Source organism: Bradyrhizobium sp. CW1 (assembly GCF_023100665.1).
Taxonomy (GTDB): Bacteria; Pseudomonadota; Alphaproteobacteria; order Rhizobiales; family Xanthobacteraceae; genus Bradyrhizobium; species Bradyrhizobium canariense_D.
Map to the genome: position 1 here is coordinate 395711 of NZ_CP064684.1, position 224452 is coordinate 620162.

Below are 224452 nucleotides of genomic sequence, written 5' to 3' on the forward strand. Positions count from 1 at the left end.
GGCGTGCCGTGGACCCCGTAGCTTGATGGTGAACGGCTTGAGGGAGTGAACGCCGCTGAATGGTAAGCCGGATTGTAGCGGTAGGTCGGGGTGCGATCGATCTCCGTCACCGTTCAAGGTGCCGGAGGGGAATGGCTTCTCCTCGCTGCCGATCGTCGCGGGGTGGAATCCTATCAGCGCGTTCGACTTGTCGAACAGCTTGGCCGTCTGCCGGCTCTTGTTGACTTCGACCTTGGCCGCCTTCTCTGAAGTCTGCTCGGCTCTGGAGTCGATCACGAGGATGGCCTCGCCGGCCCGGCCGAAGTGCCTTCCCGGATTCAGAGCGGACAGCAGATCCTCTCTCATGTGAAACTTCTCCGCCAAGCCTTCGCACGGGCTGTCGTAGGACAGCTTCGGAATGTCCTTCACGTCCTCCATCTTCGCAGGCTTCTTCTTGAGAAACGGCTCCCGCGGTGGCGTAGTTCATCGTCACCCGGCGGCCGTCCGCAGCAAGCTTTCCCCAAACACCGGCCTTGAGGTCTCGGAGACCGGCAATTGCTGCGCCTCTTCGAAGGACCGCAGTGCTTCTTCGCGTTCTCCCCGAACCTTCTGTCGATCTCGCCTGGCCGAGAAGTGCGCCCGCTCGAGCAGGACCCGCAACCGGACCCCCGCCGGGGTCGGCTTCTCGTTGGACAGGGTCTTCGTCGAGGGCTCGGCCGCGTCGATCGCGGCCGGCTTCATTTCGGCGGCAAGCGTCGAAATCGTGACGCCCGCCAGCACAAGGCCGATGACAATGCATCCGGAGGACGCATGCAGCCTGGCTTGCGGTGGCGCCTGTGGATCCCGGTTTGAGCCGCTGCCGAGTTCCAAGAAAGGCTACAGATGTTCGGCTGCGTTGGTGACTGGCTTCCGCTACGCTGCGATGATTTCGCGCAGAGCGGTCCCAAGCTCAGCCGGGGTGTAGGGTTTGGGCATGAACCGCCCGCCACTTGGCAGTTCCTCTACGGCAAACCGTGCCTTCCCCGAGGTGGTGAGGATTTTGACCGGTGGCCAGCGGCGGCGAACGTAATGCGCCAACTTCAAACCATCCATCGAGCCGGGCATGTGAACGTCGGAAAACACAACGTGGACGTCCGAGCGCTTTTCCATAATGGCGATCGCTTCGTCAGCGTGCTGCGCTTCGATGACCTCGAAGCCCAACTCGGCGATGATTTCAACGGCCACCATCATCAACAATGGCTCATCTTCAACGACAAGCACCACGAGCCGTGACTGCATGACCCCCTCCATGGCGTGAGCCTCTAGAGGGCTCTAATCACCGGGATGCCTGCAATTATGCGATGATCTAACTCAACCGCTTGGTGATGCAAGGGTTCCGTCGCCCCCGAACATATACCGAACTTGGATTTATTGAACGTTGTCGGATACTGTGGTCCAAGTACCGTTCGCGGAGTGACATGAATGAATGGTTTGAGCGGGGCCGATCAGCGCATGCGAGAAGTTGAGAACGAAAACGACGTGCTGCGCGAGCTCCTTTTGAAAGCAGGCGTTGAAGCGAACGCCCAGGTGGCTGCTGCAAAACTACAAACCGTTCTTATCGGGGAACTGCACCATCGCGTCAAGAACATGCTCGCGATTGCAGCCGCAATTGCGGCTCAAAGCCTACGCGATGCTTCATCTATTGACGCGGCGGCTAAGACCATCGCCGAGCGAATGAGCGCGCTCGGCGTATCTCATGATCTCTTGATTCAAGAAAGCTGGACCGGGGCGGGTTGCCGAACGCTGATCGAGAACGCGATCAAAGCATTTCAGACTAAAGGCTTCGAGCAATTCACTATTGACGGGAACAACGTCGCCGTGTCTTCCGGACCTGCGGTCGCGTTGTCTATGATAATTCACGAGCTAAGCACCAATGCGTTGAAATATGGCGCGCTCTCAGTTGCTGAAGGACGGGTCGCCATCACTTGGTCGATTGACGCGGAAAATCAGCGCTTTCATCTCGAATGGCGCGAACGCGGTGGACCGCCGGTTGTCGAGCCAACCAAAAAGAATTTTGGCAGCCGCTTCATTCAGACGGCTTTGCCCGGTCAGCTTAAAGGGGAGGCTCGATTGCTGTTCGAGTCGACCGGAGTCGTTTGCGACATCAACATTCCCCTAAGCTCGCTTCAAGAAACCATTATTGCGGTAGTCGACTAGAGCGTGGTTGGACCGCTCGACTCGTCCCCAAACGCTCGCAGCGAAACAGCGCCGGTGAAGTCGCCCAGCATCCGGTTGCCCGTGGCGCTGAAAGCAGCCGCTCCGATCATGCCTTCCCCACGGCGCGCATCCACAGGTCAAGCGAACACGGAGCTGGCACCCAAAGCCTGCATCGTCTTGCCGCGCGGTGCCCATTGTCGCACGCGGCGGCCATCCTGCTGGACCATCAAGCAACACGAGTTCAGTTCGGTACGGCGGACGTAACAGCCCCGCGATCGGCCAGAACGGCGGCGCGTCTTCATGCGGGCAGGACGACACCGGTTATGGTGGGCTCGCTGCCCGGCCTGACATCGGCGCCGAGGAGATCAAGTCCGGTGTCCCCTGGAAGCAACCGGCGGATAGGCCGCGTGTGTGTCGGCCTCCAGCTGCTCTACAGCCCGGTGCCAGTATTCTTCGGCTCGCCCCTCCTGGCGCCCCTCAAGTGCCCAAAGATGGTAGGCCCGCTCTCGGATGCGCCGTTCTTGATCGGAATGACTGCTGGAATCGGACATGTCTTCAACCTCGGATGTTGCGGCGGCCGTTGCCGGTGGAGATCTTACCGTTCAGGCTGTGTTGGCAGTCCTTTACTCCTCGATCACCATCTCGACCAGCTTCGCTATTTTGGCTCGCGTCAGATCACCGGAGTTAGAAATGTAGGGCTCGACATCAGGGGTAAAAACGAAAGGGATACCCTTCTTGGTTCCGCTGTCACCGATGCGAGCTACGACGATGTTGCCGAATGCAGTTGAGATGCTGGTCGGAGGACCATTGCCGATTGTGAAAGAAACCCCGACTGGGCGGTGGTCGTTGCGCTCAATCTGCGGAGCGAAGGAGAACTGCTCCTCCCCGAAATGATGCTTCAGCTCCTCCAGAAAAGGTATGACTTCGCGCTCCATCGCCTGCTTGCAGTGCTCGATATCGGCGGTTCGCTTGTCCTTGTTTTCTGCGGCGATGATCGCCTGCCTCTCTTTTTCAGCGACCGCTGCGGATAGTTTCTGTCGGAATTTCTCAGCCAGCTGCTCGGCGTTCATTCTTGTTCCAATCGAGCTCGGCCCCACCTCATCATGTCTTTCATAATACTACGGCTTATCGGCGGCGTCAGCGGACCCGGACGCATCGGAGCTGGTATCGATGCCGTTCCGGCCGTTACGTGATTAGCTAGTCGTGCGAACGGGTGCCCCGGTCTATTTGTCTTGAGGAGACGAACGCGCTGCCCCTTGGTTTGGCTTCGTCGGGGTTTGCGGCTTCCGATCCACGCGGCTGATTGCATGGGGGAACCAAGAGGGGGCAGGAGCGTTGTTGAGTGTCATCGGTCAGGCAGTTGGTGCGGTGCGCTCTGGCCATCGTGTATGGCCATCGTCTCTGCGAAGATGCTACCCGAACAGGCTATCCTCAAGGATTTTGGTGCCGCTACACTACAGAGCCGGTCGAACTCAGTGCCCGCGGTCTGGGATGCTCATACGCCAAGGTTCTCGAATATCTCCCTGCTGAAAGGCGTTTGATCGTGCGTGCCGGGATGGGCTGGCCGGCTGGGACTGTAGATCATGTGACTCTCGGTGCCGATATTGGATCGCCCGTCGCCTTTGCCTATCAGACAGGTCAATCGGGGATGTCCAACCATTTGGAGCAAGTGATTCGTCTTCCGAACGCGGAAACTTCTCGCCGAACATGGGATCAAGCGCGCGATAAACGTGCTAATCCGGCGGGGTGGCGAGGGCGACATTTATCCCGAGGCCGTACCAGCCCGAGCAGATTGTCGACCCGATCCGTGAGCTTACCAGCGCGGCGTGAAGAACAACCCCGAGCGCCAAGAGGTAGATTGCTATGAATACCGTCAGAATTACGTTCATAGCCGCAATGATAGCAGTGGCTGGCGCCAACCAGGCGCGCGCTGAGTGCCAGATTGCCGACGCAGGGCTTGAAGAGGCTATTCAGCTAAATCCACGCCTCCGAGGCCCAGCCAACACTCAGGCCGTGCGCGACCTCCGGAGTTTGAGGGATGCCGCCTTTACGCTGCGGTCCTATGGGCGTCACGAAGACTGTGAGCGTCTCCTCGCCAACATTCGCGAACTTATCGCCGGACCACCCATGGGGTCCCTTGGAGACAATGATGAAGAGGCGGCCGATAAGCAAATGGCTGATAGCGAACCCAAAGCCAGGCGCGGGGCATCGTCAGGGAGCAGGGACAAAAAAGGCGCCAAGCCGTTGATGAAGATCGACCAACTTACGCCCGGCTTGAGGACCGACGAGATGATTGGGGCGGAAGTTCGCAGCTCCGATGACAAGATCGTTGGCGAGGTGCGGAACATCGTGTTCGGCACCAAAGATGGAACGGACTATGCGATTGTCGCGTCGGGAGGTTTTTTCACTACCGGCAAGGACAGCATTGTGGTGCCGATCCGATCTCTTAAGGTGACGCAGGATCGATCCAGCTTCTTTCTTCCTATTGCAAAAGAGGTCATGAAAACGGTGCCTGTGATGCCTGATCAAGACTACAAGTGGCTCTCTGATCAAGCCTGGCGTATCCACAACGATGCATTTTTTGGAAAGCCCTAGGTCGTGGTCAATTTGTAGATGGACCGCTGATGCCGCACAGCCCCAACTCACCCGGCCATTGGTCGGGCTGAGGAGCGTGGAAGGGCTACAGTGGTAGTCGGTGCAACGGATTGGGACGCGGCGCAGGCATGTCGGCCAGATTTGCTCCTGAGTGCAACGCTGCTCCATCTGGCCGGCGCGCGAGGCGCGATCTTCGTTACCGAAAAATCTAGAACGCTGGCGAGTTTCATGCTCTACTGAAGCATCACCGGCCGAGGCTTTGTCCGTAGGCGTCGGTGGCTGAGAGAGGTCGCGCTCCCGCCTGCATGTGCAAGGGAGTGATCATGCCGCACCGCAAGTTAATAGCGCGCCTACAGGCAGTCGGCGGTCTATTCGAACGCGATAAGGTTAGACTCGCGCGCATACCATACAAAGTGAAGTCCCTGGCTGATGGCGAATACGCCGTGCGCGAGGGAGACAAGCCCAGCAGCTGCATCGTTGTGATCGACGGCTTTCTAGCTCGGCAAAGAGTGGTGAATGATCGAAATCAGATCTCGTCATTCTACCTGGCTGGGGACATGCCCGACTTGCCTACCCTGCATCTGCCGATTGCAGATTGTGATCTGTGCAGCGTAGGCAATTCGACGATAGCCGCTGTGTCTCATTCATCTCTCAGAGAGATGATGACCGAATCTCTCGGACTTACACACGCGTTTTGGCGCGAAACGCTGATACAGGCGGCCATCTATCGCGAATGGGTTGAGAATCTCGGAGCCCGCCAAGCCTTAGGTCGACTCGCGCATCTTCTTTGCGAGCTTACCACTCGCATGGAATTCGTTGGGCTGGCGGACAACGGCAGCTTCCGGATCCCGCTCACCCAGCAAGATGTTGCCGATGCATGTGGGCTTTCGATAGTTCACGTGAACAGGACGATCCAGGAACTCAGGGGTTTGGGCCTCATCGAATGGGAAAACCACACCGTTACTCTGCTCCGCGCCGACGAACTGCAAGCTGTAGCCGAGTTCAGCCCTGAATATTTACATGAGCTAAACCCAATCCTAGGATCAAAGATCACCACAGCTGGCTTTGGGTCGTAGGAAAAATACTGACTCACGGCCGGAGTGCCGGTAAGTGACAAGAACACCTCTGCAGCTCGGGAGGGTCATGAAGCGCGCAGGTTAGCGGCGCGTAAGCTGCCGGTCCGAACAACACGCGGTTGCTGCCCTTTTGTCGCAAGCCGACTGGCAGACCACTGCCGCGTGTGGGCCCGTGCGAGAAGTGCCCGTTTGAACTGGACGCTGCCCTCGAGGCCTACGATAGGGTTATAGCCGCTGACACCAACTCTTCGCGCATCCGTCGGTCCAACTGATTGCCTGCGCTGGTGCTGGATAGCCGAGTCCATGAGGGAACCGTGACGATGGCAGCGACGCGCTCGCTAACGCCATCTGTTGGCCCCACTCCGACGTCCGGTGAAGTGCCGTACTGCCCCCGATCAGAGCAGAGCGGACCTCATCCGCAACGTGAGTTCGCGCGGCTATAAGTATGCGGCCTACTTCGGGCTTGGCTCCTCTGCTTTTGGGCGGATCCCGAAGCCCCTCACCTGGAAGCAGTCAATTCCACACGATCGGCGCCCCGCGAAGTGCACTCCTGCCGATCTGCTTAAGGCCGTCGACCGAGGTCTCGCCCTTGCTCGCGGCTTCGAGGATCATGGAGGCCACGTGCGTGCGGGCAGCGGTCTCGTAGCAAGACACGCTCTCGCACACATCTTCGAGGACCGCGCGACATTGGAGGTCTCTCCCAGCGAAGCCAGCATCCTGCCTGAACCCGCCCAGCCTGGGATTCACGCAAGTTAGGGAGAAGGAAAAATTCTGCGGAAGGACGGAGAGGATTGAGCGTGGCCCCGCCTTTTGGGGGCTGGGGGGCTTGAGGGCGGAGCCACGCAGGCCTTGCATTCGCGCGGGCCCGCCGCATCAACGGCATCCGGCCAAACCCGTGCTCGGAACGCAAAGAACTATGGCTCCGGAGGGCGCAGCCGGCTGTGCGCCCATTTGAGGACGTTGGGGTCGCGCAGAGGGTCGTCGTTGCAAGTGGTGCAGACGTACCGCGGGCGCTTTTCCGAAGCCTCGTCGGGTACAGCTTTCATCGGCTTGCCGCACGCGGGGCACGCCTTCCGGACCGGATGGAGCATGGCCATCTATTTCCCCCCGTGACGGCACTCTAGTTCAGCCGACAGCGGAGGCTCAAGCAGGCCGATGAAATCCTGGTCGCGTTCACGCACTATTGCGGCCTTCTTGACTCCGCGGCCGCAGAGCACTCAACTCTGGGCAGTGATGTTGAGGGGCGTGTCATGGAGCAGGAGTTCTACCGAGGTCTGGCCCAACGGGTCCGCGGTATGGCCGAGAAGGCTGATCCGTTCACCCGGCGTCGTCTCCTCGATCTCGCCAAGCGGTACGACTCCAAGGGCGGCGCCGCAGGACGGGGAGCGACCGAACGGCCGCTGCCGGTGCCGCGCACGACGCCGCCTGCATCGATCTTCTCCGGACCCGGGGAGGCCTGACGCGCGCGCCACTTGGCATTCTCGATGGCGGCGCAGCGCGCCCCCGATCGAGCCGCAGCGCGCCAAGAGAGCCGCCGACGGGCGTCTCCCGAGGACCATGCTCGCCCAGCCGGTGGTTCTGGCCTCACCAGCGAAGATTTGAGGTCGTAAGCGGGTGCCGCATCGCATTCCGCCCTGAACTCGATCCTAGCGGCTTGGAACGGGGTTGGGGAGGCGCCCGTGGAACACGGCGCCTCCATCAGGAGCGCTCGCCCCCGGCAGCCGCTGCGCGAGCCCGCAACAGGGTCCAACTGCACCGACACTCCCGAAAAGTGCGCGGTTTTCTGATGGCCAGAAATTCCGACGATCTGCTCCGCGACATTCTGCAAGGTGCGAGCGACGTCGCCGAATACGTGAGCGTGATTGAGTACGTTACTTTTGTGGCTCTGCCGCGCGGAATGCTTGAGCGCCAACGCTGCGGTCATGCGGGCCGAGGCACCGTCCCGCAAGCCGGGCCATGCCGGCGCGATCGCTTTCTCGCGGACAGGCGACCCGTCCAGCGGCGACTTCAGCGAAGCCAGGCTGATCCGGAAGTGACGTGCCGGACGATCTCAGCACCCTATGAAACTCGATCGGATCCGGAACGAGATCGCCCGCATGCGCGGACAACTCCGCGCCCAGGAGCGCCAGATCCAGATGCTGCAGCGGGCCGGCGTCGCGACCGCCTCGGCCGAAATCTTGAGGATGCGGGCGAAGGTCGACGATCTCTGCCGCGAGCGGGACGCGTCCCGCAAGGCCGAGAGCGAGGTCGAGCGCCGCACTGGAACATGCGATCTACTCAGGGTCGGGAAGAGGAAGGTCAACGATTCGGTTCATCAAATCGCGGAGATCAGAGGCCTCACGTTCGCCCACGGCCTTTTCAAAGGCGGTCTGCGCGCGCCGCCATGCGGCCAGGGCTCTGGGATGCGTTCTGTGACCCAGCTTTGTGACGGTAACGATCCGTTCCCGCCGGTCAGTTTCGCCGACTGAAATCTCAACGAAACCGTCACGCACCAGCGGTCTGAGATTATGGCCTGTGGTGGCGCGGTCCATGGACATCAGCTTGGCGAGACGCGCCATCGTCATTGGCCCCGACGTCACCAGATAACTCAACAGACCATATTGCGTCGCTTTGAGCCCAGTCGGGGCGAGGGCGAGGTCATAGTAGCGCGAGAGACGACGGGCTGCGCGGCGGACCTGATTGCAGTTACAGCGCGCCGGGTCATCAACCAAATTCGATGCTCCTACAGCTGCTCTCGTCATCGATCCCCCCGATGCGCAAGATATCACCCGCGCGTGTTTGCTGTCGATAGTTCCAGAGCGGCGGGATCCGAGAGACCAGTCGAACGAGGGCTCCTCCTGCTGTATATCCAATATAGTTTGATATGCCCCTATTTGTGCGCGACGCCCGCCTCGGCTCGCTGGGGCTCCGGAGGAGGAGATATGGATTTTCCTGTCTTGATCTCGGATGCCGCAGGGACTGTCGATCATGCCGTATGCGAGCTGCTGATCCGACAGGTCTCCAAGCTCAGAGCTCTCGTGCGCCACGTGGATTTGTACATGGCTGGAAACCCGGGCTGCGCGCTATGAACCGCATGGGCTTGTCGCTGGGCCTGATCATGCTGGCCACCTCCGCGCCGGCGCGTGACGATGGGCGCTACACCGGTTCACCACTGAAGCCTTGGTTCGAAAGCCTGTCCAGCGACTTTGGGCAGTGCTGCTCGGATGCGGATGGATACTTCGTCGCGGATGTCGACTGGGAATCCGACCACGGCCACTATCGTGTGCGCATCAACAATGAGTGGGTGATGGTGCCGGACGGGGCCGTGATCACACAGCCTAACAAGGTCGGGCGAACTATGGTTTGGAACCACTACATTGATGGCCACCCGCGGGTGCGCTGCTTTTTGCCGGGCACCATGATGTGACATGTGGGGCTCGAGCCGCAGTCACGCCGATCATGCGCCCTCCAGTGCTTTGCGGATACGCGGATTGTGTTCGAGAGCCCATCGGACGGTCTTTGGAGCGCGCCCAAGCAATCGCTCGAGCTCGTCGGTGACAACGTCATAACGTCCGCCTGCGACCAGGCGGGTGATGGCTTTCAGGTGGTCCGCAATGTGCGGATTGCGAGATGCCAGAGCCCTGTTGATGTATGTGCCGATCCAGGCGTCCAGGTCCTGGGGTACGTACGAAACCTGGCGCCCCAGCGCGGCGCCGTAGTCCTCAGCAAACCCGTGCATGTCCTTCAACACCGGTCCCGTGAGCGCATACGACATTGATATGTGCGACGGCGGGTCGGTCAGGATTTTCGCGCAAACTTCCGCAACGTCATAGGCAGCGATTGGCGCGATCTTCTGCGTGGCAAACGGCAGATGAAGTTCGCCCGCACTCAGCAATTGCTTGAGCGGAAACCAGGAAAGGATCGGGTTCTCGGCGAACATCGTTGCTCGGATGTTGACGACCGGGAGACCAGACCATTGCAACGCCTGCTCCGACGCCCAATGTGCCCGCTGTTGCGGCGACCACTCGGCGACAGATCCGCCCAGCCAGGCTATTCGCGCCTCCCGCTCGGCGGTCATTCGATCGAACGCCATGAAGGTCTGCTCGAACTCCGAGATGTTCACGAAAACCTCGATGCCTCCTTGCGCACGCGCAGCGGCGGCCATCAGGATGGTCGCGTCGCTATAGTAGGGGTTCAAGCTCATGCTGAAGTAGATCCGGCGACAACCTTTCAGGGCAGCCGCGACATCGGAGGCATTGAGAAGGTCGCCGACGAATACCTCGGCTCCGGCCTGTCGAAGCGCCTCAGCCCGCTCGTCGTCCGTCCTAACGAAGGCGCGCACCGGACATTGCTGCAGCAGCATCTTGATCATCGTCCTGCTGACAGAGCCAACCTCGCCACCGGCACCGGTGATCAATATTGGGGGCCGCTTCGACATCGATTTGTCCTGTTGGCTGAGTGACCGAGTGCTTCGCGGACAGGTCCGATCCTCGCGCGCGGGATCGGTTAGGTCCTTATGAAGCGGAGGATGTGGTCGAAGACGGCGTCGGGTTGTTCGAGATGGAGAAAGTGCCCGACTTGAGGCATCACGACACGCTCAAGACCATTCGTGAACGCCGCCTCCATGCCTTCGCTAAGCTGGGCGGAGATGCAGCCGTCGTCTGCCCCGTGAAGATAGAGCGACGGGACCGTAATTGGGCCAGTCGCGAGAGCCTCGAGAGCTTGCGCTGCCGCGTCGGATGGCGGGGCGAACAACTGCCGATAATAGGCCAGAGTCTGCGTGAGGACGCCGGGCTGGGCAAAGGCCTCGTTGAGTGAAGATCGAGCCGGAGCTGGCAGCACATAGCCCGGTGACCATTCCCGCCACAGGCGGTCGAGGAATGCAAAGTCGTTCAGCTGAACGGCGATCTCGGCCAGACGTGTCTGGAAGAAGAACATGTACCAGCTTCGTCGCTGCTGATCACCGTCGGCAACAAACGCCGACGCCAGTCCCTTTCCATAGGGCACGGCCAGCCCGACAAGCTTGCGGACGCGTCCCGCATGGAGGCTTGCCGCAGCGTAGGCTGCACGTGCGCCCAAATCATGGCCGACGAGAACGGCTTGCTCAGCGCCAAGCGATTCGATGAGCGCTAGTACGTCCTGACCTGTTGCCAAGGCGCGGTACGACCCGTCCGGTGCAGCGCCGCCGACCCAATATCCACGGAGCGCCGGCGCCACCGCCCAATATCCTTCTCGCTCGAGGCGATCGAGAAAGGGGATCCAACTCTGCGCATGATCGGGAAAGCCGTGCAGGCAGAGCACGAGGGGACCATGTCCAGCCTCCAGAATCGGGAAATCGAGCCCGTTGGCGTGAACCGTGCGGTTGCGGATATGGCCGCTCGCCAGAGAGTTCTCCCGCGAGCGCCCTGGACTATCGGCGTGCCGTTGTTGGGCCATTGAAGCGGAGGCGTTCATGCTCGGGTTTTCCTTCGTAGAGCCTGTCTGAACTAACGAGCGCGCTTGCCGACTAGAGGTCCCACGAGCGAGGCGCCGGTGCTACGCGGCCATTCGCAGCAGATCGACGATATCGGCTTCGTCTTACGGAGTGCCTGATCTTCTCGATCTCGTCGGTGTTGGAGTTCAGGGTCCGACTGGCAATGAGGAAGACGCTCTTTGCGTCAAGTCGCTCCGCCTCGGCGCGGATAGATTGGGAGGCGGCTTTGCCATAGATGACGCGGTCAATTGCCGGAAATTTTTATACACCGGCGTTGCGCATTTCTTCCTCCCATTAGATGCCCGATATGGACGTTATCTTATGATCATCATTCTAGTTCGAGTCGGCATCTCAGCCCGCTGGAGCCCCGGCGGGCGATTAGATCGCGACTGTTCATGGATGCGCTGCCGCCAATGTCAGGCGAGCCAGCTCGGACGGGTGCTCGACAGAGGCCTTCGCTTTTCCACAGCGCCGCGACCGCTCCAGGCGTCAAGCGTCCATGATTCTTTTCATCGTGGCCCTTTGCATCGATCGCGGCGTCAGGCGATTTGAAAAGGCGGCCATGTTGTTCGCCAGGCCCGGGATCACCATGGCCTTTCCTTGCGAGAGCGCCCGAACGCCGCTCGCGGCAACCGGACGCGGCTTCATGGTGAGGAGCCGCAGCATGGCCGATGTGGTTGCGCCGGCCGCCGCATCGAAACCGGTTGCGGTGTGCCCCGGGCAGAGACTGGTAACGACCACGCCGTGCGGGCGGAGTTCGTCATGCAGGGCCTCGCCGAAGGCGAGTACATAAGCCTTGGTCGCCGCATAGGCCGCATAGCTGGGAACGGCCTGGAAGGCCAGGAGGCTGGCGATGAGAAGGATATGTCCGGATCGCCGCTGAGCCATGTCGCGGCCGAAAAGATAGGTCAGCTCTGTGAGCGTCGTGATGTTGAGCTGGATCATGTTCGCGGTCTGCTCGATCGGCGTGTCCAAAAAATCGCCGTGCAAGCCGAATCCGGCATTGTTCACTAAGATGTCGATCGTCACCGACCTCGCGTCGAGACTGCTTTTCAGGCGGCTGGCCGCGCTCGGCGCGGCAAGATTGATCGCCTCGACGAGCACATCCACCCCGTATTTGCTGCGGAGATCGGAGGCAAGCTTTTCCATCCACTCCCGCCGTCGAGCCGCCAAGACGAGATTGACTTTCTGCGCCGCCAGGAGACCTGCGAATTCAAGACCAAGGCCACTTGACGCTCCCGTGACCAGCGCCCATTTTCCGGCGAAGCTGTTCATTGCTTCATTCGACATCGTTCTCGTCCTCATCTATTTGTTGGTCGGCGAATGAAGCTCGGCCAGATTCTCAATCAGAACACTGGCCCGTCCTTTCAAGCTGCGGCGGCGCCGCGAACCTGTTCGGCCGCGGCATCCAAAAGCGCCTGAGCCAGATCGGGGTCGTTGACGACGCGCGAGAGCGTCACCGCGCCAACCATCGTCGCGAGAATGGCCATGGCCTTGCTGTGGGAGGCCTCGTCGCCGGCCCCGGCGAGAAAGCGGTCGAGCACGTCGAGATGCGCTTTGATTCCTGCTTCGAATTCCGCCTTCACCTCGGGGCCCTGCCGGGCGGCGTCTGAGCCGAGTGCCACGATGGGGCAGCCGTCCATCTTTTCTTCGCGATGGTCGCCGCTGAGGTAAATCCCGATCACCGCGCCGAGCGGATCATCGGGATTCCGAGCGGCCGCATCCGACCATCGGCCCGACGCGCTCTCCAATGCTCGCCTGGACGCCTCGACCGCCAAATCCTCTTTTGACGCGAATTGCTTGTAGAAGGCGCCTTGGGTTAGCCCGGCCCCCTCCATCAGATCCTTGAGCCCGATCCCATCGAAGCCGCGCTCCCTGAACAGGCGACTTGCCACATTGATCACGGTCTTGCGGTTCTCCGCGGCCTGAACGCGACTGACTCGCATCGGCACCTCCAACTTAGATTGCATTTGAACTCTATTACCACAATATAGAAGCCGAACGCAATCTATCAAGGCCCCAAGGCCGAATCTCTTGGTAGGAGCGGGCCTGAATCACATTTTTGTCGCCTCCTTTCCTTTTTAGATTGCGTTCGAAAGCTAAACGGAATACAGAGTTCGGACGAAATCTAAAATTGGGAGATTGACATGAGGATGCGGGGCTTTGCGGTTTTGGCTGGTATTTTGATCTCGGCCGGGGTGGCGACCTTCGTTGCCCTCGGGATCCCGCCCCGGGAAGCCTCTGCGGTCGGTGACCCCAGGCAAGAGCCCCCAATGGTCCGTCTCGTGATGGCCGCGCCGGTCAGCGGATCCGACCGCGGTTTCACCGGCACCATCGGCGCGAGGGTGGAAAGCAATCTCGGTTTTCGCGTCGCCGGTAAGATCGTCGAGCGGCTCGTCAGTGTCGGTGAGCAGGTCAAATCCGGGCAGCCGCTGATGCGGATCGACGAAACCGACCTCCGCCTGGCGCTCGCAGCGAAGCGCAACGCCGTCGCGGCTGCGCGTGCAGCTGTCGTTCAGACCGACGCCGATGAGCGGCGATACGCCAACCTGGTGAGCGATGGGTGGACTTCCAAACAGCGCTACGAGCAGGCGAAGGCCGCCTCGGATACAGCCAAAGCGCAGCTCGCAGCGGCGGAAGCCGACGCCGGGGTTGCCGAGAACCAGGCGACCTATTCCGTCCTGGTGGCCGATGCGGATGGAACGGTCACCCAAACGCTGGGCGAGCCGGGACAAGTTGTCTCCGCCGGCCAACCGGTCGTTCGGGTCGCGCAGTCCGGTCCTCGCGAGGCTGTGGTGGCGCTCCCCGAAACGATCCGGCCGGCGATCGGCTCGCTCGCTGAGGCGAGCCTGTATGGGAGCGATGGGCGCTTTACTGCGCATCTGCGGCAGTTGTCGGATTCCGCCGATCCTCAGACCCGCACCTATGAGGCCCGCTACGTGCTCGGCGGTGACGCCGCGGCGGCACCGCTTGGCGCGACGATCACCATTCGGCTTGCAAGCCAGGGGAGCCAGCCGGAAGTTCAGGTGCCGCTGGGAGCCGTGCTCGACGACGGCAGAAAGACCGGCGTTTGGGTGTTCGACGGCGGCACCTCGACGGTCCGCTTTCACACCATCAAGCTTGTGCGTGTGACCAGCGAAAATGCCGTTATCTCCGGCCTGAGCTCCGGTGATCGGGTTGTCTCTCTGGGCGCACACCTCCTGCAGGAGGACGCTCACGTCAGGACAGCCTCTCAAGACAGGAGCAACTGATGAGCTTCAATCTTTCGGCGATCGCAGTCCGTGAACGGGCCGCAACGCTGTTCTTCTTGCTTTTGCTGGCAGCCGCAGGCGCCTACGCCTTCTTCATGCTCGGACGGGCCGAGGATCCCTCCTTCACCATCAAGACCCTGACGGTCACGACCGTGTGGCCGGGTGCGACCGCACGCGAGATGCAGGACCAGGTCGCCGAACCGCTGGAGAAGCGGATCCAGGAGCTGACCTGGTACGACCGGGTGGAGACGACCACACGGCCGGGTTATGCCTACATGACCGTGACCCTGAAGGACAACACACCGCCATCGAGCGTGCAGGAGGAATTCTACCAGGCCCGCAAGAAGCTGGGCGATGAAGCGCGCAAGCTGCCCCCCGGTGTGCTCGGCCCCTTCATCAATGACGAATATTCGGACGTCAGCTTCGCCCTTTATGCGCTCAAGGCCAAGGGCATGCCGATGCGGGAGCTCGCCAGGCAGGCAGAGACCATTCGCCAGGATCTTCTGCACGTGCCCGGCGTCAAGAAGATCAACATCCTCGGTGAACGCCCCGAGCAGATATTCGTCGAGTTCTCCTATCCCAAGCTGGCGACTCTCGGCGTATCGGCAACGGATATCGTTGCCGCCTTGCAGCGGCAGAACACGGTCACACCGGCGGGCTCCATCGACACCAAGGGGCCGCAGGTGTTCATCCGGGTCGAGGGCGCCTATGACAGCGTCCAGGCGATCGCCGACACTCCGATCGTCGCAGCCGGGCGAACGCTGAAGCTTTCCGACATCGCCGAAGTCCGTCGCGGTTACGAGGATCCTCCCACCTACCTCATCCGGCACCAGGGCGAGCCCACCATCATGCTCGCGGCGGTCATGCAGGAGGGCTGGAATGGTCTCGCGCTCGGCAAGGCGCTGGAGGAGAGGTCCGCAGCGATCTCCCGGACACTGCCGCTCGGGATGACGCTGGCCAAGGTCAGCGACCAGGCCGTCAACATCTCCTCATCGGTGAACGAATTCATGATGAAGTTCGCGATGGCGCTCGGCGTGGTGCTGCTGGTGAGCCTGCTCAGCCTCGGCTGGCGCGTCGGCATCGTTGTCGCGGCTGCCGTCCCACTGACGCTTGCCGTCGTGTTCCTCATCATGCTGGAAACCGGCCGGTTCTTCGACCGCATTACGCTGGGCGCCCTCATCCTGGCGCTGGGCCTTCTCGTGGACGACGCCATCATCGCCATCGAGGTGATGGTGGTGAAGATGGAAGAGGGCATGGACCGCATCTCGGCGGCGGCGTATGCATGGAGCCACACCGCGGCACCGATGCTGTCCGGAACACTCGTCACGATCGCAGGCTTCCTGCCGGTGGGCTTCGCCCGCTCGACGGCCGGCGAATACGCCGGCAACATCTTCTGGGTCGTGGGATTCGCCCTCATCGTCTCCTGGATCGTCGCGGTGGTCTTCACGCCCTATCTCGGCGTCAAGATGCTGCCCGCGATCAAACCGATCGAAGGCGGCCACCACGCGATTTACGGTACGCCCAACTATCGGCGCTTGCGCGCTCTCATTACCTTCGTCGTGCGCCACAAGTTCGTGACCTGCGGCGTCGTCGCCGTCGCTTTCGCGCTTTCCGTCGCCGGCATGGGTGGCCTCAAACAGCAGTTCTTCCCGACGTCCGACCGCCCCGAAGTGCTGGTGGAAGTTCGTCTGCCGGAAGGCACCAGCATCGGGACGACGACCGCCACCGTCGCAAAGCTTGAACGCTGGCTGGAAGGCCAGTCGGAGGCCAAGATCGTCACGAGCTATGTCGGTCAGGGTGCGCCGCGCTTCTTCTTCGCGATGGCCCCGGAGCTGCCCGATCCGGCCTTCGCCAAGATCGTCGTGCTGACACCGGACGCGGAAGCGCGCGAGGTCTTGAAGCATCGGCTCCGACAGGCGGTCTCGGATGGGCTTGCGCCTGAGGCCAATGTGCGCGTGACGCAGCTTGTGTTCGGACCCTACACGCCATTCCCCGTCGAGTTTCGGATCATGGGGCCTGACCCCGCCCAACTATACGCGATCTCTGAAAAGGCGCTCGGTATCATGCGTGGCGTTCCTGATGTGCGCCAGGCGAATCGCGATTGGGGTGATCGCACGCCCGTGCTCCGCTTCATCCCGGATCAGGATCGGCTGAACCTCATCGGCCTGTCTCCCGCGGAGGTGGGCCGGCAACTCCAGTTCCTTCTCACTGGCATCGCCGTGACGCAGGTCCGCGAGGACATTCGCAATGTCCCCATCGTGGCGCGCAGCGCCGGCGGGGAGCGGCTGGATCCGACGCGACTGGCGGATTTCTCATTGATGAGCCGAGACGGCCGCGCCGTTCCTCTCGACCAGGTCGGCCATTCGGAAGTCCAGCTTGAAGAACCGATCATGAAGCGTCGCGACCGCACCCCCGTCGTCATGATCAGGTCGGACATCAATGAGGCGACTCAGCCTCCGGAGGTCTCCAAGGATATCAAGACGGCCCTTCAGCCGCTGATCGCATCCCTTCCGGCCGGTTATCGCATCGAGTTGGGCGGATCGATCGAGGAGGCAACCAAAGCCAACGACGCGTTGGCGACAATCTTTCCGGTCATGATTGCCGCCATGCTGATCGTCATCATGCTGCAGGTGCGATCCTTCTCGATGATGGCAATGGTCGTGCTGACCGGACCGCTTGGCCTCGCCGGCGTCGTGCCGATGTTGCTGATTTTTCACCAGCCCTTCGGATTCAACGCCATTCTGGGCCTGATAGGCCTCGCGGGCATCCTGATGCGCAACACACTTATCTTGACCGACCAAATCAAGGAGAACCTTGCCGCCGGCCTTGACGACTATCACGCCGTCATCGAGGCCACGGTGCAGCGCACCAGACCCGTGATCCTGACCGCATTGGCTGCGGTGCTGGCCTTCATTCCCCTCACGCATTCTGTCTTCTGGGGATCGATGGCTTACACGCTGATCGGCGGCACCGCGGTCGGAACGGTTCTGATCCTGCTGTTCCTTCCTGCGCTCTATGCCGCCTGGTTTCGGATCAAGCCGAGCGCAGACGACATGCATGAGGTTTCACCCAAGAGGCCGGAACTGCAGCCGGCATTGGCTGCCGAATAAGGCGCCGTTGCTCCAATGGATCGTTCGGTCCGAACGGGAAGAGAGTCCGACGAGGCCCGCGCCCGGATCCTGGGAGCGGCGGAAGAGCGCTTTCGGCGTGTCGGTCACCACAGGACGTCGGTGGCCGACATCGCCGCCGAGCTCGGCATGAGCCCGGCGAACATCTACCGGTTCTTTCCCTCCCGGAATGCAATCGACGAGTCCATCTGCGGGCGTCTATTGAACGAGCTTGCCGACTTCGCCTTTGCGATCGCACGGAGGGACGCGCCGGCCGCCGAGAAACTCGAGGAACTGGTGAGCACTGTTCACCACCACAGCAAGATGACGTTGGTCACGGCGAAGCCCATGCACGATCTGATCGTCGCCGCCACGCAGGAGAACTGGCCGATCATCAAGGCGCATATCGAGCGGATGGAGACGATCTTCGAGGCGATCATACGCGGGGGTGCCCAAGCTGGCCAGTTCGATGTCGAAGATGCCGCGGAAGCGGCACGAGCAGTCAGATCCGCGTTTATGCCATTCTTCCATCCCATTCTCATCGAGCACTGCGTTGTACACGGCGAAGCCACGGAAGCAGGCCTGCGCGACCAGATTCGTTTCATACTGAAAGCACTCGGCAAATCAGGCTGAGCGGTCTGCTGCGTTCAACCCCTCCATCCACAACACGGAGCCCATCACCATGGATGACGTCATCATCATCGGCGGCAGCTTTGCCGGTCTCGCCGGCGCCCTGCAGCTCGGCCGTGCCCGCCGCACGGTCACCGTTCTCGATACCGGCCTGCCGCGCAACCGCTTTGCCGGCCACTCGCATGGCCTGCTCGGCCACGATCACAAGCCACCGCTGGACATCCTGGCCGAGGCGCGGCAGCAGCTGGCGCGTTATCCCACGATCAAGCTGGTCAGTGCCCGGGCCGACAGCGTCTCCGGCGCCATCGACGATTTCTCCGTCCTCACTTCCGACGGCGAAAGCCTTGGGGCGCGTCGTCTGATCCTGAGCTATGGCGTCGCCGACCAGATGCCAGATGTTCCGGGCTTTGCCGAAGGCTGGGGCACGTCCATCGTGCCCTGCCCCTATTGCGACGGCTTTGAAGTCGCCGGCCAGCATTGGGGCCTCGTCTGGTCCGGCCCGCAGTCGCACAATCAGGTCAGGCTGTTCCACGATTGGACCGACAGGTTGACGCTCTTCGCCGACGGTCACGACATTCCGCCCGATATCCGGGCCGACCTGGCGCGCCGCAACACACCTGTCGTCGAGGGCCGGATCACCGGGATCGGCCATCACGGGGGCCATAGCGCCACGGTCAAACTCGATACCGGCCCCAATGTCGCGGTCGACATCCTGTTCGCGCATCCGCGCAACAAGCCGTCCGCGAGCCTGCATGAATCACTAGGCCTCGCCACGATCGATACGCCCCTCGGCATCATCCTCAAGGTCGACGAGCGCCGCGAAACCAGCGTGCCCGGCATCTACGCCGCCGGCGACCTCGCCAACCCCCTTACGCCGCCATCGGTCACCCTGGCATCATCGCACGGCGCGATGGCGGGTATCTTCGCCCAGCAGTCGATGCTGGTTTGAGAGCACAGATTGGAGATGAGCATGGCCGTCGAACCGGACAGCGCGGGTGTGCGCTTCCCTCCGCCCTTGGTCTATCTGGGAGCGCTGCTGTTGGGGCTGGCGGCGGAGCGGTTCGTCACCTTGCGCTCTTTCGGCATCGACTGGCGGTTGCTGGTCGCGACGGGCGCGCTGCTGTTCGTTGCCGGTGCGGCGATGATGCTTGCGGCGGCGGGGCTGTTCCGGCGGCTGGGCACCAACGTTCCGCCGTCGCAGCCAACGACCCTCATCGCAACGACCGGCCCCTATCGGTGGACCCGCAATCCCATGTATCTCGGCATGGCGCTGATCTATGCCGGCGTTGCGATCGGATTCGACGGGCCGATCGCCTTCGCCTTGCTCCCGCTGGTGCTGATCGCGATCCAGACGCAGGTGATCGCCCGCGAGGAGCGCTATCTCGAAGCGAAGTTCGGCGACGACTACCGCCGCTACAAGGCCGAGGTTCGCCGCTGGCTCTGACCGTTGCGCCGCTGCCGTCTGCGTGGCCGCCCGTCAGCCAGCTTTCCCAACAGATCGCCGCCGTTACCTGGAGCAGCTTACAGTATCTGGAAAGTATCCATCCCGTCTTGCAGAGCCGTCGGCTATCCGACAACAGGGGACATCAATGGTCTACAGTCTAATGGTCAAAAAAGAGATCCGCAGAAGCTTCGATCATGTCAACAACCAGCGTTGGGATGATGCTGCAAAAGGCCTAACACCGAACGCGTATCACTGGGTTGCCGGAGATCATGCGTTGGGGGGTGAGCGACATGGAAAGCAATCGGTGAAGCAGTGGTTCGAGCGCATGGGCCGTGTTTTCTCGAACCTGCACATAGATGTTGAGCAGGTCGAGGTGACGGGTTGGCCATGGAATACCACAGTGTTCGTCAAGTGGCGGGCCAACGCGAGGCTACTTGACGGCCAAAGCTCGTATGTGAACAGGGGCGTCCACGTCTTCAAGTTGCGATGGGGCAAGGTTTATTCGATTGAGGAATACTTCGACTCGCAGGCTGCAGAACGAAGCCTCGCTATCCAAGCTCGTGCCGGTTTGGATGAGGCTGCGGCTGGACCAATCGTGAGCTAACGCGGATCATTCGTGTGATGCCGCCATCAGCTTATCAGGTCGCCGACTGGAATGGCCAAAGCGGGGAGCGCTGGGTCGCTAACCAGGCCCGGCTCGACGCCAGGCTGGCGGTGTTCGGCCGGGCCGCGATCGAAGCCGCCGCGCCCGCGGCGGGCGAGCGCGTGCTGGACGTCGGCTGCGGCGCGGGCGCGTCGAGTCTGGCTCTGGCCGCCCGCGTCGGCGCGGGGGGCCAAGTGCTGGGCGTGGACATATCCGAACCGCTGATCCGGCCGAGCGCGCGCGCTTGCGCCACAGAGGATACGCCGGCCCTGTTCCGGGTGGCCGACGCCAGCAGCGCCGATCGGGCGTTCGACATCCTGTTCTCGCGTTTCGGGGTGATGTTCTTCGACATCCGACAAAGGCGTTCGCCCATATGCGCCGCGCGCGCTCAAGCCGGGCGGGTGGGTCGCTTTCGTCTGCTGGCATGATGGTCCGCTTCCTCATCGACGAATGCCTGAACGGCGAACTCGTCGCCACCGCCAAGGCCCGCGAACCCTGGCCGTCGCAAGAGCAGGACTAGCCGGGTCGTCGTACTAGCACGTGACGCTTCGCCGTATGCTCGCCGGTTAGCTTGCCCTGCCCCTCACCTCGGGCGCGCGCCCGATCTTCGCTCTCGGCGATAGTCACAGCGGATCGTTTGTGGAGGTGGGGAGGTCAACCTTTCAGATCGAACTGGTTACGCAGCCTATTGGCAATGGCTTCAATCATGTCGCAACGCTCCGCGTCCTGCTGCGGCCCGTCCGTCATGATCTCGACTTTCCAGGAATCTTCGTGCGGCACGACCGAGATGGCCAGGTCCGTCGGCCAGTCGCTGACGTCTTCCATCTCCAGCCTGATGGCGGCCTCAAGTTCTTCGCGGGTTTTCGCCGGCTTCTTCAAGCTGATTCTTTCAAGGCGCCGAACGGGACCACCGCCTTTGGCTTCCGCGCGAGCGGATGTTTTTGAACAGCGGGCGTGAGCCTTTGGCTATCCGCTACAGGACGCCGTACTCAAACGGCGGACGATGGTCCGCCGAGTCAAATACGTCGCCGCAATATTGTTCCGACCTCCGGTGGTTCTGGCCTCACCAGCGAGGATTTGAGGCCCGTAAGCGGGTGCGGGAGCGCATTCCGCCCTGAACGCGACCCTAGCGGCTTGAAAGGGAGTCGGAGGAGGCGCTGCGCGTTGCACCGGTGACGAGCTGCCGCGTCGGCCACCATTCCGGCACGTTGTGCTCGGCAGCCCGGCGGAGGCGAGTCAGTTCCGACCACGCCAGCGCGGCGGTGATCCATTTCTGCCGCTCTGGCCCATCGGCTTCCGCGGCAAGCTTCATCGCCGCGACGGCCTCGCGCTCGGGGTCGTACTGGAGATCCATGGATGCAATATAGTTGCAGATCGTAAACGATCACGCACCGGTGTGACCGTAGCAATCCGGGGATCGGCACCATACGCGGCTGCTGTCTAGCCCGTCCGCACATGCCCCCATCCGCCCCACTCCTTCGGCGCGCAGCCGGCTAAGGAGAGCGAGCCGCTTCTCGCTTTTCGGTCGTCGATGTGAGGTGACCGCGGAGACCGGCTGAAGCGTAGATGCGGATTGCGCAGGACACCTCCGTTTTCCACTCGAAGTGTCGGATGACCGTCTCGCGGTTGAAGGATCCCGTCTTGCTGATCAGTTGAAGGGAGCCAACCATTTGCTCGACCCGGCGGGCCCTTCCCAAAGGCAGGAGCAAGCGCTCACAATCGATCGTATGGCCGCCGCTGTTGTAGGTCGAAAACACGCTGTAGATGGCGCAGCCGCTGGTCACGCACTGCTCGGCGGCGGCTAGACCGAACTCCTTCAGGGCTGGTGGAAGAACCTCTTCCATCGATTTCCCGGCCCAGCTCGAATTGAAGACCTCTCCAACGCTCGCACCTTGGTAAAGCGCGCGAAATATGTGCCCGTCTCCCCGGTGCTCAACGCTCCAGATGATGAGTTGTTTTGGGTCATGCAGCCGCGCTTCCGGCCTGAACTGATCAAGCGAAGGAAACGGCAGATCGCCAGCCGTGCGAGGCACATGGCCTGCTGACTGATGGACTTCACATCGGCGAATGAACCGTCCGTGTATTGCATGGCTCCAAAACCTACACGCCACAGCGTTAACGAGCCGTAGTTCGGCTTGCCTTCACCCCGCGACGATATGCCCGCGTAGCTCGGCGAAGCTGGTTAAGCAGGGGCGCCTTGGCAGGAGGCCCGGTGGAACGTCGGCCCCGCATCAGGAGAGCTCGCGCTCAGTAGCCGCTGCGCGAGCGACCTTGCAACGGGATCGAATTGCCACCGGCACTTCCGAAAAGCCCGTGAATTGCTCGATTTTCAGATACCTCCTGGCCCGCGCTCCCGGTATTCTGCGACCTCGCCCAGCAATCGGGCGGGAGAAGCGATGTTTCAAAACGCATCGGACCTAGCCGCGATGGCCGAAGCCTTGAGTCGGTCGACGGACTACCGGGTGCTGCGCCGGCTGGTGCCACGGCCGACGTCGGTGCCGGCCTCAGGACAGGAAACGAAGGTCGGCATCCTGCTCGACACCGAAACGACAGGTCTTGACCACTCCAAGCACGAGATCATCGAGCTCGGTATGGTCAAGTTCGATTACACGCCGGACGGCAGGATCGTCGGGGTGAGGGACACTTTCTCAGCCTTCAACGAGCCCTCCGCGCCGATCCCGCCGGAGGTGACGGCGCTCACCGGCATCACCGACGAGATGGTGGCCGGTCACAGAATCGACGCGGCTGCCGTGACGGCCTTCGTCGACGGTGCTGTGATCGTCATTGCCCACAACAGCAGTTTCGACAGAAAATTCGCCGAACGCTACTGGCCCGTGTTCGAGCACAAGGCGTGGGGCTGCAGCATGAGCGAAGTCGACTGGCGCAAACACGGCCTCGCGGGCTCGCAGCTCGGATATCTGTTGAACGGTGCTGGCTACTTCCACCAGGCTCACCGAGCGGTCGACGACTGCCACGCGTTGCTGGAGGTCCTCGCCTTCGAACTGCCGACTACGGGCTCGCCGGCGCTCGCGCTGCTGCTCGAGAACGCCCGCAAGCCGACGCTGCGGATATGGGCGGAGCAATCGCCTTTCGAGCTGAAGGATTCGTTGAAGAGGCGAGGTTATCGCTGGAGCGACGGCACGGACGGCCGTCCGAAAAGCTGGTACATCGACGTCTGCGAGACCGCGCTGGAGGCCGAGCTCGCGTTCCTCAAGGCGGAGATCTACCTGCGCGACGTCGAGCTGCGCCAGCAGACGCTGACCGCCTTCACGCGCTTCTCGAGCCGGGCTTGAGCGGCCGGCCTCCGAGCAGGCCGGCTCCGGATTGGAGCACGAGAGAGCGGGGCTCAGCGGCCGAGACGCTTCTCGACCCGCTTGCGCGAATTGCCGACTTTCTTGACCGCCTTCTTGACCGCCGACGCGGACCGGCCGGTCTTCTTCGCCTCATAGCCGACCTCGTGCTTCTGCCCCCCGGCGACGCGCGCCCGGTCCTGCTTGCGTCCTCGCGCGGTCTTCTTCTTCGCGGCTGCCATCTGCTCCTCCTTCTGCGAATCTGATGGCGGTGCAACGCCGTAAGGATTCCCGGGGTTCCCGAAGCTCCTCGCCATTGCCGCCGGACTCGAGACAAGCGGCCATCCGTCTGTGAGCGCCTGGGCTTCACCGTCGACCGGAGAAACGCGGTGGAATCAGTGGAGCGGTGACTTTTAAGATCGCGCTGCCCACGCGTCAGGTTCCTCATGACCAGCCGAAGAGGCTTCCGATCCTGCGGTGCCGACCGAACCATAGGCGATTGCCTGCGTTTACCGAGATCATGTCCGACGCTTTTGATTACTTCCGCGCTTACGCTCTCCGGGCTCTTTGCAAAGCCCGAGCGATGCCGCGGGGCAGGATCAAGCATCTGCAGCTGGTGGTCGGCCGAATTTACAATCTCCTCAAGAAAGAGGCCGCCTATGCCCCGAACACGCAGCACCTTCAGGACTTCCGGGCAGCGCAGAAGCTTGAGGAATCTCTCGAGGGTCGGCCCGATGACGGCCCGATCTCTCAAGCTCGCTTTGCTGCGGCGAGGCGGGGCGCGGAACGGGAGGCTCGTTGAGTGGCTTCCGTCGACGCTCGCACTGTAGCAAGTCTCCTGCGAGAGTACGCTCAGCGCACCGCGTTGCGTGGCGGCAACCCCTACAGGGCAAAAGCGTATTCTCGGGCCGCCGACAGCCTGGCGGCCCTCGCAGTCCCTCTGCACGTGCTCATCGCCGAAGACCGGCTTACCGAAATCCCCGGCGTCGGCGAGGCGATTGCCGACATCATCACCAAGCTTCACAAGAGCGGCACTCATCCGAGCCTTGAAAAGCTCCGGAAGGAGATTCCGGAGGGCGTGCTCGAGATGCTCGCCGTGCCCGGTCTTCCCCCGGAGAAGGTTCTGCGACTCTACGAGGATCTCGGCATCACCTCGCTCGCGGAGTTGGAGGCCGCCGCCAAGGACGACCGCATCCAGAAAGCCAAAGGATTGGGCGCCGCCCTGCAGACAAAGATTCTGCAGAACCTGGCCATCGCGAAAAGCGGAGAAGGTCGCCTCCACCTGCACCGTGCCGCCGCCCTGCTCGCGCACGCCGAGGATTCGCTTCGCAAGGCCCGGCCGGAGCTCAAGCGCGTGACGATCGCAGGCGACTTCCGCCGCGGCTGCGAACTCGTCGGCGACCTCACGATCGTCGCGGAGGCTGCCAAGATCGAGAAGAGGTCGAAGGCATCCGCGGCGGACGGACTGCAGATACGCCTGTCCGACCGCAACCACTTCGGCGCCGCCCTTCTTTTCGGCACCGGCTCAGCCGCTCACATCGAGAGGCTCCAGGCTTTGGCCGCGGAGAAAGGAATGCGGCTGGAGAGCGACGGGTTGCACAAGGGTCGCACCCTGATCGGCGGCGACGAGGCCCAGATCTACAGCGCTCTCGGCCTGCCGTTCATCGATCCTGAACTCCGTGAGGGTCGCGGCGAGGTCGAGCTGGCGCTGAAGGGCAAGTTGCCGAAGCTCGTCAGCGACAAGGACCTGCGCGGAATCCTTCATTGCCACACCGATGCCTCCGACGGCACGGAGACCCTGGAGACGATGGCCAAGGCCACGCGCCAGCGCGGTTTTGAATATTTCGGCGTCGCCGACCACTCCAAGTCCGCGCACTACGCGGGCGGGCTCTCGGTCGAGGAGATCGCGCAGCAGCACCGGGAAGCCGACCGCCTGAACAAGCGCTTCGGCAAGGATTTCCGGATCCTGAAAGGCATCGAGTCCGACATTCTGGCCGACGGCTCGCTGGACTATGCGGACGAAGTGCTGCAGCGCTTCGACTTCGTGGTCGCGAGCATCCACGGCCGCTTCAAACTCGACCGCAAGGCGCAGACGCAGCGCCTGCTTCGTGCCATCTCCGATCCTCACACCACCATCATAGGCCACATGACGGGGCGACAGCTGCAGCGGCGGCCGGGCTACGAAATCGACGTCGAGAAGGTGCTTCGGGCATGCGCCAGGCATGACGTCGTCGTCGAGATCAACGCCCATCCATGGCGCCTCGACCTGGATTGGCGCTGGCACCAGGCGGCCCTCGACTTCGGCTGCATGCTGAGCATCAATCCGGACGCGCACTCGATCCCCGAGCTCGACCACATTCACTGGGGCGTCCAGATGGCTCGCAAGGGCGGTGTCCCCGCCGACCGCGTCCTCAACGCGATGCCTCTTGCGGAAATCACGCGCTACCTCCGCCAGAAGCGGCGCTCATTCGCCCGGGCCGCCTGATGCCGAAGCCGCACCCGCTCTCCTTGGAGGGCACAGTGGTCGCAGTTGCCGCCGATCGCGGTCACCACTTCAGCAAGCCCCCTCAGGATCGGATCGTGCTGGTGGAAGGCCACGGCGTCCAAGGCGACGCCCACGCCGGCCCATTCGTCCGGCACCGTTACCTTGCCCGCCGCCGGCCACGCCTGCCCAATCTCCGGCAGGTTCACCTGATCCCGTCCGAACTCTTCGCGACGCTTCTTAAAGCCGGCTTCGAGGTCGGCGCCGGCGACCTCGGCGAGAACATCAGCACCGCCGGCTTGGCCCTCGAGCGGATGCCGCTCGGCACCCTCATCGAATTAGGTCCCATGGCCATCGTCGAGCTGACCGGCCTCCGGACGCCTTGCGTTCTGATCGACCGCTTCCAGCCCGGCCTTAAGCAACAGGTGCTCTCGTCGGCGGAAACGGGCCCTCCATTCAAATCCGGGGTGTTGGGCGTGGTACGGGCCGGCGGGATGGTCGCGGCTGGTGATACTGCGCGGATTCGCCTTCCATCCTCCTCGTTTCGGCCTCTGCCGGCCGTGTAGAAAGTCCCAACCATGGCTCGCAAATCGACCCTGCCATATCGCCTGCAGCCCATGCTGGCCACGTTGACGGATGCGCCGTTCGACGATCCCGATTGGGTCTTCGAGGACAAATTCGATGGTTTCCGCATGGTCGCGGAAATCCGGCATGGGCGGGTCGCGCTCTACAGCCGCAACGGGAAGATCATCAGCCACTCCTACGTGGAGGTCGCGAACGCACTTGAATGCGTGAAGGCGGACGCGGTGATCGATGGCGAGCTCGTCGCGATCGGCAAGGACGGCGCATCCCATTTCCAGTTGCTCCAGAACGCCCTGCGCCATGAGGCGAAGCTTCTGTACTGCGCGTTCGACCTCATGTTCGCGGACGGCGAGGACCTGCGCGCGCTGCCGCTCGTCGATCGCAAGAAGCGACTAAAGGCCATCCTGCCGCGCCACAAGTTCATCGCGTTCAGCGACCACCGCAAAGGCAACGGAACGAAATTCTTCGCACAAGCCGAGCTGAGACACCTCGAAGGCATCATGGCCAAGCGTGCCGGCAGCCCGTATGCATCCGGACGCCGGACCGCCGATTGGCTGAAGGTGAAGACGGCGCAGCGGCAGGAGGTCGTGATCGCCGGCTTCACGGCACCGAGGCGAACCCGGCCTTTTTTCGGCGCCCTCGTGCTGGCAGTACGCGAAGGGGATGCATGGCGGTACATCGGCCACGTCGGTACCGGCTTCAGCCACCAGGTTCTTGAAGAGCTTCACAGCAAGCTCATGAGGCTCAAGACAGGTAAGTCGCCGTTCCCCGCCAAGGTGAAGGATGAGCGGGTCACGACCTGGGTGCGTCCTTCGTTGGTCACGGAAGTGAAGTTCGCGGAGTGGACCAGCAAGGGCGAACTGCGCCAGCCGGTCTATCTCGGCCTGCGGTCCGATAAAAAAGCCACGGACGTCGTCCGCGAAAATAAGGTGCCGCGCAAATAGCGCCGCCGAGCCGCAGCGTGCGCCTGGGAGTTCAGCTGGCGGCGCGCTCGGACGCCGAAGGCCACGGCGGCAGGGGCGGCAACCCGAGAGCCCTGCGTACAGGTCCGAACGATCTCCGGTGAGCTGCGCATGCACCAAGCCTCGCGAGAGCTTCGTAATGAGCCGGCACCGGGTAGCCCTTGTGATCCGCGAAACCGTAGCCGGGGTGGCGCACCTCGAGCGTCCGCATGACCGCGTCGCGCTGGACTTTCGCGAGGATGGAGGCGGCCGCAATGCTGGCGGACTTGGCGTCGCCTTTGATGATGGCTTGCTGAGGGATATCGATTTCCTTCAACCGCTTCGCATCGATCAGCAGGTGTTGCGGCGCCAACCCCAGCCCCCGGACCGCGCGCTGCATGGCCTGGATGCCTGCCCAATAAATGTTGATTTCGTCGATCTCCTCGACCTCGACGAACGCCACACACCAACTCTCTGCCTTTGCCTTGATCTCCTTCGCGAGTTCTTCGCGAGCCGCGGCATCGAGTTTTTTCGAGTCGTCGATTCCGACTATTCGCGTGCCGGGTTTCAGTATTACGGCGCCAGCGGAGACGGGCCCGGCGAGAGGGCTCATTCCAGCTTCGTCCACGCCTGCCACGGCCTGAAGGCCGCTCTCCCAGAGAGAGGTTTCGAAACTGAGGATCTTCCGGAGGCGCTGTCCTTCGGACCTGTTTTCGAAACGCCGCTTATCGATTGAAGCCAGGATGGCACGGGCTCCCGCGCGGGTGTCGGCCCGCAAGATCTGCTCGATGCTGGCCTCGAGCGGCCTTTTCTCGACGACGTAGCGCTGGCGCAATACATCGAGTGAATACTGGGGCATAGCGGCCTTCGTGAAGACTGACTGTGGGCAGCGTGTCGGTGAACTTTGTGGCGATTCTCTGAAGTTATCCGCCCGCGTGGTCGTTGCCACCGTGCGCGGCGAGGAACATTGCGACCGCCGACCGGCAATAGGATTCAATTTCGTCGTCGTCCTTTGCTCTCGCCTGATCGAAGCGTGCGATCATCAGGAGATCGGATCCTTTGAAAAGCGCGGCAAACAAGCGGGCGGAGCGGAGAGGATCGGGCACGTTCAGAAGCGCCTTCGCGTGCAACTGACGCAACAGGGCCTCGATTTGGGCGATGACATGCGCGGGGCCGGCTTCGTAATGGAGCTTGCTTAACGAGTTTTGATTCGTCGTGTCGGCCATGATCATGGCTTCGACATTGCGGACGTCTGATCTCAACAGCGTGCGAAGCAGTGATGATCCCACCGCCATGAGCTGATCTTCGGCCGAACCATCGACGCCTTCAAAAAGGGCCTGTGTAAACTGATGGCAGCCGGCCGCGATGGCCGCGCTGAACAGCGCCTCCTTGTTCTCGAAGTGCCTGTAGATGCTGAGCTTGGATATCTTCGCCCGCTGGGCGACCTTGTCCAAGGTCGTCGCTTGAAAACCCAATTCCACAAAGAGTTCGCGCGCGGCGTCAAGGATCGTTTGGCCAAGCGCCTCGTTGGCGGGCCGGCCGCGCCGGCCCTGGCTGTTTTCGGTCACGACAATTCCAGTACTTGACAGTATTCTAATTCTTGAATTACGATACCATGAAGTATCTGAAATGTGCAAGCCAATGGGTAGGTTTCAACCTGTCCTCCAACGGAGCCCATCACCATGGATGACGTCATCATCATCGGCGGCAGCTTTGCCGGTCTCGCCGGCGCCCTGCAGCTCGGCCGTGCCCGCCGCAAGGTCACCGTTCTCGATACCGGCCTGCCGCGCAACCGCTTCGCCGGCCACTCGCATGGCCTGCTCGGCCACGATCACAAGCCGCCGCTGGACATCCTGGCCGAGGCGCGGCAGCAGCTGGCGCGTTATCCCACGATCAAGCTGGTCAGGGCCCGGGCCGACAGCGTCTCCGGCGCCATCGACGATTTCTCCGTCCTCACTTCCGACGGCGAAAGCCTTGGGGCGCGTCGTCTGATCCTGAGCTATGGCGTCGCCGACCAGATGCCAGATGTTCCGGGCTTTGCCGAAGGCTGGGGCACGTCCATCGTGCCCTGCCCCTATTGCGACGGCTTTGAAGTCGCCGGCCAGCATTGGGGCCTCGTCTGGTCCGGCCCGCAGTCGCACAATCAGGCCAGGCTGTTCCTGGACTGGACCGACAAGTTGACTGTCTTTGCCGATGGTCGCGACATTCCGCCTGATATTAAGGCCGATCTGGCGCGCCGCAAAATACCGGTAGTCGATGGCCGGATCGCCGAGATCGCCCATCACAAGGGGCATATCGCCAAAGTCAATCTCGATACCGGCCGCAATGTCGCAGTCGACATCCTGTTCGCCCATCCGCGCACCAAGCCGTCCGCAAGCCTGCATGAATCACTGGGCCTCGCCACGGTGGATACGCCGGGCGGCATCGTTCTCAAGGTCGACGAGCGCCGCCAAACCAGCATGCCCGGCATCTACGCCGCCGGCGACCTCACCACGCCCTTCTTGCCCTCGGTCACCCAGGCATCATCGCAGGGCGCGATGGCGGGTATCTTCGCCCAGCAGTCGATGCTGGTTTGAGATCAAAAATTCCCTTTTTCCCGAAACCAGGATTTCCGATGATCGACGACCTTCCCATTGTGCTCCTCCATGGCTCCGCCACCGGCTCCCACTCCTGGGCCGCGGTCCGCACAGGTCTTGAGGCGCGCGGCGCCAGGGCGTTGGCACCCGACATGCTCGGCTACGGACGGTCGCCGACACCGAGCGAGGCGTGGCAGCCAAAGGACGAGGTTTCCCACCTGCGCGGCTGGCTCGACATGCAGGGCGTCGGCGCGTTCCACCTCGTCACCCACTCGCTCGGGGCATTTTTCGGACTTCACCTGCGGCTGGCCGTCGGGTCTCGCGTGGCGCGGCTCACGTTGGTCGATCCTGTGGTCATCAGCGTGCTGCGCGTGCCCGGGGAAGAAGACGCCCTGCGCGAGGGGCAGACCCTCTGCGATCGGTTCATGCGCGCGTGGCCGGATCACGGTGCGGCCGCCTGCCTGCTGGTGGAGCACTGGAGCGGCGCCGGCGCGTGGAACGCGCTGGGCGAGAAGGGGCGTGCGCTGGTTACACGGCTCGCACCGCGGCTAAGGCTCGAGATGACCGCCAGCGCAGCCGATCGGACCACGCTCGCCGAGTTCACCTCGACCGCGGTGCCGACCTCGGTGCTCGTCGGCGAGCGGACGTCGGCCGCTCCGCGGTCGGTGAGCCGTCTGCTCGCGGGAGCGTTCGACGCCCGCACGGTCGTTGTCCCCGGGGCTGCACACATGATCCCGCTGACCCACCCCGCCGCGGTCGTCGAGGGGATTCACGCCGGCATGGTGGCGTCGTGAGACGCGCCGAGCCTCGCTACCAGGTGATCGGCCTCGAACAGCCCCTTCAGCCAATTCAACATCAATTCCAGGAGCCGCCAGTGAAGTTGTCCGGTCACACCATTCCCGTCACCGGCGGGAGCTCCGGTATCGCTCTGAAGGAAACTTTGACATGAAACACTCCCATCCCATCCTCGTCACCGGTGCCGCTGGCCAAGTTGGAGCGATCGGACCGAGCGTGACGAAGTCTCTGCTGGAGCGCGGGCTGAAGGTGCGCGCCATGGTCCGCCAGGATGACGGCCGGGCGGATTCGCTGAGGGCACTTGGTGCCGAGGTGATCGTCGGAGATCTGCTCGACCTGGACGCGGTGCACCGCGCCGTCGATGGCTGCAAGCGCCTGTATTTCAGCATGTCGGTCAACGAGAAGTATCTCGAGGCTACGACGAACGTGGCGGTGGTTGCCCGGCACCATGCCGTCGAAGCATTCGTCAACATGTCGCAGATGACGGTCTCGGAGATGAGTATCCGCGAGACTGCGCGCAGCCCGCAGCACAAGCAGCACTGGCTGGCCGAGCAGGTCTTGCGGTGGAGCGGCTTGCCGGTGGTCACGATGCGTCCCACCGCCTTCATGGACGCGTTCTTCTGGCGATTTGCCGTTCCGACGGTCACCGCTCGGGACGCGCTGATGTTGCCCTTCGGAGAGGGAAAGACGTCGCCAATCGCCGCCCACGATGTTGCGCGGTGCGTGACAGAGGTGTTGGCGAATCCCGAGTCTCACCTTGGAAAGGTTTACGAGCTGACCGGTCCCCGTGCGGAGACTCTTCGCGAGGTCGCCGAAGATTTCACAAGAGTCTTGGGGCGTCCAATCACCTACATGAACATTCCATTGGAACCGTGGCTGGAGAGCCTGCGATCCATTGGCGCATCCGCACACGTGGTCGCGCACTTGGAGTCGATGGCACTGCTGCACCGGGACGGCCGATACGACCGATCCTCGGACGATGTGAACCTGCTGACCGGTGTGTCGCCGATGTCGATCGAGGACTTCGTGCGCGCGCATCAGGACGACTTTCAGAAGGCAGACGCGCGCAAGCCGTAATCTTTCGCTTATCGCCGGATGAACTGCATCGTCTCGGAAGTCCCCAGCGGTCGCCAGTGCGCCCAGTGACCGGGCCAGAACAAGGATATGTCATGGCACAGCACAATGCCGATCAGGTCGCCGACTGGAATGGCCAAAGCGGGGAGCGCTGGGTCGCCCACCAGGCCCGGCTCGATGCCAGGCTGGCGGTGTTCGGCCAGGCCGCGATCGAAGCCGCCGCGCCCGCGACGGGCGACCGCGTGCTGGACGCCGGCTGCGGCGCGGGCGCGTCGAGTCTGGCTCTGGCCGCCCGCGTCGGCGCGGGGGGCCAAGTGCTTGGCGTGGACATATCCGAACCGCTGATCCGCCGAGCGCGCGCGCTTGCGGCCCAGGATACGCCGGCCCTGTTCCGGGTGGCCGACGCCAGCAGCGCCGAGCTGCCCGAGGGCGCGTTCGACATCCTGTTCTCTCGTTTCGGAGTGATGTTCTTCGACGATCCGACAGGGGCGTTCGCGCATATGCGCCGCGCCCTCCGGCCGGGCGGCCGGGTCGCTTTCGTCTGCTGGCGTGGCGCGACCGAGAACGATTGGATGCGCCTGCCGATGGGCGCGATCAAAGGTATCGTCCCGCCGACGGCGCCGCCCGATCCCGAAGCGCCCGGTCCATTCTCGTTCGGCGACCGGGGGCGGGTGGGTCGGATCCTGACGGCGGCCGGGTTCACCAATATCGCTATCGCGCCCTTCGATGCTTCCGTCCCGTTTGGCGAGGGCGCGACGCGGGACGCGGCGATCGATGACGCGGTGAAGATGACGTTGGAGGTCGGCCCGCTGTCGCGCGCGCTCGCCGATCAGCCCGATGACATCCGCGCCCGCGCCTCGGCCGCGGTTCGTGCCGCTTTCGCGAGCCGCCCCGGCGAGCTGTCGGTGATGATCGACAGCGCGACGTGGATCGTCACGGCGCGCAATCCGGCAAGCTGACGGCCGGTCCTGGTCGCACGCGCATTAGGATGCCGAGACACCGGAGCGTAGCTTCGTCGGCGCCATCAGGCCTCGAGAGCGATCTTCGCTTTCGCGTGCCGACGCAAAACACCTCGTTGAGGTCGGCCAGACCGTCGAGATCGGTCAGGCACTCGCGACCTCGAAATCGCCTGAGATTGACGGCCGAATCCGACGAGCCGGTGGTACACAGCGGTGCTCACAAAAACTCGACCGGCTTTTTTGGAATCCTTGTTTTCGGCGGTTTTCCTGCAATCGCGGCTTGGGGGGAGGGAGTCCCACTCTCTCCAGCACCCCCTCCCTGGTCTCGGTCACCTATCCAGCATCGGATGCCCGCGTCGCACGTGCTGCCTTGCGCTCTTCCTTTGCGGCCTTCGCGATGGCGACTTCGAAATTGGTGCGACGGCGCCGCTTGTGTGGCGCGGTCGGAGCCTTCAGGGCGGGAATGTCGAACCTCGGATACTTCTCGACCTCGGCGGACATTGTCGCGACCCAGCGGTCGCCGTAGTCGTTGCTCGCGTTCGAATCCTTGGGCCGGTGTCCTATGATGAAGCCCTCGACCTCGCGGTCCATCTTCACGTGACGAGCGACGCTCTTGAACAAATGCCTCCATGCATGATTCGGCTGAACGTTGTGGATCCCGAGCGAGTGTACCCAATCTGCGATCCGTTCCGCGGTCTTCTTGAACTGCGGGTTCGCGATCTTGCCGCCACGTCCGCGCGCGGGGTCGTAAAAAAGCGGCTTGGCTAGTCTCCTGCGATCCTCGACGTACTTCAGAAAGCCTTGCTCGATGAGGTGACTATGAATCGGGACCGTACGCCATTGCGAAGTCTTCTCAAGCGATGGCTTGATGACCATGCACCAGAGTCCAGATACCTTGTCCGCCTGAACGTCAGCGGGATGAAGGGATGTGATCTCGTTGACGCGGGCTCCGGAATAGCAACACAGCCATGGGAGCCAGCGCCTGGCCGCACGCTTCTCCGGAGAGATCATGGCCGAGAAGCTCGAGAGCGTCGCTGTGAGGATCTTTTTCGCCTCAGCCTGGGAGAATCCCTTCTGACGCGGAGGCGGCAACGGTTCGCCGGGCTTATTCTCAACCGCATCTCGAATGACGATGCCGCGGAACGGGTTGTGTGCACCTCGCCGGCGGCGCTCGATTAGCCAACCGGCGGTAGCACTGAGCGAAGCGATCCAAACCAGTCGAACCGAATTGCGATTGTACCCCCGATCGATCAGATGGTCGGCCCAGGCGTAGGCGTCGTCCGAGGTCATGCGCGTCAAGTCGCGATGGCCGATCCACTTGCAGAAGTCGCGGATCTTCGGCCGCCACCGTTTCGCGGTCGGGCCGTCCTTGCCACCCTTGAGTCCGCCCTTCTCGACGTACTCCTCAAACGCCTTCACCAAGTCGAGCTTCGGCACAGTACGGGGCGGTAGCTTCGCCAGGATGGGGTTCGGCGAGAAGTCGCCGGTGAGCTTGGCGCGCTTGAGATCTTCGACCGCGTCACGGCGCGCCTGCTCGTACAGCGGTCGGAAGCGAGCCAGATCGGTGCCGGTGGTCTGCACGCCTTGCTCGGCGAGAAATTCGCGCATGGATTCGTCGACGTCCCCAGAAAGCAGGATGGCGCTGCCGAAGCCCGCCGATGGCGGGTTGGAGATGTGGCTGTCGCGGATCCGGACATGGGCGGCGCCGCGCAGCGCGTGCAGGTCCTGATGGGAAAGTAGAGCGGGTTCAACTCCCGCACCCGGATTCGAACTCTCCTGCGTCGCCGGCAACCTGGGCGGTTTGATCGGCAAGTTGGCCAGAGCGGCGGCGTTCGCCATGTGCGCCCACTCGGCCTCGAACTGCGTGCTCTCGGCCGCGCATTTTTTAGCGGCTTCGCGCGGATCAGAGGTCTTAAGGCTTTTCCAGACCTCCTTCCTGCCGACGAGGGGCCGGTACCGAAGGGGGACCTTCTTCCGGATCCAGTAGTATTCGCTGGTCGGTCGTTTGACTGGTGTTGGCATCTTGCTCGTGGCCATGGTGGAGCACCTCGGTGTAGCACCGGCCGTTCAAGAATCCCTGAATTTGAAGGTTAAACTTGTAAACAAGGGGTCTCCGAGCCCCTTAGGGGGAGAGTCCCACTCTCTCCGCCATCAGCCCCGTGTCCGCTCCAATTGCCGCTGTCCAAATGGCGGCGTCAAAACCCGGTCGCGATGCGGCAACCTGGCCGCAGTTTATTCCATCATTCAACCAGTACATGCGTCGTGGGAAAAGCCCCAAAGGTGCATGAGCGTCTCTCGCGCGCCTTCGGCCGCCACAACGCGTCGTGAAGTCGCGCCATGCAGAAACGCGCCTGTACACGGTGGCGTGACCTCCATAACTTCCGCGGCGCAATGTGAGGAGATGCGACGTGGCGAAGAAGACGGCGACCAGGAAGAAATCTGCTGCGAAGAAAGCAGCGAAGACCTCCAGCAAGACAAGCGCCGTTCGCAAGGGCAAGGTCGCGAAGGCTGCAACCAAGCCGGTCAAGCAGGCAGCTCCGCGCAAATCATCGGCACCACGCCGCCCAAAAGGCCCGGCCTGGCAATGGTCGGCGGTCGAGACCGCAGCCGCCATCCGCTCCAGCGCCATCTCGGCGGTCGAGACCGTCGAGGCGCATCTCGAGCGGATGCGGGCCGTCAATCCGCGACTGAACGCGGTTGTCGTCGATCTCTCTGAGGAGGCGCTGGCCGCGGCGCATGCGGCCGACAAGCGGCGCGCGAAGGGCGGCGAGCTCGGCCTTCTGCACGGCGTACCGATCACGATCAAGGAGAACGTCGACTACGAGGGCCGTCCGAACTTCAATGGCGTCCCCGCCAACAAGGACCTCATCGCGCCGTCGGATTCGCCGGTGGTGCGCAACCTGAAGAAGGCTGGCGCGATCATCATCGGCCTCACCAACACGCCGGAATTCTCCTTCCGCGGCTTCACCGACAATCCCCTGCACGGGCTGACGCTCAATCCCTGGGATCCCAATATCACCTGCGGCGGCTCCTCGGGCGGTGCGGGTTCGGCGGTCGCCGCCGGCATAGGCACCATCGCGCACGGCAACGACATCGGCGGCTCGCTGCGCTGGCCGGCGCATTGCAACGGCGTTGCGACCATCAAGCCGACGCAGGGACGTATTCCGGCCTTCAACGCAAGCGCAACCGCCGAGCGGCCGATGCTGGCGCATCTGATGTCGGCGCAGGGGCCGCTCGCCCGCCACGTCGCCGACGTCAGGCTCGCGCTGGAGGTGATGAGCCAGCGCGATCCGCGCGATCCCTGGTGGGTACCGGCGCCGCTGGTCGGGCCGAAGCCGAAGGGGCCGATCAAGGTCGCGCTCGCCAGGATTCCTGAAGACATGGACGTCGATCCGCACGTCGCGGCGGCGTTGCGTCAGGCCGCCGATCACCTGGAGCGTTCCGGCTATCGCGTCAGCGAGGTCGATGTGCCCGACATCGACGGCGTCTGGCAGACCTGGTGCGACATCATCACCAACGAGACGATGGTGATGCAGGAGGCCGGCATGCTGAAGGTGACGTCGGAAGACTTCCACAAGGCGTGGGGCGGCATGAAAGCCAAGGCCAACGTGCTCGACCTCAAGGCCTGGATGCAGGCGACCGCCGCGCGCAACGGCCACATTCGCGCCTGGCAATTGTTCTTCGAGGAGTATCCGGTGGTGCTGGCACCGACCACGGTGAAGCCGACGCCTAGCCCGCGCGAGGACACTGTCAGCCCCCAGCGCGTGCGCGAGATTTTCTGGGGCGAGATCCGCTTCATCTCCGCGATCAACGTGCTGGGCCTGCCGGGCGCCGTGGTGCCGGTGACGCTGCACGATGGCCAGCCGATCGGCGTGCAGCTCATTGCCGGGCGCTATCGCGAGGATCTCGCGCTCGATGCAGCGGCCGCGATCGAGAAGCGCGCCGGCGTGCTCGCCCATCGGCTGTGGGAACAGATGGACTGATAGGGCAGCGAAGTTGTTTCCCTCTCCCCTTGTGGGAGAGGGTGGCTCGCCGCGCAGCGGCGAGACGGGTGAGGGGTCTCTCTCCGCTAACGCAAGCTTGGCCGTATGGATAGAGACCCCTCATCCGGCGCTTCGCGCCACCTTCTCCCACAAGGGGAGAAGGGAGTGCAGCGTGTTCGCTGCCGCCAACCGCAAAACTTCATTAATCCAATTTGACTTGAATTTTAGCCAATTCCCCAACAACCGTTAGGGTTACTTCCTCGATCTCTAGACGAATTATTGTCCGCTTTACCACCCGCCTCTAACAGAGGGACGGCGGACAACGCACATGCCTCATACAGGCCAATAAGTGCGGCCCGCTCCACGCGGAGGTGGCACGATGCGCAACGAGACGATCGCTATTCACGCCGGCTACGAGCCCGAAGCCACCACGCACGCGGTTGCCGTGCCGATCTACCAGACCGCGGCCTACGCCTTCGACAGCGCCGATCACGGCGCGGCGCTCTTCAATCTCGAGACCGAAGGCTATCGCTACAGCCGCATCGCCAATCCGACCAGCGCGGTGCTGGAAAAGCGTATCGCGGAGCTCGAGGGCGGCGTCGGCGCGCTTGCGGTCGCGACCGGGCAGGCCGCGCTGCATTTCGCCTTCGTCAACGTCGCCGATCACGGCGGCAACATCGTTTCCGTGCCGCAGCTCTATGGCACCACGCATACGCTGCTCTCGCACATCCTGCCGCGGCAGGGCATCACCGGCCGCTTCGCCGAGAGCGACAAGCCCGAGGCAATCGAAAGGCTGATCGACGAGAACACCCGCGCCGTGTTCGCCGAAACCATCGGCAATCCCGCCGGCAATGTCTGCGACATCGAAGCACTGGCGAAGGTCGCCCACGCCCACGGCGTGCCGCTGATCGTCGACAATACCGTTGCAACGCCCATCCTGCTCAAGCCGTTCGATTACGGCGCCGACATCGCCGTGCATTCGCTGACCAAGTTTCTGGGCGGTCACGGCACCACGCTCGGCGGCGCCATCGTCGACTCCGGAAATTTCCCCTGGGCCAAGCACGCCGACCGCTTCCCCGGTTACAACAAGCCGGATGCCTCCTATCACGGCCTCGTCTATGCCGAGCGCTTCGGCCGCACAGCCTATATCGAGCGCGCGCGCAGCATCTATCAGCGCACCATGGGTTCGGTGCTGTCGCCGTTCAACGCCTTCCTGCTGCTCCAGGGCATCGAAACCGTCGCGCTGCGCATGGAGCGCCACTGCGAAAACGCCCGCAAGGTCGCCGAATTCCTGCGCAAGGATCCGCGCGTGGCCTGGGTCAACTACACCGGCTTCCCGGACAGTCCCTATTATCCGCTGGTGCAGAAATATCTCGACGGCAACGCCTCGTCGCTGTTCACCTTCGGCATCAAGGGCGGCATGGAAGCCGGCAAGTCCTTCTACGATGCGCTGAAGCTGATCACGCGCCTCGTCAATATCGGCGATGCCAAGTCGCTGGCCTGCCATCCGGCCTCGACCACGCACCGGCAGATGTCGGCGGAGCAGCAGCGGGTCGCCGGCGTTTTGCCGGAAACGATCCGCTTGTCGATCGGCATCGAGCATTGCCAGGACATCATCGAGGACCTCGATCAGGCACTGGAAAAGGCCTGCCCGTCCGCGCGCCTCCAGGCCGCGGAGTAGGCGGCTGCGCCGATGACGATCCTGATCGACAGGGATCAAGCTATATCGAGCCCGGCGCTGGTGCCGGGAGCGGGCGATCTGGCGCGCGAGCCCGGCGGCACCGAGCTCACGATCGGGTTGATCAACAACATGCCGGATCCGGCGCTGAAGGCGACCGAGCGGCAATTCATGAAGCTGCTGCAAGCCGCAGCAGGTCCGCGCCGCATCCGCTTTCACTGCTTCTCGCTGCCTTCGGTGAAGCGCTCGCCGGAAGCGAGATGGCATGTCGAGAGCGAATACTCGGAACTCACCGAGCTCAGACGCCACAGGTTCGACGGCCTGATCGTGACCGGCGCCGAGCCGATCGCGCCTGAGCTCGACCAGGAACCGTATTGGCGCGATCTCACCGAGCTGATCGACTGGGCCAAGGTCAACACGCGCTCGACGATCTGGTCGTGCCTCGCTGCGCATGCCGCGGTGCTGCATCTCGACCGCATCGAACGGCGGCCGCTGCCGGCCAAATGTCACGGCATTTTCGACTGCGAAGCCGTGACCAGGGATCCGCTGACGCGGGCCGCGCCCGCTCCCCTCAAGGTCTCGCATTCGCGTCTCAACGAGATCGCCGAGAGCGACCTCGTTGAGGCCGGCTACCAGGTGCTGACGCGTTCGGCAAAGGCCGGCGTCGATACCTTCGTCCGCCAATATGCCAGCCGATTCGTGTTCTTCCAGGGCCATCCGGAATATGACGCGCTGTCGCTTCAGCGTGAATATCTGCGCGACATCGGCCGTTATCTCGCGCGTGAGCGCGACAATTATCCGCATCTGCCCGTGAGCTATTTTGACGCTTCGACCGAAGAGAAGCTGGTCCGCTTCGAGAAACAGGCAAGGCACCAGCGCCACCCCGCGCTCAGCAACGAGCTGCCCGCGCTGAATTTGCGTGCCGATATTGCCGCGGGCAGCGCCGCGGCGGCATTGTTCCGGAACTGGCTGCAATATCTCGGCGCGGGGACCGACGCGTCGGTGCTTGCACGTTAGGTCGGGACGACGGCATCGACGTTAGGACTAACGAAGTGTGTAGCTTGCCTCGAGCGGCGCACGAATGCTTCAGTGACGGCGGGGCAGACAGGAAATGCGAGTCGTGTGGTCGGCACTCCAGGGACGCGTGAGCAATCGGCTGGCCCGGCACTTTCGTGCCGCGCCGCACCGTCTGCCCGCGCATGCGCCCATGGTGAGCTTCACCTTCGACGATGCCCCCGATAGCGCCGCAGGCGAGGGCGCCGAGCTTCTGGAGCAGCATGGCGGCCGCGGTACCTTCTATCTCGCGGGCAGCCTGGTCGATCGTCCCTCGGACCATTGGCACGGCCTGTCGAACGACGCGATCGTGCGGCTTCACCGGGCGGGGCACGAGATTGCGTGCCACACCTTCTCGCACCAGAGTGCGGTCAATCTCGACGAGACCGCCATGGCCCGCGAGATCGAGCGAAACCGCAGCCATTTTCGCGGCATCGATTCCTCGATCACGCTCGAAAATTTTGCTTACCCCTATGGCATCGCGTCGGTGTGGCGCAAGCCGCAGCTCGCCAAGACCTTCCGCTCGGCGCGCGGCATCCTTCCCGGCGTCAATCGCGACGTCATCGATCTCCAGTTCCTGCGGGCCTCGCCCCTGGTCGATCGCGAGATCAATACGACGGGTGTCGATGGCTATTTCGACGAGGCGGTCGAGAGCGGCGGATGGCTGATCTTCTACGGTCATGACGTCGCCAACGCGCCGAGCCCGTATGGCTGCACGCCGGACCTGATGCGCCATGCGCTGCAGGCCGCCGCGAGGCGCGACATGCCGATCGTGACGGTCGCGGAAGCGCTGCGGAGGATCGGGGCGTAAGAAAGTTTTCTTCCCACGAAGGGTGGAAGGCGGCGTCCTGCGGAGCAAACAGCCTTGCCACGCCTGCGCGGTCATGCGACTGGCCTTGTGACGAATCTCACGGCCTCACCCCGACATGCCCATGTCCTCTCCTTCCACCGCTCCGCTGCCTGCGCCGGCCCAGGGCCGCGATGCGCTGTCGGTGCTGCGTTCGGTGTTCGGCCTGCCCGGGTTCCGCGGCGCGCAGGGCGAGATCATCCGGCACGTCACCGGCGGCGGCAATTGCCTGGTGTTGATGCCGACCGGCGGCGGCAAGTCGCTGTGCTATCAATTGCCGGCGCTGCTGCGCGAAGGCTGCGGTGTCGTGGTGTCGCCCTTGATTGCGCTGATGCGCGACCAGGTCGCCGCCATGCTCGAAGCCGGGGTCAACGCGGCCGCGCTGAACTCGTCGCTGACCCCGCAGGAAGCCTCCGACATCGAGCGGCGCCTGATCGTGGGTGATCTCGACCTGCTCTATGTCGCGCCGGAACGGCTGCTGACGCCGCGCTGCCTGGCGCTGCTGGCGCGGGCGAAGGTGGCGCTGTTCGCGATCGACGAGGCGCATTGCGTCTCGCAATGGGGCCATGATTTCCGCCCCGAATATGTCGGCCTGTCGATCATCGCCGAGCGCTTTCCCGACGTGCCGCGCATCGCGCTGACCGCGACTGCCGACGAATTGACCCGCAAGGAGATCGTCGAGCGGCTTCAGCTTGCAGACAGTCCGCACTTCGTCTCCAGCTTCGATCGTCCCAACATCCGTTATGAGATCGTCGACAAGCGCAACGCGGTGTCGCAGCTCAAGGATTTCATCCGGGGGCGTCACGCAGGTGATGCGGGCGGCGTTTATTGTCTCTCCCGCAAACGGGTCGAGGAGGTCGCCGCGGCGCTCGACGACGCCGGCATTGCCGCATTGCCCTATCACGCCGGGCTCGACAGCAGCGTGCGCTCGCGCAACCAGGACCGCTTCCTCAACGAGGACGGCATCGTCATCGTCGCGACCATTGCCTTCGGCATGGGCATCGACAAGCCGGACGTGCGCTTCGTCGCGCATCTCGATCTACCCAAGAGCATCGAGGCCTATTACCAGGAGACAGGACGCGCCGGCCGCGACGGCAAGCCGTCGGCGGCCTGGATGGCCTACGGTCTCTCGGACATCGTGCAGCAGCGCCGCATGATCGACGAGTCGAGCGGCTCCGACGAATTCAAGCGGGTCTCGATTGGCAAGCTCGATGCGCTCGTTGGCCTCGCCGAAACGCCGCACTGCCGGCGCCGGCGGCTGCTCGCCTATTTCGGCGAGATCGTGATGGGCGAGGGCTGCGGCAATTGCGACAATTGCCTGACGCCGCCGAAAATGCGCGACGGCAGGGTGCTGGCGCAAAAACTGCTATCCTGTGCCTATCGCACCGGGCAGCGTTTCGGCGCGATGCACCTCATCGACGTGCTGATCGGACGCCTGACCGAGAAGGTGACGCAGTTCGGTCACGACAAGCTCACCGTTTTCGGCATCGGACGCGAGCTCAACGAGAAGCAGTGGCGTACGGTGCTGCGGCAGCTCGTGGCGATGGGACATTTGCTGAGTGACAGCGAATCGTTCGGCGCGCTGAAGCTGACGGATTCGTCGCGCGGCGTGCTGCGGGGCGAAACGGAAGTGTGGCTGCGCGAAGAGGCGCCCGGCGTCCGGATCCGTTCGAGCCGCGCCAAGTCCCGCCGCGGTGATCTGGCCCCGGCAGCCGACGCGCCGCAGGGCGATGTCGATCCTGAATTGCGCGCGCGGCTACGAGCGTGGCGCTCGGACATTGCCCGCGCACGTGGCGTGCCGGCCTACGTCGTGCTGCATGACGCCACCATCGACGGCATCGTTCGCGCATGGCCGACCACGCTGGACGAACTGCGCAATGTGCCCGGCATCGGAGACAAGAAGCTCGAGCATTACGGCGACGAGCTGCTGCAGATCGTCAGGACGCGGTAGGGCGCGGGCACACCTCCGCCGTCATCCCGGACAAGCGCAGCGAAGCGGAGCGCCGATCCGGGATCCATAGCCACGGGCCGTAGGAAAAGGCACGCTGACTGCCTCAGCGTGTTTCAACAATTGGCAGTCGGGGTAATCGGTCCTGGCTTTCGCCAGGACGACACTCGTCGGGAGGTGCGCGCCGCCTCACATCACCGACGCGCTAGCCGTTCCGGAACGCATATCCATAGCCGTTCAGCGCCGGCGCGCCGCCGAGATGGGCGTAGAGGATCTTTGCGCCCTTCTCGAAATAGCCCTTCTGCGTGAGATCGATCAGGCCCTGCATCGACTTGCCCTCGTAGACGGGGTCGGTGATCATGGCTTCGAGACGCGCGGTGAGGCGGATTGCCTCCTTGGTTTCTTCCGACGGCACGCCGTAGGCGGGATAAGCATAATCCTCGATCAGCACGACGTCGTCGGCGACGAGATCCTTGCCGAGCTCGACGAGCTTGGCCGTGTTCTGTGCGATCGAGAGCACCTGCGCCTTGGTCTGCGCCGGGGTGAAGGAGGCGTCGATGCCGATCACCTTTCGCGCGCGGCCATCGGCGGCGAAGCCGACCAGCATGCCGGCATGGGTCGAGCCGGTGACGGTGCAGACCACGATGTAGTCGAACTTGAAGCCGAGTTCGGCTTCCTGCTTGCGCACTTCCTCGGCGAAGCCGACATAGCCGAGGCCGCCGAATTTGTGCACGGAGGCGCCGGCGGGAATCGCATAGGGCTTGCCGCCCGCCGCCTTCACCTCCTCGATCGCGTCCTCCCAGCTCTTGCGGATGCCGATGTCGAAGCCGTCGTCGACCAGGCGCACGTCGGCGCCCATGATGCGCGACAGCATGATGTTGCCGACGCGGTCATAGACGGCGTCCTCGTGCGGCACCCAGGCCTCCTGCACCAGGCGGCACTTCATGCCGATCTTGGCCGCGACGGCCGCGATCATGCGGGTGTGGTTGGACTGCACGCCACCGATCGAGACCAGCGTGTCGGCGTTCGAGGCGATCGCGTCGGGGATGATGTATTCGAGCTTGCGCAGCTTGTTGCCGCCATAAGCGAGGCCGGAATTGCAGTCCTCGCGCTTGGCATAGACCTCGACATTGCCGCCGAGATGCTTTGACAGCCGCTCCAGCTTCTCGATGGGCGTCGGACCAAAGGTCAGCGGATAGCGCGCGAATTTTTCGAGCATCGTCAGGTCATCCCGATTGGCGTTAATGTCTCCAAAAATGCTAGCATCGCTCTGCAAAAAGGTGCTTTCAAATATTGCGCCTCTATTGCGGATGATCTTGCGATAATGGACGAGATGTGTGGTATTCCTTTCGGACTAGGTACTAAGAACGGAAGCTTCTTCCATGTCCGCTCGTCTTGATCGTGTCGACCTTAAGATGTTGCGATTGCTGCAAAATAACGGCCGGCTCAGCAACGCCGAGCTGGCCGAAACCGTCGCCATCAGTCCCGCCACCTGCCATCGCCGCACCCAGCGCCTGTTCGAGCACGGCTTCATCGCCGCCGTCCGCGCCATCGTCGCGCCGAAGAAGGTGGCAAAGGGTACGCTGGTGATGGTCGGGGTCGTGCTCGACCGTTCGACGCCGGAGAGCTTTGCGATCTTCGAGCAGGCGATCACCAGGCTGAAATTCGTGCTCGACTGTCACCTCGTCGCCGGCGACTTCGACTATTTCCTCAAGATCCGCGTCGGCGACATGGAGGACTTCAACCGTATCCACGGCGAGCAACTGATCGCGCTGCCCGGCGTGCGCCAGACCCGCACCTTCTTCGTGATGAAGGAAGTCGTCGACAACGCGCCGCTGGAGTTTTGAGCGGCCTCACAACGCTTGTTCGACGATGCCGTCCGCGACCTGCTCCCGGCCGGCGTCCTCCGGCCGCATCGCGATCACCGCGATCAGCCCGAGGCCGACGCCGATCATCACATAGAAGATCGGCGCCAACGGGGAGCCGGTGAGCGCGATCAGCCATGTCACGAAGAACTGGGCAAAGCCGCCGAATACCAGCACCGCGACATTGTTGACGATGGCAAGCGCGGTCGAGCGGACCCGGATCGGGAACAGCTCGACCAGCGTGGTGCAGTAGACGCCGAGGAAGAAGGCGCTGAAGCAGCCGATGACGACCTGGGCGACCAGGAGCTTTGCGATCGACGGCTCGGAGATCACCCAGCTATAGAGCGGATAGAGCGAGACGAAATAGCCGATGAGCGAGACCAGCAGCAGCGGCTTGCGCGGGTAGCGGTCGGAGATGGCGCCGGCAATGGGGACGACGATCACCATCACGATCGCCGCGATCATCTGAACCAGGAAGCTCTGCATCAGCGGCAGCTTCAGCACCTCCTTGGCGTACGTCACGGTGTAGCCGAAGGTGACGTAGAACGACACGGCGCTCGCCACCACCATGCCCATGCCGATCAGGAAATTGCGGCCGGGATTCTTCAGCGCGGCGATGAAATCCTCCTTGTGCACCGTCGCCATGCTGCGCCGGGACGCTTCGGGCTCGATGACGCTGGCGCGCATATAGAGCAGGATCGGAACGATCACGAGGCCGACGAAGAAGGGAATACGCCAGGCGCCGGCGGCAAGCTGCTCCTGCGTGAAGGTCAGCGTCAGGGCGGCGCCCAGCACTGCGCCGAGCACGTTGGCCATGAGCTGGCCGGCGATCTGCCACGAGCCATAGAAGCCGGTGCGGCCGGGAGGCGCCGCTTCGATCAGATAGGCGGTCGAGGTACCGAACTCGCCGCCGACCGAAAAGCCCTGTAACAGCCGCGCCAGCAGCACGATCAGGGGTGCCCCAATGCCGGCCGTGGCGTAGGTCGGCGTCAATGCCAACAGCGCGACCGACAGCGCCATGATGCCCATGCCGAGCGTCATCGCCGCTTTCCGCCCCTTGCGATCGCCGAAATAGCCGAGCACGAGGCCGCCGATCGGTCGCATGAAGAAGCCGGTGCCGAACAGCGCGGTCGTCAGCAGTAGCGCGTTGATCTCACTGCCCGGAATTTTCGGGTCGACCGGAAAGAACAGGTTCTTGATGACCGGTGTCATCAGCGCGAACACGGTGAAGTCGTACCACTCCATTGCGTTGCCGGCGACCGCGGCCACGATGGCTTTCCTGTTCGTCTGCATCTCTCGCTTGCCTGTCCGGTTGCGCCTATTCGGCGAGTTGATGGGTGGCGTCGGCATCCTGCCATTCGTCGCCAACGAGTTCCGGCGTTGCGAAGGCCTTGAGGTTGGCGAAATGAATCTCGCGATCCTCGACGAAGAGGCGGCGGACGATGCCGCGCGCGAGCCGGTCGGCGCCCTCGCTGATCGCGGGAATATCGCCGGAAAGCTTTCCGTGGCTCAGCGTCGCCGGATAGTTGAAACAGTGCAGCCGTGCCAGCATCGGGCAGGCGCCTGACTGCTTCTCCAGGAACTGAAAGCTGTCGCCGAGGTCGGGCGAGTTTTCCAGCTCCGCATTGTCCATGCCGTCAGGCGTCGGGAAGCGGTCGCTCCAGAAGCGGATATGCGGCGCAAACGCGGCAAGCTCGTCGCGCAACGCGAGGTCGACCTTGAAGCCGGTTCCGAAGATGATGAAGTCGGTCGCATAGCGGCCCTTCGGCGTCGTCACCATGAGATGATCCTCTTTGACGACGAGATCATCGATCGGACTTGCGAGATGGAAATGCGCCTGCGGATAGGCGGAGACGCGCAGCACGCTCTGCCGCGGCGGCGGCGTCTGCGCTTTCAGCGTGTGATCGAGGAAGCGCCATTTCCAGTCGTCCGTCAGGCCGGCAAAGCCGTGCACGACCCCTTGGCTGCCGATACCGGTGAACTTGTTGACGCGCGGGATGTCCGCGCGCCGGATGAAGAGGTCGAGGCGCGCGGCGCCCGACTCCAGCGCCATCGCCGCGTTGTCCATCGCGGATGCGCCCGCGCCGACGACGGCGACGCGCTTGCCGCGGAGCTTTTCGAAGTCGATAGGATCGGCGGAATGCGCCCAGAAGCGCCGGTCGATGCCGTCGGCGAGCGGCGGCACGTAAGCGCCGCCGAGGCCGTCGCGCCCCGTCGCCAGCACGACATGCCGGGCGAGAATGTGTCGCGACGTGCCGCTCTCGCTGATGTCGAGAGCGAACAATTCATCGGGGCGCGCGTGGATACGCGCAACCGAGACCCCGTTGCGGACCGGCAGGCCCAGCACTTTGCGGTACCATATCAAGTAATCCATCCATACCGTGCGCGGCGCGCGGTCGAGCGCCTGCCACGCCTGCTCGCCATATTGCGCTTCGTAGAAGGCGCGGAAGGTCAGCGCCGGCATGCCCATCGCGGGGCCGGTCAATTCCTTGGGCGAGCGCAGCGTCCGCATCCGCGCGAACGTGACCCAGGGACCTTCCTCGCCTGCGCACGCGCGGTCGAGCACGAGCTGGTTGTCGACGCCGAGACGCTTGAGCATGGCGGAGGCGACAAGGCCGGCCATGCCGGCACCGACGATGACGACGTCGAAGACACCCTCGCCATCGACGACGCGGCGGGGCACCCATGACTTGGCGGGCAGTTCGAGCCAGGCCAGATCCTGCTTCAGGCGCGCTTCAAGTGCCCCGAGGCCCGCCGCACCAGGTGTCATCGTCATGAGGAAGCTTTCTCGAATTGACTGGTTTCGTCGCCGGCCTCGGCTAGCGCGGTGGCGCCGCTATGCAGCCTTGCGCCCGGCATCAGCGCGACCGCGGCGCGCAGTGCGCCGTTGAGTGCGGCAACCGTTGGCGTCGGCTCGCGCCCGGTCGGCGCAATCGCGGCGAACAGGAACGAAATGGACACGTCCAACGGCCGGGTGACGACGCCTTCAACCGGCAGGCTGGACGTCAGCACCGGCTCGACCACGGCGATGCCGAGCGACTGCTTGGCCATGGCAATCGCCGTCAGGGAAGCGTTGGTATCGATGACCCCAGCGGGCACGACACCTTCACGCTCCAGCGCCTCCTCCACGCGGCGGCGAAGCCGGTAGGGGTTGGCCATCGTCAGCAGCCGGACGCCACCAAGGTCCTTCAGGCGAATGACCTTCTTCTTCGCCAGCGGGTGATCCAACGCGAGGCACGCAACGCACGGCACCTCGCAGACCCACTGCACGTCGAGCCCGGGATGCTGGATCGGCAGGCTCGCAAGACCGAAATCGACCGACTGCGACAGCACCGATTGCACCACATTCTCGGCCGAGAGCGCCTGCACGTGGATCTGGCTTGGTAGCAACTCGCGTTCGAGCGCTGCGAGCGCAGCCGGGACGAAGCCGGCCGCCAGCGCCGGGATCGCCGCCAGGCTGAGCACGGGAAGCGCACCCGCGCCGATCGCGTTGGCGCGCTGGCGGATGTGCTTCAGGCCCATCAGAAGCCGCTCGACCTCGGCATGAAACAAGACGCCTTTCGGCGTCGGGCTGATGCGCGGGCCATTCCGGGTGAACAGGAGATAGCCGACGTCAGCCTCGAGATCCTGGATCTGACGCGTCGTGACCGGCTGCGAACGGCCGAGCAACCGTGCCGCACCCGTGATGCTGCCGGCCGACATCACGGCGGCAAAGGCCTCGAGAAGGCGAATGTCGATAACGTCCTGGTTCATGGTCTGGTGCCCGCATTATGCGAATATAGAATGAACAATATTTCTTGATGTGCAATAGGCATTATGAGAAGTTGAGGGTCATGTCGATGGAGCCGAACCCCTTTCGCCACCACAATCCGGCCGGACCGGCCTATCGGCGCGGCTGGGTCGATGAGGCCGTGGCGGCGATCGAGGCCGACCAGTGCCGCACCGCCGACACGCATCTGATCCGGCTGATCGTGCCGGCGCTATCAGGCATCGACATCTATCTGAAGGACGAGTCCACGCATCCGACCGGCAGCCTGAAGCACCGGCTCGCGCGCTCGCTCTTCCTCTACGCGCTCTGCAACGGCCACATCCGCGAAGGCACGCCCGTGGTGGAAGCCTCGTCGGGATCGACCGCGGTGTCGGAAGCCTATTTCGCACAGATGATCGGCGTGCCCTTCTATGCCGTGATGCCGCGCACGACATCGGCGGAGAAGATCGCCGCGATCGAGCATTATGGCGGCAACTGCCATCTGATCGATGACGGTCGTGCACTCTATGCGGAAGCGGCGGCGCTCGCCGCCCGCCTGAACGGCCACTATATGGACCAGTTCACTTTCGCCGAGCGCGCCACCGACTGGCGCGGCAACAACAACATCGCCGAATCGATCTTCACGCAATTGAAGGGCGAGACGCGTCCGTTGCCGGACTGGATCGTGATGGGGGCGGGCACCGGTGGCACCTCGGCCACGCTCGGACGCTATTTGCGCTATCGCCAGTACCCGACGCGGCTCTGCGTTGCCGATGTCGAGCATTCCGCCTTCTTCGACTGCTTCCGCTCGCAGGACCGCTCCCATGTTTGCGAGCGGCCTTCGCTGATCGAAGGCGTCGGTCGGCCCCGCTGCGAACCCTCCTTCGTGCCGGGCGTCGTCGATCGCATGATGAAGATCCCGGATGTCGCAACGATCGCAGCGATGAACGTGCTGTCGCGCCGGCTCCGCCGGCCAGTCGGCGGCTCGACCGGCACCAATTTCCTGGCGCTGTGCCGCATTGCCTCGGAGATGAGCAGCGCCGGTCAAACCGGATCGCTGGTCACGCTGATCTGCGATTCCGGCGAGCGCTACCGGCAGACCTATTATGATCCCACGTGGCTGAAAGCTCGCGGCCTTGATCCGATGCCGATCGAGGCTGCCCTGTCGGCGTTTCTCGATACGGCGCAGCCGCCGGCGCTCGCCGTCGAGGACGTCGCCAATCCACAGAGCTCGCGGAGCAATGCTTGACCACGCTGATCGAAACCATTGTCGGCGTGCCCGCGGCGTCGCGGCTCGGCCACGCTCTGAACGCCCGCACCGAGATTTTGCGCCTCAGCGAAGCGGCCCATGACGCGGTGCTGCTGCCGCGCGAGCCCGGCGGTCTGAGCCACGGCTTGCGGGCGGCACTCGCGGCGCGGATGTGCCGTCATGTCGGCGACGGGGCGCTGATCGCGCATTACGAATCCTACCTGGCGCATTCGAGCGATCTTGATTTGGCCGTGCTCACCCGGCCCGGCGGTGTGTGCGGCGATCCTCTTCACGATGCCATGGCCCGCCACGTCGATCTGCTGACGCTTTCGCCGCGCGAGGCGACGCGACAGGACATTGCGGCGCTGAAGGTGGCCGGCGTCAGCGAGGCCGATATCGTGCGGCTGTCCGAGCTTGGCGCCTTCGTGAACTACCAGCTGCGGGTCCTGGCCGGCCTCAGGCTCCTGAAAGAGGTCGAAGCCTGATGAGCGAGGTCGTCCATAGCTTCACCACCACGGTCCCGACCTGGTCGCCTTATGTCACGCCAGTCGAGCTCGCCTCGGCAACGCCCGAGCAGCTCGCGGCGATGAAGGTCACCCCCTCCAACAAGGGCGTCTCGCCTTACGTGCTGACGCTGGCGCATGACCCGGAGTCGCTCGCGGTGCGCTCGCCGCTGTTCAACCTCATTATGTATGGCAAGGACGGCCTGTCCCCGGCGGAGCGCGAGCTCGGCGCGCTGAGTGCCTCGGTCGTCAACCGCTGCATCTATTGCGCCGCCGTGCACGCCTCACGCTTCATCAATTACTCCGGGCGCAAAGAGGTCGTCGAGGAGATCTTTGCCGACGAGCGCGATGCCACGCTGGAGACGCGCCAGCAGGCATTGTTCAATTTCGCTACAAAACTCTCGACGACTCCGATCGAAGCGAGCGCAGACGATGCGCACGCACTTGGCGAGGCCGGGCTGAGCGAGCTTGAGCAGCTCGACCTGGTGCTGTCGGCCGCGATCTTCGGCTGGGCCAACCGGCTGATGCATACGCTGGGCGAGCCGCTGGTGCGGCCGGAAGCATCGTAACCGACGCCATCGGCTCGCCCCAAACCGAATGTCACGGCAACTTCACTTGCCTTGCGAGCGCCTGCGGGCGAGTTTCGCGGCTTCTTAACGAGGAGACCTGCCGTGCGCCTTCCCATTCTCGATCCGAAAGACCTGAGTGCCGAACAGAAGCCGCTCTATGACGACATGCGAGCGGGCATCAAGGACCACTTCAAGGGCTTTGTGAACATGCGCGACGACGGCGCGCTGCTCGGGCCCTGGAATCCATGGATCCGCGAGCCGCGCTTCGGCAAGCCTGTGTGGGAGCTGGTCAAGGCGATCGCGGCGAACCCGCTGCTGCCGGCTCCGGTGCGTGAGGTCGCGATCCTCGTCACCGGTTCGCATTTCCGCTCCGGCTACGAGCTCTATGCGCATGTGCTGGTTGCCGAGCAGCGCGGCCTCTCCGACGAGAAGCTCGCGACCATCGTCGCCGGACAGCGGCCGGTCGATCTCACCAAGCAGGAAGCCGTCACCTACGACGTGGCGTCCGCATTGGTCAGCGGCGGCGTGCTGCCGGAACTGACTTATCGGGCCGCGGTCAAGGAATTCGGCGAGCACGGTGCGGCCGAACTGTCCTATCTCGTCGGCGTTTACTGCATGGTGTCGGTCACGCTGAACACGTTCGACGTGCCGGTGCCGGACTGACCACACTGCCCCAGCTGCTGGACTGGACGGAAGCGTCACGGTACCCTGCCGCCGCCATGGCGATGCATTCGCCGGTCACGATCGAAGTGCAATGAAGAGGGAACGACAGCCATGGACACGTCACGCCGCATCCTGCTCGCCGGACTGGCGGGACTCGCCGTTGCGCCGACCGCCGCTGGAGCCGCGCCCTCGACCGCGGCCGATGATGTGACGGTCGCCGAAGAGCGCTTTGCGCGCATGATCGCAGCTGCGCATGCGCCCGAAATCACCTGCGCGCGACAGGCCGAGCGTTATGCGGATGCGCATTGGCCAAACTACGTCGCGGCGGCGCGTTCCGTCATCGGGGCAAGAGCGTGAGGCATTCTCTTTCCTCTCCCGTTGCGGGAGGCGGCAACACCAGGTGCTTCACGTCCCCACCGCCCGCCTGACCTGCTCACCGATCTGCGACAGCACGAGCTGCGCCTGCGGCAGAATTGCGCCCATGGCGTGGAAATTGTGGACCATGCCCTCGTGGCAGACGTGCTCGACCGTGACGCCCGCAGCGAGCAGCTTGCGGGCATAGGCATTGCCCTCGTCGCGCATCGGGTCGAACTCCGCGGTGTGAATGATGGCGGTCGGCAAGCCCGCAAGCCGTGTCGCGCGCAAGGGCGAGATGCGGGGATCGGCAGCGTCCAAGGCTTCGGGCAGATAGTCGGCGAGATCGGCTTCGATCGTGACGCGGTCGATCAGGTGGCCCTCGGCGAACGCCTCGCGCGAAGGCGAGGCCTCCTCGAAATCCAGCACCGGGCAGATCAGGCATTGCGCGACGATGGAAAGACCAGCTGTCTGCGCCGCCTCCTGACACACGATCGCAGCGAGCGTTGCACCGGCGGAATCGCCGCCGAGCACCAGACGCCCGGCGTCGATGCCGAGCGATGCGGCCTCGCGCGCCACCCATTCGGTGGCAGCAATCGCATCGTCCACGGCGGCGGGGAATTTGTGCTCTGGCGCCAGCCGGTAATCGACCGAGACGAGGCGGCAACCGGTCGCATGTGCCAACGCCGCCGCGATGCGGTCATGCGTGGCGATGCTGCCGGCAACGAGCCCGCCGCCGTGAAAGAACACGAAGCCGGGCGCGCGATCATCGGCGCCTGCGGGTGAATAGAGACGATAGGGCAGCGCGCCGCCGGGACCAGGCAGCACGCCGTCGGACGTCGGCACGTCAGGCGCATCGGCGCGCGCAAACTGCATCAGCTTTGCCAATGATTGCCGCCGTGCTTCCACGCTCGGCCGGCTCCGTGCCTGCGGCGCAGCCGCAGCCATCATGGTCAACAAGCGCTTTGCGAGCGGATCGAGCGGCATGGTGCTTCCTTTCCCCTCGCGGGAGGGTAACTCACCATTTTCCCGCAGGGAATCATTTAGAAATTGCGCCCAATAGTGGCGCTATAATGCGGCACCACGCCAAGGGAGAGGCCGGTCATGGCCGAGATCAAAAAGCCCATCGAATATTCGCCGAGCTGGACCTTCTTCGAGGGCAAATGGCACGACGGCAATGTGCCGATCATGGGCCCGCGCACGCATGCGGCCTGGCTCGGCTCGGTCGTGTTTGACGGCGCGCGGGCGTTCGAAGGCGTCGCGCCTGATCTCGACCGCCACGTCGCCCGCGCCAATCAATCCGCGATCAACTTTGGCCTGAAGCCGGTGGTCGATTCCGGAACCTGGATGACACTCGCAAACGAGGGCATCGCACGCTTCGCGCCGAATGCCGAGCTCTACGTTCGTCCGATGTACTGGGCGCGGAACGGCGCGGGCGGCGGCGTGCTGTTCGACCCCGAGACCACCGATTGGTGCCTGTGCATCTACGAGGCGCCGATGCCAAAGCCGGTCGGCAACGCGATCACGCTGTCGCCGTTCCGCAGGCCCACCGCCGAATGCGCCCCGGTTGAGGCCAAGGCCGCCTGTCTCTATCCGAACAATTCGCGCGCGCTTGCCGAGGCCGCCTCGCGCGGCTTCCAGAACGCGCTGATGCTCGACATGCTCGGCAACGTCGCGGAGTTCGGCAATTCCAACGTGTTCATGGCCAAGGACGGCGTGGTCTACACGCCGGTGCCGAACGGCACCTTCCTCAACGGCATCACCCGCCAGCGCGTCGTCAGCCTGCTTCGCGCCGACGGCGTCACCGTGGTCGAGAAGACGCTGCGTTACGCCGACTTCCTCGCCGCCGACGAGATCTTTTCGACCGGCAATTTCGCAAAAGTCGCGCCGGTGATCCGCATCGACGATCGCGAGCTGCAGCCGGGCCCGCTCTACACGCGCGCGCGCAAGCTCTATTGGGACTTTGCCCACGCAGTGAAGCTGGCGGCGTAGCTTCCCCACCTTCGCCGGTACGACGGCGGAGTTGTGGCAGCAAGGCGCGTTAGCGCGTGGCAGGAACCCCTACTCGTCCTTCTTCGACATCCGCTCGAGGCGTTCCTGCATGTCCTTCATCTGCTGGCGCAGATCGTCGATATTGCTGTCCTTTGGGGCTTCGGCGGCCGGCTCGGGCGCCGGCTCCGCGGAGCCCGCGGGGCGGGCTGCGCCGGGCGCGAAAGGCTTGAACATCGAGAAGGTCTGCTGGAACAGCTCCATGTTGCGGCGGACCTGTTCCTCCAGCGGCGCAAACGGGGTTCCCGACAGCGAGGTGGCGATCTGCTTGCGGAACTTCTCCTGCTCCTGAGTGAGCGAGGCGATGGCCTGCTCCAGATATTTCGGCACCACCATCTGCATGCTGTCGCCGTAGAAGCGGATCAGCTGGCGCAGGAAGGTGGTCGGGAGCAGGTTCTGGCCGGCCTTGTTCTCCTGCTCGAAGATGATCTGGGCAAGCACGGAGCGGGTGATGTCGTCGCCAGTCTTGGCGTCGTAAACCAGGAAATCTTCGCCATCCTTGACCATGGCGGCGAGGTCTTCCAGCGTCACGTAAGTGCTCGTCCCGGTGTTATAGAGCCGGCGGTTCGCGTATTTCTTGATCGTGGTGGGTTGGTCTGATTTCGCCATGGGCTCTCACTTGCAAGCGCGGAGAACGGGAACCTGACGGGCTATGCCGCAGGGCGGGAAGAGTACGCAACGCAACAAAATAAGCATTTTCAAAGGGGTCACGCTACCGTTTTGTGCGCCACGGTTAATCGGGCAGCAAAAACGTGCTTGCGAAAGCGCCAAGAACGCTATTTTGAATGCGCTGCGGGATGAATTCGGCCACCGGCCGATTGACATGCCTCAACGACGTTAACAGGATGCCGTCCGAGACTGGCGAGCCGTTTCCCCAGCCCCGTCTGCCCCCATTCAACCCAGGAGATGCCCATGTCAGACGATGTCGTCATCGTCAGCGCCGCCCGCACCCCGGTCGGAAGCTTCAACGGAGCGTTCGCAACCCTTCCCGCCCATGATCTCGGCGCCATTGCCATCAAGGCCGCGCTGGAGCGCGGCGGCATCGAGCCCGGCCGGGTCTCCGAAGTCATCATGGGCCAGATCCTGACCGCCGCCCAGGGCCAGAACCCGGCCCGTCAGGCTTCGATCAATGCCGGCATTCCGGTCGAGAGCCCGGCCTGGGGTGTCAACCAGCTCTGCGGCTCGGGCCTGCGCACCGTTGCGCTCGGCTATCAGGCGCTGCTCAACGGCGATTCCGAGATCGTGGTCGCCGGCGGCCAGGAATCCATGAGCATGGCTCCGCACGCCCAGTACCTGCGTGGCGGCGTCAAGATGGGTGCAGTCGAATTCATCGACACCATGATCAAGGACGGTCTGTGGGACGCCTTCAACGGCTATCACATGGGCAACACCGCCGAGAACGTCGCGCGGCAGTGGCAGATCACCCGCGCCCAGCAGGACGAGTTCGCGGTCGCCTCGCAGCAGAAGGCCGAGGCCGCGCAGAAGGCCGGTAAATTCAACGACGAAATCGTTCCCGTCACCATCAAGGGACGCAAGGGCGATGTCGTCGTCAGCGCCGACGAATATCCGCGCCATGGCGCAACGGTCGACGCGATGGCGAAGCTTCGTCCCGCCTTCGAGAAGGACGGCACGGTCACCGCGGGCTCGGCGTCCGGCATCAACGACGGCGCTGCTGCCGTGGTGCTGATGACCGCCAAGCAGGCCGCCAAGGAAGGCAAGAAGCCGCTCGCGCGCATCGTGTCCTGGGCGCAGGCGGGCGTCGATCCGAAGATCATGGGCTCGGGCCCGATCCCGGCCTCGCGTGCCGCGCTGAAGAAGGCCGGCTGGAACGTCGGCGATCTCGACCTGATCGAGGCCAACGAAGCCTTCGCTGCGCAAGCCTGTGCCGTCAACAAGGACCTCGGCTGGGATACCTCCAAGGTCAACGTCAACGGCGGCGCGATCGCGATCGGCCATCCGGTCGGTGCCTCCGGCGCCCGCGTGCTGGTGACGCTGCTCCACGAGATGCAGAAGCGCGATTCGAAGAAGGGCCTCGCCACGCTGTGCATCGGTGGCGGCATGGGTATCGCGATGTGTGTGGCGCGCGACTGAGATAGTTGACGCGTCATTTGCGCGTGCGCTGCACACGTGACTGAGTGCGTTGCACGCGATTAAAAAGGCAGCGGTTGCAAATCAAATATTCTTCGCAACCGTACAAGCCTCGACTAAAGAGAAACGCCCGGCTCGACGCCGGGCGTTTTGTTCTTGATGTCCGTCAAACGTCCCCCATAATCCGCACTTAAAAACGATCACTCAGAAACGTCCGAAGAGTCCAAGGGAAGGAAATACGATATGGCACGTGTTGCATTGGTGACGGGTGGTACGCGGGGCATCGGAGCTGCGATCAGCAAAGCGCTGAAGGCGGCCGGCTACAAGGTTGCGGCGAGTTATGCCGGCAACGACGCGGCGGCGGAGAAGTTCAAGGCCGAGACCGGCATCGCCGTCTACAAATGGGACGTCAGCAGTTTCGATGCATGCGCCGAGGGCGTGAAGAAGGTCGAGGCGGACGTCGGGCCGATCGACGTGCTCGTCAACAATGCCGGCATCACCCGCGACACCGCCTTCCACAAGATGACGCTCGAGCAGTGGAACGCCGTCATCAATACCAATCTCGGTTCGCTGTTCAACATGACGCGTCCCATCATTGAAGGCATGCGTGCGCGCAAGTTCGGCCGCATCATTTCGATCTCGTCGATCAACGGCCAAAAGGGACAGTTTGGCCAGGTCAACTATTCCGCGGCGAAGGCCGGTGACATCGGCTTCACCAAGGCACTTGCGCTCGAGAACGCCAAGGGCGGCATCACCGTCAACGCGATCTGCCCCGGCTACATCAACACCGAAATGGTGCAGGCAGTGCCAAAGGACGTCCTGGAAAAGAACGTGATCCCGCAGATCCCGGTTAACCGGCTCGGCGAACCGGAAGAGATCGCACGTGCGGTCGTGTTCCTGGCGGCGGACGAGGCCGGCTTCATGACCGGCTCGACGCTGACCATCAATGGCGGCCAATATCAGGCCTGATGGCGCCCATTCTCTTGGCGCAACGTCGCTGAGGCAAAATATGTAGCTTCAGTCGCGACAAGGCGATAGTGAGGACGAAAATGCCCGGCCTTGTGCCGGGCATAAACGTCCTCAGAGCCTTTGATCGATGACTCCCCGCACCGCAACGCTGATCGGATTGACCGCGATCCTGATGTGGTCGCTGCTGTCAGTGATGACGGTGGCGACCGGAAAGATCCCGGCATTCCAGCTGGCCGCGATGACGTTCGCGATCGGCGGGCTCGTCGGCCTGCTCACCTGGATCGGCCGCGGCGCAGCGGCCAAAAGCCTGCGTCAGCCGCTGGTCGTGTGGATCGTCGGTGTCGGCGGACTGTTCGGCTATCACGCGCTGTATTTCCTCGCGCTGCGCTTTGCGCCACCGGCTGAAGCCGGCCTGCTGAATTATCTGTGGCCGCTCCTGATCGTGCTGTTCTCGTCGTTTCTGCCGGGCGAGCGGCTTGCCGTGCATCACGTCGTTGGCGCCCTGCTCGGCCTCGTCGGCACCGTGCTGCTGTTCGCCGGTAACACCTCGGGCTTCACGCAGGGACAATTGCCGGGTTTGGCCGCGGCCTTCATCGCAGCGTTCGTGTGGGCGATCTATTCGGTGTTGTCGCGGCGACTGAAGGCGGTGCCGACCGATGCGGTCGCGGGATTCTGCCTCGCCACCGCGGTGCTCGCCGCGCTGATGCATGGACTGCTTGAAACCACGGTGTGGCCGGACACGACGCTGCAATGGCTCTCCGTCATCGCGCTCGGCATCGGTCCCGTCGGTGCTGCGTTCTACGCCTGGGACATCGGCATGAAGCGTGGCGACATCGGCGTGCTCGGCGCCGCCTCCTATGCGACGCCGCTGCTCTCGACCGGCTTCCTCATCGCCGCTGGCTTTGCCAATGCCAGCGCCAACATCACCATCGCCGCGATCCTGATCGCCGGCGGCGGCCTGATTGCGGCGAAGGACATGTTGCTGCGGAAGCGGTAGCATCATTGCCGGCGCAAGCCGAAGCGACAGGGCCTTAGGGCTCCCAGCCCTTCGGCGCGAGCTCGAACTTCGCGAACTCGAAGGCGGGCGCCACGGTGCAGCCGACCAGGGTCCACTCGCCGGTGGTCTCTGCCGTCTGCCACGCATCGGCCGGCACGATCGCCTGTGGCCGCTCGCCGTTCAACAGGTCCGTACCGAGCCGTACCTCGTGCTGGGAGCAGCCTTCGTGCGCTATCCGCAGGGTCAGCGGGCTGCCGGCGTAATAGTGCCAGCTCTCGACAGCATCGATGCGATGCCAGTGCGAACGCTCGCCGCGCGCCAGCAGAAAATAGATCAGGGTCGAGCGCGCGCGGCCGTTGGCGTCGGTGGTCTGGTCGCGAAACGTCTCTCGGTAATGCCCGCCTTCGGGATGCGGGCGGAGTTCGAGGCGCGCGATGATCTCGGCTGCGGTCGGCATCGATTCCCGTCAGGATCTGTTCTTCAAGACTTGTTCTTGCGCTCGCGCAGCTCGCCGAACACCGCGGTGGCATCCGCGCCCTTCATGTGCAGCCTGGCTGCGATCGAGGGTTCGTCGGCGCGCAGGAACACGTTTGTCCGCTTCTCGTCACCAAGCAGCGCGGGAATGGTCGGCTTGTTCTCGGCCCGCAGCCTCGCCACCTCCGCCGCGCGCGACTGCAGCGCCGCATTGTCGGGGTCGACGGTCAGCGCGAACTTGACGTTGGAGGCCGTGTATTCATGGCCGCAATAGAGCTTGAAGTCGTCGGGCAGGGCACGCAGCTTCAGAAGCGAATCCCACATCATCGGATAGGTGCCCTCGAACACGCGGCCGCAGCCGATCGAGAACAGCGTGTCGGCGGCGAACAGCGCTTTGTCGGTGTCGAACACATAGGAGATGTGGTCGAGCGTGTGGCCGGGCGTCTCCAGTACGCGCCCCAGCAAGCTGCCGACCCTGACGATTTCGGCATTGGCGACGCGCAGGTCGACGTCTGCGATCTCCGTCGTCTTGTCATGCGGCGCGACGACGCGGCAATTGTATTTCTGCTTGAGTTCGGCGACCCCGCCGACATGATCGCCATGATGATGGGTGATCAGAATGTCGGTGAGCTGCCACCCCTCGCGCTCGAGCGCCCTCACGATGGGGCCGGCCTCCGGCGCGTCGATCGACGCCGTCGCCTTGGTTTCCACATCGTGGATGAGGTAACCGAAATTGTCGTTTAAACAGGTGAAAGTACGAATTTCGGCGGCCATGTCATCTCCGATCGCGCTCAGCTCCGTCAGACAAATATGGCGTTAACGTTGCGCAGGCAATGCAATATTCCGCGCGCGGGGGCCGCCTCGTGCATGTTACATTGCGATCATGACCATTGATGTCGTCGACCTCCGCGAGTTCTACTCCCGTCGCCTCGGGATTGTGGCGCGGCAAATGATCAATCGCGGCATTCGGGAGCGCTGGCCGCGCGTCGATGGCCAGCGGGTGCTCGGCTTCGGCTATCCCACGCCCTATCTCGGGTTGTTCCGCGAGGACGCGGAGCGCTGCATCGCCTTCATGCCCTCGGCCCAGGGCGTCCTGAAATGGCCCACCGGACGGCCGGCGCTTGCCTCGCTGGTGGACGAGTTCTCGCTGCCGCTTCCCGACGCCGCGGTCGATCGCATCCTGCTGGTCCACGCACTGGAAATGTCGGACGATCCGGCCGCGCTGCTGCGCGAGGCATGGCGCGTGCTGTCGCCGTCCGGTCGCGTGATTGCGGTCATCCCGAACCGGCGCGGGGTGTGGACCCGCACCGACAGCACGCCGTTCGGTCACGGCCGGCCCTATTCGCGTTCGCAGATCACGGACCTGTTGCGCCAGACCTGGTTCACCCCGACCGCCTGGGGCGAGGCGCTGTTCATGCCGCCCTATGCCGGGGGCTGGGTGCTGAAATCCGCACAGATGTGGGAGCGGGCCGGCGCGGCGCTGTCGCTGCCCTTCGCCGGCGTGCACATCGTCGAGGCGACCAAGCAGGTCTACCGCGCGATCCCCGCCAAGCGCGAGCGGGCGCGGCTCATTCCATCACTGGCGAAGCCGGTGCTGGTACCATCCTCGACGACGGCGACGCGCGGCTAAAAACAAATCGTCCCGGACATGCCGGGACGATTCGGGTCAGGACATCTGGCGCAAGATGTCCGGCGAAAGGCTTACTCGCCGGGAGCCACTTCGTCGCTTGAGGCGGCCGGAGCGGCTTCGCGCTCGGGGCGCGGGCCATTCGGGCGGCGGCGCCGCCGCGGAAAGCGCTCGCCACCACCACCTTCGAAGCCGGCCTGGCCGGGCGCGCCACCGCTCACCTGCGGCTGCGGGCCGGTGATGAAGGAAGGCAAACGATCGACGCTGACGGCGTCGGCGACGACGGGCTGAGGCTGGTTCAGCGGTAGCGGTTGCGGCTGGGGCTGATATTGCGGCTGCGGACGATGGTCGCGTTCGCGATGCTCGCGCGGCTGCTGGTTGTCGCGCTGATAAGCATGGTTGTCGCGGGGCTGATGATCACGCGGCTGATGATCGCGCGGGCCGTCGCGGTCGCGGGTGAAGGGCGGCGGTGGCGGCTGTGGGACAAAACCCGGTTCCTGGCCGAAATTCGAGAAATTTTCGCCGTCGTCCTCGCCGTCGTCACCGCTGTTGTTGCTGATGGGCTCGTCGCCGCGCGGTTGCTGGTTCTGCCGGAACTGTTCCTGAGCCGTCGCGATCAGACGAAAATAATGCTCGGCATGCTGGTAGTAGTTCTCGGCCGCAACGGGGTCTCCGGAGGAGCGCGCGTCGCGCGCGAGCTGGAGATACTTTTCAGCAATATGCGAAGCCGTGCCGCGGATCTTGATGTCAGGTCCGTTGGACTCGTAGACCCGGGTCATCGGGTTCTGGCCGCGCCGGTTATTATTGTTGTTATTGTTATTATTATTGTTGCGGTTGCGCATCCGCTGCTTGTTCTGACCGTTTCTCATGTCCTGCCTTTAATTCCAGCCCTAAAGGTTGCACGCATTACTGATTGCCGAGAGTGACCTGATGACAGCGGTTCACATCGCTTGCGCGCAACCGCACGCAAGAGCGGATTGATCCCTGCCGATGTTCGTCGACCGTCGCGTTCAACAAAAGACGCGTTCCCCACCGCCAGCATCCATCGCCAGCGAACCCATTCATATCGCCTGCCGAAACAAGCCCTGCTTTGTTGCGTAAGTCTTCAAGCGCAATATCAGGCTTTCGTTCACGTTGCGGTCGGTAAGCAGCGCAGCTCAAATGGCCATCGCGCTCAACAGGACCTGCGGCTTGGAACCATTATCAGTAAGCTCTCGCCCGAGAGCCCGGCTTTCGCCCGTAGGTCTACGGGGCCGGCACCGATGTGTTGATAGGAAGGTAGTCGTTCCCAAGGGATATTCCAAGAGGTTTTTTGCAGCCCAATCCGGCTTTTATGGGGGCATTTTCCGGGCCGAAACCGCCCGTGGGATGCCCGCCAGATCGGCCTTGGGCGGCCTGTCCACGACCAACGCGGCAGCCGTCATCAAGGTTTCAATATTGCGGGCCTGGCCCTGTCCGGCCTCGACGATCAGTGCTCCGCCGGGAGCGAGACGTTCAGTCGCCTGCGGGATCAGGGCGCGATAGGCGTCGTAACCGTCATTGCCGCCGTCGAGCGCCAGGTGCGGATCGTGCTCGCGCACCTCGATGCTCAATTTCGGAATTTCGGCCGACGGGATATAGGGCGGATTCGACACGACGAGGTCGAACGGGCCGCGGAGCGCCGCTGCGTAGGAGCAGCCGACGAAGCTGGCGCGGTCGGCGAGGCCAAGAGCCGCGGCGTTGTCTCTGGCGGTCTTGAGCGCGGTCAGACTGAGATCGGTGCCGACGCCGACGGCGCCGGGAATTTCGTGCAGCAGCGCGAGCAGGATGGCGCCGGATCCGGTGCCGATATCGGCGATGCACGGGCGCCGTCCCGAATTCGTAAGCCCATGAAAGATCTCGAGCGCCAGTTCGACCACGGCCTCGGTATCCGGCCGCGGGACCAGCGTCGCCTCGGATAGCTGGAACGGCAGGCCCCAGAATTCCCGAGCGCCGAGAATGCGGGCGACGGGCTCATGCGCGAGCCGGCGCTGCGCATACGCTTCCAGCCGCGCAGCCTCTTCAGGCGCGAGTTGTCGGCCCGCCTGCGTCACCATCCCGGTCAGATCAAGCCTCAGCGCAGCTCCGACGAGCAGGCGCGCATCGAGGGCGGGCTGCTCGATGCCGGCCGATTGCAGCCGTGCCGCAAGCACGCGCCGCGCACTCTCGATGCTGTGTCCTGGATCGAAATCTGTCGCCAATGGAACCATCCTGCCTAGCATCGTGGATAGATCGGCTGGCTTGCTTGCGTCAATGAAAAGGAGCGCGTCAGATCGCGCCTCGCAACCAAGGAGGGTCCATGACGCCCTACGACGATCAGAACGTCTTCGCAAAGATCCTGCGTGGCGAGATCCCCTGTTTCGAGGTTTTCAGGGACGACCGTAGCCTCGCCTTCCTCGACATCATGCCGCGTTCGCCCGGGCACACGCTGGTCGTTCCCCGGGCGCCGGCACGCGGCATCCTCGACATCGCGGATGACGACCTCGCCGCGGTCGCCCGAACCGCCAAGCGGATCGCGATTGCCGCGATGAAGGCGTTCGACGCCGAGGGCATCATCCTTCAGCAGTTCAGCGAGCCGGCCAGCGGCCAGGTGGTCTTTCACCTGCACATGCACGTCATGCCGGTCAGGGCCGGAATCGAGCTGCTGCCGGCGCAGACGCGCAAGGAGGACACGGCGGTGCTCGCCGCTCACGCCAGGCGAATGATCGCCGCTCTCTAGACGCCGAGATAGCGCTGGAGCAGCTCCGGCTGGGCCTTGAGCTCCCGCGCCGGCCCTTCGTGCACGATATGTCCGTTGTTGATGATGTAGATCCGTGTCGCCAGCGCCAGCGTCGCCGCCAGGTTCTGCTCGACCAGCACGATGGTCTGGCCGGCGGCGGCGAGCTCGCGGCAGGCCTTGACCAGATCGTGGACGATGACGGGCGCGAGTCCCTCGAACGGCTCGTCCAGCAGCACGATCTTGGGATCACGCACGAGCGCCCGTGCGATCGCGAGCATCTGCTGTTCGCCCCCGGATAGCTCGGTGCCGCGGTTGTTGCGCCGCTGCTTCAGCCGCGGAAACATCTCGTAGATGCGATCGAGCGGCCAGCGTTTCGGCGCGGTGATGCCGGCGAGGACGATGTTTTCCTCCACCGACAGGCTGCCGAAAATGCGGCGTTCCTCGTGCACGAGCTGCATGCCGGCCTGCGCGATTCTGTGGCTCTTGCGCCCGGCGATATCGATGCCGTCGAATTTCACGCTGCCGCTACGCGGCGTCACGACGCCCATAAGGCTCTTCAGCGTGGTGCTCTTGCCGGCGCCGTTGCGTCCGAGCAGCGCCACCACCTCGTGACGCTCGACATGCATGGCGACGTCGAACAGGATGTGGGAGTCCCCGTAATAGCTGTTCAGGCCGTTGACCTCGATCAGGCTCATGCCGCGATCTCTCCGTGCACGCCACCGAGATAGGCTTCCTGGACGGCGGCGTTGGCCTTGATTTCCTCCGGCGTGCCGGAGACCAGCACCCGGCCTTCCTGGAGCACGGTGACGCGCTCGACCAACTCGAACAGCGAATCCATGTCGTGGTCGATGATGATCATGGTACGGCCGCGCGCGATCGACTTGAGCAGCTTGACGGTCTCGAGACGCTCTCGCGGGCTCATGCCGGCGAGCGGCTCGTCAAGCAGCAACAGGCGCGGCGACGTGGCGAGCGCAAGCCCGATTTCCAGCCTGCGCTTCTCGCCATAGGCGAGCTCGGACACGGGCGTGTCGGCACGACGGGTCAGGTTCACCAAAGCGAGCGTGTGCGCCACCTGCTCCGTCAGGCCCTTGACGCCGCCGAGCGTGCGGAACAGGTCGAGCCGGAATTTTCCGCGCAGTTCGGCAAGGGCTGCGATCGTCAGGTTCTCCCGCACCGTCAACCCGGTGAAGAGCTGGTTGACCTGGTAGCTTTTGGTCAGTCCGAGCTGGCAAACCTCGGTGACCTTCAATCCCGTGATGTCGCGGCCCTCGAACACGATCTGGCCGGAGCTCGGCGCGATCTCGCAGGTCAGCATCTTGAAAAAGGTTGATTTGCCGGCGCCGTTGGGGCCGATGATCCCGCGCAGCTCGCCCCGATTGACGCTGAAATCGATGTCGCTGTTGGCAACGAGGCCGCCATAGCGCTTGGTCAGGCCGGTGGCTTTCAGGATCGGCCCGGAATAGGCGGGGTGCTCGACCTCCTTGGCCTGCATCGGCGCCGGTGGAGGTTGCAGCCTGGCCTCGGTGTCAGCGGCGTCCTGCTCCATCTCCGCATCCGTCTGCTTTCGCTTTCCCGAGACGAGGCGGTAGAGATCGGCAAGGCCGCCGATGATGCCGCCGCGCAGGAAGCAGACCAGCAGCACGAACACGACACCCAGCACCAACTTCCAGGCTGCGCCGAGGCCCAGTGCGGACTGCAGGAAGTCCTGAAGGAACAGCCAAACGGTTGCGCCGACCAGCGGTCCGAACAGCGTGCCCCTGCCGCCGATGGCCGTCTGCATCACGAGCTGGCCCGAGGTGTCGAAGGTGAAGGCGTCGGGCGGCATGAAGGCCTGGAGCACGCCGAGCAGTCCGCCGGCGAAGCCCGCGTAAGCGGCTGCGATCACGAAGGCGGTCAGCTTGTAGCCATGGATGTTGTGGCCGACGGCCGTGGCGCGCAGCGGATTGTCGCGGATCGCACTCAGAACCGCGCCGACCGGCGAGCGCACGATCCTGAGGGCGATGACAACGCCGACGAAATAGCACAGCGCGATGAACTGATAGAGCGACCAGCCATTGGTGAAGTGGATGGAGATGAAGCCGAGATTGAAGCTCGGCGTCGGCACGCCGGGCAGGCCGTTTTCGCCGCCGGTGAAATCGGAAAGTGGATTGAATTCGACGAAGAAGAACACTTCCGCGATTGCCACGGTGATCATCGCGAAATAGATGCCGGTGCGGCGCAATGCGATCAGGCCGATCAGGTAGCCGGTCGCTGCGGCCGCGATCATGCCGATGATCAGCGCGCCCAGCACGTTGCCGAAGCCCGCGCGGGTCAGCAGGTAGGCGGCGACGAAGCCGCCGGTGCCGTAGAAGGCGGACTGGCCGAACGAGAGCAGGCCGGTGAAGCCGAACAGGATGTCGAAGCCGAGCCCGAACAGGCCCCAGACCAGGATCCTGTTCACGGTGTTCGGCGCGAACCCGAGATGAGGCAGCACGAAGGGGGCTGCGATCAAGCCGATCGCAGTCAGGGCTTCGATCAGGAAGGGGCGTTGCTTGAGCATCAGGTGATCGCTTACTCGCGGCCCTGGACGCCGAGCAGGCCATGCGGTCGTACCACGAGTACGAGCGTCATCGCCGCAAACAGCATCACATAGGCATAGCCGGGGTTGAACATGGAGGTGACGCTGATGATCTCGCCGGCGATCAGGCCGCCGAGAATTGCGCCGGGGAACGAACCGACGCCGCCGATCACCACCACCACGAAAGTCTGGACCAGGATGTCGTCACCGATGCCCGGTGTCAGCGACACCACCGGCGCGTTGACGATGCCGGCAAAGCCGGCGGCCATTGCGCCGATGCCGAAGACCACCATGAAGACGCGATAGACATTGATGCCAAGCGAATCCACCATCACCGAATCCTCGATGCCGGCGCGCACAATCATGCCCAGCCGGGTCCGGTAGAGCACGATGAACAATGCGCCGAGGGCGATCGCGACGATGCCGACGACGGCGAGGCGGTAGGTCGGATAGAACATGAAGCCGAGATTGGTGATGCCCTGGAATAGCGCCGGCGGCGGCACCAGCTGCGACTGGCTCGAGAAGATCAGGCGCACGAGCTCGACGAAACAGATGCCGAGCCCGAAGGTCACGAGCAGCTGATCCTCGTGCGGACGATGATAGAAATGACGGATGATGCCGCGTTCCATGAGAACGCCGAGCAGCATCACGAACAGGGAGCCCGCGATCACGGCAAGGGTGAACGACTCCGTGTACTGATAGGCGACGAAGCCGGCATAGCCGCCGATCATGAACATCGCGCCGTGTGCGAGGTTGAGCACGCCGAGCGTGCCGTAGATGATGGTCAGGCCGGAGCTGATCAGCGCGAGCAGGGCGCCGAGCGCGAGCCCGTTGAAAAGCTGTGAAACGAGGTTGGGCCAACTTATCATGCGACAATCGCTGTTGTGGCGCGCGATGTTGCGCGTCAGAAAAAGGCGACGCCGCGGGACCGGAGTGCAGTCCGCGGCGTCACAGGGGTTGGCGAGGTCTCAGCTGTAGTCGCCGAGATGGCAGCCGAAGGCGTCGGGCTTCTGCATCAGGCCTTCACCCGGGACGATCTCGACGACGTCGTACCAGTCTTCCTTGTTCTTCATGTCCTTCTGCTGCTTGCCCTTGACGATGATCACCGGGCGGACGCATTGGTGATCCTCCGGGCGGTAATGGACGTCGCCGACCAGGGAGGGGATCGTCTCGCCCTTCTCGTAGGTCTTGATCACGTCAGGCGGACTGAAGCTGCCGGCCTGCTCGCACATGTGCGCCCAATGCGCGAAGCTGACATAGGCGTTCTCGGCGCCCCATTCGGGCTTGTAGCCGTACTTCTTCTCGAACGCTTCGTTGAACATTTTCGCCAGCGGGAACTTGTCCTCGATGGTCCACCAATAGTCGGTGGCGGCGTAGACGCCCTGCATCAGGCCCCCGGTCTCGCGCGCGATGAAAGGCACCTGGTACGGCACGACCAGCTTCATCTTGTCGAGCACGCCAAACTGCTTGGCCTGTTGTGTCGACAGTACCGCGTCGTGGCCCCAATTGACGTTGATCAGCACGTCGGCGCCGGAGTTGGCGACGTTCAGCAGGTATGAGGAATAGTCGGGGGCGCCGAGCGGGGCGACCTGGTTGGTCACGGTGGTCCAGCCGGCGGTCGCCAGGAAGTCCTGCATCGATTTGGTAACGGTGTGGCCGTAGGTGTAGTCGGGCGTCAGATACGCCGCCTTCTTGCCCTTGCCGAACTCACGTACCATCACCGGGCCGATCGCTGCGGCCGCAGTCTGGCCGTAGAAGTTCTGGCGAAAGCCGTAGCGGACGCAATCCTTGCCGGTGGTGTCGTTCGAGCCGGAAATGCCGCATACGAAAATCACATGTTCGCGCTGGGCGAGCTTGTTCAGCGCCACCGCAACGGCGCTCGACGTGCCGCCGGTGATCATGATCGCCTTGTTCTCGCTGATGAAGCGCTGCTGCGCCTGCACTGCCTCGTTCGGCTTGGCCGCGGAATCGGCGACGCCGAACTTCAGCTCCTTGCCGAGCACGCCCTTGCTGGTCTTGGGCGAGATCTTCTTGATCAGCTCGTGGCCTTCATTGATGTGCTCGATCGCGAGCTGGTAGCCCTTGAGCTCGTCTTCACCCTGCACGGCATAGGTGCCGGTGCGCGGCACCGAGATGCCGATGAAGGCGGTGGAGCCCGAGACCCCTGCGGGGTAGGAGCCGATCGCCGGCTTGTCCTCGGCAAACGCCGGCATCCCCGGCAGAACCGCGCCACCGATGAGGCCCGCGGTGGTCTGAAGCAGGCCACGGCGCGAAAGGCCGCGGCGGATGAGATTGTCAGTCATGATCGTTTCCTCCTAACGTCGTTCTTGTTTGCAGGCAAAGCACGACCTGTCCGACGGCAGCCGGCCTCGAAGGCCTGTCCGCGCCGGGCACGTCACATCCGCGTGTAGCTCTTGGGCGCAAGCATTGCTTGTGAACGCCTTCTGTCAATTTCGTCTTTGGTCGAACGCCGAAAATTATCTCGTGAAAACATATCGCATCACGATATATATTAGCCTTTGTGAGTACGAGGCTGGCGGGTTCGACGAGAGAAATGGCGCGGCAGACGACAGTGGCGGGTACCCGAAAGCGACGGTCGTGGCCGCAAGGTGCGGAGCGGCAGGAGGCGGCGTGGCCGGAAGAGGTGAGCGGGCAGCGGGCGACACCGCAGTCCGGCGATGCCTCGCGCATGCCCGATCCGCGCAACTGGCCGGCCGGCCGGCGCGGGCCCGCCGTCGGCCCCGTTCAGGCGAAGCGCGCGCCCGGTCCGATGCAGAAGCTGAGCGTGCGCGCCCGGAACGTCCTCAAGGAACTCGCGGTCGAGCTCACTGCCGAGCAACCGCCGAAGGGGAATTGGTCGCCCTCGCGCGAATTGCTGCTTGCGCTGACGGCCGAACGCCTCGCGACCGCGCGCAATTGCGGTCCTCACACGATGAGGGAAATCATCGACTGGGCGCAGGGCTGTGGCGTGACGATCAAGCCGGTGATCCCGCCCGGCGGCTCGCTGTCGCAGATGTGGGCCGAGTTGATTAGCAATGCATCCGCGGGTGCCTTGACCAGCGCCGAGATTGCCGGCGCGCTGCAGCGCTCGATCCGGCGAAAGAGCGTCCGTATCCCGATCGCGTTCCAGGTCATCCTGGTGAAGATCCTGCTGTCCAGCTTCGAATAGGTGGCGATATTTGTGTGTCCGGGGCGCCGGTCGGTTGGTTCGGCTTGGCCTTCCTTGCTAGTCTCGGTGAGGCCGCCCGTTGCACCGGCTGGCTCGACGTCGCAGGCAGGGAATGGCCCCATCGAAGCGGAAGACGACACGCCCGGCGCGTGCTGTGCCCACAAAGGGTGGCGCGATGCGCGAGGCCGACTACGGGGCGCTTGCGCAGTTTCGCTATCAGCTCCGAACCTTCCTGGCCTTCAGCGAAGCCGCGGCCCAGAGCGCCGGCTTGACGCCGCAGCAGCACCAGGCGCTGCTGGCGATCAAAGGATTGGCCGCCCCTGACGGCGCCAGCGTCGGCGACATCGCGCGCTTCCTGCTGATCCGGCACCACACCGCGGTGGAGCTGGTGGATCGCATGGCGAAACTGAAGCTGATTGGCCGGGAAGCCGACCCGGATGATGCGCGGCGCGTCCTGGTCAAGCTGACAGCGAAGGGCGAGCGGAAGCTGCGATCCCTCTCGCGCATCCATCTGGACGAGCTCAGCGCCGCCGCGCCCGGTTTGGGCAAGATCCTGCGAGCGTTTCGAGCCAAGAGACGCTGAGGACACGCTGAAGAAAGCGCGAAGCCGCGAGCTCTACGCCGCCGCGCCCTGAGCGGCGAGCTGCGCGGCCTGGTGCTCGGTGGTCAGTGCGTCGGTCAGTTCGCCCAGCGCTTCGCCCGCCATCACCTGCGGCAGCTTATAGAGCGTCAAATTGATGCGGTGATCGGTGACGCGTCCTTGCGGGAAATTATAAGTGCGGATGCGCTCGCTGCGGTCGCCGGAGCCGACCTTCTCCTTGCGCTCGGCCGAGCGCGCCGCGTCGAGGCGTTGCTGCTCGGCGTCGTAGATGCGCGAGCGCAGGATGTTCATGGCGGAAGCGCGATTCTTGTGCTGCGAGCGGCTATCCTGCATCATCACCACGATGCCGGTCGGGATGTGGGTGATGCGGATCGCTGATTCGGTCTTGTTGACGTGCTGGCCGCCGGCGCCTCCGGCGCGCATCGTCTCGATACGCAAATCATCGTTCCGGATCTCGACGTCGACCTCCTCCACCTCGGGCATCACGGCGACGGTGGCGGCAGATGTGTGGATGCGCCCCTGCGTCTCGGTGTCCGGCACGCGCTGCACCCGGTGCACGCCGGACTCGAACTTCAGCTTCGAGAACGCGCCGCGGCCCTGCACCTCGGCGATGATTTCCTTGTAGCCGCCGACGCTGCCTTCGCTGGCCGAGATCACCTCGACCTTCCAGCCCTGCAGGGCCGCGAAGCGCTCGTACATCCGGAACAGGTCGCCGGCAAACAGCGAAGCCTCGTCGCCGCCGGTGCCGGCGCGGATTTCCAGCACCACGTTGCGATCGTCCATGGCGTCCTTCGGCAGCAGCGCGACGCGGATCTTCTGGACCAACTCCTCGATCTTCGGCGTCAGCTCGCCGCGCTCGGCTTCCGCCATGGCGCGCATCTCGGCATCGGTCGCGGGATCGGCGATCAGCGCCTCGGTGTCGGCGAGCTCCTTGAGGGCCGAACGATAGGTCTTGACCGCTTCGATCAATGGCGTGAGCTCGGCGAGCTCACGCGTGATCTGCACATAGCGTTCGGAGGCGAGCTGACCGAGCGATTCGGCCTCGAGTGAGGCGTGATGCGCGAGCAGGACGTCCAGTTTGGCTTCGGGGAGTGACGACATCGGTTCGGTCTCAAATGCGGAAAAGGGCGAGGCGGCAGGAGGGGGCGACAGGCCCGCTACAAGGCCAGGCCTTCGGCCTCGGCAAATTCCGTCAGCTTCTGCCGGATCGAGACGCTGCCGGCGGGCGCGTCCAGCAACGGCCCGAGCATCGCCTCGGCCTTCTTGGCGTCGAGATCGAGCACCATGGCCTTGACCGGGCCGAGCGCGGTGGCCGAGAGCGACAGCGAGCGATAGCCCATCCCGATCAGCGCCAGCGCGCCGATCGGTTTCGACGCCATCTCGCCGCAGAGCGACAGCGATTTGTTCGCGGCTTGCGTCTTGCGTGCGATGTCGCGAAGCGCGCGCAGGATCGGCGCCGACATGGTGTCGAAGCGCTCCGAGACTTTCGCGTTGCCGCGGTCGACCGCGAACAGGAACTGGAACAGATCGTTGGAGCCGACCGAGATGAAGTCGACCTTCTTCAGGAGCTCGTCGAGCTGATAAAGCAGCGCCGGCACCTCGACCATGGTGCCGATGTCGATCCGCTCCGGCAGCGTGTGGCCGTGCTGGCGCAGATAGGTCAGTTCGCGTTCGACCAGCGCCTTCGCAGAATCGAATTCACCCACCTCCGAGATCATCGGGAACATGATGCGCAGCGCTCGGCCGCCGCCGGCGCGCAGCAGTGCGCGGATCTGGCCGCGCAACAGGCCGGGACGATCGAGCCCGAGCCGGATCGCGCGCCATCCGAGCGCGGGGTTCTCCTCGATTACCGCCTCCATATAAGGCAGCGCCTTGTCGCCGCCGATGTCGAGGGTGCGGAAGGTGACGGGCTTGGTGCCGGCGGCATCCAGCACGGTGCGATAGAGCGCGAGCTGGTCGCTGGTGCGCGGCAGGCTCTGGCCGACCATGAATTGCAGCTCGGTGCGGAACAGGCCGATGCCGGCGCTGCCGGTGTCTTCGATGTGCGGCAAGTCGATCGCGAGACCCGCATTGATCATCAGCTCGACCTTCTGGCCGTCCTTGGTGACGCAGGGCCGGTCGCGCAGCGCCAGATACTGCGCCTGGCGGCGGGCCCGGAAGCGCACGCGCTCGGCGAAGGCCGCTTCGACCTCCTGCGATGGGCGCACATAGATCATGCCGGAGGTGCCGTCGACGATGACGGCGTCGCCGGGATCGGCGATACCAGGCGCGTTCGGGACTTCGCCGACCGCGGGAATGCCGAGCGCGCGCGCCACGATCGAGACGTGGGAATTGGCGGTGCCTTCCTCCAATATGATGCCGCGCAGGCGCTTGCGGTCATAGTCGAGCAGCGCCGCCGGGCCCATCGCGCGCGCGATGACGATGGCGTTGTCGGGCAATTGTTCGCGTGACGGCGCGTGATCCTGGCCGACCAGCTGTCGCATCAGGCGATAGCCGAGATCCTCGAGATCATGCAGCCGGTCGCGCAAATAGGGATCTGTCGAGCGCAGCATGCGCGCGCGGGTGTCGGATTGCACACGCTCGACGGCGGCTTCCGCCGTGAGGCCGGTGGCGACCGCCTCGTGCAGCTTGTGCGACCAGCCCTGGTCGTTGGCGAACATGCGGTAGGCTTCCAGCACCTCGCGATGCTCGCCGCCCTCGGCGACGTCGCCGCGCTCCAGCATGCGGTCGAGATCGGCGCGCAGCTTGGCGAGCGCGGTGTCGAGCCGCTTGATCTCCTTTGGCAGGTCCTCGGCGATGTAGTCCTTGATAACCACGCGCGGCTCGTGCAGCACGACATGGCCGAGTGCGATGCCTTCCGACAGGATGGCGCCGACCTTCTGCGCCGAATGGCGCGCCGCGGGCTCATGGCCTGGCTGGGCCAGCGCAGACAGCTCGCCGGAGGCGATCAGCTCCGCCAGCACCATCGCGGTGGTCTGAAGCGCCTCGAGCTCCTCCTCGACATAGTTGCGCTTGGCGCGATTCTGCACCACCAGCACGCCGAGCGTGTTGCCGGCGCGCAGGATCGGCACGCCGAGGAAGGAGTGGTAAATCTCTTCGCCGGTCTCCGGGCGGAACGAGAAGGCCGGATGGCTTTGCGCATCGCTTAGGTTGAGAGGCGTTGCCTCGCTCGCGACCAGGCCGACCAGGCCCTCATGGGCGCTGAGCACGGTGTGGTGCACCGCCTCGCGGTTGAGGCCTTCGGTGGCATAGAGCTCGAGCGTGTTGTCGACGCGCAGCACATAGACCGAGCACACCTCGGCCACCATGTTGGCGGCGATCAGCACCACGATCTTGTCCAGCCGCTCCTGGGCCGAGACCTGCTCCGCCATGGTTTCGCGGAGCCGTCTCAACAAGACGCGGGGACCTCCCGACGCGCTCCGCATGAACCGTCAATCTCCTCCGTCTGCCGGGGCCGAAAGGACCCGCGGCGGCTCGCCCAGAAATCCAGAAAAACAACAAATTTGCTCGTCCGGCGCCAGCCCCGGCGGTTGCCTGGGCCGAATCAGCACCGCCTCAACTGGGGCACAGTTTCTGGCAGCCCACCCAGTTCGCCGTATAGCGAATTGGGGCTTGTTTTGCCAAGCAAAACGCCTGCCAAACGCGAAAGTGTGGACACCTTCGCGTTTGCTGCGACCGCTAAGAGAAAATTAGCCTAAGCCTGATCGAGACCGTAGAGCGTGTGCAGGGTGCGCACCGCAAGCTCGGTATAGGCGGTGTCGATTAGAACCGAGAATTTGATCTCGGAGGTTGTAATGGCCCGGATGTTGATATTCCGTCCTGCGAGGGCCGAGAACGCCTGGGCGGCAACGCCGGCATGGCTGCGCATGCCGCTGCCGATCACCGAGATCTTGGCGACATCGGTAGCCGTGTCGAGCCGGGCATAATTGATCTGGCTCTTGGCCGCGGTAATCGTCTCCTTGGCCCTGGTGTAGTCGGCGGCCGGGACCGTGAAGGTGAGGTCGGTGGTCTTCCCGTCCTCGGAGACGTTCTGCACGATCATGTCGACGTTGATGTTGGCATTGGCGAGCGGGCCGAAGATCGACGCCGCCACGCCGGGCTTGTCCTCGATCTGGCGTACCGAGATCTGGGCCTCGTCCTTCGAAAAGGCGATGCCGGTGACGATGTGGCTTTCCATGATCTCCTCCTCGCTGCAGATCAGCGTGCCGGGCGGCTGGTTGGCATGCGGGTCGATATCCTCGGGCTTGTCGAAGCTCGAGCGGACGAAAATTGGCATGTTGTGGACCATGCCGAGTTCCACCGAGCGGACCTGGAGCACCTTGGCGCCCTGGGAGGCCAGCTCCAGCATGTCTTCAAATGCGATCTTGTCGAGCCGGCGCGCCTTCGGCACGATTCGCGGATCGGTGGTGTAGACACCGTCGACGTCGGTGTAGATGTCGCAGCGGTCCGCCTTCACGGCGGCGGCGATCGCCACGGCCGAGGTATCGGAGCCGCCGCGGCCGAGCGTGGTGATGCGGTTGGTCTCGGGGTTGATGCCCTGGAAGCCGGCGATCACGGCGACTTCCTTGCGCTCCCTGAAGCGCTTGATGATCTCGCTGCCGTCGATGCCCTCGATCCGGGCCGAAGCATGGGCGTCGCTGGTCGTGATCGGGATCTGCCAGCCCTGCCAGGAGCGGGCCTGGATACCCATGCCCTGAAGCACGATGGCAAGCAGGCCGGACGTCACCTGTTCGCCCGAGGCGACCACGGCGTCGTATTCGCGCGCGTCGTGCATCGGCGAGGCCTCGGTGCACCAGGCCACCAGCTCGTTGGTTTTACCGGACATCGCCGAGACGACCACGGCCACTTCATGGCCGGCGTCGACCTCACGCTTCACATGGCGTGCGACGTTGCGGATACGTTCGATGTTGGCGACGGACGTGCCGCCGAATTTCATCACGAGGCGGCTCATGACGACGCGTGCATTCCTTCATAAGGATCAGTATGGTGGCCCGCACTGGACGGGCCTCGCGGACACCGACCGCGCGTATACATAGCGGCGGGGCCGGGGGCAAGCGGGTTCCTGCGGGGCAGGGTGCGGGGTAGTGGGTTAACCGAGATCATGGCGCGCTATATCGACGAGATCCTGCAGCCTGGCGAGAAGGTGCTGTATTCGACCAATGCGCACTGGATCTTCTATTTTCCGGCGATCCTGGCCTGGATCGTGGCGCTGGTCCTGTTCGTCCTGTCCCGGCAAACCACCGTCGAGGGGCTCGTCATGCTCTGTCTGGTTGCGGCCGGCCTGGTCGCTCTGGCGGCGCTGTACTGGACTGTGAAGGGCTGGTTCCATCGCTTTACCACCGAGACCGACGTGACCAATTTGCGGGTCGTGCACAAGACCGGCTTCATCAAGCGCCGCACCTTCGAGATGGCGCTGGACAAGGTCGAGAGCGTCGATGTCGATCAGACCATTCTTGGACGAATTCTCAACTACGGCGACGTGACGATTCGCGGCGTCGGCGAGGGGATCGAGACGATCAAGACCATCGCCTCGCCGCTCGCCTTCCGTAGTTCGATCACCACGCGGTAGGACCGCGCGTAACCATGAGCATGCAGCAAGATACTTCCGTAACCGCAAGCACCTCGCCGGGCTCGACCGTCGATGCCGCCGAGATCGCGAAATTCTCAAAGCTCTCGGTCGAGTGGTGGGATCCCAACGGCAAGATGGCACCGCTGCACCGGATCAACCCGCTGCGGCTCGGGTATATCCGCGATGCCGCCTGCCGCAAGTTCGAGCGCAACGCGCGCAGCCTCAACTGCCTCGGCGGTCTGCGCGTGCTCGACATCGGCTGTGGCGCCGGCCTGCTCTGCGAGCCGTTGTCGCGCCTGGGTGCGCAGGTCATTGGCGTCGATCCGTCGGTCAGCAACATCGCGGCCGCCAAGCTGCATGCCGACAAGGCGCACCTCGCGATCGACTATCGCTGCACCACGGTTGAGGAGATCGACCCGCGCGAGCGCTTCGACATCGTTCTGGCGATGGAGGTGGTCGAGCACGTCGTCGACGTCGGCGTTTTCCTGAAGCGCTGCGCCGCGATGCTGAAGCCGAACGGCCTGATGGTGGTCTCGACGCTGAACAGGAACTGGAAGAGCTTTGCGCTTGCCATCGTCGGCGCTGAATATGTCCTGCGCTGGCTGCCGCGCGGCACCCACGAGTGGAACAAGTTCGTCACCCCCGACGAGCTGACGAAATACCTGCTCGACAACCGCCTGGTCATCACCGAGCAGACCGGCGTCGTCTACAGCCCCTTCGCCGACAAATGGACCCTCTCGTCAGACATGGACGTGAACTACATGGTGGTGGCGGAAGGCATGGTGTGAGGCGTTGCCGCTTCCAAACATTCGGCGTCGTCCTGGCGAAAGCCAGGGTTTAGTTAGGCGAAAACTGATAATTACGAGTCTTCGCCAAACCACTCCCTGGGGTAATGGGTCCTGGATCTGCGCTTCGCTTGTCCAGGACGACACCGAATTCGTCAGGCAAGCATCGCACCCATGACATCCGCGTGATTGACCTGCTTGAGCGCGAGCGGCACGTTGACTCAACGTCCTCTCGCTCCCAGCGCAGTCCCACCCATGTTGACCATCGCCAGCCTCTGGATTCCCTTCACCGTCATTGCCGCGCTCGGCCAGGTCGCGCGCAATGCGATGCAGCGGTCGCTGACGAAGCCGCTGGGGACCTGGGGCGCAACCAATATCCGCTTCCTGTTCGGCTTTCCGTTCTCGCTGCTTTTCCTGGCGGTGGTGCTGGTCGCCACCGGCGATCATCTCGATATGCCGCCCGGTGTGTTCTGGCCGTGGCTCCTGCTCGGCGCGCTCAGCCAGATCGTCGCGACCGGCCTGATGCTGCTCGCCATGAACGACCGCTCCTTCGTGGTGACGACGGCCTATTTGAAAACCGAGGCGATCCAGACCGCCATCTTCGGCTTCGTCTTCCTCGGCGATCATCTGACATGGCTGAAGGTGCTTGCGATCGTGATCGCGACAATCGGCGTCGTCATCACCGCGCTGCGGCCCGGCGGCGAGAAGAGCTTTGCCGAATTGAAGCCGACCATCACCGGCCTCGTCGCGGCCGCGGCCTTCGCGCTCTCTGCGGTCGGCTTCCGCGGCGCCATCATCAACGTGCCTGATGTCTCGTTCGTGACTGCGGCATCGTTCACGCTGGTGCTCGGCCTGTTCGTGCAGACGCTGATCCTGACGGTCTATCTGCTCTGGCGGGCGCCAAAAGTGCTTCAGTCGATCCTGAGGCTTTGGAAGCCATCGCTGCTCGCCGGCTTCATGGGCGCCTTCGCCTCGCAGTTCTGGTTCCTGGCGTTCGCGCTGACGGCCGCCGCCAATGTCCGCACCCTCGCTTTGATCGAGGTGCTGTTCGCGCAAGGCGTGGCGTACTATTCGTTCAAGCAGCCGATCGCGCCGCGCGAGATTATTGGCATCGTGCTGATCGTGGTCGGCGTGGCGGTGTTGGTGGGAGTCTAATTCCGATCTTCCGGCAGCGTCGGCAGCGGCGACACCTCGATGCCTTCGTCGATCAGCGACTTGGCCTCGTCGGGCGAGGCCTCGCCATAGATCGGACGGTGCTCCTTGTCGCCGTAATGCATCGCGCGGGCTTCGGTGGCGAATCGCTCGCCGACATTGTCGGCGTTCTTCACGATGTGATCGCGCAGCTCTTTGAGCTTGGCGCGCAGCTCGCGCTCCTGCGCCATCAGCAGCGAGGTCGGTGCGGATTGCGCAGCTTCGGGCGCGGTCATCGTGGCGGTGGGCTCAGGCGGGGGCGTGGCGCGTCCGCGGCCCTTCTTGCCGACGATGCGCGGCGCCATGATCGCCTTGTCGACCTTGGCCGAGCCGCAAATCGGACAGGTCACGAGCTTGCGCTTCACCTGCTGGTCGTACGCGGCCGAGCTCTGGAACCAACTCTCGAAGTCGTGGCTCCGGTCGCAGCGGAGCGCGTAGCGGATCATGCCGATCCCCGCACCAGGTGCAGATGATCCGGCCCCGCCTTGGGGTCGGCGACGCCGAAGCGGCGGCCGTGCTGGAGTGAGGGTATCGCGCGGCGCGCGGTCTCGACCTTGGCCGGATCGATTTTTGCCATGATGATGCCGGGCTCGACATCGCCTTCGGCGAGGATCTCGCCCCAGGGATCGATGATCAGCGAATGGCCATAAGTCTCGCGCTTGTTCTCGTGCAGGCCTGCCTGTGCCGCGGCGAAGATGAAGCAACCGGTCTCGATCGCGCGCGCACGCAACAGCACGTGCCAATGCGCCTCGCCGGTCTTGCGGGTAAAGGCCGAGGGCACCGTGATGAAGTACGCGCCGCTTTCGGCCAGCGCGCGGTAGAGCGCGGGGAAGCGCACGTCATAACAGATCGTCAGGCCGACGCGGCCCCAGGGCAGGTCGGAGATCACGGCCGTCTCGCCCGGCTGGTAATTGGCGGATTCGCGATAGCTCTCGCCGTCAGGCAGCTCGATATCGAACATGTGGATCTTGTCGTAGCTCGCGAGCACATTGCCCTCGGGCCCGATCAGGAACGAGCGGTTGACCGCTTTCTCGTCCGAAAAGCGCAGCGCCAGCGAGCCGACATGGATGTGGATCTTCAGTTCCGCCGCGAGCGCCCGGTACGCCCTCAGCGAGCTGTCGTCGTCTTGGCTCTGGAGGTGCTCGAACAGGGCCTTGCGGTTGAGCTGCATCATGTTGCTGACTTCGGGCGTCTGCACGTAGTCGGCGCCATTGGCTACAGCCTGGCGGATCAGCCTGGTGGCCTGCGCGAGGCTGGGCTCGGGCATCAGGCCGGTGCGCATCTGCACCATAGCCGCCGTGAAGGTCCTGTTGTCGCTCATGACTCCGCCTTGACGCTTTCGAGCATGCCGTCGAGCTTGCCTTCGCGATCGAGCGCGTAGAGCTCGTCGCAGCCCCCGACATGGGCTCCGCCGATCCAGATCTGAGGGAAGGTCGAGCCCTCGCCGGCGCGATCGTACATCTCCTGGCGCCAGGACGGGTTCTTGGCGATATCGAACTCCGTGAACGTCGCCTTCTTGCGGGTCAGCAGCGACTTGGCGGCGGAACAATAGCCGCAGCCCGGCCTCGTGTAGATCTCGACAGCAGCGGTCATCTTGTCTGGCGCTCTCATGTCATGAATTCATTGAATTATATGGGACTTCACCGGCTCTCGACAACCCGGGCAAACACCAGCACGTCCACTTGCGCCGCTTTGGCCCGGAGCAGGGCCCGCGCACACGCATCCAGCGTCGCGCCCGACGTCAGGACGTCGTCGATGAGGACAATGCGCCGACCCTGGACGTCCGCCTGGCGGTCGGGGATACCTGGAATGCGCCCTGCACATTGGTGGCGCGCTGGGCCCGCGACAGGCCGATCTGCTGCTCGGTCGCGCGTACCCGGCGCAGCACCTCAGCCTTCACTTTCACTCCGCTCTGCCGCTCGATGATCCGCGCCAGCGCCCCGGACTGGTTGTAACGGCGGCGCCAGGCCCTTCGCCAATGCAGGGGAACGGGCACCAGCATGTCAGCCTCGGCGAGCAGTTCGCCGCCCGCGCGCGCCATCCAGCGGCCCATGGCGGGCGCCAAATCCGTGCGATCCTGGTATTTCAGCGCATGCACCAGGGTGCGCGCGACGTCGTCATAACGCACCGCGGCGCGCGCCCGCTGGTAGGCCGGCGGGCTCGCGATCGCCTCCATCGACAGCATGTCGGGCCCGGGATCGTACACAAAAGGAATGCCGAGCCGCGGGCAGTAGGGCCGTTCGATGAACGACAGCCGCGCCCAGCACGCCGCGCACACGCCCTCGCCGTCGACCGGCTCGCGGCAGGACACGCACAGCGTCGGCAGCGCGATGTCGAGTGCAAGCCTTGGCAGATGCGCCATCACACCTCGGCAGGCCTGAAGCGCGCCGCGCAAATGGCTGGAAATGGAGCGTGGTGGTGATGCCTCGGCGTCCATTGGGCAAGGCTAGCGCCGTCCTGCGCCACGCTCAAGTCAATGGGCTGTTCTCGTCCGCGCCCGGCCTACGGCTCTTTCGGCAGCACAGGCCGGAAGAACGATCGCTCATAACGGCGAAAGCAGCGCGTTTGCCTTGCGAACTCGATCGCTTTCTGGACGTCCGGATCTTCGGCGCTGTCCTTCCGATATTGTTCGTACGCCGCGAAGCTCGGGAAGCTGAACATCGCGAGGGCGACGTCGCTGGCGCCTTCCGATGGCAGGAAGTACCCGTGGTGGATGCCGCCGAATCTTGGCACTAGTTCCAGCCACATCCTGCCATAGGCTTCGAATTCGGCGAGCTTGTCCGGGGGGATCTCGTATCGCAGATAACAGGTGATCATCGTTTGACGCTCCGGCGCCGCGGGCCTGGTGCGGATTGCTAGTTTGGAACACGGGGGCCGGTGTCGGCTCCATGAGGCAAGGCTAGCGCCGCGCGCAGTGGATTGCCAGAACCAGCATGATCGGCGTAACCAGCGGCATGGCTCAAGACCCACAAACCCCGCCCGCTTTGTTCGATCGTGCTTTGCTGCGCGCGCGACAGCGCCGCGCGCAGGCGCAAGGTGCCGCGAGCTTCCTGCTGGATCGGGTCGCCGAGGACATCTCCGACCGGCTTGCCGCGGTAATGCGGGAGTTTCACACGGCGGCCGATCTCTGGACGCCCGGCGAGGGTCTCGCGGTGCTGCGCGCGCGACTGCCCTCGATCGAGCGCATTGAGCTCGATGCGTCGGGTGCGGAGAAGCTACCCTTTGCACCGGAGAGCCTCGATCTCGTGGTCTCGGCGCTGGCGCTGCAATTCGCCAACGATCTGCCGGGTGTGCTCGCGCAGATCCGTCGCGCGCTGAGGCCGGACGGGCTGCTGCTGGCGGCGATGATCGGCGGCGACAGCCTGACCGAGCTGCGCCAGGCCTTTGCCGCCGCCGAGGCCGAATGCGAGGGCGGCGTATCGCCGCGAGTCGCACCGTTCGCCGATCTGCGCGACGTTGGCGCGCTGTTGCAGCGGGCGGGGTTTGCGCTGCCGGTCACCGATGTCGACCGCGTCGTGGTGCGCTACGCCAACGCGTTCGCGCTGATGCAGGATATCAGGCGCATGGGCGCCGCCAATGTGCTGATCGAGCGGCGACGCACGCCCAGCCGGCGATCGACGCTGCTGCGGATGGCTGAAATCTACGCGGAACGCTTTGCCGACGCCGACGGCCGCATCCGTGCGACATTCGACATCATCTGGCTTTCCGGCTGGGCGCCGCATGCGAGCCAGCAGCAGCCGCTCAAGCCTGGATCAGCGAAGGCGAGCCTGGCGGAAGCGGTGAAGAAGGCCGGAGGGACGTAAGCTCTTTCCGCCGTCATGGCCGGCATGCCGTCCGAGGGACGGCGTCGCTTCCGCTCGCCTATGTCCCGGCCATCCACGCCTCTCGGTTCAGCACGAAGATCGTGGATGCCCGGGACAAGCCCGGGCATGACGCCGAGAGTGTGGTGCCCGCTTCGAATTCACATCAACAAATCAATCAAATGCGGGATCAGCGGAATGTCCGCGGGCGGCATGGGATAGTCGCGCAGCTTGTTGGCGCGAACCCAGGCCAGGGCCTGGCCTTCGCGCGGCGTGACCTGTCCCTCCCAGCGCCGGCAAATGAAGAGCGGCATCAGGAGGTGGAAGGTCTCGTAGCCGTAGCTCGCGAACGTCAGCGGCGCCAGACAGGGTTCGGCGACGGTGATGCCGAGCTCCTCGTGGAGTTCGCGGATCAGGCTCTGTTCCGGCCGCTCGCTGGGCTCGCACTTGCCGCCGGGAAATTCCCAAAGGCCGGCCAGCGTCTTGCCCTCGGGGCGCTGCGCGATCAGGACGCGCTTGTCGGCGTCGACCAGCGCGCAAGCCACCACGAGCGTCAGTTTGAGATCAGCCATGCCGCTTTCATTAGCCGCAATCGCCGTGCGGTTCTACCGGCTCGGCCGGCGATATTTCAGCTGCATGGATACTGTACGGCGGAGGAAACGCGTGGAAACAGGTAATAGTTCTCGCCGATCGGGATAGTCCCGGTGATCGCATAGCCAAGGTTGGGCGTGTATTGATACGTCACCTCGCCGAGTATCAACGATGTGTTGGAAGGTGAGGGCGTGCCGAGGGCCGCTGGCAAAATCACCTGCTGAGCTACTGGCCGCGCGGTGCCGTTGAGTGCTTTGCTCCAGGTCACCGTCGCTTTGCCGCTGGCGTCCGTGGATACTTCCGACACGACTACCGTCGTATTCGCTGAGGCATAGGGAGCGATCGTCACCGCCGATGCTCCAAGCATGGTGCTTAGCGATGCATCGGTGACGCACGCGTTTCGTGACACCAGGTCCGCGACCGTGTGGGCGGTTTCGCTGACCTTGACGCTGATGGCGAGCCCGTTCCCGAGTTCGACGCCGCCCACATAGAGCAGCAGCATGAACGGCACCACAATCGCGAATTCCACCGCGGCCACCGCGCGCGTGTCGGCCCACAAGTTTCGCACGTAATGAAGCATCCGGCTCATGAGTTGACAAAGGCCTCGTTCATGAAAGCCGTGGATGACATGATCAGGCGTTTGCCATTCGACTGGTTCGCCAGATTGAAGCCGAGCGGACCTAGGAAAACCGGCCATTGATACATCACCCGCACGACAACGATGTCGCCCTGATTGCCGGGGTTGAATTTCCAGACGTTCGTCACGTTGCCGCTGCCGTCAAACGTCAGGGCTGGCGCGCCAGTGTTCGCCGAAGACCATGATCCGGCTACTTGGACGTCGATCATCATCTTGCTGCAGTCGAACAAGATCACAACGTTGGAGCAGACTGCAGTGGCAAACTGGGCTTGGGTCATGCTCGCGGCCTGCGCCTGCCCCGTCAGGATCGCCCGGCTCGATTGGTTCACCACTTGCTCCAGGAGCTGCTGGGCAAAGAAAACAAGGAAGGTCTGGATGATTCCGAGCAACAAAGCGATGAATGCCGGACCGATCAGCGCGAACTCGACCGCGGTTGCGCCGTTCCGGTCGGCAAGGAACGCGCGCCAGCGGCGGCGTTTGGTTGTGGGCACGGCGTGCGCGGCGGTCATGACTGCTTTCTCTACTGGGTCAGGCGCGGATCGGACGCGACCTTCAGGAACAGGCTCTGGAGCGCGGACGTAATGTCGTCGTCGGTCGCCACCTTTTTGTACAAATCGGGCGACGAGGCGCAGGCTTGCAGATTTGTCTCGATCTGGCTGGTCGAGCCGGTGGACGTGCTGTTGAAGGGGTAGATCCATGAATCGTACCAGCCGTTGGATGTATGTAGCGCCGAGTCGTCGTATTCGGTGTAGATCACCGCGATACGGATCTTCCTGTTCTTGATGGTGGTGCAGATCGCGGGGTCGAGCGGTTGCTGGCAGCGCTTACCAGTGAGTTTCTTATTGCAGGAGTTCGTGTACGGGTCGGTCGTGATGTTCACGTCCTCAAGGCCGTCGGTAACGAGGAAGACGACTTCCTGTGGCGTATCGTTGGCGACATTGGTGCCGTTCCCCGGAGTCGGCATGATCTTGTTGAGAGCGCTTAATCCGCCCGCAATGCTGGTGTCGGCGTCGCTATTATTGTTCGACGATGTCAGCCAGTTGTTCTTGTAGACCGGCAGGACCTGAATGTTGTCGGCCTTGCTCTGGATGGTCGCTACCGTGTAGCTGGTCGTTGTGGCAGGCGTCGTGGGAGTTCGCACCACCCCAGGTTTTCCGGAAGGTGCGAAGACCGCCGAACTGCTGCCGCTTGTCGGAGAATTGTTTAGAGCAGTATCGAAGGTATAGATCGCAACCCCATACGTATTTCTGTTGATGCTCGATATCTGATAGGCCGTATTCATCAGCGATTTGACCGCTTGCGTTACCCGATCGATCCGTAACGTGAGGCCAAGATTGCGAGCAAGTTGGTAGTTATCAATCCCGCCTGGATTGCCCAGATTGTCCGCGGCAGGATTAGTCTGGTGGCATGCGAATCCGCATCCTTTCGTCCCGGTCGATGAATCGACCTGCTTTTGCGTGTTCGCGATCAGCGTTTTGATGTCGCTCGAGGTCGCGCCGATCGCCATGGAAGGCGAGGCGTCCAGCAAGAGATAGAAATCGATGTTGGGCGCGCCCTGGTTGCGTGTCGCTGCCTGGCCTGCGAACGGCCAACTCACCTGCTTGAGCACGCTCGGGAAGGCGTTGTTTGCGGCCGCAGTGTAGCAAACCTGGACGTTGCGAACGACTTGGTTGTTTGAGTTGACAGGGTCAGCAAAGACAGAGTCCAGGCCGGGGCAGGGAGCGTAGGTACAGTAGCCCGTTGTGGAGTCGGGTTTGCTGCAATTGACGGTGACCGTGAGAGTTGGCGGTGCGGCCAGGTTGTTGTTGCTGACCAGGCCATTCGCGGTGATGTTGAAAACGTTCTTCGCTGTGGTTTGGGCGACCTGCGGGCTCTTCTGCATCATCGTCGAGGTGACGGCGGCGACGGCGGCAGCATCGACGGCAGAGTCGAGATCAACCTTCATGTGCTGCGTATGCGTATAGTCCAGCGCCATCCCGAGCAGAAAGATTGTCGGAACCATCACAATTGCAAACATCACGGCGACGTTGGCCTTGCGATTTCTGGCAAAACGATACAACCAAGCCCGAAGCATGATCTTCATCCTAATCGCCGTGGGTCCCGGCAGAGGCAATTTCTCTGGCCGATCGGGGATCGAGGACCGGGAGCGCAACCGGGCGGCCTCTGACGACCTCTCGGCAGAGCGGAACTTTGAAGATGGGCTGTTAAGTAAAGCTTACGCCGATGTCGCGAACATGGGTGGCCGAAAATCCGACGCTGCCGGATCGAGCGGCATCATTAACGAAAGCTAAAGGCAGCCAGGAAATTGAAGCGAGCTCCTCGCCCGGCTGCATGCTGGACCTCGTTCTCCGGTGGAGAACCAAGAGAGGGACATCAGATTCACGACCTGTAATCCCCGTTGATCGCGACATACTCCTTGGTGAGGTCGCAGGTCAGTACGCGGTCGCGGCCCTTGCCGAGGCCGAGCGAGACCTTGATCGCGATCTCCGGCGCCTTCATCGCTTCCGACACCTGCGCCTCGTCATAGGACGGATCTCGCGCGCCGCTCCTGGCGACGCGGATGCCGTTGAAGGAGATCGAGAGCTTGTCGCGGTCAGCCGGCTCGCCGGCCTTGCCGACCGCCATCACCACGCGGCCCCAATTGGCGTCCTCGCCGGCGATTGCGGTCTTCACCAGCGGCGAGTTCGCGATCGACATCGCGATCTTGCGCGCCGAGGCCTTGGTCTTGGCGCCCTCGACGGTGATCTCGACCAGCTTGCGCGCGCCTTCGCCGTCGCGGGCCACTTGCTCGGAAAGATTGGCGAGCACCTGGTTGAAGGCCTTGACGAAGGCTTTCAGGCGCGGGTCGGTGGCGCGACTGATCTTCGGCGCGCCGTGTTCCGCAGCAGCACCGGTGGCAAAGGCCAGCAGCGTGTCCGAGGTCGAGGTGTCGCCGTCGATCGTGACCGCGTTGAAGGTGTCCTCGACGCCGCTTTTGAGCAGCGCCTGCAGCGCGGCAGGCGCGATCGGTGCGTCGGTGAAGATGAAGGACAGCATCGTCGCCATATCGGGCGCGATCATGCCGGCACCCTTGGCCATGCCGTTGATGGTGACCTTGGCTTTGCCGAGCTTCACGGTCGCGGTCGCGACCTTCGGGAAGGTGTCGGTGGTCATGATCGCCTTGGCGGCGGCGAGATAATCGCCGGCCTCGGCGGTTTCCGCGAGCCTCCCGAGCACGCCGTCGAACTTGGTCGCATCCAGCGGCTCGCCGATCACGCCGGTCGAGGCCAGGAAGATCTCACCCTCGGTGCATCCGACGGCCTTGGCCGCGATCTTCGCGGTCAGTGCCGTGGAGCTGCGGCCGGTCTTGCCGGTGAAGGCATTGGCGTTGCCGGAATTGACCACCAACGCGCGGGCCTTGCCGCCTTTCAGCTTGGCGCGGCACCATTCCACCGGCGCGGAGGGACATTTCGACTTGGTGAAGACGCCTGCGACCGCGGTGCCCTTGTCCATCACCGCCAGCAGCACGTCGGTGCGGTTCTTGTAGCGAATGCCGGCTTCGGCCGTCGCGAGACGGACCCCCGCGATCACGGGCATGTCGGGAACGTGTTTCGGGGCGAGGGGGGAAACGGAGGAGGACATCGGGGCGCCTTGGTGGGATCTGGACATGCAGATGCCCGGCGCGGGGGCCGGGCATCACAAAGGCTTAGATACTCTTCGCGTCACCGAAGTGACAGCGAATTCTTACTTCTTCGCCGGGGGCGCCATCTTGCTGTCGGACGGCTTGGCGTCAGCCGGCTTGGCCGCATCGGCCGGCTTGGCGTCCTTTGCCGCATCCGCCGGCTGGTCCAGCCGCTCGACCTTGGCTTCCGCGCGCAGCTTGGCGACGTAATCGGCCTGGGCCTTGCGGGTGACATACTGCTCGATCTGCGCCTTGACCTGCTCGAAGTCCGGCGCCTTGCGGCTGCGCTTTTCCTCGACCTTGATGACGTGCCAGCCGAACTGCGACTTCACGGGGTCGGAGATCTTGCCCGGCTCGAGCGCGAAGGCGACCGCCGAGAATTCCGGCACCATCTGCTCCTTGGTGAAGAAGCCGAGGTCGCCGCCGTCGGCCGAGCCCGGATCCTTGGACTTCTTCTTGGCGAGTTCGGCGAAATCGGCGCCCTTGTCGAGTTCGGCCTTCACCGCCTTGGCCTCGTCCTCGGTCTCGACCAGGATGTGGCGGGCGTGCACTTCCTGCTCGCCGGTGATCTGCTTGGAGGCCTCCTCATAGACCTTCTTCATGGCATCCGGGGTGGTGGCGGCCTTGCCCTCGCCGGCGAGCAGGCTGTCCATCAGCAGGCGGTTGCGGGCGAACGCGAGCCGCTTCTTGAACTCCTCGCCCTCGGCGAGCTTCTTGTCCTCGGCGGCCTTGCCGACGATCTTCATGTCGATCAGGAAGGACAGGACGTTCTCGTCCTTGGTCGCCGGGTCCATCTGGGCGAGGCTCGGCCCGAGTTCCTCTTCGGCCATGGCGACGTCGCTCTTCTTGATTTCCGCGCCATTGACCTTCGCCAGCACCGGATCGTCGGCAGCCCGGCCGGGACCCGCGATCAGCGCCAGCGCAAGGCAGCCCACGAGGGCGGTGGCGAGGCCGAAGCGCAGGCCGGTTCTGGTTACCGGGAACGAGGTGGTCATGGAAAATCCTTTTGTTGAAGCAGGGGGCTGCTCGAGCGGGGCGGACACTCGCCCAATTCAGGGGGCCTTGGCAACGCGAAAAGTCTGTCAAAATGATGAATTAGCCGCAATGCACCCGCCGTTGACAAGGCCCTGACCGGGCCATATCTCTGCCCGGTCGCGTCCATGCGATGGCGTTTATTTTGCTGCGTTTTTGGCCGTTGAACCCAGACTTGCCCAACTCCCACCCATATGGCGGATGGACCCCCCGCAGACGGGGCTCTGGCGCCCAGCAGGCGTCACGGTGAGTTGATAGGCAGGCGGGTGACAACCTCTTGGCTGCAACGCGAACGCGGTTGAATCGCGAACACAGGAACTAAGCATGATCGGCGCGCTCGCCCGCAAGTTTTTCGGCTCCGCCAACGACCGGCGGGTGAAGGGATATCAGTCCCGCGTCAACGCGATCAACGCGCTGGAGCCCGAGGTCTCGAAACTCTCCGACGAGGCCCTCAAGGCCCGCACCGTCGAGTTCAGGAAGCAGCTCGCCGAGGGCAAGACCCTTGACGACCTGCTGGTCCCCGCTTTCGCCACGGTCCGTGAAGCCGCCAAGCGGACGCTCGGCCAGCGCCATTTCGATGTCCAGCTGATCGGCGGCATGGTGCTGCACGAGGGCGACATCGCCGAGATGAAGACCGGCGAAGGCAAGACCCTGGTCGCAACGCTCGCGGTCTACCTCAACGCGCTCGCCGGCAAGGGCGTCCACGTCGTCACGGTCAACGACTACCTCGCCCGCCGCGACTCCGCCTGGATGGGCCAGATCTACGGCTTCCTCGGCCTGACCACCGGCGTGATCGTGCACGGCCTCGACGATTCCGAGCGCAAGACGGCCTATGCCTGCGACATCACCTACGGCACCAACAACGAATACGGCTTCGACTATCTGCGCGACAACATGAAGTACCGGCTCGAGGACATGGTCCAGCGGCCGCACTTCTACGCGATCGTCGACGAAGTCGACTCCATCCTGATCGACGAAGCGCGCACGCCGCTGATCATCTCCGGCCCGCTCGACGACCGCTCCGACTTCTACAACACCATCGACGGCTTCCTGCCCAAGCTCGACAAGTCCGACTACGACGTCGACGAGAAGCAGCGCACGGTGACGCTGACCGAAGCCGGCATGGAGAAGATCGAGACGCTGCTGCGCGATGCCGGCCAGCTCAAGGGTGAATCGCTCTACGACGTCGAGAACGTTTCCGTCGTGCACCACATCAATCAGGCGCTGCGCGCCCACACGCTGTTCACGCGCGACAAGGACTACATCGTCCGCGACGACGAGGTCGTCATCATCGACGAGTTCACCGGTCGCATGATGCAGGGCCGCCGCTATTCGGAAGGCCTGCATCAGGCCCTGGAAGCCAAGGAGCACGTGCAGGTCCAGCCGGAAAACCAGACGCTGGCCTCGATCACCTTCCAGAACTATTTCCGGATGTACGAAAAGCTCGCGGGCATGACCGGCACGGCGCTGACCGAAGCCGACGAATTGTTCGACATCTACAAGCTCGAGGTCGTGGAGATCCCGACCAATTTGCCGGTCGCCCGTCTCGACGAAGACGACGAGGTCTATCGCACCCAGAACGAGAAATACGCCGCGATTCTGGCCGAGATCGAGCGCGCCAATGCGCGGCTGCAGCCGGTGCTGGTCGGCACCGCCTCGATCGAAAAATCGGAAGTGATCGCCGAATATCTCAAGAAGCACGGCTATCGGCAGATCGATTTCGGTAACGAAAATTCGATGCAGAAGCTGTACGCGGCGGCCCGCGCCGGCAAACCGGCAAAGCTGTTCGCGGTGCTCAACGCGCGCTTCCACGAGCAGGAAGCCTACATCGTCGCGGAAGCCGGCGTCCCCGGCGCGATCACGATCGCGACCAACATGGCCGGCCGCGGCACCGACATCAAGCTCGGCGGCTCGCTGGAAATGCGCATCCAGCAGGAGGCCGCTTCGATCGAGGACGAAGCCGAGAAGGCCTTGAAGATCGAGCAGATCAAGGCCGACATCGAGCACTTCCGCGACATCGTGCTGAAGGCCGAGGAAGAGGTCGAGATCGAGCCCGCGAAGGGTTCGAAGCCCGCCAAGACCGTGAAGAAGCCCGGCGGCCTCTACATCATGGGCTCCGAGCGCCACGAATCCCGCCGCATCGACAACCAGCTCCGCGGCCGCTCCGGCCGTCAGGGCGATCCCGGCCGCTCGAAATTCTTCCTGTCGCTGGAAGACGATCTGATGCGCATCTTCGGCTCGGATCGCCTCGACAGCATGTTGCAGCGTCTCGGCCTGCAGGAGGGCGAGGCCATCATCCATCCCTGGATCAACAAGGCGCTCGAAAAGGCGCAGCAGAAGGTCGAGGCGCGCAACTTCGATATCCGCAAGAATTTGCTCAAGTTCGACAACGTCCAGAACGACCAGCGCAAGGTGATCTTCGACCAGCGCGTCGACCTGATGAAGGACGACAGCGTCGCCGAGACCGTCGCCGACATGCGCCACGCCTTCATCGACGACCTCGTCGCCAAGCACGTGCCCGAGCATGCCTATGCCGAGCAGTGGGACGTCGCGGGCCTGAAGGAAGAGCTCAAGCGCGTGCTCGATCTCGACCTGCCGGTCGAGGACTGGGCCAAGGAAGAGGGCATCGCCGACGAGGAGCTGCTCACGCGCATCGAGACCCGCGCCGACGAGCACATGGCCGCAAAGGTCGCGCAATGGGGTCCCGACGTGATGCGTTACGTCGAGAAGACCATCCTGCTGCAGACGCTCGACCATCTCTGGCGCGAGCATCTGATCATGCTCGACCATCTGCGCCAGGTCATCGGCCTGCGCGGCTACGGCCAGCGCGATCCGCTGCAGGAGTACAAGACCGAGGCGTTCAACCTCTTCCAGGAGATGAGCGCGCATCTGCGCGAGGCCGTCACGGCGCAGCTGATGCGGGTCGAGATCGTGCCGCCGGAGCAGGAAGCCCCGGTGCTGCCGCCGATGGAAGCGCACAAGTTCGACCCGAACACCGGCGAGGACGAAATGGCGCTCGCGAGCGTCACGCTCGGAGCGCAGGCCACCGACGCGGCGTTGCGCGATCCCAAGAACCCGGCAAGCTGGGGCAAGATCGGCCGCAACGAGGATTGCCCCTGCGGCTCAGGCAAGAAGTACAAGCACTGCCACGGGCGGTACGCTTAGCGATCAGGTGTGAGGTGCGACGTCGGCGCCTCACATTCCACTGTCGTCGCCCGGTTTAGCCGGGCGACCCAGTACGCCACGGCTTCTCGGTTCAATCACGTCAGTCTCTGGAATACTGGATCGCCCGATTAAATCGGGCGATGACATCGAGTATGGGGCGCGCGGCTCCATCTCCTTCGCCGGGACGACCGTGTGGAGAGAGCTTGCTAAACACGCCAGCTCAATTCGAGCTGTCGATCAAGCTCTCCAGCAGCCGCTTCAATTCGCTCGTCGATTTGTCGCCGTAGCTCTCGAGGATGTGCTCTTCCTGGTCGACCGCGAGCGAGTTGAGCTTCTTGCTCAGCACCTTGCCGCGATCGGAGATGAACATCAGGACCTTGCGGCGGTCGTTCGGGTCCTGCACGCGGTAGACCAGCGTGTCCGAGACCATGCGATCGATCATCTTGGTCAGCGTCGGATGGTTGAGCAGCACGGCATCCGCGAGCTCTCCCATCGAATGGCCGTTGCCATCCGACAGGACTTTCAGAATGCGCCACTGCTCGACGGGCACGCCTTCCTTGCTCAACCGCAGTTCGAGCTGCCGGTTGATCTCCCGGTTGGCTTGCGCGAGCAGGTACGCGAGGTGTTCGGTGATCGGGGTGTTCGGTTTTGCCACGGCTAAGACTTTGTCTTGACCCAAATGAGTGAATGTCTTGCAATCGATGCTGCATCTATATGCACTTCAATTCTTGAATATTCAATATTTTCAAAATAGGATATTGCCCAACAATAGGGCGGGTGCCGCGGCCGCCTGCTGAATGAGCTTTCAAGTCTGGTATCAGACAGGAGTTGGCGTGCGCGCGACGGTAAACTTCCCGGCTCACGGCGGTCCGGCGTTACCGCCGTCCTTGCTGTTCAGGAATCTGTCGCCCGCGGCAGCGGATTTCGACCTGTCGCCGGCTGATGCGCATTTCATGAAGCGCCGCGGCGCACACAACAAGCTCCGCATCGGGGGCTTCATTTGCTGCACCGGCTCGCCCGGTGTCTGGGGCCCGTGCGCGACAAGCAGCGCGCAGCTCGCGGTCGCCGAGATCAACAAGCGCGGCGGCATTCTCGGGCGCGAGATCGAGCTTTCGATCTACGATGCCGGCGGGCCGCTCGACGGGATTCTGAGCCGCGCCGAGCAGGCGATCGCTTCCGATGAGATCGACCTCATCGTGGGACTGCATACCAGCGCGGTGCGTGTGGCGCTGCGCAAGGTCACGACCCGCCACCGTATCCCCTACATCTATACGCCCGTCTACGAGGGCGGCGAGCAGACGCCGGGTGTCATGGCGATCGGCGAGACGCCGCGCTGGCAGAGCCGCCCCTCCATCCACTGGCTTGCCGACGTCAAGAAGGCGGCGCGCTGGTACCTGATCGGCAGCGATTATGTCTGGCCCTGGCAGTCGCACCGCGCGGTGAAGCGCTACATCAAGGAGGCCGGCGGCCATGTCGTCGGCGAAGAGTTCGTTCCCCTCGGCGAAGACAACCACGAGCCGCATCTGGAGCGCATCCGTGCCGCGAGGCCTGACGTCGTCCTGATCTCGTTGATCGGCACCGACAGCATCACGTTCAATCGCGCGTTCGGCGAATGCGGCCTCGGCGCCACGACGCTGCGGCTGGCCGGGGCGATGGACGAGACCGTGCTGCTCGGAATCGGCGCCGACAACAGCGAAAATCTGTTCTGTGCCTCCGGCTATTTCCCGGGCATCGGATCGCGGGCCAACGACGACTTCCAGAGCCGCTATCGCGCGATGTTCGGACCGAACGGCCCCCCGATCGGCTCGCTCGGTCAATCCAGCTATGAGGGACTGCGCTTCCTTGAGGCCGTGGCAAACAAGGCGGGCACGTTGGCGATGGGGCCCATGCTCGCGGCCGGCCGCAACATCGTCTATGGCGGCGCGCGCGGCCCCGTCACCGTCAGGAACGGTCATACCCGGATGCAAATGTATCTCGCCGGCGCGGATGGCCTCGATTTCAAGCTGATCAAACCGATCTGACGCCGGCGCCCCATCTGCAAACGCCCGAATCCAAAATAATACTTGAAAAGGAAAATATTTCCGTCTGTAATATCAAGGTAGAGCCGATGGGCGCGCCCGCACACGCGCGCCAATGAGGCTCCAATGCCAGGGATTCCAATTCCAGGGATCAAGAAGCCTTTGAGGAGAGCGCCGTGACAGTTGTCCTTCCCACGCCAGCCCAATTGCGCAGTGTCGCCGACCAGTGCGGCCTTTCGCTGACCGACGACGATGTCGCCTCGTTCCGCGGTCTGATGCAGGGCTCGATCGAGGCCTACAATCTCGTCGGAGCCATGCCGGACGAGGTGCCGGAGGTCAAATATCCGCGCACGCCGGGCTATCGGCCCTCGCCGGAAGAGAACCCGCGCAACGCCTGGTATCGCAAGTCGACCGTGAAGGGGGCGGCGAGTGGCAAGCTCAAGGGCAAGACGGTCGCCCTGAAAGACAACATCATGCTCGCCGGTGTTCCCATGATGAACGGCTCGGCGACGCTCGAAGGCTACGTGCCCGATTTCGACGCCACCATCGTCACCCGCATGCTCGATGCGGGCGCCGAGATCGCCGGAAAAGTCCATTGCGAATCCTTCTGCATGTCCGGCGGCAGCCACACCAATGCGGTCGGCGCCGTCCACAATCCGCACAAGATGGGCTATTCGGCCGGCGGCTCGTCGTCAGGCAGCGGCGTCGTCGTCGCGCTCGGCGAAGTCGACATGGCGATCGGCGGCGACCAGGGCGGTTCGATCCGCATGCCGTCCTCGTTCTGCGGCACCTATGGCATGAAGCCGACCTGGGGCCTCGTGCCCTACACCGGCATCATGCCGATCGAGGTGTTCGTCGACCACACCGGCCCGATGACGGCGACCGTCGCCGACAACGCGCTGCTGCTGGAGGTGCTGGCCGGCGACGACGGCTACGACCCCCGCATCAAGGCGCCCAAGGTCGAGGAGTACACCAAGGCGCTCGGCCAGGGCGTCAAGGGCATGAGGATCGGCATCCTCAAGGAAGGCTTTGAGCAGGCGACGGCCGAAGCCGCCGTGAACGAGAGCGTGCGCGAGGCCGCAAAGCGATTCAAGGATTTGGGCGCCACGGTCGAGACCGTTTCGATCCCGATGCATCTCATGGGTCCCGCGATCTGGACGCCGATCGGCACCGAGGGCATGACCCAGACCATGATGTATGGCGACGGCTATGGTCTGTCCCGCTCCGATCTCTACTCGACCACGCTGATGGACTTCCATCGCGGCTGGCGGCGGCAGGCGGATTCTCTGTCCGAGACCACAAAGCTGTTCCTGCTGCTCGGCACCTACATCAACAACACCTTCGGTCCGCGCTATTACGGCAAGGCTCTCAACATCTCCCGACGCCTGACCGCGGCTTACGACAAGGCCTTCAAAGACTACGATTTGCTGCTGCTGCCGACGACGCCGATGAAGGCGACGAAGCTGCCGGAGCCCACGGCCAGCCGCGAAGACTATGTCGCGCGTGCGCTGGAGATGATCTCCAACACCGCGCCGTTCGACATCACCCATCATCCGGCGATGTCGCTGCCCTGCGGCATGGTCGACGGCCTGCCCGTCGGCCTGATGCTGGTCGGCCGCATGTTCGAGGAATCCACCATCTACCGCGCCGCCCACGCCTTCGAGCAGATCGGCGACTGGAAGAAGATGTGAGCGAGGGACTCATGCAGACGGACGTAACAGGGAAGCGTTTTCGGACGCGTCAAGACATCAAGCCGGAGCCCCGTTCCGATTCCTTCGGAACGGGAAAGGCTCCGGCGCATGGCTAACGCGTTCGTCGCGGCGTTCGAGATCCTGAGCTTTGGTGCGATCATCGTCCTGATCGTGCTGGGGCTCGGGATCATCGCCAGCATGATGGGCATCTTCAACTTCGCGCAGGGCGAGTTCGTCCTGCTCGGGGCCTACATCACCTATCTTGCCTACGCCAATGGCCTGCCGATCTGGGCCGGCATGGTCGCCGCACCATTCATTGTCGGCGCGCTCGGCTTCGTGCTGGAGGCGCTGATCATCCGACGCTTCTACGCAGCCCCCATCGTCGCCATGCTCGGCACCTATGCGCTCGGCCTGATCATCCGCGAATCCGTGCGCGGCTTGATCGGCGGCTTCTATCTCACCGTGCCGGAGCCGATCGGCGGCTCGATCGATATCGGTGCCATGCACATCTCGGCCTGGCGCTTCACCATCATCATCATCACGGCGCTGGTGATGGGCGGCTGCTATCTGCTGCTGGCGCGCACCAGCTTCGGCCTGCGCGTGCGCGCTACCCTGGAAAATCCTTCGCTGGCCCGCGCCTCCGGAATCTCCACGCCGCTGATCTACGGCGCCACCTTTGCGTTCGGCGCGGCGCTTGCTGGCCTTGCCGGCGCACTGATCGTGCCGGTGTTCAGCCTGTTCGCCGATCTCGGCCTGCGCTTCCTGATCCAGGGCTTTGTCGCGGTCATGGTCGGCGGCGTCGGCTCCTTCATCGGGCCGGTCGCGGGCGCCGGCGTCATCGGCACGCTCAGCGCCGCGCTGCCCTGGGTGATGGCGCCCGTCGTGGCCGATGTCCTCGTCTTCGTTCTCGCCATCGTCTTCATCAAATTCCGGCCGCAGGGCCTCATTGCTGGAAAAGGGGTTTAGTCACATGTCCGATCGTTCTCAGCTCTCCCGTCGCCGGTTCCTTTCGAATCTCGCCTTTGCCTCCGGTGCAGTCGCAACCGGCGTCGGCAGTTGGGTGATCCCGGCGCCCTGGGCCAATGCGGCCGAAGCCCCGATCAAGGTCGGCATCGCCACCGACCTCACCGGGCCGATTGCCTACGCCGGCAATGCCGACGCCAACGTCGCCAAGATGGTGATCAAGGAGATCAACGCCGGCGGCGGTCTGCTCGGCCGCCCGCTCGAGCTCTTTGTCGAGGACACCGCCTCGAACGAATCCGTCGCGGTCGGCAACGTCCGCAAGCTGATCCAGCGCGACAAGGTCGACATGGTATTGGGCGGCATCACCTCGTCGATGCGCAACGCCATCAAGGACCCGATCGTCGCGCGCGGCAAGACGCTCTACATCTATCCGCAGCTCTACGAAGGCAAGGAGTGCACGCCTTATCTGTTCTGTACCGGGCCGACGCCGGCGCAGCAGTGTGACGAGTTCATTCCCTGGCTGATCAAGAACGGCGGCAAGAAGTTCGCGCTGCCGAGCGCCAACTATGTCTGGCCGCACACACTCAACGTCTACGCCCGCAAGGTGATCGAGGCCAACGGCGGCGAGGTCGTGTTCGAGGAATACTATCCGCTTGACCAGGTCGACTTCTCCTCGACCGTCAACCGCATCATCTCCAACAAAGTCGACGTCGTCTTCAACACCGTCATCCCGCCCGGCGTCGGTCCGTTCTTCAAGCAGCTCTACGAGGCCGGCTTTCTCAAGAATGGCGGACGGCTGGCCTGCGTCTACTATGACGAGAACACGCTCAACATCAATCAGGCGGCCGAGATCGAGGGTCTCGCCAGCTGTCTCGATTATTTCAAGGTGCTCACCAAGGAGAACCCGTTCGACGCAAAAATCCAGGCGGCCTACGAGAAGGATTTCCCGGGCAACTTCCTGTTCGCTGCCGGCAGCGCCGCCACCGGCACCTATCGCGGCCTGAAACTGTGGGAAGCCGCCGTCAAGGAAGCCGGAAAGGTCGATCGCGACTCGGTCGCCGCTGCGCTCGATCATGCCAAGATCGCCGAAGGTCCCGGCGGACCTGCCGAGATGGTGCCGGGCAAGCGCCACTGCAAGATGAAGATGTACACCGCTGTCGCCAAAGGCGGGAACTACGAGATCGTCGGACGCAGCGACGGACTCGTCGATCCCAAGGAATGCTAGAGTCGAATGCCGAAAGCGATGGGCGCAGCGAAGCAGGCAGTCCCCGCCGAGATCGGCGGGGAGCAGAACGTTGCCATGGTTGAACACGGATCAGCAGGGCAAGCCGGTTCGGTGCGGAAAATCCTGCCGATCGTGGAGGGCGTCGTGCTCGTCGTGGCGCTGCTCGCCCCGCTGGTGCTGCAGGACTACCTCACGGTGTTCGCGACGCGCGTGATCATCCTCGCGCTGTTCGCACTGTCATTCGACCTGGTGTGGGGCTATGCCGGCATCATGAGCTTCGGCCAGGCGCTGTTTTTCGGCTCGGCCGGCTATGGCGTGGCGCTGCTCGCGCGCGATCTCAACATTACCAACATCTTCCTGGTGCTGCCCGCGGGCACCATGATCGGGCTCACCTTTGCGCTACTGCTGGGCGGCTTCCTGCTGCTTGGACGGCATCCCTCCAGCGTGATCTTCGTCTCGCTGGGCACGCTGACCGGATCCTACGCCGCCGATCGGCTTGCGCGCGGCTGGTACTATCTCGGTGGCCAGAACGGCATCCCCTCGATCTCCTCGATGACGCTCGGCAGTTACGAGTTCTCGGAAGGGCCGCCGTTCTATTATCTCGTGCTTGGCCTGCTCGTCGTGGTCTATCTCCTCTGCCGCTTTCTGGTGCGCTCGCAGTTCGGGTTGGCGCTCGCGGGATTGCGCGAGAACGAGCAGCGCATCGCCTTTTTCGGCTACAAGGCGCAGCATCTGAAGGCGATCATTTTTGCGATCGGAGGCGCAGTGGCCGGCCTCGCCGGCAGCCTCTATGCCTTCCACGAAGGTTTCGTCTGGCCCAACATGGTCGGCGTCGTGGTCTCGACGCAAGTGGTGCTCTATGTGCTGTTCGGCGGCTCCGGCACGCTGATCGGCGCCGTCATCGGTGCCGTCATCGTTGAGGGCGTCAGCTTCTGGCTCTCGGACAATTACCGCGAGGTCTGGCCGATCATCCTTGGCGTGCTGCTCCTGCTGGTGATTCTGTTCCGGCCGCTCGGCCTGATCAGCTTCGTGCTCGGCGAGCGCGAGCGGGTCGGCAGCTTTGGTGGCAAATCCAGGAAGACCGGGAAGGAGAAGCGCGATGCCGCTCCTTGAAGCCAGCGGCGTCAAGAAGATCTTCGGGAAGCTCACCGCGCTCGACGGCGCCGCGCTGACCGTCGGCGAGAACGAGTTTCACGGCCTGATCGGCCCGAACGGCTCCGGCAAGAGCACGCTGATGAAGTGCATCGCCGGCGCCGAGGTGCCGACACAGGGCAAGGTCTCCTTCGTCAACGCCGATATCACCGCGTTCACGCCGACCGAGCGTGCCCGCGCCGGTATGAGCTTGAAATTTCAGATCACATCCGTGCTGCCGACGCTGACGCTCTACGACAACATTCTGCTCGCGCTGCAGGCGCAATCCTCGCTGTTCGATCTCGTGTTCTCGCGCACGCGCGGGCTCTTGCACGATCAGGTCATGACCATGCTGACGCAATTTCGCCTCGCCAACCGCGCTTTCGACGCGGCGGCGGCGCTGTCGCACGGCCAGCAGCAATGGCTGGAGATCGCGATGGCGCTGGCCTGCAAGCCGAAGCTTCTGCTGCTGGACGAGCCGACCGGCGGCATGAGCCTGGAGGAGCGCCGCGTCACCGGTGAATTGCTGCAGCCGATCAAAAAGCATTGCTCGCTGGTCATCGTCGAGCACGATCTCGATTTCATCCGCGACATCTGCGATCGTCTCACCGTGCTCGACCAGGGCAAGGTGCTGGCGTCCGGCACGGTGTCGGAGATCCAGGCCAACAAGGCCGTCCAGGAGATTTATTTGCGCCGTGCCTGAATTTTTGGACATCAAGCATCTCGACGCCGGCTATGGTCGCAGCCAGGTCCTGTTCGACGTCAACCTCGGCATTCCCTGGCGCGGCGGTGTCGCCGTGCTGGGCCGCAACGGCGCCGGCAAGACCACGCTGATGAAGACCATCGTCGGCGAACTGCCGGCGTGGAAGGGCGAGGTCGCCTTCGATGGCCGCGACATCAGCCGCCGCGCGACCCAGGAGCGGGTGCGCGCCGGCATCGGCTACGTGCCGCAGGAGCATTCGGTGTTCGCGCGCCTGTCGGTGCGCGACAATCTCGCGGTCGGGTCGCTCGCGAGCAGGAAAGCCGACGCGGTCGAGCACGTGCTGACCATCTTCCCAAAGCTCGGCCAGCGCCTCGACCAGCCCGCCGGCACGCTTTCCGGCGGCGAGCGCAAGATGCTCGCCATCGGCCGCGCCATGCTGGGCGATCCAAAACTTCTTCTGCTCGACGAGCCGACCGAAGGCGTCTGGATCGGCGTAATCGAGGAGATCACCGAGCGCCTGATCGAGCTTGCGAAAACCATCGCCGTCATCATCGTCGAGCAGCACCTCGACCTCGCGCTCCGCGTCGCCGATTACGCCTACGTGCTGGACCGCGGCCGCGTCGCGCTGCAAGGCGAAGCGGGCGAGGTGAGGGGCAATCCGGAGCTGCTGCGGTATCTGGCGCCGTAGGGCGCGCGTGAAGCGCGTCGCTCTCACACCGAACTCGGCTGTCATGCCCCGCGAAGGCGGGGCATCCAGTACGCCGCAGCTTCTCGATCGATAAGGGGTGCCTCTGGAATACTGGATTCCCCGCCTTCGCGGGGAATGACGGCGTCAGGCTGGGATGGATCGAAGAGATTAAGCGGAGCGCCCGCTTTACTTCACCGCCCCAAACCGGCTGTCGAACGAGTTCGATTGCACCACCGGCGCGGCGCCCATGATCTGGGTCGCTTCACCCGCGCCATCCGACACCGACGGCTTCAGCGTCGGGCGGGTTGCGGCGAGGCGGGTGTCGGGCTTCGCAGCTTCGGCGGGTTTGGCAGCGGCAACAGCCGGCTTCGGTGCATCCTTCGCTGCGTCCTTGGACGTGTCGCGGCCCGGTACGAACCGGGTCACCGCGGCCTTCAGCCGGGACGCTGCGGTGGGCGGCGTCGTGGTCGTCGTTGCAGCCGGAGCGACGGATGCCGTGGCCTGCGGCGGCGGCGTGGTCGCCGTGGCGTCGGCATTGCCCACACCCATCTTGCGGCCGAGATTGGAGAAGAAGCCGGATTTCTCGGGCGGAGCTGCGGTGGCGACGCGGGCGCTGGCGGCGGGCGCGCTGACGGCGACGACCGGCTCTTCCTGCGGCGAGGGCGCGGCTGCATCGAGATTCGGCTTCGGCGGATTGACGTGTCCAGGGATGGTGCCCGGCGCCTTCGCCATCGCCAACATCTGGAGCGTGGTGCCTTCGGCGCCCTCCGACAGGCCGGTCGAGCCTTCCGGAATCTTCGCGGCAAAGATCTTGTTCATGCCGCCGTCGATGCCGGTGTTCATGCGCGCAACGGGCGTGCCGCGCGAAACCAGCTTGTTGTACTCCGCCTGGTCGCGCGCATCCTTCTCGCGCACGGCGCTGGCGATCTCCTCGGGGATCACATAGGCCGGGCACTTAGCGGACGCGTCGAACACCGGATCGCGCTTGGCGTCGGGCGGCTTCGCCGCGTCGAACACGTACTTCTTCTCGCAGAAATCGACCTTCGGCTCCTGCCGCGTCACCTCGAAATGATCATAGCCTTCCTTGATCATCTTCCAGAACGGCATGTTCGGATTGTTCCGGTGCTTGGCCATGTTCACCGGCGTCATCTTGAACGGATAGGCCTGCAACTGGAACGCCTTCTGGCCGCCGAAGAAGGACTCGCGCCCGAGCGAATAGATCTCGGCGATCTGCTCGTCCGTCATCGCGTAGCAGCCGCGCGACGAACAATCGCCATGCACCATCAGCTGCGACCCGCTGCGGCCCAAAGCCTTGTCGAACGCGTTCGGATAGCCCGTGTTGAACGACAAATAGTACGCCGATTGCGGATTCATCTGGCCCGGATTGATCGAGTAGAATCCTTCCGGCGCCTGACGATCGCCTTCGCGCACCTTCGGGCCGAGATCGCCCGACCAGCGACAGATCGGATAGGTCTTGAGCAGCGCGAACTGGCCGTTGCGGGTCTGCTTCCAGACCTCGAGCTCGGCCTCCTGCTTGAACAGGCGCACCAGGATCGGTGATTGCAGATCCATGTTCTTCTCGACCATCGCGGCGAGAAGCTTTGGCGGCACCGGCTGGTTGGCCTTGGCATTGGTCGCAAGCGAAACCTGGTCGGTGTCGCAGCCGGCCAGCACGAAGCTGGCGGCAAGCGCCACCGAAACCAGAAACGCGCGAGCAAGCGAACGAGAAATCAAGATGGACCCCACACCGTCCAAGGCATCGCGCGCAAACCCCAATCTTGAAGCATGATCCGACCGGAGACCGGGACCCGTCGCGACGGGCTTTTTCGCAATCACGCTCCAGCGCTTATGCCCTGAAGCCATTGATTAAAATTCTAACCTCTGGGTCATGTGGTCGCAACCCGCACGGGGATCACGAGCCCGTTGGCCCAAAGGCGTGGTCAACGAAGACTTAAACTGGGCTGAAACTTGGGCCTTTCGGCCAAACCAGCACTGAGATCGCTGATTTGGGCAAAAAAAGGGTTAACGCGGGGTTACCGGGGGCCTCCGGGACGGTTTGGCCGGCCTCAAATTCAGCGTCGTCTCGGCGAAAGCCAGGACGACGGCGGAGGGGGACGCGTCCAACGGGCCCCAAAGCCCGCCCGAATCAGCCCAGTTTCCGGCCAATATCGAGGAATTTCTGCCGCCGATGCTTGCGGATGGCGTCCCCGTCCAGACCCCGGAGTTCGTCAAAGGCCTTGGCAATGGCGTCGCCCGTGGTGGCGATCATGGCGGCGGGGTCGCGATGGGCGCCGCCGACCGGCTCCTTCAGGATGCTGTCGATCACGCCGAAGCGGAGCATGTCCTGGGCCGTGATCTTCATGTTGTTGGCGGCTTCCTGCGCCTTGGAGCCGTCGCGCCAGAGGATCGAGGACGCCGCCTCGGGCGAGATCACGCTGTAGATCGCGTGCTCCAGCATCAGGACCTTGTTGGCGGTGGTGATGGCGATGGCGCCGCCCGACATGCCCTCGCCGGTGATGATGGCGACGTTCGGCACGGTCAGCGCCATGCAGGCATCAGTCGAACGCGCGATCGCCTCGGCCTGGCCGCGCTCTTCCGCGCCGATGCCGGGATAGGCGCCGGCGGAATCGGCGAGCGACAGCACCGGCAGGCCGAACCGCTCCGCCATCTCCATCAGCCGCACGCATTTGCGATAGCCCTCGGGCCGCGCCATGCCGAAATTATGCTTGATGCGGCTCTCGGTGGAATCGCCCTTTTCCTGGCCCATCACGCAGATGGCCTCGCCGCGGAAGCGGCCGAAGCCGGCCACCAGCGCCTCGTCCTCGCCGAACTTGCGATCGCCGGCGAGCGGGGTGAACTCGGTGATCAGGCCCTTGATGAAGTCGTTGAAATGCGGCCGCTGCGGATGCCGCGCGACCAGCGTTTTCTGCCACGGCGTCAGGTTCAGATAGAGGTCGGCCATCGCCTGCGCCGCCTTGTCCTCGATCCGCCCGATCTCCTCGGCGATGTCGCTGCCGGAGGCCGCAAGCGTCCGCAATTCATCGAGCTTGGAATCGAGCTCGGCGACGGGCTTTTCGAAATCGAGATAGCTGCGCATCTGGTCTGGCATCAACTCAATATAGGGAGGACGGGGCGAGGCGGCGAAGCGGATTCGATGTCGCGGAAAGAAGTGTAGGTTCGTCAATGAGTTGGCTTGTGTGCTCGCAACGAGCGCAGGCCAAATCATCGTGAGGCCCCGGCTCTTTCTGCGGAGATGTGGCCGAAGTCAAGGCGGTTTCATCGTTCCAGTACCGTAGCCCGGATGAGCGAAGCGATATCCGGGGCAGGTCGCCCGATCGTCAATCCCGGATGTCGCTTCGCTCATCCGGGCTACTGCAGCTACGGCAGCAACTATTTCTCCGCCAGCGGGTGCAGGTCGCGGACCAGGCTCTTCAGCCGCTCCTCGACCACGTGGGTGTAGATCTGGGTCGTCGAGATGTCGGTGTGGCCGAGCAGCGTCTGCACGATGCGCAAATCGGCCCCGTTGTGCAGCAGGTGGCTGGCGAAGGCGTGGCGCAGCACGTGGGGGGAGACCAGCCGGGCCTGCAGGCCCGAAGCGACCGCGAGCTCCTTCAAATCGCGGGCAAAATGCTGCCGCGTCAGATGTCCGCTCTCGCCGAACGAGGGGAACAACCATTTCGAGGCCGCCACGCTGTTCTTCTTGTCGGTCTTGTTGTTGTCCTTGGCCGCCTCCGTCGCCGCGAGATAATCGGCCATCGCCTGGCGCGAGGCCTCGTTGAGCGGCACCAGCCGTTCCTTGTTGCCCTTGCCGCGCACCACGATCATGCGGGCGTCGCGCTTCGCGGCCGTACGTGGCAGCGCCACCAGTTCGGAGACGCGCAGGCCGGTGGCGTAGAGCACCTCGAGCAGGCAATAGAGTCTCAGGGCGCGCAGCCGTTTCGAGAGCGAAGCATCCTCCGCCTCGCTCAATTCCTTGGCGCGGCGGAGCATGCGGTCGACATCCGCAATCGACAGCACTTTCGGCAGGCCGCGGCCGCGCTTGGGGCCGGACAGGATCGCCGCGGGATCGTCGGTTCTGATGCGTTCGTTCAGGAGGAAGCGATAGAGATGCCGCATCGCCGACAGCCGTCGCGCGACGCTGGTGGACTTGAAGCCCCGCGTATCGAGATCGGCGAGATAGTCGCGCAGCGTCTGTGTTTCCGCGTCCGCGAATGCATGGCCGGCGCGGCCGAGAAACTCGGAGAAGTCGGTGAGGTCGCGGCGATAGGCGTCGAGCGTATTGGGGCCGGCGCCCTGTTCCGCCGCGAGCATGTCGAGGAACAGGCCGGTGAGCTTGGCGTCTGAGGACTTGTTATCGGAAGATCTGGCACGCATGCCGGCAGCCTAGCTGCTATTTCTTGAGAAACTTATCCGGCGGGATCGTCACCGTCATTTCCCGCGGCTTGGGATTGACGAAGTTCGCCAGCGCGAAGACCACGCCATAGACGATGCCGGCGATCACGGCGACGACCGTCAGGAAGCGGAACAGGCTGGGCATCGGCAGGATCTCGGAGAGGGTCTCGGTCAGGGGCTTGGCGGGCAAATTAACCAATGAAATCATCCAACACGTTCGCCGTTTCGTGGCAAGAGTCCTCTGGCGAGGGCCCCTGCGGGGTCGTATAGGTGGCCAAAGGATGCCGCCATTGGCGGCAGATCGAGCGAGACCCATTCGAGCGAGACAAATGCCCGACGCCGCGTTGCCGATCCAAGCCTCGCCCGAGGCCGACATCCTGTCGGCGCTGGGGACGCGCTCGATCGTGCTCGTCGGCATGATGGGGGTGGGCAAATCCACCATCGGCCGCCGCATGGCTCTCCGGCTCAAGCTGCCCTTCGTCGATGCCGACACCGAGATCGAGGCGGCGGCCGGCATGACCATACCGGAAATCTTCGAGCGTCATGGCGAGCCGCATTTCCGCGACGGCGAGGCCCGCGTGATCGCGCGTCTGCTTGACGGCGGTCCCATCGTGCTGGCGACCGGCGGCGGCGCCTTCATGCGCGAGGAGACGCGGACCCGCATCGCGGCGAAGGCGATATCGATCTGGCTCAAGGCCGATCATGATGTCATCATGCGCCGCGTGCGCCGGCGCGCCGACCGTCCGCTGCTCCAGACCGCCGATCCCGAAGGAACCGTGACGCGCCTGCTCACCGAGCGCGAGCCGGTCTACGGCCATGCCGACCTCACCATCGCCTCGCGCGACGTGCCGCACGACAAGATCGTCGATGAGACGATAGAGACGCTGCGCGCGCATCTTTGCGGCGAACGGGCGTCCCCGCCACCAGCCGACGTCGCGAGTGCCGCACGATGACCGCGCCTTTGAAACATTCAGATCCCGTCAATGTCGAGGTCGCGCTGGGGAATCGCGCCTATGACATCGTCATCGGCCGCGGCGTGCTGGCCTCGCTCGGCGAACGCGTCGCGCGCCTGCGCCCCGGCGTGCGCACCGCGATCGTGACGGATCGCACCGTCGCGAAATACTGGCTCGAACCCGCCGAGGCCTCGCTCGCAGCCGCGGGCATTCCGACATCGCGCATCGTCGTCGAGGAAGGCGAGATCTCCAAGACCTATGCCGGTCTCGAAAAGGTCAGCGAAGCCCTGATCGCCGCGAAAATCGAACGCAACGATCTCGTCATCGCGCTTGGCGGCGGCGTGGTCGGCGATCTCGCCGGCTTTGCGGCGGCGATCCTGCGCCGCGGCGTCGATTTCGTGCAGGTGCCAACCTCGCTGCTGGCGCAGGTCGATTCCTCCGTCGGCGGCAAGACCGGCATCAACTCGCCGCAGGGCAAGAATCTGCTCGGCGCCTTCCACCAGCCGGTGCTGGTGATCGCCGACACCGCCGTGCTTGACACGTTGTCCGCTCGGCAATTCCGCGCCGGCTACGCCGAGGTCGCCAAATACGGCGTGCTCGGCGACGAGGCCTTCTTCGCCTGGCTCGAGAAGAACCATTCCGACATCTCCAAAGGCGGTTCGGCGCGCGAGCATGCGATCGCGACCTCCTGCCGCGCCAAGGCCCGCGTGGTCTCGCGCGACGAGCGCGAGACCGGCGAGCGTGCGCTGCTCAATCTCGGCCATACGTTCGGCCATGCGTTGGAAGCCGCGACCGGCTTCTCCGACCGCCTGTTTCACGGCGAGGGCGTTTCGATCGGCATGACGCTGGCGGCGCAGTTTTCCGCGAAGCTCGGCATGATCGGCGAGGCCGATGCGATGCGAGTCGAGCGTCACCTCATTGACGCCGGCTTGCCGACGCGCTTGCAGGACATCGCGGGCTTCGCGCAGGAGGGGCTTGCCGATGCCGACGCGCTGATGACGCTGATGGCGCAGGACAAGAAGGTCGAGCGCGGCAGGCTCACCTTCATCCTGCTGGAGGCCGTGGGGCGGGCCGTCGCCGTGAAGAACGTCGAGCCGGCTCCGGTGCGCGACTTCCTGAAGGACAAGCTCGCGCAAAAGGCATGACGCGAGGCTGAACGGCGCTACAGCGTTTTCGCGCGAAGTGGGTACCGGTTCGCGTAAGAAACGCGTCAAAACAAGAAACCAGAGTGGTTCATGGATTGGCTCGGATTCACCATCGTCATTCTCTGCCTGCTGGTCTCCGGCTTCTTCGCCGCGAGCGAGACCGCACTGACGGGCGCCTCGCGCGCCAGCATGCTGCGGCTCTCCAAGCAGGGTAATCGCGACGCCGACGTGGTTTCGCAGCTGCTCGACATGCGCGAGCGCCTGATCGGCGCCCTGCTGCTCGGCAACAACATCGCCAATATCAGTGCATCCGCCCTGGCCACCAGCATCTTCACCGCCTGGTTCGGCGACGTCGGCGTGCTCTATGCCACCGGCTTGATGACCGCACTGGTCGTGATCTTCGCCGAGGTGCTGCCCAAGACCATCGCGATCAACGCGCCCGACCGCATGGCGCTCGCGGTCGCGCGCCCGATGCGGCTGACAATGTACGTGCTGGGGCCGCTGCTGCGGATCGTGGAAGTCATCGTGCGGCTGTTGATGCGCCTGTTTGGCCTTGCCGGCGAGCACCAGGCGATCCTGTCGCCGACCGAGCGCCTCCGCGGCGCGGTCGACCTGCTGCATCATGAAGGCAAGTTCGAGAAGCACGACCGCGACATGCTCGGCGGGCTGCTCGATCTGCGCGAGCTCCAGGTCTCCGACGTCATGATCCATCGCACCGAGATGACGATGATCAACGCCGACCTGCCGCCGGAGGATCTGGTGCGCGAGGTGCTGGCGGCCGAATACACCCGCATCCCGTTGTGGCGGGAGAAGCCGGAAAACATCATCGGCGTGCTCCACGCCAAGGATCTGCTGCGCGCGATCCGCGCGTCCGACGGCGACACCGCGCGCATCGACGTCTCCACCATCGCGCTGCCGCCCTGGTTCGTGCCGGAAATGCGGCCCGTCTCCGAGCAGCTCAAGGCGTTCCGCCGCCGCAAGACTCATTTCGCCCTGGTCGTCGACGAGTACGGCGAAGTTGAAGGTCTCGTGACGCTGGAAGACATTCTGGAAGAGATCGTCGGCGACATCTCCGACGAGCACGACGTCGTGGTCGCGGGCGTGCGCGCCCAGCCGGACGGCTCGGTCGTCGTCGACGGCTCGGTCCCGATCCGCGATCTCAACCGCGCCATGGACTGGCACCTGCCCGACGAAGAGGCAACGACGGTCGCCGGCCTCGTCATTCACGAGGCGCGCTCGATCCCCGACCGCGGCCAGAGTTTCACCTTTCACGGCTTCCGCTTCCGCGTCCTCCGCCGCGAACGCAACCGCATCACCGCGCTCCGTATCTCACCGGTGCCGCGCGAGACGGAAATGGAGGAAGCCAAGCGGCGGCGGGCGGGGACGTCGTTTTGAAGCGGTAGCTGTCATCGTCCGCCTTGTGCGCGCTTGCGCACTGGGGCGGACGATCCAGTAAGCCGCAGCGGCTCGATTCTAGCCGCGCCGCCTCGGAGTACTGGATGCCCGCCTTTGCGGGCATGACAGCCGCATCGGCGAGCTAGCTGCCGCCTTCTCCCGGCGCTTGCGCGTGGATCGCCAGCGCGTGCACGCTGCCGGAGAGTTCCGCGGCCAGCGCCGAATTTATCATGCGGTGGCGATCGACCCGGCTCTTCCCTTTGAAGGCGGAAGACACAATATAAACCCGAAAGTGCGTCTCGCCGCTCGGCCGATGGCCGGCGTGGCCCTCATGCAAATGTGACTCGTCGACGACTTGCAGGCTTTCCGGCGTGAAAGCTTCCTGCAACTTGTTGCTGATAGTGTCTCTGATGGCCATCTGGGTCATTACGGTGCGAGATCGCTCTCCGTATTGCATAGGCCGCCTCTAGCGGCCGTTCAAGGACGCCTCAGCATAGTTTCGGCTATGCTTTTCAGCTAATTGCAATGTCAAGACTTGAAGGTTTTTGCATTGCGTAGTCAAAGTCAGCCATGCCGATCGATTCATCAAAGTTCTTCGACTCCATCCGGATCAAGCCGAAAGGCAAGCAGCCGGAGGTGAAGCCGCGCGACGCCGTGGTCAATTGCGAATGGACCGGGTGTCAGAACAAGGGCGCGCATCGTGCGCCCAAGGGTCGCGACAATCAGCGTGAGTACTGGCACTTCTGCCTGAACCACGTGCGCGAGTACAACCAGAACTACAATTTTTTCTCCGGCATGAATGCCGACGCTGTCGCGCGCTATCAGAAAGATGCGCTGACCGGTCATCGTCCGACCTGGAAGATGGGCGCCAATGGCGGCGTCAAGAAGGGCGCCGAGGCCGAGATCGACGGCGCCTTCGATCCGTTCAGCATGTTCCAGGAGCTGAACGGCCGCACCGGCTGGCGCGCCGGCCCGCAGGCCGCGCCCAAGGCCGAGACGCGCAAGATCATGAACGCCGAGCGCAAGGCGCTTCAGGTGATGGGCCTCGGCCCCGAGTCCACGCTCGCCGACGTCAAGTCCAAGTACAAGGCGCTGGTGAAGCAGCACCACCCCGATGCCAACGGTGGCGACCGCTCCACCGAGGATCGCCTGATCGAAATCATCAAGGCGTATAATTATCTGAAGACCGTGGTGCGCGAGGCGTAGGCTTCGCGCGCGCTTTCTTCCCTTCTCCCCTTGCCGGAGAAGGTGGCGCGAAGCGCCGGATGAGGGGTTTCTCTCGGCGAATTCAACTGCAAGATATGAGGGTGTCGAGACAATCCCTCACCCGTCTCGCCGCTTTGCGGCGAGCCACCCTCTCCCGCAAGGGGAGAGGGGAAGCACGCGCTCCGGGCTACGCATTCCCTACGCCTTCGGCATCGCGCCCACATATGACGAGCTCGGCCGGATCAGCCGCCCGGTCCGCTGCTGCTCCCGCGCATGCGCCGTCCAGCCGGCTGCGCGCGCCACGGCGAAGATCGGCGTGAAGGCCTGCCTCGGAATCGCCAGCGCATCGAGCAGGATCGCGGTGAAGAACTCCACATTGGTCTCCAGCGGCCGGTCCGGATTCTTCTTGCGCAAGGCTGCGCGGATATAGGCCTCGACCTCGCCGGCAAACGGCAGGTCGGCGCCGTCCGAGGCCAGCGCCTCGATCGCGGTCTTGAGCACGTCGGCGCGGGGATCGCGCACGCGATAGACGCGGTGGCCGAAGCCCATCATTCGCTCGCCGCGGGCGAGTGCCGCGTCCACCCAGGGCTGGATGCGCTCGCGCGAGCCGATCGCGTCGAGCATTTCCAGCACCGGCTCCGGCGCGCCGCCATGCAGCGGACCCGTCAGCGCGCAATAGCCGGCGGTGACGGCGGCAAACAGATCTGCGTGCGTTGAGGCCACCACGCGCGCGGTGAAGGTCGAGGCGTTCATGCCGTGGTCGCTGGCGGTGACGAGATAGGCGTCCAGCGCCCTGACCTCGCGTGGTTCGGGCGCGCGCCCGTGCAGCATGCGAAGCGTATCGGCAGCCTGGCTCACGTTCGGATCGGGCGCCACGGGATCGAGACCCCTAGCCCGGCGGACGAGCGCGCCCGCAATCACCGGGAATGCGCCGACGATCGTCGCCTCATGGGCGAGCCCGTGCTCGGCGCGAACTCCCGCGACCGCCGCGCGAAATCCGTCGATGATGCCCATGCCGCGCGTTGCCGGCAGCAGCTCATCCAGCCGCGCGAAGGCGCGCTCGCGTGCGGCGCCCAGGCTCGCGCGCACATCGGCTTCGCTCAGCGTGGTCGTGCTGGCGCCGTTCCAGAGCCGGGCGGTGACGCCCTCAAAGCTCGACTGGCTCGCCAGTCGGCCAACATGCTCGCCGGCGATGATCAACTCGCCGCGCTCGCCGTCGACATGGCTCAGCACGGTTTCGGCCGCGGGAACGCCGTCCAGCCCGATCTGGCTCTTGGTGAGGTGGATGTTCATGGCCCAAATCTCCTTTGCACCAGCCAAAGATCAGGCCTCTCGACAGATTGATCAATCTTGATTACATTAATCAATATGAAAAATTCGGAAGGTCTCTACCTCTCCGCCCGGGAAGCCGCCGCCGAGCTCGCGATCTCGCCGGCCACGCTCTACGCCTATGTCAGCCGCGGCCTGGTCCGCTCCGAGCCCACGCCCGACTCGCGCAAGAACCGCTATCGCGCCGAGGACGTCCGGGCGCTGAAGGAGCGTCGGGTGCCGTCGCCGGAGCCGCGCGGCCTGCGCAGCTTCGATGCCGATCTGCCGGTCATGGACACGGAGATCTCCACCATCACCGAGGAGGGCGCGATCTATCGCGGCGTCAATTGCGTCGATCTCGCGGAGAACGACACGCTGGAGCACACGGCGACGCTTCTGTGGGACGTCTCCGGCGTCGATCCCTTTGCGCCGGACAATTTTCCCGCGGTGTCCGATGAGATGCGCCTGATCGCGCAGGCCGCGCGGCGCGCCGCGCCGATCGATCGCGCCATTGCCGTGCTGGCGCTCGCATCGAGCGCCGATCCCCGCGCCTTCACCCGCGCGCATGATGGACGTGCGATGGTCGGTGCGGCATCGTCCGGCTCCTGGTCGCGACCATGCTCAATACGGAGCCGTCCGCCGAGCCGCTGCACCAGCAGATCGCCAGTGCCTGGGCTCCCGACAACAAGCACGCGGCCGATCTCATACGCCGCGCGCTGGTTCTGCTCGCCGAGCATGAGTTGAACGCGTCCACCTTCACCGCGCGTTGCGCAGCCTCGACCGGTCTTAATCTTTATGATTCCGTCATCGCCGGCCTCGCCGCGCTGAAGGGACCGAAGCACGGCGGTGCCGGCGTGCTCGCCTCGCAGCTCGTCAAGGCGCTGGTCGATCGTGACGTCGAGCCAATGGTCCGCGAGCGTGTCGCGCTCGGCGAACGCTTTGCCGGCTTCGGTCACGGCGTCTACAAGCGGGGCGATCGGCGCGCGCAATCGCTGCTCAACGCGCTCTCTCGCGCAGGCGCACCGCGTAAATTCACCAAGGAGGTGCCCGAGCGGATCGCGGAGGCGACCGGCGAACTCGTCAATATCGACTACGCGCTCGCGGTGCTCGTGCACGCGATGCGCCTGCCTGGCGGCAGCGAGCTCGCCCTGTTCGCGATGGCCCGCAGCGTCGGCTGGATCGCACATGCGAGCGAGCAGTTGCAGTTCGGCAAGCTGATCAGGCCACGGGCGAGGTATGTCGGGCCGGCACCGGGGCGGAGGGGAGGCGCTGCTAGCTAGGATCGCTGCTGCGGTCGTCCTGGCGGAAGCCCGTGCTCGGGTACCTGATCAATCCGCAAGCCCTAACACGAACGCCAAAGCAATCCCGATCCGCGCCATATCCTGGCTGCCGAGGCGCCCGATCTTCTGTCCGATCCGTTCGCGTCTCACGGTGATCGGCTTGTCGGCCATCGCCTGCGATCTCAGTCGTAATCCATTTTCGCGGGTTGGCTCGATAGTCACCCGAAAATCCGGGGCGTGCGCCAGTTCGGAAGTCAACTGGCAGATCACGACGGAGGCATGAGTTTCAGGGAAAGCGTCGCTCTGCACGATGACCGCCGGGCAGGGTCTGCCATAGTCGCCCGTTGCAGCGACCGTCACGACGTCACCGCGTTGCATCTGCATCAAACTCGGAGACCGACTCGATCCACTGCAGCGCGTTGCGCTCGCGATCGGGGTCGAGGCTGGCAACTTGCTTCGCCACCCGTCGTCGAACTGACCGCGAGCGAGCATCAGCTACGACCAGGCGCAGTTCGCGCAAGCCCCGCAGCCGCCTCCGCTGGCGCATCATTTTCATTCTTTCAGCGGGTGCAGTCATTGGAAACGATCCCATGTAACGCGTTACAATGTAACGCGTTACGGCTTGGAGGCAAGGGCCGCCACGTTGCGAAGTCCCCAAACCGCAGTGCGCCGCTCGACGCTATCACCCTCGCGGCTTCGCCACCGCCACGCCGCCGCCGTTCCGGCGGCGATAGATCCAAACCGCCAGGCCTACGACGATTGCCACGCCGACCACGGTCAAAATCCACATATGCTTATACGGATGCCCATGGTGCGGCAGCCCGGCATATTCGTGCAGGGCCGACACCGCCAAAACGCCCGGCAGCACATGCGCCGGCGCCCAGACCAGGATCGCCGGGATGTTGATGGCGTAGAAGCGGGCCGGGGGCATGCCGAGCGCGCCCGCCGTGACCGGGACGAAGGCACGGATCGGCGGCACGAAGCGGGCGAAGAACACCGCCCAGGTGCCGAAGCGGTGGAAGAAATTCTCGCTCTGTTCGACCACACGCGGATAATTGGTCAGCGGCCAGGTGTTGAGGATCTCCCGTTGTTGCCGGTGTCCGATCCAGTAGGCCGAACCATCGCCGAGCACTGCGCCGAGCGCCGCCGCCAGCAACACCCATTGCAGCTTGAGCTCGCCGCCCGGGACCAGGGCGCTCAGCGCCAAGATGATCGTCGAGCCGGGGATGACCGACCCCACCACCGGAACCGCCTCGAGCAGGGCCGCCAGAAACAGGGTCAGATAGGCCAGCCACGCATGGGCCGAGACGAATGAAATGAGGGGATCGAGAAAGGACGTCACATCGTCTCTGCGGTGGGATTGGGCCTTGGGGTTCGGACCCTATATCCAGACCCTACATAAGTAACGAGCGGCGGTAAAAGTGCCACCCGCGTCGGCAGGACGGTGCCTTCGGCACGAAATTCAGGCGTGATTCGCAGGGCAGCCTTCCAAAAATCGCGTTCCTTGCCTATCTAAATGAAAAGACAACGGAACTTTGATCGGGGGGCGGGCTTCTGCCCGCCCGTTGTCTCTGATAGGTTCGCAACAGCACCCAGCCGCAGCCAACGTGCAATAACTGGTCTCGGGATCGCCCGGGACCTCGGAGGATTGATGACGACCGCCGCGATGTCCAAAGTTGAGGAAGTTTCCGGTTTGCCCGACATGAAGGTGTCGGTGCGCCAGGTGTTCGGGATCGACAGCGATCTCGAAGTCCCCGCCTATTCCGAAGTCGATCCTCACGTCCCCGAAGTCGATTCCGATTACCGCTTCGACCGCGCCACCACGCTCGCCATTCTCGCCGGCTTCGCCCACAACCGCCGCGTCATGGTCACGGGCTATCACGGCACCGGCAAATCCACCCATATCGAGCAGGTCGCTGCGCGACTGAACTGGCCCTGCGTGCGCGTCAACCTCGACAGCCACATCAGCCGTATCGACCTCGTCGGCAAGGACTCGATCGTGGTCCGCGACGGCAAGCAGGTCACCGAATTCCGCGACGGCATCCTGCCCTGGGCGCTCCAGCATAACGTCGCGCTGGTGTTCGACGAATACGACGCCGGCCGCCCGGACGTGATGTTCGTGATCCAGCGCGTGCTGGAAGTCTCCGGCCGGCTGACGCTGCTCGACCAGAACAAGGTGATCAAGCCGCATCCGGCATTCCGCATGTTCTCGACCGCCAACACCGTCGGCCTCGGCGACACCTCGGGCCTCTATCACGGCACCCAGCAGATCAACCAGGGTCAGATGGACCGCTGGTCGATCGTCACCACGTTGAACTATCTCAGCCATGACGAGGAAGTGGAGATCGTGCTGGCCAAGGCCAAGCACTATCGCACCACGGAGGGCCGCGACATCGTCAACAAGATGGTTCGCCTCGCCGACCTCACCCGCAACGCCTTCGCCAATGGCGATCTGTCGACGGTGATGAGCCCGCGCACGGTGATCACCTGGGCGGAGAACGCCGACATCTTCAGCGACATCGGCTTTGCGTTCCGGGTCACCTTCCTCAACAAATGCGACGAGCTCGAACGTCCCCTCGTCGCCGAGTTCTACCAGCGCTGCTTCAACGCGGAGCTGCCGGAATCGTCGGTGAACGTGGCGCTCAGCTGATCGCTCTCGGTGTGTCGTCCCGGCCGAGTGCGCAATTGCGCACGGGGGCCGGGACCCATACCGCGAGGTCTCTCGGTGAAGCGACGCTGCTAATTTCTCCTGACGCAATGATTGCCGGCGGTTATGGGTCCCGGCCTTCGCGGGGACGACGGGTAAGGGCGAGATGAGCACCACCTCCAACTCCAAATTCCGCAACACCAAGGAAGCCCCGACCGAGCCGTTCAAGCGCTCGGTGGCCTCCTGCCTGAAGGCGATCGCCAAGGCGCCCGAGCTCGACGTCAGCTTCGCCGCCGAGCGTCCCGGGCTCGCGCCGGGCAAGGCGCGGCTGCCCGAGCCCGCGCGAAAGATGACCAGGCGTGATGCCGCCATCGTGCGCGGCCACGCCGATTCCATCGCGCTCAAGCTCGCCTGTCACGATCCGAAGGTGCATCGCAAGCTGATGCCGGGCAATCCGCAGGCGCGCGGCGTGTTCGAGGCGGTGGAGCAGGCCCGTGTCGAGGCGATCGGCGCGCGGCGCATGGCGGGCGTTGCGAAAAACCTCACCGCGATGCTCGACGACCATTTCCATCGCGGCAAGTTCGACGAGATCACCGATCGCGCCGACGCGCCGCTCGCCGACGCGCTGGCGATGCTGGTGCGCGAGCGCCTGACCGGCATGGCGCCGCCGACGGCCGCCAAGAAGATGGTCGATCTCTGGCGCCCTATTCTCGAAGACAAGATCGGCAGGCGGCTCGACCGGCTCGATACCGTGGTCGAGGACCAGACCAGGTTCGGCGATGCCGTGCATGATCTGCTGACGGCGCTCGAGATCGGCGACGAGCGCAGCGCCGACAGCGAAGACAATGACGAGAACGACGAGAACCAGGACGGCGACAACGATCAGTCCGGCGCCGAGGGCTCGCCCGATTCCGACGCCGCGCAGGAGATGAGCGCCGATCAGGCCCAGGCGTCGAGCGAGGAGATGAGCGAGAGCGCGATGGAAAGCGCGCAGGCCTCGACCTCCGACACCTTCGACGACGGCGAGCTCGGCGACGACGAGACGCCGGGCGAGGCGACGCGGCCGAATTCGCACGGCAAGAACGAGCCGCGCGGGCCGGAATATCACGCCTTCGCGCCGAAGTTCGACGAGGTCATCGCCGCCGAAGACCTCTGCGACCATGACGAGCTGGAGCGGCTGCGCGCCTATCTCGACAAGCAGCTCGCGCATCTGCAGGGCATCGTCGCCCGTCTCGCCAACCGGCTGCAGAGGCGCTTGATGGCGCAGCAGAACCGCGCCTGGGAATTCGATCTCGAAGAGGGCATTCTCGACCCCGCGCGGCTGTCGCGCGTGGTGACCGATCCCTATCACCCGCTGTCCTTCATGCACGAGAAGGAGGCGACGTTCCGCGATACCGTGGTGACGCTGCTGCTCGACAATTCCGGCTCGATGCGCGGGCGGCCGATCACGGTCGCGGCGACCTGCGCCGACATCCTCGCCCGCACGCTGGAGCGTTGCGGCGTCAAGGTCGAGATTCTCGGCTTCACCACGCGCGCCTGGAAGGGCGGGCAATCGCGCGAGGCGTGGCTTGCCGCCGGCAAGCCGGCCAGCCCCGGCCGCCTCAACGATCTCCGCCACATCATCTACAAGTCGGCGGACGCCCCCTGGCGTCGTGCGCGGAAAAACCTCGGCCTGATGATGCGCGAAGGGCTGTTGAAGGAGAACATCGACGGCGAGGCGCTCGACTGGGCGCACAAGCGCCTGCTCGGCCGGCCCGAACAGCGCAAGATCCTGATGATGATCTCGGACGGCGCGCCGGTCGACGATTCCACGCTGTCGGTCAATCCCGGCAACTATCTCGAGCGGCACCTGCGCCACATCATCGAGGAGATCGAGACCCGCTCGCCGGTCGAGCTGATCGCGATCGGCATCGGCCATGACGTGACGCGCTATTATCGCCGCGCGGTGACGATCGTGGACGCCGAAGAGCTCGGCGGCGCCATCACCGAAAAACTCGCCGAACTGTTCAGCGAGACCAACACCGCGCCCACGCAGCCGGCCAACCGCCCGCGACGCAAACTGCATTCGTGAGCAACCATCGGTCCCGCCGCAGCTTTATCGGCCACGCGGCGGCGGGATTTTCCACTCTCGCACTGTCTCGCCTGGCGCAGGCACAGCCGGCGCCGAAGCCGGCGCTCATCGAGCACGCCGTCGCCGCGCCCGTTGGCATCGAGGTCAACGCGCGGCCGATCCCGAATTTCGAGCCGCGCGACCGCGCGCGCACGCGGTTCGGTTCGCTGGACTATCGCGGCGGCCTGGTGCTGACCTCGCCGCATCGCGGCTTCGGCGGCCTGTCCGGCTTCCGCTTTCTCGACAGCAAAGGCGAGCGCTTCCTCGCGATCTCCGACCAGGGCACCTGGTTCACCGGTCGCATCCGTTATTCCGGGCGGATCATGACCGGCCTCGGCGACGTCGAGGCCGCGCCGGTGCTCAATGCGGAGGGGCGGCCGATCACGGAGAAGCGGCTGTGGTACGACACCGAGTCGCTCGCGCGTGACGGCGACCTCGTCTATGTCGGGCTCGAGCGCGTCAACCAGATCATGCGGTTCGATTTTGCGAAGGGCGGCACACGCGCGCGCGGCGAGGTGCTGCCGACCCCGCCGGCGGTGCGCAAACTGCCCTACAACAAGGGGCTCGAGGCGCTGGTGTTCGTTCCAAAGGGGCAGCCGCTCGCGGGCACCTTGATCGCGCTGTCGGAGGGCGGCTTCGATGCCGACGGCAATCTGATCGGATTTTTGCTCGGCGGCCCCACACCCGGCCAGTTCAGCATTCGCCGCACCGACCAGCAGCTCATCAGCGACGCGGTGCTGCTGCCCTCGGGCGATCTCCTGATCCTCGAACGCAAATTCTCCTGGTTCACCGGCGTCGATATCCGCATCCGCGCGATCCCCCTGAAATCGATCGCGCCGGGCGCATTGGTCGACGGCCCCGTGCTGTTCAAGGCCGATCTCGGCCACGAGATCGACAACATGGAAGGCATCGACGCCCACGTCACGGCTGACGGCGAGACCGTGCTGACATTGGTGTCGGACGACAATTTCTCGATGCTCCAGCGCACCCTGCTGCTGCAGTTCGCGCTGGTGGAGTAGGGCGGCGCGGCCGCAATGCATCCCCCGCGAGCCGCCATGCCCCCCGCGCGGCTGGCAATCGGCGCATCGCCCACTACACTCTCTCCATCTCCCTGCCCCCCATCCCGGAACTCCCCCGCATGAGCGCCCTGTTTTCCCCGATCAAGCTGCGCGGCCTGACTTTGAAGAACCGCATCGTGGTGTCGCCGATGTGCCAATATTCGGCCGAGGACGGCGTCCCCACCGACTGGCACTTCACCCACATCAACAATCTCAGCCTGTCCGGCGCCGCGATGTTCTGCATCGAGGCGACCCATGTCGAGGCGATCGGCCGCATCACGCCGGGCTGCCTCGGGCTCTACAGCGATGCCGCCGAGGCCGCGCTGAAGCAGATCCTCACCTCGGTGCGGAAACATTCCTCGACCGCCGTCGCAATGCAGCTCGCGCATGCCGGCCGCAAAGCCAGCAGCGCGCGGCCCTGGGACGGCGGCCAGCTGATTCCGCAGGACGCGGGCGGCTGGCAGACCGTGGCGCCGTCGGCGCTGCCGCACAAGGAGGGCGAGGCCGCGCCGCTGGCGCTCGATGCCGCCGGCCTCAAGCGCATCCGCGAGGCCTTCGTCGATGCCGCCAAGCGCGCCGATCGCATCGGCATTGACGCGGTCGAGCTGCACGGCGCGCACGGCTATCTCCTGCATCAATTCCTGTCGCCGATCTCGAACAGGCGCACCGACGAATATGGCGGCTCGCTCGAGAACCGCATGCGCTTCCCGCTGGAGGTCTACGACGCGGTCCGCGCCGTATTCCCGCACGACAAGCCGGTCGGCATGCGGGTGTCGTCGACCGACTGGGTCGAGGGCGGCTGGGACCTGGCGCAGACCATCGCATTCGCAAACGCGCTGAAGGCGCGCGGCGTCGACTGGATCGATGCCTCCTCCGGCGGCGTCTCGCCGCTGCAGAAGATCGCACTCGGCCCCGGCTATCAGGTGCAGTTTGCAGAGGCCATCAAGCGCGAGACCGGTTTGCCCACCATCGCCGTCGGCCTGATCACCGAGCCGAAGCAGGCCGAAGAGATCGTCGCATCCGGCAAGGCCGACATGGTCGCGCTCGCCCGCGGCTTGCTCTACGACCCGCGCTGGGCCTGGCACGCCGCAGCCGAACTCGGCGGCGAGGTCGAAGCCCCGCCGCAATACTGGCGCTCGCAGCCCTCGACCCAGAAGGCGCTGTTCGGCAAGACCACGTTCGGGGCGCGGTGAGAGAGGCGAGTCTGGCGCGAGGACCGCGCCGCAAACTCGTCATTGCGAGGAGCCCTTGCGACGAAGCAATCCAGGCTGTGTCCGCGGAAAGATCCTGGATTGCTTCGCTGCGCTCGCCATGAGGATGGGGAGGCAGCCATGCGACACACGCCAAGGTCGTTGCTCCGCGTACCTTTTGGTCCCGTGCCGTTCCGCCTCACGCATCCGTAAACCCTCTCAGCTTCCACCCCACCCAAATCTGGCCTAACCTCGCGTGCGTCCAACGCCTCGCGGAGGCCCGCCATGCGATTTCGTGTTCGAAAAGCTGCCCACGTCATCGAGCGCGTGGGCCTTGCGATGGCGGGCGCGGCGTGCGGGCTGTTTGTCGGCGCTTATGTGGGATCGGCGATCCCCGCGCTCACCACCGAGGGGTTCCTGCTGCTGATGATGGTGCTGGGCTTCGTCGGCTTCTATCTCGGCATCGACACGCCGCAATTGCCGTTCGACGAGGCCCACGGCGACATCGACGCCGCGGAACTGTTGAGCGCCGCCGGCACGCTCTGCGCCACGCTCACCGCGCTCGCCTCCGTCGCCATCATCGTGCTCCGCCTCGATCCGCACATCGCCTGGAGCTGGTTCGCCTTGTTCGGCTGGATCGCCGGCGTCGCGATGCAGATCGTCGCGGGCGCAAAGGCGCGGATGCGGAAACCGTGAATTTGTTGTGTTGGGAGAGATCGCGCCGCAAGTACACTGCGTTCCCTCCCCCTTGTGGGGGAGGGCTAGGGAGAGGGGTAGCCACACGGCGTGCTCTGTCGAATGAAGCGACACTCTGTTGCCATCGCTTCGCACGTAACTAACACCTTTTGCTGGGCCACCCCTCTCCCCAACCCTCCCCCACAAGGGGGGAGGGAGCCGAGCGGAGTGTGGAGCGCGGCCTTGTTCAGCAGCTGGAAGGAGTCAAAACACCACTCCCACCTTCGTGCCGCGCTTCCACGCCACGCGGCAGCGTTTTTTCGTGTTCACATGCAGCAGCTCGAAGCGATCGGGAATCTTCACCTGGCCGCCGAGATCGACGCAGGCACCTCCGGGCGAATAGTCGATCAGCGTGCAGGGGATCACCGGCGCGCGCGGGTCGGTGATGATCTTGGCCTGGCGGGACACCAGGCCCGCGGGTTTGACGCGGGCATGTCGTCGCGGATGCATTGGCACTCTCCTCCAATTTCCGCGGATGGCGCGGGTGGTCAGGAGATGATGCCCAGGAGTTGATTCGATCCGGCTAAGGCGGGGCGGAGAATTTTAATGAAAAGTATCGGCGAATGGAGAAAGCGGCGGTAGCGGGGTGGGAAGGCTTCCCCCTCTCCCCTTGTGGGAGAGGGTGGATCGCCACGAAGTGGCGAGACGGGTGAGGGGTCTCGCACGGCATACGAAGCTTTCGCGTTCGCGGCGACAACCCCTCATCCGGCGCCATAGCCGATGCGAAGCATCGGCGTTTTCAAGAACGGCGGCCGAAGACCGCCTATGCCACCTTCTCCCACAGGGGGAGAAGGGAAGGCCCTCACCCCACCACGATCTCCCCCGACTCCGCCACCATGCCCACACCCGGCGGCAGCGGCATCGGCACCGTCACATACTCCTTCGGCAAATTCACCGGCCGATAGTCCGGCTCCACCGCCATCCGCTTCAACACGCTCTCATGCACATGCGCGCCTTCGGGGATCAGGCGCGGTTCGCAATCGGGGATGTAGAACCCGAGAAACACCTTCCGCGCCGGCCATTCCCGGTACTTGGCGCTCTTCGGCAGATATTCCAGCACGCGCCAGGGCGCCGTCATCGAATCATGCAGCTCGCCGGTCTTGCCGGTGTAAGCCGGCGGCACGTATTGGAACGGCGAGTTCTTGCGCTGGATGCCCCAGGCGAGCTGGTTCACCGTGCGCGGGTTGAAGTTCAGCCCCGCCTTGGTCGCCTCCTCGATCATCCAGAGCAGCGGATATTTGGACTCGCCGCTCTCGACTTCCGGATAGCCGCCACCGACGTCGCAATGCACGCCGGCGAACCACACCTGCAAAATGTCCTGCGGCTCCTTCTTGTCGTCGGGCACGAAGCGGTTGCGCCAGTACTCCTGCGGCTCCTCATACTGCTTGAGGCGGAACATGCAGCGCCGCTCGTCGATGGCGATCGCCTGGCGGAAGATGTTGACGCTGGGATTGCGCAGCGTGAAGGCGAGCTCCTCGAAGCTCGGCAAATAGCCCCGGTCGGCGCGCGGCACGATCACGCTCGCCACCGTGTCCCAGACGCCGATGAAGTGGATGGTCGGCCAGCGCGACGAGGTGATGCGTGCGAACTGCGCGGCGAGATCGAACTTGTTTTTCGGCAGCGGCCCGCTGTCGTCAAAACCCTCATCGATGAGGTCGCTGACATCGTTGCCGCGCCCGGTGCCGGAATATTGCTTGTAGGCGACGAGGCCACTGCCTGCGAGGTTGGCCTGCTCCGGCGAGATCAGGCCGATCTTGTGGATCAGCCCCGCCAGCACGCGAACCGTGTAGGCACCGCGCGAAAAACCGAACAGGTAGATCCTGTCGCCCGGCGCGTAATGCTCGACCAGGAAGCAATAGGCCGACAGCGTGTTGTCATCGAGCCCGTAGCCAGTGGCGAGCCCCAGCACCAGATTGACGTTGGCTTTCCAGCGGTGCCACGTCGACGGCTCCGTCACCGTGCCGACCCCGGGATCGTAGAACACCATCTGCCGCGGCCGCGTCTTGTCGGTCTTGCGCAGGCAGCGATAGAGCTTCAGGACGTTGGAGATGTTTTCGGAAATCTCGTTGCCGGTGCCGTCACAGCAGATGACAAGGTTCTTCGGCTCGGATGTGTGCTCGGCGTTGCGCTCGTGATCCACAGGATGCCCCTCCCGCTGATGCTACCCGGGCGAGTATAGCGGAAAAGGGCGGGGAGAGGGAGATGACGCTTCTTCTCCTCTCCCCTTGCGGGAGAGGGTGGATCGCCGCGAAGCGGCGAGACGGGTGAGGGGTCTCTCTCCGCGTGCGAATCTCTCGCGTCAGAACTCCCGGAGACAGACCCCTCATCCGGCGCCATAGCCGATGCGAAGCATCGGCGTTTTCAAGAACGGCGGCCGAAGGCCGCCTATGCCACCTTCTCCCGCAAGGGGAGAAGGGAAGGCGCCCGCCGGCTACTTCTTCTTCTGGCCGATCTCCGGCTGCCAGGCCGCGTCCTTGCGGCTTGGCGCTGCGGCGCTGGTCTTGATCTTGTCCTTTTTCGGCTTCTTGGTCTCGCGGTTGCTGCGTTGCTGTCCCTTGGCCATGACGTCGTCTCCTCCTGGGTTTCGAGTTCGTCCGCGTGCGAGATCGGCGCTGCAATGGTCGCTGGGCGGGGCTGTGAGATGCACCCGCCCGAACCAATGAAGATCGCCGCTGCGCACACGAGGCGCGAAAGATGCAGCGCAACATCGACGCGCGGCAATTGCGTGAGCTGCGCTGACGTGGTCGAGCGTACGCCCGCGTCCTGCCGATTGCGAGGACTAAAACGCCGCGCACGAGCACCGCGCTTGCGCCGTAAGTCCCGGCCCACGCTGACATAATGCTGGCTATTGCCGGGTAACAAGCGCATGGTCGTGACCAGCTGGTGTCGGTTGGGGCCCCTTCTTTGCGAAAGGCAGGCGCGCATGACCATCCGCTCGCGGCGAGAAACCATCACCTTCAAGCATCCATTCCACATCCGCGGCCTCGAGCGCCAGTTGCCGGCCGGCGCCTATGAGGTCGTCACCGACGAGGAGATGATCGAGGGCCTGTCGTTCGCATCCTATCGCCGCGTCGCCACCATGATCACGGTGCCCTCCGAAGGCGTGCGCGGTGCGACGGAGATGCTGTCGATCGGCTCGGTCGACCTGGCGGATGCCCAACGTATCGACGCGAGTGCCTGACATGACTGACATCCCGGTCGATCTCGACAGCCACCGCGGCATGGCCGCCCAGAAGGCAACCGATCTGCGCCGCGCGCTGGCCGATGTCGAGGCCCAGGTCAGGGAGCTGCGCGAGCGCGAGGCCGAGCTTGAAAACCGCATGATGTCGGTGCCTGCCACGTCCTGGCCGGAGGCCGCCGTGAAGGCCCGCCATCTGCTCAACCTCTATGCCGCGAGCCTGCCCACCGAGGACACCCGCCACCGCGCGCTGGTGGCCGCCCTGTTCGACGATTTCGCAAGGCTCAACGGCGACGGCTGAAGGCGAGCCAACTCAGGCGTCGTCCTGGCCGAGTGCGCTATTGCGCACGGGGCCAGGACCCATAACCACCGAAGCGACTTGTTGTGCACCCTCGTGCCACAGCCTGCTTCGACAACGCCGACCGGCGCCCCCCGTGCGCAATTGCGCAAAAGGCCGGCGCGACGCGCGGCCGCAAAAGGAGTACCCCATGACGCTCACCAGCAGCCGCTTCATCGCCCACGACCAGGACCGCGGCATCGTCCAGTTCTCGATGCAGGATGGCGCGAAGGAGATCGCCTGCGCGATCTCGACCTCCGCCATGGACGACCTCGAGCGCGGCCCGCGCGCCAGGCCGAGCGAGCGGGAAGAGCAGTTCACGCGCCTGCGCGAACGCATCGAAGCCTGCACCGGACGCAAATATCAGGCGACGGAGTTCGAAGGCACCCCGCCGGGGATCGTGCTGCGGAGCATTGATTTTCGGGGGTAGGGAGAGGGGCGGCTCGCCCTGCTCTAGCCACCGCTGCGTCCTGCCCGTCTTACGCGGACTGCGCGCCGAGAGCTGGACACCTCTTTGTTGTCGTGGGCAAGCTTGCGTTTCAGAACATGCCTTCTGATGAGTCTTTCGAGGGTCAGTGGCTGCTTTGTTTCGCATTCCCAAATAGTGACGACCTTCCAACCTAAGGATCGTATCTCCGCTTGCACACGCTTATCTCGCGCGACATTCGATCTGAACTTTGCGGCCCAGAAGGGAGAGGCTGGAGCCGACGCTTTGGAACAGCCGGGATGTCTATGCCAATAGCAACCGTGGACAAAAAGGGCCAACTTCAAACGGGGGAAAACGAGGTCCGGCTTGCCAGGCAGATCGTCCCGATGAAGTCTAAAACGCAGGCCGAGCCTATGTGCTAAGCTTCTCACACGAATCTCAGGTCCGGTGTTCTTGCTCCGAACCCTCGACATCAACCACGATCGTCTCGTTTTCGTTAGTCGATCAACCAAGCATCGTCACTCCGCCGCCATTTGTACCTGTTGCGCAGCACCCATGCGCTCCGCGATCAGTGAAAGAATTGCTTGAGCGATGATAGGCGAAACGCTGTTTCCGATCATTCGAAAGCTGTGCCACACGGTAGGATGAAATCTGAATGAGTCTGGGAACCCCTGCAGTCGGGCTGCCTCTCGAACGGTAATAACGCGATCCTCTTCTGGATGAATTGGACGAACCGCTTGATAAGAGCCCTTGTCCTTGCCCGTGCCGGCGCGAAGATTGGGGCATTGGCCTTCCCAAGAGAGGCGCGGATGCCTTCCGACGGAATCAATTTCACCGGGCTTCAACTTGTGAAATCTCTTCTTCACTTCCGGAGTATGGATTGTCACTCGGTGACCCGTGAACGTCTTGTCTTTGCTCCTTAGACCGAGGGAATAGACACTTGCCCGACCTGGCCGGGAAATTTTCCACACATCAAAGCCGTCCTCTTCACCAACGAGTGTAGCGTCGGACAGATCGCCGATGGCTGCACGCACCGTCGAAGAAGCTCGGATCCTAGAGGAGAGGTCTTCCTCGCTTATAGGATCGCAGCGCTCCGGGTCGTATCCAATAATGAACAATCGCGCTCGGAGAGTCGCCGCTCCATAGTCCGCGGCATCCAGTATTAACGGGCCGAGTATCTTGTACCTTGCAGGAACCAATTCGAGGCTCTGCTCCAAGAGCGTCCGAGCGCCGCCATACCCCAAGCCTCGAACGTTCTCCATCACAAAGAAGCCCGGCCTCGTTTCCGAAACAATCCGGAAAAAATGTCGAACTAGGTGCCTGCGTGGATCGGTGGATTTTCGATGGCCGATGTCGCTAAACCCTTGGCATGGAGGGCCGCCTATTATCCCGTCGGGAGAGCCGCCGAGCAGTCGGCGGATATCAGAGCCTCCGACCCTGCGCACCGTTGCTAGCTCAAGCTGGGTAGTCGGGAAGTTCGTTCCGTAGGATGACGTGAGAATAGGATCGTTATCGAATGCTACTTTAGGCGAAAGCCCGGCTCTGTGTGCACCTAAAGAGAACCCCCCGCATCCACAAAAAAGGTCAACAATCTGAGGTTGCCCTTGCACAAATCAATTCCCAATACGATGATCCCCAAAGGGTAGATAGCGGATTTGTCAACCGCCGTCGAACGGGAATGGGGATCATCCACCGAATTGCGATGCCCGTTCATGATGGTCATATGGTTGGCCGAACATCGCCAACCGATGCGGCGTATTTAATCAGTGGGGACTAACGCTAATGGCTGAAGAAGAGGGCCAGACGATTTGGGGCGGCCCAACGAAGCGGTTTTTCGTTTCAATGCTGACTCGAGACATTGAGCTAAAAGATGCAATCCTTGATCTAGTAGACAACTCGATCGACGGCGCCACTCGCCAACTCAAAAGCAAAGCGAAAAAGCCGGACGCGTATAAGGGATTTGAGACGCGGCTCAGTATTTCTGCAAAGTCCTTCGACATATCGGACAACTGCGGGGGAATTCCGAAGGGCGCAATCAAGGACGCTTTTCTGCTGGGTCGGCCGAAAGTCGACAAAGACAAAGGGCTTCCGACGATCGGTGTGTACGGAATGCTGATGTGCGCAATCTTAAGCAAGGGCCTGCAGGTGGCAGCGCCACTAGAGAAGCTTTTCGGGCCAATTACCTGCGTGATCAGCTTGGAGACGTGATGCCTACTAGCATTACCAAAATTGGAGACGACGATTTGCCTTTGGTGCTGTGCCAATGCATCGAAATGGTCACGCTAAAAGCGACGGTGCAAGTGCCAAACCTCGATTTCGTCCCCGTACTGAATACTTCTTACGCCGATGGACAGCGCATGTTGACGGTCACGTGCGCCGTATCCGATCGAAACTCGCGCGACAAATTTCCCAATGCGCTGTTTAAGCGATGGGCATTCGCGAGCGCTGGCTGGAACGATATGCACGACATTGCTGTGCCGATCCTCTCGGCGAAAGAACGATTCAAGCTCGATGGGAATCTCGGGAAAACTGCAAAGAAGCTGCTTACGTCGCTCAGGTTCTTGCCGGCAGATGACGAGCCGTCATCCTTGATTGCGATTAGCAACTACAAGAAATACCAACGGTTCTATCCCGCCTTCCGCCACGTCGACGACTAACAAAAACGGCCGCCCAATCCGAAAATTCTTAGCTCGCCTTCTTCTCCGGCGCCGGGGTCGGGCCGACCTTCTTCTGGATGGCGCGCTTCAGCTCGAGGGCGCGGGGCGACAGCACGGCGGCCTTGGCCTTGAGCAGGAAGGGATCGAGGCCGCCATTGTGGTCGACGCTCTTGATCGCGTTGGTGGAGACGCGCAGGCGCACGTTGCGGCCCAGCGCTTCGCTGATGAAGGTCACGTTGACCAGGTTCGGCAGGAAGCGGCGCTTGGTCTTGATGTTGGAGTGGCTGACCGTGTGGCCGACCTGGGGGCCCTTGGCCGTCAATTCGCAGCGGCGAGACATGGCAAAATCCTCAATCTTTCCCAACGATGTGCGGCCGCCATTCGGGGCGCCACGGGCAAATTCTCTGTCCTTGCAGGGAGCGGGCGGACGTATAGGGGGGAAGCGGCGGGACGTCAAGGTTTTGGGGCGGGTTTCGTGCTCCAAGCTAGCTGTCATCGCCCGGCTCGCCGCCTTCGCTGAAGCTTCGGCGGGCCGAGCACCGGTGTGGGCCTCGGCGTAGCCTTGGCGGAGCCGGGACCGGGCGATCCAGTATTCCAGAGGCGGTACGGCTGACCAGAGGGGCCGCGGCGTACTGGATGCCCCGCCTTCGCGGGGCATGACGCGGTGGAGGTGGCGGGGTGAGGTGCGCTTTTCAGTCCCACCCCGATCATCAAAACGGCAATGATTATCGCGCCTTACCATCACATAAAGGGCGTATTCGCGCCCGAAAAGTCCGGTGGAGTTCCGGACGCCGACAGGCCCGGACGCATTGCTTGGCGCGGTATTTGGCTTAAGTAACAACCGTTCGCGCCCCGATTGGATTGTTTCGTGCTCACAACGCCTCATCTTGCGCCCGGCCTGCGCTCAGCGGAGCGGCGCGCAAGCCATCCGCGCCCTGCCGGCCGCTGGGTCATGGCGGCCCTTGGCGGGCTGGTTTTGGCGTGGGCGGCGGAGCCCGCGGCGGCACAGGGCAAGCTCGAGGCGCAATACGAGGCGACGCTGGCGGGCATTCCGGTCGGCAAGGGCGCCTGGAATATCGACATCCAGGACGACGTGTTCGCGGCCGCGGCCTCCGGCGGCACCTCGGGGCTTTTGAAATCGTTCGCGGGCGGGTCGGGCACCGGCGCCTCGCAGGGCCGCGTGGTCAACGGCGCGCTGGTCGCGACCGGCTATCAGGCCTCCACCACCACCTCGAAGAAGACCGAAGAGATCCGCATCACGCTCGACAAGGGCAATGTGAAGGATTTTGCCATCCTGCCGGAGCCGCCGGTCGATCCCGACCGCATCGTCGTCACCGACGCGCATCGCCGCGGCGTCTGGGACCCGATGACGGCCTCGCTGGTGCGCGTATCCGGCACCGGCGACGTGCTGTCGGCGGACGCCTGCCACGGCAGCGCCGCCGTGTTCGACGGCCGCATGCGCTACGAGCTCAAGCTCGATTTCAAGCGCATGGAGAACGTGAAGGCGGAGAAGGGCTATCACGGCCAGGTCGTGGTCTGCTCGCTCTATTTCGTGCCCATCGCCGGCTACATCCCCGACCGTCCCGTGATCAAATATCTCGCCGCCCAGCGCAACATCGAGGTCGCGTTCGCGCCGATCGCGGGCACGCGCATCCTGGTCCCGTTCTGGCTGAAAGTGCCGACCCCGCTCGGGCCGGCCATGCTGGAAGCCACCTCCTTCATCACCAGCGCCCAGCCGCCCAAGGTCGCGAAGACGCAGTAGGGCTGGGTGCCGTAGCCCCGCTGCCGTAGCCCGGATGGAGCGCAGCGTAATCCGGGGTTCTTTGCTTCGGCCCCCGCATTGCGCTCCGCTCCATGCGGGCTACGGACCTCCCTTTTGGTGAAAATAAACATCAATGATTTCAACAACATCCCTACTGTGCATGGGGTTGTTTTCGCGCATTTTGTTTGGAGGGGGTCGAGAACCGGGAATCCATTTGACTCCTCCCCGATTCTGATTCGACTCCGCGCCGTCCCCAGCTTTAACGAATCCGCCATCTCAACGTCGCTTGTGCGGCAGGCCAAAACTCCATCTAGTGCGACCCAACAAGCCTCCCGCGACATCTTGCGTGAACGGAACAGGACTCAAGGGGGAGTCAGCGATTCGGCCGCGATTCGTTCTCAACTCGTTCCGAAGCTTAAAGCCAACGGGAAAAGCGTCGCAAAGTGAGACAGTTGCGCTGGGTTCAAGGAGAAGCGCCGCATTCTCCGCCGTCATGCCCCGGCTTGACCGGGGCATCCAGTACGCCGCGCCCTCTCGGTTTGATCTGCGCCGCCTCTGGAATACTGGATCGCCCGGTCGAGCCGGGCGAGGACAGCAGTGTGTGAGGCGAGCCCTTCGCGCCACCGCCCCAAAACAGCACTGACATTCGCCCCAATCGCCATTACCTAATCCCCCAGATGCCTTTTTCCTCCTCCCCCTTCGCTTCCGAGCGGCTTCCCGGCGCCGGCGTCACTGCGGTGCTTGGTCCCACCAACACCGGCAAGACCCATCTCGCCATCGAGCGGATGCTCGCGCATCCCTCCGGCATGATCGGGCTGCCGCTGCGCCTGCTGGCGCGCGAGGTCTACAACAAGATCGCCGCGCGGGTCGGCCCCGATACCGTCGCGCTCGTGACCGGCGAGGAGAAGATCAAGCCGAAAGCGCCGCGCTATTGGGTCTCGACCGTCGAGGCGATGCCGCGGGATCTCGACGTCTCGTTCCTCGCCGTCGACGAGGTGCAGATCGCGTCTGATCTCGAACGCGGCCACGTCTTCACCGATCGCATCCTCAATCGCCGCGGCCGCGACGAGACGCTGCTGCTCGGCGCAGCGACCATGCGTCCGATCATCGAGCGGCTGCTGCCGGGCGTCTCCATGATCACGCGGCCGCGCTTGTCGCAGCTGGAATTCGCGGGTGATCGCAAGATCACGCGGCAGCCGCGCCGCACCGCCATCGTCGCCTTCTCGGCCGACGAGGTCTACGCCATCGCCGAGCTGATCCGCCGCCAGCATGGCGGCGCCGCGGTGGTGCTGGGCTCGCTGTCGCCGCGCACCCGCAACGCGCAGGTCGCGATGTTCCAGAACGGCGAGGTCGATTACCTCGTCGCCACCGACGCCGTCGGCATGGGCCTCAATCTCGACGTCGACCACGTCGCCTTTGCCTCCGACCGCAAGTACGACGGCTACCAGTTCCGCCGGCTGACGCCGTCCGAATTCGCCCAGATCGCCGGCCGCGCCGGCCGCGCCACCCGCAACGGCACCTTCGGCACCACCGGTCGCTGCGCGCCGTTCGAGCCCGAGCTCGTCAATGCGCTGCAGAACCACACCTTCGATCCGGTGAAGGTTTTGCAATGGCGCAATTCGAAGCTGGATTTCGCTTCCCTCGGCGCGCTCCAGGTGTCGCTGAACCTGGCCCCCGGCCACGACGCGCTGACGCGTGCGCCGATTGCCGAGGACATGCGCGTGCTCGACCATGCCGCCCGCGACGCCGAGGTGCGCGACGTCGCGCATGGCAAGGACGCGGTGGAACGGCTGTGGGAGGCCTGCCAGGTCCCGGATTATCGAAAGCTGTCGCCGGCCGCCCATGCCGAGCTGGTGACGACGCTGTACGGCTTCCTGATGCGGAAGGGATGCATCCCCGACGCCTGGTTCAGGACCCAGATCGACCAGGCCGACCGCGTCGACGGCGATATCGACACGCTGTCGGCCCGGATCGCGCAGATTCGCACCTGGACCTTCGTCGCCAACCGCCCTGACTGGCTGAAAGACCCCGAACGCTGGCAGGGGATCGCCCGCGAGGTCGAAAATAAATTATCGGATGCGCTCCATGAACGCTTGACTGAGCGTTTCGTTGATCGCCGGACCAGTGTATTGATGCGCCGCCTGCGGGAGAACACGAGCTTGAATACGGAAATCGGCAAGACCGGCGAAGTCATCGTCGAAGGCCATGTCATCGGCCGCCTCGATGGCTTCACCTTTGCACCGGATGCGGCGGAAGCCGGCTCCGATGCGAAAGCGTTGCAGGCTGCAGCGCAGGCCGTGCTCGCCGGCGAGATCAACGCGCGCGCCGAAAAACTGGGCAACGCACCGGACGAGCAGTTCGTGCTGACCTCGGAAGGCATGATCCGCTGGACCGGCGACGCCGTGGCGCGGCTGTCTGCCGCAGAGGAAGCGCTGCATCCGCGCATCCGCATCATCTCCGACGAACGCCTCACGGGCGCCCCCCGCGACAAGGTGCAGGCGCGGCTCGAGCTCTGGCTCAAGACGCATATCGAAAAGCTGCTCGGGCCGCTGTTCGAGCTCAGCAAGGCCGAGGACGTCACCGGCATCGCCCGCGGCATCGCCTATCAGCTCGTCGAGGCGCTCGGCGTGCTGGAGCGCCCGAAGATCGCCAACGAGCTGAAGGATCTCGACCAGCCCTCGCGCGCGACCTTGCGCAAATACGGCGTCCGCTTCGGCGCCTATCACCTCTATTTCCCCGGCCTGCTCAAGCCGGCCGGGCGTGCGCTGGCCGCGCTGCTCTGGGCGCTGAAGCAGGACAATGTCGATCCCTCCGCGCTGTCGGGCGCGCAGCATCTGGCAAGCTCCGGCCGCACCTCGTTCCCGGTCGACAAGCAGCTGCCGCGCGATGCCTATCGCGTGCTCGGCTACAAGCAGGCCGGCGAGCGCGCCGTGCGCGTCGATATCCTCGAGCGCCTGGCCGATCTGATCCGTCCGGCGCTGGCCTGGCGCGAGAACGCGTCTGGCGAAAAGCCCGCCGGGGCATTCGACGGCCGCAGCTTTGTGGTGACGCAGGCGATGACCTCGCTCACCGGCTCCGCCGGCGAAGACTTTGCCTCCGTGCTGCGTGCGCTCGGCTATCGCATGGACAAGCGCCCGCCGCTGCCGGCGAAGCCCGCCGCGGCTGTTGTCGAGACGCCTATTGCTGACGCGCCTGTTGCTGAAGCCTCCAGCGAAGAGACGCCCGCAACCGAAACGCCGGTCGAGGACGCCGCAACCCCTGCGGATGCCGCGATCGAAGCCGCTGCCGAGCCTGTGACCGTCGAAGACGCGCCCGGGATGGAGCAGCACGACGAGCCCGCGCATGACGAGCCGGCGCTCGAAGCTTCCGTCACGCCGGAAGACGCTCCCGGCATCGCGCCACCTGCGGAAGAGCCTGTTGCCCCCGCTGAAGCAGTCGAAACCGCACCTGCCGAAACCGCGCCTGCAGAGACCGCTGCAACTGAAGCCGCTGCGTCGGCCGATGCGGCAGCGCCCGTGGAAGCCGCGGCGACGCCCGCCGAGCCCGAGCTCATCGAGGTCTGGCGTCCCGCGGGCCGTCACGATGATCGCAAGCCGCGCCACGAGCGCCATCGCAACCAGCGTCATCACCAGCCGCGTCCACAGGCGGGCGCTGATGCCGGCGCTGCGCCTGCCGAAGGCGAAGCCCAGCCTGCCGCCGACGGCGAGAAGCGCGGTGAGCGCCATCGCCATGGCGGCGGTCATCGTCGAGATGGTGGCAGGGACTTCCGCAAGCCGCGAGAAGGTAGCGCCGAAGCTGCGCCGCGTCCCGAGGGCCGCGACGACAAGAACCGCCGCTTCGAGGGCAAAAATGGCGGCAACAAGGACCGCGACAACAAGGACCGCAACAAGGGCAAGTTCGGCGGCGATCGCGACAAGGGCCGCGATAACCGTGGCCGCGACCGCGACAAGGGCCGCGACCGCCAGGGCGGACCGTCGCTGCGTCCCTACGCATCGAGCGCCACCCCGCGCGAGCGCGATCGTCCGGTCGATCCGAACTCGCCGTTCGCGAAGCTCGCTGCGCTGAAGGAGCAGCTGTCCGGGCGTAAGGAGTGAGCCCACGACCGAGCGGCAGCGCATCGACAAATGGCTGTGGCACGCGCGGGTGGTGAAGGCGCGCACCTCCGCGGCCGCGCTTGTCGAGTCCGGCCATGTTCGCGTCAACGGTGCACGCGAGAAATCGCCGGGGCATGCGATCAAGATCGGCGACGTGCTCACCATCGCGCTCGATCGCACCGTGCGCGTCTTGAAAGTCATCGCCTTCAACGAGCGCCGCGGCGACGCCGCCTCGGCCCGTGTGCTCTACGAAGAGCTCGGTGAAGGCCCGCCAAGTTCTCAGCGCAATTAATTGCGCTTTGAATTCATTTCTTGGTCGATCAAGCGCATAAAGCCGTCATGATCGGCCGTTCCTGAGCTTGCGGCGCCGGGCCATCCGCGCTACGCAAGCCGCGACTTTTAAAAGAGCTTTTCGGAGCGTTGGATGACTTACGTCGTCACTGAAGCGTGCATCAAGTGCAAGTACACCGACTGCGTCGAGGTCTGCCCGGTCGACTGTTTCTATGAGGGCGAGAACATGCTCGTCATCCATCCTGACGAGTGCATCGACTGCGGCGTGTGCGAGCCGGAATGCCCCGCCGATGCCATCAAGCCGGACACGGAACCGGGCCTGGAAAAGTGGCTCACGGTCAACGCCGACTACGCCAAGAGCTGGCCGAACATCACCCAGAAGAAAGAATCACCCGACGACGCCAAGGATTTCGACGGCATGGAGGGCAAGTTCGACAAGTATTTCTCGCCGAACCCCGGCTCCGGCGACTAATTCGGGCCAAACTTAACCCTATTAGCGGCCTTACCGCCGAAAACCAGCCCTTAACACCCCTAAATCATTGATTTTTGCGGGAAATGTGCTATATTGGGCACATTGAGCCGAACCCTGGTTAGCCCCGTCGGCCCCTTGGGTTCCCGTGAAACCAAATGTCGAACAGGGGCGTGGCAGTTTCCGCGCGCAGGCTGTGTCACAGAAAACGCGTAAAAAGAGTACTTCAGCGAAGGCTTCCCATAAGGACGCCAAGAAAGTCGCCGCGGCCAGCCGTAGCGCATCCAAGGGTCGGACCGCGACGAAGGCGCCGGCTGCAAAGTCCTCGAAGAACAAAAGAAGCGCAATGCCTAACAAGACTGCCAAGCCGGCCGCGAAAGCGACCGTTGCCAAGCCTGTTGCCGCCAAGCCTGCCGCCAAGCCCGCTGTTGCCAAGGCTCCCGCTGCCAAGGCTCCCGCTGCCAAGCCCGCCGCAAAGGCTCCTGTTGCTGCTGCTCCTGCCAAGGCCCCTGTTGCTGCCGCCAAGCCGGCCGTGAAGCCCGCGGCTGTTGCGCCGAAGGTCGAGGAAAAGAAGGTTGTGACCCAGCGTCAGGGCTTCAAGGCCAACGAATTCGTCGTCTATCCCGCTCACGGCGTCGGCCAGATTCTGGCCATCGAGGAGCAGGAGATCGCCGGCGCGAAGCTCGAGCTGTTCGTCATCAACTTCATCAAGGACAAGATGACGCTGCGCGTGCCGACCGCCAAGGTCGCCAATGTCGGCATGCGCAAGCTCTCCGACCCCGCGCTGGTGAAGCGTGCGCTCGAGACCCTCAAGGGCCGTGCCCGCGTCAAGCGCACCATGTGGTCGCGCCGCGCCCAGGAATACGAAGCGAAGATCAATTCGGGCGACATCGTCGCTATCGCGGAAGTCGTGCGCGACCTCTATCGCTCCGAGTCGCAGCCCGAGCAGTCCTACAGCGAACGCCAGCTCTATGAAGCAGCGCTCGACCGTCTCTCCCGCGAGATCGCGGTGGTGCAGCACTCGACCGAGACCGAAGCGGTCAAGGAGATCGAGGCCCAGCTCGCCAAGAGCCCGCGCCGCACTGGCGCCAAGTCCGAAGCCGCCGAAGGCGAGGCCGATGCGGACGCCGAGGGCGATAGCGACGAGACCGAGGGCGGCGCCACGGTCGCCGACGAGGCCGCGTAAACGTCTCGCGCGTCGAACGCAACAGATCAAAGCCCGGCCTTACGGCCGGGCTTTTTGTTTTGGAGACGCTGACCGCCCCGGTTCGGGGACGTCAGCGGGCGGAATTGCTTTGAGCCTATGCGGTCCTGAGCAGGATCAAACCCGCGATGCGCTTCCCGAAGCGCCGCGCCCGGTCTCGCGGTCGTCTCCGCGCGCGTCAGTCGCAACCGTCGACCACCAGGCGCCCAACGCATCGATCAACGGCACCAAGGTGTGGCCGGCGGCGGTCAGATCGTACTCGACCCTCAACGGGTATCCGTCGAATTCCGTGCGGGTCACGATACCGGCGTCCTCCAGCTTGCGAAGCTCGAGGGCGAGCATCCTGTGCGAGATGGTCGGATTGTCCCGACGCAAGTCGCTGAACCGTTTGGTGCCCTGTTTCAAATAGTAGATCAGAAGCGTAGGCCACCGGCCGCTCAGGATCTGCATCACTTCCTCGATGGGACATCTCGAAACGAGGTCTTTCATCGGCGGACTCCAGGTTACAAAAATGTTCGCAATTTACTTGATGGAGCGAGCGACTAGGGTTCGGGACCGCTGCGCAGCGTGATCATCAGAAATCACGGAGAATAGATCGATGGATCCAATCCTACTCTACGGCTTCCCGATGGGAAGCTCCATGGGGCTCGTTGCAGCTCTTGAATGGCTTGGCAGGCCATATCGCCTGTGTCGCGTCGACATGCTGGGCGAGATGCTGAGCCCGTCATACGCCGGGATCAATCCGCGACACGAGACACCTGCACTCATCACGGACCGGGGCGATGTGCTGACGGAAACCATGGCGATCGCGGCTTGGCTCGAAGCCAGGGATACCGAACGGCGCATCAGCTTTGATCCGTTGTCGCCGCAAGCCGATCGCATGCACCAGCTGATGGCGTTCGTGAATACCGGCTTTACCGGCGCCTTCGCGCCGCTTTGGGTCGCAATGGAAGGCGTGGCGATGGACGACGCCATGCGTTCGGCCTTGCGGGAGTTCGGAAGGAGAAAGGTGATCGAACGCCACGACAAGCTCGAAGGCATGATCGAGCCGGCAAGGTTCCTGCTCGCCGACCGGCCGACCGTCGCGGACGCCTTGCTGGCAGGTGTGGCGCGCTGGCTCGACTTCCACGCTGTCGCGGACAGGAGCCGCTGGCCAAAGCTGGCCGCGCTGCGCCAACAACTCGAGGCCGATCCCGGGGTCATCTACGCCACCGCCGTGGAGAGCGGCAGCAATGATCCGGGAACAGGATCCTGCGCAGGCCATACCGCCCTGGCCGACGTCATCGCGCGATATGGCAAGCAAGCCTAACCAGTGGAGAGGAGGAGCGGCTTCGATCCGCTCCTCCTCACTTCACCGGCCGCTTCTCGAGCTTCCGCGCCAGCGTCCGCCGATGCATCCCGAGCCGCCTTGCGGCTTCCGAGATGTTGAAATCGGTTTCGATCAGGGTCTGGTGGATGCGTTCCCACTCCAGCGTCTTAATCGATGTCGGCCGGGCGTCGAGCGCGACCTCGGCATTGCCTGCGGCCTTGTTGAAGGCGGCCTCGATGTCGTCGGTGTTCGACGGCTTTGCCAGATAGTGGCATGCGCCGAGCTTGATGGCCTCGACGGCGGTGGAGATGCTGGCAAAGCCCGTCAGCACCACGATCAGCATCTCCGGATCGTGCGTGTGCAAGAGCTCCACGCAGGCCAGTCCCGAGGCGCCGCCGAGCTTGAGGTCGACGACGGCATAGCCGAACGATCGCTCCTCCAGGACTTTCCGCACGTCCTCGATCGAGGCGGCGAGCACGACCTCGTAGTCGCGGCGCTCGAACGAACGCTTCAGGGTGCGGGCGAAGCCGGCATCGTCCTCGACGACGACGAGCGAACGATCAGGCGTCAAAGCTGCCTCCGATCGCGAGCGTTGCGAGCGGCAGCGTGAGGCGGACCGTAGCGCCGCGCTTCCTGTGGTTCTCGGCGGTCACGCTGCCCCCTAACTTGCGCACCACGTTCACCACCAGGAACAGGCCGAGCCCGCCGCCGGCGCGGCCCTTGCTCGATTGATAGGGCTTTCCGAGCTGTGCCAGCATCTCCGGCGCAAAGCCGGGGCCGCGATCGCTGATCGACAGCACGAGATGATCGCCCTCGCGCCCGGCAACGAGCTCGACCCAGTCGCGCGAGACCTCGTAGGCGTTGTCGAGCACGTTGAAGATCACCTGCTTCAGCGCGACGTCCGAGACGATTGCGACGTCTTCGCCGAAAGTGTTGACGAAATACAACGTGCGCGCCGAGCGCGCGTCGCGCCACTCTTCCACGAGCGCGGTGACGAAAGCCGCCACCGTCGTCGGCGACGATCCCTCGCCGCGGGCTTCGCCCGCCGACACCAGAATGCCTGTCACGATCGACTTGCAGCGTTGCAGCGAGGTCTCCATCTCCTCGAGGTCCTCGGCCAGCTCCTGATCGGCGGCGAGGTCGGGCATGCGGCGCCAGTCGCCGAGGATGACCGAGAGCGAGGCGAGCGGCGTGCCGAGCTCGTGAGCCGCGCCGGAGGCGAGCAGGCCCATGCGCACGATATGATCCTGCTCGGCGGCATGCTGGCGCAGCGCCGCCAGATGCGCGTCGCGCTCGCGCAAATTCCTGTTGATGCGGGTGACGAACACCACCAGCAGCACGGCGTTGAGCACGAAGCCCAGCAGCATGCCGGTAACCGTGAGGGTGTAGGTCTCGCTCAGCGGGTTCGGCGGCAGATCGAGCGGTCGGTAGGCGACGGTCAGCCAGACGAAGCTCGCGCAGGTCAAGGCGACCAGCGACCAGGTCGAGCGGCCATCGAGCAGCACCGCGCCCAGCGTCACCTGGAGCAGGAACAGCGAGGTGAAGGGATTGGTGGCGCCGCCGCTGAGGTAAAGCTGCGCGGTCAGCGCGGCGACGTCCAGCATCAGGGCGACCAGCAACTCATTGTTGGTGATCGCGGCGCGATGGCGCACCCAAACCAGGCTGGAGATGTTGAGAAATATCAGGGCGCCGATTACCGCCCCCATGCGGGTGAGGGGCAGGGGAATGCCGAGCCACACATGCACGCCGCCGATGGTCACGATCTGGCCGACCACTGCGGTCCAGCGCAGCTGGATCAGCAGCGCCATGTTCTTGCGGTTGGTCTCGTCGTCGGTTGGCGCTGTGCCGATCAGCTCGCTGCGCGCGTCCGCCTGCGATTGCAGCGTGACGGCGCCATGCGTTCGTCCGTCGTCAGGTGGGCTCGCCGATCGTTCCAGCATCTGATCCCGTCCTGCGGGCGACAGCATCGGGGCCGCCGGCCGCTTCGTGGACGAAGCCGCTCCAGGGCTCCTTGCGGCGGAACAGCCCGCCGCCGAATGTGACGAAAAGTCTGCCGGCCAGCATGAACGCCAGGGCAAACCACGTCAGCGCGTAGATCAGGTGGTTATTGGGAAAGCTGATCACGGTCAATCCGCCGATTGGGCCGTTGCCGGATTGTGATCGAGCGTCGGCATCGACGAAGAAGGGCGCGACGTGGTCGAGGCCGCGTGCCGCCGCAATCGCGGTGACATCCCGCGAGTACCAGCGATTGTGCTCAGGCACGTTGGTCCTGAGGAATCCGCCTTTTGGCTCCGTCACGCGCAACAGGCCGGTGATCTCGACCTGGCCTTGCGGATTGCCGTCCCGGCGCGTCGAGGCGTCGCGCCGCTCGGGCGGCACCAAGCCGCGGTTGACCAGGACCAGCGTGCCGTCGTCGCGCCTGAGCGGCGTCAGCACCCAATAGCCCGGGCCTTCTTCGGTGACGGCCTGAACCAGCGTCTCGCGGTCATGCAGGAAATGGCCGGAGACGCTGACGTGCCTGTATTCGTCGTTCGCGGCGGAGACGGTCGGCCATGCCGCCGGCGAGGGGATCGGCTGGGCCGGGGCATGAACGCGCTGCTCGACGCGATCGATCAGCGCCAGCTTCCAGGCGCGGCGCTCGATCTGCCAGACGCCGAGCGCGATCAGAAGCGCAAAGGCCGTGAGCGAGAGGATCGTGAGCCACAAGGGCGGGCGCGCTGCGTTGCTGCGCGTCCCGTTTGCCTCGCTCGTCACGGTCCGGGTCTCGTTCATTTCATCCCGGTCATCTGGTGGATCGGCATCATGTTGCTGTTGAGGTGGTTCATCACCCACAGCGAACCCGACAGGGCGATCACCACCATGACGATGGTGAAGATCAGCGCCATCATGCTCCAGCCGTTCTCTGACGTCGTGTTCATGTGCAGGAAGTAGATCATGTGCACGATGATCTGCACGACCGCGAAGGCCATGATCACCAGCGCGGTGATCTGCTTGCTCGGAAGCGCGCCGCTCATCACCAGCCAGAACGGGATCGCGGTGAGCACGACCGAGAGCACGAAGCCGAGCATATAGGTCGAGAACGAGCCGTGGGCATTGGCGTGGCTGTCGCCGTGATGATGATCGTCCGCGTGGGCGGCGTGAGTATCGGTGTTCATCGCAGAACTCCCAGGAGATAGACGAAGGTGAAGACGCCGATCCAGACCACGTCCAGGAAGTGCCAGAACATCGACAGGCACATCAGGCGGCGGCGATTGGCCTCGATCAGGCCGAACTTCCAGACCTGCACCATCAGGGTCACCAGCCAGATCAGGCCACAGCTGACGTGCAGGCCATGGGTGCCGACCAGGGTGAAGAAGGCGGACAGGAAAGCACTACGCTGCGGCGTCGCGCCCTCATGGATCATGTGGGCGAACTCGGACAGCTCGATGCCGATGAATGCGGCTCCGAACAGGCCGGTGATCGCCAGCCAGATCTGGGTCTGCGCGATCTTGTTCTGCTGCATCGTCAGCATGGCAAAACCATACGTGATCGACGACAGCAGTAGCATCGAGGTGTTGACCGCGACCAGCGGCAGCTCGAACAGATCCTTCGGCGCCGGGCCGGCGGCGTAATTGCTGCCGAGCACGCCGAAAGTGGCGAACAGGATCGCGAAGATGAGACAGTCGCTCATCAGATAGATCCAGAAGCCGAGCGAGGTGCTGTAGCCTTCCGGATGCGGGTGTTCGTCGGCGAGGTAGAAGACCGGCTCGCCGGTTTGCGTGGGATTGACAGCGACAGTCATTTACTTGGCTCCGGCGAGCAGCTTGGTGCGCGCGTCTTCGGCCCGGATGACGTCCTCGGCCGGAATATCGAAATCGCGGTGATAGTTGAAGGTGTGACCGATGCCGACGGCGAGCATCGCGATGAAGCTCGCGGCCGCCAGCCACCAGATGTACCAGATCAGGCCGAATCCCATCGCGGTGGCGAAGCCGGCGAGGATGATGCCGGTGCCGGTGCTGCTCGGCATGTGGATCGGCTTGAACCCGGTGAGCGGGCGCTGATAACCGCGCTTCTTCATGTCCCACCACGCGTCGTTGTCGTGAGCGACGGGGGTGAAGGCGAAGTTGTAGGCCGGCGGCGGCGAGGAGGTCGCCCATTCCAGCGTGCGCGCGTCCCAGGGATCGCCGGTGACGTCCTTGAGCTGCTCGCGCCTGAGGAAGCTGACGGCGAACTGCATCAGCATCGAGAGGATGCCAAGGAAGACCAGGAAGGCGCCAATGCCGGCGACGATGAACCAGATCTGCAGGCTCGGGTCGTCGAACACACGGAGCCGGCGGGTCACGCCCATCAGTCCGAGCACATAGAGCGGCATGAAAGCGAGGTAGAAGCCCGTGACCCAGAACCAGAACGACAGCTTGCCCCAGAACGGGTCGAGCTTGAAGCCGAACGCCTTCGGGAACCAGTAGCCGATACCGGCGAACGCGCCGAACACGACGCCGCCGATGATTACGTTGTGGAAGTGCGCGATCAGGAACAGGCTGTTGTGCAGGACGAAGTCGGCCGGCGGCACCGCGAGCAGCACGCCGGTCATGCCGCCGAGCACGAAGGTCAGCATGAACGCGATCGTCCACATCATCGGCAGCTCGAAGCGGATGCGGCCGCGATACATCGTGAATAGCCAGTTGAACATCTTCGCGCCCGTCGGGATCGAGATGATCATCGTGGTGATGCCGAAGAAGGAGTTGACGCTGGCGCCCGACCCCATCGTGAAGAAGTGGTGCAGCCAGACTAGGTACGACAGGATGGTGATGACCACCGTGGCGTAGACCATCGAGGTGTAGCCGAACAGCCGCTTGCCCGAGAAGGTCGAGGTCACTTCCGAGAAGATGCCGAAGGCGGGGAGAACCAGGATGTAGACCTCGGGATGACCCCAGATCCAGATCAGGTTCACGTACATCATCGGGCTGCCGCCGAAATCGTTCGTGAAGAAGTTGGTGCCGACGTAGCGATCGAGCGAGAGCAGCGCGAGCACGACGGTCAGAACCGGGAAGGAAGCGACGATCAGCACGTTGGTGCAGAGCGCGGTCCAGGTGAACACCGGCATCCGCATCATGGTCATGCCGGGGCACCGCAGCTTGACGATGGTGCAGATCAGGTTGATGCCGGACAGTGTCGTTCCGACGCCCGCGACCTGTAGCCCCCATATGTAATAGTCGACGCCGACATCCGGACTGTAGCCGATGTTCGACAGCGGCGGATAAGCGAGCCAGCCGGTGCGGGCGAATTCGCCGATGAACAGCGAGGCCATCACCAGCACCGCGCCGCCGACCGTCATCCAGAAGCTGAAATTGTTCAGGAACGGGAACGACACGTCGCGCGCGCCGATCTGGAGCGGCACGACGAAGTTCATCAGGCCGGTGACCAGCGGCATCGCCACGAAGAAGATCATGATCACGCCGTGGGCGGTGAAGACCTGGTCGTAGTGATGGGCGTTGAGATAGCCCTCCGAGCCGCCGAAGGCGAGCGCCTGCTGCAACCGCATCATCAGCGCGTCGGCGAAGCCGCGCAGCAGCATCACGATGCCGAGGATCATGTACATGATGCCGATGCGCTTGTGGTCGACGCTGGTGAACCACTCGCTCCAGAGATAACCCCAGACGCGGAAATAGGTCAGGCCGGCGAGCATGATGAGGCCGCCGGTCGCCACCACGGCAAACGTGCCGACGACGATCGGCTCGTGCAGCGGCAGCGATTCGAAGGTGAGCCGGCCGAAGATGAGCTTGAGAAGATCAGGAGACATGCGGGATCTCTTTACGAATCTGACTTCGGACGTTGTCCGAGGAAGAAGGACGAGGACTTCAGCGGCGTGAAACTCGGCCGCTTCAGGCCGGCGCCGAGCAGCGGCGCGGTGTCGACAGGTGCCGTGATGGAAGCGGTGGTCCTGCCCTGCGGCGCATCGGGCGTGCAGGTGCCGGCGACGAAAGTCGGCTCCGGCCCAAGCGCGGTGCCGCGGCGGGCGTACTTGTCGTAGGCCAGCGGCAGGGTGTTGTTCAGACCCTCATGGCCGAGGCCCCCCTTGGCGTCGATCGCCATCATCTCGCTCTGGCACATCTTGCCGGTTTCGACGCACATGTTGAGGATCAGGCGGTAGAGATCGGAATCCACGGTACCGTAGCGCCGCACCGGCTCGTTCTGGCTGGGCTTTTCGAGCTGGAGATATTCGGCGCGGCCGAGCGAGCCGCCGCCGGACTTGGCGCTGGCGATCCAGGCGTCAAAGCCCTTGTCGTCGAGACCCTGGAAGTTGAAGTGCATGCCGGAGAAGCCGGCCCCGCTGTAGTTCGCCGAAAAGCCCCGGTAGGTGCCGGCGTGGTTCACGACGGCGTGGAGCTTGGTCTCCATGCCCGGCATTGCGTAGATCTGGCCGGCCAGCGCGGGGATGTAGAACGAGTTCATCACCGAGGACGCGGTGATGCGGAAGTTGATCGGACGATCGACCGGAGCTGCCAGATCGTTGACGGTGGCGATGCCGTAATCCGGATAGATAAAGAGCCACTTCCAGTCGAGCGCGACGACGTCGACCTCGAGCGGGGCCTTGGACTGGTCGACTGCGCGGTCGGCATGGATGCGGCCGAGCGTGCGATAGGGGTCGAGCAGGTGCGTGCCCATCCAGGTCAGCGCGCCAAGGCAAACAATGATCAGAAGCGGCGCCGACCAGATCACCAGCTCGAGGCTGGTCGAGTGGTCCCATTCCGGCTCGTAACGGGCGTCGGTGTTGGACTGGCGGTAGCGCCAGGCGAACAGCACCGTCAGCGCCATCACGGGCACGACAATCAGGAGCATTAGGACGGTGGAGATGATGACGAGGTCGCGCTGTTGCGCTGCGATATCGCCGGCCGGCGCCAGCACGACGTAGTTGCAGCCGCTGAGCGCAACCGCCAGGGGTAGCAGCGCCAGGATCTTGAAACGGGACACGGGCCGAGCCTTATGAGAATGAGTTTCTTTTGCGGACCAAGGGGTAGCTGCGGCGCAGCAATCCGGACATTGGACAATTTGTCCAATGTTGCAGTGCGGGATGTTGCGCCAGACAGGGCTAGATTGCCTGGCACCTCGCCGGGCGGTCGGCTTTGGTTTTCAGGACGTTAAGGGCGCGCGAATGGCGATGGCACAGACCCCCGCAATGGCAGACCACTCGGGCGAGCACGGCCATGATCAGGCCAGTCCCGGCGAGATCGCCATCGGCGTCATCATCGGCCGCACCTCGGAATTCTTCGACTTCTTCGTTTTCGCGATCGCCTCGGTGATCGTGTTCCCGCGCCTGGTCTTCCCGTTCACGAGCGAACTGACCGGCACCCTCTATTCCTTCATGATCTTCGCGCTGGCCTTCATGGCGCGGCCGATCGGCACCGTCATTTTCATGACGGTCGACCGCGAGTACGGCAAGACGGCCAAGCTGATCTCGGCGCTGTTCCTGCTCGGCACCGCCACCGTCGCGATCGCGTTCCTGCCCGGCTATCACGAGATCGGCGCTGCCGCGATCTGGCTGCTGGCGCTGGCGCGCATCGCACAGGGTCTGGCCTGGGGCGGCGCCTGGGACGGCATGGCCTCGCTGCTGGCGCTGAACGCGCCGCCTTCAAAGCGCGGCTGGTACGCGATGGTGCCGCAGCTTGGTGCGCCGCTTGGTCTGATCGTGGCGAGCGGGCTGTTCGCCTATTTCGCCGGGAATCTGTCGGCCGACGATTTCTTCGATTGGGGCTGGCGCTATCCGTTCTTCGTCGCCTTCGCCATCAACGTCGTGGCGCTGTTCGCGCGCCTGCGCATGGTGACGACGGAAGAATATGCCTCGCTGTTCGAGACCCGCGAATTGCAACCCTCGCGCATCTCCGAGACTGTGGCGCGCGAAGGCCAGAACATCATGCTCGGTGCGTTTGCGCCGCTGGCGAGCTTCGCGCTGTTCCACATGGTCACGGTGTTTCCGCTGTCCTGGGTGTTCCTGTTCACCCGCGAAAGCCCGGTGCGCTTCCTGATCATCGAGATCGTCGCCGCCGTGTTCGGCGTCGGCGCGATCGTGCTCTCCGGCGTCATCGCCGATCGCGTCGGCCGCAAGTCGCTGCTGATGGGATCGGCGATCGCGATCGCGATCTACAGCGGCTTTGCCCCGCAGCTGCTCGATGCCGGCGCGTTCGGCGAGACCATCTACATGGTGATCGGCTTCATCCTGCTCGGCCTGTCGTTCGGCCAGTCCTCGGGTGCGATCGCCTCGAACTTCAAGCAGGCGTATCGCTACACGGCCTCGGCACTGACCTCCGACATGGCCTGGCTGTTCGGCGCCGGCTTTGCACCGCTGGTCGCTCTGTTGCTTGCGACCAATCTCGGCGTCATCGCCTCGGGTGCGTACCTGCTGTCAGGCGCGTTCTGGACCTTGCTCGCGCTCTGGCTCAGCGGCCAGCGCGAGGCCGGCGATATGGACGCGGGCCGCTGATCGGGCGGAGCTCGTAGGGTGGGCAAAGGCGCGTAAGCGCCGTGCCCACCATCTTTCAACGATCCTTATCGGGTATGGTGGGCACGCTTCGCTTTGCCCACCCTAGGGCAGTTTGCAGTACGTCAATCCGCCACGACCTTCACACGATCGCGCACCTTCACCTGCGCGTTGCGATCGAGCCCGTTGAGCACGCGAAAACGCTCGGCCGGATGATCGACGCCGGCCATGCGGTGGGAGAGCGATTCCACGGTGTCGCCGGGCTGCACGGTGATGACCTTGATGCGCAGCGGGCGCGCGGCCTGGATCTCTTCGAGCGTCAGGCGGCGGAATGAACCGACGGTCTCGCGCGCATTGCGCTCGCTCTCGGTCGACTTCTGCCGTGCCGCGAAGATGAAGCGGTAGACGTCGCTGCCGAAGCGCAGCGCATAGACCTTGAACTGCCACTGGTCGCCCTTGGCGGTGGCGGACGCAGCCGGGAAACCGTTGATGGTGATGTCCTCGGTGGAGGCTTTCTCGACGCCCTCCATCCAGCCGGAATTCAGGTAATCGCCCAGCGACTGTTCGGCCGGCACCCGCACGACATCGAAACGCATCGCCTGCGAGCCGCCGTCGCGCACGCCGATCACGGCCTGCGCGGTATTGTCGAGCGTAAAATTGTCCGGCGCCTGGAAGGTGAAACCGAGCTTCGGATGCAGGAAGCGCCGGCCGCGGACAAAACCTTCGCTTGGGTCTTCGCCGTAGACGAGATTGTCGATCGCGGCGAGATACGTCTCGCGGTCGCGCTCGCCGCCCTCTGGCGCTGCGTATTGCCGCGCGATGGTCTGCGCGTTCTGCACGCGCTCGGGCGTTGCCGGATGCGACGAGGTGAAATCCTGCGCGCGCGGATCGAGTGAGGTCTTGCCGACCTTCAGCTCGGCATTGCGCTCCATCGCCGAGAGAAAGCGTGCAGCACCATAAGGATCGAAATGGGCCTTGGCGGAGATGCCGACGCCGACGCCGTCGGCCTCGAACTCCTGATTGCGCGAAAAGCTCGCCATGGTCAGCTTGGTCTTGGCGAGCGCCAGCGCGGTGAGATCGGGATCGTTGCTCATGTCGGTGACGACGCGGGTGACGATCGCGGCCTGGCGGGCCTGGTCCTCGCGCATCGCGGCGTGCTTGGACAGCACATGCGCCATCTCGTGGCTGAGCACGGAGGACAATTCCGACGTATCGCTCGCCAGCGCAAGAAGACCGCGCGTGACATAGAGCTGGCCGTTCGGCAGCGCGAAGGCGTTCACCGCGCCGGAATTGAGGATCGTGACCCTGTAACCCTGATCGGGGCGGTCGGACGCTGCGACCAGGCGGTCGACGGTCTTGGTGACGAGCGATTCGAGCCTGGGGTCGTCATATGTGCCGCCGTAGCTCGCCAGGATGCGCTCGTGCTCCTTTTCGGTGGCGGGGGTCTGCGCGACGGCCGGCTTCGGCTTGGGCATTGCGACGGTCGGGGGCGCCGCCGTGGTCTGGAACCGGCCCATATCGCCGCAACCGGCGAGGGCTGAACCCAGCACGAGGCATAGCGCAGCCGGCGCTGCCCGCAGGCGGCGGCGTTCACCTCGTCCGTGCCGTCCTAGCACCCCATTCACGTCGCTTAACCCGTGCCTGGCCCTTTTTAGGGCCTTACCCCTGTCGGCTCGTTTGCGCCCAGCAACTCGATTTGTCCCACGAGGCGTACATCGATACGCGGCCCCGTATTCCCCTCAGCCCAGCCCCGGACACGAATACGCTTATTTTCCAGAGACTTAAGGGCGATCCCGGCGCTTTCGAACGCGGGTATCATGCGCTTTGAAATAGTCACGGCGAAGCCGCGTGTCCAGTTTCGTCCGAAGTTGAGGTAGGTCATTGCCCCAGCTTGCCGGACCGACAGGACTTTGCCCTCGACCACCACAAAACGCCCGATCCCCGCCAAAATATCGTCCGGACTTTCCGCGTTTTTTATGGCCGAGAGGTCAGCCCAGCTGCCCTTTTTTTGGCGCCTCGCCTCGGCCTCCGCCGCCATCAGGGCGGCCGCGCAGTCCTTATCGGCGATCTCGGCGGAGACGATGGCGTCGCCCTGGGCGAGGAGCGTCGCCTGCACGGAGATGCCGCTCTCGCCGACAAAGACCAGCGCGCCCTGGCGGCCATAGCGGTCGGGCGTGTCGTCGGCGCTGCGCAAAATAACGTCGCGACCGACGAGCAGCGTCGTCAGCGCCTGCTTCGTGGTCGCGGTCGGCTCGATGCCGGTCAAGCGGATTTCCCGGCCGTCATCGAGACGCAGACTGCGCGCATCGATCGCGGTGACGCGGCCTTCGCCCTGGGACTCGAACTGGCACGGCGTGGCGGACGCACCGCGAGCCGCGACCAGAAGACATGCGACGATGAGATGAAGCAGTCGCGTCACGTTGCCCGGAAAGGTTGCGTTGCGCTCCAACCATAACTCAAGCGCGGTGGGGCGCGAAGACTGTTTGTTCATACTCCGTCATTGCGAGCGCAGGGAAGCAATCCAGAGTCCCTCCGAGGAAAGATCCTGGATTGCTTCGCTGCGCTCGCAATGACGGCGGAGGCACTCTTCCGCATCTCGTCATTCCGCTTTGCGGAAAGCGCGTGTTGATCGTTCATCTGCATCGTCCCGTGCGCTTGCTGCGCTGTCGCGCATGCGGCATGATTGCGGTAACAGCAATAACCAAGCCGCCATCAGAGTACGGCGCGATAAGGGAGGTCTTTTCGATGAAGCATGTTTTGTCGGGCATTTTTGCCGCTGCGTTGGCGCTGAGCGCGAGCGCCGTGCAGGCCCAGGACAAGCCGCCACTGAAGATCGGCGGCATCCTCGACATGTCGAGCCTGTATGCCGACATCACCGGCCCCGGCAGCGAGACCGCGGCCAAGATGGCCGTGGAGGACTTTGGCGGTGAGGTGCTCGGCCGCAAGATCCAGGTGCTGGCTGCCGACCATCAGAACAAGGCCGATCTCTCCGCCAATATCGCCCGCGACATGCTCGACAATCAGGGCGTCGAAATGATCTATGACGTCGCGGCCTCCGCGACCGCGCTCGCCGCCGGCGAGATCGCGAAAGCGCGCAACAAGATCATCATGTTCAACGGCCCGGGCTCGATCCGCCTCACCAACGAGGCCTGCGGTCCCTATACCATTCACTACGTGTTCGACACCTACGGTCAGGCCAATGTGACCGGCCTTGCGGCCGTGAAGTCGGGCCTCGACACTTGGTACTTCCTCACCGCCGACTACGCCTTCGGCCAGGATCTGGAAAAGGACACCAGCGCCGTCGTGACCAAAACCGGAGGCAAGGTGCTCGGCAGCGTGCGCCATCCCCTCAACACGTCGGATTTCTCGTCGTTCCTGCTGCAGGCCCAGGCCTCGAAAGCCAAGGTGATCGGGCTTGCGAACGCCGGCGGCGACACCGTCAACGCCATCAAGCAGGCGGCCGAGTTCGGCATCACCAAGGGCGGCCAGAAGGTCTCGCCGCTGCTCGCCTTCGTGACCGATATCGACTCCATCGGACTCGAGACCGCGCAGGGCCTGTTGCTGGCGGAAGCCTTCTACTGGGATCTCAACGATGACACCCGCGCGTTCTCGAAGCGCTTCCAGGAGCGTATGAAGCCGCCGACCTCGGCGCAAGCTGGTGTCTATTCGTCCGTGACTCACTATCTGAAAGCGGTGAAGGCAGCCGGCACGACCGACGCTGCGACGGTGATGAAAGTGATGAAGGAGACGCCGATCAACGACTTCTTCGCCAAGAACGGCAAGATCCGCGAGGACGGCCGCATGCTGCACGACATGTACCTGTTCGAGGTCAAGAAGCCGTCGGAATCCAAGGGCCGCTGGGACGACTACAAGCTGCTCGCCACCGTGCCCGGCAGCGAGGCGTTCCAGTCGCTGGAGCAGTCGCGCTGCCCGTTGGTGAAGAAATAAACACCGTCATTGCGAGGAACGAAGCGACGAAGCAATCCAGACTGTCTCCGCGGAAACATCTCTGGATTGCTTCGCTTCGCTCGCAATGACGAGCGTCGATAGACCGAAGCAAACAACAACAAGGGAGACGTCCCATGAGCAACGACATGGTCCTGCAGAAGCTCGAAGGCGGGCTGCTCACCATCACCATGAACCGGCCCGAGCGGAAGAACGCGCTCAACCCGGACATGGTCGCCGGGCTGGTCGTGGCGGCACGGCGCGCGGCGGATGATCCGGAGGTGCGCGCGGTCTTGTTCAAGGGCGCGGGCGGCTCCTTCTGCGTCGGCGGCGACGTCAAGTCGATGGCGGAGGGCCGCGCGCCGCTCCCGTTTGAAGTAAAGATGGCGAACCTGCGCCGCGGCATGGAGGTGTCGCGCATCCTGCACCAGATGCCAAAACCCGTGGTGGCGCAGCTCGATGGCGCGGCGGCCGGCGCGGGTCTGTCGATGGCGCTGTCGTGCGACCTCCGCGTCGCCTCCGAATCCTGCAAGATCACCACCGCCTTCGCAAAAGTCGGCTTCTCCGGCGATTACGGCGGCACCTATTTCCTCACCCAGCTGCTCGGCAGCGCGCGGGCGCGCGAGCTCTATCTGACCTCGCCGGTGCTGACCGCGAAGGAGGCTCATGCGATCGGCATGGTGACCAAGGTCGTGCCTGACGCCGAGATCGACGCGGCCGCGCACGAGCTCGCGCTGTCGCTGGCGCAGGGGCCGTCGATCGCGCTCGGCTTCATCAAGCGCAACATCAACAATGCCGAGCATCTCGCGCTGGAAGATTGCTTCGACGGTGAGGCGATCCACCACACCCGCTGCAGCGATACCGAGGATCACAAGGAGGCCGCAAAGGCGTTTGTCGAGAAGCGCAAGCCGACCTTCAAGGGCGCATGACGATGGCGCCCTATATGCGGTTGCGGCAGATCTGCCTGGTTGCGCCGCAGCTCGCGCCCGTGATCTCTGACATCGCTGATATCATGGGCCTCGCTGTCTGCTATCGCGACGGCAACGTCGCGAAATACGGCCTGGAGAATGCGCTGCTGCCGGTCGACACGATCCTGCTGGAGGTGGTCGCGCCGTTCAAGGACGGCACCACCGCCGGCCGCTTCATCGAGAAGAGCGGCGGGCGCGGCGGCTACATGGCGATCTTCTGCTGCAACGATCCCGACGAGCGCGGTCGTAACGCCAACGCGCTGGGCGTGCGCACCGCCAACGTCATCGACCACGCGCCCTATCATGGCGTGCAGCTGCATCCCCGCGACTGCCGCGCCGCCTTCATCGAGTTCAACCACACCGAAGGCAGCGACGACATTTTGGGGCCTTATCCGCCAGCGGGGCCAGACTGGCATAAATTCATCCGCAAGGACGTGACGCAGGCGTTGACGAGCGTGGAAATACAGAGCCCGGACCCGCAAGGGCTGGCCGAGCATTGGGGCAAGCTCATCGGCGTGGCGCCGAGTGGCGATGTCGAACTGAAGCTGACCAACGCGACCTTCCGGTTCGTGAAGGGCGCCAGCGAAATCATGAGCGCGCTGGAGTTTCAGGTGACAGATGTGGCCCAGGTGCTGCATGCCGCCAAGGCCAAGGGGCTCGCGGTGGCGGGCAATGAGTTTCTGCTGAGCGGCGTGACATTTCGGCTCGCTGCTTGACCACTTGCGCTAGTTCTCGTTGTGTCGTCATGGCCAGGCCTGTCCCGCCTGCGCGGCCGAAGCGGCTTCGGCCGCGCAGGCGAGACAGGCCCGGCCATGACGGGGGTAGCGCCAGACCGACAATTGGAATCTGCACATGCCGCATCCGCTCGACAGCTTCTTTGCACCCGCCAGCATCGCGCTGATCGGTGCTTCGCGCGATCACGAGAAGATTCCGGGGCGCCTGCTGTCGATGTTGCGCAAGAACGAGTATCCCGGAAAAATCTATCCGGTGAACCCGAACTACGCCGAGATCGACGGCCTCATTTGCTACAAATCGATCACCGACATCGGCGCGCCGGTCGATCTCGCAATCATCCTCATCCCCGCCCGCGCGGTGCTCGCCGCGCTCGAACAATGCGCCGCCGCCGGCGTGAAGAACGCTGTTATCATCTCCTCCGGCTTCGCCGAGGAGGGCGGGGAGAGCGCGGCGATGCAGGACGCGATCGCGGGGCTGGCGAGGCGCACCGGCATGCGGATTTCCGGTCCGAATGCCGAAGGCTTTTTCAGCCAGAAGCAGCGCGTGGCGGCGACGTTCAGTCCCGCCGTGGACGTCAAGCCGAGCGTGGTGCCGCTGGTCGCCACGACGAAGCGGATCGGCATCGTGGCGCAGAGCGGCGGCATCGGCTTTGCGTATTATCACCGCGCCAGTGCGCTCGGCATTGCCGTGAGCTATGTCGTCAGTGCCGGCAACGAATCCGATCTCGGGGCCGGCGAGTTTCTGGATTACATGGTGCAGGACGCTTCAACGGACGTGATCCTGCTGTTCATCGAAGGCATTCGCGACGTCGACAAGTTTCTCGCGGCAGCGCGGCGCGCCGCCGAACTGAAAAAGCCTGTCATCGTCACGAAGGTCGGCCGCTCCGGCGCCGGGATGCGCGCGGCCGCCTCGCACACCGCGAGCATGGCCGGATGGTCGGCGGCCTACGACGCGGTGTTCGCCAAATATGGCTTCATCGTCTCCAACGATCTCGACGAGGCGCTGACGATCGCAGCTGTGCTTGCGAGCAATCCGTTGCCGAAAGGCGATCGCGTCGCCGTGGTCACCGTCTCCGGCGGCGCCGGCATCTGGGGCGCCGATGCCGTGGCGCTGCAAGGCTTGCAGGTGCCGGAGCTCTCCGAAAAAGTCCAGGCGGAGATCAGCGCGCTGATGCCGTCCTACGGCACCGCGCGCAACCCGATCGACGTCACGGCGCAGGGCGTGACCTCGGGCGGCTTGCAAAAGAGCGTCGATGTGCTCACCGCGTCGGACGAGATCGACGCAATCCTGATCGTGCTGTCGCTGTCGAGCGACGTCCGGAAGCCCTTCAAGGAAGCCGAGCTGACGCCGGTGCTGGCCGCGCAGCACAAGCCGGTGGTGTTCTATTCCTACACGGTACCGTCCGATTTCGCGCGGCGCGAGCTTGCCAAATCCGGCGTCGTGGTGCTCTCCGGCCTCACTTATGTCGGCGTCGCGATGCGGCAGCTCGTCGATTATGCCACCTTCGAGCTGCAGAGGCCCGCGGACGGGGCGCAAGTCCCCGCGCGGGACATCTCAGCACAGCTGAAATCGCCTGCGCTCTCGGAAGCCGACAGCAAGACATTGCTCCGCGCCGCCGGCATCGCGCTGCCGGATGAAGTGCTGGTGAAGGACAAGGGCGAGCTCGATGATGCCGTCGCCCGCGTCGGCTTTCCGGTGGTGCTGAAGATCCAGTCGCCGGACATCGCGCACAAGAGCGAGGTCGGCGGCGTGCGCGTCAATATCACCACAAAGGGCGAAGCGTTTCTGGCGTTCGAGGCGCTGCTCAACAATGTGCGCCAGCACAGGCCTGAGGCGGCCATTCAGGGCGTGCTGGTCTGCCCGATGGCGAAGCAGGGTGTCGAGATCATCGTCGGCACCATGACAGACGCGACGTTCGGGCCGATGGTGATGGTGGGCCTTGGCGGCATCACGACCGAATTGTTCCGCGACGTCGTCTACCGCCCGGCGCCGGTCAGCGCAGAAGAAGCCGGCACGATGCTGGCGCGCTTGAAAGCCGCGCCGCTGCTGACGGGATTTCGCGGGGCGGCGATGGCGGATGTTGCGGCGGTGTCGCAGTTGATCGCGGACATTTCCGTGCTTGCCGCGCAACATGCAGAGGAGATCGCGGAGATCGAGCTCAACCCGGTGCTGGTGCACGCGGAAGGGCAGGGCGTGACGATCGTGGACGCGCTGGTGGTGGGGCGGAGATCATCCCTCTCCCCTTGTGGGAGAGGGTGGCTCGCCGCGAAGCGGCGAGACGGGTGAGGGGTCTCTCTCCACAAGCGCAAGAGAATGGCTTGCGGAGACAACCCCTCATCCGGCGCTTCGCGCCACCTTCTCCCATAAGGGGAGAAGGAAGAAAGGACCTACCGCCCCCTGAAATTCGCGACCCGCCGCTCTTCCGTGGCCTTCACGCCTTCCTTGAAGTCTTCCGTGGCGCGCAGTCGGGTCTGCTCCTCGAGCTCGTGATTGGTCGCGGCCATCACGCGATCGGCGAGGCCAGCGCGCATCGTGGCGCGGGTGGAGACGAGGCCGAGCGGGGAGCATTCGGCGATTTCACCGGCGAGCTTCAGTGCGGCCGCCTTGACCTGGTCCTGCGGCACCAGCTCGTTGGCGAGGCCCCATTTGAAGGCCTCCTCACCGGTGACGCGGCGGCTGGTGTAGAACATCAGCTCGGCGTTGTTCTTTCCGATCAGCTCGGGCAGCGTCACAGTCAGGCCGAAGCCGGGATGAAAGCCGAGCTTTGTAAAGTTCGCGGAGAAGCGCGCTTCGGGGCAGGTGACCCGGAAGTCCGCCGAGACCGCGAGGCCCAGTCCGCCGCCGATGGCGGCGCCCTGCACGGCCGCGACGATCGGCTTCTTGGCGCGGAAGATGCGCACGGCCTGGATGTAGAGATGATTGATCGCCCCGAGGCTATCGGCCGGATCGCCCTTGGCCGTCTTATCGGCTTCGCGCGCCTCTTGCGCCTGTCGTGCCGGGTCCTGGAAATTGGCGCCGGCGCAAAACGCCTTGCCCTGGGCCGATAGCACCGAGGCGCGAATCTCGATGTCGCGATCGAACTCGTCGAGTGCGTCCGCGATCTGGTTGATCAGCGAAATGTCGAAGAAGTTGAGCGGCGGGCGGCGGATCTCGATGGTGCCGACGTGACCAACTTTTTCGACGCCGATATCTTTATAGGTGCTCATGATGTCCTCGAATGATTAGCGCAAACCAAGCCCGCGGGCGATGATGCCGCGCAGCACCTCGGTGGTGCCGCCCTGGATGGTGAGTTTCGGCGCGGTTTTGATGGCGAAGTCGAGCTGCCGCTCCAGCGTCTCGCGGTTGGTCGCGGTCTCCTCGACGAAGGCGGCGAGATCGCGCACGCGGTGCGGCAGCTGCTGTTCCCACACCGTGCCGATGTCCTTGACGATGGAGGCTTCGACGACCGGCTCCTTGCCGGCTTGCAGCATGCCCGCGACCGAGACCGACATGCGCCGCATGGTGTGGAGCTGCGCCACCAGCCGGCCGATGCCTTCGGCGCTGCGGGTATCCGGATTGGGACCAACGGCGCGAACCAGCTCGGTCAGCACGTAATAGGTCTCCAGGAAGCGCTCGGGGCCCGAACGCTCATAAGCGAGCTCGCTGGTCGCCTGCTTCCAGGCGCCGTCCACTTCGCCGAGCACATGATCGTCAGGCACGAAGAAATCGGTGAACACGACCTCGTTGAACTCGTACTGGCCGGTGATCTGGCCGATCGGGTTCACCTGGATGCCCGGCTGCTTCATCTTGACCAGGAACTGGGTCAGGCCGTGACGTCGGTTTTCCTTGGTCGGCTGCGACGTCCGGAAGATCGCGATCATGTAGTCGGCGATATGCGCCGACGAGGTCCAGATCTTGGTGCCATTGATGAGATAGCCGCCGTCGGTCTTGGTCGCGCGGGTCTTCGCGGCAAACAGGTCCGAGCCGGAGTTCGGTTCGCTCATGCCGATCGCGAAGCAGATCTCGCCGCGGCAGATGCGCGGCAGGATGTCCATTTTGATGTGCTCAGGCGCGTATTTGATCAGCACCGGTCCGCTCTGGCGGTCGGCGACGAAGAAGCGCCGCGTCGGCGCGTTGGCGACCCGCATCTCCTCCGTCACCACGTAACGTTCGAGGAACGAGCGCTCCTGGCCGCCATATTTTTTCGGCCATGTCATGCCGAGCCAACCCTTGGCGCCGACCCGGCGGGAGAATTCCGGCGCGTCGGTGTCTTCGCGGTTGGGCTTGTGCGGATCGAAGGTACCGGCGGCGATTTCCTCCGCGAGGAAGGCGCGTACTTCCTTGCGCAATTGCTCGCATTTCTCGGGCAGGCGGATCGGATCGAAACGGAGGGCAGCGGTCATTGTTGTCTCGTCCCTGATCAGCGCGAAGCCACGAGCGGCCACAATTCGTCGGCGCCGCGGTTGGCAATGAGCTTGCCGAGCTCGACGGCCCAGTGGCTTTCCGAACCGAAATCGTCGCGCCAGGCAAGCGCCCGCAGCGAATAGCGGTGCAGGATGTGCTCCAGGGTGAAGCCGATCGCGCCATGGACCTGGTGCGCAATGGCGCCGCCCTTTTCCGCAGCTTCCGCGCAGCGGATCTTTGCGGAGGCGGCTTCGAGATAGACCGCGTCATCGAACGACTTTGCGTTGGCGATGGCGTCGGCCGCGGAAGTCGCAGCCGCAAGCGCAGCAGCCGACTCGCCGGCGAGGCGGGCGAGATTGTGCTGCACCGCCTGGAATTTGGAGATCTTCTTCTCGAAGGCGACGCGCTCGTTGGAATAGCGCACGGAGATGTCGAGCATCGATTCCAGCGCGCCCGCGATCTGAAGGCTGCGCGCGACGCCGCCCATCAGCATCATTGTGGTCTGGTCAAAGCCGCTCGGCGCGGGCTTGATGGTGAGGGGCTGGACCTTGTCGAGCGTGACGGTGTCGCTGTGGTCATAGCCGACATTGAGTCCGGTCTCGATCCGGCCCTTGCTCGCATCCACCAGCGCGACCGCGACTCCGTCCTTGCCGTGGGCCAGCACCGCGAAGTGCTTTGCCGCCTTTGCGAAGGGCACGCCGCGGGCGCGGCCGGAGAGCGCACCATCGGCATCGCGGGTGATGCGATCCTTGGGCGACGCCGGCAGCACCGTCATCTCCCCCTCCGGGGAAGCGATCTTCGCCTGCGCCAGCAGCCAGCCGGCCAGCATGGTCTCGGCCAGGGGAACCGCGACTGCGAAACGGCCGGCCGCGTTCAGCAGCGCAAAGCCGTCGGCCAGACTCGCGCCGGAGCCGCCGAGATCGTCGGGCACCCAGGCCAGCGGCAGGCCGGCCTCGCTCAGCGCCTGCCACAGCGGCGCCTGCCACGAATCCTTCTTGTCGTTGTTGACGGTCTGCGGATCGGCGAGATCGGCGAAGATTTTCTCCGCGGTCTCGACGACGATATTGTCACTCTCCGCCACAGCGTTCCCCGTGTTTTGCCATTGGCGCATCCGGCCCCAGTGGGGCGGGCGCGCAGGTTCTTCTTGCGCCCGATGATCCAAAAAAGCCATGGCCCTGACAAGCGCTGATCGCAGGTCAACCTGCGGCGCGGGCATGGGCGATGAGCTAATTCCGCTTAGCGGAGTTTGCTCGATTTGCAGGGCGCGGCAAACTCGCTAAACAGAACGTCGATACTCAATCAAGGGGAAGGAAATCCGGATGGCAAAGGACAGTTTGTGCGCAATCGTGACGGGGTCCGCCTCCGGCCTGGGCGCTGCGACCGCGGAAATTCTCGCACGGAGCGGGGCGCGGCTCGTCATCAACTATTCCTCGAGCCAGAAGGAAGCGGAGGCGACCGCGGAGCATTGCCGCAAGGCGGGCTCACCGGAAGTTCTGGTCGCGCAGGGCGACGTCTCGAAGGATGACGATTGCCGCAAGATCGTCGCGGCAGCTGGCGGCTGGGGCCGGCTCGACGTGCTCGTCAACAATGCCGGCACCACCAAGCATGTCGTCCATGCCGATCTCGACGGATTGTCGGCGGAAGATTTCCAGCGCCTGTACGGCGTCAACACCATCGGCCCGTTCCAGATGGTGCGCGCGGCGCGCAGCCTGCTCGAGGCCGGCGCCAAAGCTTCTGGGCGGCCGTCCGCCGTGGTCAACATCTCCTCGGTCGCCGGCATCAGCGGCGTCGGATCGTCGATCGCATACGCCGCGAGCAAGGGCGCGCTCAACACCATGACGCTGTCGCTGTCGCGCGCGCTGGCGCCGCTGATCCGCGTCAACACGGTATGCCCGGGCTATATCGATACACCCTGGTTCACCAAGGGCCGCGGCGAGGCGGGCGCCAAGCAGGTGCGCGACAGCGTCGCGGCGAAGGTGCCGCTGAAGGTCGCGTCATCGGCGGAAGACATCGCGCAGCTCGTCTGTTTCCTGGCGATGCCGGCCTCCAGCAACATGACCGGCGAAGTCGTGCGCATGGATGCGGGGATGCATTTGGTGACGTGATCGCGCGGCACATTCTCTCCACGTCGTCGCCGGGCTTGACCCGGCCTCCGCTCTCTCCACGTCGTCGCCGGGCTTGACCCGGCCTCCGCTCTCTCTACGTCATGGCCGGGCTTGACCCGGCCTCCGCTCTCTCCACGTCGTCGCCGGGCTTGACCCGGCCTCCGCTCTCTCTACGTCATGGCCGGGCTTGACCCGGCCATCCACGTGTCGCCGCGCGGATCAAAAGACGTGGATGCCCGGGTCAAGCCCGGGCATGACGATGAGGTGGCGGTGTGCCGCTTTCGGCGTTTTGAAGCGTCACCCCTTGATCACGCCGCTCGCCACCAGCCGGTGCCAGATGAACAGCACCACCACGGCGCCGATGGTGGCCATGATGAATCCTGCACCCTGGTCGGGACCGTAATGACCGATGGCCTGACCGATGAAGGTCGCGAGAAACGCGCCGGCGATGCCGAGGATGGTGGTGAGGATGAAGCCGCTCGGATTGTTCGGTCCCGGCGCCAGCCAACGCGCGATGAGGCCGGCGATGAAGCCGACGACGATGATCCACAACAAGCCACCCATGCTCATGTCCGTGCTCCCCTCGTTTGACTAAACGAATCAGACTCTGCCCGCGATCTCTTGCTCGGTCGGCAGCCGTCCGTCCGGCGTCAGATGGTCGACCACCTGCGGCAGATACTGGCTGAGGCCCGAGAGCAGCTCGTCACGCGACAGGCCGCTTTGGGCGGACAGGCTCTCGATCTGGTCGGCGCCGAGCGCATTGGCGAGATCGCCTGGAGCGATCGCCTTGTTCTCGCCCTTGCCGACCCAGGTATTGGCAGTATCGCCATGACCGCTGTGCTGAAGCTGGTTGAGGAGATCGCCGAGCCCGCCGCTGAGCACGCTGCCGGCCGCGCCGCCCGCGAGCAGGCCGCCAAGGCCGCCCTTCAACAGGTCGCCGAGGCCACCACCAGCGCCTGCATTCACCGGCGGGGGGAGATGCGTCGGCGTCGGTGCCGGGGACGGCTGCGGCGCGCTGCCGCTCTGGTTGCCGCTCATATGCTTGAATGCCTTCCAGGCGAGCAGGCCAAGCAGCGCCATGGTCATGGGCGACATGCCGCCACTGGATGAGGATTGTGAACTCGGCGTGCTTGGCCCGCGCGGGCCGTTCTGCATGCCGTTGAGGACGTCGAGCAAACCCATGGCGTTCTCCCTTGGCGCTTTGTTGCCGGTAACAAGCCCCGTTCGAAAACATATGAGGCCGTCATGACGGTTACAAGGCGATTGCGCCGCAACTCCGGGAATGGGCAGCAGACACAGCCTCTGCTATCGAGGGCGGATCGTTGAGGGGGCAAGCCAAGATGATGACGGATCGACCGATCGTGGTGGCCGGCGCGGGCGCCATCGGATGTTTTGTCGGCGGCACCCTGGCGGCTGCCGGTCGCCGCGTCGCGTTCCTGGTGCGACCGCGGGTGAAGGCCGAGATCGAGCGGTTCGGTCTGCTTCTGACCGATTTCGACGGCTCCGAGAAGAAGCTCGATCCGGGCCAACTCGCGCTATCGGAAGATCCCGCGATCTTGCACAGCGCCGGCATCGTGCTGGTCACGGTGAAGAGCGCCGACACGGCAGCTGTCGCCAAGCAGATCGCGCAGCATGCGCCGCAGGACGCTGTCATCGTCTCGCTGCAAAACGGCGTCGGCAACGTCGCAGTGCTGCGCGATCGCCTCGGCGATCGCCGCGTGCTCGCCGGCATGGTGCCTTTCAACGTGGTCGGGATGGGCGAGGGCCGCTTCCACCGCTCGACCTCTGGCGACATTCATGTTGGCCAAGATGACACGAACGCGGCCGCAGCTCTGTCGGTGCCGGGGCTCACGATGCGCGCGAGCCGCGACATCACCGGCGTGCAATGGGGCAAGCTGATCATCAATTTGAACAACGCGCTCAGCGCCTTGTCCGACATGCCCCTCGCTGCGCAATTGGGGAACCGCGAATGGCGAAGGTTGTTCGCCGATCAGATGGCGGAGGGGCTGGCTGCAATGAGGGCCGCCGGCATCACACCGGTCTCGGCGACGCCGATCCCGTCGTCCTGGACGCCCGCCTTGCTGAGACTGCCTGATCCGATTTTCGACCTGATCCTGGGAAGGACCATGAAGATCGATCCCGAGGCGCGTTCCTCGATGTGGCAGGATTTGAAGCAGGGCCGCAAGACCGAGATCGACTATCTCCAGGGCGCGATCATCGCCCTCGCCGAACAGAACAGTGTCGACGTGCCGCTGTCGCGCCGCATTGTTGCGCTGATCAACGAGGCTGAGGCCGCGGGCAAGGGTCCGCCGCGGCTGACGCCGCAGCAGGTTCGCGGCGCTGCATGAGTTCACGCCGGCTGACGGGAGACGTGCGATGAAACGTTGTTTGACGATCGGGGTCGTGCTCGCCGCCTTATGTGCAGCTTCCACGTTTGCTCAGGCAAGGCCGCCGACCGTCACGAATTCGCCCGGCTATGACGCGCGCCTGAAGGAGAGTCGTTCGCAGTTGGGTAGTTCACCGACAACAACGGCGCCGGTGAATGCGCCGGTTGCTCAACCGAAGCGCAGCAAGAAGAAGCACACGAACTGAGGCTAGGAGACGGATCCCCGCCCAGTTCGTCATTGCGAGCGTAGCGAAGCAATCCAGACTGCCTCCGCGGAGAGATGCTGGATTGCTTCGCTGCGCTCGCAATGACGGCGACGCAGCTCAGCCCTTCTTCGCGGGCTTGCTCGGCGTCGGGCTGAACAGCTTCTTGATGTCGTTCAATCCATCCGACAGCCGCGGCCATTCGCAGGAGAACGAGCCCTTGGTGCAGGGTGTGCCCTTCGGCCGCGGCCGCGCGTCGCCGATGGCGGCCTGCTGGACTTTCGGCCGCTCGACCGGCACGGGCACGCGCTCGACCTCGGTTCGCAACGCGACCCGCTGGAGCTGCTGCACCTGTTGTTCCTGCTGCTCGCGCTGCTGGCGCGCGGTGGCCTGCGCGGCTTCATTGCTGCGGCGCTGATTGGCGAGATAGGCGGTGTAGGATTCGTCGATCTTCTTCTGCTCCTCCGGCGTCGGATTGGGCCCGGCGATGTCGAAGCTGCGGTCCTGGAGGAAATCGTAATAGGAATAGCCGCCGCCCGCCTTGCGCCGGCCGGCGAATTTGGCGTTGCAGTCGGCAAGCGCAGCCGTCTTCTCGGATTTGGTCGTAGCTTTCTCGGCGGCGTCGGCGCAGGCCTCGAAGTCAACAGGCGCGCGCTTCCACCATTGTGCCTGGGCATGCGACGGCGCCAGCAGGAAAAATCCTGCTGCAGCAACGACAAGCGCCGCACGACGCGATGCAACTACGTCCGACATTCTACGAGAGCATTCCTTGCAAAACTCAACCCGAACTGAGTCGGGCTGATTTTTGCCCCTTTATGGCCTGCTTGTCACCCATGGAACCCGGGAATTTCATGGCTGTGATGCTGACATTTTTTGCTTGACGTGGCGCAGGAGTCACAGCGTCACTTCATCCTGCGCTCGCCTCATCGGCGACGCCAAGAATACGAAGTGGAAACGCCTCATGCTGCTGCCCCTGTCCGATGTGCCGCGCTGGTACGCCGAACGCAAACCGCAAGGCACGATCGCCGTCCGTCACGGGCAGGATACGCTGACATGGGACGCGCTCGAACGCGGCGCCAACCGGCGCGCGCGGGCGTTCATGGCCAAGGGTGTCAAGCCCGGCGACTTTGTCGCGATCGGTTTGCCCAACTGCAATGCGTTTTTCGAGACCTCGTTTGCAGTGTGGAAATGCGGAGCGACGCCGACCTCGTTGTCATGGCGGCTGCCGCGCGGCGAAGCCGCCGCGGTGCTCGACATCCTGAAGCCGGCGCTGGTGGTCGGCGGCGAAGCCGACTGGAACGCGCCGAACCGTCTGCCCGCGGATTTCGTGCCGGAAGGGTTTTCGGACGAGCCGCTCACCGCACCGGTGGCGCGCTATTGGAAAGCCATGACCAGCGGCGGATCGACCGGCCGCCCGAAGGTGATCCTCGATCACCAGCCGGCGGTGATCGACACGGTCGCCGCGCCGCCGCTCAACATCCCCTTCGGGGTCTCGTTGCTCAATCCCGGTCCGCTCTATCACAATGCGCCGTTCATCGTGTCGCACTACGCGCTGTTCACCGGCGGCCAGCTCACCGGCCTCGTCAAGTTCGACGCCGAGGAGGCGCTGCGGCAAATTGCGCGCGAGCGCGTGCAATGGGTCAATTTCGTGCCGACCATGATGCACCGGATCTGGGCGCTCCCGGAGCACGTGCGCAACGCCTACGATGTGTCGAGCCTGCAAACCGTCTTCCACATGGCCGCTCCGATGCCACCCTGGCTGAAGGAGAACTGGATCGCCTGGCTCGGGCCTGAGCGGATCTGGGAGCTCTATGGCGGCACCGAGCGACAGGGCTCCTGCATCATCTCCGGCAAGGAATGGCTGACGCACCAGGGCTCGGTCGGCAAGATCGGCGAGACGGCGCGCTTGCGCATCATCGGCGAGGACGGCAACGACGTTGCGCCGGGTGAGACCGGCGAGATTTACTTCCTCAACAATGACGGCAATGACGCCACCTATCACTATCTCGGCGCCGAGCCGAAGCGCCGCGCCGACGGCTGGGAATCGCTGGGCGATATCGGCAGGCTGGATGCGGAAGGCTACCTTTATCTCGGTGACCGCCTCGCCGACATGGTGCTGCGCGGCGGCGCCAACATCTATCCCGCCGAGGTCGAAGCTGCCGTCTCCGCCTGTCCGGGCGTGCGCTCCTGCGTGGTGGTGGGATTGCCCGATCCGGAATTGGGCCAGCGCGTGCACGCCATCATCGAGCCGGAGAGCGATGCGGACGGCCAAGCCATCGCCGACGGAATGGCGGATTTCCTCAAAGACAGGCTCAGCCGCTACAAGCACCCGGAGAGCTTCGAGATCGTCACCGTCCCACCACGCGACGATTCCGGTAAAGTTCGCCGCACGCCGCGACGAGCGCGCGGCGTGGATGAAGGAGGGGCGCGCGTTCCGGATTTGGCCGGCGAAGGCGCGGGCGGACGCCGATTAAGAGAATTCATGGGAAGGACCGAGATTATGACCATCACCATCGCCGCGAACGCTGTGCCGAAGCCGCCGGCCGCGATCATCGAGGGCTTTCGCGGTGCGCCGACCCCGGTCATTTCGGACAATCTCGGCCGGCTGCCGGGCGCCGTGGGGCTCAAACCCTATCATCGCGGTGCCAAGCTGGTGGGCACGGCCTTCACGGTCCGCACCCGTCCCGGTGACAATCTCGCCATCCACCGCGCGCTCGAGCTGGTGGGCCCCGGCGACGTCATCGTGGTCGATGGCGGCGGCGACGAGACCCGCGCGCTGGTCGGTGAGATCATGAAGAACATCGCGCAATGGCGCAAAGCCGAAGGCTACGTCATCGACGGCGCGATCCGCGACGTCGCGGCGTTCGCTGCCGATGACTTTCCCTGCTATGCCCGCGCGGTGATCCACCGCGGCCCTTACAAGAACGGCCCCGGCGAGATCAACGTGCCTGTTTCGATCGGCGGCAGCGTGATCTCGCCCGGCGACATCGTCGTCGGAGACGAGGACGGCGTGGTGTCGTTTGCCGCCGCCGGTGCCGCGGCGCTGCTCGACGCCGTGCGAGCCCAGGTCGCGCGCGAGGAGGAGACGCTGAAGGCGATCCGCGAGGGCCGTTATCAAGGCTCGTATGGCAAATCCTGATCAGCGAGAATGAAGAGGAGGGCGGCGTGAGCCAGCAGGACGAATTCCACAATCTCGACGATAACGGCGACGGGTTGTTTCGCGAGCTCGCGGCAGGGGTGACCACGCGCATCTTCTCCGGCGAGCAGGCGATGCTGTCGGTGGTGACGCTGGCGCCGCATGCGCAAGGCACGCTGCACCATCATCCCGAGGAGCAGTGGGGCGTGCTGCTCGACGGCTCCGCCATCCGCGTCCAGGGTGATGAGGAGATTGCCGTGAAGAAAGGCGACTTCTGGCGCACGCCGGGTAATGTGCCGCACACCATGCGCGCCGGCCCCGACGGCGCCCGCGTGCTGGACATCTTCAGTCCGCCGCGGCCAGAATACAGAAAAGCGGGATCCGGTTTCGGGACCACTTAAAGCGCCAAAGAGCAAAAGCCGGGCGCGAGAAAACAGGGGAGGGATACCATGACGATCACACGACGGACGCTGCTGGCAGCGCCGGCTATTCTCGCGATGACGCCGGCGTTGGCGCAGGCTTCAAAAATCACACTGGTGGTGCCGTTTCCGCCGGGCGGATCCACCGATGCGATGGCGCGGCTGCTCCAGAGCCATCTGCAAACCAAGCTCAACCGCATCGTCATTGTCGAGAACAAGTCGGGCGCGGCAGGCGCGCTCGGCGCGGCGCAGGTCGCCAAGAGCCCGCCTGACGGCTCGACGTTCCTGGTCACCTTCGATTCCCATGCGGTGATCCCCTCCATCCTCGACAAGCCGCCCGTCGATGTCGAGCGCGAGCTAATGCCGGTGTTGCTGGTCGGCACCGCGCCTTACGTGATCGCTGCCGGTGCAGGCCGCCCCTACAAGAGCTTTGCCGACGTGGTGGCGGCCTGCAAGGCGACGCCCGGCGCGGTGAAATATGCCTCCGTCGGCATCGGCACGCTCGGCCATCTCGCCATGACCGTGCTCGGCAACAAGGCCGGCGTCGAGATCATGCACGTGCCCTATCGCGGCGGAGGCCCCGCAATGAACGACGTGCTCGGCGGCCATGTCGACCTGATCGCGGGATCTGCGGCGCTGGTCGCAGCCCAGCTCGGCACCAACATGCTGCGTCCGATCCTGCAGCTCGGCCGCGAGCGGCTGCCGGGCCTGCCGGATACGCCGACCGCGATCGAGGCGGGCTTTCCGGATTTCGAGACGCTGGCCTGGTGGGGCATCTTCGCGCCCACCGGCACGCCGCCGGACATCGTCGCAGGCCTCGCGACGGCGTCCAAGGAGATCCTGAGCGAGCCCGCGACCGCCGCCCAGCTCAAGGAAACGCAGCAGATGACGCTGCTGCTCGAGGACGCTCCCGCCTTCAAGACCTTCTTCGACAAGCAGGTCGCCATTTGGGGCAAGGTGGTCAAGGACAACAATATCCGGGCATGAGATGACCGGCAGCCCTCCGCATTGAGCAACGCGGAGGGCTTCCGATCCCCCTTCCGCTTTGATATGAAGCCCCGGTAACCCGCTCTGCGGGTTCCGCGGTCCCGTAGCTCAGCCGGATAGAGCGACGGTTTCCTAAACCGTAGGTCGGAAGTTCGAGTCTTCCCGGGATCGCCAGTTTTTCAGTGAGCAATCGTCGCGTTTGATACGCTCGTCGGCGCAAAAATTGCTAGAAGCGCGAAGCTTCCTCCTGGCCCGGGCTGACTGCCGCCCCGCCTCGCTGCCATATCCGGAGACGACAATGCCTTTCGATTTGATCCTGCGCGGCGGCCGTGTGGTCGACCCGTCCCAGAAGCTCGACGCCGTGACCGATGTCGCCTTTTCCGGCGGCAAGGTCGCGGCGATCGGCAGTGGGCTCAAGGCGGATCCGGGCACCGAGGTGCGCGACGTCTCTCGCTACATCGTGACGCCGGGACTGATCGATCTCCACACCCATGTCTATTGGGGCGGCACGTCGCTCGGCATCGACGCCGAGGAGTTCTGCCGTCTTTCCGGCGTCACCACCGCGGTCGATACCGGCAGTGCGGGGCCGGGCAATTTCGCGGGCTTCCGCAAGCATGTGATCGAGCCGAGCCAGGTTCGTATCCTCGCTTATCTGCATGTCTCGCATGCCGGCATTTTCGGCTTCTCGCACCGGATCATGGTCGGCGAGAGCGAGGAGCTGCGGCTGATGAATCCGATCGAGGCGGCCAAGGTGGCCGACGCCAACCGCGATCTCATCGTCGGCATCAAGGTGCGCGTGGGGCTGCATTCCTCGGGCACGTCGGGCGTCGTGCCGCTCGACATCGCGCTCGAGGTCGCGAACGAGGTCGGCATGCCCCTGATGGCGCATATCGATCATCCGCCGCCGAGCTACGAGGAGGTGCTGGCGCGCCTGCGCCCCGGCGACGTGCTCACCCATGCGTTCCGTCCCTTCCCCAACACGCCTGCGACCGCGCAGGGCACGGTGAAGCGGGCGGTGCTCGACGCCCGCGAGCGCGGCGTGCTGTTCGACATCGGCCACGGCAAGGGCTCGTTCGCATTCAAGACCGCGCGTGCGATGCTCGCCAACGGCTTCTATCCCGACACCATCTCGTCCGACATTCATCAGCTCTGCATCGACGGCCCGGCCTTCGATCAGGTGACGACCCTGTCGAAATTCCTGTGCATGGGCATGCCGCTGTCCGACGTCATCGCAACCTCGACCGTCAACGCCGCGATGGCGCTGCGGCGCCCCGAGCTCGGCAGCCTCAAGCCGGGCAGCGTCGGCGACGCCACGCTGATCTCGGTGAGGGAAGGCCAGTTCGACTATGAGGACGTCGTCGGCGAGCACCTGATCGGCGACCGCAAGATCGTCTCCGAAGGCGTCGTGATCGGCGGCCGGTGGTGGCATCCGAATTGAGCGGCAGGCCGTTCACGCCGGCTTGATTACAACGACCTCGCGATCAACAGCTTCATGATCTCGTTCGTCCCGCCATAGATCTTCTGGATGCGGGAATCGATGAAGATGCGCGAGATCGGATATTCCTGCATATAGCCGTAGCCGCCGAACAGCTGCAGGCATTCGTCGGCGGTCTCGACCTGCTTCTCCGAGCACCAATATTTCGCCATCGACGCCGTGACGGTGTCGAGGTCCTTTGCGACCAGCCGCTCGATGCACCAGTCGACGAAGACGCGCGCGATCATCGCTTCGGTCTTGCGCTCGGCGAGCTTGAAGGCGGTGTTCTGGAAATCCATCAGCGGCTTGCCGAAGGCCTTGCGCTCCTTGGTGTAGTCGACGGTGAGTTTTATCGCGCGCTCCATAGCCGCGACCGCGCCGACCGCGAGCGCGAGGCGCTCCTGCGGCAATTGCTGCATCAGCTGCACGAAGCCCTGGCCTTCCTCGCCGCCGAGCAAATTGTCCGGCGGCACCGCGACGTTGTCGAAGAACAGCTCAGACGTGTCGGAGGCATGCAGGCCGATCTTGTCGAGGTTGCGCCCGCGCTTGTATCCATCCGCGCCTGAGGTTTCGACCACGATCAGCGAAATGCCCTTGGCGCCGACATCGCCGGTGCGCGCAACCACGATGACGAGGTCGGCAGCCTGGCCGTTGGTGATGAAGGTCTTCTGTCCGTTGATGACGTAGGAATTGCCCTGCTTCCTGGCGGTGGTCTTGACGGCCTGCAAATCCGAGCCGGTGCCGGGCTCGGTCATGGCGATGGCGCCGACCATCTCGCCTGAAGCCATCTTCGGCAGCCAGCGCTTCTTCTGCTCCTCCGAGCCGTAATTGAGGATGTAGTGCGCGACGATGGCGCTGTGCACGGAGACGCCGGTCGTCAGCTCCGGCACCGTGCTTTCGAGGTCGTCGAGCACGGCGGCATCATAGGCGAAGGTGGCGCCCAGGCCGCCATATTCCTCCGGCACGCTTGCCAGCAGCGCGCCCATCTCGCCGAGCCCGCGCCAGGCAAAGCGGTCGACCATCTTCTGCTCGCGCCATTTTTCGGCATGCGGGGCCAGATCCTTGGCAAGATACTTCCGGAACTGGTCGCGGAAGATTTCGAGCTCTTCGGTCATCCAGGAGGAGCGGTAGGACATGGTCACCTCGGTCAATGCGGCTTGCCGGCCTGGTTAGGCCAGCCTTTGGCGGCAATTATTGTGTTTTCAGGCTGTGCCGGTGACGCTACCAAGGCGGCCGGAGCAGCGTCTATCGGGATGGTTGATTGTGGCTGTCAAAATCCAAACCGTCAAAACCAAAGAGCTCAAGCTCGACATCGCGCGCATCGGCACGGTCTCCGCGATCCTGACGCAGCCGGACAAGGCGCGCGCCTGCTACGTCCTGGCGCATGGTGCCGGTGCAGGGATGCGGCATGCATCGATGGACAAGATTGCGGAGGGGCTCGCTGCTCGCGACATCGCGACCTTCCGCTTCAATTTTCCTTACATGGAAAACAAGCAGGGCCGTCCCGACCAGCCTGCGGTCGCCCACGCCACGATCCGCGTGGCAGTCGAGGAAGCCGCGCGGCTCTGCCCGGGTGTGATGCTCGTTGCGGGTGGAAAATCCTTCGGCGGGCGCATGACCTCGCAGGCGCAGTCCAAGGCTCCGCTGCCTGATGTCAAAGGGCTCGCCTTCCTCGGTTTTCCCCTGCACGCCGACAAGAAGCCGTCGACGGAGCGCGCCGAGCATCTCGCCCATGTCGAGATCCCGATGCTGTTCCTGCAAGGCACCCGCGACGGGCTCGCCGATCTCGGCCTCCTCAAGCCGGTCATCGCCGCTCTTGCCCCGAAGGCGACGCTGCATGAGATCGAAGGCGGCGATCACTCCTTCGCGGTGCTGAAAAAGTCCGGCCGCACCAATGAAGAGGCGCTGACAGAGGTGCTTGATACGCTCGCGGCCTGGATCGACAGCCTCGCCTGAAATCTCACGCCGAATATAGCCCCTTGTCGCGCGCCTTCTGGATCGCGAGCGCGGCGATCAAGTCGAGCGTCGGCGTCGACAGGCCGGCGGTGCGCGCGAAGGCTTGGGGCGCCTTTACCAGGACGTCGATCTCCATGGCGCGGCCGAGCTCGTAATCCTGCAGCAGCGACGGCTTGTGGTTGGGGGCGGGGCCGCTGCGTGATACGCGCTTGACCTCGGGGATAAAATGCTGAGCGATCTCGTTGGCCTCGTTCAGCATCCGCGGAATGACATCCGCAAAGGCGGGGTCATCGCGCACGCCGCGCGCGGTCTGGCCGGTGAGCAGGCACAGCACCGACAGTGACATGTTGGTCAGCAGCTTTGACCAGATCGCCTCGCGGATCTCGGCGACCGGCGGCGATTCCAGCCGTGCGTCGCTGAAGACACCGCGGAGCGTCGTGATGCGCTCGCAATTGCGGTCGTCACATTCGCCGATCAGCAGGCGGTTGCGGTCCGGCGTCAGGTTCTGCACCACGCCGGGCGCGATCACCTCGTTGGAGGAGAAGACTACGCCGCCGACGATCCGCTCTTTCGGAATGCAGGCGCGCAGGCGTCCGCCCGGGTCGAGGAAGGAAATGTCCGGCGGGGTCGGGTGCCGCGGCGGCAGGCCGATCCGGTACCACCAGGGAATGCCGTTCTGCGCGAACACGATCGCGGTGTTGTCCTGCAGCAGCGGCTTGAGACTGGAGACCAGCCCGGTCAACGCGGTCGCCTTCAAGGTGCTGATCACGACGTCCTGCGGGCCGAGCTGGGCCGGATCGCCGGAGGCGTTCACCTTGGCGGAGACCTCGGAATCGCCGACGCGCAGCTTGAGGCCGTTGGCCCGGACCGCCTCCAGGTGCGCGCCCCGCATCACGCACGAGACCTCGTGGCCGGCGCGGGCCAACCGAACTGCAAGATGGCTGCCGACGGCGCCCGCGCCGAAAATGCAGATGCGCATGTGATGTCCGTCCCTGATCCCTTGATGCCGCCCCGCGGCAGCATGACACAAGCCGCCATGCGATGGACGCGGCTGCCCTACGCTCGAAAGATATGGATCAGGGCGCGGAGCCTCGGTCATAGTGCGCGCCAAACAAACGAGCGGAGGAACACCGATGACCGATAGCCCCGTCCTGTGGACCCTGGATGCGCGTGGGGTTGCGACCGTCACGTTGAACCGGCCGGAGGTTAACAATGCCTATGACGGCGCGTTGATCGCAGGCGTGCTCGCGGCCATGGACGATCTCGGCAGCAAGCCCAACCTTCGCGTCGTCGTGCTCAAGGGCAATGGCAAGCATTTCCAGGCTGGCGCCGACCTCAAATGGATCAACGGCGTGCGGCCGCAATCGAGCGAGGCGAACGAGGCCGCGTCGCGGGCGACGTTCGAGGCCGTGCAGCGGCTCAATACGCTGGCTATCCCGACGGTCGCGCTGGTGCAGGGCGGCTGCTTTGGCGGCGGCACCGGCGTGATCGCGGCCTGCGACGTCGTGATCGCGGCCGACAACGCGCTGTTCTCGATCACCGAAGTGCGCTGGGGCCTGACCGCGGCCATCATCATCCCGCAGCTCTGCGATGCCATTGGTGTACGGCAAGTCCGCCGCTACGCGCTGACAGGTGAACGTTTCGGCGCCGAGGACGCCCGTCGTATCGGCCTCGTCCACGAGGTGGTGCCGCTCGCCGATCTCGACGCCGCCGGCGCCAAGGTGGTCGAGCAGTTGCTTGCCAACGGATCGGAGGCGATGGCCGAGACCAAGCGGCTCGCGCTGGAAAGTTCGTTCGGCGGCATGGCGGTGGACGATGCGGCTTACAAGCGGCTCGTGCATCTGCATTCGCTGAAGCGACAGAGCGCGGAAGCCGCCGAGGGGCTGGCGTCGTTCGCGGAAAAGCGCGCCGCGAATTGGGCAGGTGCTAAAAGCTGAACGCGAGTAGCCCGGATTACGCTTCGCTCCATCCGGGCTACGGGCTTTTACAGCGACGTCGCGAGTGACCTTTTCAGCAAAGTGAGCAGCGCCTGTACCGCGGCGGCATTGCGCCGCCGTTCAGGGATCGCAGCCTTCACCCACAATTCCGGAATCGGAAACTCGCGCAGCACCGGCTTGAGCGCGCCGTCGCGCAAGGCGCCCGCGACGAGATAGTCCGATATCAACACAATGCCGTTGCCGGCGATGGCGCTGCGCGCCAGCACTTGGCCCTCGTTGCAGGACAGCAGCGGACTGACCTGGACGCTGATGCGGCCGCGCGGCCCGTCAAAGATCCATTCGGGGCCGGTCGGTAGAAAGCTGAGGCAGCGATGATCGACCAGATCACGCGGATGTTTTGGCGTGCCGTGTTTCTTCAAATAGGCAGGCGAGGCGCAGAGCAGCCGCTTCAGCGGGCACAAGGGTTCGTCGACGACACCGCCAAAGGAATGCGGGAAGGCGCCGATGGCGATGTCAAAGCCTTCGGTGACGGGATCGACCGGACGGTCGAACAGCACGATCTCGAGCTTGAGCCGCGGGTTCTGGGTCTGGAAGGCGGTGAAGACGTCCGCAAGCCGCGCGACCGTCAGCGAGGTCGGGGCCTTGATGCGCAGATGATCGACGAGATCGTGGCCCTTCTCGCCCATGCGCGACAGCAGATCGGCGGCGTCGGTGACGACGCCGCGGGCGCGATGCACGTAGCGCTGGCCGGCCTCGGTCAGCCGCAATTGCCGGGTCGAGCGATGAAACAGTGGCGTGCCGATCCGCGCCTCCAGCTGCGTGACGCGCTTGGCGACCACCGACGTCGAGACGCCGAGTTTTCGCGCGGCCGCGGAGAAGCCGGTGGCGTCGGCGGTCGCGAGGAACGCCTGAAGGTTTACCAGGATGTCCATCTTCGGCCTTTCGCGATTCGAGAAAGGTGATCGCCTATTTTGGCGGATTGTAGCTCGATCCGGGTTAATTCATAGTCCGGCCCAAGCAAAGGATTTCAGGGACAGGACGCGCCATGCAGGCCATGACGATCGAAGAACCGGCGCGCCAGGTGCCGCTTTACGGCGAATATGAAGTCGTCGTCCTCGGCGGCGGTCCGGCCGGCATCGTGGCGGCGGCCTCAAGCGCACGCGCGGGACGGAAGACGCTGCTGATCGAGCGGTACGGCTTCCTTGGCGGCATGGGCACCGCCGCAGGCGTCACCAATTTCTGCGGCCTGCACGGCAATGTCCACGGCGAGGCCCACCGGCTGGTGCAGGGCATGGCGTCGGAGTTGCTGGCGCGGATCGATCGCTTGAACGGCCTCAACGCGCCGCATCTGATTCTCGGCAAGGTCTTCGCCCAGGCCTACGACACCGCCGCCTACAAGATCGCGGCCGACCAACTGCTCGCCAGTCACAAGGTGCACATCCTTTTCCACGCGCTTGGTGCCGGTGTGGTGATGGGCGCTAACAGCCGCATCGATGCGCTGATGGTCGAGACCAAGGCCGGCCGGCAGGCGGTGCGATCGGAGATCTTCATCGATTGCTCCGGCGACGGCGATCTCGCGGTTTGGGCCGGCGCGCCGTTCGAATTCGGCGACGAGCACGGTCATCCGATGTATCCCTCGATGATGCTCCGTCTCAACAACATCGACCCGGAGAGGGCAGGCGAAGCCTGGCGGACCATTCCGCAATTGATGGAGCAGGCCACCGCCGCCGGCACCCACACATTCCCGCGCAAGAGCGCGATCGTGCGGCCGCAGAAGTCCGGCATCGAATGGCGGGTGAATTTTACGCAAGTGGCGCGCGAGGACGGCCATGCCATCAACGGCATCGAGCCTGATGATCTCACCCGCGGCGAGATCGAGGGCCGCAAGCAGGCGCTGGCTGCGTTCGAATTCCTGCGCACCGTGCCGGGCTTTGAAAAATCCTACATCGTCGACCTGCCGCCGCAGCTCGGCATCCGCGAAACCCGCCGCATCACGGGCGGCTATCAGCTCAGCGGCGAGGACGTGCTCGGCTGCGCTTCGTTCGAGGATTCCATCGGGGTCAATGGCTGGCCGATCGAGGCCCATGTCCCCGGCGACGTCGTCTTCACCTTCCCGCCGATCCCGGAATCGCGCGGCTATAACGAGCTGCCTTACCGCATGCTGGTGCCCGAAGGCGTCGATAATCTGCTGGTCGCCGGCCGCTGCGCCTCGATGACCCATGAGGGCCAATCGGCGGCCCGGGTCTCCGGTGCCTGTTTCGTGATGGGGGAGGCGGCCGGTTCCGCGGCAGCGCTGGCGCTCTCCGGAAACCGGATCCCGCGTGACATCCCCGTTGAAAAGCTGCAGGAAACGTTGAAACAACAGGGCGCCTTTATCGGACGGGACCAGCCCGTGCCTGAAGGCCTGTAACCGACTGCAAGATATCGACGGCGGAGGAAACGAAATGATCGGGATTGTGCGGCTCGCGCTAGCTGGCCTGATGGCGATCACAGCAATGGGCACGGCCCGAGCCGAGGACGCGCTGAAGGCCAGGATCGGCGTGCTCAGGCTATCCTCCTCCGCGCCGGTGTTCATCGCGCAGGACAAGGGCTATTTCCGCGAGGCCGGCCTCGAGGTCGAGCTGAAATTCTTCGACGCGGCGCAGCCGATCGCGGTGGCGACGACCTCGGGCGACATCGATTTCGGCGTCACCGCCTTCACCGCAGGTCTTTACAATCTCGCCGGCAAGGGCGTGCTCAAGGTGATCGGCGGCATGAGCCGCGAGAAGGCTGGTTATCCCCTGATCGGCTATTTCGCCAGCAACAACGCCTATGCGAGCGGTCTGAAGACGCCGAAGGACCTCGCGGGCAAGCGCGTGGCGATGACGCAGGTTGGCTCCTCCTTTCACTATTCGCTCGGCCTGCTTGCCGACAAATACGGTTTCAAGCTCGCCGACGTGAAGATTGTGCCGCTGCAATCGCTGTCGAATGCGGCGGCCGCGCTGAAGGGCGAGACCGTGGATGCAGCGCTGCTGCCGATCTCCACCGCGCGAAAGCTGATGGACGACGGTGGTGCGAAGTTTCTCGGCTGGGTCGGCGACGAGACACCCTGGCAATTGGGCGCGGTGTTCGCCTCGCCGAAGACGCTGACCAACAAGGTGCTGGTGACGAAGCTGCTCGGCGCCTTGGCAAAGGCCGACCGCGAATATCACGACGTCATCCTCGCCGCGATGAAGGACGGTGTCGCGCCGATCAATGACAAGACAAAGCCGCTGCTGGAGATCATCGCCAAATATACGAACCTCCCGGTCGAGCAGGTGGTCGGCAACTGCGCCTATATCGATCCCGACGGCAAGCTGGATGTGAAGAACGTCGACAACCAGATCAAATGGCTCCAGGAGCAGGGTTTTGCCGACAAGGGCTTCGACGCGAATGCGATCATCGCCAAGGAATTCGTGAAGGCGGATTGAGAGTAGAACGCAGTCCATGGACCTGATCGCCAACCACATCACCCATCGCTTCGGCGATCTCGCCGTGCTCGACAACGTCTCGTTCACCGTCAGCGCGGGCGAGGTGGTGGCGATCGTGGGGCCGTCGGGCTGCGGCAAGAGCACGTTGCTGTCGATCCTCGGCGGGCTGTTGCTGCCGACCTCCGGCGCGCCCGAGCTGCGTGGATCGCCGCCGGCGGACAGCCTCAATCCGCTCACCTTCGTGTTCCAGGACTTTGCGCTGCTGCCCTGGGCGAATGTGGAGGAGAACGTCGAATTCCCGCTGCTGCACACCCAGCTCTCGGCCGTGCAGCGCCGCGCGCTGGTCGAGGACGCCTTGCGCCGCACCGGCCTGACCGATTTTCGCAAAACCTATCCAAAGCAGCTTTCCGGCGGCATGCGCCAGCGCGTCGGCATTTCGCGCGCGCTCGCGGTCAGGCCGGCCATTCTCCTGATGGACGAGCCATTGTCGGCGTTGGATTCGCAGACCCGCGAACTGCTGATGGAGGATTTCGTCCGGCTGCTCGCCGATGGCGGCATGGGCGCCGTGTATGTCACGCATAATCTCGAAGAGGCGGCGAGGCTTGCCGACCGCATCGTGGTGCTGTCGCGGCGCCCTGGCCGTATTCGCGAGGTCGTGAGCGTGCCGATGACGCGCACTGAGCGCGGTGACATTGCAGCCCGTGAAAAGCTGCTCGCGCTTCAGAACCAGATCTGGTCGCTGATCCGCAACGAGGCGATCGATGCCGAGCGCGAGGTCCAGCATGCTTGATCGCGCTCCGGCGGGAACATCGACGAAGGATGAAGCGGTCCGGCGCGTCCGCTTTCGCGGCGCCGGCTTCGTGCCGGCGAGCAGCCGTTTCGGCGGCTGGATCGCGCTCGCGCTGGTCATTGCGATCTGGCAGGCCGCCGGCAGCACCGGCCTGGTCAATCCGCTATTCCTGCCACCGCCATCGGCGATCGCGCGGGCGATCTACCAGCTCGCGATCTCGGGTGCGCTGTGGCAGCACCTTTCCGCGTCGCTCCTGCGCATCGGTGTCGGCTGGCTGCTCGGCACGGCAGCCGGTGTCGCCGTTGGCTTTGCCATCGGCCTGTCGCGTCTGGCGCGCAGCGTCGGCATCACCTTCATCTCGGCGCTGTTCCCGATCCCGAAGATCGCGCTGCTGCCGCTGTTGATCCTCTGGCTCGGCATCGGTGAAGAGCCGAAGATCGCGACCATTGCGCTCGGGGTGTTCTTCTCGACCGCGATCTCGGTCTATAGCGGCGTCGACGCGGTGCCGCGCAACCTCATCCGCATGGCGCAGAGCTTCAACGTGCCGTTCGCCACCATCGTGCGCAAGGTGGTCTGGCCGGGCGCGCTGCCCGCGATCCTCGCCGGCTTCCGTATCACCTCGTCGGTGGCGCTGCTGCTCGTCGTCAGCGCCGAGATGATCGGCGCGCAGTACGGCATCGGCGCGTTCGTGCTGCAGGCTGGCAATTTGATGCAGACGGATCAGCTGCTCGCGGGCGTGGTGATTTTGTCGGTGTTTGGGTTGATGGTGGGGAGGGTGATCAACTGGCTGGAGACGCGGCTGTTGCACTGGCGGTGAGGTTTACTCCGTCATTGCGAGCGCAGCGAAGCAATCCAGACTGTCGCCGCGGAAAGATTCTGGATTGCTTCGCTGCGCTCGCAATGACGATGCTACCAGCAGCGTACCTCACGCATTCCCGCGATCCTCCCGGAACAAATCCAGCTTCTGCTGCACGGGGCGATCCGAGAAGCTGAACAGCACCGCATCCATATCAGCCTCGTGCGTGACCCATTGCCAGCTCGGCACCACGAACAAATCGCGCGGGCCCCATTCGAACGTCGCATCCCCGATGCGGGTACGGCCGTGGCCCTCGATCGGACAGAACACCGTCGCGTCCGTCGCGCGATAGCGCGCGGTCTTGAAGCCCTTCGGCAGCAGCTGGATGAACGTGCCGATGGTCGGCATCGCGAAGTCGCCGGTCTCGGGGTTGCTGAATTTCAGCTTCAGCCCGTGACAGGCATCCCACTCCTGGCTCGCGCGAGCCTTCTCCAGTGCCTCGCGCGTGTAGGCATAGGGATAGCTGAAGATCGGGGAAGTCTTCGAGCTCCGCTTCACGTCGACCGGCAGCAGATTGTGGCCGTAGCGTGCAAAGCTGTCGCCGGCCGGCCTTGTAATCTTCTGCTGATCCTCGTTGGAGCCTTCCGCGAAAGAGCAGTCGAAGAACTGCACCAGCGGAATGTCGAGACCGTCGAGCCAGAACATCGGCTGGTCGGTCTCGTTGGAATGATCGTGCCAGGTCATCGACGGCGTGATGATGAAGTCGCCGGGCTCCATCGCGGTGCGCTCGCCGTCCACGGCGGTGTGGGCGCCCTTGCCTTCGAGCACGAAGCGCAGTGCCGATTGGCTGTGCCGGTGCGCGGGCGCGACGTCGCCGGGCACCACCATCTGCACGCCGGCATAGAGCGACGTGGTGATTTTCGACTGTCCGCGCAGGCCGGGGTTTTCCAGAACCAGCACGCGCCGCTCGGCCTCTTTCGCCGTGATCAGCTTGCCGGCTTCGGTCATGTAGTCGCGGATGATGTCGAACTTCCACAGATGCGGCCGGCAGGCGCTCTTCGGCTCCGGCGTGATCAAATCGCTCATGACCGTCCAGAGCGCGGTGAGATTCTCGCCGTCGATCTTCTTGTAGAACGCCTCGCGTTCCGGCGTCTTGGTCACGGCTTCCATGGTGCGGCTCCCGTCGCTTTGTTGATTGACAGTATACTTACGATCTGGGTAGCGTCAACGTGCGAACAAGAACGAAACGGGAGGGTTCCGATGAAGCTGCACGGCTATTTCCGCTCCAGCGCCGCCTACCGGGTACGCATCGCGCTGAACCTCAAAGGCCGCGGTGCCGAGCACCTGCCGCATCATCTTCGCAAGGGCGAGCAATGTGCGCCAGCCTATCTCGCCATCAATCCGCAAGGCCTGGTGCCGGCGCTGGAGAACGATGCGGGCGCAGTGCTGACCCAATCGGTCGCCATCATCGAATGGCTCGACGAGACCCATCCCAACCCGCCCCTGTTGCCGAGGGATGCGTTGCAGCGCGCCAAGGTGAGGGCGTTCGCGCTGGCGATCGCCTGCGACACTCACCCCGTGCAGAACTTGAAGGTGCTGGCGCGGCTGCGCGAGCTCGGCCTTGCCGAGGAGAAGGTTCAGGACTGGGCGGCCTGGGTCAACCGCGAGGGGCTCGCGGCGTGCGAGACGCTGATCAGAAACGAGCCGGGCCCGTTCTGCTTCGGGGATGTGCCGACGCTCGCCGATCTCTGTCTTGTGCCGCAGCTCGCCAATGCGCGCCGCTTCGGCGTCGACGTCTCCGCCTATCCGCGCCTGCTTGAAGCGGAAGCTGCGGCCAAGGCCCTGCCGGCGTTCGTCAACGCCGCGCCGGAGAAGCAGCCCGATGCCGAGTAAGCCTGCCCCTCCAATCACGATAGACGCGGTCTATGCGGCGCCGGGCTATCTGTTCCGGCGCATGCAGCAGATCGCGGTCTCGATCTTCATGGAGGAGTGCAAGGCGTTCGACCTCACGCCGGTGCAATACGCGGCGCTGATCGCGATCCACACCCACCCCGGCATCGACGCGACGCGGCTGTCCGCGGTGATCGCCTTCGATCGCTCCACGCTCGGCAGCGTGATCGAGCGGCTTCAGGCCAAGGATTTCGTCGAGCGCAGGCCGGCGCCGGAAGACAAGCGGATCAAGCTGCTCTATTTGACCAAATCAGGCGCGGCGATCCTGCGCGACATCATTCCCGCCGTCGAACGCGCCCAGGCGCGGATGCTCGAGCCGCTCAAGCCAGCGGACCGCAAGGCGCTTATGGGGCTCCTGGCGCAGCTCGTCGATCTCAACAACGAGGCGTCGCGGGTGCCGCTCCGGGCGGAGGACGCGATGGAGCATCTGGGGAAGGCACCTTAATCCTGGTTGTCATCGCCCGCCTTCGCGGGCGATGGCAGGGGTGGCTCACATCCTCAGCAACGCCTGCCGGTCGATCTTCCCCGTGCCGGTCTTCGGCAGCTCGTCGATGAAGATCACCTCGCGCGGATATTTGTAAGGAAGCAGTTTGCCCTTCACGTAATCCTGCAGCCGCCGGGTCGTTTCGCTTTGATCCGCCGCGCGGGTGTTCATCACCACCACTGCCTTAAGCGTCATGCGCCGGTCCGGCAGCTCGGCGGCGAACACCGCGCATTCGCGGATGTCCGGGTGGTCGGCGAGGCAAAGCTCAACCTCGAGCGGGTAGACCCATTGGCCGGAGATCTTGATGAGATCGTCGGCGCGGCCGCGGAAGAAGTGAAAGCCATCGCCATCGCGGACGAAGCGGTCGCCGGTGTAGATCCAGCCGCCTTCGCGGATGGTCTCGGCGGATTTGTCCGGCGGGTTCCAGTACAGCGGCGTGTTGGAATCGCCGCGCACCCACAAGATGCCTTCCTCGTCGTCGGCGACATCGCGGCCGTCCTTGTCGCGCAGCGCGACCTCGTAGCCGGGCACGCGCAGGCCGGCGGCGCCGAGCTTCTTCCGCTCGGGGCGGTTGGAGAGATAGATGTGCAGCACCTCGGTCGAGCCGAGGCCTTCCACGATCTCGAGACCGGTGAGCGTCTTCCAGCCGTTGAAGACGTCGGCCGAGAGCACCTCGGCGGCCGAGAGCGCCATGCGCAGTGAGGAGAAGTCGGTCTTGTTCGCACCCTCGGCCTTGGTCAGCGATGTATAAAGCGTCGGCAGGCCGAAGAAGACCGTCGGCCTGTACTGCTCGATCGCCGAAAAGATTGCCACGGGCTTCGGCTGGCCGGGCAACAGCAGTGTCGTCGCGCCCGCCGAGAACGGGAAGGTGATCGCGTTGCCGAAGCCATAGGCGAAGAAGATTTTTGGCACCGAGAAGCAGATGTCATCCGGCGTCAGCTTCAAGACGTTCTGCGCAAAGGCGACTTCGCTATAGGCCATGTCGTGCTGGAGATGCACGATGCCCTTGGGGCGGCCGGTCGATCCGGACGAATACATCCAGAACGCCATCTCGTTGCGATGCGTGTCGGCTTCCGCGAGCTCAGTCGGAAACTGGGGGAGCCAGCCGGCGGCGGAAACGGCGTTCGGCGCGGCGTGATCGCTCGCCGGGCCATTGACGACGACCAGGGTATGCAGGGCCGTGTCCTTGCAGGCCTCGGCGTTGAAACGTGCACAGAACTCGGCGTCCGCCACCGCAACAGTCGCGCCGGAATCGGCGAGATAGAATTGCAGCAGATCCGGCGGTGTCAGCGTGTTGATCAGCAATGGCACGAAGCCGGCGCGCACCGCGCCGAAGAACGCGGCCGGGTAGGCCGGAGTGTCATCGAGGAACAACAGCACGCGATCGCCGCGCTTGAGGCCAAGCGAGGCAAAGCCGTTGCCCCAGCGCCCGGCTTCCGCGCAGAGCTCCGCGTAGGTGCGCGTGCTCGCGGGGCCGATGAGCGCGAGCTTGTCACCGTGGCCTTTGCCGACATTGTCGAACAGCACGCGGCTGGCATTGTAGACCTGCGGAACGGAAAAGCCGATCTCGCGCGCGCCCGCGCAGTCGGCGGGCACCTGGTCGTGAATCTGCCGGCTCATGCCTCGTCCCCACCGTTCTTGGCGGCTTCGTAGCGCGCCATGAAGCCCGGCGACATCGCGCGCAGGCGGGAGTCGTCGATGCGGCCGGAGCGGGTGATGTAGCTATAGGCAAAGTCCATCAGGCCCTGCTGCATGTGCTGAGCAAAGTGCTCGTACCAGAAAGCGCTGGTCCGCGCGGCATTGACGAGCTTCTGCACCACCGGCTTTCGCGCGGCCTGGTAGCGATGCAGGGCGGTCGAGAGATGGGCGTCCGATTCCAGCGCCTTGACCAGTGCAATGGCGTCCTCGATCGCGAGCCGCGTGCCGGAGCCGATCGAAAAATGCGCCGAGTGCAGGGCGTCACCGAGCAGCACCATGTTCTTGAACGACCAGTGCTCGTTCCAGACCCAGGGGAAGTTGCGCCAGACCGATTTGTTGGAAACCAGCGAGCGGCCGCCGAGCGTGTCGGCGAACACCTCCTCGCAGACACCTTTGGACTGCTCCACGTCCTTGTAGGCGAAACCGTAGGCCTGCCACGTCGCATGGTCGCATTCGACCAGGAAGGTGCTCATGGTCGGCGAGTAGCGGTAGTGATGGGCGTTGAAGGCACCGCGGTCGGTCTTGACGAAGGTCTGCGACAGCGTCTCGAAGCGCTTCGAGGTGCCGTACCAGACGAACTTGTTCGAGGAGTAGGACAGCGAGGTGCCGAAATCGCCCTCGAAGGCGCGGCGTACCAGCGAGTTCAGCCCGTCGGCAGCGACGATCAGATCGTGCCCGTTGAGCTGATCGATCGCATGAATCGGCGTGTCGAAGCGCGGGGTGACGCCGGCATTGATCGCGCGCTGCTGCAGGAATCGCAAGAGCTCGAGCCGGCCGATCGAGGAGAAGCCGACGCCGTCGATGGCCACGCTGTCGCCGCTCAGGTTCAGCGTGATGTTCTCCCAGCTCTCCATGTGCGGCGAGATCGCGTCGACCGTCTCGGGGTCGTCGGCGCGCAGGAATTCCAGGGCCTGATCAGAAAACACCACGCCAAAGCCCCAGGTCGCGTCGGCCGGGTTCTGTTCGAACAGGTCGACTTGATCCTCGGGGTGACGCTTCTTCCAGAGATAGGCGAAGTAGAGCCCACCGGGCCCCCCGCCAATCACGGCGATCCGCAACGTCTGCCTCCCTAATTGACAGTATACTTACTATCTAGGGGTAGACTAATGTGCTCCGGCCACCCGCGCCAGCGGAATTATCGGCAAGCCGCGCGGCACACCACAGCTCACGTCCGGACGCGCGTTTGGCGCGTGTCCGAAGCAGTGACCTTGCGAAGCATAGCCAAACCGTGGCGGCTTGGCCATCCGCCCCGTCAGACGCAGCGCTTCACCCGTACGCCGCCCACGAGCACGGTGGTGCAGCGGACCGCCGGATGGCACGCTTCTCTAGCGTGCCGCGAACGGCGCCAGCACGTCCTTGCAGGCAGGTGACAGCGACGCGGCGTTGCTGGCGATGCACTGCACGATGCGGCCGCCGCCAGGCGCTACGCCGGCGCACAGCGTGCGGATGTCGGCACCGCAGGCGGAGCGGACGATGAACAGCTCTTCGCGCGGCCGCAGCGGGCGCAACGCGATCACGGCGGGCGCGGCTGCCGGTGCTGCCGCCGCCGCGGGAGCCGCGCCCGGAGGTGCCGCCGTTGCTGCCGTGCCACCGCCGCCGGCCGCGGCGCTCACGGCCTTCTCGCAGGCCGGCGAAACCTTTGCCTTGTTCTTCTCGAGGCATTCGAGCGCAGGCGCGCCGCCTGGCGGCACGCTGGCGCACACCTTGGGATAATCGGCGCGGCACGCGCTCTTGACGGCAGCGACCTGCGCGCTGCTCGGCTGTTTGGCTGCCGCGTCCTTCGGCGCTGCTCCAGATGCCGGCTTTGCGGCGGGGGCGGTTTCAGCCTTCGGCGCGGCAGGCGCGGCCTCCGCCTTGGGTGGAGCCTCTTTGGGTGCAGCCTCGGTCTTCGGCGCCGCAGCAGGCTCGACGGCGCGGACCGCGGTTTGGCATCCCGAGGACAGGCTGGACATGTTCTTCTGCAGGCATTGATAGGCTTCCACGCCGCCGGGCGTGACGCTCGCGCAGTGCGCCATGAAATCCGAGCGGCATGCGGAGCGGATCGCGCTCTTTTGCGCCTCGGTCGGCGCTTGTGCGAATGCGCCTGCTGCAGTTGCGAAGAGAGCCGCCGCCAGCAACGCCCCGCGTGCCGACGCATGTTTCAACGTGTTGAACATCCGAGTATTCCTGCCCTGTCGGCAACGCCGACAATTTTTTCAAATGTGATGCAAACAATCGTCGCGGGTGATGCCGCGCGCGACATCATTGGCCGCCGCGACCTCTACCGCAAGTAGATATTGGCTTTGCAATTGCGACGTAACTACGTCGTCAGAGCTTGATCATCCGCTTGCCGCGGTTCTCGCCCGCCAGCAATCCGACCAGCGCCTTCGGCGTGTTCTCGAGGCCGTCGATGATGTCCTCCTGCACCTTCAGCTTGCCGGATGTGACCCAGGCCTGGAGGTCGGCGAGCGCTCGCTGACTCTCTTTCATGTAGTCCATCACGATGAAGCCTTGCATGACGAGCCGCTTCACCACGATCAGGCCGGGCACGCCGCGCGGGCCGTGTGCCGAGGGCGCGCCGTCATATTGCGAGATCGCACCGCAGCAGGCGATGCGGCCGTAATTGTTCATCTGCGGCAGGCAGGCTTCGAGAATGTCGCCGCCGACATTGTCGAAATAGACATCGATGCCCTTCGGAGCCGCCGCGCGCAACGCCTTGAACACCGCGCCGTCCTTGTAGTCGACGGCGGCATCGAAGCCGAGTTCGGAGGTCAGCCAGCTGCACTTGTCGGCGCCGCCGGCGATGCCGATGACCCGGCATCCCTTGATCTTCGCGATTTGCCCGACGATCGAGCCGACCGAGCCCGCGGCCGCGGAGACCACGACCGTCTCGCCCTCTCTGGGCTTGCCGATCTCCAGCAGGCCGAAATAGGCGGTGAGGCCGGCAATGCCGAACACGCTGAGCAGATGCGTCATCGGCTCGAGCTTCGGCATCTTGGTGAGATGCTTGGCGGGCACTGTCGCCAACTCCTGCCAGCCGGTGTCGCCGAACACGATGTCGCCCGGCGCAAGCTCCGGCGCCTTCGAGCTGATGACCTCGGCGATGGCGCCGCCGGCCATCACGCTGTTGGCCTCCACCGCTGAACGATAGGTCGCGCCGTGCATCCAGGCGCGGTTGGCGGCGTCGAGCGAGATGTAACGCACGCGCAGCAAGGCCTCGCCGTCCTTCGGCTCGGGCACCGCACCTTCGACCAGCTTGAAGTGCTCGGGACCGAGCTTGCCGCTGGGCTTTTCCACCAAAAGAATCTGACGATTGATGCTGCCGCTCATGATGTTTCCCCTCGGTCGTTTGACGATTATTGATGCAGCGGCCGCAAGAAAAACGTGCAAGCCGCTTTCGTTGTGCGCTGCATGAAGGCTAGATCGCGGGCGCCAGTTTCGCAACGGGAACATCCGCCCGACGATCGCACGCCAAGCGTGTTGCGCAGTCGTCATATCTGCGACATCATGAAGCGGTCGGTGTAGCGGGGGTGTTCAATGTCGAACAGGTTTACGCAATTCATTCTGGTGGCGATGGTGCTCGGCATCATCATGGGCGCGGCGATCTACAATTTCCTGCCCGACACGCGGGGCGACTGGGCCTCGTCCATCAACCTGATCGCCGTGATTTTCCTGCGCCTGATCAAGATGATCATCGCGCCGCTGGTATTTGCGACCCTGGTCGGCGGCATTGCTCATATGGGCTCGGGCTCCAAGCTCGGCCGCATCTTCGCCAAGACCATGGGCTGGTTCGTCAGCGCCTCTTTCGTCTCGCTGATGCTCGGCCTCGTGATGGTCAATCTGCTCCAGCCCGGCGCGAATTTCCCGGGTACGCTGCCTGACAAGGCGCAGTCGACCGGCCTGCCGGTTTCCGCCTTCTCGATCGAAAAATTCCTGACCCATCTGATCCCGACCTCGATCGCGGATGCGATGGCGCAGAACGAGATCCTGCAGATCGTGATCTTCGCCGTGTTCTTCTCGGTGGCGATGGGCTCGATGCCCGAGCGCTCCAAGCCGATCCTGGCGCTGATCGACAACATCGGCCACATCATGCTCAAGGTGACGGGCTATGTGATGCTGTTCGCGCCGTTCGCGGTCTGGGCCGCCATCACCGCGACGGTTGCCAAGAACGGCCTGCTAGTGCTCTGGAAGCTCATCGTCTTCATGGGTGGCTTCTATCTCTCGCTCGCGCTCCTGTGGGGCATCCTGGTGGTCGTGGGCTTCATCGTGATCGGGCCGCGCTACGCCCATCTGCTGAAGCTGATCCGCGAACCGCTGATGATCGCGTTCTCCACCGCGAGCTCGGAAGCGGCGTATCCGAAAACTCTGGAGGGGTTGAACAAGTTCGGCGCCTCGTCGCGGATATCGAGCTTCGTGCTGCCGCTCGGCTATTCCTTCAATCTCGACGGCACGATGATGTACTGCACCTTCGCGAGCGTCTTCATCGCGCAGAGCTATCACATCGACATGCCGCTCGGCACCCAGCTCGCGATGCTGGCAACGCTGATGATCACCTCGAAGGGCGTGGCCGGCGTGCCGCGCGCCTCCCTCGTGGTGATCGCCTCGACGCTCTCGCAGTTCGGCATCCCCGAGGCGGGGCTGTTGATGATCATGGGCATCGACACCTTCCTCGACATGGGCCGCAGCGCCACCAACGTGATCGGCAACACGCTCGCGACCTCGGTCGTGGCCAAGTGGGAAGGCGAGCTCGGGCCCGAGCACGAGCTTGAACCTGGCGATGCCGTGCCGGGGGACATGATCCCCGGCGAAGTGCCTGCGATGGCCGGCCATTGATCGGAGTGCATCATGCGCCTTTCAATGGCGATATCGGGCGGCCTGTTGCTGGCAGCGTGCCTGCTGGCCACGGGTGCCTCCGCCCAGACCGGTGGCAGCGAAGGGCTTAGCCCGACGCTGTCGGCGATCAAGACCGCGCACACCGTGCGCCTCGGCTATCGCGAGAGCTCGCCGCCGTTCTCCTTCCTCGACCAGGCCAACCGGCCGATCGGCTACAGCCTCGAGCTTTGCGAGGCTATTGTCGAGGAGATCGGCGTCGAGGTCGACGATCCCAATCTGAAGATCGCCTACGTCAAGGTCACCTCCGATGACCGCATCGACGCCGTGCTCCAGAACAAGATCGACCTGGAATGCGGCTCGACCACGGCCAATGCCGAGCGCGGCAAGCGCGTCGCCTTCTCGCCGCTGATGTTCGTCGCCGGCACCAAGCTGATGGTGCCGAAGGCGTCCAGCGTCCAGTCACTGACTGATCTGAAGGGCAAGACCGTCGTGGTGACGAAGGGCACCACCAACGAGCAGGCGATCCAGGCGGCCGACAAGAAGTCATCGTTGGGACTGACCATCGTTGTCGGTGCCGATCACGAACAGTCATACCAGATGCTCGTCGACGGCAAGGCCGATGCGTTCGCGACCGACGACATCCTGCTGTCCAGCCTGATCGTGCGTCACAAGGCACAGGACAAGTTCCGCGTCACCGGCGATTACCTGTCCTACGACCCCTACGGCATCATGTTCCGCAAGGGCGAACCGCAACTGGCGGCGGTGGTCGATCGCACTTTCCGCAAGCTCGGCTCCAACCACGACCTCGTTCCGCTCTACAACAAATGGTTCACCGCACGGCTTCCGACCGGCGAACGGCTGAACGTGCCGATCTCGCTGCAGCTGGAGGAAGCCTTCAAGGCGATGGACGATTCCGCGAGCGCGAATAACTAGCGCCTGTGCGACGAACGAAAGTGTGCCCTCTCCCTTACCGGGGGAGAGGGCGCAGCAACGAGCAGCGCGCGCTCACGTGCCGGCGGGCACCTGGTCCAGAAATCCCGTGATGCTCCTGATACGGCCGTCCTTCAGCACGGCGAAATCCGTACCCTTGATCGGGCTGTCGATGCCGTCAGGACCAAGGCCCCAACTGAAGCGGACATGGTCGCCGTAGCCGTTGGGCTCGCCGATCAGCTTGAATTTGAAATCGGGGAAGCGCTGCTGCACGCCTGCGATCAGCGCATCGACGCCGTCATGGCCGTCGCCCTTCATCAGGGGATCGACATAGCTCGCATCCGCCGTCCAGTTCTGGCTCAGCAGTTCGCGCCGGCGGTCAGCTGCACGTTCGTTCCAGAGATCGATGTAGCGGCGAGCGATGGTGATGGGATCGGTCATTGTCGTCTCCTTCGATGGCGCCGTGTCGTTCGGCTGACATGATTATCGAAGGTTTGCGCGCGCTGATCGATTACCTCGGAGGTCATGCGCATGATGCGGGAAAGTGTGAAGCGGTTTCCCGATCGGATCATGCGCCGACAAGCGCGCGCAAATGTTTGTCGCGAACTTACTTGGCCGCCGTGACCATGATTTCGACGGTGTATTGTGCCGCCGCGAGCTTGGCTTCGACGGTGGCGCGTGCCGGCGTGTTGCCGGGCGAGACCCAGGCGTCCCACACCGCGTTCATCTCGCCAAACGTCTTCATGTCGGTGATGTAGATCGTGGCCGAAAGAAGTTTGGACTTGTCGGTGCCGGCCTTGGCGAGATGGCTGTCGATAGTCGCCAGAATGTCCTGGGTCTGCTTCGTCACGCTTTCGCCGGCGGCGTTGTTGGCGACGACACCGGCGAGATAGACTGTGTTACCGTGCACGACGACCTGGCTCATGCGCGGGCCGGTTTCAAGACGCTGAATGCTCATTGGGGGTCTCCTTTGAATGGCGGCCCTGTCTAGCGCAGCGGCTTGCCCTGTGCCACCCCAGGCACGCATGCGTTGCCGGGCACGCATGCGTTGCCAGGCACGCATGCGTCATCGGCGATGCCTGAGTTGCACTTCAGGGAAACTGGCCGAAGAACGTCCAGATCGTTTCGGCTGCGTCGATGTCGCCGTTCTGCGACCCGAGCAAGCTGGCGGCGACCTTCGGGAAGCGGGCATCCGGAGAAAATCCGGGCATGCGATGACCGCCTTGATTGATGCGATAAAGCACGACGTCGTGCCCTTCAGGACAGCGCGAGGAGATCCGCGTCACCGTGGACTGGTCTGCTGGCGCCCTGTCGGGCAAATCGGTCATGTCGGCATTATCGGTCTCGCAGCCGTTGAGCTTGCGCCAGAACGCAAGCGTCTCGTCGGTGGACCAAAAACTGTCTGCGGCATAATAGCTCGATCCGCGGCCGCCTTCGTAGGGGACCAGCGGATCGGCCGTGCCGTTCATCAGCAGCATCGGCAACGGCCGCGACGGATGGCACGTGACAGCGGTCTCATCAGTGAGGTTCATGCTCACGCTCGCGCCGGCAGCAAACAGATCGGCTCGGGCGCAGACCAGCGTCATTGCCATGGCGCCGCCATTGGAGATGCCGGTGACATAGACGCGGCGAGGATCGGCGGTGCCGTTCGCCACCAGCTTCTCGACGAGCTTTGCGATGAAGGCGACGTCGTCGGTACCCGCGGGCGGGCCACGGAGCGCCGGTCCCGCCTTGGTCCTCGCATCGGCCCATGCGTGGTTGAGGCCATCAGGAAAGACCACCGCAAACCCTTCGCGCTTTGCGACCTGCGGCCACGCTGTCCGCGTCATCATGTCGGCTCCGCGCTGCGTCTTGCCGTGCAGCACGACGACGAGCGGCACGAGCCGCTTCGACGGCAGTTGCACAGTGTAGGACCGCTTCACACCGTCAATATCGATCGTATCCGCGGACGCAGCCGAGGCAGCGGCTAATGCCGCAACAAACGCCCCGATGCGCAGCCGCGGCCGCATCATCTAGCCCACGGCCTTCGCCGCGGCCCGGCCCGCATTGCGGCCCGAGAACAGGCAGCCGCCGAGGAACGTGCCTTCCAGCGAACGATAGCCGTGCACGCCGCCGCCGCCGAAGCCGGCGGCTTCGCCGGCTGCATAGAGGCCGGGGATGACGCTGCCCTCCTCGCCGAACACGCGCGAAGAGAGGTCGGTCTCGAAACCGCCGAGCGTCTTGCGGGTGAGGATGTTGAGCTTGACCGCGATCAGCGGCCCTTGCGCGGGATCGAGGATGCGGTGAGGGGAGGCGGTGCGGATCAGTCTGTCGCCGATATAGCGCCGCGCATTGTGAATGTTCATCACCTGCGCATCCTTGACGTAAGGGTTGGCGATCTCTCGGTCGCGCGCCTCGATCTGCATCCTGATGTGCTCGAGCTTGAGGAGGTCGCTGCCGGCCAGCTTGTTCATGGCCGCAACGAGATCCTCGATCTTGTCGCGCACGATGAAGTCGACACCATGGCTTTTGAACGCTTCCACCGGCGCCGGCGCGCCCTTGTTGGTGGCGCGCTTGATGGTCATACGCCAGCTCTTGCCGGTGAGGTCGGGATTCTGCTCCGAGCCCGACAGCGCAAACTCCTTCTTGATGATGCTCTGGGTCAGGATGAACCAGGAATAATCGTAGCCGGTGGACATGATGTATTGGAGCTGGCCGAGCGTGTCGGAGCCGGGAAACAACGGCGCCGGCAGGCGCGTGCCGGTGGCGTCGAACCACATCGAGGAGGGGCCGGGCAGGATGCGGATGCCGTGGCGCGGCCAGATCGGTGACCAGTTCTGGATGCCTTCGACATAATGCCACATGCGGTCGCGGTTGATCAGCCGCGCGCCTGCTTTCTCGGTGATGCCGATCATGCGGCCGTCGACATGCTCGGGCACGCCGGAGATCATGAATTTCGGCGGCGCGCCGAGTCGCTTCGGCCAGTTCTGCCGCACCAGCTCGTGATTGCCGCCGATGCCGCCGGACGCCACGATCACGGCTTGGGCCTTCAACGCAAACTCGCCGACAACATTGCGCGACGAACTCTTGCCGCGCTCGACATTGTCGGGGGCGAGAATGGCGCCGCCGACGCCATCCACCGTACCGTTGGTGATCGAGAGCGCATCGACGCGATGGCGGAACCGAAAGCTCAGCCGGCCGCTTCTGACCGCCTCGCGCGCCCGGCGCTCGAACGGCTCGACGATGCCGGGCCCGGTGCCCCAGGTGACATGAAAGCGCGGCACCGAATTGCCGTGGCCCATCGCGTCATAACCACCGCGCTCGGCCCATCCGACCACGGGGAAAATGCGATGGCCCATCGCTCGCAGCCATGCACGCTTCTCGCCGGCCGCGAACGCCACATAGGCGTCGGCCCATTGCCGCGGCCAGAAATCCTCGTCGCGGTCGAAGCCGGCGGTGCCGAGCCAGTCCTGCATCGCGAGGTCGAAGGAGTCCTTGATGCCGAGCCGGCGCTGCTCCGGCGAATCGACCAGGAATAATCCGCCGAACGACCAGAACGCCTGGCCGCCGAGCGACTGCTCGCCCTCCTGGTCGACCACGATTACGCGCTTGCCGGCGTCCGCGATCTCGGTTGCGGCCACCAGGCCCGACAGTCCTGCGCCGACAACGATGACGTCAGTCTCTTCAGCCATCTGTTCGGCCATATGTTTCCCCCTCCATGTGTTTCGCCCTCCACAGGTTCCTCCCTGTAGTTGCCCGGATTGAAGCCGGCGGTTGCAACTGAGATCAAGAGGACGGCGCGTAAGACATCGTTAACTTGTTCCACTTCGGGAAAAAGACCGGCTGAGTGCAGCGCCGGCGCAACACTGGATTTGAATTTGTTTTGAGCGAGCCGGCATGCCTAGACAAAACCGCGGTTACGACGGACCCTAGCAGGGCATCACCACCTGACACACAGATTCGAATTCGACTGGGGCGGGGGCCAATGAAGTTTCTGACGGGGTTGCTTGCGGCGGTTCTCCTGATCGCGAGCATGGGCGCTTCTCACGCGGTGGTTCGGATCGCGGATGACCGCGGCGGCCGGATCGGAACCTACGTCGACAAATACCAGGACCTGCGACAGTCGGGCGATACCGTCATCATCGACGGTCTCTGCGCCTCTGCCTGCACCATCGTCCTCGGCGCCATCCCGCCTGACCGCATCTGCGTGACGTCGCACGCCACACTGGGCTTCCACGCCGCGTGGGATTTCGGCAGCAACGGCCGCGCCGTCACCAATACCGAAGCGACCCAGATGCTCTATGCGATGTATCCCTCGCAGGTGAAGCGCTGGATCAATCAGCGCGGCGGCCTCACCCCGCATATGCTCTTCCTGAAGGGCCGGCAGCTCCAGGCTATGTACAAGCCTTGCTACCTCGACGCGCAGGCCTCGGCCAACAAGCCATCGTCGCGGTAGGCCGCGGCAGTCATTCGCCTTTCACTAATCTGTCGTCATGGCCGGGCTTGTCCCGGCCATCCACGTTCTTGGGCCCGGCTGGAAAGTCCGTGGATGCCCGGGCCTTCGCCTCGCGGAAGCGGCTTCGGCCGCGCAAGCCCGGCATGACGGAGAACCTCCGTATCACAAGTTCTCCAGCCCGCCCGCCGCGCTTGCCCGGCCCGGTCCCAGCGCCTATTTGAAAGGCAGGGAACCCTTCACCCCGATCGTTGTCATGGCTCAACCACTGCACCCTACCCATCCTGTATCGGACAATTCGCCCACTGCCGGCCGGACGCCGGTCGTGCTGCTGTTGGCAGGTGCTGGCGTCGGCGGCCTGGTCGTGCTCGGCGCGCTCGCGCTCTGGTTCCACTACGGCAGCCAGGTGTTCTTCGAAATGATCAGGACCGGTCTTGCCGCCTGCTTCTGACACGCGACAGGAAGTTTTCCGCTCATGAGCCCTACCGCCCGTCCGCTGGTGATCGCGACCGCCTTCGCCGCAAGCCTCGTCCTCGGGCTGCTGATCGTATTCTGGGCCATGGGCGGGGTCGGCAAGGTGGCGCAGCCGGCCGCGATCGGCGGCCCGTTCCAGCTCACCGACCAGAACGGCAAGACCGTCACCGACAAGAACCTCAAGGGCAAGCCGACCCTGATCTTCTTCGGCTACACCCATTGTCCCGACGTCTGCCCAACCTCGCTGTTCGAGATCTCGGAAGTGCTGCGCGCGATGGGCAAGGACGCCGACAAGGTCAATGCCGTCTTCATCTCGGTCGATCCCGAGCGCGATACGCCGGCCGCGATGAAGGATTATCTGTCGAGCTTCGACCCGCACCTCGAAGGGCTGAGCGGCGATCCTGCCGAGACCGCCAAGGTGATCACCTCCTACCGGGTCTATGCCAAGAAGGTCCCGACCAAGGACGGCGACTACACCATGGACCACACGGCGCTGATCTATCTGATGGATCGCGACGGCCGCTTCGTCTCGCCGTTCAACCTGAAGCGCACGCCGGAAGAAGCCGCAGGGGAGTTGAAGCGGTATCTGTAGGCTTCCCTATTGACCGCAATCCGCGCTCGCGTTCCCGGCCGGATGGGCTATAAGGCCCTCCGATCCCAACGAAAATCGTTCATTTCAGCCGATGGCTCCATCGCAACAGGCGAAATCGTCCAAATCCGCCCGTGGCTTGCTGACCGGGCTGATCGTCGGCGTCTGCGCGCTCGCTGCTGCGCCGTCCGCGCAGGCGCAGGCCCCGGCCAAGCAGCCCCCAACGGCGCCGCAAGCCTCACCTCAGGTCGCGCCGCAAGCCGCCCCGCAGGCGGTGCCGGGTTTCTGGGACCCGCGGCGGCGGCCGGAGCGGCCGGACCTGTCGCGCCTGACCGTGATCCGTTTCCTGACCGAGACCGACTATCCGCCGTTCAACTACACCGGCGCCGACGGTAATCCGGCCGGCTTCAACGTCGACTTCGCGCGCGCGCTGTGCGAGGAGATCAAGGTCACTTGCACGGTGCAGATGCGGCGCTTCGAGACGCTGGTCGATGCGCTCGCCTCCAACCGGGGCGATGCCATCATCGCCTCGATGGCGGTGAGTCCGCAGCTCCGCGCCCGGGTCGACTTCACCGATCCCTATTACCGCGTGCCTGCGCGCTTTGCTTCGCGCAAGGACGCGGTGATGCCGGAGATCCGGCCCGAATATCTCGAAGGCAAGAAGGTCGGCGTCATCGCCGGCTCCGCGCATGAGGCCTATCTCAAGGCCCTGTTCACCGACGCCGAGCTGCACCCTTATCCCAACGACGACGCTATGCGCGGCGCCTTGCGCAAGGGCGAGGTCGATTTCATCTTCGGCGACGCCATCGCGCTCGCGTTCTGGATCAACGGCACGGATTCCGGCGATTGCTGCGCCTTCTCCGGCGGCCCCTTCGTCGAGAGCCGTTTCTTCGGCGAGGGCATTGGCATCGCCGTACGCAAGGGCAACGACGTGCTGCGCCAGGCCCTGAACTGGGCGATGTTCCGCGTCTGGGAGAAGGGCCGCTACACCGATCTGTGGCTGCGGTATTTCTCGGTGAGCCCGTTCTAGTCCCAGGCGCCGTTGCCAATTCCTCATCCTGACGAGCTTGCGTAGCAAGCGTCTCGAAGGATGACGGCCCCGCTGGTGGCCGGGCCCTTCGAGACCCGCGCTTCGCGGGCACCTCAGGATGAGGATATGTCGTATCCGCGACACCGGCGCATTAACCGTCCGCTCATCCTTTTCGTCAAAATAGCACCGCTCTGGCCGCAGCGTCGCTCGCGGAGCGGCCTTCCGCGTGGTGAAATCGAGCTTCGGCTTCGAGTGGTGTGATGCGTAACATAATGATCTTCGCGGCGATCATGATCGGCCTCGGCACCTTCATGGCGCAGATGGCGGACAGGATGAGCTCCGCCTCGGCGACGTCGGTGCCGCGTACGGTCGCAGTCGCGTCCACCGCGGCGGCCGGCGGCCGCAGCCTCAACATCCCCCGCGACGGCCGCGGCCACTTCCAAACCGAGGGCCGGATCGAAGGCCAGCGCATCGGCTTCATGGTCGACACCGGCGCCTCCGTGGTCGCGCTGAACGAGACCTCGGCCGCCCGCTTCGGCCTGCGTCCCTCGCGCAGCGATTACAACGCCACCGTCTCCACCGCCAACGGCACCATCAAGGCCGCGCGCACTCGCATCGCCATGCTCGATGTCGGCGGCCTAATCGTGCGCGACGTCGATGCCATGGTGCTGCCCGACGAAGCACTGTCCGAGAACCTGCTCGGTCTCTCCTTCCTCTCCCGCCTCAGGCGCTTCGAATACGCCAACGGTCAGATGGTGCTGGAGCAGTAAAGGTCCTCCCAAAGGCGACGGCGACACATATTTCAAGAAAATCTCTATTTCGATCGCTCTCGCGGACAGATTTCCCCGTTACCAAACTGCCGCAATTATCATCCATAAGCTGCCATTCCCGCCTTCCGCTGCAGCCCGGCATTCGCTAAGGCTGCATCAAATCCTGGCTCTTTTTTCACGAGACCGTCTCAATGTTCCCGAAGCCGAAATCCGTGTTGCTGCCCAACACCTATGCCTTCGAATCCGAGCCGATGGTGAAGGCCACGGGCTTTCGCGAATACGACGCGCGCTGGCTGTTCCAGAAGGAAATCAACCTGATGGGAATCCAGGCGCTCGGCATGGGGCTGGGCGCGCTGATCGCAGAACTCGGCGTCAGCCAGGAGATCGTCACCGGTCATGATTTCCGCGGCTATTCGGCCTCGATCAAATATGCGCTGATCTCCGGCCTGATGGCAGCAGGCTGCAAGGTGCACGACATCGGGCTCGCGGTGACGCCGATGGCCTATTTCGCGCAGTTCGACCTCGACGTGCCCTGCTGCGCCATGGTCACGGCCTCGCACAACGACAATGGCTGGACCGGCGTGAAGATGGGCGCCAACCGCCCGCTGACCTTCGGTCCCGACGAGATGACGCGGCTGAAGGAGATCGTGCTGGGCGCCGAGTTCAAGAACAAGGCCGGCGGCTCCTATCAATTCCACGAGAATTATCCGGCGCGCTACATCGCCGATCTCACCAGCCGCCCGAAGCTCAAGCGCAAGCTCAAGGTTGTCGCGGCCTGCGGCAACGGTACCGCCGGCGCATTCGCGCCGCAGGTGCTGGAGGCGATCGGCTGCGAGGTGATCCCGCTCGACACCGAGCTCGACCACACCTTCCCGAAATACAATCCGAACCCCGAAGACATGGAGATGCTGCACGCGATCCGCGACGCGGTGCTGCAGCACAAGGCCGATGTGGGTCTCGGCTTCGACGGCGACGGCGATCGCTGCGGCGTCGTCGACAACACCGGCGAGGAGATCTTTGCCGACAAGGTCGGCGTGATGCTGGCGCGCGACATGTCCGCGATCCACAAGGACGCGCAGTTCATCGTCGACGTGAAGTCGACCGGCCTGTTCATCACCGATCCGGTGCTGCAGAAGCAGGGTGCAAAAACCACCTACTGGAAGACCGGCCATTCCTACATGAAGCGCCGCACCCATGAGACGGGTGCGCTCGCCGGCTTCGAGAAGTCCGGCCACTTCTTCTTCAACAAGCCGTATGGACGCGGCTATGACGACGGTCTCGTCTCGGCGCTGGCGATCTGCGATATGCTTGACCGCGCCCCCGGCAAGTCGATGGCCGATCTCAAGAACGCGCTGCCGAAGACCTGGTCGTCGCCGACGATGTCGCCGCATTGCGCCGACGAGACCAAATACGGCGTCATCGACAAGGTGGTGAAGCACTTCGAGGCCTTGCAGGCCAAGGGCGCCAAGATCGGCGGCCAGTCGATCCGCGATCTCGTCACCGTCAACGGCGTCCGCGTCACGGTCGAGGACGGCAGCTGGGGCCTGGTGCGTGCCTCCTCCAACAAGCCCGAGCTCGTTGTCGTGGTCGAGAGCCCGGTCTCCGAGCAGCGCATGCACGACATGTTCGAGATGGTGAACAGCGTGCTGCGCACCCATCCCGAAGTCGGCGAGTACAATCAGAAGATTTGAGGCGCGAGGCTAGTCTCACCTGCTGTCATGCCCCGGCTTGACCGGGGCATCCAGTACGCGGCTTATCCGAACCCCATCATCGTCTCTGGAATACTGGATCGCCCGGTCAAGCCGGGCGATGACAGTTTGCGTGTGGTGAGCCTTAAGCCGCAACCACAGCCGGGATCGGCAGCGCGGTGACCGACTTGATCTTCTCCATCGCGAAGCGCGAGGTGACGTTCTTCAGCGGCACGGCGCTGATCAGTTTCTTGTAGAACACGTCATAGGCCTGCATGTCCGCGACGACGACGCGCAGCATGTAATCGACGTCGCCGGCCATGCGATAGAACTCCATCACCTCAGGCATGGCGCTGACGGCGTCGGCGAACCTCTTGAGCCAGGCGTCGGAATGGTCGGAGCTCTCGACCGACACGAACACGGAGATGCCGAGCCCGATCTTGTTCTGGTCGACCAGCGCCACCCGCTTGGTAATCACGCCGTCGGCCTCCAAGCGCTGGATGCGCTTCCAGCAGGGGGTCGAGGACAGGCCGACGCGGTCGCCAATCTCGGCGACGGAGAGGGAGGCATCGTCCTGCAGCACCATCAGAATCTTGCGGTCGATGGCGTCGAGGCGGCGGCTGGTCTCGGGGAGTGGGACGGCGAGATCGGTCATTTGAAGAACTTTGTTCCATTTCAAGGGACGTTTTCCCTGATATAGAGAAAATCTTTCTATAGCAAGTCTATAATCTTGGCGCCCGCTCCAACGTCGCCGCCGGCGACGTGCTCAAAAGCTCTTCAACTTCAACGCGTTGCGGGGCGGCCAGGCCGCCACCAGGACGGGTGCATTTCAGCGCCGCGGCGGCCGCGGCGAATCGCAGCGCCTGCCGCACGCCGCCACCTTCGGCGAAGCGAAGCGTGAAGGCGCCATGGAAGACGTCGCCGGCGCCGAGCGTATCGACGGCCTGAACCGGGAAGGCCGGCGTCTGCTCCAATGCGCCGGTCTCGTTCAGCCAGATCGTGCCATACGGACCGCGGGTGGCGGCGAGGAAGGCGGGCGTGAGCGCGGCCAGGCGCTTCAATGCCGCGCCGTCATCGGGGATGCCGGCTGTCTCCTGCAACTGGTCACTGGCGAACAGCAGATGTGAGGCGGCCGTGAGCAGGCTGTCCTGCAACGACATCGCGCGGTCGACGCCGACGATGACGGCAATGCCGCGCCGGCGTGCCTCGGTGCAGAGCGAAGTTGCGAACGCGGCGCAGCGGCTTTCGACGAGAACCGCCCGGCAATCGGCGAGCAGCTTGTCGGCGTCGGGCAGCTCGACTGTCCACAGGGCCGGATCGCGATAGATCGTGAGCGTTCGCTCGCCCGTCGCGTCAATGATGATGGCAGAGACGGGCGTGCTCGCATCAGGTATGCGCACGATATGGCTTGTGTCGATATTTTCGGATGTCATGCGGTCGAGAATGAAGCCGCTCGACGTCTCCTGCGCATCGCCCATCGGACCTGCGAACGCGACGCGGCCACCAAGCCGAGCGATAGCGATCGCGGCATTGAGTGCGTTGCCGCCGCAAATCTCCGCGAGATGCCTGGCATTCGCCTTGCTGCCGCGCGCGGGCACGGTTTCGACACGAAAGGTCAGGTCGCGCACGGGAATGCCGATGCAGAGGATGCGCGGCGCGATCCCTGGTGCAGCCATCTCCGTCTCAGCTCTTGTCGTGCACCCAGCGGCCGAGCAGGTGATGCGCAATCGCAAACGGATGCGGGCCGGCGAGCCCGTCAGGATGCGTCCGCGTCAGCATCAAGGCCGCCTCCTCGCGCGTGAACCAGCGCGCATCCTCCAACTCGGAGTGATCGACGACGATGTCCTCGCTCACCGCCCGCGCGCTGCACCCGATCATCAGCGACGACGGATAGGGCCAGGGCTGGGTCATGTAATATTGCACCTCGGTGCAGCGAATGCCGGATTCTTCGAAAATCTCGCGGCGCACCGCGTCCTCGATGGTTTCGGCGGCCTCGACGAAGCCGGCGAGGCAGGAATACATGCCCGGCGGAAACTGCTTCTGGCGGCCGAGCAGGCATTTGTCGCCGGCGGCGACGTGCATGATCACGACAGGGTCGGTGCGCGGGAAATGCTCGGCCTTGCAACTCGGGCACTCCCGCTTCCAGCCGCCTTCCTTCATCGCGGTACGCGTGCCGCAATTGGCGCAATAGCCGTGGCGCTGATGCCAGCTCACCATCGACTTCGCCATCGCGATCGCCGACAGCTCCTGCGGCGGCACCGCGCCCTGCATCGCCATGCCGCGCAGCTCGCTGAGGGCGTAGTCCTCGCGCCCGATCAGCTTCTCGGACGCGGCCTGCGACAGGCCCATCCCGAACATCGCGGCGCCGCCGCGCAAGCCTAAGAAGATCGTGCCGGGATTGGCGCCGCATTTCAACGCCTCGTCGATTCCGAGCAGCGCGCGCACTTTGTCGCCCTCGCGCTTCACCAGCAGTGAGTCGCGATAGACCACATAGGCGCGCGACGACGGCTTCTGCTCCATCGCGAACAGCTTTTCGTCGTCGCGGCGCAGATGCGCGGCGCGGTCGAGAATGTTGGTGACGAAGGCGGGTTGTCCCAGTGGAAACGAGTCGAATGCTGACATTTCTTGTTCTTTCAACCCAACCAGATCTTGCGGCGAAGCGCGCTGATGAAACTCTGCACCTCGGTGGCGTCGTGCGCCAAGGGCTGCATCACGCCCCAGACCGGCCGCGGCCAGGCGGCGTCACTGGTGCGGCGCGCGATGATGTGGACGTGAAGCTGCGGCACGAGGTTACCGAGTGCCGCGATGTTGAGCTTGTCGCATTGGGTGATCTCCTTCAGCGCGCGCGAGACGCGGGAGATCTCCGTCATCAATTGCGCCTGCTGCACCTCGTCGAGGTCGATGATCTCCACCGCGTCGGCGCGTCGCGGCACCAGCAGCAGCCAGGGATAATGCGCGTCCTTGATGACCAAGACCTTGCACAGCGGCAAATCGCCGATGTCGATAGTGTCCTCTTTCAGGCGGGAGTGCAGCGACCAGGCGGGTTCGGACATAAAGGTTTCCGGATGGCCCGATGGGATCGGGCATGGCGGGGCGGAACCCCTGAATATTTGCTGCGACCATACGATACGGAATCTGATTGGGGAAGGATGGCGCTCCGCAGAGGCGGCATACGCGATCGTCGTCCTGGACAAGCGCAGCGCCGATCCAGGACCCATTACCATCGGATTGGGTTTGGCGAAGATTCGGGGTTACCGACCTCGTGCCGCAACTTCTCTTTGGGGCAATGGGTCCTGGCTTTCGCCAGGACGACGGTGGGGGCGTGCCTTTACCCCTCCGCCAACACCCGCGCATTGGCGCGGACCGAGGCTTCGCTGACGCGGATGCCGAGGCCGGCACCGTCCGGCACCACGACGTGGCCGCCGCGATTGGCGACGCGCTCTTCCAGCACGTCCTCGGTCAGCACATGATGCGGCATGTAGAATTCGCAGCCGAGCGAGATGCCCGGCGTCGCGGCGATCAGCTGCGTGCCGGCGGCAAGCCCGATGCCGCCCTCCCACAGCGTGCCGCCATAGCCGGGCAGGCCCGCGATGTCAGCGATCGCCATGATCGCCTGCGCCTCGAACAGGCCGCCGGCCTTCATCAGCTTGATCGAGACGGCATCTGCCGCCTCGCGGCGCACCACCTCCATCATGTCGCGGCGGTCGAAACAGCTTTCGTCGGCGAGCACCGGCGTTTCCAGCGCCGCGGTGAGCTGCGCCATCACGTCGAGAAATTTGCGCGGCACCGGCTGCTCGATGAAGGTCGGCGCAAACTGCTCGATATCGCGCAGGATTTTGATGGCGCCGAACGGCGCCAGCGCCTGGTTGTAATCGACGCGTAGATCGACCTTGTCGCCGAATTCTTTCCGGATCGCCGCGAGATGATCGAGATCCTCGCGATGCGGCTTCACGCCGGTCTTGACCTTGTAGATCAAATTGCCGTCCGGAACCATCTTCCGCATGCGTTCGAGATCGGCGGCGAAATCCGGATCGGCGATCGAGAACGACAGCGGGATCGTGTCGCGTACGCGCCCGCCGAGCAGGTCGGCGACCGAAAGTCCCGACGACTTGCCGACGATGTCGAGCAGCGCCATCTCGATCGCGACCTTGGCTTCGGCATGTCCGACCAGCGCACGATCGAGCTCGGCCATCAGCGCGCGGATGCGGCGCACCGACTTGCCGAGCACGATTGGCCGCAAATAGATGTCGAGCGCGGCGAACGCCGCTTCCGGCGTTCCCGTGAACACTTCCCATGGTGCCGCCTCGCCCCAGCCGATCACGCCGTCGCTCGACGTGAGCTCCAGCAGCACGCGCTTCACCGTACCCTTGACGTTGCCGACGCCCTGGAGGCGCGCCATCTTGATCGGGCTCTCGATCAGGAACAGCCTGAGACGTTCGATGGTGGCTTCGGTCATGTCAGGCCTCCATTGACGTGCCAGACCTGGCCGGTGACGTAGGATGCTTTTGGGGATGCCAGGAAGGCGATGATCTCGGCGACTTCCTCCGGTCGCCCGCGGCGGCCCATCGGGATCAGCGTCTCGGTCGCGGCGATCTGCTCGGGTGTAAGCCGGCTTTCGCTGGGCTTGTCCTTGACGATCAGGCCCGGCGCGACGGCGTTGACGGTGATGCCCTCCCTGGCGAGCTCGACTGCGGTGAGCCGCACCAGCGCTTCGAGCGCGGAGCGGCTCGCGGCCGTCGCTGCAAAGGGCGCGAACTCCGGCCGGATCGCGTGAGCGACGAACGACGACACCGCCACGATCCGCGAATCTCGCCCTGCACGCAGCAGCGGCAGCGCGGCGTCCACCAACCGTGTGAACGCCAGCGCCGACTCGTCCATTGCCTTGCGGAACTGATCCGCCGGCGTACCGATGGCGCTGCCGCGCCGGGCATGGCCGCCGATCAGGATCAATCCGTCGAGCCGGCCGAAGGCACGTTGCGTAGCGGCGACGGTGTCGGTGGCCGCGGTCTCCTCGGCGAGATCGCCGAGGCATTTTGCGACGATCGCGCCTTGCGCTTCGGCTTCCGCCGCCGTGGCGTCGAGGCCGGCTGCGTTGGAGCGCGTGTGCAGCAGCAGCGCAGTGCCGGGCCCCGCGAGCAGTTTTGCGGTGGCGCGGCCGATGCCGCTGGCGGCGCCGGTGACAAGATAGACGCGATCGATTTCGGACATCACGATGCCGTTGTAACCGGCGGCAGCGCGCCGGTGCGGTGGAAATGGCTGAGGAACGCGCGCGTCGCTCCTTCCTGCGGATTGTCGATCACCTGTCGCGCCGGGCCTTCCTCGACCACGACGCCGTCGCGCATGAAGATCAGACGGTCGGCGACTTCGCGGGCAAAGGCGATCTCGTGGGTGACGATCACCATGGTCATGCCCTCCGACGCCAGCTGCTGCATGACGTTCAAGACCTCGCCGACAAGCTCGGGATCGAGCGCGGAGGTGACCTCGTCGAACAGCATCACGTCCGGCTCCATGGCGAGCGCCCGCGCAATCGCGACGCGCTGCTTCTGTCCGCCGGAGAGCGTTGCCGGATATTGGTCGGCCTTCTCTGCAAGGCCCACCTTCGTGAGTTGGGCCCGCGCCAGCTTCTCGGCGTCCGCCTTGGCCATGCGCCGCACCGTGACCGGTCCCTCCATCACGTTCTGCAGCGTCGTCATGTGCGGGAACAGATTGAAATGCTGGAACACCATGCCGGTGGTGGTACGGAATTTGGCCAGCGTCTTCACATCGGGGAGCTTCGTACCCTCGCCGAACGAAAAGCGGGTGTCGCCGACGCGAACGCTGCCGCCGTCGGGCGTCACCAGGAGGTTGATGCAGCGGAGCAGCGTCGACTTGCCGGAGCCGGACGGGCCGATCAGCGCCACGACGCCGCCCTTCGCGACATCCAGGCTGATGCTCTTCAAAACCTCGTTGCTGCCAAAGCTTTTGCGCAGCGCCCGGATCTCGATCTTGGAAGAGGTGTCGCTCATTCGCCGACCGCCAGTCGCTTCTCGCCGCGCCGGACCATGATGGTCAGGGGGATCAGGATCGCCGCATAGGCGACCGCGACGGCGGTGTAGGTTTCCAGCGGACGGTAGCTGTCATGGGCGGCGACCTGGCTCTGATAGACCAGATCAGGCACCGCCAGCACCGAGACCAGCGAGGTGTTCTTGAACTGGATGATCGACTGGTTCATCAGCGCCGGGATCATGCGCTTGATCGCCTGCGGCAGCACGATGCGCCGCATGCTCTGTCCCGGGGTCATACCGAGCGCGGCACCGGCTTCGGACTGGCCGCGGTCGATCGAGATGATGCCGCCGCGGATGATCTCCGAATAGAACGAGCCGCCATAGAGCGACAGCGCCAGCGCCGACGCCGTGATTGGGGTCATCTCGACACCCGCCAGGATCGGCAGCGCGTAATAGAACCAGATCAGCTGCACCAGGATCGGCGTGCAGCGGAACGCCTCGATGAAGGTGAGCGCGAGCAGGCGCACCGCGCGAAAGCGCGACAGGGTGCCGAACGCGCCGAACAGGCCGAAGACGAGGCCAAGCACGACGATGACCACGGTGAAGCCTACGGTGACGCCGAGCCCGTTGAGAAAGAGCCAGCGATAGCTCCAGAGGATGCCGAAGTCCCACTGATACATGCGTGTGTTACTCGTCGAACGCCTTGACCGCCGGCATTGTCGTCCGGGGCGATGCGAAGCATCGAGCCCGGAATCTCGAGATTCCGGGTTCGCCCTTTGGGCGCCCCGGAATGACAGTGGAAGACTACAGCGAAACGCCCGGCGGAATGTCCGCCTCGGTCACGCCCACCAGCTCCATGTTGGTGATGATGGCGTTGCGAATGAAGCCGAGGCCTTTGTTGAAGTCGATCCAGGTGTTGACGTAGTCGCGCCAGGTCTTGTCGGTCTCGCGGCGGAAGCCGGCGTTCGACGTTGTAGCAAAGATCGGCGTCGGCAGCACGAACTGGCCCAGCGAGGGATTTTTCTTCAGCACCGTGAGCGACAGCATGGTGATCAGGCACTGCGCGTCGACGCGGCCGGTCTGGAGCGCGGCGGTGGCGTCGTCGGCGGTCTTCAGCCGCGAGATCTGCGCCTTCGGCGTCAGGCGGCTCACGACTTGGTCGTGCGAGGAGCCCTGGTCGACCGCGATCTTGATGTCGGGCGAGTTCAGCTCGGCCCAGCTCTTCGGCTTGAAGTCCTTCTTGCAGAGGATGCCGAAGGCGTTGTTGAAGACCGGCACCGAGAAGTCGACCACCAGCGCGCGCTTCGGGGTCGGGTTGAGGCCGAAGAAGATGTCGATCTTGTTGGACTGCAGGTCGAGCACCGAATTGCCCCAGGTGGTCTCGGTGATCTCGAGCTCGGCCTCCATGTCCTCGGCGAGCGCCTTGGCGATGTCGACGTAAAAGCCTTTCCACTGGCCGGTCGAAAGATCCTTCATGTAATAGGGCGCGCCGCCGCCGACCGCGCCGATCCGCATCTTCTTGGTGCGGCGGATGCGGGCGAAGGTCGATTCGTTGGTATCGGCGGTCTGCGCCACGGCAGGGGAGGCCAGCGTCGCCGCGCCAATCGCGCCAAGTCCGACAATCGATGCAACATCACGACGTGTAACCATTGGGATCAATCGCTTTTCTGTTGGAAGAAGTTCCGGCAGCGTTCTTCCAAGGCGCCTCCGGCAGTGAAAGCACAGCCTATCGGCTGGGCAGACCAGGAATTGCCCGGATGCTGGGCAAGCCACCATGAAGCCGCGCCTGTTCAAGCCGATACCCGCTTGCTTTCCGGTCCTTTTGGCCCCAAATAGGGGCCGGGAGATTGGCGGTGGACGAGCCACTCGCCAACCGGGTCAGGTCCGGAAGGAAGCAGCCCTAACGAGGTCCGGATCGGGTCGCTCGTCAGTCTCCTACCTGTTTTTCCGAGCGAATTGCGCCGGCGGCTCGGGCCGCCAGCGCGCTCCTTTCCGCAAAGCCGGCCGAAAGACACTTCATTGCGGATCGACCGATGACCGACGCTGGCGCCCCTCCCAACCCTGACAGCGCCGGCCGGGCCAGCACGCCCTACCGGGTGCTGGCGCGGAAATACCGTCCTTCCTCGTTCGACGATCTGATCGGCCAGGAAGCCGTGGTCCGCACCGTCTCAAATGCGTTCGAGACCGGTCGCATTCCGCAGGCCTGGATTCTCACCGGCGTCCGCGGGGTCGGCAAGACCACCACTGCGCGCATCCTTGCCCGCGCGCTCAACTACGAGATGCCGGATGGCTCGGTGAAGGGCCCGACGGTCCAGATGCCGACGCTCGGCGTGCATTGCCAGGCCATCATGGAAAGCCGGCACATGGACGTGCTGGAGATGGACGCGGCCTCGCACACCGGCGTGGACGACGTCCGTCAGATCAATGACAGCGTCCGCTACGCGCCGGCCAGCGCCCGCTACAAGGTCTACATCATCGACGAAGTCCACATGCTGTCGACGGCGGCGTTCAACGCCTTCCTGAAGACGCTGGAGGAACCGCCGGAGCACGCCAAGTTCGTGTTCGCAACGACCGAGATCCGCAAGGTTCCGGTCACGGTGCTGTCGCGCTGCCAGCGTTTTGACCTGCGCCGCGTCGAGGCCGACGTGCTGATGAAGCATCTGGCCAACATCGCGGCCAAGGAAAACGTCGAGATCGAGCCCGAAGCACTAGGTATCATCGCACGCGCCGCGGAAGGCTCGGTGCGCGATTCGCTCTCGCTGCTCGATCAGGCGATCGCGCATGCGGCAGGCACCGTGAAGGCCGATGCCGTCAGGCAGATGCTGGGGCTCGCCGACCGCACCCGTGTCATCGATCTTTTCGATTCTCTGGCGCGTGGCGACATCGCGTCCGCGTTTAGGGAGTTCCGCGACCAGTACGACGTCGGCGCCGATCCGATCGTCGTGCTCTCGGATCTCGCCGAATTCGTCAATTTCGTCACCCGCGTGAAGATCGTGCCGGCGACCGCCGACAACGTCGCCTATGGCGAGACCGAGCGCGTGCGCGCGCGGGATTTCGCCTCGAAGATCTCGATGCGCGTGCTGTCGCGGATGTGGCAGATGCTGCTCAAGGGCATCACCGAGGTGCAGGCCGCGACGCGGCCCGCCGCAGCCGCCGAGATGGTGCTGGTGCGCATCGCCTATGTCGCCGACCTGCCGACGCCTGACGAAGCGATCAAGATGCTGGAGCAGAACGGCGGTGGTTCGCCGGTCGTGAGCGGCGGCAGTGCCGCGCGCAACGCGCCGGCCGGGCCGGTGGCGTCCGCGGCTCCCGTTCGCATGCCGAATTCGTCACCGTCCTCGTTCGGCGGCGGTGGTGCTCGTCCGCAGATGGCAACACCCGCGCCGGATCCGCAAGCTGCCACGCCCGTGTTGCGCGTCACGAGCTTCACCCAGCTCGTTGCCCTGGCCGGGCAGAAGCGCGACCTCCTGACCAAGGGCGCGCTCGAAGGCGACATGCGCCTCGTTCGTTTCGAGGAGGGCCGGCTGGAAGTCGCGCTCGAGCCGAACGCCTCCAAGACCATGATTTCCGATCTCGCGCGAAAATTCGAGCTCTGGACCGGGCGCCGCTGGACCGTGATCGTCTCCAACGAGCCGGGCCAGCCGACGCTGCGCTCGGTAAGCCAGGCGGCCAAGCAGGAACATGCGCGCACCGCCGAGGCCGATCCGCGCGTGCGCGAGGTGCTGTCGCGGTTTCCGGGTGCGAAGGTCGTCGAGGTCCGCAGGCTTGCCCCCGAGGCGCCGGAATCCGATATTAACGCCGACTATGGCAGTGACGATCCGCCCGACGGTTCCGACGGCGACGATCTCTAGAGCATGATCCGGAAAAAGCGTGCAGCGCTTTTCCGACTGGATCACGCTCAAAACAATCAGCGAAGGCGCGACGATGAGTCATCGCGCCAACCAAGGACAGCACCGATGGTCGATATTTTCGGCATGATGAAGCAGGCGCAGCAGCTGCAATCCAAGATGCAGGAGATGCAGGACCAGCTCGCCAACGTCGAGGTCGAGGGCATCTCCGGCGGCGGTCTCGTCGCCGTGCGCATGACCGCGAAGATGGACGTCAAGGGCGTCAAGATCGATCCTTCGCTGATGAAGGCGGAAGAGCGCGAGGTGCTCGAGGATCTGCTCGTCACCGCCTTCGGCGAGGCCCGCCGCAAGGCGGAAGCCGCCATGCAGGAGAAGATGCAGTCGCTCACCGGCGGGCTCGGTCTGCCGCCGGGGCTGTCGGGGCTGTTCGGCCAGTAGGATGGGCGCTGTTGCGGGTCCTGAAATCGAGCGGCTGGTCCAGCTTCTCGCGCGGCTGCCGGGCCTCGGTCCGCGCTCGGCGCGGCGCGCCGCGTTGCATCTGATCAAGAAGCGCGAAGCGCTGATGATACCGCTGTCCTCGGCCATGCAGGTCGCGCTCGAGAAGGTCCAGGTCTGCAAGACCTGCGGCAACATCGACACGCAAAGTCCCTGCACGGTCTGCACCGATCCGAGGCGCGACCCCTCGATCATCGTCGTCGTCGCCGACGTTGCCGATCTCTGGGCGCTGGAACGGGCCAATGCCACTCAAGGGCGCTATCACGTGCTGGGTGCGACATTGTCGCCGCTCGACGGCGTCGGCCCGCAGGACCTCACCATCGAGGCGCTGGTCGCGCGCGCGCATGAGGCACAGGTGCATGAGGTCATCCTGGCGCTGAATGCCACCGTCGACGGCCAGACCACGGCACATTACATCACCGACCTGCTTCAGGACGCCAACGTAAAAGTAACCCGGCTCGCCCATGGTGTGCCGGTCGGCGGCGAGCTTGATTATCTCGATGAAGGTACGCTATCGGCCGCGATGCGGCAGCGCACCCTGTTCTAGCCATCCAGACTTACGGAACGGACGACATGACGAAACTTTTCGCCACACGATGGGCTTTGGTCGCGACGCTGACGATGCTGGCGACGCCGGCCATCTCCGCGCAACAGGACGACGGGGCTCCGCCGCCGTCGAAGCCCGGCAAGCCGATCAATGCCGGGGAGGTGCTGTCGGGCGAGCTGAACACGATGAAAGTGCGCGACGTCAAGAACGTCGGCAAGCGGGTTGCGACCTACCAGATCACCTCCGAGCCGCGCCGACTGCCGCCGCCGAGCGGGCTGTGCAATCTCGAGACCGGACCCGAAACCTTCCAGCTCGTTCCCAGCGGCGACGCGCAGGCAGCGCAGCTGAAGACGTTTGCCGGCAAGGAGATCTCGGTCAAGGTCGACGAAGTCGCCTGCGCCAGCGATCCCGGCCAGATGAGCGAGGCCGTGATCACGAAATGGAGCCTGATCAAGAAGCAGTAGGGGGCGCCCCGTTTGCTCGCCACACATATAAGCGCATCTGTTTTTCGTCATGCCCGGGCTCGTCCCGGGCATCCACGTTTTTGGCGCCGCGTAGCAAGGCGTGGATGGCCGGGACAAGCCCGGCCATGACGGCGTTGCGCTAAACCCGCACCGGCCCCAGCGCATCAAAATGCCCGCGCTTCTGCAACCAGGCCAGCAGCACCAGGCTCGGGATCGCCACCAGCATGCAGATCACGAAGAACAGCGGCCAGCCGGTGGTATCAGCCACGAAGCCGGCGCCTGACGAGAGATAGGTCCGCCCCACCGCGGCAAGCGCGGTGAGCAGCGCATATTGCGTCGCCGTGTGCAGCGGGTTCTGGCAGAGCGCCGAAAGATAGGCGACGAAGATCACCGTGCCGATGGCGCTGGTGAAGTTCTCACAGGTGATGGCGAAGGCGAGCGCCCATTGGCTGGTGCCGACGAAGGCCAGCCAGGAGAAGGAGAGGTTCGCGAGCGCCTGCACCACGCCGCCGATCCAGAGGCTGGTCGCAAGCGAATAGCGCCGCGCGACGAAGCCGCCGGCAAAGCCGCCGATCAGAGTCGCAGCAAGGCCCACGCCCTTCACGATCGCCGCATAGTCGTTGCGGGAGAAGCCGAGGTCGATCACGAACGGCGCGGTCATCGTGCCGGAAAAGGCATCGGTGAACTTGAACAGCACGACGAAGGCGAGTGCCGCAAGCGCGTCCTTGCGCGTCAGGAATTCCGAGAAGGCGCCGATTGCCGCGTGCAGCACGCGCGCGAGCGCGGTCTGCGTCTGCGTCGCGGCTTCCGCCCGCAATGACTGCTCGGGCTCGGTCGCGACCAGCGCCGTGATCGTCCCGATCAGGACCATCGCCGCCATCACCACATAGCCCCACATCCAGGCGGACGTGCGGGTGATGCCGGTGCTCTCGAAGCCGGAGACGATGAACAGCGCGCCGGCGGTCGAGACCAGCATGCCGATGCGATAGGCCGCGACATAGGACGCCATGCCGGCGGCCTGCTCGCTCTCCGGCAGGCTCTCGACGCGGAAGGCGTCGACCACGATGTCCTGCGTCGACGAGGCCGTCGCCACCAGCAATGCGCCGAGCGCGACGTAGAACGGCGAGCGCGCGGGATCGGTCAGCGCCAGCAGCAGGATCGCTGCGATCAGCAGCAATTGCGAGAACAGCAGCCAGCCGCGGCGCCGCCCGAAGGCGCGCGTGAACAGCGGCACATGCATCGCATCGACCAGCGGCGCCCAAAGGAATTTCAGCGTGTAGGGCGTGCCGACCAGCGCAAACAGCCCGATGGTCTTGAGATCGACGCCGGATTCCCGCATCCACACCAGCAGCGTCGAGCCCGACAGCGCCAGCGGCAGCCCGGACGAGAAACCGAGGAACAGCACGATCAGCACCCGCGGCTGCAGGTAAACGGCAAGGCTGTCACGCCAGGAGGTGGGGGCCGTGCCGGGGCCGGCAGGGGAGGTCGCGTCGGGTGCGGTCATGGGGTGGTGTTAGCAGATTCTGAGAGCCACAAGTGAGGTGTCGTCGCCCGGCTTGACCGGGCGACCCAGTATTCCAGAGGCCGGAGTTATGGAGGGCCCGCGATCTCCGCATAGAGATCGTTCCAATCGGGATTATCCTTCTCGATCAGCGCAATCTTCCAGGCGCGCGTCCATTTTTTCAGGCGCTTCTCGCGTTTTATCGCATTCTCGGGATCATCGAATTGCTCGAAATAGACTAGCTTCACAACGCCCTATTCCTTCGTGAAGCTCTCGACTAACTGCAATTTGTGTTCGGCCACACGGCGGATGAGATCGTTCGTTACGCCAATGTAGAGCGTGTCGCCCATCTTGCTGGCGAGAATGTACACGTAGTAGCAGCGCCCGCCCATCTGCCGTCTCTGGGATACTGGGTCGCCCGGTCAAGCCGGGCGACGACAGTGTGTTCTATATTCTACTCCCCCGCCTGGAGCTTCCTCGGGAACAACTCGGCAGCGCCGGTCGCCACGAGATGCGGGGCTTCGGGGGCATCGCTCTTGCTGAAATCGAGCTCTTCGATGCGCCCCGCGCGCTTCTCGATCTTGTCGGCGGAGATCAGGATCTGGCGGACGTCCTCGTTCGCGTCGGCAAAGTGCTTCTGCAATTTCAGCACGCGATCGCGCAGGCGGCCGAGGTCGTCGCCGAGCTTGATCACTTCGGTCTGGATCTGGTCGGCGGCATCGCGCATGCGCGCGTCCTTCATGATCTGCTGCATCACCTGGATTGCGAGCATCAAAAGCGACGGCGACACCAGCACGACGCGGGCGCGATACGCCTTCTGGATCACGTCGTCGAAACCGTCGTGGATCTCGGCGTAGACCGATTCCGACGGCACGAACATCAACGCCATTTCCTGGGTCTCGCCGGCGACGAGATATTTTTCGGCGATGTCGCTGACATGCTTCATCACGTCACCGCGCAGCCGCTGCGTGGCGATGCGCTTTTCCTCGTCGGTGCGCGCATCATGCAGCGCGGTCATCGCCTCCAGCGGAAATTTCGCGTCGATGCAGAGCGGACGCTGGTCGGGCAGGAACACGACGCAGTCCGGACGCTTGCCGGTCGAGAGCGTGAACTGGAACTCGTAGGCGCCCTTCGGCAGACCGTCCTGGACGATCGCTTCCATCCGCGCCTGACCGAAGGCGCCGCGCGACTGCTTGTTGGCGAGCACGTCGCGCAGGGTCGTCACCTGCGTGGTGAGGTCGGTGAGGTTCTTGTGCGCGCTGTCGATGATGCCGAGCCGCTCGTGCAGCGCGTGCAGGCTCTCCATGGTGTTGCGGGTCGAGTGCTCCATGGACTGGCCGACGCGGTGGGTCACCGAATCCAGCCGCTCGTTGACCGCGCGCGCCATGTCGGCCTGGCGGCCGGCCAGCGTCTGGGTCATGGCGTCGACTCGCCCCGAAGCCTCGCTCTGGGCGTGCAGCATCTGGCTGATGCGCTCCTCGAGCTCGTCGGCGCGGATGGCGTTGGCCATCGCGAGTTCCGCGCCGCGCCGCCCTGACCGCGCGATCACGACGGCAATCACGAGCAGCAGGATAAGGACCAGGGCGCCGAAGCCGATCAGCGCGTCCACGGTGCGCACCGGCCAGTCGCCAAGCATGAAAATGATCTCGTTCATGCCCCTGCTTCTAGCCGATTCGCTTCGAGACACGAACGAATAGCGAACATTTATGGTAAATGCTCTGTTAATTTTTATGGTTAACGAAACCTGAAGTTTTATGGTTAGCGGAGGGTTAACGGGGTTCCCGGCCGCATTGACCGCATCGAACGCGCGGCTTAAATCGCGGCCATGGCCCTCAGAGAAATCATCATCCTGCCCGACAAGCAGCTGCGTCTGGTCTCCAAGCCGATCGAGAAGGTCACGCCGGAGATCCGCAAGCTTGCCGACGACATGTTCGAGACCATGTACGACGCGCCCGGCATCGGGCTCGCGGCGATCCAGATCGCGCAGCCGTTGCGGCTGATCACCATGGACCTCGCCAAGCCCGACCAGGACGGCGAGACCAAGCCCGAGCCGCGCGTCTTCATCAATCCGGAAATCATCGCCTCTTCGGAGGACCTGTCGGTCTACGAGGAAGGCTGCCTGTCGATCCCCGAATATTACGAGGAGGTCGAGCGCCCTGCGAAGGTGCGGGTGCGCTACACCGATCTCGACGGCAAGGTGCACGAGGAGGACGCCGAAGGCCTCTACGCCACCTGCATCCAGCACGAGATCGACCATCTCAACGGCGTGCTGTTCGTCGACTATCTGTCAAAGCTCAAGCGCGACCGCGTGCTGAAGAAGTTCGAGAAAGCCGCCAAGCGCGCGGAGTGAGGTTCTCTGTCGATGCCCCTCCGCCTGATCTTCATGGGCACGCCCGATTTCTCCGTGCCGACGCTGCTCGAGCTCGTCGCGCATGGCCACGAGATCGCGGCCGTGTACACGCGCGCGCCGAAGCCCGGCGGACGGCGCGGGCTGCAATTGCAGCCGACCCCGGTGGAAGAGGCCGCGCGAAAGCTCGGTGTGCCCGTGCTGACGCCGAAGACTTTGAAAACGCCGGAGGCGCTGGAAGAGTTTCGCGCCTTTGACGCCGATGCGGCCGTCGTCGTCGCCTATGGCATGATCCTGCCGCAGGCGATCCTCGATGCGCCAAAGCTCGGCTGCTACAACCTGCACGCCTCGCTGCTGCCACGCTGGCGCGGTGCCGCTCCCATCAACCGCGCGATCATGGCCGGCGATGCCGAGAGCGGCGTGATGGTGATGAAGATGGATGTTGGCCTCGACACCGGCGACGTCGCTATGGCGGAACGGCTCGCGATCACGGACAACATGACCGCGCTCGATCTGCACGATCGTCTGTCGCGGCTCGGTGCCGATCTGATGGTGCGCGCCATGGCCGCGCTGGCGCGCGGCGGGCTTCAGCTGAAGCAGCAGAGCGAGGACGGCGTCACCTATGCCGCCAAGATCGACAAGGCCGAGGCGCGGATCGACTGGACCAGGCCCGCGCGCGAGGTGCTGCGCCATATCCACGGCCTGTCGCCGTTTCCCGGCGCCTGGGCCGAACTTGAGAATGCGCGGGTCAAGATCCTGCGCTGCGAGCTGGCGAAAGGCACGGGCGCACCCGGCGAGGTGCTCGACGATCACCTCACCATCGCCTGCGGCGAGGGTGCAATCCGTCTGATCGAGCTCCAGCGCGAAGGCAAGGCACGCATGCAGGCCGCGGACTTTCTGCGCGGCGTGCCGTTGAAGACCGGCGCCAAATTCACCTGACGCTGTCATACCCTGCGAAGGCGGGGTATCCAGTACGCCGAGGCTTCTCGGTCGAACGGATAGGCTGCGGAGTACTGGATTGCCCGGTCGAGCCGGGCGATGACAGCGAAACTGGACAAGATGCCCCGCTACAAGCTCACCATCGAATATGACGGCGCGCCGTTCTTCGGCTGGCAGGTGCAGGAGACGCTGCCCTCGGTGCAGGGCGCGTTGGAGGCCGCTGTGAAGGCGATGACCGGCGCGGATGCGCGCGTCCATGGTGCCGGCCGCACCGATGCCGGCGTGCATGCGCGCGGCCAGGTCGCGCATGTCGATGTCGGCAAGCAGTTTCCGCCGGGCCGTTTTCGCGACGGCTTGAATGCGCATCTGCGCCCGCATCCTGTCGCGGTGCTCGAAGCGGATATCGTGCCTGATAGTTTCGAGGCGCGCTTTTCAGCCATCAAGCGCCACTACCGCTACCGTATCGTCAACACTCGCGCCAATCTCGCACTCGATGCCGGCCACGCCTGGCGCGTGCCGCGCCGGCTCGACGCCGATGCGATGCATGCGGCGGCACAACGCCTGCTCGGCAAGCACGATTTCACCACCTTCCGCGACACCGAGTGCCAGGCCAGGTCGCCGGAGAAGACGCTCGATCAGCTCGACGTGCTGCGCGACGGGCGCGAGATCACCATAGTCACCTCGGCGCGCTCATTCCTGCACAGCCAGGTGCGTTCGATGGTGGGGTCGCTGATGTGGGTCGGCGAAGGCCGCTGGACCGCCGATGATCTCTCCGCAGCGCTCGCCGCACGCAACCGCGCCGCCTGCGGCATCGTCGCCCCGCCGGACGGGCTGTATCTGATGCAGGTGGATTACTGATGGGATGAGGGCGCGTACTCTCGCTACATCCCCCCACTGTCATGCCCCGGCTTGACCGGGGCATCCAGTAGCCGTGGCCTCTCGGCTCAGTCACTGTCGTCTCTGGAATACTGGATCGCCCGATCAAGTCGGGCGATGACAGCGGAGTGGGCAGGCGGAAGAGCCTACCCAAAATACCTCGCCAAAATCCCGCGATACACCTTGGTCAACCGCTCCAGGTCCCTGACCGGCACGCGTTCGTCGATTTGGTGCATGGTCTGGCCGACCAGGCCGAATTCGATCACCGGGCAATAGCTTGAGATGAAGCGCGCGTCCGAGGTGCCGCCTGAGGTCGACAGCTCCGGCTTGCGGCCCGTCACTTCTTCGATCGCGGACACCGCGAGATCGGTGAACGGGCCGGGCTTGGTCACGAACACGTTCGAGTTCGAGGGCTCCCAGACGATGCGGGCGCGAATGCGGTTGCCGCAGGCTTTTGTCAGCCGCATCTCGACCAGCTCGCGCAGGCTCGCCTGAGTGTGGTTGTCGTTGTAGCGGATGTTGAATTTTGCGCGCGCTTGTCCCGGGATGACGTTGTTGGCGGTGTTGCCGACGTCGACCGAGGTGAATTCGAGGTTGGAGGCCTGGAACTGCGCGCTACCATGGTCGAGCGGCTCGTCCGAGATGGCCACGATCAGCCGCGCGATATCAGGCACCGGATTGGCGGCGCGGTGCGGATAGGCGACATGGCCCTGCACGCCGTCGACATACAGCGTGCCGGATTGCGAGCCGCGGCGGCCGACCTTGATGGTGTCGCCGAGGGTCTCGACATTGGAGGGCTCGCCGAGCACGCAATGGTCGAATTTTTCGCCGCGCTCGGCCGCCCACTGCAGCAGCTTGATGGTGCCATTGATGGAGACGTCTTCCTCGTCGCCGGTGATCAGGAAGGAGATCGAACCTTTGCCGTCGCTGCGCGGCTTGCCGTCGTTCGCGGCCAGATGCTCCAGCACCGCGGCGACCGAACAGGCGATGCCGCCTTTCATGTCGACCGCGCCGCGGCCGTGCAGAAAGCCGTCCTTCACCTCGCCCGAGAACGCGCCGACGCTCCAGGCGCTCTCGTCGCCCGGCGGTACCACGTCGGTGTGGCCGGCAAAGGTGATGTGCGGCCCGTCAGTGCCGATCCGCGCAAAGAGATTGTCGACGTCGGCGGTGCCGGGCTCGCTGAAAGTCACGCGGTGGCATGTGAAGCCTGCCGCATTGAGGGCTTTTTCGAGCACGCCCAGTGCACCGGCATCGGCGGGGGTTACCGAGGGGCAGCGGATGAGATCGCGGGCAATCGAGAGAGCATCGGTCATGCGCCCCGCTTAACATGCATGCCGCCGGGTGGGCTAGCACTGGGCGGGACAAATTCGATCTCGCTCTGCTGGTCCCAGCTTTTCGTCGAAGGTGCGGGCGCGGAGCCATCTTCAAGGACGGCCAGTGGATCGGGGCCGAACCGGTTGTCGCCCGAGGTGCCGGGCACAATGAACATTTCCACGAGGCCCCAAAACCACGGAATGTGCACGGCCCAGGCGACGGCAAGAACCCAGTTTGAATTGGTGGGCAGCAGGTCCGAGAACTGGTCGAACAACGCAGGCACGACGAAGAACGGAACCAGCCACCAGCCGCTCCGGTCGCGATCGTGCAGCCGCTTGGTCGCGGTTGCGAGATAGATCCACAGGAATAGCAAAGTGCCGAACACTTTGAGGATGAGGGTCGCGCGATCGGCCGTAGCCAGCTGACGATAGGCCCTGGGATCGACCACGTTGAAGATGTCGTCGACACCGAAATCGAAGTCGACCTTGAAGTTGAAGGCGAAAGTTGCCGCCCCGTTCAGCACCTTGATGGCCTGGTCGATCATCCCGAGCATGCAGGCCAGCATCATGACGAGCAGCAGCGCCTGCCACAGCAGCGCGCGGTTGATGCGGCCGTCGAAGCGGAAGAGATACCAGATCCAGTCCATTCCAAAGGCTCCGGGCGGGAAAGGTCGCCCGGATGTTGGTCGCGATGGGGGGAGGGCGGGTTCGATGGACCCTCGGTGTCGTACGGCAGCTGGTGCCGCGAATCAATCCCGCAGCAGCTCGTTGATGCTGGTTTTGGAGCGCGTGCGCTCGTCGACGCGCTTGACGATGACGGCGCAGGCGGTGCTCGGGCCGATCTGGCCGTTCTTCATGGGCTTGCCGGGCAGCGCGCCGGGAACGACGACCGAATATTCCGGCACCTCGCCGATGAAGATCTCGCCGGTCTCGCGATCGACGATCTTGGTCGACGCCCCCAGGAACACGCCCATCGACAGCACCGCGCCCTTGCGCACGATCACGCCCTCGGCGACCTCGGAGCGCGCGCCGATAAAGCAATCGTCCTCGATGATCACGGGCTCGGCCTGCAGCGGCTCGAGCACGCCGCCGATGCCGACGCCGCCGGAGATGTGCACGCGCTTGCCGATCTGCGCGCAGGAGCCGACGGTCGACCAGGTGTCGATCATGGTGGATTCATCGACGTAGGCGCCGAGATTGACGAAGGACGGCATCAGCACGACGTTGCGGGCGATGAAGGCGGAGCGGCGCACGATGGAGCCGGGGACGGCACGGAAACCGGCATCCCGAAAGCGGTTCTCGCCCCAGCCGTCGAACTTCGAGGGCACCTTGTCCCACCAGGCCGCCTTGCCGGGGCCGCCGGAAATGGCGCCCATGTCGTTGAGGCGGAACGAGAGCAGCACCGCCTTCTTCAGCCATTGATTGACCTTCCACTTGCCGTCGGCCCCGCGCTCGGCAACGCGGGCCTCACCCTTGTCCAGAATCTCCAGCGCGTGATCCACGGCCTCGCGGACCTCGCCCCTGGTCGAGGTCGAGACGCCGTCGCGCGCCTCGAAGGCGCCGTTGATGGTGGATTCGAGGACGGACAGGGACATTTGGCGATCCTTGAGCAGCATTTGCGGGGAATTTGGATCGCTTTTTCGGGACTTGGAGCGAGAGAGTCAAGAACGCAGTCGGCCATGTCCCGGCGCGTTCGGACGCGCCCGGGACATGGCCGGCGGCTATTTTGATGTGCCCGCGAGATCGATGCCGTTCACGATACCCTCGCAGAGGCCGGCGAGCTCATTTCCGAGTTCGGTCAATGCCGGTGAACGGTAGCGCGCGAAGGCCATAGCCGGATCAAGCCATCGCAGTTCGGCTTGACCGTCTGGAAAGCCGATCACGGCGAACTTCAGGGGGGCCTCGAGCAGCGCCGCGCTATCGGCGGTCAGCAGCCGCGACATCAGGCGTGGGTGGAAAAACAGGACCTGACGCGCGGGGCCGATGGCGAAGCCGCCACGACTGAGCAGCATTTGCGGGTCGATCTCGTGCAGGATCCAGAGGTCTGCCGCAATGATTCCCTGCTTCAAGCGGGTGACCACCTCTTCGACGGTCAACGAAGAGGTGACCGACCGTTGAAACGAGCTTGCGGCCGAACCGCATCCGGAGAAGGCCACAGGTTGCGGTGTTTGCGTCATCGGATCAGCCTTCGCCCGGCTTCGGTGCCCGGCTCGCATCGAACGCTTCGAGCGTCCGTGCCGAGTAGACCAACGACGCCCCCGCACCGATCGCAATCGCCACGCCGAGGGCCTCGGCGAGCTCCTCACGGCTCGCGCCGAAACGTGCGGCGGCGGCGGCGTGAACCGCAATACACCCGTCGCAGCGGGCGGTCACGGCCGCCGCCAGCGCGATCAACTCGCGCGTCTTTCCGTCCAGCTTTCCTGTCTGGGGGCCAGCCGCGCCAAGTTCGCGATAGCCCTTCAGCGTCGCCGGGCTTAGGGCACCAATGTCGCCGATCCGCGCCAGCAAGTCGCTCCGATAGGCGCTCCAATCCATCATCATTGTCTCTCTCCTCGAACGGCGGGTTGTTGCCGAGCTCGAGAGATAGACGTGCGGTCTCGCGGGAGCCATCAGCTATGGGCGTATGGCCGCTATACAGCTTGCCGAAGCGTCAGGCGAATTGACGGAATTCTCCCGCGATGAAGTCCACCACGGCGCGAACCCGCCGGACCTTGCCGGTGTCGCGATGAAATCCCAGCCACAGCTCGCGGCTCGGGACGGGCGCCGGCGTCTTGATCGAACGAAGCGCGGGATAGGCCGAGGCCAGCCGAGTCGGCAAGCAAACCAGCCCCGCGCCGGCGGCGGCCGCAGCGGCCTGACCATCGCGGCTATTGCTGCAGAATCCAACATGTGCCTGCGGCAAATAGCGACGCAGCCACTTCGTCTCCGCAACGCTTTCGGCGAGCGCCGCGTTCATTGTAATGAGCGCAGCGTCGGCGCCACCGTCCGAAAAATCGGGCGGTCCCTTTGCCTTGAGATAGGCAGCAGCAGCATAAAGCTGGAACGGAATGCTGCCGATCTTCCGCTGCATCAGTCCGTCCTGCTGGAAGCGCCCGAAGCGTAGGGCGACATCTATCTCCCGCCACGTGAGGCTCAGGGCCTCGGCGTCAGTAACCAGCTCGACGGTGACGGTCGGATGCGCCGCGCAGAACTTCGCCAGCAAAGGCGAGAGGATCCGTGCCCCGAGCCATTCGGGCGAGGTCACGCGCACCGTTCCGGTCAGTCCAGCGCTGCTGCCGACTGCGATCCGCTGCGCCGCCAGTGCTGCGTCCTCCATCCTCTCGGCATAATCGAGAATCTGCCGTCCGGTGTCGGAGAGCCGAAGGCCGGACGGAAGGCGGTCGAACAGGATCGCACCGAGCTTGCTTTCGAACAGTTCGAGGCGCCGGCTCATTGTCGGTTGCGTGGTGCCCAGCTTTCGTGCGGCACCCGAGAGGCTTTTTTCGCGAGCCAGGTGCAGGAAGTAGCGCAGGTCTTCCCATTCGATCGCAGCCAAGTCTGTCGGCTTCTGAGGCACGGTCGCTCCTGCGTTGCTGCGGGGGTCAGCCGATCGCGAGCGACTGCAGAAACCCAGTCAGATCGTCGGTGACGTGGTCGACATGGGCCGCATCACGGCCCGCCAGTTCCCAATCTTCACGCACCACTTGCTTGGTGCCGTCCGACACCACGAGTATCGTGGTCATGCCGAGCTCGTGCGGAACGGTGAGGTTGCGGGCGAGGTCCTCGAACATCGCTGCGCGGGTCGGATCGACCGAATGGTCGGCGAGAAACTTCCGGTAGGTCTGTGGCGCCGGCTTCGGCTCGAATTCGGCGGCGATGATGTCGAACACGCCGTCGAAATGCGTGGCAAAGCCGAGTCGCGCCAGCACCGCATCGACATGATCGACCGAGCCGTTGGTCAGGATCAGCTTTCGTCCCGGCAGTTTTGCAATGGCCTCGCCCAGGGCCGGGTTCGGCTCCAGCGGGGAATGGTCGATCTTGTGGACATAGGCGAGATAGTCGTCGGCGCGTACACCATGCAGGGTCATCATGCCACGCATGGTGGTGCCGAAGCGCTGGTAATAATCCTTCTGGATCTTGCGCGCTTCCACCGGTGTCAGATTGAGCCAGTTGCAAACGAACTCGGTGATCCGCGCATCGACCTGCTGCCACAGATTGACGTGGTGCGGATAGAGCGTGTTGTCGAGGTCGAACACCCAGGTGTCGATATGGGCAAAGGCGCGGGAGGAGGTCATTTTCACTCTCTATCCGTTGACCGCGGCGGCGCCCCACCCTCAATCGTCGTCCTGGCGAAAGCCAGGACCCATACGCCGTGACCGATCATTGGGACACTGCGGTCGTCGTTCTTCGCCAAATCCAATCCTGGGGTAATGGGTCCTGGCTTTCGCCAGGACGACAGCGGCGTGCGTGGCACCCGTACCATCACAACAGCACCCGTCACGGCATTGCAAACCGCAGCGTCTTGCCGCCGCTCGACATGTCCACCGCGCTAAAGCCCGTGGCCGCGAAACCGCGCGCGCCGCAGTCGGTCTGCTCGTTGGTCTCGAACTTGGTCTCGCGCGTGCAAAGCTGCTTGTCGCCGCCCCAGTTCAGCGGCTTGTCCTTCAGCTTGACGATTCGGTTATCGGCGTCGATGGCTTCCGCGAAGCTGAATATCTGCTTCGGCTGGCCGCTCACATCAGGGTGCAGGCAGGTCTTGGGGTCGATGCGATACCAGCCACGGCTCGTCACCGATTTGCCGTCGTCGGTGGCGACCGCCGCCATCACCTTGTGCGCGGTGTCGTTGCACCAGGTGAGGCCTGTCGCAGACGGCGTCTGCACGGCATCGACCATGGTCTTGAAGAAGTTCGGCGACGACAGGATGTCGGACGACAATCCGCGGCTCTTCAGGAAAGCGGCCAGCGCGCCTTGCGTCTTCGGCCCGTCGACGCCGTCGATCGGCGCGGCGTCGTAACCTGCGATCACCAAAAGCCGCTGGATGCCGGCGAGGCGGGCCTGCTCGTCGTCATACTCGGAGTCCTCGGCGAGATAGGCGACGAAATTGCCGTCCGCGCCTTGGGTCGGGGTGATCTGGGTGAAGGCGGCTTGGGTCTGGCCGCTGCGGCACTGCCGCGCTGCCGCGATGACGAAATTGTCCTGCGCGACGCACAGCGTGTCGCTGCCGTTCTGCGGGATCGGGGATGCGCCGTAGACGCCGAGCGCGCGGGCGTTGAGCAGGATGCGGTCGGCGGAGAGCGTGCCCTGCACCACCACGCGGCAGGTGGCGGGGTCGATCCTGAACCAGCCGCGCGTCGCGGTCGCCGCCTTGTCGTCGATGCCGATCGCGGCCTCGACGACATAGGACATGCGGTTGCAGATTTTCAGGTCGGCGAAGGCCGGTGCGGAGGAGAACACGAACGAGATGGCTGCGGCAGGGAGCGTCATCAGGAAGCGCGTGAGGACGGAGCGGCGAGGCCGCCGCTCTCCCAGCACTGTTCCTGTCCGCTCTTCTCTCACTTGTGGATCAGCGTGCCCGTGCCGGTATTGGTGAAGAGCTCGAGCAGCACCGCGTGCTGCATCTTGCCGTCGATGATGACGACGCCCTCCACGCCCTGTTCGAGCGCGTAGATGCAGGTCTCGACCTTCGGGATCATGCCGCCCGATATGGTGCCGTCCGCGATCAGCTTTCGCGCGTCCTTGACCGAGAGCTGCGGGATCAGCTTCTTGGACTTGTCGAGCACGCCCGGCACGTCGGTGAGCAGCAGCAGCCGCTTTGCCTTCAGCGCGCCGGCCACGGCACCTGCGAAAGTGTCGGCGTTGACGTTCAGCGTCTGCCCCTCTTTCGAGGTCGCGAGCGGCGCGAGCACGGGGATCAGCTCGTAGCCGATCAGCTGGTTGAGCAGCGTGAGATCGACTTTCTCGGGATCGCCGACGAAGCCGAGATCGACCGCCTTCTCGATGTGCGAGTCCGGATCCATGATGGTGCGCGTCGTCTTGGACGCCTTCACCATATTGGCGTCCTTGCCAGAGAGCCCCACGGCCTTGCCGCCGGCCTCGTTGATGTAGCCGACGATCTGCTTGTTGACGGAGCCGGCGAGCACCATCTCGACGATCTCGATGGTGGCGGCATCGGTGATGCGCAGGCCGGCTGCGAATTCCGAGACGATGCCGAGGCGCTTGAGCATGGTCGCGATCTGCGGGCCGCCGCCATGCACCACCACCGGATTGATCGCGGTCTGCTCGAGCAGCACGATGTCGCGGGCAAAATTCTTCGCGGTCTCCTCGTCCCCCATGGCATGGCCGCCATACTTGATGACGATGGTTTCCTCGTCATACTGCTGCATGTGCGGCAGCGCTTCGGACAGGATGCGGGCCTGGTCGAGCGGGGAGATTTCGGTCATGAGGCGGATCTCGCTGGCGGGATACTCGGGCCGCGTTCTATCCGATTGGCGGGCGGGGCGCAAAGTGATGTTCTTCCCCTCTCCCCTTGCGGGAGAGGGTGGATCGCCGCGATAGCGGCGAGACGGGTGAGGGGTTCTCTCCGCGCGCGCAATAGTGAGTTCGTGGAGAGAACCCCTCATCCGGCGCTTCGCGCCATCTTCTCCCGCAAGGGGAGAAGGAACAAAGAGCCACTATTTCTTTCCCACCACCGCCGCGAGCGTCACTGCCAGCCAGCTCAAGATCATCACCGATCCACCCGTCGGCGCCGCATATGGAAACAGCGAATGGCCGGCATATTGCCGCAAGGTGAGGTCGCCCGCGAACAGCGCGGCGCCGGCTGCGAAGCCGGACGCGGCGATGATGCCAATTCCGCCGTGCAGAAGGCCGCGCCCGAGCAGGGCGACGGTCGCGAGTATGGCGGTTGCATGAAACAGCAGCATGGCGCTTGCGGCGGCGAGCCGGCTCGCATCGCCGCCATGCGCGGAAGCGGCGGCCAGCGCGACGCCGGCGGCGCCCATCATACCGGCAAGCCCGATCAACAGGCGGAACGCCGCCATTACGAGGTGCGCTCTTCCAGCAGCTTGGCGATCGCGGCGCGCAGCTCGGCCATGCCGGTTGCGCTCCGCGACGAGGTCGCGAGCACGTTCGGGAACGCGGCCGGACGCTTGGCGAGCGCGGCCTCGGTCTCGACGATGCGCGATTGAAGCTCGGCGGCCTTGATCTGGTCGGCCTTGGTCAGAACCAGCTGGTAGCTGACCGCGGAGCGATCGAGTGTCTTCAGGACTTCGAGATCGACGTCCTTGAGGCCGTGCCGCGCGTCGACCAGCACGTAGACGCGCGCGAGGCTCGCGCGTCCGAGCAGGAATTTGTGGATCAGCTCGGTCCAGGACGCGACCTGGCTCTTCGGTGCCTTGGCATAGCCATAGCCGGGCATGTCGACCAGGCGCAGGTCACTTTTCCCGGGGACCTCGAAGAAGATCAGCTCCTGGGTGCGGCCCGGCGTATGCGAGGTGCGCGCGAGCGCGTTGCGGCCGGTCAGCGCGTTGATCAGGCTGGACTTGCCGACATTGGAGCGGCCGGCAAAAGCGATCTCCAGCCCCGCCATCGGCGGCAGCGTTTCAGTCGAGGGCGAGGCCCAGATGAACTGCCAGTCGCGCGTGAACAGCTTTCGCCCGACCTCGATCAGCTTCGCATCTTTGTCGTCGGTCATGCGAAGGCTTTCTGTTTGTCCGCGTCATTGCGAGCGAAGCGAAGTAATCCAAAAATGCATCCGCGAAGGGACTCTGGATTGCTTCGTCGCTTTGCCTCGCAATGACGACCGCTACGTCGCCTTCTTCGCGAACGTCGCCTTGAGATTGTCGAACAGCTCCACCTTCACGCCGTTGCGGCGCATGATGAAGCTCTGCTGAAGCACCGAGAGCGTGTTGTTCCAGGCCCAGTAGATCACGAGGCCCGCCGGGAAGCCCGCCAGCATGAAGGTGAAGATCAGCGGCATCCAGTTGAAGATCATCTGCTGCGTCGGATCCGGCGGCGTCGGATTCAGCTTCATCTGGAACCACATCGTGATGCCCATGATGATCGGCCAGATGCCGAGCGCGAGGTAGTGGCCGAACACGGGAATGGTGGTCGGATCGAACGGGATCAGCCCGAACAGAGTGAACAGGTTGGTCGGGTCCGGCGCGGAAAGATCCTTGATCCAGCCGAAGAACGGCGCGTGCCGCATCTCGATGGTGACGAACAGCACCTTGTACAGCGAGAAGAACACCGGGATCTGGATCACCACGGGAAGACAGCCGGCGACCGGATTGATCTTCTCCTTGCGGTAGATCTCCATCATCTCCTGCTGCTGCTTCACCTTGTCGTCAGGGTAGCGCTCCTTCAGCGCCTGAAGCTGCGGTTGGACCGACTTCATCTTCGCCATCGAGGCGTAGGACTTGTTCGCCAGCGGGAAGAACAGGAGCTTCACGATCACGGTCACGAGCAGGATCGAGATGCCGAAATTGCCGAAGAAGCGGTAGAAGAAGTCGAGGCCGAGGAACATCGGCTTGGTGATGAAGTAGAACCAGCCCCAGTCGATCAACAGATCGAAATGGTTGAGGCCGAGTTCCTTGTTGTAGCCGCCATGGCCGGCGAGCGGGAAGTTGATGCCGACAACGCTGGCTTCCTTGGCGCCGGCGAACAGCCGCGCGTTCGCGGTCGCGGAGCCGCCGATCGCGACGGTGACCGGATCGAGCAGATAATCGGTCTGGTAGGTGTGGACGTTGCCACTCGGATTCGACGAGAAGCGCGCCTGAATCTGCGCACTGGTGTCCGGCAGCAGCGCCGAGGCCCAGTATTTGTCGGTCATGCCGAGCCAGCCATTGGTGGCCTTGAAGTTCACCGTCCTGGCTTCGTCGATTTTCTTGTAGGCGTATTCCTGCAAGCCATCGAGATAGCCGATCAGGCCTTCATGCAGGATGTAGTAGCCGGAGACCTGCGGCGTGCCGTGGCGCGAGATCAGTGCGAACGGATAGAGCGTGACCGGCGCGTTGCCGACATTGCTCACCTCGTCCTTGACGGTAAAGAGGTAGTGGTCGTCGACCGAGATGGTGCGACGGAAGTTGAGGCCCTCGCCATTGTCCCATTTCAGCAGCACCGGGGTCGTCGGCGTCAGGCTGCCGCTGCCGTCCTGCTGCCAGACGGTCTGCGCGTCCGGCAGTTTCGCCGTCACGCCCGTCGCCGGTACCCAGCCGAACTCGGCGTAATACGGCTCCGCGGTCCCCGAGGGCGAATACAGAATAATCGGCGGTGACTTCGGATCGACCGTTTCGCGGAATTGCACCAGCGCGACATCGTCGATGCGTCCGCCCTTCAGCGAGATGCTGCCGGCGATCCGCGGCGTCTCGATCTTCACGCGCGGGCTGGCAGCAATGGCGGTGTCACGGCTTTGAACCGGCTGGGCTTGCTGGTTCGCGCTCGGCGTCGACGGCTGGGCCGTGCTGCCGGCCTGCGGCGTGGCGCCCGGCGTAGCGGAAGCCGTCGGCTGCGGCGTGGTCTTCTGCAGCTCGGCCTGCGCCTGTTGCTGGGCGCGCTGCTTCTCCATCGCCGGCATGTTGTAGAAATATTGCCAGGCGATCAGCACGAAGCCCGACAGAATGACGGCGAGGATGGTATTGCGGTTGTCGGTCATCATTCTCTCGTCATCAATCCGGTTTGCGGCTGGTCGCAGGAGCGGGGCCGGGCTTTAAGCCGTCGGTTGTTGGGCTGCTTTTTGAGCCGCGTCCCTTGTGCGTATGCCGCGCGGGCTTCGCGAACGCTATGCGCAGATCGTCGAGCATGGTGGCGAAGCCGCGCGAGAGCGCGTCCCTTCGGCCGACCAGCACATAATCATGATGGGGCTGCATCGACACCGGATCGAGCCGCTTCACCAGTTCGCGAAGCCGGCGCCGGATGCGATTGCGCTCGGGGGCGTTGCCGTTCTTTTTGGTGACGGTGAAGCCGATCCGGATTGGGCCGCTATCGTCGCGACCGCGGCTTTGCAGGACGAACGCGGGGCTATTCACCCGCGCGCCATTGGCAACGGCGAGGAAATCCGCTCGCTGCCTCAGCCGATCCATGATGAAATCCCAAAAAGGGGGTCCGGCTCAGGCGCTCAGACGCTTGCGGCCGCGAGCGCGGCGGGCGGCGAGCACCTTTCGGCCGCCGGCCGTGGCGAGACGGGCACGGAAGCCGTGACGGCGCTTGCGCACCAGTTTGCTGGGTTGATAAGTCCGCTTCACGGGTTTTTCTCCGCTGACCGGGCAATTTGCCTGTAGAATTGATGATAAAGTCCGGAAGATGCTGCCCAAAACGGGCCTTTTTCGGCCCCAAGAGAGCCGCTCCCGGCGGTCACACCGGGTCATCGCGGACAATTGCGCGGCTTATAAGCGAGCGCCTTCTTTTCGTCAACGCCGCACAAGAGCTCAATTCCGGCGAATATCGCTGTTTGTGCGGGGTTTTTTACCCTTGAGGTAGCGACTCGCCAAATCTGCGCTTACATCCGACCTTGGCAGATTGACGATCTGTAATTTGACCGCGCTGGGGGCGGGCCGCATCTTCGTACGCGCCAAACCCTTCACCAGCCAAATCTTCAACCCGGTAAAGGCAGCGAGGGCGAATTTCGTGGCAGCGACAGACCTCCAGCCGATCCAGGATGGGGATCAGCGGGACCCGCCGGCGGCGCTGCCGCGTGGGACGCGCGGACTTGGGCTGTCCGGCAAGCTGCTGCTGCTCACCGTCCCCCTGGTGATGATCGCGGCCATCCTGCTCTACGTGCCGGCCATCGCCAACTTCTGGGTCAACCGGCTCAACGACCGCGTCGCCGCGGCCAACACGGCGGCGCTGGTGCTCGATGCGGCGCCGCTCGGCATGGTCCCCGATTCGCTCTCGCGCGAGATCCTGAAAAGCATCAATGCGCGCGCCGTCGCCATCAAGATGGGCCAGCAGCGCCGTCTGCTCGCCAGCGACAATCTGCCCGCCGCGATCGAGCACGACATCGACCTACGCGACATGACGGCGTGGGAGGCGATCACCGGCTCGTTCCGGATGATGCTGGAGACCGGCAACCAGGCCATCCGGATCGTCGGGCCCGGCGTCGGCAACGCCCAGTTCATGGAGATCGTCACCGACGAGCTGCCGCTGCGGCAGTCGATGTACCGCTTCTCCCGCAACGTCGTGGTGGTCGCGCTGATCATCGCTGTGTTGACCGCGGGCCTCGTCTATCTCGCCATGCATTATCTCTTCGTGCGCCCGATGCGGCGGCTGACCGCGAGCCTGGTCGGCTTCCACGAAAATCCCGAGAGTTCGGCGGGGATCATCGTGCCGAGCCAGCGCAGCGACGAGATCGGCGTTGCCGAGCGTGAATTGTCGGACATGCAGCGCGACCTGATGTCGATGCTGCATCAGAAGAGCCGGCTCGCCGCCCTCGGCCTCGCCGTCTCCAAGATCAATCACGACCTGCGCAATCTGCTGGCCTCGGCACAACTCCTGTCGGACCAGCTCGCCAGCGTGCCGGATCCGCGGGTGCAGCGCTTTGCGCCAAAACTCGTCCGCTCGCTCGAGCGCGCCATCGCCTTCTGTCAGTCGACCTTGTCTTACGGCCGCGCCCAGGAAGCCGCGCCCGACCGGCGCATGATCATGATCGAGCCGGTGGTGCTTGAGGTGCGCGAGACCGCTGGCCTTGCCTCCGACGCCTCGATCTCCTGGGTCGCCGCAATCGAGCGCGGGCTCGCGGTCGATGCCGATCCCGACCAGCTCTTCCGCGTGCTGCTCAACCTCGTCCGCAACGCCGCCCAAGCGCTGGAAAGCCATGCGTCCGCCGAGGGCGGCGCGCAGCAGATCCGGATCACGGGAAAACGCGAGGGCGCGGTCGCCATCCTCGAGGTCTCCGATACCGGCCCTGGCGTGCCGCAGAAGACTCGCGAACACCTGTTCGAGGCGTTCCAGACCTCCGGCCGCCCCGGCGGCAGCGGCCTCGGCCTTGCCATCGCCGCCGAGCTGGTCCGCGCCCATGGCGGCGACATCCATCTGGTCGAAGGCACCATCGGTGCCACCTTCCGGATCGTCATCCCCGACCGCCCCGTGGAACTGCTCTCCGTCCGCAACGAGCGGGCGCGGGCGTAGGTCGGCCGGCGGCTGAGTGCGGAAACCGTCATTTCCCAGCAAAATCACCTCAATCCGGACCTTGCCAATTGGGGCAAGAGCGGTTAGTCAGGGCGCTCTTTCGCACCCCTCCGGCGTCGCCGGGGGCTGCCTGCGGGCCACGCCCGCAATGTCAGCGAAAAACGCGCCCGTAGCTCAGCTGGATAGAGCATCAGACTACGAATCTGAGGGTCGGACGTTCGAATCGTTCCGGGCGCGCCATTTTCGAATACGCGATCGACGCCGATTTCCCGCATCCATTCGTTTCGTCCGCAGGCGGCGCACCCGTTTCGGCGCGATGACAATCAATTGCACTGTTCGGGATTCTGCGTACCGCCGACAAAGCCCGCTTTAGCGCCGCCCTACATCTTGCGCCGCCGGATCCGAACCAAGCCCCTTGCTCGTCAGCAAACGGTTGAACTGATCGGCGGAAAAAAGCTGCCCGTCCGGAGCCGTGATCGACACCACAAAACCATTCACCGCATGCTTGCGGGCCAGGATCACCGCAACGATCGCGCTGTCACGGAAATCCACGGTGCGGCAGTCGTCTTTTACAGCTTCGATGATGAATGTCATTTGGCCCACGACCACCGTTGGCACGCGCCAATTGCGCGCCCGGCCACTCAATCCCGTATCGGTGAAAATGATATTGCCGACAAGCCGGCTATTGACCCGATTGAACCGCAACCATACCCATATTGGGGGAACAGCAGACCGGTCCTGCCTCACGCGTGGTGCGCCACGGATACATAGAACCGGCTTGTGGGCGTCGGACCGGACATCTGTAGAAGCGGGGACTGGTGATGGTTGGTACGACTGAAGGCGAGGACATCGCGTCGGATTTGATCCGAACCGTCTCCCGCCACTCGTTGGCCTACATGCTGTGCGCAGCCAGCGAAATGTTCCGCCACTACGATTTCGATCCGCTGGACTTGATGATCATTCATGCGGTCCTGAACGCCAACGTTCTCAAGATCATGAAGACCCCCGAACTCGACCGGCAATTTGGCAGTATCCAGGCGGTGGAGCCGGACAAGATCAAGCAGGGCGTTTCCCGTGCCGCCCTGTCCCGCTTTTTCGGTCTGCCGATCGAAACCGTTCGGCGGCGCGCCGATCGCTTGAAGAAGCAAGGCATTTTCCGCGAGACCGACCAGGGTCTGATCGTAACCGAAGCCAACCAGTTCAAGTTCGGCAATAATCACGAGTTGCAGAGAACTAACATGCTCCTGGTGCGGAAATTCCTCCGTGACCTGACGGAAGCGGGCGTTGAGCTTCCCGGCGGGATTTGATGGACCATTGGCGCTTCCGAATCGGGACCGCACCAGACGGTGCGCCATTCATCATCCGGCTTTCACGCGCTCTTCGGCCGAAAAGCGACGATGGATCCGCTTGGCTCGTCTTCGCGCATTGCCGCCTCGATTGCCTTCGCCAACGCAGCCTGGTCGAATGGCTTTGATAAACGCGGCAGGCTGGATCGTTCGTTGCTGGGAATCTCTGCGTATCCCGTGCTCAGGAGGATGACCGTCCCGGGGCGCTCCGCGGCGACAGCGCCGGCCAGCTGCAGTCCAGTCATCCCAGGCATGGCAAATTGTCCTCCCCTGACGACGCCGAATCATCCTCGGCACCAAGATCGTTTCCGCCTGACAGGGACCGCGCCGATGAGCGGCCGCGACATCCGTACCTCGTCAGACGAGAATCAGTTGAGAATAATACCGGCCGCGAGCCTGCACCGCAAAGTGGCAGCAAGTCGGCTGTTTCCCGCATAAGATGTAGGTCGCGCGACCGCCCGTGATACGCGAGGGGCACGTCACGCGCTGCTGCGCCGGCAAGAGCGTGGTGCTCTATGAATGGTAAGATCCAGGCACGCTCGGCCGGCGGTGTAAGGTGCAGCACGCAACATCACTTGTAATCTGCTTCACACGCAAATGCGCCCAATGACGCTAGACAAAACAGGTCGCGCCTTCGCGCGGCCTGTTCGGAGCTGGCGATGATGGCTGCACTGGCAAAGGCGATATCCCGCGCGACGAGAACCAACGTTGATGTCGAAACTCTGAAAGTCCTCGTGATCTTTTCGGGCGCGGGCTTGCTGCTCTCTCTCGTGGCCGCAATGATCTACGGGCAGGCTGGCAACGCCGCTTTGTTTTGAGATCCGGCGCGCCGGGTCGTCGAAGCGCAAGAAAGTCTTCCGCAAGCGTCCGCGCCAACCAATAGCGGACTTTATGCATTCGGTGTCGCCCGGTATCCGGACGCACGGAACCCCTCTCCGCGCAGGGCCGTGCGTCGTCTCCTTAACGAATCGTTTACCGAGCTTCGCGGCAGCCGTAACCGCGGGTTAACCATGGATATTTACGGTGCAGCAAGTCTCTAGGCTGTGCCTGTTAGTTGATTTCGAGTCCAACCCCATGGCGTTCGGTAGAAGCGCATCTCCGCGAAGCATCGCCCCGACGGAGCCCGCGGCTTCGTGGGAAGCGCCGCGGGCTGCGGCGGCGACCCCCGACAACACCGCCCCCGCGCTGATCAAGGGATCGCTGACCCTCACCGGCGCGTTCTCTTTTCTGCGTGAGAACGGCCGGCGCATCCTGATGCTGGCGCTGGCACTCTTCGCGCTCGGCGTCGCCGTGCTGATGGTGCTGCCGGTCCGCTATGCCGCGACGGCGCTCGTCGTGGTCGATCCCCGCGAGCTGCGCGTGACCACGGACCAGGACGTGCTGCCTGGCATCGGCCAGGACGCCGCTGCGCTTCAGAGCCAGATCGAGATCGCCAAATCGGACGGCTTTCTCCGGCCCCTGATCGAGAAGCTCAAGATCGCCGACGACGAGGATATCGCAGGCGGTCATACCGACATGACGCGCCTGCTCGAAAAACTCCGCAGCCGCCTCGATATCTCGCGTCGCGGCCTGACTTACGTCATCGCCATCTCGTTCACCTCGAACAGTGCGGAGCGGGCAGCGTATTATGCCAATGCCATCGCAGAGGCGTTCGTCGCGACCCAGAGCCGCGTGCGCAGCGATGCGACGGACGAGGCGGCCGACTGGCTCAAGGACCGGCTGAAGACGCTCAGCGAGCGCCTGCGCGTCTCGGAAGACGCCGTCGCAGCCTTCCGGCTCGAGCACAAGATCCTCAATGCCGGCAAGGATTCCACCACCCAGCAATTGCGGGTGACCGACCTGAACCAGCAGGTCTCCGCGGCTCGTGCGCGCACCGAGGAAGCCAAGGCGCGTTACGAGCAGGTGCAGCGCGATCTCAAGGCCAATGTCGAAGGTCCGGTGAAGCAGGATCTCCTGAGCATGCTGCGCGCGCAGCGCTCGACCCTGAACGACCAGATCGCACAGAAGAAGGCGGTCTACGGCGACCGCCATCCTGATCTTGCGATCTCCTACAGCCAGTTGGCTGACATCAACAGGCAGATCGAGGTCGAGCGGAAGAAGAACATCGACACCGCGAAGTCCGAATACGAGGCCCAGCTCGAGCAGCAGGCCGCGCTGGAAAAGCAGCTCAAGGCGGTCGAGACGCAGATGCTGGTGGACGGCCAGGCGCTCGTGAAGCTGCAGGAGCTGCAGCGCGATGCCGATGCCAACAAGAACATCTACGAGCAGTTTTTGTCGCGGTTCAAGACGACCAACGAGCAGCGTCAGCTTCAGAGCTCGCAGACCAAGATCGCTTCGCCCGCGATCCCGCCGCTGCGCTCGACGCGTCCGCCGCTCGCCCTGCTGCTCGCCGCGCTCGCGATCGGCTCGCTGCTGACGTCAACCGCTACGGTTGCGGCGATGACGAGCATGTCCGACAAGTCCGATCCTGCCGAGGCTCCGGCTCGAACGCCCACGCGTGCGGAGGCGAGGGAGACGCCGAAGCGGCAAGCCAAGCGTCCGGCTCCGGCCGTGCAGCAACCCGAGGCGATGCCGAACCTTCCGGTCTGGTCCCGCATTCCCGAACTGATGTCGGGAGCTGCGCCCAACACTGTCTGGCAACGACCGATTGCCGCCCCAGCCGAGCTCGATCTCGGCGCTTACTTGCGTCCGCTGCTCGAGCGTATCGATCGTGCCCCGGTGCGTGGCTGCAAGGTCGCCCTCGTGCTGTCGGTCGGCAAGAGCGCCGGCGGCAATACCGTTGCGCGCTCGCTCAACCGCGCGGCCGTCAATCGCGGCATGATGAGCGTGCTGATCCGGCTGCAGCCGGAATTCGCGGGCGCCCAGCCGCCGGTGACCGAATGGCAGGACGGCTCGACCACGGCAGGACTCCAGTC

At 64.2% G+C, this 224452-nt stretch carries 223 protein-coding genes, 2 tRNA genes, 1 other RNA gene and 7 pseudogenes (2 of these 233 cut by a window edge); 117 read left to right on the forward strand and 116 right to left on the reverse strand.

All coding sequences use genetic code 11. The features are described from left to right. The 3 genes in view from IVB54_RS01725 to IVB54_RS01735 are tightly spaced (at most 51 nt apart) and all read right to left on the reverse strand, a layout consistent with a single transcriptional unit that may run on beyond the window. Positions 1–417, reverse strand: the 5' portion of a protein-coding gene (locus IVB54_RS01725; protein ID WP_247360716.1) for a hypothetical protein. Its footprint begins 30 nt before the window's first position; only the first 417 of its 447 coding nucleotides appear in the window; it begins with the start codon at positions 415–417; the stop codon falls past the left edge of the window. Between the two features lie 51 nt (positions 418–468). Beyond that, positions 469–849, reverse strand: coding sequence for a hypothetical protein (locus IVB54_RS01730; protein ID WP_247360718.1), 381 nt, complete (start codon positions 847–849; stop codon positions 469–471). A gap of 42 nt (positions 850–891) precedes the next feature. Continuing rightward, positions 892–1257, reverse strand: coding sequence for a response regulator (locus tag IVB54_RS01735; RefSeq protein ID WP_247360721.1), 366 nt, complete (start codon positions 1255–1257; stop codon positions 892–894). 183 nt (positions 1258–1440) lie between these two features. Here IVB54_RS01735 and IVB54_RS01740 point away from each other — a divergent pair, with 183 nt between their 5' ends. Further along, complete coding sequence (locus IVB54_RS01740; protein ID WP_247360722.1) at positions 1441–2175, forward strand: sensor histidine kinase; 735 nt, start codon at positions 1441–1443, stop codon at positions 2173–2175. 623 nt (positions 2176–2798) lie between these two features. On the opposite strand, the gene IVB54_RS01745 is transcribed toward IVB54_RS01740, so the two are convergent. After that, a complete protein-coding gene (locus IVB54_RS01745) occupies positions 2799–3245 on the reverse strand; it encodes a hypothetical protein (protein WP_247360724.1) in 447 nt (148 codons plus the stop codon). A gap of 793 nt (positions 3246–4038) precedes the next feature. Here IVB54_RS01745 and IVB54_RS01755 point away from each other — a divergent pair. Continuing rightward, a complete protein-coding gene (locus IVB54_RS01755) occupies positions 4039–4770 on the forward strand; it encodes a PRC-barrel domain-containing protein (RefSeq protein ID WP_018455624.1) in 732 nt (243 codons plus the stop codon). Positions 4771–5093: 323 nt separating this feature from the next. Next, positions 5094–5846, forward strand: coding sequence for a Crp/Fnr family transcriptional regulator (locus IVB54_RS01760; protein ID WP_247360727.1), 753 nt, complete (start codon positions 5094–5096; stop codon positions 5844–5846). A gap of 513 nt (positions 5847–6359) precedes the next feature. On the opposite strand, the gene IVB54_RS01765 is transcribed toward IVB54_RS01760, so the two are convergent. Continuing rightward, entirely contained in the window at positions 6360–6581 is a 222-nt protein-coding gene (locus IVB54_RS01765; protein WP_247364513.1) for a hypothetical protein, read from the reverse strand. A 515-nt stretch (positions 6582–7096) separates the two neighbouring features. On the opposite strand from IVB54_RS01765, the gene IVB54_RS01770 reads away from it, so the two are divergent. Further along, positions 7097–7306: a hypothetical protein gene (locus IVB54_RS01770; protein WP_247360729.1), complete on the forward strand. Its 210-nt coding sequence runs from the start codon at positions 7097–7099 to the stop codon at positions 7304–7306. Positions 7307–7708: 402 nt separating this feature from the next. Continuing rightward, positions 7709–7910: pseudogene (locus tag IVB54_RS01775) on the forward strand (hypothetical protein). Between the two features lie 209 nt (positions 7911–8119). On the opposite strand, the gene IVB54_RS01780 reads toward IVB54_RS01775, so the two are convergent. Further along, on the reverse strand, positions 8120–8587 hold the full coding sequence (locus tag IVB54_RS01780; RefSeq protein ID WP_247376233.1) for a MarR family transcriptional regulator: 468 nt from the start codon (positions 8585–8587) through the stop codon (positions 8120–8122). Between the two features lie 323 nt (positions 8588–8910). On the opposite strand from IVB54_RS01780, the gene IVB54_RS01785 reads away from it, so the two are divergent. Beyond that, positions 8911–9252 carry a hypothetical protein gene (locus tag IVB54_RS01785; RefSeq protein ID WP_247360734.1) on the forward strand — a complete coding sequence of 114 codons (342 nt, stop codon included), beginning with the start codon at positions 8911–8913 and terminating at the stop codon, positions 9250–9252. A gap of 30 nt (positions 9253–9282) precedes the next feature. Here the strand turns inward: IVB54_RS01785 and IVB54_RS01790 are convergent, their stop codons facing one another. The 4 genes from IVB54_RS01790 to IVB54_RS01805 all read right to left on the reverse strand — a co-directional run bounded on the left by IVB54_RS01790 (position 9283) and on the right by IVB54_RS01805 (position 13244). Continuing rightward, complete coding sequence (locus tag IVB54_RS01790) at positions 9283–10263, reverse strand: NAD(P)H-binding protein (RefSeq protein ID WP_256465318.1); 981 nt, start codon at positions 10261–10263, stop codon at positions 9283–9285. Between the two features lie 68 nt (positions 10264–10331). Next, on the reverse strand, positions 10332–11279 hold the full coding sequence (locus tag IVB54_RS01795) for an alpha/beta hydrolase (protein WP_247777053.1): 948 nt from the start codon (positions 11277–11279) through the stop codon (positions 10332–10334). A 508-nt stretch (positions 11280–11787) separates the two neighbouring features. Continuing rightward, positions 11788–12588, reverse strand: coding sequence for an SDR family oxidoreductase (locus tag IVB54_RS01800; RefSeq protein ID WP_247360739.1), 801 nt, complete (start codon positions 12586–12588; stop codon positions 11788–11790). A 77-nt stretch (positions 12589–12665) separates the two neighbouring features. Continuing rightward, on the reverse strand, positions 12666–13244 hold the full coding sequence (locus tag IVB54_RS01805; RefSeq protein ID WP_247360741.1) for a TetR/AcrR family transcriptional regulator: 579 nt from the start codon (positions 13242–13244) through the stop codon (positions 12666–12668). Positions 13245–13445: 201 nt separating this feature from the next. Here IVB54_RS01805 and IVB54_RS01810 point away from each other — a divergent pair, with 201 nt between their 5' ends. The 7 genes and pseudogenes from IVB54_RS01810 to IVB54_RS01840 all read left to right on the forward strand — a co-directional run. Further along, positions 13446–14549, forward strand: a complete 1104-nt coding sequence (locus tag IVB54_RS01810; RefSeq protein ID WP_247376236.1) for an efflux RND transporter periplasmic adaptor subunit — start codon at positions 13446–13448, stop codon at positions 14547–14549. Beyond that, positions 14549–17659: an efflux RND transporter permease subunit gene (locus IVB54_RS01815; protein ID WP_247360744.1), complete on the forward strand. Its 3111-nt coding sequence runs from the start codon at positions 14549–14551 to the stop codon at positions 17657–17659. Before IVB54_RS01810 ends, IVB54_RS01815 begins: the two co-directional genes overlap by 1 nt. A 15-nt stretch (positions 17660–17674) precedes the next feature. Continuing rightward, positions 17675–18289 (forward strand): TetR/AcrR family transcriptional regulator, encoded by a 615-nt coding sequence (locus IVB54_RS01820; protein ID WP_247376241.1) that lies wholly within the window; start codon positions 17675–17677, stop codon positions 18287–18289. Between the two features lie 49 nt (positions 18290–18338). Then, positions 18339–19235 carry an NAD(P)/FAD-dependent oxidoreductase gene (locus IVB54_RS01825; protein WP_247376245.1) on the forward strand — a complete coding sequence of 299 codons (897 nt, stop codon included), beginning with the start codon at positions 18339–18341 and terminating at the stop codon, positions 19233–19235. A 21-nt stretch (positions 19236–19256) separates the two neighbouring features. Beyond that, positions 19257–19730 carry an isoprenylcysteine carboxylmethyltransferase family protein gene (locus IVB54_RS01830; protein WP_247360752.1) on the forward strand — a complete coding sequence of 158 codons (474 nt, stop codon included), beginning with the start codon at positions 19257–19259 and terminating at the stop codon, positions 19728–19730. A gap of 145 nt (positions 19731–19875) precedes the next feature. Further along, entirely contained in the window at positions 19876–20334 is a 459-nt protein-coding gene (locus IVB54_RS01835) for a nuclear transport factor 2 family protein (RefSeq protein WP_247360754.1), read from the forward strand. A gap of 17 nt (positions 20335–20351) precedes the next feature. Beyond that, positions 20352–20796, forward strand: a pseudogene (locus IVB54_RS01840) (class I SAM-dependent methyltransferase); the annotation flags it as partial. Positions 20797–21027: 231 nt separating this feature from the next. On the opposite strand, the gene IVB54_RS01845 reads toward IVB54_RS01840, so the two are convergent. From IVB54_RS01845 to IVB54_RS01855, 3 genes are all read right to left on the reverse strand, one after another. Continuing rightward, the gene (locus IVB54_RS01845) at positions 21028–21252 is read right to left on the reverse strand and encodes a hypothetical protein (protein ID WP_247360757.1); all 225 of its coding nucleotides are present in this window, start codon (positions 21250–21252) and stop codon (positions 21028–21030) included. A gap of 247 nt (positions 21253–21499) precedes the next feature. Further along, on the reverse strand, positions 21500–21727 hold the full coding sequence (locus IVB54_RS01850; RefSeq protein WP_247360759.1) for a hypothetical protein: 228 nt from the start codon (positions 21725–21727) through the stop codon (positions 21500–21502). Between the two features lie 139 nt (positions 21728–21866). Next, entirely contained in the window at positions 21867–22406 is a 540-nt protein-coding gene (locus IVB54_RS01855; RefSeq protein ID WP_247360761.1) for a hypothetical protein, read from the reverse strand. A gap of 363 nt (positions 22407–22769) precedes the next feature. On the opposite strand from IVB54_RS01855, the gene IVB54_RS01860 reads away from it, so the two are divergent. Beyond that, on the forward strand, positions 22770–23666 hold the full coding sequence (locus tag IVB54_RS01860; protein ID WP_247360763.1) for a 3'-5' exonuclease: 897 nt from the start codon (positions 22770–22772) through the stop codon (positions 23664–23666). 53 nt (positions 23667–23719) lie between these two features. Here IVB54_RS01860 and IVB54_RS01865 read toward each other — a convergent pair whose 3' ends face one another. Next, positions 23720–23905 carry a DUF3606 domain-containing protein gene (locus IVB54_RS01865; RefSeq protein WP_247360765.1) on the reverse strand — a complete coding sequence of 62 codons (186 nt, stop codon included), beginning with the start codon at positions 23903–23905 and terminating at the stop codon, positions 23720–23722. A gap of 560 nt (positions 23906–24465) precedes the next feature. Between IVB54_RS01865 and IVB54_RS01870 the strand changes: the two genes are divergently transcribed. The 3 genes from IVB54_RS01870 to ligD are packed head-to-tail and all read left to right on the forward strand — an operon-like array spanning position 24466 to position 27671. Beyond that, positions 24466–26148, forward strand: coding sequence for a DNA polymerase/3'-5' exonuclease PolX (locus IVB54_RS01870; RefSeq protein WP_247360767.1), 1683 nt, complete (start codon positions 24466–24468; stop codon positions 26146–26148). After that, on the forward strand, positions 26148–26711 hold the full coding sequence (locus tag IVB54_RS01875) for an MOSC domain-containing protein (protein WP_247360768.1): 564 nt from the start codon (positions 26148–26150) through the stop codon (positions 26709–26711). The genes IVB54_RS01870 and IVB54_RS01875 overlap by 1 nt, the downstream gene beginning before the upstream one ends. Before the next feature lie 12 nt (positions 26712–26723). Continuing rightward, the gene (gene ligD, locus IVB54_RS01880) at positions 26724–27671 is read left to right on the forward strand and encodes a non-homologous end-joining DNA ligase (protein WP_247376258.1); all 948 of its coding nucleotides are present in this window, start codon (positions 26724–26726) and stop codon (positions 27669–27671) included. A gap of 31 nt (positions 27672–27702) precedes the next feature. Here ligD and IVB54_RS01885 read toward each other — a convergent pair whose 3' ends face one another. Both IVB54_RS01885 and IVB54_RS01890 read right to left on the reverse strand, forming a co-directional pair. Next, positions 27703–28527: a ribonuclease HII gene (locus IVB54_RS01885; protein ID WP_247364517.1), complete on the reverse strand. Its 825-nt coding sequence runs from the start codon at positions 28525–28527 to the stop codon at positions 27703–27705. A 64-nt stretch (positions 28528–28591) separates the two neighbouring features. After that, the gene (locus IVB54_RS01890) at positions 28592–29236 is read right to left on the reverse strand and encodes a TetR/AcrR family transcriptional regulator (protein ID WP_247360774.1); all 645 of its coding nucleotides are present in this window, start codon (positions 29234–29236) and stop codon (positions 28592–28594) included. 114 nt (positions 29237–29350) lie between these two features. Here IVB54_RS01890 and IVB54_RS01895 point away from each other — a divergent pair, with 114 nt between their 5' ends. The 5 genes and pseudogenes from IVB54_RS01895 to IVB54_RS01915 all read left to right on the forward strand — a co-directional run. After that, positions 29351–30244, forward strand: coding sequence for an NAD(P)/FAD-dependent oxidoreductase (locus tag IVB54_RS01895; RefSeq protein WP_247376261.1), 894 nt, complete (start codon positions 29351–29353; stop codon positions 30242–30244). Positions 30245–30282: 38 nt separating this feature from the next. Then, a complete protein-coding gene (locus IVB54_RS01900) occupies positions 30283–31038 on the forward strand; it encodes an alpha/beta fold hydrolase (RefSeq protein WP_247360780.1) in 756 nt (251 codons plus the stop codon). A gap of 151 nt (positions 31039–31189) precedes the next feature. Beyond that, a complete protein-coding gene (locus tag IVB54_RS01905; RefSeq protein ID WP_247360783.1) occupies positions 31190–32116 on the forward strand; it encodes an NmrA family NAD(P)-binding protein in 927 nt (308 codons plus the stop codon). 92 nt (positions 32117–32208) lie between these two features. Next, positions 32209–33072 carry a class I SAM-dependent methyltransferase gene (locus IVB54_RS01910; RefSeq protein ID WP_247360785.1) on the forward strand — a complete coding sequence of 288 codons (864 nt, stop codon included), beginning with the start codon at positions 32209–32211 and terminating at the stop codon, positions 33070–33072. 19 nt (positions 33073–33091) lie between these two features. Continuing rightward, a pseudogene (locus IVB54_RS01915) lies at positions 33092–33232 on the forward strand (efflux RND transporter periplasmic adaptor subunit); the annotation flags it as partial. 173 nt (positions 33233–33405) lie between these two features. On the opposite strand, the gene IVB54_RS01920 reads toward IVB54_RS01915, so the two are convergent. Continuing rightward, a complete protein-coding gene (locus tag IVB54_RS01920; RefSeq protein WP_247360788.1) occupies positions 33406–35109 on the reverse strand; it encodes a DUF6538 domain-containing protein in 1704 nt (567 codons plus the stop codon). Between the two features lie 371 nt (positions 35110–35480). Here IVB54_RS01920 and IVB54_RS01925 point away from each other — a divergent pair, with 371 nt between their 5' ends. The 5 genes from IVB54_RS01925 to recQ all read left to right on the forward strand — a co-directional run bounded on the left by IVB54_RS01925 (position 35481) and on the right by recQ (position 42584). After that, positions 35481–37055: an amidase family protein gene (locus tag IVB54_RS01925; RefSeq protein ID WP_018452862.1), complete on the forward strand. Its 1575-nt coding sequence runs from the start codon at positions 35481–35483 to the stop codon at positions 37053–37055. 379 nt (positions 37056–37434) lie between these two features. Further along, positions 37435–38736, forward strand: coding sequence for an O-acetylhomoserine aminocarboxypropyltransferase/cysteine synthase family protein (locus tag IVB54_RS01930; RefSeq protein ID WP_085348411.1), 1302 nt, complete (start codon positions 37435–37437; stop codon positions 38734–38736). 12 nt (positions 38737–38748) lie between these two features. Beyond that, positions 38749–39750, forward strand: a complete 1002-nt coding sequence (locus tag IVB54_RS01935; protein WP_018452864.1) for a homoserine O-succinyltransferase — start codon at positions 38749–38751, stop codon at positions 39748–39750. 103 nt (positions 39751–39853) lie between these two features. Further along, the gene (locus IVB54_RS01940) at positions 39854–40597 is read left to right on the forward strand and encodes a polysaccharide deacetylase family protein (RefSeq protein ID WP_026232410.1); all 744 of its coding nucleotides are present in this window, start codon (positions 39854–39856) and stop codon (positions 40595–40597) included. 121 nt (positions 40598–40718) lie between these two features. Next, positions 40719–42584, forward strand: a complete 1866-nt coding sequence (recQ, locus tag IVB54_RS01945) for a DNA helicase RecQ (protein ID WP_247777054.1) — start codon at positions 40719–40721, stop codon at positions 42582–42584. 202 nt (positions 42585–42786) lie between these two features. Here recQ and IVB54_RS01950 read toward each other — a convergent pair whose 3' ends face one another. Next, the gene (locus IVB54_RS01950; RefSeq protein ID WP_085348408.1) at positions 42787–43800 is read right to left on the reverse strand and encodes a 1-aminocyclopropane-1-carboxylate deaminase; all 1014 of its coding nucleotides are present in this window, start codon (positions 43798–43800) and stop codon (positions 42787–42789) included. Positions 43801–43963: 163 nt separating this feature from the next. Between IVB54_RS01950 and IVB54_RS01955 the strand changes: the two genes are divergently transcribed. Continuing rightward, positions 43964–44428 (forward strand): Lrp/AsnC ligand binding domain-containing protein, encoded by a 465-nt coding sequence (locus IVB54_RS01955; protein ID WP_026232411.1) that lies wholly within the window; start codon positions 43964–43966, stop codon positions 44426–44428. A gap of 6 nt (positions 44429–44434) precedes the next feature. On the opposite strand, the gene IVB54_RS01960 is transcribed toward IVB54_RS01955, so the two are convergent. Genes IVB54_RS01960 through IVB54_RS01970 form a run of 3 tightly spaced genes read right to left on the reverse strand, consistent with a single transcriptional unit; the run spans position 44435 to position 48199 of the window. Further along, positions 44435–45739, reverse strand: a complete 1305-nt coding sequence (locus tag IVB54_RS01960) for a citrate-proton symporter (RefSeq protein ID WP_026232412.1) — start codon at positions 45737–45739, stop codon at positions 44435–44437. Positions 45740–45764: 25 nt separating this feature from the next. Next, the gene (locus IVB54_RS01965; protein ID WP_018452870.1) at positions 45765–47222 is read right to left on the reverse strand and encodes an NAD(P)/FAD-dependent oxidoreductase; all 1458 of its coding nucleotides are present in this window, start codon (positions 47220–47222) and stop codon (positions 45765–45767) included. Further along, on the reverse strand, positions 47219–48199 hold the full coding sequence (locus IVB54_RS01970) for a LysR family transcriptional regulator (RefSeq protein WP_018452871.1): 981 nt from the start codon (positions 48197–48199) through the stop codon (positions 47219–47221). The genes IVB54_RS01965 and IVB54_RS01970 overlap by 4 nt, the downstream gene beginning before the upstream one ends. An 86-nt stretch (positions 48200–48285) precedes the next feature. Here IVB54_RS01970 and IVB54_RS01975 point away from each other — a divergent pair, with 86 nt between their 5' ends. The 5 genes from IVB54_RS01975 to IVB54_RS01995 all read left to right on the forward strand — a co-directional run bounded on the left by IVB54_RS01975 (position 48286) and on the right by IVB54_RS01995 (position 51535). Then, on the forward strand, positions 48286–49443 hold the full coding sequence (locus IVB54_RS01975) for a PLP-dependent cysteine synthase family protein (protein ID WP_039798756.1): 1158 nt from the start codon (positions 48286–48288) through the stop codon (positions 49441–49443). Further along, positions 49440–49928: a hypothetical protein gene (locus tag IVB54_RS01980; protein ID WP_018452873.1), complete on the forward strand. Its 489-nt coding sequence runs from the start codon at positions 49440–49442 to the stop codon at positions 49926–49928. The genes IVB54_RS01975 and IVB54_RS01980 overlap by 4 nt, the downstream gene beginning before the upstream one ends. Further along, a complete protein-coding gene (locus IVB54_RS01985; protein WP_018452874.1) occupies positions 49928–50515 on the forward strand; it encodes a peroxidase-related enzyme in 588 nt (195 codons plus the stop codon). The genes IVB54_RS01980 and IVB54_RS01985 overlap by 1 nt, the downstream gene beginning before the upstream one ends. Before the next feature lie 102 nt (positions 50516–50617). Then, positions 50618–51178, forward strand: coding sequence for a carboxymuconolactone decarboxylase family protein (locus IVB54_RS01990; RefSeq protein ID WP_018452875.1), 561 nt, complete (start codon positions 50618–50620; stop codon positions 51176–51178). Between the two features lie 111 nt (positions 51179–51289). Beyond that, a complete protein-coding gene (locus IVB54_RS01995; protein WP_018452876.1) occupies positions 51290–51535 on the forward strand; it encodes a hypothetical protein in 246 nt (81 codons plus the stop codon). 48 nt (positions 51536–51583) lie between these two features. Here IVB54_RS01995 and IVB54_RS02000 read toward each other — a convergent pair whose 3' ends face one another. Continuing rightward, positions 51584–52519 carry an alpha/beta hydrolase gene (locus IVB54_RS02000; RefSeq protein WP_018452877.1) on the reverse strand — a complete coding sequence of 312 codons (936 nt, stop codon included), beginning with the start codon at positions 52517–52519 and terminating at the stop codon, positions 51584–51586. Positions 52520–52636: 117 nt separating this feature from the next. On the opposite strand from IVB54_RS02000, the gene IVB54_RS02005 reads away from it, so the two are divergent. Next, positions 52637–53524 carry a branched-chain amino acid aminotransferase gene (locus IVB54_RS02005; RefSeq protein ID WP_018452878.1) on the forward strand — a complete coding sequence of 296 codons (888 nt, stop codon included), beginning with the start codon at positions 52637–52639 and terminating at the stop codon, positions 53522–53524. Between the two features lie 69 nt (positions 53525–53593). Here the strand turns inward: IVB54_RS02005 and phaR are convergent, their stop codons facing one another. Beyond that, the gene (gene phaR, locus IVB54_RS02010; RefSeq protein ID WP_018452879.1) at positions 53594–54190 is read right to left on the reverse strand and encodes a polyhydroxyalkanoate synthesis repressor PhaR; all 597 of its coding nucleotides are present in this window, start codon (positions 54188–54190) and stop codon (positions 53594–53596) included. A 303-nt stretch (positions 54191–54493) separates the two neighbouring features. Here phaR and IVB54_RS02015 point away from each other — a divergent pair, with 303 nt between their 5' ends. From IVB54_RS02015 to IVB54_RS02025, 3 genes are all read left to right on the forward strand, one after another. Further along, positions 54494–55672, forward strand: a complete 1179-nt coding sequence (locus IVB54_RS02015; RefSeq protein ID WP_018452880.1) for an acetyl-CoA C-acetyltransferase — start codon at positions 54494–54496, stop codon at positions 55670–55672. Positions 55673–55912: 240 nt separating this feature from the next. Then, positions 55913–56638, forward strand: a complete 726-nt coding sequence (gene phbB, locus IVB54_RS02020) for an acetoacetyl-CoA reductase (protein WP_018452881.1) — start codon at positions 55913–55915, stop codon at positions 56636–56638. A 127-nt stretch (positions 56639–56765) separates the two neighbouring features. Then, positions 56766–57635, forward strand: coding sequence for an EamA family transporter (locus IVB54_RS02025; protein WP_247777055.1), 870 nt, complete (start codon positions 56766–56768; stop codon positions 57633–57635). Between the two features lie 34 nt (positions 57636–57669). On the opposite strand, the gene IVB54_RS02030 is transcribed toward IVB54_RS02025, so the two are convergent. Together IVB54_RS02030 and gloB are read right to left on the reverse strand one after the other, a co-directional pair. Further along, the gene (locus IVB54_RS02030; protein WP_018452883.1) at positions 57670–58092 is read right to left on the reverse strand and encodes a cupin domain-containing protein; all 423 of its coding nucleotides are present in this window, start codon (positions 58090–58092) and stop codon (positions 57670–57672) included. Positions 58093–58115: 23 nt separating this feature from the next. After that, entirely contained in the window at positions 58116–58883 is a 768-nt protein-coding gene (gloB, locus tag IVB54_RS02035) for a hydroxyacylglutathione hydrolase (protein WP_018452884.1), read from the reverse strand. A 109-nt stretch (positions 58884–58992) separates the two neighbouring features. On the opposite strand from gloB, the gene IVB54_RS02040 reads away from it, so the two are divergent. Next, a complete protein-coding gene (locus IVB54_RS02040) occupies positions 58993–59739 on the forward strand; it encodes a methyltransferase domain-containing protein (RefSeq protein WP_007599158.1) in 747 nt (248 codons plus the stop codon). 71 nt (positions 59740–59810) lie between these two features. Here IVB54_RS02040 and IVB54_RS02045 read toward each other — a convergent pair whose 3' ends face one another. Both IVB54_RS02045 and prmC read right to left on the reverse strand, forming a co-directional pair. Next, positions 59811–60605, reverse strand: a complete 795-nt coding sequence (locus IVB54_RS02045; RefSeq protein WP_018452885.1) for a DUF4167 domain-containing protein — start codon at positions 60603–60605, stop codon at positions 59811–59813. Positions 60606–61067: 462 nt separating this feature from the next. Further along, the gene (prmC, locus tag IVB54_RS02050) at positions 61068–61964 is read right to left on the reverse strand and encodes a peptide chain release factor N(5)-glutamine methyltransferase (RefSeq protein ID WP_018452886.1); all 897 of its coding nucleotides are present in this window, start codon (positions 61962–61964) and stop codon (positions 61068–61070) included. Between the two features lie 89 nt (positions 61965–62053). On the opposite strand from prmC, the gene IVB54_RS02055 reads away from it, so the two are divergent. After that, a complete protein-coding gene (locus IVB54_RS02055) occupies positions 62054–62473 on the forward strand; it encodes an HIT family protein (RefSeq protein WP_018452887.1) in 420 nt (139 codons plus the stop codon). On the opposite strand, the gene IVB54_RS02060 is transcribed toward IVB54_RS02055, so the two are convergent. The 4 genes from IVB54_RS02060 to IVB54_RS02075 form a co-directional block, all read right to left on the reverse strand. Next, positions 62470–63168, reverse strand: a complete 699-nt coding sequence (locus IVB54_RS02060; protein ID WP_018452888.1) for an ABC transporter ATP-binding protein — start codon at positions 63166–63168, stop codon at positions 62470–62472. The two genes, IVB54_RS02055 and IVB54_RS02060, sit on opposite strands and share 4 nt — an antisense overlap. Then, on the reverse strand, positions 63165–65012 hold the full coding sequence (locus IVB54_RS02065; protein ID WP_018452889.1) for a branched-chain amino acid ABC transporter ATP-binding protein/permease: 1848 nt from the start codon (positions 65010–65012) through the stop codon (positions 63165–63167). The genes IVB54_RS02060 and IVB54_RS02065 overlap by 4 nt, the downstream gene beginning before the upstream one ends. Positions 65013–65023: 11 nt before the next feature. Then, on the reverse strand, positions 65024–65899 hold the full coding sequence (locus tag IVB54_RS02070; RefSeq protein ID WP_018452890.1) for a branched-chain amino acid ABC transporter permease: 876 nt from the start codon (positions 65897–65899) through the stop codon (positions 65024–65026). 99 nt (positions 65900–65998) lie between these two features. Next, entirely contained in the window at positions 65999–67333 is a 1335-nt protein-coding gene (locus tag IVB54_RS02075) for a substrate-binding protein (RefSeq protein ID WP_018452891.1), read from the reverse strand. Between the two features lie 269 nt (positions 67334–67602). Here IVB54_RS02075 and IVB54_RS02080 point away from each other — a divergent pair, with 269 nt between their 5' ends. Both IVB54_RS02080 and IVB54_RS02085 read left to right on the forward strand, forming a co-directional pair. Beyond that, positions 67603–68199: a hypothetical protein gene (locus IVB54_RS02080; RefSeq protein ID WP_247360796.1), complete on the forward strand. Its 597-nt coding sequence runs from the start codon at positions 67603–67605 to the stop codon at positions 68197–68199. Between the two features lie 175 nt (positions 68200–68374). Beyond that, positions 68375–68782, forward strand: a complete 408-nt coding sequence (locus IVB54_RS02085; RefSeq protein WP_345946345.1) for a helix-turn-helix domain-containing protein — start codon at positions 68375–68377, stop codon at positions 68780–68782. Positions 68783–68815: 33 nt separating this feature from the next. On the opposite strand, the gene prfA is transcribed toward IVB54_RS02085, so the two are convergent. The 3 genes from prfA to IVB54_RS02100 form a co-directional block, all read right to left on the reverse strand. Further along, positions 68816–69901 (reverse strand): peptide chain release factor 1, encoded by a 1086-nt coding sequence (prfA, locus tag IVB54_RS02090; RefSeq protein WP_085348398.1) that lies wholly within the window; start codon positions 69899–69901, stop codon positions 68816–68818. A 56-nt stretch (positions 69902–69957) separates the two neighbouring features. Next, positions 69958–72225: a phosphoenolpyruvate--protein phosphotransferase gene (gene ptsP / locus IVB54_RS02095; protein WP_026232414.1), complete on the reverse strand. Its 2268-nt coding sequence runs from the start codon at positions 72223–72225 to the stop codon at positions 69958–69960. Positions 72226–72494: 269 nt separating this feature from the next. Next, complete coding sequence (locus IVB54_RS02100) at positions 72495–73751, reverse strand: aspartate kinase (protein ID WP_085348397.1); 1257 nt, start codon at positions 73749–73751, stop codon at positions 72495–72497. A gap of 150 nt (positions 73752–73901) precedes the next feature. Here IVB54_RS02100 and IVB54_RS02105 point away from each other — a divergent pair, with 150 nt between their 5' ends. The 3 genes from IVB54_RS02105 (at position 73902) to IVB54_RS02115 (ending at position 76309) form a co-directional block, all read left to right on the forward strand. Continuing rightward, a complete protein-coding gene (locus tag IVB54_RS02105) occupies positions 73902–74369 on the forward strand; it encodes a PH domain-containing protein (RefSeq protein ID WP_018452897.1) in 468 nt (155 codons plus the stop codon). A gap of 14 nt (positions 74370–74383) precedes the next feature. Next, the gene (gene ubiG / locus IVB54_RS02110) at positions 74384–75157 is read left to right on the forward strand and encodes a bifunctional 2-polyprenyl-6-hydroxyphenol methylase/3-demethylubiquinol 3-O-methyltransferase UbiG (protein ID WP_018452898.1); all 774 of its coding nucleotides are present in this window, start codon (positions 74384–74386) and stop codon (positions 75155–75157) included. A 252-nt stretch (positions 75158–75409) separates the two neighbouring features. Beyond that, the gene (locus tag IVB54_RS02115; RefSeq protein ID WP_018452899.1) at positions 75410–76309 is read left to right on the forward strand and encodes an EamA family transporter; all 900 of its coding nucleotides are present in this window, start codon (positions 75410–75412) and stop codon (positions 76307–76309) included. Here the strand turns inward: IVB54_RS02115 and IVB54_RS02120 are convergent. The 5 genes and pseudogenes from IVB54_RS02120 to IVB54_RS02140 form a co-directional block, all read right to left on the reverse strand. Then, complete coding sequence (locus tag IVB54_RS02120; RefSeq protein ID WP_018452900.1) at positions 76306–76791, reverse strand: DUF1178 family protein; 486 nt, start codon at positions 76789–76791, stop codon at positions 76306–76308. The genes IVB54_RS02115 and IVB54_RS02120 overlap by 4 nt on opposite strands. Further along, a complete protein-coding gene (locus tag IVB54_RS02125) occupies positions 76788–77666 on the reverse strand; it encodes a carbon-nitrogen hydrolase family protein (RefSeq protein WP_018452901.1) in 879 nt (292 codons plus the stop codon). The genes IVB54_RS02120 and IVB54_RS02125 overlap by 4 nt, the downstream gene beginning before the upstream one ends. After that, positions 77663–77938: a glutaredoxin 3 gene (gene grxC, locus IVB54_RS02130; protein WP_018452902.1), complete on the reverse strand. Its 276-nt coding sequence runs from the start codon at positions 77936–77938 to the stop codon at positions 77663–77665. Before grxC ends, IVB54_RS02125 begins: the two co-directional genes overlap by 4 nt. A 47-nt stretch (positions 77939–77985) precedes the next feature. Next, a pseudogene (locus IVB54_RS02135) lies at positions 77986–78782 on the reverse strand (ComF family protein). A gap of 65 nt (positions 78783–78847) precedes the next feature. Then, on the reverse strand, positions 78848–79162 hold the full coding sequence (locus IVB54_RS02140) for an NIPSNAP family protein (protein ID WP_007599187.1): 315 nt from the start codon (positions 79160–79162) through the stop codon (positions 78848–78850). A 116-nt stretch (positions 79163–79278) separates the two neighbouring features. Here IVB54_RS02140 and IVB54_RS02145 point away from each other — a divergent pair, with 116 nt between their 5' ends. Further along, positions 79279–80148, forward strand: a complete 870-nt coding sequence (locus tag IVB54_RS02145; RefSeq protein ID WP_026232416.1) for a methyltransferase domain-containing protein — start codon at positions 79279–79281, stop codon at positions 80146–80148. Between the two features lie 158 nt (positions 80149–80306). Here the strand turns inward: IVB54_RS02145 and IVB54_RS02150 are convergent, their stop codons facing one another. The 6 genes from IVB54_RS02150 to IVB54_RS02175 form a co-directional block, all read right to left on the reverse strand. Beyond that, positions 80307–80717 carry a (deoxy)nucleoside triphosphate pyrophosphohydrolase gene (locus IVB54_RS02150; RefSeq protein WP_018452905.1) on the reverse strand — a complete coding sequence of 137 codons (411 nt, stop codon included), beginning with the start codon at positions 80715–80717 and terminating at the stop codon, positions 80307–80309. A 56-nt stretch (positions 80718–80773) separates the two neighbouring features. Beyond that, complete coding sequence (locus IVB54_RS02155) at positions 80774–81325, reverse strand: TadE/TadG family type IV pilus assembly protein (protein ID WP_018452906.1); 552 nt, start codon at positions 81323–81325, stop codon at positions 80774–80776. Beyond that, entirely contained in the window at positions 81322–81882 is a 561-nt protein-coding gene (locus IVB54_RS02160) for a TadE/TadG family type IV pilus assembly protein (RefSeq protein WP_018452907.1), read from the reverse strand. The genes IVB54_RS02155 and IVB54_RS02160 overlap by 4 nt, the downstream gene beginning before the upstream one ends. 11 nt (positions 81883–81893) lie before the next feature. Further along, positions 81894–83456 (reverse strand): pilus assembly protein TadG-related protein, encoded by a 1563-nt coding sequence (locus tag IVB54_RS02165; RefSeq protein ID WP_245288362.1) that lies wholly within the window; start codon positions 83454–83456, stop codon positions 81894–81896. Positions 83457–83752: 296 nt separating this feature from the next. Next, complete coding sequence (argJ, locus tag IVB54_RS02170) at positions 83753–84994, reverse strand: bifunctional glutamate N-acetyltransferase/amino-acid acetyltransferase ArgJ (RefSeq protein ID WP_026232418.1); 1242 nt, start codon at positions 84992–84994, stop codon at positions 83753–83755. A gap of 102 nt (positions 84995–85096) precedes the next feature. Further along, on the reverse strand, positions 85097–86029 hold the full coding sequence (locus IVB54_RS02175) for a peptidylprolyl isomerase (RefSeq protein ID WP_018452911.1): 933 nt from the start codon (positions 86027–86029) through the stop codon (positions 85097–85099). A gap of 361 nt (positions 86030–86390) precedes the next feature. Between IVB54_RS02175 and secA the strand changes: the two genes are divergently transcribed. Further along, the gene (gene secA / locus IVB54_RS02180; RefSeq protein ID WP_204512793.1) at positions 86391–89231 is read left to right on the forward strand and encodes a preprotein translocase subunit SecA; all 2841 of its coding nucleotides are present in this window, start codon (positions 86391–86393) and stop codon (positions 89229–89231) included. 220 nt (positions 89232–89451) lie between these two features. Here the strand turns inward: secA and IVB54_RS02185 are convergent, their stop codons facing one another. After that, on the reverse strand, positions 89452–89886 hold the full coding sequence (locus tag IVB54_RS02185) for a MarR family transcriptional regulator (RefSeq protein WP_007599198.1): 435 nt from the start codon (positions 89884–89886) through the stop codon (positions 89452–89454). A gap of 178 nt (positions 89887–90064) precedes the next feature. Between IVB54_RS02185 and IVB54_RS02190 the strand changes: the two genes are divergently transcribed. From IVB54_RS02190 to IVB54_RS02220, 7 genes are all read left to right on the forward strand, one after another. Further along, on the forward strand, positions 90065–91252 hold the full coding sequence (locus tag IVB54_RS02190) for a substrate-binding domain-containing protein (RefSeq protein WP_085384113.1): 1188 nt from the start codon (positions 90065–90067) through the stop codon (positions 91250–91252). Positions 91253–91425: 173 nt separating this feature from the next. After that, positions 91426–92940, forward strand: coding sequence for an amidase (locus IVB54_RS02195; protein WP_026232420.1), 1515 nt, complete (start codon positions 91426–91428; stop codon positions 92938–92940). Positions 92941–93048: 108 nt separating this feature from the next. Next, a complete protein-coding gene (locus tag IVB54_RS02200; protein ID WP_018452915.1) occupies positions 93049–93906 on the forward strand; it encodes a branched-chain amino acid ABC transporter permease in 858 nt (285 codons plus the stop codon). Between the two features lie 4 nt (positions 93907–93910). Then, on the forward strand, positions 93911–95128 hold the full coding sequence (locus IVB54_RS02205; protein WP_018452916.1) for a substrate-binding protein: 1218 nt from the start codon (positions 93911–93913) through the stop codon (positions 95126–95128). 6 nt (positions 95129–95134) lie between these two features. Beyond that, the gene (locus tag IVB54_RS02210; RefSeq protein WP_018452917.1) at positions 95135–96241 is read left to right on the forward strand and encodes a branched-chain amino acid ABC transporter permease; all 1107 of its coding nucleotides are present in this window, start codon (positions 95135–95137) and stop codon (positions 96239–96241) included. Continuing rightward, a complete protein-coding gene (locus IVB54_RS02215; RefSeq protein ID WP_018452918.1) occupies positions 96228–96962 on the forward strand; it encodes an ABC transporter ATP-binding protein in 735 nt (244 codons plus the stop codon). Before IVB54_RS02210 ends, IVB54_RS02215 begins: the two co-directional genes overlap by 14 nt. Further along, positions 96955–97650, forward strand: coding sequence for an ABC transporter ATP-binding protein (locus IVB54_RS02220; RefSeq protein WP_026232421.1), 696 nt, complete (start codon positions 96955–96957; stop codon positions 97648–97650). Before IVB54_RS02215 ends, IVB54_RS02220 begins: the two co-directional genes overlap by 8 nt. Before the next feature lie 186 nt (positions 97651–97836). Here the strand turns inward: IVB54_RS02220 and IVB54_RS02225 are convergent, their stop codons facing one another. The 4 genes from IVB54_RS02225 to IVB54_RS02240 all read right to left on the reverse strand — a co-directional run bounded on the left by IVB54_RS02225 (position 97837) and on the right by IVB54_RS02240 (position 102187). Next, a complete protein-coding gene (locus IVB54_RS02225; RefSeq protein WP_231189755.1) occupies positions 97837–99384 on the reverse strand; it encodes a murein L,D-transpeptidase family protein in 1548 nt (515 codons plus the stop codon). A 412-nt stretch (positions 99385–99796) separates the two neighbouring features. Continuing rightward, the gene (locus IVB54_RS02230) at positions 99797–100759 is read right to left on the reverse strand and encodes an acetyl-CoA carboxylase carboxyltransferase subunit alpha (RefSeq protein WP_007599220.1); all 963 of its coding nucleotides are present in this window, start codon (positions 100757–100759) and stop codon (positions 99797–99799) included. Positions 100760–101040: 281 nt separating this feature from the next. Further along, positions 101041–102024 (reverse strand): site-specific tyrosine recombinase XerD, encoded by a 984-nt coding sequence (gene xerD, locus IVB54_RS02235; RefSeq protein WP_247360805.1) that lies wholly within the window; start codon positions 102022–102024, stop codon positions 101041–101043. 16 nt (positions 102025–102040) lie between these two features. Further along, positions 102041–102187 carry a hypothetical protein gene (locus IVB54_RS02240; RefSeq protein WP_035669499.1) on the reverse strand — a complete coding sequence of 49 codons (147 nt, stop codon included), beginning with the start codon at positions 102185–102187 and terminating at the stop codon, positions 102041–102043. Between the two features lie 184 nt (positions 102188–102371). Here IVB54_RS02240 and IVB54_RS02245 point away from each other — a divergent pair, with 184 nt between their 5' ends. The 3 genes from IVB54_RS02245 to IVB54_RS02255 all read left to right on the forward strand — a co-directional run bounded on the left by IVB54_RS02245 (position 102372) and on the right by IVB54_RS02255 (position 105535). Next, entirely contained in the window at positions 102372–102995 is a 624-nt protein-coding gene (locus IVB54_RS02245; protein ID WP_085384097.1) for a shikimate kinase, read from the forward strand. Then, entirely contained in the window at positions 102992–104140 is a 1149-nt protein-coding gene (aroB, locus tag IVB54_RS02250; RefSeq protein WP_247777056.1) for a 3-dehydroquinate synthase, read from the forward strand. Before IVB54_RS02245 ends, aroB begins: the two co-directional genes overlap by 4 nt. 90 nt (positions 104141–104230) lie before the next feature. Then, positions 104231–105535: an HlyC/CorC family transporter gene (locus IVB54_RS02255; RefSeq protein ID WP_247360809.1), complete on the forward strand. Its 1305-nt coding sequence runs from the start codon at positions 104231–104233 to the stop codon at positions 105533–105535. Positions 105536–105677: 142 nt separating this feature from the next. Here the strand turns inward: IVB54_RS02255 and IVB54_RS02260 are convergent, their stop codons facing one another. Further along, on the reverse strand, positions 105678–105953 hold the full coding sequence (locus tag IVB54_RS02260) for a BolA family protein (RefSeq protein ID WP_026232423.1): 276 nt from the start codon (positions 105951–105953) through the stop codon (positions 105678–105680). A gap of 152 nt (positions 105954–106105) precedes the next feature. Here IVB54_RS02260 and IVB54_RS02265 point away from each other — a divergent pair, with 152 nt between their 5' ends. Next, the gene (locus IVB54_RS02265) at positions 106106–106741 is read left to right on the forward strand and encodes a DnaJ domain-containing protein (RefSeq protein ID WP_027515160.1); all 636 of its coding nucleotides are present in this window, start codon (positions 106106–106108) and stop codon (positions 106739–106741) included. Positions 106742–106939: 198 nt separating this feature from the next. Here the strand turns inward: IVB54_RS02265 and IVB54_RS02270 are convergent, their stop codons facing one another. Further along, on the reverse strand, positions 106940–108034 hold the full coding sequence (locus IVB54_RS02270) for a citrate synthase/methylcitrate synthase (RefSeq protein WP_018452928.1): 1095 nt from the start codon (positions 108032–108034) through the stop codon (positions 106940–106942). A gap of 75 nt (positions 108035–108109) precedes the next feature. Between IVB54_RS02270 and IVB54_RS02275 the strand changes: the two are divergent. Beyond that, a pseudogene (locus IVB54_RS02275) lies at positions 108110–109329 on the forward strand (citrate synthase family protein). A gap of 48 nt (positions 109330–109377) precedes the next feature. Here the strand turns inward: IVB54_RS02275 and IVB54_RS02280 are convergent. From IVB54_RS02280 to IVB54_RS02290, 3 genes are all read right to left on the reverse strand, one after another. Then, positions 109378–109713 (reverse strand): type II toxin-antitoxin system PemK/MazF family toxin, encoded by a 336-nt coding sequence (locus tag IVB54_RS02280; RefSeq protein WP_085351645.1) that lies wholly within the window; start codon positions 109711–109713, stop codon positions 109378–109380. Beyond that, complete coding sequence (locus IVB54_RS02285; protein WP_143273843.1) at positions 109694–109906, reverse strand: antitoxin MazE-like protein; 213 nt, start codon at positions 109904–109906, stop codon at positions 109694–109696. The genes IVB54_RS02280 and IVB54_RS02285 overlap by 20 nt, the downstream gene beginning before the upstream one ends. Positions 109907–110011: 105 nt before the next feature. Beyond that, positions 110012–110671: a DedA family protein gene (locus IVB54_RS02290; protein WP_018452932.1), complete on the reverse strand. Its 660-nt coding sequence runs from the start codon at positions 110669–110671 to the stop codon at positions 110012–110014. Between the two features lie 309 nt (positions 110672–110980). On the opposite strand from IVB54_RS02290, the gene cobS reads away from it, so the two are divergent. The 5 genes from cobS to IVB54_RS02315 all read left to right on the forward strand — a co-directional run bounded on the left by cobS (position 110981) and on the right by IVB54_RS02315 (position 117030). Beyond that, on the forward strand, positions 110981–111979 hold the full coding sequence (gene cobS / locus IVB54_RS02295) for a cobaltochelatase subunit CobS (RefSeq protein WP_018452933.1): 999 nt from the start codon (positions 110981–110983) through the stop codon (positions 111977–111979). 163 nt (positions 111980–112142) lie between these two features. Beyond that, complete coding sequence (gene cobT / locus IVB54_RS02300) at positions 112143–114047, forward strand: cobaltochelatase subunit CobT (RefSeq protein ID WP_018452934.1); 1905 nt, start codon at positions 112143–112145, stop codon at positions 114045–114047. Further along, on the forward strand, positions 114044–115105 hold the full coding sequence (locus tag IVB54_RS02305; protein ID WP_018452935.1) for an esterase-like activity of phytase family protein: 1062 nt from the start codon (positions 114044–114046) through the stop codon (positions 115103–115105). The genes cobT and IVB54_RS02305 overlap by 4 nt, the downstream gene beginning before the upstream one ends. A 119-nt stretch (positions 115106–115224) precedes the next feature. Then, positions 115225–116337: an NADH:flavin oxidoreductase/NADH oxidase gene (locus tag IVB54_RS02310; protein WP_018452936.1), complete on the forward strand. Its 1113-nt coding sequence runs from the start codon at positions 115225–115227 to the stop codon at positions 116335–116337. Positions 116338–116619: 282 nt separating this feature from the next. After that, positions 116620–117030: a hypothetical protein gene (locus tag IVB54_RS02315; RefSeq protein WP_026232425.1), complete on the forward strand. Its 411-nt coding sequence runs from the start codon at positions 116620–116622 to the stop codon at positions 117028–117030. 243 nt (positions 117031–117273) lie between these two features. Here IVB54_RS02315 and IVB54_RS02320 read toward each other — a convergent pair whose 3' ends face one another. The 3 genes from IVB54_RS02320 to IVB54_RS41415 form a co-directional block, all read right to left on the reverse strand. Then, complete coding sequence (locus tag IVB54_RS02320) at positions 117274–117519, reverse strand: PilZ domain-containing protein (RefSeq protein WP_007599245.1); 246 nt, start codon at positions 117517–117519, stop codon at positions 117274–117276. A 352-nt stretch (positions 117520–117871) separates the two neighbouring features. Next, positions 117872–119209: a DUF2235 domain-containing protein gene (locus IVB54_RS02325; RefSeq protein ID WP_018452938.1), complete on the reverse strand. Its 1338-nt coding sequence runs from the start codon at positions 119207–119209 to the stop codon at positions 117872–117874. 291 nt (positions 119210–119500) lie between these two features. After that, positions 119501–119632, reverse strand: coding sequence for a hypothetical protein (locus IVB54_RS41415; RefSeq protein WP_007599247.1), 132 nt, complete (start codon positions 119630–119632; stop codon positions 119501–119503). Positions 119633–119992: 360 nt separating this feature from the next. Between IVB54_RS41415 and IVB54_RS02330 the strand changes: the two genes are divergently transcribed. The 3 genes from IVB54_RS02330 to IVB54_RS02340 all read left to right on the forward strand — a co-directional run bounded on the left by IVB54_RS02330 (position 119993) and on the right by IVB54_RS02340 (position 121014). Further along, positions 119993–120250, forward strand: a complete 258-nt coding sequence (locus IVB54_RS02330; protein ID WP_018452939.1) for a hypothetical protein — start codon at positions 119993–119995, stop codon at positions 120248–120250. Position 120251: 1 nt separating this feature from the next. Next, positions 120252–120548, forward strand: coding sequence for a hypothetical protein (locus IVB54_RS02335; RefSeq protein ID WP_018452940.1), 297 nt, complete (start codon positions 120252–120254; stop codon positions 120546–120548). A 187-nt stretch (positions 120549–120735) separates the two neighbouring features. Further along, positions 120736–121014, forward strand: a complete 279-nt coding sequence (locus IVB54_RS02340; protein ID WP_018452941.1) for a DUF1488 family protein — start codon at positions 120736–120738, stop codon at positions 121012–121014. Positions 121015–121037: 23 nt separating this feature from the next. On the opposite strand, the gene IVB54_RS02345 is transcribed toward IVB54_RS02340, so the two are convergent. Then, a complete protein-coding gene (locus tag IVB54_RS02345) occupies positions 121038–121523 on the reverse strand; it encodes a very short patch repair endonuclease (RefSeq protein ID WP_247360815.1) in 486 nt (161 codons plus the stop codon). Positions 121524–121529: 6 nt separating this feature from the next. Next, positions 121530–122621 (reverse strand): DNA cytosine methyltransferase, encoded by a 1092-nt coding sequence (locus IVB54_RS02350; protein ID WP_247360818.1) that lies wholly within the window; start codon positions 122619–122621, stop codon positions 121530–121532. A 172-nt stretch (positions 122622–122793) separates the two neighbouring features. On the opposite strand from IVB54_RS02350, the gene IVB54_RS02355 reads away from it, so the two are divergent. Together IVB54_RS02355 and IVB54_RS02360 are read left to right on the forward strand one after the other, a co-directional pair. Then, a complete protein-coding gene (locus tag IVB54_RS02355; protein ID WP_247360819.1) occupies positions 122794–123219 on the forward strand; it encodes an ATP-binding protein in 426 nt (141 codons plus the stop codon). Further along, a complete protein-coding gene (locus IVB54_RS02360; protein ID WP_247360821.1) occupies positions 123219–123668 on the forward strand; it encodes an O-methyltransferase in 450 nt (149 codons plus the stop codon). The genes IVB54_RS02355 and IVB54_RS02360 overlap by 1 nt, the downstream gene beginning before the upstream one ends. A gap of 28 nt (positions 123669–123696) precedes the next feature. On the opposite strand, the gene rpmB is transcribed toward IVB54_RS02360, so the two are convergent. Further along, on the reverse strand, positions 123697–124008 hold the full coding sequence (rpmB, locus tag IVB54_RS02365; RefSeq protein ID WP_026232426.1) for a 50S ribosomal protein L28: 312 nt from the start codon (positions 124006–124008) through the stop codon (positions 123697–123699). Between the two features lie 612 nt (positions 124009–124620). On the opposite strand from rpmB, the gene IVB54_RS02370 reads away from it, so the two are divergent. The 5 genes from IVB54_RS02370 to IVB54_RS02390 all read left to right on the forward strand — a co-directional run bounded on the left by IVB54_RS02370 (position 124621) and on the right by IVB54_RS02390 (position 131470). Next, positions 124621–125430: a DUF3108 domain-containing protein gene (locus tag IVB54_RS02370; RefSeq protein ID WP_085384094.1), complete on the forward strand. Its 810-nt coding sequence runs from the start codon at positions 124621–124623 to the stop codon at positions 125428–125430. Positions 125431–126107: 677 nt separating this feature from the next. Next, positions 126108–129524, forward strand: a complete 3417-nt coding sequence (locus IVB54_RS02375; RefSeq protein ID WP_247777057.1) for a helicase-related protein — start codon at positions 126108–126110, stop codon at positions 129522–129524. A 22-nt stretch (positions 129525–129546) separates the two neighbouring features. Continuing rightward, positions 129547–129816 carry an RNA-binding S4 domain-containing protein gene (locus tag IVB54_RS02380; RefSeq protein ID WP_083926310.1) on the forward strand — a complete coding sequence of 90 codons (270 nt, stop codon included), beginning with the start codon at positions 129547–129549 and terminating at the stop codon, positions 129814–129816. A 132-nt stretch (positions 129817–129948) separates the two neighbouring features. Continuing rightward, positions 129949–130287: a ferredoxin FdxA gene (gene fdxA, locus IVB54_RS02385; RefSeq protein ID WP_018452948.1), complete on the forward strand. Its 339-nt coding sequence runs from the start codon at positions 129949–129951 to the stop codon at positions 130285–130287. 343 nt (positions 130288–130630) lie between these two features. Next, positions 130631–131470, forward strand: a complete 840-nt coding sequence (locus IVB54_RS02390; RefSeq protein ID WP_247360829.1) for a CarD family transcriptional regulator — start codon at positions 130631–130633, stop codon at positions 131468–131470. Positions 131471–131605: 135 nt separating this feature from the next. On the opposite strand, the gene IVB54_RS02395 is transcribed toward IVB54_RS02390, so the two are convergent. Beyond that, entirely contained in the window at positions 131606–131977 is a 372-nt protein-coding gene (locus tag IVB54_RS02395; protein WP_018452950.1) for a helix-turn-helix domain-containing protein, read from the reverse strand. A gap of 109 nt (positions 131978–132086) precedes the next feature. Between IVB54_RS02395 and IVB54_RS02400 the strand changes: the two genes are divergently transcribed. Further along, a complete protein-coding gene (locus tag IVB54_RS02400; RefSeq protein ID WP_247777058.1) occupies positions 132087–132797 on the forward strand; it encodes a glutathione S-transferase family protein in 711 nt (236 codons plus the stop codon). 37 nt (positions 132798–132834) lie between these two features. On the opposite strand, the gene IVB54_RS02405 is transcribed toward IVB54_RS02400, so the two are convergent. From IVB54_RS02405 to cyoA, 7 genes are read right to left on the reverse strand one after another with little or no spacing between them, the layout of a single operon-like run. Then, positions 132835–133368 (reverse strand): response regulator transcription factor, encoded by a 534-nt coding sequence (locus IVB54_RS02405; RefSeq protein ID WP_018452952.1) that lies wholly within the window; start codon positions 133366–133368, stop codon positions 132835–132837. Beyond that, a complete protein-coding gene (locus IVB54_RS02410) occupies positions 133358–134737 on the reverse strand; it encodes an ATP-binding protein (RefSeq protein ID WP_247360832.1) in 1380 nt (459 codons plus the stop codon). Before IVB54_RS02410 ends, IVB54_RS02405 begins: the two co-directional genes overlap by 11 nt. Then, positions 134709–135569, reverse strand: a complete 861-nt coding sequence (locus IVB54_RS02415) for an SURF1 family protein (RefSeq protein WP_247360833.1) — start codon at positions 135567–135569, stop codon at positions 134709–134711. Before IVB54_RS02415 ends, IVB54_RS02410 begins: the two co-directional genes overlap by 29 nt. Beyond that, positions 135566–135952 carry a cytochrome o ubiquinol oxidase subunit IV gene (cyoD, locus tag IVB54_RS02420; RefSeq protein ID WP_085351630.1) on the reverse strand — a complete coding sequence of 129 codons (387 nt, stop codon included), beginning with the start codon at positions 135950–135952 and terminating at the stop codon, positions 135566–135568. The genes IVB54_RS02415 and cyoD overlap by 4 nt, the downstream gene beginning before the upstream one ends. After that, complete coding sequence (cyoC, locus tag IVB54_RS02425) at positions 135949–136578, reverse strand: cytochrome o ubiquinol oxidase subunit III (RefSeq protein ID WP_085351629.1); 630 nt, start codon at positions 136576–136578, stop codon at positions 135949–135951. The genes cyoD and cyoC overlap by 4 nt, the downstream gene beginning before the upstream one ends. Further along, positions 136579–138576, reverse strand: a complete 1998-nt coding sequence (gene cyoB / locus IVB54_RS02430; protein ID WP_018452957.1) for a cytochrome o ubiquinol oxidase subunit I — start codon at positions 138574–138576, stop codon at positions 136579–136581. 11 nt (positions 138577–138587) lie between these two features. Further along, positions 138588–139748 (reverse strand): ubiquinol oxidase subunit II, encoded by a 1161-nt coding sequence (gene cyoA / locus IVB54_RS02435; protein ID WP_027567955.1) that lies wholly within the window; start codon positions 139746–139748, stop codon positions 138588–138590. Positions 139749–139929: 181 nt separating this feature from the next. On the opposite strand from cyoA, the gene IVB54_RS02440 reads away from it, so the two are divergent. Beyond that, complete coding sequence (locus IVB54_RS02440; RefSeq protein ID WP_085351627.1) at positions 139930–141255, forward strand: MFS transporter; 1326 nt, start codon at positions 139930–139932, stop codon at positions 141253–141255. A 122-nt stretch (positions 141256–141377) separates the two neighbouring features. Here the strand turns inward: IVB54_RS02440 and IVB54_RS02445 are convergent, their stop codons facing one another. Both IVB54_RS02445 and IVB54_RS02450 read right to left on the reverse strand, forming a co-directional pair. Further along, positions 141378–142769, reverse strand: a complete 1392-nt coding sequence (locus IVB54_RS02445) for a M48 family metalloprotease (RefSeq protein WP_240544076.1) — start codon at positions 142767–142769, stop codon at positions 141378–141380. 134 nt (positions 142770–142903) lie between these two features. Further along, positions 142904–143743, reverse strand: a complete 840-nt coding sequence (locus IVB54_RS02450) for a thermonuclease family protein (protein ID WP_085351626.1) — start codon at positions 143741–143743, stop codon at positions 142904–142906. A 254-nt stretch (positions 143744–143997) separates the two neighbouring features. Between IVB54_RS02450 and IVB54_RS02455 the strand changes: the two genes are divergently transcribed. The 4 genes from IVB54_RS02455 to IVB54_RS02470 all read left to right on the forward strand — a co-directional run bounded on the left by IVB54_RS02455 (position 143998) and on the right by IVB54_RS02470 (position 149186). After that, complete coding sequence (locus IVB54_RS02455; RefSeq protein WP_247777059.1) at positions 143998–145200, forward strand: ABC transporter substrate-binding protein; 1203 nt, start codon at positions 143998–144000, stop codon at positions 145198–145200. Between the two features lie 134 nt (positions 145201–145334). Next, positions 145335–146126, forward strand: coding sequence for an enoyl-CoA hydratase (locus IVB54_RS02460; protein ID WP_247360837.1), 792 nt, complete (start codon positions 145335–145337; stop codon positions 146124–146126). Positions 146127–146128: 2 nt separating this feature from the next. Beyond that, positions 146129–146881 carry a hypothetical protein gene (locus IVB54_RS02465; RefSeq protein ID WP_247364519.1) on the forward strand — a complete coding sequence of 251 codons (753 nt, stop codon included), beginning with the start codon at positions 146129–146131 and terminating at the stop codon, positions 146879–146881. Between the two features lie 136 nt (positions 146882–147017). After that, on the forward strand, positions 147018–149186 hold the full coding sequence (locus IVB54_RS02470) for an acetate--CoA ligase family protein (RefSeq protein WP_204512778.1): 2169 nt from the start codon (positions 147018–147020) through the stop codon (positions 149184–149186). 101 nt (positions 149187–149287) lie between these two features. Here IVB54_RS02470 and IVB54_RS02475 read toward each other — a convergent pair whose 3' ends face one another. From IVB54_RS02475 to IVB54_RS02485, 3 genes are read right to left on the reverse strand one after another with little or no spacing between them, the layout of a single operon-like run. Next, on the reverse strand, positions 149288–150106 hold the full coding sequence (locus IVB54_RS02475; RefSeq protein ID WP_018452966.1) for an enoyl-CoA hydratase/isomerase family protein: 819 nt from the start codon (positions 150104–150106) through the stop codon (positions 149288–149290). 15 nt (positions 150107–150121) lie between these two features. Beyond that, positions 150122–151282 carry an acyl-CoA dehydrogenase family protein gene (locus IVB54_RS02480; RefSeq protein WP_008133127.1) on the reverse strand — a complete coding sequence of 387 codons (1161 nt, stop codon included), beginning with the start codon at positions 151280–151282 and terminating at the stop codon, positions 150122–150124. A gap of 17 nt (positions 151283–151299) precedes the next feature. Beyond that, on the reverse strand, positions 151300–152364 hold the full coding sequence (locus tag IVB54_RS02485; RefSeq protein ID WP_026232431.1) for an acyl-CoA dehydrogenase family protein: 1065 nt from the start codon (positions 152362–152364) through the stop codon (positions 151300–151302). Between the two features lie 238 nt (positions 152365–152602). Here IVB54_RS02485 and IVB54_RS02490 point away from each other — a divergent pair, with 238 nt between their 5' ends. Beyond that, entirely contained in the window at positions 152603–153388 is a 786-nt protein-coding gene (locus tag IVB54_RS02490) for an SDR family oxidoreductase (RefSeq protein WP_018452969.1), read from the forward strand. Positions 153389–153685: 297 nt separating this feature from the next. Here IVB54_RS02490 and IVB54_RS02495 read toward each other — a convergent pair whose 3' ends face one another. Together IVB54_RS02495 and IVB54_RS02500 are read right to left on the reverse strand one after the other, a co-directional pair. Continuing rightward, positions 153686–153958, reverse strand: coding sequence for a GlsB/YeaQ/YmgE family stress response membrane protein (locus IVB54_RS02495; protein WP_083926312.1), 273 nt, complete (start codon positions 153956–153958; stop codon positions 153686–153688). Between the two features lie 30 nt (positions 153959–153988). Continuing rightward, entirely contained in the window at positions 153989–154570 is a 582-nt protein-coding gene (locus IVB54_RS02500) for a YidB family protein (RefSeq protein WP_026232432.1), read from the reverse strand. A gap of 158 nt (positions 154571–154728) precedes the next feature. On the opposite strand from IVB54_RS02500, the gene IVB54_RS02505 reads away from it, so the two are divergent. Beyond that, the gene (locus IVB54_RS02505; protein ID WP_247299203.1) at positions 154729–155736 is read left to right on the forward strand and encodes a 2-dehydropantoate 2-reductase; all 1008 of its coding nucleotides are present in this window, start codon (positions 154729–154731) and stop codon (positions 155734–155736) included. A gap of 28 nt (positions 155737–155764) precedes the next feature. Beyond that, on the forward strand, positions 155765–155980 hold the full coding sequence (locus IVB54_RS02510) for a hypothetical protein (protein WP_083926313.1): 216 nt from the start codon (positions 155765–155767) through the stop codon (positions 155978–155980). A gap of 117 nt (positions 155981–156097) precedes the next feature. On the opposite strand, the gene IVB54_RS02515 is transcribed toward IVB54_RS02510, so the two are convergent. Next, positions 156098–156730: a hypothetical protein gene (locus IVB54_RS02515; protein ID WP_018452973.1), complete on the reverse strand. Its 633-nt coding sequence runs from the start codon at positions 156728–156730 to the stop codon at positions 156098–156100. Between the two features lie 208 nt (positions 156731–156938). On the opposite strand from IVB54_RS02515, the pseudogene IVB54_RS02520 reads away from it, so the two are divergent. The 6 genes and pseudogenes from IVB54_RS02520 (at position 156939) to IVB54_RS02545 (ending at position 161957) form a co-directional block, all read left to right on the forward strand. Further along, positions 156939–158451: pseudogene (locus IVB54_RS02520) on the forward strand (AMP-binding protein). 26 nt (positions 158452–158477) lie between these two features. Then, a complete protein-coding gene (locus tag IVB54_RS02525) occupies positions 158478–159116 on the forward strand; it encodes an RraA family protein (RefSeq protein ID WP_204514026.1) in 639 nt (212 codons plus the stop codon). 26 nt (positions 159117–159142) lie between these two features. Next, positions 159143–159514 carry a cupin domain-containing protein gene (locus IVB54_RS02530; RefSeq protein ID WP_018452976.1) on the forward strand — a complete coding sequence of 124 codons (372 nt, stop codon included), beginning with the start codon at positions 159143–159145 and terminating at the stop codon, positions 159512–159514. Between the two features lie 48 nt (positions 159515–159562). Further along, positions 159563–160519 (forward strand): tripartite tricarboxylate transporter substrate-binding protein, encoded by a 957-nt coding sequence (locus IVB54_RS02535; RefSeq protein ID WP_018452977.1) that lies wholly within the window; start codon positions 159563–159565, stop codon positions 160517–160519. 97 nt (positions 160520–160616) lie between these two features. Next, positions 160617–160693: transfer RNA gene (locus IVB54_RS02540), tRNA-Arg, on the forward strand. Positions 160694–160817: 124 nt separating this feature from the next. Continuing rightward, positions 160818–161957: an amidohydrolase/deacetylase family metallohydrolase gene (locus IVB54_RS02545; RefSeq protein WP_018452978.1), complete on the forward strand. Its 1140-nt coding sequence runs from the start codon at positions 160818–160820 to the stop codon at positions 161955–161957. A gap of 26 nt (positions 161958–161983) precedes the next feature. Here IVB54_RS02545 and IVB54_RS02550 read toward each other — a convergent pair whose 3' ends face one another. Further along, positions 161984–163129 (reverse strand): acyl-CoA dehydrogenase family protein, encoded by a 1146-nt coding sequence (locus tag IVB54_RS02550; protein ID WP_018452979.1) that lies wholly within the window; start codon positions 163127–163129, stop codon positions 161984–161986. 127 nt (positions 163130–163256) lie between these two features. On the opposite strand from IVB54_RS02550, the gene IVB54_RS02555 reads away from it, so the two are divergent. After that, positions 163257–163949 (forward strand): alpha/beta family hydrolase, encoded by a 693-nt coding sequence (locus tag IVB54_RS02555; protein ID WP_231189766.1) that lies wholly within the window; start codon positions 163257–163259, stop codon positions 163947–163949. 4 nt (positions 163950–163953) lie between these two features. On the opposite strand, the gene IVB54_RS02560 is transcribed toward IVB54_RS02555, so the two are convergent. After that, complete coding sequence (locus IVB54_RS02560) at positions 163954–164928, reverse strand: ketopantoate reductase family protein (RefSeq protein ID WP_018452981.1); 975 nt, start codon at positions 164926–164928, stop codon at positions 163954–163956. 154 nt (positions 164929–165082) lie between these two features. On the opposite strand from IVB54_RS02560, the gene IVB54_RS02565 reads away from it, so the two are divergent. Then, positions 165083–165886: an enoyl-CoA hydratase-related protein gene (locus tag IVB54_RS02565; protein WP_085351611.1), complete on the forward strand. Its 804-nt coding sequence runs from the start codon at positions 165083–165085 to the stop codon at positions 165884–165886. 47 nt (positions 165887–165933) lie between these two features. Here the strand turns inward: IVB54_RS02565 and IVB54_RS02570 are convergent, their stop codons facing one another. After that, positions 165934–166818, reverse strand: coding sequence for a LysR family transcriptional regulator (locus IVB54_RS02570; RefSeq protein ID WP_018452983.1), 885 nt, complete (start codon positions 166816–166818; stop codon positions 165934–165936). A gap of 113 nt (positions 166819–166931) precedes the next feature. On the opposite strand from IVB54_RS02570, the gene IVB54_RS02575 reads away from it, so the two are divergent. The 4 genes from IVB54_RS02575 to IVB54_RS02590 are packed head-to-tail and all read left to right on the forward strand — an operon-like array spanning position 166932 to position 170942. After that, a complete protein-coding gene (locus IVB54_RS02575; protein ID WP_018452984.1) occupies positions 166932–168296 on the forward strand; it encodes an FAD-dependent oxidoreductase in 1365 nt (454 codons plus the stop codon). Positions 168297–168330: 34 nt separating this feature from the next. After that, on the forward strand, positions 168331–169335 hold the full coding sequence (locus IVB54_RS02580; protein ID WP_018452985.1) for an ABC transporter substrate-binding protein: 1005 nt from the start codon (positions 168331–168333) through the stop codon (positions 169333–169335). A gap of 16 nt (positions 169336–169351) precedes the next feature. Next, positions 169352–170125, forward strand: coding sequence for an ABC transporter ATP-binding protein (locus IVB54_RS02585; RefSeq protein WP_247299209.1), 774 nt, complete (start codon positions 169352–169354; stop codon positions 170123–170125). Then, positions 170118–170942, forward strand: coding sequence for an ABC transporter permease (locus IVB54_RS02590; protein ID WP_018452987.1), 825 nt, complete (start codon positions 170118–170120; stop codon positions 170940–170942). Before IVB54_RS02585 ends, IVB54_RS02590 begins: the two co-directional genes overlap by 8 nt. A 108-nt stretch (positions 170943–171050) precedes the next feature. Here IVB54_RS02590 and gtdA read toward each other — a convergent pair whose 3' ends face one another. Beyond that, positions 171051–172091 (reverse strand): gentisate 1,2-dioxygenase, encoded by a 1041-nt coding sequence (gene gtdA, locus IVB54_RS02595; protein WP_018452988.1) that lies wholly within the window; start codon positions 172089–172091, stop codon positions 171051–171053. A gap of 90 nt (positions 172092–172181) precedes the next feature. Between gtdA and maiA the strand changes: the two genes are divergently transcribed. Together maiA and IVB54_RS02605 are read left to right on the forward strand one after the other, a co-directional pair. Then, positions 172182–172814, forward strand: coding sequence for a maleylacetoacetate isomerase (gene maiA / locus IVB54_RS02600; protein ID WP_018452989.1), 633 nt, complete (start codon positions 172182–172184; stop codon positions 172812–172814). Then, positions 172804–173316, forward strand: coding sequence for a MarR family transcriptional regulator (locus IVB54_RS02605; protein ID WP_018452990.1), 513 nt, complete (start codon positions 172804–172806; stop codon positions 173314–173316). Before maiA ends, IVB54_RS02605 begins: the two co-directional genes overlap by 11 nt. Positions 173317–173361: 45 nt before the next feature. On the opposite strand, the gene IVB54_RS02610 is transcribed toward IVB54_RS02605, so the two are convergent. From IVB54_RS02610 to IVB54_RS02625, 4 genes are all read right to left on the reverse strand, one after another. Next, positions 173362–174975, reverse strand: a complete 1614-nt coding sequence (locus tag IVB54_RS02610) for a benzoate-CoA ligase family protein (RefSeq protein ID WP_247777060.1) — start codon at positions 174973–174975, stop codon at positions 173362–173364. Next, positions 174972–176111, reverse strand: coding sequence for an FAD-dependent monooxygenase (locus IVB54_RS02615; protein WP_018452992.1), 1140 nt, complete (start codon positions 176109–176111; stop codon positions 174972–174974). The genes IVB54_RS02610 and IVB54_RS02615 overlap by 4 nt, the downstream gene beginning before the upstream one ends. 267 nt (positions 176112–176378) lie before the next feature. After that, a complete protein-coding gene (locus tag IVB54_RS02620; protein ID WP_247299211.1) occupies positions 176379–177209 on the reverse strand; it encodes a cysteine rich repeat-containing protein in 831 nt (276 codons plus the stop codon). A gap of 151 nt (positions 177210–177360) precedes the next feature. Beyond that, positions 177361–178362, reverse strand: coding sequence for an NADP-dependent oxidoreductase (locus tag IVB54_RS02625; RefSeq protein ID WP_018452994.1), 1002 nt, complete (start codon positions 178360–178362; stop codon positions 177361–177363). Between the two features lie 207 nt (positions 178363–178569). Here IVB54_RS02625 and IVB54_RS02630 point away from each other — a divergent pair, with 207 nt between their 5' ends. Together IVB54_RS02630 and IVB54_RS02635 are read left to right on the forward strand one after the other, a co-directional pair. Next, positions 178570–179865 (forward strand): dicarboxylate/amino acid:cation symporter, encoded by a 1296-nt coding sequence (locus IVB54_RS02630; RefSeq protein ID WP_247777061.1) that lies wholly within the window; start codon positions 178570–178572, stop codon positions 179863–179865. A 12-nt stretch (positions 179866–179877) separates the two neighbouring features. After that, the gene (locus IVB54_RS02635; protein WP_026232434.1) at positions 179878–180798 is read left to right on the forward strand and encodes an amino acid ABC transporter substrate-binding protein; all 921 of its coding nucleotides are present in this window, start codon (positions 179878–179880) and stop codon (positions 180796–180798) included. Positions 180799–180870: 72 nt separating this feature from the next. Here the strand turns inward: IVB54_RS02635 and IVB54_RS02640 are convergent, their stop codons facing one another. From IVB54_RS02640 to IVB54_RS02655, 4 genes are all read right to left on the reverse strand, one after another. Beyond that, entirely contained in the window at positions 180871–181236 is a 366-nt protein-coding gene (locus IVB54_RS02640; RefSeq protein ID WP_018452997.1) for a nuclear transport factor 2 family protein, read from the reverse strand. Positions 181237–181402: 166 nt separating this feature from the next. Further along, positions 181403–181753 (reverse strand): RidA family protein, encoded by a 351-nt coding sequence (locus IVB54_RS02645; RefSeq protein WP_007599359.1) that lies wholly within the window; start codon positions 181751–181753, stop codon positions 181403–181405. 133 nt (positions 181754–181886) lie between these two features. After that, entirely contained in the window at positions 181887–182807 is a 921-nt protein-coding gene (locus IVB54_RS02650; protein ID WP_204512766.1) for a PHB depolymerase family esterase, read from the reverse strand. Further along, positions 182808–184466 carry an FAD-binding dehydrogenase gene (locus IVB54_RS02655; RefSeq protein ID WP_026232436.1) on the reverse strand — a complete coding sequence of 553 codons (1659 nt, stop codon included), beginning with the start codon at positions 184464–184466 and terminating at the stop codon, positions 182808–182810. It lies immediately after the preceding gene. A 293-nt stretch (positions 184467–184759) separates the two neighbouring features. On the opposite strand from IVB54_RS02655, the gene IVB54_RS02660 reads away from it, so the two are divergent. From IVB54_RS02660 to IVB54_RS02685, 6 genes are all read left to right on the forward strand, one after another. Further along, a complete protein-coding gene (locus tag IVB54_RS02660) occupies positions 184760–185230 on the forward strand; it encodes a hypothetical protein (protein WP_018453000.1) in 471 nt (156 codons plus the stop codon). A 253-nt stretch (positions 185231–185483) separates the two neighbouring features. Further along, positions 185484–185678, forward strand: coding sequence for a hypothetical protein (locus tag IVB54_RS02665; protein WP_026232437.1), 195 nt, complete (start codon positions 185484–185486; stop codon positions 185676–185678). Positions 185679–185702: 24 nt separating this feature from the next. Next, positions 185703–186293: an SCO family protein gene (locus IVB54_RS02670; protein WP_018453003.1), complete on the forward strand. Its 591-nt coding sequence runs from the start codon at positions 185703–185705 to the stop codon at positions 186291–186293. 91 nt (positions 186294–186384) lie between these two features. After that, positions 186385–187320 (forward strand): transporter substrate-binding domain-containing protein, encoded by a 936-nt coding sequence (locus tag IVB54_RS02675; RefSeq protein ID WP_018453004.1) that lies wholly within the window; start codon positions 186385–186387, stop codon positions 187318–187320. 260 nt (positions 187321–187580) lie between these two features. Further along, positions 187581–188090, forward strand: coding sequence for a TIGR02281 family clan AA aspartic protease (locus tag IVB54_RS02680; RefSeq protein WP_026232438.1), 510 nt, complete (start codon positions 187581–187583; stop codon positions 188088–188090). A gap of 191 nt (positions 188091–188281) precedes the next feature. Next, entirely contained in the window at positions 188282–189781 is a 1500-nt protein-coding gene (locus IVB54_RS02685; RefSeq protein ID WP_018453006.1) for a phosphomannomutase/phosphoglucomutase, read from the forward strand. A gap of 142 nt (positions 189782–189923) precedes the next feature. On the opposite strand, the gene IVB54_RS02690 is transcribed toward IVB54_RS02685, so the two are convergent. The 9 genes from IVB54_RS02690 to IVB54_RS02730 form a co-directional block, all read right to left on the reverse strand. Continuing rightward, positions 189924–190433: an Lrp/AsnC family transcriptional regulator gene (locus IVB54_RS02690; RefSeq protein WP_018453007.1), complete on the reverse strand. Its 510-nt coding sequence runs from the start codon at positions 190431–190433 to the stop codon at positions 189924–189926. Between the two features lie 67 nt (positions 190434–190500). Beyond that, positions 190501–191454, reverse strand: a complete 954-nt coding sequence (locus IVB54_RS02695) for a sugar kinase (protein ID WP_018453008.1) — start codon at positions 191452–191454, stop codon at positions 190501–190503. 7 nt (positions 191455–191461) lie between these two features. Next, positions 191462–192400 carry an NAD(+) diphosphatase gene (gene nudC / locus IVB54_RS02700; RefSeq protein ID WP_018453009.1) on the reverse strand — a complete coding sequence of 313 codons (939 nt, stop codon included), beginning with the start codon at positions 192398–192400 and terminating at the stop codon, positions 191462–191464. Positions 192401–192411: 11 nt separating this feature from the next. Next, a complete protein-coding gene (locus IVB54_RS02705) occupies positions 192412–192831 on the reverse strand; it encodes an HIT family protein (RefSeq protein WP_018453010.1) in 420 nt (139 codons plus the stop codon). Positions 192832–193106: 275 nt separating this feature from the next. Beyond that, a complete protein-coding gene (locus IVB54_RS02710; RefSeq protein ID WP_018453011.1) occupies positions 193107–194234 on the reverse strand; it encodes a muconate cycloisomerase family protein in 1128 nt (375 codons plus the stop codon). Further along, complete coding sequence (locus IVB54_RS02715; RefSeq protein ID WP_018453012.1) at positions 194231–194986, reverse strand: SDR family oxidoreductase; 756 nt, start codon at positions 194984–194986, stop codon at positions 194231–194233. Before IVB54_RS02715 ends, IVB54_RS02710 begins: the two co-directional genes overlap by 4 nt. Continuing rightward, entirely contained in the window at positions 194986–195783 is a 798-nt protein-coding gene (locus tag IVB54_RS02720) for an amino acid ABC transporter ATP-binding protein (RefSeq protein WP_018453013.1), read from the reverse strand. The genes IVB54_RS02715 and IVB54_RS02720 overlap by 1 nt, the downstream gene beginning before the upstream one ends. Continuing rightward, entirely contained in the window at positions 195780–196442 is a 663-nt protein-coding gene (locus tag IVB54_RS02725) for an amino acid ABC transporter permease (RefSeq protein WP_018453014.1), read from the reverse strand. Before IVB54_RS02725 ends, IVB54_RS02720 begins: the two co-directional genes overlap by 4 nt. A gap of 124 nt (positions 196443–196566) precedes the next feature. Then, positions 196567–197412, reverse strand: coding sequence for a transporter substrate-binding domain-containing protein (locus IVB54_RS02730; protein ID WP_018453015.1), 846 nt, complete (start codon positions 197410–197412; stop codon positions 196567–196569). A gap of 192 nt (positions 197413–197604) precedes the next feature. On the opposite strand from IVB54_RS02730, the gene ffs reads away from it, so the two are divergent. The 5 genes from ffs to IVB54_RS02755 all read left to right on the forward strand — a co-directional run bounded on the left by ffs (position 197605) and on the right by IVB54_RS02755 (position 201116). Further along, positions 197605–197701: signal recognition particle sRNA small type (gene ffs / locus IVB54_RS02735), an RNA gene on the forward strand. 94 nt (positions 197702–197795) lie between these two features. Then, entirely contained in the window at positions 197796–199613 is a 1818-nt protein-coding gene (locus IVB54_RS02740; RefSeq protein WP_018453016.1) for a DNA polymerase III subunit gamma/tau, read from the forward strand. A gap of 105 nt (positions 199614–199718) precedes the next feature. Continuing rightward, the gene (locus IVB54_RS02745; protein WP_007597704.1) at positions 199719–200048 is read left to right on the forward strand and encodes a YbaB/EbfC family nucleoid-associated protein; all 330 of its coding nucleotides are present in this window, start codon (positions 199719–199721) and stop codon (positions 200046–200048) included. 1 nt (position 200049) lies between these two features. After that, entirely contained in the window at positions 200050–200652 is a 603-nt protein-coding gene (gene recR, locus IVB54_RS02750) for a recombination mediator RecR (RefSeq protein ID WP_018453017.1), read from the forward strand. Positions 200653–200678: 26 nt separating this feature from the next. Then, on the forward strand, positions 200679–201116 hold the full coding sequence (locus tag IVB54_RS02755; protein WP_026232439.1) for a hypothetical protein: 438 nt from the start codon (positions 200679–200681) through the stop codon (positions 201114–201116). A gap of 139 nt (positions 201117–201255) precedes the next feature. Here the strand turns inward: IVB54_RS02755 and IVB54_RS02760 are convergent, their stop codons facing one another. The 3 genes and pseudogenes from IVB54_RS02760 to rmuC form a co-directional block, all read right to left on the reverse strand. Then, positions 201256–202620 (reverse strand): MFS transporter, encoded by a 1365-nt coding sequence (locus tag IVB54_RS02760; protein ID WP_018453019.1) that lies wholly within the window; start codon positions 202618–202620, stop codon positions 201256–201258. Positions 202621–202706: 86 nt separating this feature from the next. Beyond that, positions 202707–203009: pseudogene (locus IVB54_RS02765) on the reverse strand (GIY-YIG nuclease family protein). Between the two features lie 62 nt (positions 203010–203071). Further along, a complete protein-coding gene (gene rmuC, locus IVB54_RS02770) occupies positions 203072–204271 on the reverse strand; it encodes a DNA recombination protein RmuC (protein ID WP_018453022.1) in 1200 nt (399 codons plus the stop codon). Between the two features lie 171 nt (positions 204272–204442). On the opposite strand from rmuC, the gene def reads away from it, so the two are divergent. The 3 genes from def to truA all read left to right on the forward strand — a co-directional run bounded on the left by def (position 204443) and on the right by truA (position 206761). Beyond that, positions 204443–204967 carry a peptide deformylase gene (def, locus tag IVB54_RS02775; protein ID WP_007597693.1) on the forward strand — a complete coding sequence of 175 codons (525 nt, stop codon included), beginning with the start codon at positions 204443–204445 and terminating at the stop codon, positions 204965–204967. A 12-nt stretch (positions 204968–204979) separates the two neighbouring features. Further along, positions 204980–205903, forward strand: coding sequence for a methionyl-tRNA formyltransferase (gene fmt / locus IVB54_RS02780; protein WP_018453023.1), 924 nt, complete (start codon positions 204980–204982; stop codon positions 205901–205903). Between the two features lie 120 nt (positions 205904–206023). Next, entirely contained in the window at positions 206024–206761 is a 738-nt protein-coding gene (gene truA / locus IVB54_RS02785; RefSeq protein WP_026232440.1) for a tRNA pseudouridine(38-40) synthase TruA, read from the forward strand. 164 nt (positions 206762–206925) lie between these two features. Here the strand turns inward: truA and dapE are convergent, their stop codons facing one another. From dapE to rpmH, 14 genes are all read right to left on the reverse strand, one after another. Then, positions 206926–208092: a succinyl-diaminopimelate desuccinylase gene (gene dapE / locus IVB54_RS02790; protein WP_018453025.1), complete on the reverse strand. Its 1167-nt coding sequence runs from the start codon at positions 208090–208092 to the stop codon at positions 206926–206928. Continuing rightward, positions 208089–208739 carry a DUF805 domain-containing protein gene (locus IVB54_RS02795; protein WP_018453026.1) on the reverse strand — a complete coding sequence of 217 codons (651 nt, stop codon included), beginning with the start codon at positions 208737–208739 and terminating at the stop codon, positions 208089–208091. Before IVB54_RS02795 ends, dapE begins: the two co-directional genes overlap by 4 nt. A gap of 102 nt (positions 208740–208841) precedes the next feature. Further along, positions 208842–209687, reverse strand: coding sequence for a 2,3,4,5-tetrahydropyridine-2,6-dicarboxylate N-succinyltransferase (dapD, locus tag IVB54_RS02800; protein ID WP_026232441.1), 846 nt, complete (start codon positions 209685–209687; stop codon positions 208842–208844). 126 nt (positions 209688–209813) lie between these two features. Further along, on the reverse strand, positions 209814–210269 hold the full coding sequence (locus IVB54_RS02805; protein WP_231189775.1) for a DUF302 domain-containing protein: 456 nt from the start codon (positions 210267–210269) through the stop codon (positions 209814–209816). 4 nt (positions 210270–210273) lie between these two features. Then, the gene (locus tag IVB54_RS02810) at positions 210274–210633 is read right to left on the reverse strand and encodes a carboxymuconolactone decarboxylase family protein (protein WP_018453029.1); all 360 of its coding nucleotides are present in this window, start codon (positions 210631–210633) and stop codon (positions 210274–210276) included. 109 nt (positions 210634–210742) lie between these two features. Beyond that, on the reverse strand, positions 210743–211648 hold the full coding sequence (locus IVB54_RS02815; protein ID WP_018453030.1) for a LysR family transcriptional regulator: 906 nt from the start codon (positions 211646–211648) through the stop codon (positions 210743–210745). A gap of 25 nt (positions 211649–211673) precedes the next feature. Next, positions 211674–212366: a pyrimidine 5'-nucleotidase gene (locus IVB54_RS02820; RefSeq protein WP_018453031.1), complete on the reverse strand. Its 693-nt coding sequence runs from the start codon at positions 212364–212366 to the stop codon at positions 211674–211676. A gap of 202 nt (positions 212367–212568) precedes the next feature. Continuing rightward, on the reverse strand, positions 212569–213555 hold the full coding sequence (locus IVB54_RS02825; RefSeq protein ID WP_018453032.1) for a DUF1036 domain-containing protein: 987 nt from the start codon (positions 213553–213555) through the stop codon (positions 212569–212571). A gap of 68 nt (positions 213556–213623) precedes the next feature. Beyond that, the gene (gene argB, locus IVB54_RS02830) at positions 213624–214511 is read right to left on the reverse strand and encodes an acetylglutamate kinase (protein ID WP_007597683.1); all 888 of its coding nucleotides are present in this window, start codon (positions 214509–214511) and stop codon (positions 213624–213626) included. Positions 214512–214742: 231 nt separating this feature from the next. Continuing rightward, entirely contained in the window at positions 214743–215108 is a 366-nt protein-coding gene (locus IVB54_RS02835; protein ID WP_018453033.1) for a DUF423 domain-containing protein, read from the reverse strand. Beyond that, on the reverse strand, positions 215108–215761 hold the full coding sequence (gene yihA, locus IVB54_RS02840; protein ID WP_018453034.1) for a ribosome biogenesis GTP-binding protein YihA/YsxC: 654 nt from the start codon (positions 215759–215761) through the stop codon (positions 215108–215110). Before yihA ends, IVB54_RS02835 begins: the two co-directional genes overlap by 1 nt. Positions 215762–215872: 111 nt before the next feature. Next, positions 215873–217720: a membrane protein insertase YidC gene (yidC, locus tag IVB54_RS02845; protein WP_026232445.1), complete on the reverse strand. Its 1848-nt coding sequence runs from the start codon at positions 217718–217720 to the stop codon at positions 215873–215875. Between the two features lie 13 nt (positions 217721–217733). Then, the gene (gene rnpA, locus IVB54_RS02850; protein WP_018453036.1) at positions 217734–218147 is read right to left on the reverse strand and encodes a ribonuclease P protein component; all 414 of its coding nucleotides are present in this window, start codon (positions 218145–218147) and stop codon (positions 217734–217736) included. 27 nt (positions 218148–218174) lie between these two features. Continuing rightward, positions 218175–218309 (reverse strand): 50S ribosomal protein L34, encoded by a 135-nt coding sequence (gene rpmH, locus IVB54_RS02855; protein ID WP_008542748.1) that lies wholly within the window; start codon positions 218307–218309, stop codon positions 218175–218177. A gap of 382 nt (positions 218310–218691) precedes the next feature. On the opposite strand from rpmH, the gene IVB54_RS02860 reads away from it, so the two are divergent. Both IVB54_RS02860 and IVB54_RS02865 read left to right on the forward strand, forming a co-directional pair. Beyond that, positions 218692–220191, forward strand: a complete 1500-nt coding sequence (locus IVB54_RS02860; protein ID WP_026232446.1) for a HAMP domain-containing sensor histidine kinase — start codon at positions 218692–218694, stop codon at positions 220189–220191. A gap of 163 nt (positions 220192–220354) precedes the next feature. After that, positions 220355–220431: transfer RNA gene (locus IVB54_RS02865), tRNA-Arg, on the forward strand. Between the two features lie 129 nt (positions 220432–220560). Here IVB54_RS02865 and IVB54_RS02870 read toward each other — a convergent pair. After that, positions 220561–220785, reverse strand: coding sequence for a hypothetical protein (locus tag IVB54_RS02870; RefSeq protein ID WP_018453038.1), 225 nt, complete (start codon positions 220783–220785; stop codon positions 220561–220563). Positions 220786–221051: 266 nt separating this feature from the next. Here IVB54_RS02870 and IVB54_RS02875 point away from each other — a divergent pair, with 266 nt between their 5' ends. The 3 genes from IVB54_RS02875 to IVB54_RS02885 form a co-directional block, all read left to right on the forward strand. After that, positions 221052–221498, forward strand: a complete 447-nt coding sequence (locus tag IVB54_RS02875) for a hypothetical protein (protein WP_247299217.1) — start codon at positions 221052–221054, stop codon at positions 221496–221498. A gap of 698 nt (positions 221499–222196) precedes the next feature. Next, positions 222197–222355, forward strand: a complete 159-nt coding sequence (locus tag IVB54_RS02880) for a hypothetical protein (RefSeq protein WP_018453041.1) — start codon at positions 222197–222199, stop codon at positions 222353–222355. A 256-nt stretch (positions 222356–222611) separates the two neighbouring features. After that, positions 222612–224452: the 5' portion of a GumC family protein gene (locus IVB54_RS02885; protein ID WP_018453042.1), read on the forward strand. The gene runs 313 nt beyond the window's last position; 1841 of the gene's 2154 nt are visible here — the first part of the coding sequence; its start codon is at positions 222612–222614; its stop codon lies beyond the right edge, outside the window.

Coding starts and splice junctions, on each gene's coding strand:
- IVB54_RS01735 (WP_247360721.1), bottom strand. CDS start 1,257: ATGCAGTCACGGCTCGTGGTGCTTGTCGTTGAAGATGAGCCATTGTTG.
- IVB54_RS01740 (WP_247360722.1), top strand. CDS start 1,441: ATGAATGGTTTGAGCGGGGCCGATCAGCGCATGCGAGAAGTTGAGAAC.
- IVB54_RS01745 (WP_247360724.1), bottom strand. CDS start 3,245: ATGAACGCCGAGCAGCTGGCTGAGAAATTCCGACAGAAACTATCCGCA.
- IVB54_RS01755 (WP_018455624.1), top strand. CDS start 4,039: ATGAATACCGTCAGAATTACGTTCATAGCCGCAATGATAGCAGTGGCT.
- IVB54_RS01760 (WP_247360727.1), top strand. CDS start 5,094: ATGCCGCACCGCAAGTTAATAGCGCGCCTACAGGCAGTCGGCGGTCTA.
- IVB54_RS01770 (WP_247360729.1), top strand. CDS start 7,097: ATGGAGCAGGAGTTCTACCGAGGTCTGGCCCAACGGGTCCGCGGTATG.
- IVB54_RS01780 (WP_247376233.1), bottom strand. CDS start 8,587: ATGACGAGAGCAGCTGTAGGAGCATCGAATTTGGTTGATGACCCGGCG.
- IVB54_RS01785 (WP_247360734.1), top strand. CDS start 8,911: ATGAACCGCATGGGCTTGTCGCTGGGCCTGATCATGCTGGCCACCTCC.
- IVB54_RS01790 (WP_256465318.1), bottom strand. CDS start 10,263: ATGTCGAAGCGGCCCCCAATATTGATCACCGGTGCCGGTGGCGAGGTT.
- IVB54_RS01795 (WP_247777053.1), bottom strand. CDS start 11,279: ATGAACGCCTCCGCTTCAATGGCCCAACAACGGCACGCCGATAGTCCA.
- IVB54_RS01800 (WP_247360739.1), bottom strand. CDS start 12,588: ATGTCGAATGAAGCAATGAACAGCTTCGCCGGAAAATGGGCGCTGGTC.
- IVB54_RS01805 (WP_247360741.1), bottom strand. CDS start 13,244: ATGCGAGTCAGTCGCGTTCAGGCCGCGGAGAACCGCAAGACCGTGATC.
- IVB54_RS01810 (WP_247376236.1), top strand. CDS start 13,446: ATGAGGATGCGGGGCTTTGCGGTTTTGGCTGGTATTTTGATCTCGGCC.
- IVB54_RS01815 (WP_247360744.1), top strand. CDS start 14,549: ATGAGCTTCAATCTTTCGGCGATCGCAGTCCGTGAACGGGCCGCAACG.
- IVB54_RS01820 (WP_247376241.1), top strand. CDS start 17,675: ATGGATCGTTCGGTCCGAACGGGAAGAGAGTCCGACGAGGCCCGCGCC.
- IVB54_RS01825 (WP_247376245.1), top strand. CDS start 18,339: ATGGATGACGTCATCATCATCGGCGGCAGCTTTGCCGGTCTCGCCGGC.
- IVB54_RS01830 (WP_247360752.1), top strand. CDS start 19,257: ATGGCCGTCGAACCGGACAGCGCGGGTGTGCGCTTCCCTCCGCCCTTG.
- IVB54_RS01835 (WP_247360754.1), top strand. CDS start 19,876: ATGGTCTACAGTCTAATGGTCAAAAAAGAGATCCGCAGAAGCTTCGAT.
- IVB54_RS01850 (WP_247360759.1), bottom strand. CDS start 21,727: ATGGATCTCCAGTACGACCCCGAGCGCGAGGCCGTCGCGGCGATGAAG.
- IVB54_RS01860 (WP_247360763.1), top strand. CDS start 22,770: ATGTTTCAAAACGCATCGGACCTAGCCGCGATGGCCGAAGCCTTGAGT.
- IVB54_RS01865 (WP_247360765.1), bottom strand. CDS start 23,905: ATGGCAGCCGCGAAGAAGAAGACCGCGCGAGGACGCAAGCAGGACCGG.
- IVB54_RS01875 (WP_247360768.1), top strand. CDS start 26,148: ATGCCGAAGCCGCACCCGCTCTCCTTGGAGGGCACAGTGGTCGCAGTT.
- ligD (WP_247376258.1), top strand. CDS start 26,724: ATGGCTCGCAAATCGACCCTGCCATATCGCCTGCAGCCCATGCTGGCC.
- IVB54_RS01885 (WP_247364517.1), bottom strand. CDS start 28,527: ATGCCCCAGTATTCACTCGATGTATTGCGCCAGCGCTACGTCGTCGAG.
- IVB54_RS01895 (WP_247376261.1), top strand. CDS start 29,351: ATGGATGACGTCATCATCATCGGCGGCAGCTTTGCCGGTCTCGCCGGC.
- IVB54_RS01900 (WP_247360780.1), top strand. CDS start 30,283: ATGATCGACGACCTTCCCATTGTGCTCCTCCATGGCTCCGCCACCGGC.
- IVB54_RS01905 (WP_247360783.1), top strand. CDS start 31,190: ATGAAACACTCCCATCCCATCCTCGTCACCGGTGCCGCTGGCCAAGTT.
- IVB54_RS01910 (WP_247360785.1), top strand. CDS start 32,209: ATGGCACAGCACAATGCCGATCAGGTCGCCGACTGGAATGGCCAAAGC.
- IVB54_RS01920 (WP_247360788.1), bottom strand. CDS start 35,109: ATGGCCACGAGCAAGATGCCAACACCAGTCAAACGACCGACCAGCGAA.
- IVB54_RS01930 (WP_085348411.1), top strand. CDS start 37,435: ATGCGCAACGAGACGATCGCTATTCACGCCGGCTACGAGCCCGAAGCC.
- IVB54_RS01935 (WP_018452864.1), top strand. CDS start 38,749: ATGACGATCCTGATCGACAGGGATCAAGCTATATCGAGCCCGGCGCTG.
- recQ (WP_247777054.1), top strand. CDS start 40,719: ATGTCCTCTCCTTCCACCGCTCCGCTGCCTGCGCCGGCCCAGGGCCGC.
- IVB54_RS01950 (WP_085348408.1), bottom strand. CDS start 43,800: ATGCTCGAAAAATTCGCGCGCTATCCGCTGACCTTTGGTCCGACGCCC.
- IVB54_RS01955 (WP_026232411.1), top strand. CDS start 43,964: ATGTCCGCTCGTCTTGATCGTGTCGACCTTAAGATGTTGCGATTGCTG.
- IVB54_RS01960 (WP_026232412.1), bottom strand. CDS start 45,739: ATGCAGACGAACAGGAAAGCCATCGTGGCCGCGGTCGCCGGCAACGCA.
- IVB54_RS01965 (WP_018452870.1), bottom strand. CDS start 47,222: ATGACGATGACACCTGGTGCGGCGGGCCTCGGGGCACTTGAAGCGCGC.
- IVB54_RS01970 (WP_018452871.1), bottom strand. CDS start 48,199: ATGAACCAGGACGTTATCGACATTCGCCTTCTCGAGGCCTTTGCCGCC.
- IVB54_RS01975 (WP_039798756.1), top strand. CDS start 48,286: ATGGAGCCGAACCCCTTTCGCCACCACAATCCGGCCGGACCGGCCTAT.
- IVB54_RS01985 (WP_018452874.1), top strand. CDS start 49,928: ATGAGCGAGGTCGTCCATAGCTTCACCACCACGGTCCCGACCTGGTCG.
- IVB54_RS01995 (WP_018452876.1), top strand. CDS start 51,290: ATGGACACGTCACGCCGCATCCTGCTCGCCGGACTGGCGGGACTCGCC.
- IVB54_RS02000 (WP_018452877.1), bottom strand. CDS start 52,519: ATGCCGCTCGATCCGCTCGCAAAGCGCTTGTTGACCATGATGGCTGCG.
- IVB54_RS02005 (WP_018452878.1), top strand. CDS start 52,637: ATGGCCGAGATCAAAAAGCCCATCGAATATTCGCCGAGCTGGACCTTC.
- phaR (WP_018452879.1), bottom strand. CDS start 54,190: ATGGCGAAATCAGACCAACCCACCACGATCAAGAAATACGCGAACCGC.
- IVB54_RS02015 (WP_018452880.1), top strand. CDS start 54,494: ATGTCAGACGATGTCGTCATCGTCAGCGCCGCCCGCACCCCGGTCGGA.
- phbB (WP_018452881.1), top strand. CDS start 55,913: ATGGCACGTGTTGCATTGGTGACGGGTGGTACGCGGGGCATCGGAGCT.
- IVB54_RS02025 (WP_247777055.1), top strand. CDS start 56,766: ATGACTCCCCGCACCGCAACGCTGATCGGATTGACCGCGATCCTGATG.
- IVB54_RS02030 (WP_018452883.1), bottom strand. CDS start 58,092: ATGCCGACCGCAGCCGAGATCATCGCGCGCCTCGAACTCCGCCCGCAT.
- gloB (WP_018452884.1), bottom strand. CDS start 58,883: ATGGCCGCCGAAATTCGTACTTTCACCTGTTTAAACGACAATTTCGGT.
- IVB54_RS02040 (WP_007599158.1), top strand. CDS start 58,993: ATGACCATTGATGTCGTCGACCTCCGCGAGTTCTACTCCCGTCGCCTC.
- IVB54_RS02045 (WP_018452885.1), bottom strand. CDS start 60,605: ATGAGAAACGGTCAGAACAAGCAGCGGATGCGCAACCGCAACAATAAT.
- prmC (WP_018452886.1), bottom strand. CDS start 61,964: ATGGTTCCATTGGCGACAGATTTCGATCCAGGACACAGCATCGAGAGT.
- IVB54_RS02055 (WP_018452887.1), top strand. CDS start 62,054: ATGACGCCCTACGACGATCAGAACGTCTTCGCAAAGATCCTGCGTGGC.
- IVB54_RS02060 (WP_018452888.1), bottom strand. CDS start 63,168: ATGAGCCTGATCGAGGTCAACGGCCTGAACAGCTATTACGGGGACTCC.
- IVB54_RS02065 (WP_018452889.1), bottom strand. CDS start 65,012: ATGCTCAAGCAACGCCCCTTCCTGATCGAAGCCCTGACTGCGATCGGC.
- IVB54_RS02070 (WP_018452890.1), bottom strand. CDS start 65,899: ATGATAAGTTGGCCCAACCTCGTTTCACAGCTTTTCAACGGGCTCGCG.
- IVB54_RS02075 (WP_018452891.1), bottom strand. CDS start 67,333: ATGACTGACAATCTCATCCGCCGCGGCCTTTCGCGCCGTGGCCTGCTT.
- IVB54_RS02085 (WP_345946345.1), top strand. CDS start 68,375: ATGCGCGAGGCCGACTACGGGGCGCTTGCGCAGTTTCGCTATCAGCTC.
- prfA (WP_085348398.1), bottom strand. CDS start 69,901: ATGTCGTCACTCCCCGAAGCCAAACTGGACGTCCTGCTCGCGCATCAC.
- ptsP (WP_026232414.1), bottom strand. CDS start 72,225: ATGCGGAGCGCGTCGGGAGGTCCCCGCGTCTTGTTGAGACGGCTCCGC.
- IVB54_RS02100 (WP_085348397.1), bottom strand. CDS start 73,751: ATGAGCCGCCTCGTGATGAAATTCGGCGGCACGTCCGTCGCCAACATC.
- IVB54_RS02105 (WP_018452897.1), top strand. CDS start 73,902: ATGGCGCGCTATATCGACGAGATCCTGCAGCCTGGCGAGAAGGTGCTG.
- ubiG (WP_018452898.1), top strand. CDS start 74,384: ATGAGCATGCAGCAAGATACTTCCGTAACCGCAAGCACCTCGCCGGGC.
- IVB54_RS02115 (WP_018452899.1), top strand. CDS start 75,410: ATGTTGACCATCGCCAGCCTCTGGATTCCCTTCACCGTCATTGCCGCG.
- IVB54_RS02120 (WP_018452900.1), bottom strand. CDS start 76,791: ATGATCCGCTACGCGCTCCGCTGCGACCGGAGCCACGACTTCGAGAGT.
- IVB54_RS02125 (WP_018452901.1), bottom strand. CDS start 77,666: ATGAGCGACAACAGGACCTTCACGGCGGCTATGGTGCAGATGCGCACC.
- grxC (WP_018452902.1), bottom strand. CDS start 77,938: ATGACCGCTGCTGTCGAGATCTACACGAGGCCGGGCTGCGGCTATTGT.
- IVB54_RS02140 (WP_007599187.1), bottom strand. CDS start 79,162: ATGATCACCTGTTATCTGCGATACGAGATCCCCCCGGACAAGCTCGCC.
- IVB54_RS02145 (WP_026232416.1), top strand. CDS start 79,279: ATGATCGGCGTAACCAGCGGCATGGCTCAAGACCCACAAACCCCGCCC.
- IVB54_RS02150 (WP_018452905.1), bottom strand. CDS start 80,717: ATGGCTGATCTCAAACTGACGCTCGTGGTGGCTTGCGCGCTGGTCGAC.
- IVB54_RS02155 (WP_018452906.1), bottom strand. CDS start 81,325: ATGAGCCGGATGCTTCATTACGTGCGAAACTTGTGGGCCGACACGCGC.
- IVB54_RS02160 (WP_018452907.1), bottom strand. CDS start 81,882: ATGACCGCCGCGCACGCCGTGCCCACAACCAAACGCCGCCGCTGGCGC.
- IVB54_RS02165 (WP_245288362.1), bottom strand. CDS start 83,456: ATGAAGATCATGCTTCGGGCTTGGTTGTATCGTTTTGCCAGAAATCGC.
- argJ (WP_026232418.1), bottom strand. CDS start 84,994: ATGTCCTCCTCCGTTTCCCCCCTCGCCCCGAAACACGTTCCCGACATG.
- IVB54_RS02175 (WP_018452911.1), bottom strand. CDS start 86,029: ATGACCACCTCGTTCCCGGTAACCAGAACCGGCCTGCGCTTCGGCCTC.
- secA (WP_204512793.1), top strand. CDS start 86,391: ATGATCGGCGCGCTCGCCCGCAAGTTTTTCGGCTCCGCCAACGACCGG.
- IVB54_RS02200 (WP_018452915.1), top strand. CDS start 93,049: ATGGCTAACGCGTTCGTCGCGGCGTTCGAGATCCTGAGCTTTGGTGCG.
- IVB54_RS02205 (WP_018452916.1), top strand. CDS start 93,911: ATGTCCGATCGTTCTCAGCTCTCCCGTCGCCGGTTCCTTTCGAATCTC.
- IVB54_RS02210 (WP_018452917.1), top strand. CDS start 95,135: ATGCCGAAAGCGATGGGCGCAGCGAAGCAGGCAGTCCCCGCCGAGATC.
- IVB54_RS02215 (WP_018452918.1), top strand. CDS start 96,228: ATGCCGCTCCTTGAAGCCAGCGGCGTCAAGAAGATCTTCGGGAAGCTC.
- IVB54_RS02230 (WP_007599220.1), bottom strand. CDS start 100,759: ATGCCAGACCAGATGCGCAGCTATCTCGATTTCGAAAAGCCCGTCGCC.
- xerD (WP_247360805.1), bottom strand. CDS start 102,024: ATGCGTGCCAGATCTTCCGATAACAAGTCCTCAGACGCCAAGCTCACC.
- IVB54_RS02240 (WP_035669499.1), bottom strand. CDS start 102,187: ATGCCCAGCCTGTTCCGCTTCCTGACGGTCGTCGCCGTGATCGCCGGC.
- IVB54_RS02245 (WP_085384097.1), top strand. CDS start 102,372: ATGCCCGACGCCGCGTTGCCGATCCAAGCCTCGCCCGAGGCCGACATC.
- aroB (WP_247777056.1), top strand. CDS start 102,992: ATGACCGCGCCTTTGAAACATTCAGATCCCGTCAATGTCGAGGTCGCG.
- IVB54_RS02255 (WP_247360809.1), top strand. CDS start 104,231: ATGGATTGGCTCGGATTCACCATCGTCATTCTCTGCCTGCTGGTCTCC.
- IVB54_RS02260 (WP_026232423.1), bottom strand. CDS start 105,953: ATGGCCATCAGAGACACTATCAGCAACAAGTTGCAGGAAGCTTTCACG.
- IVB54_RS02265 (WP_027515160.1), top strand. CDS start 106,106: ATGCCGATCGATTCATCAAAGTTCTTCGACTCCATCCGGATCAAGCCG.
- IVB54_RS02270 (WP_018452928.1), bottom strand. CDS start 108,034: ATGAACATCCACCTCACCAAGAGCCAGATCGGGCTGGACGGCGTTCCC.
- IVB54_RS02280 (WP_085351645.1), bottom strand. CDS start 109,713: ATGCAGATGCAACGCGGTGACGTCGTGACGGTCGCTGCAACGGGCGAC.
- IVB54_RS02285 (WP_143273843.1), bottom strand. CDS start 109,906: ATGACTGCACCCGCTGAAAGAATGAAAATGATGCGCCAGCGGAGGCGG.
- cobS (WP_018452933.1), top strand. CDS start 110,981: ATGACGACCGCCGCGATGTCCAAAGTTGAGGAAGTTTCCGGTTTGCCC.
- cobT (WP_018452934.1), top strand. CDS start 112,143: ATGAGCACCACCTCCAACTCCAAATTCCGCAACACCAAGGAAGCCCCG.
- IVB54_RS02310 (WP_018452936.1), top strand. CDS start 115,225: ATGAGCGCCCTGTTTTCCCCGATCAAGCTGCGCGGCCTGACTTTGAAG.
- IVB54_RS02315 (WP_026232425.1), top strand. CDS start 116,620: ATGCGATTTCGTGTTCGAAAAGCTGCCCACGTCATCGAGCGCGTGGGC.
- IVB54_RS02320 (WP_007599245.1), bottom strand. CDS start 117,519: ATGCATCCGCGACGACATGCCCGCGTCAAACCCGCGGGCCTGGTGTCC.
- IVB54_RS41415 (WP_007599247.1), bottom strand. CDS start 119,632: ATGGCCAAGGGACAGCAACGCAGCAACCGCGAGACCAAGAAGCCGAAA.
- IVB54_RS02330 (WP_018452939.1), top strand. CDS start 119,993: ATGACCATCCGCTCGCGGCGAGAAACCATCACCTTCAAGCATCCATTC.
- IVB54_RS02335 (WP_018452940.1), top strand. CDS start 120,252: ATGACTGACATCCCGGTCGATCTCGACAGCCACCGCGGCATGGCCGCC.
- IVB54_RS02340 (WP_018452941.1), top strand. CDS start 120,736: ATGACGCTCACCAGCAGCCGCTTCATCGCCCACGACCAGGACCGCGGC.
- IVB54_RS02355 (WP_247360819.1), top strand. CDS start 122,794: ATGGCTGAAGAAGAGGGCCAGACGATTTGGGGCGGCCCAACGAAGCGG.
- IVB54_RS02360 (WP_247360821.1), top strand. CDS start 123,219: ATGCCTACTAGCATTACCAAAATTGGAGACGACGATTTGCCTTTGGTG.
- rpmB (WP_026232426.1), bottom strand. CDS start 124,008: ATGTCTCGCCGCTGCGAATTGACGGCCAAGGGCCCCCAGGTCGGCCAC.
- IVB54_RS02370 (WP_085384094.1), top strand. CDS start 124,621: ATGGCGGCCCTTGGCGGGCTGGTTTTGGCGTGGGCGGCGGAGCCCGCG.
- IVB54_RS02375 (WP_247777057.1), top strand. CDS start 126,108: ATGCCTTTTTCCTCCTCCCCCTTCGCTTCCGAGCGGCTTCCCGGCGCC.
- fdxA (WP_018452948.1), top strand. CDS start 129,949: ATGACTTACGTCGTCACTGAAGCGTGCATCAAGTGCAAGTACACCGAC.
- IVB54_RS02390 (WP_247360829.1), top strand. CDS start 130,631: ATGCCTAACAAGACTGCCAAGCCGGCCGCGAAAGCGACCGTTGCCAAG.
- IVB54_RS02395 (WP_018452950.1), bottom strand. CDS start 131,977: ATGAAAGACCTCGTTTCGAGATGTCCCATCGAGGAAGTGATGCAGATC.
- IVB54_RS02400 (WP_247777058.1), top strand. CDS start 132,087: ATGGATCCAATCCTACTCTACGGCTTCCCGATGGGAAGCTCCATGGGG.
- IVB54_RS02410 (WP_247360832.1), bottom strand. CDS start 134,737: ATGCTGGAACGATCGGCGAGCCCACCTGACGACGGACGAACGCATGGC.
- IVB54_RS02415 (WP_247360833.1), bottom strand. CDS start 135,569: ATGAACGAGACCCGGACCGTGACGAGCGAGGCAAACGGGACGCGCAGC.
- cyoD (WP_085351630.1), bottom strand. CDS start 135,952: ATGAACACCGATACTCACGCCGCCCACGCGGACGATCATCATCACGGC.
- cyoC (WP_085351629.1), bottom strand. CDS start 136,578: ATGACTGTCGCTGTCAATCCCACGCAAACCGGCGAGCCGGTCTTCTAC.
- cyoB (WP_018452957.1), bottom strand. CDS start 138,576: ATGTCTCCTGATCTTCTCAAGCTCATCTTCGGCCGGCTCACCTTCGAA.
- IVB54_RS02440 (WP_085351627.1), top strand. CDS start 139,930: ATGGCGATGGCACAGACCCCCGCAATGGCAGACCACTCGGGCGAGCAC.
- IVB54_RS02445 (WP_240544076.1), bottom strand. CDS start 142,769: ATGGGCCGGTTCCAGACCACGGCGGCGCCCCCGACCGTCGCAATGCCC.
- IVB54_RS02450 (WP_085351626.1), bottom strand. CDS start 143,743: ATGAACAAACAGTCTTCGCGCCCCACCGCGCTTGAGTTATGGTTGGAG.
- IVB54_RS02455 (WP_247777059.1), top strand. CDS start 143,998: ATGAAGCATGTTTTGTCGGGCATTTTTGCCGCTGCGTTGGCGCTGAGC.
- IVB54_RS02460 (WP_247360837.1), top strand. CDS start 145,335: ATGAGCAACGACATGGTCCTGCAGAAGCTCGAAGGCGGGCTGCTCACC.
- IVB54_RS02465 (WP_247364519.1), top strand. CDS start 146,129: ATGGCGCCCTATATGCGGTTGCGGCAGATCTGCCTGGTTGCGCCGCAG.
- IVB54_RS02470 (WP_204512778.1), top strand. CDS start 147,018: ATGCCGCATCCGCTCGACAGCTTCTTTGCACCCGCCAGCATCGCGCTG.
- IVB54_RS02475 (WP_018452966.1), bottom strand. CDS start 150,106: ATGAGCACCTATAAAGATATCGGCGTCGAAAAAGTTGGTCACGTCGGC.
- IVB54_RS02480 (WP_008133127.1), bottom strand. CDS start 151,282: ATGACCGCTGCCCTCCGTTTCGATCCGATCCGCCTGCCCGAGAAATGC.
- IVB54_RS02490 (WP_018452969.1), top strand. CDS start 152,603: ATGGCAAAGGACAGTTTGTGCGCAATCGTGACGGGGTCCGCCTCCGGC.
- IVB54_RS02495 (WP_083926312.1), bottom strand. CDS start 153,958: ATGAGCATGGGTGGCTTGTTGTGGATCATCGTCGTCGGCTTCATCGCC.
- IVB54_RS02500 (WP_026232432.1), bottom strand. CDS start 154,570: ATGGGTTTGCTCGACGTCCTCAACGGCATGCAGAACGGCCCGCGCGGG.
- IVB54_RS02505 (WP_247299203.1), top strand. CDS start 154,729: ATGATGACGGATCGACCGATCGTGGTGGCCGGCGCGGGCGCCATCGGA.
- IVB54_RS02510 (WP_083926313.1), top strand. CDS start 155,765: ATGAAACGTTGTTTGACGATCGGGGTCGTGCTCGCCGCCTTATGTGCA.
- IVB54_RS02515 (WP_018452973.1), bottom strand. CDS start 156,730: ATGTCGGACGTAGTTGCATCGCGTCGTGCGGCGCTTGTCGTTGCTGCA.
- IVB54_RS02525 (WP_204514026.1), top strand. CDS start 158,478: ATGACCATCACCATCGCCGCGAACGCTGTGCCGAAGCCGCCGGCCGCG.
- IVB54_RS02535 (WP_018452977.1), top strand. CDS start 159,563: ATGACGATCACACGACGGACGCTGCTGGCAGCGCCGGCTATTCTCGCG.
- IVB54_RS02545 (WP_018452978.1), top strand. CDS start 160,818: ATGCCTTTCGATTTGATCCTGCGCGGCGGCCGTGTGGTCGACCCGTCC.
- IVB54_RS02550 (WP_018452979.1), bottom strand. CDS start 163,129: ATGTCCTACCGCTCCTCCTGGATGACCGAAGAGCTCGAAATCTTCCGC.
- IVB54_RS02560 (WP_018452981.1), bottom strand. CDS start 164,928: ATGCGCATCTGCATTTTCGGCGCGGGCGCCGTCGGCAGCCATCTTGCA.
- IVB54_RS02565 (WP_085351611.1), top strand. CDS start 165,083: ATGACCGATAGCCCCGTCCTGTGGACCCTGGATGCGCGTGGGGTTGCG.
- IVB54_RS02570 (WP_018452983.1), bottom strand. CDS start 166,818: ATGGACATCCTGGTAAACCTTCAGGCGTTCCTCGCGACCGCCGACGCC.
- IVB54_RS02575 (WP_018452984.1), top strand. CDS start 166,932: ATGCAGGCCATGACGATCGAAGAACCGGCGCGCCAGGTGCCGCTTTAC.
- IVB54_RS02580 (WP_018452985.1), top strand. CDS start 168,331: ATGATCGGGATTGTGCGGCTCGCGCTAGCTGGCCTGATGGCGATCACA.
- IVB54_RS02585 (WP_247299209.1), top strand. CDS start 169,352: ATGGACCTGATCGCCAACCACATCACCCATCGCTTCGGCGATCTCGCC.
- IVB54_RS02590 (WP_018452987.1), top strand. CDS start 170,118: ATGCTTGATCGCGCTCCGGCGGGAACATCGACGAAGGATGAAGCGGTC.
- gtdA (WP_018452988.1), bottom strand. CDS start 172,091: ATGGAAGCCGTGACCAAGACGCCGGAACGCGAGGCGTTCTACAAGAAG.
- maiA (WP_018452989.1), top strand. CDS start 172,182: ATGAAGCTGCACGGCTATTTCCGCTCCAGCGCCGCCTACCGGGTACGC.
- IVB54_RS02605 (WP_018452990.1), top strand. CDS start 172,804: ATGCCGAGTAAGCCTGCCCCTCCAATCACGATAGACGCGGTCTATGCG.
- IVB54_RS02610 (WP_247777060.1), bottom strand. CDS start 174,975: ATGAGCCGGCAGATTCACGACCAGGTGCCCGCCGACTGCGCGGGCGCG.
- IVB54_RS02620 (WP_247299211.1), bottom strand. CDS start 177,209: ATGTTCAACACGTTGAAACATGCGTCGGCACGCGGGGCGTTGCTGGCG.
- IVB54_RS02625 (WP_018452994.1), bottom strand. CDS start 178,362: ATGAGCGGCAGCATCAATCGTCAGATTCTTTTGGTGGAAAAGCCCAGC.
- IVB54_RS02630 (WP_247777061.1), top strand. CDS start 178,570: ATGTCGAACAGGTTTACGCAATTCATTCTGGTGGCGATGGTGCTCGGC.
- IVB54_RS02635 (WP_026232434.1), top strand. CDS start 179,878: ATGCGCCTTTCAATGGCGATATCGGGCGGCCTGTTGCTGGCAGCGTGC.
- IVB54_RS02640 (WP_018452997.1), bottom strand. CDS start 181,236: ATGACCGATCCCATCACCATCGCTCGCCGCTACATCGATCTCTGGAAC.
- IVB54_RS02645 (WP_007599359.1), bottom strand. CDS start 181,753: ATGAGCATTCAGCGTCTTGAAACCGGCCCGCGCATGAGCCAGGTCGTC.
- IVB54_RS02650 (WP_204512766.1), bottom strand. CDS start 182,807: ATGATGCGGCCGCGGCTGCGCATCGGGGCGTTTGTTGCGGCATTAGCC.
- IVB54_RS02655 (WP_026232436.1), bottom strand. CDS start 184,466: ATGGCTGAAGAGACTGACGTCATCGTTGTCGGCGCAGGACTGTCGGGC.
- IVB54_RS02660 (WP_018453000.1), top strand. CDS start 184,760: ATGAAGTTTCTGACGGGGTTGCTTGCGGCGGTTCTCCTGATCGCGAGC.
- IVB54_RS02665 (WP_026232437.1), top strand. CDS start 185,484: ATGGCTCAACCACTGCACCCTACCCATCCTGTATCGGACAATTCGCCC.
- IVB54_RS02670 (WP_018453003.1), top strand. CDS start 185,703: ATGAGCCCTACCGCCCGTCCGCTGGTGATCGCGACCGCCTTCGCCGCA.
- IVB54_RS02675 (WP_018453004.1), top strand. CDS start 186,385: ATGGCTCCATCGCAACAGGCGAAATCGTCCAAATCCGCCCGTGGCTTG.
- IVB54_RS02680 (WP_026232438.1), top strand. CDS start 187,581: ATGCGTAACATAATGATCTTCGCGGCGATCATGATCGGCCTCGGCACC.
- IVB54_RS02685 (WP_018453006.1), top strand. CDS start 188,282: ATGTTCCCGAAGCCGAAATCCGTGTTGCTGCCCAACACCTATGCCTTC.
- IVB54_RS02690 (WP_018453007.1), bottom strand. CDS start 190,433: ATGACCGATCTCGCCGTCCCACTCCCCGAGACCAGCCGCCGCCTCGAC.
- IVB54_RS02695 (WP_018453008.1), bottom strand. CDS start 191,454: ATGGCTGCACCAGGGATCGCGCCGCGCATCCTCTGCATCGGCATTCCC.
- nudC (WP_018453009.1), bottom strand. CDS start 192,400: ATGTCAGCATTCGACTCGTTTCCACTGGGACAACCCGCCTTCGTCACC.
- IVB54_RS02705 (WP_018453010.1), bottom strand. CDS start 192,831: ATGTCCGAACCCGCCTGGTCGCTGCACTCCCGCCTGAAAGAGGACACT.
- IVB54_RS02710 (WP_018453011.1), bottom strand. CDS start 194,234: ATGACCGAAGCCACCATCGAACGTCTCAGGCTGTTCCTGATCGAGAGC.
- IVB54_RS02715 (WP_018453012.1), bottom strand. CDS start 194,986: ATGTCCGAAATCGATCGCGTCTATCTTGTCACCGGCGCCGCCAGCGGC.
- IVB54_RS02720 (WP_018453013.1), bottom strand. CDS start 195,783: ATGAGCGACACCTCTTCCAAGATCGAGATCCGGGCGCTGCGCAAAAGC.
- IVB54_RS02725 (WP_018453014.1), bottom strand. CDS start 196,442: ATGTATCAGTGGGACTTCGGCATCCTCTGGAGCTATCGCTGGCTCTTT.
- IVB54_RS02730 (WP_018453015.1), bottom strand. CDS start 197,412: ATGGTTACACGTCGTGATGTTGCATCGATTGTCGGACTTGGCGCGATT.
- IVB54_RS02740 (WP_018453016.1), top strand. CDS start 197,796: ATGACCGACGCTGGCGCCCCTCCCAACCCTGACAGCGCCGGCCGGGCC.
- IVB54_RS02745 (WP_007597704.1), top strand. CDS start 199,719: ATGGTCGATATTTTCGGCATGATGAAGCAGGCGCAGCAGCTGCAATCC.
- recR (WP_018453017.1), top strand. CDS start 200,050: ATGGGCGCTGTTGCGGGTCCTGAAATCGAGCGGCTGGTCCAGCTTCTC.
- IVB54_RS02755 (WP_026232439.1), top strand. CDS start 200,679: ATGACGAAACTTTTCGCCACACGATGGGCTTTGGTCGCGACGCTGACG.
- IVB54_RS02760 (WP_018453019.1), bottom strand. CDS start 202,620: ATGACCGCACCCGACGCGACCTCCCCTGCCGGCCCCGGCACGGCCCCC.
- rmuC (WP_018453022.1), bottom strand. CDS start 204,271: ATGAACGAGATCATTTTCATGCTTGGCGACTGGCCGGTGCGCACCGTG.
- def (WP_007597693.1), top strand. CDS start 204,443: ATGGCCCTCAGAGAAATCATCATCCTGCCCGACAAGCAGCTGCGTCTG.
- fmt (WP_018453023.1), top strand. CDS start 204,980: ATGCCCCTCCGCCTGATCTTCATGGGCACGCCCGATTTCTCCGTGCCG.
- truA (WP_026232440.1), top strand. CDS start 206,024: ATGCCCCGCTACAAGCTCACCATCGAATATGACGGCGCGCCGTTCTTC.
- dapE (WP_018453025.1), bottom strand. CDS start 208,092: ATGACCGATGCTCTCTCGATTGCCCGCGATCTCATCCGCTGCCCCTCG.
- IVB54_RS02795 (WP_018453026.1), bottom strand. CDS start 208,739: ATGGACTGGATCTGGTATCTCTTCCGCTTCGACGGCCGCATCAACCGC.
- dapD (WP_026232441.1), bottom strand. CDS start 209,687: ATGTCCCTGTCCGTCCTCGAATCCACCATCAACGGCGCCTTCGAGGCG.
- IVB54_RS02805 (WP_231189775.1), bottom strand. CDS start 210,269: ATGACGCAAACACCGCAACCTGTGGCCTTCTCCGGATGCGGTTCGGCC.
- IVB54_RS02810 (WP_018453029.1), bottom strand. CDS start 210,633: ATGATGATGGATTGGAGCGCCTATCGGAGCGACTTGCTGGCGCGGATC.
- IVB54_RS02820 (WP_018453031.1), bottom strand. CDS start 212,366: ATGACCTCCTCCCGCGCCTTTGCCCATATCGACACCTGGGTGTTCGAC.
- IVB54_RS02825 (WP_018453032.1), bottom strand. CDS start 213,555: ATGACGCTCCCTGCCGCAGCCATCTCGTTCGTGTTCTCCTCCGCACCG.
- argB (WP_007597683.1), bottom strand. CDS start 214,511: ATGACCGAAATCTCCCCGCTCGACCAGGCCCGCATCCTGTCCGAAGCG.
- IVB54_RS02835 (WP_018453033.1), bottom strand. CDS start 215,108: ATGGCGGCGTTCCGCCTGTTGATCGGGCTTGCCGGTATGATGGGCGCC.
- yihA (WP_018453034.1), bottom strand. CDS start 215,761: ATGACCGACGACAAAGATGCGAAGCTGATCGAGGTCGGGCGAAAGCTG.
- yidC (WP_026232445.1), bottom strand. CDS start 217,720: ATGACCGACAACCGCAATACCATCCTCGCCGTCATTCTGTCGGGCTTC.
- rnpA (WP_018453036.1), bottom strand. CDS start 218,147: ATGGATCGGCTGAGGCAGCGAGCGGATTTCCTCGCCGTTGCCAATGGC.
- IVB54_RS02870 (WP_018453038.1), bottom strand. CDS start 220,785: ATGACATTCATCATCGAAGCTGTAAAAGACGACTGCCGCACCGTGGAT.
- IVB54_RS02880 (WP_018453041.1), top strand. CDS start 222,197: ATGATGGCTGCACTGGCAAAGGCGATATCCCGCGCGACGAGAACCAAC.